This window comes from Microbacterium sp. ZXT2-5 (genome assembly GCF_055329545.1).
This window is the reverse complement of sequence record NZ_JBUZWD010000002.1, coordinates 227186-455233: the sequence shown is the minus strand read 5'-3', so window position 1 is coordinate 455233 and position 228048 is coordinate 227186. Positions and strand designations below refer to the sequence as shown.

The following is a 228048-nucleotide window of genomic DNA, read 5'->3' as shown; positions in this document are numbered from 1 at the left end:
GCTGACGGCGCCCAGGTCGTCGCTTTCGACGTCGTCGGACCGTCCGAGTTCGACGCCGTGGTGGTCACGGTCGCCGGATCGACCACGGCGATCGCCGGCACCGACGCCGGGAGCGCCAAGGTGTCGCTGTTCAGCGAGTTCCCCGCGAAGGGACGTGCGACCGGCGGAGTGCGGGCTCAGCGGTTCCTCAGGGGCGAAGACGCGATCACGATCGCCTGGGTCGGCACCGATCCGCGCGCGATCGGGCCGGACGGCGCCGTTCGCGCGCTCCCGGCATCGGGGGCCAAGCGCGATGCCTCGGGCACGACGCTGGACGGTGTCATCGGGGCGATCGGCACCGGCGTCCGCTGACCGGGGCGGGTCGGCGGTGGGAGGTCTCGATACGCGTGCTCGTTCCTCGCGCGCTACCCGACCTTGATCCGACTCGCGTCACGCATCGATGCGCTCGCGCGCGAGCCGGTCGCTCGAGTCGATGATGAACTCCTTGCGGGGAGCGACGTCGTTGCCCATCAGCAGCTCGAAGACGGATGCCGCGGACTCGGCGTCCTCCATCCGCACCCGACGCAGCGTGCGGCCGGCGCGATCCATCGTCGTGGTCGCGAGCTGATCCGCGTCCATCTCGCCGAGCCCCTTGTAGCGCTGCACCGGCTCCTGCCAGCGCTTGCCCGCCTTCGTGAGCTTGGTGAGCAGCCCGTGCAGCTCCGCCTCGGAGTAGGTGTAGATGGTGTCGTTGGGCTTGGAGCCCGGGTTCATGACCACCACGCGGTGAAGCGGCGGCACGGCGGCGAACACGCGGCCCTCTTCGATGAGGGGGCGCATGTATCGGAAGAACAGCGTGAGCAGCAGCGTGCGGATATGCGCGCCGTCGACGTCGGCGTCGCTCATCAGGATGATCTTGCCGTAGCGTGCGGCGTCCAGTTCGAACGAGCGGCCCGACCCGGCGCCGATCACCTGGATGATCGCGGCGCACTCGGCGTTGGACAGCATGTCGCTGACCGACGCCTTCTGCACGTTGAGGATCTTGCCTCGGATCGGCAGCAGCGCCTGGTACTCGCTGTTGCGGGCGAGCTTGGCGGTGCCCAGCGCAGAGTCGCCCTCGACGATGAACAGCTCGGACTCGCCCACGTCGTTCGAACGGCAGTCGGCGAGCTTCGCAGGGAGGGAGGACGACTCGAGGGCGTTCTTGCGGCGCTGGGTCTCTTTGTGCGTGCGCGCGGAGATGCGGGCTTTCATCTCGGAGACGACCTTGTCCAGCAGCAGCGAGGTCTGGGCCTTGTCATCGCGCTTGGACGAGGAGAATCGGGCCGTGAGCTCCCGCGTGACGACGTTGGCGACGATCTGGCGGGCGGCCGGGGTGCCCAGGACCTCCTTGGTCTGTCCCTCGAACTGAGGCTCGGGGAGGCGGACGGTGAGGACGGCGGTGAGACCGGCGAGGATGTCGTCCTTCTCGAGCTTGTCGTTCCCGACCTTCAGCCGTCGCGCGTTCTGCGTGACCTGATCGCGCAGCACCTTCATCAGACCCTGCTCGAATCCCTGCTGGTGCGTGCCGCCCTTCGGGGTGGCGATGATGTTGACGAACGACCGGGACACCGTCTCGTAGCCGGTCCCCCAGCGCACGGCGATGTCGACCTGGCACTCCCGCTCGACCTCGGTGGGGACCATGGCGCCGGATGCCTGCAGCACCGGCACGGTCTCGGTGAAGGTGCCGGAGCCGGTGAGGCGCCACGTGTCGGTCACGCCGGCGTCGGGTGCAAGGAAGTCGGCGAACTCGGAGATGCCGCCGTCGAAGCGGTAGCTCGTCTCGACAGGCTCGCCGGTCTCGGTGCCGGGACGCTCGTCGCGGATGACGATCTCGAGACCGGGGACGAGGAACGCCGTCTGCCGGGCGCGCTGCTCGAGCTCCTGCAGGTTGAACGCCGCGTCCTTCGTGAAGATCTGGCGGTCGGCCCAGTACCGGATGCGCGTGCCCGTGACGCCCTTGGCCGCGCGGCCCACGACGCGCAGCTCGCTGCGCTCCTCAAACGGCGTGAAGGCGGAGTCCGGACTGCCGTTGGAGAAGATCCCGGGCTCGCCGCGGTGGAACGACATCGCCCACGTCTTGCCGCCGCGATCGACCTCGACGTCGAGCCGCTCCGAGAGCGCGTTGACGACGGATGCCCCGACGCCGTGGAGGCCGCCGGACGCGGCGTACGACCCTCCGCCGAACTTGCCGCCGGCGTGGAGCTTGGTGAAGACGACCTCGACGCCGGAGAGGCCCGTGCGGGGCTCGATGTCGACCGGGATGCCGCGCGCGCGGTCGCGCACCTCCACGCTGCCGTCGGCGTGGAGCACGATGTCGATGCGGGAGCCGTGCCCCGCGAGCGCCTCGTCGACGGAGTTGTCGATGATCTCCCAGAGGCAGTGCATGAGGCCGCGGGCGTCGGTCGAGCCGATGTACATGCCGGGGCGCTTCCGGACCGCCTCCAGCCCCTCGAGCACCTGCAGATGATGGGCGGAGTACTCGGAGGTCACAATCTCCCATGGTAATCGGGGCTCCCGACACGTCCGCGTAGACACGCACCATGGGGTCGGACGCGTACGCGCTCAGCGAAATGTGGTCGGTTCCGGGCATTCTCAGACGTGCGCGTGGTTGTATTTCATGACCGCTACGGAGTTCTACGCATACGAGGAGGCACCGAGATGACCACGCTTTCGACACCCACCGAGAATGGCGCCGTCCTCGAGCACCGCCTCACGGCGGTGGACCGCTGCGACTCCTGCGGCGCCCAGGCGTACATCGCCGCCGAGGTCAACGGCAGCGAGCTGCTGTTCTGCGCGCACCACGGCCGCAAGTACGAAGAGAAGCTTCGCGCGATCGCCACGGCTTGGCACGACGAGACCGCGCGGCTGTCCGACGCCGACTGACGGCGACGGGCTTCACTCCACCGCGTACGAACGCGGGACCAGCGGTGAGACGCGCACGGCGATCTCCTCGCCGATCGTGCCGATGAGCTCGGCGAGGTCGGTCGCGCTCGCCTCGCCGTCCGCGCCGGCCCCGTACACGATCACGCGGTCTCCGGCGGCCGCTCCGGGCCACGCAGCGATCAGCGAGTCCATCTCCCCCACGGACAGGAGCAGCCGGGTCCCCGCCGGTGTGGCCACGCTCGCCCGCCCTTCCAGGCGCGACGGGAGCCCGTGCAGCGCGCCCACGTCGACGCGTACCCCGTCCGCTCCGACGCCGAGCACCTCAGCCTCCAGCCGGGCGATGGGCACGAGTCCGAGCTGGCCCGCGGACGGACCTCCGGCCGAGCGGATGCCGTAGCAGAAGGCGCCCACGCGAACCATGTCGTACCGGAACTCCGGGCGCGCGAACGAGGCCGCACTGGCGGCGAGATGCCTGACGACGGGGCGGAGCCCCGCGTCGTGCGCCTGTTGCAGCCCGCGCTCGAACAGGGCGCGCGCGTCGTCGTCCTCGTCGTCCGACGCCTCGGCGATGTGGCTCCAGATGCCCACGACGTCCAGCGCGCCTTCCGCCTCCAGCGCGGCCGCCCGGGAGACGAAGCGGGGCCACGCCTCGGGGCGCACGCCGTTGCGGTGCAGACCCGTGTCGAGCTTCAGGTGCACGCGCAGCGGCCGCCCGACACGCCAGGCCGCGGCCGCCGCGTCCTCGAGCAGGTCGGCGTCTCCCACCCCGAGGTCGATGCCCGCCTCGGCGGCGGCGCGGAGATCCGCGTGCGCGGCCGCGATCCAGGCGAAGATGCGGACGTCGTGGCCGAGCTCCCCGCGCACCGCCCGGGCCGTGCCGATGTCGAACGCGCCGAACCAGCGGACGCCGGCGCCCGCCGCGGCCCGCACGACGGGACCCAGACCGTGTCCGTACGCGTCGTCCTTGACGACGAGGATCAGCTCGGCCGGAGCGACGGTCTCGCGCACCCTCGTGATGTTGGCGACGAGGGCGGTCAGGTCCACGTGCAGCGTCGCGGTCACGGAAGCTCCTCGCGGAGTGCGCGGAGCCCGACCGTCGTGATCAGCTCCGAGGAGCGCAGCCCGGTCGCGCGCACCCAGTCGGCAAGCGACGGCTCTCCTGCGCCGGGGTCGCCGAGGAAGAGCGCTTCGTCGCCGCGTCGGACCGCGGCATCCGCGACGTCCACGACGCAGACGTCCATCGCGACGCGTCCGACGATCGGATGCCGCTCCCCCGCGATGCTCACGTCCACGGCCCCGCCGAGCCCGCGGACGACGCCCTGCGCGTACCCGCCCGTGACGAGCGCGATCCGCGTGTCGGCGGGTGCGCGGAAGGCGTACCCGTACGAGACCCCCTCGCCGGCGCGGAGGTCCTTGACCGACAGCACCGTGCCCGACAGGCGCAGGGCCGGTGTCGTGCCGGCATCGCCGCCGGGGAGGCCGAACAGGGTCTCGGGAGCGAGCACGTCGTCGGCGTCGGCGGGCGTGCCGTCGGCGGCGGAAGCGAACTGCGCGGCGTCGAGGACCTGCTGCACGAGCACGGCGCCGTGCCCCCAGGCGTCCGCCTGCAGCACAGCGGTTCCGTAGCGACGGATGCCGCGCTCCCGCGCGGTGCGCGCGTTGGCCGCCAGCGCCGCGCGCGAGACGCGGGCGACCGGAGCGCTGCGTGGATCGGATCCCGTCGCGGCATGCCCAGGGATCGACGAACTCACGCCTCTAGACTAACGGGGTCCCCCGAACCCGACCCCGGAGCACGCATGCCTTCTCAGGGCCTCGGCCTCGCGCCCCGCCTTCGCTATCTCGCCGCCCGCGCCCGCCGCATCGATGTGGGCTCGGTGCTCGAACGCGCGAAGGAGACCTCGCACGCACACGGCAAGTGGACCCCCGCGGTGCTCGCCGACATGCTGTGGTCCGCCGGCTTCCGGCAGGTGGGCTTCCAGGACTACGTCGACTACGACTTCGCGATCCTCAGCCGCGCCGAGCGCGCCACCTACATGACCCATCCGGTGTCGAACGAGCTGTCGCAGAAGTACGACCACCCCGACTACCGCCACCTCTTCCACGACAAGGTGGCCTTCGACCGCACGTTCAGCGAGTTCCTGCGGCGCGACTGGATGATCGTCGAGGAGCGCAACGCCGACGCCGTGCGCGCCTTCGCGGAGAAGCACGGGACGATCGTCACGAAGGAGCCCGTGGGCCAGGCCGGGACGGGCGTGCACCGCTACCACGCGAGCGAGGTGTCGGATTGGGACGAGTTCCACCGCGGTCTCCTCGCGCGCGGCGAGCTCCTCATCGAGGAGGTCATCCGCCAGCACGCCGACCTCGCGGCCGTCTGCCCGGGGACGGTGAACACGACCAGGGTGACCGCCTTCTTCGACGGCGAGGAGACGCACATCCTGGCGATGGCCCAGAAGTTCGGGCGCGGCGAGGTGAGCGACCAGATGACCTTCGGCGGCTTCTACACGATGCTCGACGACGACGGCCGCGCCGTCGGCCCCGGCTACGACTCGCACGGGCACGTGCACGTCGCGCACCCCGACAGCGGTTTCGTGATCGCCGACTTCCAGCTGCCCATGGTCGACGAGGTCAAGGCGTTCGTCGACCAGGTGGCGCGCGTGGTGCCGCAGATCCAGTACGTGGGCTGGGACATCGTCGTCACGCCCGACGGGCCCGTGCTCGTCGAGGGCAACTGGGGTGCCGGCGTGTACGAGAACAAGCCGAGCGTCACCGGCATCCGCACCGGCCACAAGCCGCGCTATCGGAAGGCCATCGGGTTCTGAGGAGGACCTGAAGACGTCGAAGGCGCGGCATCCGAGCGGATGCCGCGCCTTTCGCGTGACGGCGGTCAGACCGCCCGGACGATGCCGAGCGGCGTGGACTGGTGCCCCTGCCCGAGCGGGTTGTCCTTGAGGATCGCGACCAGTCGCCGCTCCTGCGCCTTGTCGAGCGTGGAGCCGAGGACGTTGCCGCCGAGATCGTTGATGTCGACGACGGCGACCTCGGACACGCCGCCGAGGAGCGCCTTCAGGTGCTGTGCGACCTCGCGGGGGCGCTCGGGTCCGAGCACGACAGCCTTGTTGTACGGCGGGATCGTGCCCGACGTCGGCCCGTCGATGGCGCGGGCCTTGTCGCCGGCGATGCGGTAGAAGTCGCCCTTGCGGCCGAAGAGCTTCGTCACGGCCGAAACCGCCGCGGCGAACAGGATCCGCATCGTCCCGCACTCGCGCAGCGCCATCTCCATCGTCTCGGGCATGCCGAGGCCGATGCCGTAGGGCGTGCGCGTGACGTACCGCGAGAGGAAGAAGGCCAGCTTGCGCGGCTGGATGTCCTCCACGAGGTACGAACGGCCCTGCGTGATCGCGACGATCTTCTCGGTCACGAAGAGCAGGTCGCCCTCGCGCACCACGTCCGCCGCGTACTCGCGCACGAAGGCGTCGAGATCGTCGCCGGGCATCACGACCCGCGTGCGGATCGGGATGCGCGCGAACGACGAACCCTCGACCTGGACGGTGAGTGCCTTGCCGGCGTTCGCCTCACTCACTCGAGGTAGTCCCGGAGGGACTGCGAGCGCGACGGATGCCGCAGCTTCGCCATCGTCTTCGACTCGATCTGGCGGATGCGCTCGCGGGTGACCCCGAACGTGTCGCCGATCTGGTCGAGCGTCTTGGGCTGGCCGTCGCCGAGTCCGAAGCGCATGCGGATCACGCCGGCCTCGCGCTCGGAGAGCGAGTCGAGGAGCGACTCGAGCTGGCGCTGCAGCATCGTGAAGCCCACCGCATCCGCCGGCACGACCGCCTCGGTGTCCTCGATGAGGTCGCCGAACTCGCTGTCGCCGTCCTCACCCAGGGGCGTGTGCAGCGAGATCGGCTCGCGGCCGTACTTCTGCACCTCGATGACCTTCTCGGGGGTCATGTCGAGCTCGCGGCTGAGCTCTTCGGGCGTGGGCTCGCGACCGAGGTCCTGCAGCATCTGCCGCTGCACGCGCGCGAGCTTGTTGATGACCTCGACCATGTGCACCGGGATGCGGATGGTGCGCGCCTGGTCGGCCATGGCGCGCGTGATGGCCTGACGGATCCACCATGTCGCGTAGGTCGAGAACTTGAAGCCCTTGGTGTAGTCGAACTTCTCCACCGCGCGGATGAGACCGAGGTTGCCCTCCTGGATGAGGTCCAGGAACTGCATGCCGCGGCCGGTGTAGCGCTTGGCGAGCGACACGACGAGGCGCAGGTTGGCGCCCAGCAGGTGGCTCTTCGCGCGCTGACCGTCCCGGGCGACCCACTGCAGGTCGAGACCGAGCTGCGACGTCTTCTCGGCGGCCGACATGTGCGACAGCTTCTCTTCGGCGAACAGGCCCGCCTCGATGCGCATCGCGAGCTCGACCTCTTCGGCCGCGTTCAGCAGCGGCACCTTGCCGATCTGCTTGAGGTAGTCCTTGACCGGATCGGCGGTCGCGCCGGTGATCTGCGTCGAGTAGACGGGGACGTCGTCCTCGTCGCTCGACGAGATGACGATGGCGCCGGTCGGGAGGGGCTCGGTGAACACCGGCTTGGTGCTCTCCTCCTCGTCCTCCTCCTCGGCGGGGTTCGCGTCGTCGGCGGCAGCGGGCTTGCCCTCGGTCTTGGCGGCGGCGGTGTCGCCCGACTCCTCGTCGGCGTCGACGTCGTCGCCCTCGAGCTCGACGTCGTCGTCGAGCTCCTCGACGTCGTCCTCGAACTCGTCGTCCGACTTCTTCGCGCGCTTGGACGCCGTCTTCGGCGCGGCCTTCGCCTTCGCGCCGCCCTTCGGCGCCGCGGCCTTCGTCGCAGCCGGAGCCTTCTTCTCGTCCGACTCGGTGTCCTTCGCGGCCGAGCGAGCCTTGGTGTTCGTGCCTGGAGTCACGTTTCGCCTTTCACCGGTCGACGCGCGCCGCGCGCCTCCGGTCGGTTTCGGACACTAGTAAGACCCTTGTCAAGTCCACATCTTCGGCAGGAAGCCTGACGAAGACGGTTGACAACGGGTCAGAGCGTCTAGTATCTCATACTTGCCGTGCGCCGCCAGCATCGCCCCGCGGAGTGCGGCGCACCTCCATCGAAGGCTTCAACGCCGCGGCGCACGCGGACATTCCGCCGGGGCGGCGGTCGCGTCAGGAACCGCGCTTGTCGTCCTCGCCCGGTCGCGACGCGAGGAAGCGCTCGAGCTCCGCCGCCAGTTCGTCGGCGCTGGGCAGATCCCCCGTGTGGATCATCGGCGTGGCGAGCGTCGATCCCGCCATGTAGGCGTCGTAGCGCTCCTCGAGCCCCTGCACCATGCGGGCGAGCTCGTCGCTGCCCTCGATCTGCTCGGTCACTTTCTCGAGGTACTCGCGGTTCTCGTCGCGCAGGTCGTCCCCCGCGAAGACCAGCCCGGTCGCGACCGTGAGGCTGTCCAGCGCCGCGAGCGCCGCCGCCGGGTACTCGGTGTCGCCCAGGTAGTGAGGGATGAGCAGGACGAAGCCCGCGATGCGCACACCGGCCGCCGCGAGGCGGTACTCCAGAAGGTGGCCCGCGGTGGCGGGCACCTGCGTGTGCGGCTGCCACACCGAGTGCGCCTCCGTGAGCTCCGACCGGGTGCCGCTGACGGTCGTGCCGATCGGCCGGGTGTGCGGCACCGGCATCGGGATCGCGTGCACCCAGGTCACCGTCGACACGCCGTAGGCCTCGGTGAAGTCGAGCACCGCCGCGGCGAAGGCATCCCACGCGAAATCGGGCTCGTACCCGGCCAGCAGCAGGAAGGGCTGGCCCAGGGCGTCGTGCGCGAACGACAGCTCCAGGCGCTGCGGGCGGTAGTCGGTGAGGTGGTCCTTCTCGAAGGCGACGATCGGCCGTCGAGCACGGTAGTCGAGGAGGACGTCGTTGGAGAACACGGCCAGCGGAGACGGCGACAGCTCATCGCGGAAGTAGTCGATGACCTGGCTCACGGCGCTGCCCGCGTCCGTGAACCCGGTGAGGGCGATCACCAGCGGGAGTCCGCGCGGGACGGGCGGCGCGGAGGCCGCACGCTCGAACAGCGGGCCGGTAAGGGGCATGGTCCCATGCTACGAGCCGACCGCCGACGCCGGGTCGCTGCCATCGCGCTCAGAGCGAACACCCGTCGTCCCCGCCGGGTTGAGTCGTGCGACGGAGGAGGACCTATCGAAACCTAGGATGGACAGCATGTCGTTCCCCGACCTCGAGTACCGCACGTCACCCGTCCGAGAGTCCGAAGCCGACGCTCTTCTCCTCGCACTCCCCCCGCTCGAGGCCGACGCCCCGAACGACCTCGCGGACTGGCCGGGTCTGCGAGAGTCGCTGTCCGCGGTGGGTTTCACGGGGTCGTGCGGCGCGCTCGTCCGGGTGTACGCACCCGACAGCACGTCGATGCCGCTGGCCGTCGTGGGCACCGGCGCGAACCCGGATGCCGCGGCGCTGCGCGACGCGGTCGGCGCGGCGATCCGCTCGCTGACCGGCTTCGCCACGGTCGCCGTCGCCGCGCCGCTGGCGGATCCCGCGCTGTGGACCGCGGCGGCCGAAGGCGCCGCGCTGGGCGGCTACCGGTTCGACGGCTACAAGTCGGAGGCGCCGAAGGCCCGGGCGTCCAAGGTCATCGTGCACGGCACCGCGGATGCCGACGACGACGCGCTGCGGCTCGTGGTCGAGACCGCGACCTCGGTGGCGCTGGTGAAGGACCTCGTGAACATGCCCGCGGAGTGGCTGGGGCCCGCCGACGTCGCGGAGCGTGCGGCCCAGGCGGTGGCGGAGCTTCCCGTCACGGTCGACGTCCTCGACGAGCAGGCGCTTCGCGATCAGGGCTTCGGCGGCATCCTGGGCGTGGGGCAGGGGTCGGACCGCCCGCCGCGCCTCGTCCGCCTGCAGTACTCCCCCGACGGGGCGCGACGCCACATCGCGCTCGTGGGCAAGGGCATCACGTTCGACACCGGCGGCCTGTCGCTGAAGCCCGCCGCCTCGATGGTGGGCATGAAGTACGACATGGCGGGCGCCGCGACGGTGCTCGGCGTGCTGCGGGCCGTGGCATCCGTCTCCGCCCCCGTCAAGGTGACCGCCTGGCTGTGCCTGGCCGACAACATGCCCTCGGGTCGCGCCACCCGCCCCGGCGACGTGCTGCGGATGCTCGACGGCACGACCGTCGAGGTGCTCAACACCGACGCCGAGGGGCGCCTCGTGCTCGCCGACGGGCTCGCGGCCGCCAGCCGCGAGCGCCCCGACGTGATCGTCGACGTCGCCACGCTCACCGGCGCGATCCTGATCGCCCTCGGCACCCGGCACACCGGCGTCATGGGCGATGACGACGCCGTCGCGGCGTACCTCGCCGCCGCGGCGGAGACGGGCGAGCCGGCGTGGCAGCTGCCGCTCCCCGCCCGCATGGTCGAGGAGCTCGACTCGCCCATCGCCGACCTGCAGAACGCCAAGATCGGCGACCCTGCGGGCGGATCGCTGTTCGCAGGGCTGTTCCTGCGTCACTTCGTCGGCCGCACGGGCGACGACGCCGATGCTCCCCGGATCCCCTGGGTGCATCTGGACATCGCCGGCAGCGGGACCCACAAGGGCGCGCCGTACGGCTACACCGACAAGGGGCCGACGGCCGCCACCGTGCGCAGTCTGGTCCGCTTCGTCCTGGCAGACCTCGATGAGGAGGCACGATGACCGACCACACCTTCGATCTCGTCGTACTGGGGGGTGGCAGCGGAGGCTATGCGGCCGCGCTGCGCGCCGCCGAGCTCGGCAGGAGCGTCGCCCTCGTCGAGAAGGACAAGGTCGGCGGCACCTGCCTGCACCGCGGCTGCATCCCCACCAAGGCGCTGCTGCACGCCGCCGAGGTGGCGGACCTGACGCGGGATGCCGCGTCGGTGGGCGTGCGCGCGTCGCTCGAGGGCATCGACCCGGCGGGCGTGCGCGCGTACCGCGAAGGCATCGTGGCCAAGAAGTACAAGGGGCTCGAGGGCCTGGTGAAGGCGCGCGGCATCACCGTCGTGAACGGCGAGGGCCGGCTGGAGGCGGGGCCGGCGGTGCGCGTCGGCGACGACCTCTACCGCGGCACGGACGTCGTGCTCGCGACGGGCTCCTACAGCCGGACCCTGCCCGGACTCGAGATCGCCGGTCGGATCCTCACCAGCGAGCAGGCGCTGGAGCTCGAGGAGATCCCCCGCAGCGTCGTCATCCTCGGCGGCGGTGTCATCGGCGTGGAGTTCGCGAGCGTGTGGCGCTCCTTCGGCGCGGAGGTGACGATCGTGGAGGCGCTCGACCACCTCGTCCCCAACGAGGACGTCGCGCTGAGCAAGGGCCTCGAGCGCGCCTTCCGCCGGCGCGGCATCCAGTACTCCCTCGGAGTGCGGTTCCAGAGCGCGTCGCAGACGCCGGATGCCGTGACCGTGACGCTCGAGGACGGCAAGAGCCTCACCGCCGACCACCTGCTGGTCGCCGTCGGCCGCGGGCCGGCGACCGCGGGCCTCGGCTACGAGGAGGCGGGCGTATCCATCGAGCGGGGCTTCGTCACGGTCGACGAGCGCCTCCGCACCGGCGTGCCGCACGTGTGGGCCGTCGGCGACATCACCCCTGGCCTCCAGCTCGCGCACCGCGGGTTCCAGCAGGGCATCTTCGTCGCGGAGGAGATCGCCGGACTGTCCCCGGTCGCCATCCCGGACTCCCAGATCCCCCGCGTCACCTACAGCCACCCGGAGGTCGCCTCCGTCGGACTGACCGAGGCGCAGGCCATCGAAGCGCATGGCGCGGACGCCGTGGTGACGCACGAGTACAACCTCGCCGGGAACGGCAAGAGCGAGATCCTCGGCACCGGGGGCGTCGTCAAGGTGGTGCGATCGAAGGATGGGCCGGTCATCGGCGTCCACCTCATCGGCGACCGCGTCGGCGAGCTGATCACCGAAGGCCAGCTCGTCGTCGGGTGGGAAGCGCACCCCGAGGACATCGCCCCGTTCGTCCACGCGCACCCGACGCAGTCGGAGGCGCTCGGCGAGGCGTTCCTCGCTCTGGCGGGCAAGCCGCTGCACGCGCTGTGACCCTCCGCGCCGCCGCCCATCACTAAGCTAGATCCGATATATCTTCAGAAGGAGACTTCCTCATGAGCACATCCGTGGTCCTCCCCGCTCTCGGCGAGAGCGTGACCGAGGGAACGGTCACCCGCTGGCTCAAGAACGTCGGCGACACCGTTCAGGCCGATGAGGGCCTGCTCGAGATCTCCACGGACAAGGTGGACACCGAGATCCCCTCACCGGTCAGCGGCGTCATCGAGGAGATCCTCGTTCAGGAAGACGAGACCGTCGAGGTCGGCGCGGTGCTGGCGAAGATCGGCGACGGCTCCGGCAGCGCAGAGGCGGCACCCGCTCCCGAGGCTGCTGCCGCAGACGCCGCTCCGGCTCAGGCTTCCGCCCCCGCCCCGGCGGAGGCCCCCGCACCCGCTCCGGCGCCCGCGGCTGAGGCTCCCGCACCTGCCGCTGAGGCGCCCGCACCTGCGGCCGAGGCTGCCCCGGCGCCCGCGGGCGGCGGCAAGGACGTCGTCCTCCCCGAGCTCGGCGAGAGCGTCACCGAAGGGACCGTCACGCGCTGGCTCAAGCAGGTCGGCGACGAGGTCGCGGTCGACGAGCCGCTCCTCGAGATCTCGACCGACAAGGTCGACACCGAGATCCCTTCGCCGTTCGCCGGCACGCTGCAGGAGATCCTCGTGCAGGAGGACGAGACGGTCGCCGTCGGATCGCCGCTGGCGCGCATCGGCGAGGCGGGTGCCGCGCCGGCTCCGGCCGCCGAGGCTCCCGCGCCCGCACAGGCCGAGGCTCCCGCCGCGCCGGCACAGGCCGAGGCTCCCGCCGCGCCGGCACAGGCCGAGGCTCCCGCCGCACCGGCACAGGCCGAGGCTCCCGCACCGGCACAAGCCGAGGCGCCCGCCGCTCCGGCTCCCGCGCCGGCACAGGCCGCCCCGGCCGAGGCGCCTGCCCCGGCTCCGGCCGCTGCGCCGGCTCCCGCTGCCGCGCCGGCTCCGGCTGCGGCGCCCGCGGCATCGGCTCCGTCTCTCTCGACCGGCGAGGACAGCATCACCTACGTCACGCCGTTGGTGCGCCGCCTCGCACAGCAGCAGGGCGTCGACCTGGCGTCCGTCAAGGGCACGGGCGTCGGCGGCCGCATCCGCAAGGAGGACGTCCTGAAGGCCGCGGAGGCCGCGTCGGCTCCGGCTGCCGCGGCGCCCGCCGCGCCGGCTGCCCCCGCGCCGCTGGAGGTGTCGCCGCTGCGGGGCACCACGCAGCCCATGTCGCGTCTGCGCAAGGTTCTCGCGCAGCGCGCCGTCGAGTCGATGCAGTCGACCGCTCAGCTCACGTCCGTCGTGGAGGTCGACGTCACCAAGCTCGCGACGTTCCGCGACAAGGTGAAGGGCGACTTCCAGGCCAAGACCGGCGACAAGCTGTCGTTCCTGCCGTTCTTCGCGCTGGCCGCCGCGGAGGCCCTCCAGGCCTACCCGGTCGTCAACTCGACCGTGGACGGCGACCAGATCGTCTACCCCGCGACCGAGAACCTCTCGATCGCCGTCGACACCGAGCGGGGCCTGCTCACGCCGGTTCTGCGCGACGCGGCGACCAAGAACCTCGCCCAGATCGCTCGCGAGATCGCCGACCTCGCGGCTCGCACGCGTGAGAACAAGCTCAAGCCCGACGAGCTCGCCGGCGGCACGTTCACGCTGACGAACACCGGTTCGCGCGGCGCGCTCTTCGACACGCCGGTCGTGTTCCTTCCGCAGACGGCCATCCTCGGCACCGGTGTCGTCGTCAAGCGGCCCGGCGTGGTGACGGTCGACGGCAAGGACGCCATCTCGGTGCGCTCCTACGTGTACCTGGCGCTCTCGTACGACCACCGCGTGATCGACGGCGCCGACGCGGCGCGCTTCCTCGGCGCCGTGAAGTCTCGCCTGGAGGCCGCGCAGTTCGAGGGCCAGCTCGGCATCTGATCCCGCGCCCCCAGGGTCTACGGCTGCTGCGCGACGTCACGGACGTCGCGCAGCAGCCATTTCTCCTCGTGGCGCAGGATCACCACGAGCTGCGACGGGATGCCGCCCTCGTCCGGGTGCACTCGCACGACCGCGAGGTCTCCGAAGTCGTCGAGCATCGTGACCGTGCGCTCGTCCGCCGGCAGGTCGATGGCGCCGTCGGCGATCGCAGCGCCATCGACGACGACCCTGCGCAGGCACTCCGCATCGGCTCCGCAGGCCAGCCTGGCGTCGAGCAGTCCACCCGCGATCGCGGCGAGGTCGGCCGGCGCCGCGGCCGGCGCGGCCGGCGCCTCCGCGTCGGTGCCCGGCGAGGCGCCGACGTCCTCGACCGAGTCCGCATCCGGCCCGGCGGCGGGGGCGGCGACCTGCGTCCCGGCGCCCGCCGTCGCAGCCGGCGTCGACGCGGCCGGTCCGCCGGTGGCCACGACGTCGGCGGATGGCCACAGGGCACCACCCGCCAGCACGGCGGCCGCGACGGCACCGGCCACCAGCCACGGCGCCCGGCGGGAGGTGGCCCGAGCCGGCCGATCCCCCGGCCTCACCCGCCGCCATACGGCCGTGGTCGCGCGCGAGACGGTGTCGGCGAGCTCCTCGTCGACGCCGCGGAGCAGCGATTGCCACATCGAGCGCGGCGGCGGCTCATGCACGACGCGTGGGCGCTCACCCGCGGCGCTGCTGCGCGCCATGCCCTCCGACGCTCTGCGCGGGCTCAGGCTCACCGTGACGAGGGACTCCGCTGGTGAGAGCGCGAACAGGGCGTCCTCGGCCGCGGCGAGCTCGGCGACCGATACCCGGTCCGCCCCGAGGGTGCGCACCGCGGTGTCCCACGTCCGCTGCATGACGGGGGGTGGGGTGACCCGTTCGAGGACCGCCACCGATGCGTCGAGCGCACGGGGGTCGGAGGCATCCGTGGCCAGCACCGGGCGACCGGCGTCGTCGAGCCACCACTGGCCGCCCGTCTCGGCCACGCCCGCCAGCTGAGCGCAGCCGCGCAGCACGCTGACACCGAGCGTCACCGCCTCGCCGGGGCTGAGCGGCATCCGCTCCTGACGGCGGCGGACGAAGTCGTCCAGTCGCTCGAGGCACACCGGGAGGACCGCATCGTGCCCGCCCGCGCGCCGGGTGACGTCGAGCGCGGCGAGCACGTGACCTTCCGGATCCGCCTCCCATCCGGCCCAGTCGGTTCCGAGGACCGCGGCATCGACCAGGATGCGGGAGGCGCCGTCGTCTGTGCGGACCAGGGTTCCGGGCCATGGGCCGTCCTCGTGCGCGCGCACGGCGCGTACGGCGCGGTAGGCCCGGCCCAGCGGCGCGTCATCGGTGTCCACCATCCCAGCGTGGTCGTGCGCGCGGAGTGACGCGCTGCGAGCGGACGCCTCTGTGGACGAACGCCTTCAGCGCGGGTGTGGGGAGGAGCCGAGAAGGCACGCGCGAAAAGGTAGGCTGGAGGGCATGGCCGCGCGCAGTTCCGCCCCCGAGAAACGCCCTGGATTCTTCTCCCAGGTCCGCACCCTGTACACCTTCACGCAGAAGGAGTTCCGCTGGCTGCCGTTCCTGCTGATCGGCATCCTGCTCCTCGGCATCGCGGTGGGTGTGGCGATCGGGTTCCTCATCCCGCCGGTCGCGATCTGGAGCGTGATCCTCTGGGGTCTCACCGGCCTGATGCTCGGCGTGCTGGCGTCCATGATGACGATGACGCGCCTGTCGACCCAGGCGATGTACAAGAAGATCGACGGGATGCCGGGCGCCACCGGCCACGTCCTGTCCAGCTCGCTCGGCCGCAAGTGGTCGGCGAGCGAGATGCCGGTGGGCATCAACCCCAAGACGCAGGAGGCCGTGTACCGCGCGGTCGGACGCGGTGGCGTGGTCATCGTCGGCGAGGGGGCCCGCGGCCGGCTGACCCGCCTCGTCAACGACGAGCGCTCGAAGGTCCAGCGCGTGGCCGCCGGAGTGCCGGTGACCGTCTTCTACGTCGGCCACGGTGACGGCGAGGTCCCCATCGCGAAGCTCGCCCCCGCCATCAAGGCGCTGCCGAAGAAGATCGACCGCGCCACCATGGCCGCCGTCATCAAGCGCATCGACTCGGTCTCGCAGTCGCTGTCGTCGCTGCCCATCCCGAAGGGGATCGATCCGACGAAGGTGCGCGCGCCGCGCCCGCGCTGACCGCGCGGGGCCGCGGTCAGGCGCGGACGAGGACCGTCCCGGCGGCCTTGTCGTGGAGTCCTCGCTGGTCGGCGTCCCAGATGACGGCCGGGATGACGACGATCAGCAGCGCCGTGCGCACGACGGGCCGCCACAGGCCCACCCACGCGCCGTCCAGCCGCACCAGTCGCAGGCCGAAGAGCCGGTGACCCGGGCTCCCCTGCAGGGTCGGCAGGAAGACGAGCTGGATCGCGGCGAACAGCGCCAAGATCGCCAGCGGATCCCAGCCGAAGAAGCCCGAGATCAGGTACGCGGCGCCGTAGTCGATGAACAGCGCACCCACCCGTCGGCCGAGCCGGCCGATGGATCCCGTGCCCTCGCGGGGCAGTCCGAGCCGTTCTCCGGGGTAATCCTGCGTGCTCTGCGTCACGGGACAAGCGTATCCAGGTCCCCGTAACATGCCGGAAACACGAGTGATACTGCCGGGCAATCCCCTTTGGGTAGCTTGCCTGCAAGCCCGACCCGCACGGGCGGTTCCGAATGCCCTACCTCTGGAGTCTTCATGTTCAAAGATTCATCCGAGGTGCTGAAGTACATCAAGGATGAGGACGTCAAGTTCCTCGACATCCGTTTCACGGACCTTCCTGGCGTGCAGCAGCACTTCAACATCCCGGCCTCCACCGTCGACGAAGAGTTCTTCACGGTCGGCCAGCTGTTCGACGGCTCCTCCATCCGGGGATTCGCGAACATCCACGAATCTGACATGCAGCTCATCCCCGACGTGTCGACGGCGTACCTCGACCCGTTCCGCGAGGCGAAGACGCTCGTCATGGTCTTCGACATCTACAACCCGCGCAACGGCGAGATCTACGCCAAGGACCCGCGCCAGGTCGCCAAGAAGGCCGAGAAGTACCTCGCGTCGACCGGGATCGCCGACACCGCGTTCTTCGCCCCCGAGGCCGAGTTCTACATCTTCGACGACGTCCGCTACGAGGTGAAGCAGAACTCCAGCTTCTACTCGGTGGACTCCGAGGAGGGCGCCTGGAACACCGGCCGCGTCGAGGACGGCGGCAACCTCGCGAACAAGACCCCGTACAAGGGAGGCTACTTCCCCGTCTCGCCGGTCGACAAGACCGCCGACCTGCGCGACGACATCAGCCTCCGCCTCATCGAGTCGGGCCTGCACCTCGAGCGTGCCCACCACGAGGTCGGCACCGGTGGCCAGCAGGAGATCAACTACCGCTTCGACACCATGGTGCACGCGGCCGACGACATCCTGAAGTTCAAGTACATCGTCAAGAACGTGGCCAACGAGTGGGGCAAGGTCGCGACCTTCATGCCCAAGCCGCTCTTCGGCGACAACGGCTCGGGCATGCACACCCACCAGTCGCTGTGGCTCGAGGGCAAGCCTCTCTTCTACGACGAGAAGGGCTACGCACAGCTCTCCGACACCGCCCGCTGGTACATCGGCGGCATCCTGGCCCACGCGCCGGCGCTGCTGGCGTTCACCAACCCGACGCTGAACTCCTACAAGCGTCTGGTGAAGGGCTACGAGGCACCGGTCAACCTGGTGTACTCGGCCGGAAACCGCTCGGCGGCCATCCGCATCCCGATCACCGGCTCGAACCCGAAGGCCAAGCGCATCGAGTTCCGCGCGCCGGACGCGTCGGGCAACCCCTACCTCGCCTTCGCGGCGCAGCTCATGGCGGGCCTGGACGGCATCCAGAACCGCATCGAGCCGCACGAGCCCGTCGACAAGGACCTGTACGAGCTTCCCCCCGAGGAGGCCAAGAACATCCCGCAGGTCCCGAACTCGCTGCTCGACTCGCTCGAGGCGCTGCGCGCCGACCACGAGTTCCTGCTGAAGGGCGGCGTGTTCACGCCCGAGCTCATCGAGACGTGGATCGAGTACAAGATCGAGAACGAGATCCAGCCGCTCAACGCGCGTCCGCACCCGTTCGAGTACGAGCTGTACTTCGGCGTCTGACGTTCCAGCACGCGAGAGAGCCCTGGGAGACCGGGGCTCTTTCGCGTGGCTGACGGATGCCGTGACCCGGCGCGCGTGCTTATGCTGAACGGGCGCACCCGCGCCTCGTGACGAAAGCGAATCTCCGATGCCGACCGGCCGCTCCACACCGACGCGACGACGTCGCGCGCGCCGGCCGAAGGCGAAGACCTCGAAGGCGTCGGCGCGGCGGCGCATGGCGCGTGCCCGCCGCCGAGGCCGGTCCGTGCGGCGAGCCGGTGCCGCGGTCGCGATCGCGGTGACGGTCGCGGTGGTGCTCGCGGCAGCCGTGCTGCTCGGCGGCGGCGTGCTGGCCGGGGCGTTCGGCAGGGCCTTCGCCGCCGACGGTCGCGCACCGGCCCTCCCCGTGCCGCCGGCCGCGATCGCCGAACCCGCTGTCGCCGGCTACGGGCTCGAGCAGCTGGCCAACGCGTGCACCATCCTCGCCGCCGGCCGGGACCTCGGGTTCGACGAACGAGACCAGACCATCGCCGTGATGACCGCGATGGGCGAATCGTCGCTGCGCAACATCGACTACGGCGACTGGGAGACCAGCGGGGTGACCAACCCCGACGGCTCGCGCACCACGTCCATCGGCCTGTTCCAGCAGCAGGACTCCTGGGGGACCCGCGAGGCCCGACTCGACCCGTACACCGCAGCAGGCGTCTTCTATCGGGCGATGGCCGCGCGCGTTCCCGACAGGGCAGCGCTGGAGCCGACGCTCGTCGCCCACCGCACCCAGGTCAACAAGGACCCGTACCACTATGCGCGGTACTGGGACCGCGCCGTCCGCGTGGTGGCGGCCCTAGAGGGCGCTCGGCTGGACGGCGACCGCATCGACGGCATCCCGCTCTGTCCTGGCTCCTGAAGCTCGCGGCCGGCGCAGACTGCGGCCCGGCCCCTATCCGTAGAAGAGCTTCTCGAAGACGCGGCGTGCGCGACGAGTGGTGCCGAGATAGTCCTCTTCGACCCGCGTGGCCGACCGCGGCGGGTACTCGAGGAGGCGGCCGATCCCGTCGAGCTTCTTCCGGTCGACCGGCAGGACGTCGCTGGTCTGCCCGGACAGCAGGGTGTTCGCCGAGCGGAGCCGGCTGGACAGGCGCCAGGCGTCGGTGAGCCGGTCGGCCGCGCTCGTCGGGATGAGACCCGCCGTCTCGGCCGCACGGAGCGCGCGCAGCGTGGACGTCGTGCGCATCTCGGGGACGGCGTGCGCGTGCTGCAGCTGGAGCAGCTGCACCAGCCACTCGACATCGCTGAGCGAACCGCGGCCCAGCTTCAGATGCCGCGACGGATCGACGCCCTGCGGGAGGCGCTCGCTCTCGACCCGCGCCTTGATCCGCTTGATCTCGCGGACCGCGGCCGCGTCGATGCGCTCGGGGTAGCGCACCTGGTCGATGAGACTCGTGAAGTCGGCGATCAGCTTGACGCTCCCCGCGACGCCGCGCGCCCGCAACAGCGCCTGCGCCTCCCACGGCAGCGCCCAGCGCCGGTAGTACTCGGCGTACGCCTCGAGCGAGCGCGCGAGCGGTCCGTTGCGTCCCTCCGGACGCAGGTCGGCGTCCAGCTCGAGCGGAACACGGTGGTCCTCCGAGTGCGTCCGCAGCGCCGCGACGAGCTTCAGCGCGAGCTCGTGCGCCCGCTGGGGGTCGACGCCGTTCGCCCGGTAGACGTACATGACGTCCGCGTCCGAGCCGAAGCCGAGTTCGGCTCCGCCGAAGCGGCCCATGGCGATCACGGAGAAGTCGAGCGCCTCGTCCTCCGGCGGCACCACCTCGCGGCGCACCGCGCGCAGGGTCGCCTGGATCGTCACCTCGGTGATCGTGGTGAGCGCCTCGGCCAGCTCCTCGATCGTCATCGTTCCGAGAATGGCGCCCATCGCCACGCGCAGCTGCTCCCGCCGCCGCAGCGCGCGCACCGCGCGCATGGCGTCGAGCGTGGTGGCGTGGCGCGTCTGGATCGCGCGCGCCTCCTGCTGCAGCACCGCGCCCGACCGAGGGCGCAGCAGCTCGGGATCGTCGAGCCAGGCTGCGGATTCCGGGATCCACTCGATCAGCTCGCCCACGTAACGGGACCCCGAGAGGACGCGCGAGAGGCTCTCGGCGGCCCCCGACGAGTCCCGCAGCATCCGCAGGAACCAGTGGGTGTCGCCGAGCCGCTCACTCAGTCGGCGGAATGCGAGCAGTCCGTAGTCCGGATCCGCGCCGTCGGCGAACCATCGGATCATGACGGGCATGAGGTGTCGCTGGATCGTCGCCTTGCGGCTGAGGCCGCTGGTCAGGGCGGCGATGTGGCGCAGCGCGCCGGCGGGATCGGTGAAGCCGATCGCCGCGAGCCGGTCGTGCGCCTGCTCCGTGGAGAGCGCGCGCTCGTCGGCGGGCAGCGCGGCCACCGCGGACAGCAGCGGACGGTAGAACAGCCGGACGTGGATGTCGCGCACCTCGCGCTTGACGGACTCCCACAGCGACCAGACGCCGTTGCCGCTGTCGGCGAGCCCGCTGGCCCGCGCGAGGACGCGAAGGTCCTCCGGGCGCTGCGGCATGAGGTGCGTGCGGCGCAGCTGGCGCAGCTGCACACGGTGCTCGAGGAGTCGCAGCACACGATAGTCCCGGGAGAACGCGGATGCCTCGGCCCGGCCGATGTAGCCCTCGGTCACCAGTGCGGCGAGGGCGTCGAGGGTGCCGCGCTGGCGGATGCGGTCGTCCGTCAGCCCGTGGACGAGCTGCAGGAGCTGCACGGTGAACTCGATGTCGCGGATGCCGCCGGGACCGAGCTTGAGCTGGTACGGCACATCCGCGGCGGGGATGTGCTCGGTGACGCGTTCCCGCATCCGCTGCACGCTGTCGACGAAGTTCTCGCGCGCCGCGCTGGTCCACACCTTGGGCTGGACGGCCTCGGTGTACGCGCGCCCGAGCGCCTCGTCGCCGGCGATGGGTCGCGCCTTGAGCAGCGCCTGGAACTCCCAGCTCTTGGCCCAGCGGTCGTAGTACGCCAGATGCGAGTCCAGCGTCCGCACCAGCGCTCCCTGCTTGCCCTCCGGGCGCAGGTTGGCGTCGACCTCCCACAGCGGCGGCTCGATCTCGACCCCGCTGATGCCGCGCATCGTCTGCACGGCCAGTCGCGTGGCGATGTCGACGATCCTGCTCTCCCCCAGTTCCTGGACGGCCTCGTCATCACCGCCGGCGACGAAGATCACGTCGACGTCGCTGACATAGTTCAGCTCGCGGGCACCGGTCTTGCCCATGCCGATGATCGCGAGCTCGGTGCGCGCCACCTGGTCGCGCGGAAAGAGCCCCGCCCCCACCGCGCCGCCGGACACCCGCGTGCGGGCGACGGCGAGGGATGCCTCCAGCGCGGCGCCCGCGGCATCCGCCAGCCGCGCCGACACGCTGGCGATCTCGTCGACGGGTGCAGGACTGAGCAGGTCGTATGCCGCGATGCGTGCCAGCATCCGCCGATAGCGCACGCGCAGCGCCACCCAGGCGCTCTCGCCGCCCTCTGCGGCGAAGCCGTCCACCGCTCCCACCGACTCCAGCAGCGTCTCGCGCAGCTCTGCGCCGGTGGGAAGGCGTTCGCCCGCGGCGGCGAGCTCGTCGACCTCCGCGGGATGACGCAGGAAGAACTCGCCGAAGCCCGTCGATGCGCCCAGGAGCGCCCACAGGGCGCGCCAGGCGGCCGGATGCTCGCGGGCGCGCCGGACGGGGTCGGAGTCGCGGCGTGCCAGGCGGGTCACCCCGAACAGCGCCTCATCGGGGTCGGCTGCGTGCGAAGCGGCGTCGAGGACGTCGCTGCGCGGCGCGCCGATGAGCTCGGACAGCTCCTCGAGCAGCGCCTCGGCCTCGGTGAGCCGGCTGAAACCCAATCGCGCGAGAGGGGTGAGGGATGCCGGACGTTCGCTCGCGGACATGCCTCGACCGGCCTCAGAGCATCTCGAGGTTGCTCTTGAGCTCGAAGGGGGTCACCTGGGAGCGGTACTCCTGCCACTCGCGCCGCTTGTTCAGCAGCACGTAGTTGAAGACCTGCTCGCCCAGCGTCTCGGCGACGAGCTCCGACTCCTCCATGTACTCCAGCGCGTGGTCCAGGCTCGCCGGCAGCGGCGCATAGCCCAGCGCCCGTCGCTCGGCATCCGTCAGCGACCAGACGTTGTCCTCCGCCTCGGCGGGAAGCTCGTACTCGCCCTCGATGCCCTTGAGGCCCGCGGCGAGCATGAGCGCGAAGGACAGGTACGGATTCGCGGCCGAGTCGAGGGCGCGGTACTCCACGCGCGACGACTGCCCCTTGTTGGGCTTGTACAGCGGCACGCGCACCAGCGCCGAGCGGTTGTTGTGGCCCCAGCAGATGAAGCTCGGGGCCTCGTCGCCGCCCCACAGCCTCTTGTAGGAGTTCACGAACTGGTTGGTGACCGCCGAGATCTCGTTCGCATGGCGCAGCAGCCCGGCGATGAACTGGCGGCCGACCTTCGACAGCTGGTACTGCGCGCCCTCTTCGTAGAACGCGTTGACGTCGCCCTCGAAGAGCGACATGTGCGTGTGCATGCCGCTGCCGGGCTTGCCGGTCATCGGCTTGGGCATGAACGTCGCGTAGACGCCCTGCTCGATCGCGACCTCCTTGATGACCGTGCGGAAGGTCATGATGTTGTCGGCGGTCGTGAGAGCGTCGGCGTAGCGCAGGTCGATCTCGTTCTGTCCCGGGCCGCCCTCGTGGTGGCTGAACTCGACCGAGATGCCGAGGTCCTCGAGCATCCGCACCGAGCGACGCCGGAAGTCGTGGGCGGTCCCGCCCGGCACGTTGTCGAAGTAGCCGGCGGAGTCCACCGGCTCGGGCCCCTCGGCGCCGAACGCCGACGACTTCAGGAGGTAGAACTCGATCTCGGGGTGTGTGTAGAAGGTGAATCCGGCATCGGCCGCCTTCGCGAGCGTGCGCTTGAGCACGTGGCGCGGGTCGGCCACGGCCGGCTGCCCGTCGGGGGTGGTGATGTCGCAGAACATGCGCGCAGTGGGGTCGATCTCGCCGCGCCACGGCAGGGTCTGGAACGTGGTCGGGTCGGGATGCGCGAGCAGGTCGGACTCGTAGGAGCGCGTCAGGCCCTCGATGGCGGAGCCGTCGAAGCCGAGCCCCTCGCTGAAGGCGCCCTCCACCTCGGCGGGGGCGATCGCGACGGACTTCAGTGTGCCGATCACGTCGGTGAACCAGAGCCGGACGAACTTGACGCCCCGCTCCTCGATGGTCCTCAGAACGAAGTCACGCTGCTTGTCCATCGCGTCCTCTCCGGTGCCCGAACCGTCGGCAAGACCGCGGTCGAAGCCAGACTACTGGTCGTCGGCGGGCTCTCCTGACACGCCCGTGCCACCCCAGGAATCCTCGCGGGCCTCCTCCTCCGCCCACGCACGCGAGCGCCGGCGCATGACCTCGGGAGCCTCGGCGGCCTCCTCCGGAGTGTCGAAGGGACCGGCCCGGTCCACCGAGGGTGACTCGAAGCCCTTCTCGACCTCGCCGGTGCGGAGGTTGTACCAGTACTTCTCGCTGCCGTTCGTCATCGTGCGCTCCTCTGGATCGCGGGCAGTTCGCCGTCAGGTCGATCCTACTGACGGGGCGCGTCATCGTCCGGGATCACGATCGGTAGGCTGACGGCATGGCATCTGACGCGGCACGCGCCGTCGGCGTGGACATCGGCGGCACCGGCATCAAGGCGGGAATCGTCGACCTCGAGCGTGGCGAACTGATCAGCGACCGCGTGAAGGTCGCGACCCCGGAGGGAGCGCATCCGCCGGATGTCCTGGCCGCGGTGACCGAGGTGCTCTCCACGCTCGGCGTCGCCGACGACCCCTCGGTCGCACTCGGCGTGGCATTCCCCGCCATCGTCAAGCACGGGCGCACCCTGTCGGCGGCCAACGTCTCCGAGCGGTGGATCGACTTCGAGGCCGAGAAGTTCTTCGAGGACGGACTCGGTCGCGACATCCACTTCGCCAACGACGCGGATGTCGCCGGGATCGCCGAGGTGCGCTACGGTGCGGCCAAGGATCAGCCGGGTCTGACGATCCTCACCACGCTCGGCACGGGGATCGGCTCGGCACTGCTGTACGACGGCGTGCTCATCCCGAACTCCGAGCTCGGCCACGTCCAGCGGGCGGAGCACGGCAAGGACGCCGAGGCGTACGCCGCGTACTCCGCGATGGAGCGCGACGAGCTGTCGTGGGAGCAGTGGGCCGAGCGGCTGCAGTGGTACTACAGCTACATCGAGTTCCTCTTCAGCCCCGACCTGTTCGTCGTGGGCGGCGGCGTGAGCAAGCACGCCGCCAAGTTCCTGCACCTCCTGCAGCTGAAGACCCCGATCGTGCCCGCCGTGCACCGCAACAACGCCGGGATCATCGGAGCGGCCGCGCTCGCGCGCGGCTGACCCGATTCGCCGCACCCGCGCCCGGTGCGGTCGGGTCGTCCGGTCGAGCGGATCCCACGGACGAGCTCTTCGGAGGCGAATGGGCCGGCCTGTACGCCGGGTTCTGTCCGGGGGCCGAAGCCCCGTGGACGGTCATCTCTCTCGGCGACACGTTGCCGTGCCGCTCCAGCGGCCTACCCGGGGACTCGGCGGGCCGCGTCGTCATCCCCTGTCTGGCCTTGCTCCGGGCGAGGTTTGCCGTGCGGGCCGTGTCACCACGACCCCGGTGGTCTCTTACACCGCCCTTTCACCCTTACCCGGCCGTAGCCGGGCGGTCTGCTCTCTGTGGCACTGTCTCGCGGATCGCTCCGGGTGGGTGTTACCCACCGCCCTGCCCTGTGGAGCCCGGACGTTCCTCGGCGCGGAACGGAGATCCGCCCGCGACGCGACCGTCCAGCCGACCCATTCGCGTCTGGCAGTCTACCGCCGCGGTCCGTGGCCCGCCTCGGCCTCAGTCCTTCAGCGCGGTGTCGCCCACGCGCACATCGAGCGGGAAGTCGAGCGGGAAGTCTCCGAACAGCAGGCGGCCGGCGGCGGCCGCGGCATCCGTCACCGCCTGAGCGACCTCCTCGGCGTGCTCGTCGGGCGTGTGGACGATCACCTCGTCGTGGAGGAAGAGAGCCAGGTGCGGCTGTCTCGCGAACGCCGGACCCGAGCGCGGCGCCGCGTCGGCGACCGCCACCGGCGCGATCGCGGCCAGACGCGTGCGGAGGTCGGCCAGCCACGCCAGCGCCCACTCGGCGGCGGTGCCCTGGACGACGAAGTTGCGGGTGAACCGGCCGCGATCGCGCGCCCATCGCCGCGCCCGCGTCTCGTCGATACCGGATGCCTCGGCCTCGGTCGCCCGCGACTGCGCGGCCGCCCACGACGGCGACGGCGGCGGGGACGTGCGGCCCAGCCACGTCGAGACGACCCCGCCGTCCTCGCCGGTGCGCGCCGCGTCGTCGACCAGTCCCATCGCGCGGGGGTAGGCCCGCCGCAGCCGTGGGACGAGGCGCCCCGACTCGCCGGTCGTGGCGCCGTACATCGCGCCCAGCAGCGCGATCTTCGCCTCCTGCCGCGTCGCCACCGCCCCGCTGTCGACGATGCCGGCATAGAGGTCGCGCCCCCGCGCCGCCGCGGCCAGCGCCGTGTCGCGTGACATCGCGGCGAGGACCCGCGGCTCGAGCTGCGCCACATCGGCGACGACGAGGCGCCAGCCGGGATCGGCCCGCACCGCCTCTCGCAGCTGCCGCGGAAGCTGGAGCGCGCCGCCGCCCGACGACGCCCAGCGACCGGTCACCACGCCGCCGGGGACGTACACCGGCCGGAAACGTCCGTCCTCGACCCAGTCCGCCAGCCATGTCCACCCATTCGCCGAGAGCAGGCGCGAGAGCTTCTTGTACTCCAGCAGCGGCTCGATCGCGGGATGCCGCTGCTCGGCGAGCTCCCACCGGCTCGTGGACTGGACGAGCACTCCGGCGCGGTGCAGCGACCGCAGCAGCTTCGGCTGCGAGTCGAGACTCGCGGTCGGATCGCCGAGGGCTGCGCGGACGCGGGCGGCCGCTTCCGCGAGCTTCGCGGGCGGGCCTCCGCCCGCGGGCCGCTCCCCCAGCATCCTCACCAGGATCCGGTCGTGCGCCGCGGCGTCCCACGGCAGTCCGGCGGCCCGCAGCTCGCAGGCGATGAGCGCGCCCGCGGATTCCGCCGCCGTGAGCAGGCGCAGGCGGCCCGGCTCGCGGCCGCCGGCCATCGCGTCGCGCTGTCGCGCGAACTCCGACAGCGCGCTGTCCACGTCGGACGGCGGTCCGGAGGGGCGCGCGGTGCCGTCGAGCTCGAACAGCGCCGGCGGCGCGGCGTCGTCGTCGTATGGGGCCGCATCCCACTCGTGAGCACCCCGGACGGCGGCGGAGCCGTCCACCAGCACCGAGTCGCGCAGGATGGCGTGGCACAGTCGCAGGTCGTGACACCGCGCGACGCGCACGCCGTCGGAGAGCAGTCGCGGGTACCACTGGGGCGCGTCGTTCCAGACCCAGCGCGGCGCGAGGGAGGACTCCTGCGCCGCGACCCACGAGCTCAGATCGGCGTCGGGGATCCGGTGACGGCCGAGCTCCTCACCCGTCGAGCCGAGCGGGACGCCGATCGCGCCGCCGTCGGTGCGTCCGAGGACGATCCACGCGGCCGCTTCAACGCCGGCCATCGCGGCACAGCGGGCGTCGGGTCACAGACCGGACTCGTCGTCGCGCACCAGGATGCAGCCGCATTCCGGGCACGTCACCACCTCGTCCTCGGGCGCCTGGCGCAGCACCTGCAGGTCGGTGCCGGCGAGCACCATGCGGCACCCCTCGCACGTGCGGCGCCGGAGCAGGGCCGCGCCGGCGCTGCGGGCGGCCACGCGCTCGTACAGCGCCATCAGCTCGCCGGGGAGCCCGCCCGCGATCGCCGCACGGTCGCGGGTGGCGGCATCGAAGGCGGCTCCGGCCTCGGCCACGGCACGCTTGCCTTCGGCGCTGAGCTCGGCGCCCTCGGCGTTCGTCGCCGCGATGAGGCCCTCCTGCTCGGCGACGGCCGCATCGGCGAGCTCCAGCCGCTCCATGACGGACAGCTCGGCGTCCTCGAGGTCGCTCTTGCGACGCGCCAGCGCGGCCAGCTCGCTCTCGAGCCCCTGGGCCTCCTTGGCGTTGCTCGAGGAGGCGAGCCGCTGCGCGTCGCGCGCCGCCCGGGCGTCCACGACCGCGACGTCGGACTCGATGCGCGACAGCTCGGTGCGCAGATCGTCGCGCGCGCCCAGGCGGTTCGACAGCTCCGCCGAGAGCTCCTGCCGGCGGCCGAGGAGCTCCTGCACCCTCGCGGCCTGCGGCGGGTTCCGGCGGGCGTGGTCCGCCTGGCGGATGCGGGCGTCGAGCTGGGCCACCTCGACGAGGCGGCGCTGGTCTGCGGCGGTGGCTTTCACGTCACCAACCTACCCCGCGAGCCGTCGACGCCAGGAGCGGCGGGGACTAGCATTCGACGATCGGCTCCCGATGACGAAAGGCGCGAACAATGGGCGTTCTCCGCACCAAGTCCGTCGAGCGATCCATCGCCGACACCGACGAACCGGAGTACCGGCTCAAGAAGTCGCTGTCGGCGCTGGACCTCACCGTCTTCGGCATCGGCGTCGTCATCGGCGCCGGCATCTTCACCCTCACCGGCCGGGCGGCGCACGAGGTCGCCGGCCCCGCGATCGTGATCAGCTTCGTCGTCGCGGCGATCGCCTGCGCGCTCGCGGCGCTGTGCTACGCCGAGTTCGCCTCCACCGTGCCGGTGTCCGGATCGGCCTACACCTTCTCGTACTCGTCGCTGGGCGAGCTCTTCGCGTGGATCATCGGGTGGGATCTCATCCTCGAGATGTTCCTCGGCGCCAGCGTGGTCGCACAGGGCTGGAGCGCGTACCTCGGAACCCTCATGGAGCAGCTCGGTGCGCCGATCCCCGCGGAGATCGGCTACGGCGGCACGGTCGACCTCATGGCGATCCTGCTGGTGCTGGTGCTGGGCGGGCTGATGACCTTCGGCATCAAGGAGTCCCTCCGGGTCAACCTCGTCCTGGTGGCGGTGAAGATCTTCATCGTGCTGTTCGTCATCATCGCCGGCATCCTGTTCGTGAACCCCGCCAACTGGTCGCCCTTCGTGCCGGAGGCCGCGCCCCGCGAGACCGCGACCGGCCTCGGCCAGCCGCTGCTGCAGTTCCTGTCGGGCATCGAGCCGATGGCATTCGGCGTCGGCGGCATCTTCGCCGGTGCGGCGCTGGTGTTCTTCGCATACATCGGGTTCGACGTCGTGGCCACCACGGCCGAGGAGACCAGGAATCCGCAGCGGGACATGCCGATCGGCATCATCGCCTCGCTGGCGATCTGCACGGTCCTCTACTGCGCGGTCGCCCTGGTGGTCACGGGAATGGTCTCGTACGAGGAGCTCGACCCCGCCGCGGCGCTGGCGAACGCCTTCGCCTACCACGGGCAGGCGTGGATGGCGACGCTGATCTCCGCCGGCGCGGTCGCCGGCCTCACGACGGTGGTGCTGACGCTGCTGATCGGCGCGACCCGCATCATCTTCGCGATGTCGCGCGACGCGCTGCTTCCCGCGGGCCTGGCCAAGGTGCACCCGAGGTACCGCACGCCGTGGCTCATCTCGATCATCGTGACCGTCATCGTCGCGGTCGTGGCGGGTCTCACGCCGATCGGCCTCCTCGAGGAGATGGTCAACATCGGTACGCTGTCGGCCTTCGTGCTCGTGTCGGTCGGGGTCATCGTGCTGCGCCGCAAGCGGCCCGATCTCACGCGCACCTTCCGCGTGCCCTTCAGCCCCTGGCTGCCAGGACTGTCGGCGGCGGTCTGCGTCTACCTGATGCTCAACCTCACCGTCGAGACGTGGCTGCGATTCCTGGTGTGGCTCGCGATCGGCTTCGTCATCTACTTCGCCTACTCGCACCGGCACTCGAAGGTCGGTCAGCCGGGCTACGAGGAGTTCGCCCTGCCGCATGTGGTCTCGCACACGCGCGACGACAGCGACGGCGATCCGCGCCGCTGAACGTGACGGCGAAGTGGGCCCTGCCGGGGTCGAACCGACGACATCCACGGTGTAAACGTGGCGCTCTACCAGCTGAGCTAAAGGCCCGCGCGGTCAGTCTACGAGGTGCGTCCGGATCGTCGTGAACTCGCTAGGCTGGCAGCTGGTGCGTTGTGCACGGCAGACAAAGCCTGCGCCGCTCCGGTAGAGATTCCCTGGCACGATCTGCCAGACGACGAAAGGTCTTCTGTGACTGTCAACGATCAGGATCCGTACTCGCAGGAACCCCTCGACAGCGATCCCGATGAGACCTCCGAGTGGCAGGAGTCCCTCCAGCAGCTCGTGCAGGCGAAGGGCCACGGCCGTGGCCGCGAGATCATGCTGAGCCTGCTGCAGACCTCCCACGAGCTGCAGCTGAACGTGCCGCAGGTTCCCACGACGGACTACATCAACACGATCGCCCCCGACAACGAGCCCGAGTTCCCCGGTGACGAGGAGCTCGAGCGCCGCTACCGCCGGTGGATCCGCTGGAACGCCGCGATCACGGTGCACCGCGCGCAGCGCCCCGGCATCGGCGTGGGCGGTCACATCTCGACCTATGCCTCCTCCGCGTCCCTCTACGAGGTCGGCTTCAACCACTTCTTCCGCGGCCTCGACGACCCCTCCGGCGGCGACCAGGTCTTCATCCAGGGTCACGCCTCCCCCGGCATCTATGCGCGGTCGTTCCTCGAGGGGCGCCTCGACGAAGCGCAGCTCGACGGCTTCCGCCAGGAGAAGTCGAAGTTCCCCGACGGCATCCCGTCCTATCCGCACCCGCGCCTCATGCCGGAGTACTGGCAGTTCCCGACCGTCTCGATGGGTCTCGGCCCGATCAACGCCATCTACCAGGCGATGACGAACAAGTACCTGACGAACCGGGGCATCAAGGACCTCTCGAACTCACGCGTATGGGCCTTCCTCGGCGACGGCGAGATGGACGAGGTCGAGAGCCGCGGCCAGCTCCAGGTCGCCGCGAACGAGGGCCTGGACAACCTGACGTTCGTCGTCAACTGCAACCTGCAGCGCCTGGACGGCCCGGTCCGCGGAAACGGCAAGATCATCCAGGAGCTGGAGAGCTTCTTCCGCGGCGCCGGCTGGAACGTCATCAAGGTCGTGTGGGGGTCGGGCTGGGACGAGCTGCTCTCGAAGGACGTCGACGGCGCGCTGGTGCACCTCATGAACACCACGCCCGACGGCGACTTCCAGACGTACCGCGCCGAGGACGGCGCCTTCATCCGCGAGCACTTCTTCGGGCGCGACGAGCGCACCGCCGCTCTGGTGAAGGACTGGTCGGACGACGACATCTGGGGCAAGCTGCGTCGCGGCGGCCTGGACTACCGCAAGGTCTACGCCGCCTACAAGGCCGCGACCGAGCACAAGGGCCAGCCCACCGTGATCCTGGCCAAGACCATCAAGGGCTACGGCCTGGGTCACCACTTCGAGGGCCGCAACGCGACCCACCAGATGAAGAAGATGACCCTTCAGGACCTCAAGTACTTCCGCGACTCGATGCGCATCCCGATCTCGGACGCGCAGCTGGACGAGAACCCCTACCTGCCGCCGTACTTCAACCCCGGCGCACAGGACGAGACCATCCAGTACATGCTGGAGCGCCGCAAGGCCCTGGGCGGGTTCCTCCCCGAGCGCCGCTCGCACCACGTCGGCCTCCAGCTTCCGGGCGACGAGGCCTACGCGCTGCCCAAGAAGGGCTCCGGCACGCAGGAGATCGCCACGACCATGGCGTTCGTCCGCCTGCTGAAGGATCTGCTGCGCGCGAAGGACTTCGGCCACCGGATCGTGCCGATCATCCCGGACGAGGCCCGCACGTTCGGCATGGACGCGTACTTCCCGACCGCGAAGATCTACAACCCGCACGGTCAGAACTACACGTCGGTCGACCGCGAGCTGCTCCTGGCGTACAAAGAGAGCCCGCAGGGCCAGATCATGCACGTCGGGATCAACGAGGCCGGTGCCGTCGCGGCCTTCACCGCGACCGGCACGTCGTACTCGACGCACGGCGAGCCGCTGATCCCGGTGTACGTCTTCTACTCGATGTTCGGCTTCCAGCGCACCGGCGACGCCCAGTGGGCGGCGGGCGACCAGATGGCGCGCGGCTTCATCATCGGCGCCACCGCCGGCCGCACCACGCTCACCGGCGAAGGCCTGCAGCACGCCGACGGCCACTCGCCGCTGCTGGCATCGACGAACCCGGCGACCGTCTCGTACGACCCGGCCTACGGCTACGAGATCGCGCACATCGTCCGCTCGGGGCTCGAGCGGATGTACGGCGGCAACCACCCCGACCCGAACGTCATGTACTACCTCACGGTGTACAACGAGCCGCTCGTGCAGCCGGCCGAGCCCGAGGGCGTGGACGTCGACGGCATCGTGCGCGGCATCCACCGCATCTCGTCGCTCGAGGGCGAAGGGCCCCGCGCGCAGATCCTCGCCTCGGGCGTGGGCGTGCCGTGGGCGCTCGAGGCGCAGCAGCTGCTGCGCGACGACTGGGGCGTGCAGGCCGACGTGTGGTCGGTGACGTCGTGGAGCGAGCTGCGCCGCGACGGTCTCGCGGCGGACGAGCACAACTTCCTGCACCCGGACGAGGAGCCCCGTACGGCGTACATCACCGAGAAGCTCGCGGGAGCGCCCGGGCCGGTCGTCGCGGTCAGCGACTTCATGCACGCGGTGCAGGACCAGATCCGCCCCTGGGTGCAGCACAACTTCGCCACGCTGGGTGCCGACGGATTCGGCTTCTCCGACACCCGCGCAGCGGCTCGCCGGTTCTTCAAGATCGACGGCCCCTCGGTCGCGGTCCGCACGCTCCAGGCCCTCGCCGCCGAAGGCGCCGTGGACCGCAGCCTCGCCGCGCAGGCCATCCAGAAGTACCGCCTGCACGACGTCACGGCCGGAACGAGCGGAAACGCGGGCGGCGAGAGCTGATCCGCGAATGGGCAAGTCCGCCGAGGTGATGGACAAGCCCGAGACGCTCGCCTGGCTGCGACGCATCTCGGGCGATCTCGCCACCGTCACGATCAAGCGCCTCGAAGAGACGCTGCCCTGGTATGCCGAGATGCCGCCGGCCCGACGCTCCGCCGTCGGGCTGGTGGCACAGGCGGGCATCACCTCGTTCATCTCCTGGTACGAGGATCCCGCCTCCACCCCGTGGATCGCGGCGGACATCTTCGCCGTCGCCCCCCGCGAGCTGCTGCGCAGCGTCAGCCTGCAGCAGACCCTCCAGCTCATCCGGGTCACCGTGGAGGTGACCGAGGAGCGCGTCGCGGGCAAGGGCGAGCACCTTCGCGAGGCGATCCTGCTGTACTCGCGTGAGGTCGCGTTCGCGGCGGCGGACGTCTACGCGCGGGCAGCCGAGGCCCGCGGACTGTGGGACGCCCGCCTCGAGGCCCTCGTCGTGGACTCGATCCTCACGGGCGAGGCCGACGAGGAGCTGCCCAGCCGCATCGCCGCCCTCGGGTGGCACGGCCACGGCGAGGTCGCGGTGCTCGTAGGCACGACTCCGCCGCAGTTCGACGTCGACCAGCTGCGCCGGACCGCCCGCAAGCTGGGCGTCGACGTGCTGATCGGCGTGCAGGGCTCCCGCCTCGTGCTCGTGGTCGGCCGCGCGGACCCCGGCTCGCGCGCGGACGACGCCGCGACCGATCTCCCCTTCGCGGAGATCGCGCGCCGGCTGGAGCCGGGCTTCGGCACCGGGTATCTCGTGCTCGGTCCCACCGTCCCGGCGCTCGTGGACGCGAGTCAGAGCGCCCGCGCGGCGCTGGCGGGCTTCGCCGTCGCACGGGCGTGGCGCCACGCGCCGCGTCCGGTGGAGGCCGACGACCTGCTTCCCGAGCGCGCCCTCGCCGGAGACCCGCTGGCCAAGGTCACGCTGGTGGAGCGCATCTACCGACCACTGCAGGCACACAGCGCCGACCTGGTGTCGACGCTGTGGGCGTACCTCGACAACGGCCGGTCGCTCGAGGCGACCGCGCGCGAGCTCTTCGTGCATCCGAACACCGTCCGCTACCGCCTCAAGCGCGTATCGGAGGTCATCGGCTGGGATGCGACGGGCCCGCGGGAGGCGCTCATCCTCCAGACGGCGCTGATCCTGGGCTCCATCGGGACGGATGCCGCGCGCCGGCGTGCGCCCTCCCAGCGACGGGCACCAGCCTGATCGCGACGGCGCCCGGTGTGCACCACGCACAAAGCATGCCGGCATTCTTTGACCGTATCGCCAGAACCCGCCGGATGATCCTTGACAGGATGGAACGGTGATAATCGCCGTCTTCCCCGGGCAGGGCTCCCAGACCCCCGGCTTCCTGGCTCCGTGGCTCGACGAGGACGGCGCCGCGGAGCGGCTCGCCCGCTACTCGGAGTGGTCGGGGGTCGACCTCGTCGCCGCCGGGACCCAGTGGGATGCCGACCGCATCCGCGACACCCAGGTCGCCCAGCCGCTCATCGTGGCGGCGAGCCTGCTGTCGTGGAACGCCCTCCCCGACCGAGCCGCCATCGGGGGCGTCGCCGGTCACTCCGTCGGCGAGTTCGCCGCCGCGGCGGCCGCAGGCGTCCTGAGCGAAGAGGCGGCGCTGACGCTCGTCGGCATCCGCGGCAGAGCCATGGCGGAGGCGGCAGCGGCGGCCGAGACCGGGATGAGCGCCGTGATCGGCGGAGACGAGGCATCCGTCCTCGCCCGCCTGGACGAGCTGGGGCTCGCCCCCGCGAACTACAACGGCGGCGGCCAGCTCGTCGTGGCAGGCGCGCTTCCCGCCCTCCAGGCCCTCGCCGCCGAGCCCGTCGCGGGCACGCGCGTGATCCCGCTGCAGGTCGCCGGCGCGTTCCACACGCAGTACATGTCCCCGGCGGTCGAGACGCTGCGGGCAGCGGCGGCCGACCATGAGGTGTCGGACCCGGGCGTGACGCTGTGGACCAACCGCGATGGTTCCGCTGTCGCCTCCGGACGCGCCTTCGTCGACCTTCTGGTCGAGCAGGTCGCCTCGCCGGTGCGCTGGGACCTGTGCATGGCCTCTTTCGCCGACAGCGGCGTGTCGGGCATCGTCGAACTGTCGCCGGCGGGCACGCTCGTCGGGCTCGCCAAGCGCGCGCTGCGCGGGGTCCCGGCCGTCGCCGTCAAGACACCCGCCGACCTGGAGGCCGCCGGCGCACTGCCGGCCGCCGATGCCTGACCGGAGTACCCGAATGACCGCCAGCCTCATCCAGCCCACCGGCGCCGCGCACACGCGCATCTACGCGTACGGCGCCGCACGCGGCGAGAACGCCGTGCCGAACGACGACCTCGTCGGCCCCATCGACTCCAGCGACGAGTGGATCCGTAAGCGCACCGGGATCGTGACCCGCATGCGCGCGTCGGCCGGCACCGATGCGATCGATCTGGCGACGGATGCCGCGCGCGAGGCGATCGAGCGCTCGGGCGTCGAGGCGTCGCAGATCGACGCCGTCATCGTCGCGACGATCTCGAACCCCAAGCAGACGCCGTCGGTGTCGGCCATCGTCGCCGACCGCGTCGGTGCGAACCCCGCCGCCGCGTACGACCTCAACGCCGCGTGCGCGGGCTTCGCGTACGGCGTCGCGCAGGCGGACGCCCTCATCCGCGCCGGCGCCGCGCACTACGCGCTCGTCATCGGCACCGAGAAGCTCAGCGACATCGTCGACCCGACCGACCGCAGCATCTCGTTCCTGCTCGGCGACGGAGCGGGCGCGGCCGTCATCGGCCCCAGCGACAGCGCCGGCATCGGACCCACGGTGTGGGGCTCTGACGGCTCGAAGGCCGACGCGGTCGGGATGAACCACACCCTCATCGAGTTCCGCGAGGGCGCGGCGCCCTGGCCCACGCTGCGCCAGGAAGGGCCGACCGTCTTCCGCTGGGCCGTGTGGGAGATGGTCAAGGTCGCCCGCCAGGCCCTGGAGGCCGCCGGTGTGGAGGCAGCGGATCTCGCCGCCTTCGTCCCCCACCAGGCGAACATGCGCATCATCGACGAGTTCGCCAAGCAGCTCGGCCTCCCCGACACGGTGCTGATCGGCCGCGACATCGAGACGACCGGCAACACCTCGGCGGCCTCGATCCCGCTCGCGACGCACCGGCTGCTCGAGGAGCACCCCGAGCTCTCCGGCGGCCTGGCGCTGCAGATCGGCTTCGGCGCCGGGCTGGTCTTCGGCGCACAGGTGGTCGTGCTTCCCTGAGGCCGCGAGCCCCGACCATAGACTGAGACCCGGCCCGCCCCCGGGTCCGCGTACCCCCAAGAAACAGGAGAATCCCATGGCATTCACCAGCGACGAGGTCCTCGCCGGACTCGCCGAGCTCATCACCGACGAGACGGGCATCTCGTCCGACGAGGTCGCTCTCGAGAAGTCGTTCACCGACGACCTCGACATCGACTCGATCTCGATGATGACGATCGTCGTCAACGCCGAGGAGAAGTTCGGCGTCACCATCCCCGACGACGAGGTCAAGAACCTGAAGACCGTCGGCGACGCCGTCAGCTACATCACGTCCAACCAGGCGTAACCCCTTCCGGTGGGGGCTGCGGCCCCCACCGGCACACCCACGAGGACTTTCACCGTCATGAGCAACTCCCGCATCGTCGTCACCGGCATCGGCGCGTCATCGCCCCTGGGCGGCACGGCACCCGAGAGCTGGTCGGCCCTTCTGGACGGCGTGTCCGGCACGCGGTCCCTCGAGCACGAGTGGGTCGAGCAGTACCAGCTGCCGGTGACCTTCGCCGCGGAGGCGAAGGTGCGTCCCGACACCGTGCTCGAGCGCCCCGTCGCCAAGCGTCTCGACCCGTCGTCTCAGTTCGCGCTCGTCGCGGCCATGGAGGCCTGGGCGGACGCCGGAACCCCCGAGGTGGAGCCGGAGCGCCTGGGCGTGGACTTCGCGACCGGTATCGGCGGTCTGCACACCCTCCTCGACGGCTGGGACACGCTGCGCGAGAAGGGCCCGCGTCGGGTCCTGCCGATGACGGTGCCCATGCTCATGCCCAACGCCGCGGCGGGCAACCTGTCGCTGCACTTCAACGCCCGGGCCTACGCGCGCACCGTCGCGAGCGCCTGCGCGTCGAGCACCGAGTCGATCGTCAACGCCATCGAGCACATCCGCTCGGGGCTCGCCGACGTCGTGATCGCGGGAGGCACCGAGTCGGTCATCCACCCCGTCACGATCGCCGCGTTCTCGTCGATGCAGGCGCTGTCCCGGCGCAACGACGACCCGGCGACCGCCTCGCGGCCGTGCAGCATCGACCGCGACGGCTTCGTCATGGGCGAGGGCGCCGGAGCTCTCATCCTCGAGACGGAGGAGCACGCCCGCGCGCGCGGCGCCAAGATCTACGCCGTCGTCGCCGGCGGCGGCGTGACGGCGGACTCGTACCACATCACGGCGAACGACCCCGAGGGACTCGGAGCGGCCCGGGCGGTGAACCTCGCGCTGGAGATGGCGGATGCCTCGGCCGACGACGTCACGCACATCAACGCGCACGCCACCTCGACCCCGGTCGGCGACCCGAACGAGTACCAGGCGCTCCGGGCCGTCTTCGGCCCGCGCATCGACGAGATCCCGGTGTCGGCGACGAAGGCCTCGACCGGTCACCTGCTCGGCGGCACCGGAGCGCTCGAGGCGATCTTCACTGTGCTGGCGCTGCGCGACCGCGTGGCGCCCCCGACCATCAACCTGACGACGCAGGATCCGGCGGTGCCCTTCCGCATCTCCGGGTCGCCGACCCCGCTCGGCGACGGGCCGCAGTTCGCGATCAGCAACTCCTTCGGCTTCGGCGGGCACAACGCGGTAGCGGCCTTCGCATCGGTCTGAGTCGCACGCACGTCCAAGACGCCCCGATCCCCTCGGCGAGAGGGAGATCGGGGCGTCTGTGGTGACAGGCGGTGGTTCGCGGTCCCGCTGCCCGGGATCATCGGCCTCCGAGCCTCGGTAGTGGCGCCTCGCACCGCCCGGGTCTGTGAAGTTGTGTCACGCCGACGTGGCGGCGGCCGGGCCGCGCCCGGCCGGAGATCAGCCGACCTTGTGGAGCCAGACGACCGGCGCCTCGTCGCTCGCGTGCCGGAACGGCTCGAGCTCTTCGTCCCACGCCGCACCCAGGGCGACCTGCAGCTCCCGGTGCAGCTCCGAGGCGTCGCCGCCGGCGATCTCCATCGCATACCGGATGCGGTCCTCGCCGATCACGACGTTGCCCGCGGAATCGGTCTGGGCGTAGTGGATGCCGAGTCCCGGGGTGTGCAGCCAGCGGCCGCCGTCGCTGCGCGGGGTCGGGTCCTCGGTCACCTCGAACCTCAGGTGCTCCCAGCCGCGGATCGCCGTCGCGAGGGCCGAGCCGGTGCCTGCCGCGCCCTCCCAGTAGAACTCGGCGCGGCGGCTTCCTGCCAGCACCGGCTGTTCCGCCCAGTCGAAGCTGACGGCGCGGCCGAGGGCCCGACCGACCGCCCACTCGAGGTGCGGGCACAACGCTCGTGGCGCGGAGTGGATGAAGATCACCCCACGCGCCTTGTGTGTCGCCATGATCTCTCCGTTCGTCAGGTGCGTCTTCCCCTACGACCTGAGACGGTGTCACAGCGTGCTGTTCGGTTGTGCTGTCGCCATTATCGCCGAGGGGGCGGTGGAATCACAAGTGTGTGATTCCACCGCCCCCTGATGAGATGCGGGTCAGGCCTCGCTCATGGCCTGGACCGCGGCCTTGCCCTTGGCCGCGTAGTAGGCCGCGCGGGCGGCGTCGCGGCGCGCCTGCTCTGCCTGCCCGGCGTCCAGGACGTCCTGGGGGACCTCGAACTGGTCCGTCGTGGGCTTGCCGTGGTACTTCTCGATGTAGGCGTCGAGCTCGGGGCCGGACTCCCACGACGTGATGAGGCAGTAGCGCGGCGCGTCGCCGTCGTGGTGCACCGCGTGCCACAGTCGCTGCGTGTCGACGATGAGCTGCGCGCCGGCAGGGAGCGCCACGCGGTACTCGATGCTCGGGTCGGTGCGGTTCTCGCGCAGGACGAAGTAGCTGTTCTTGTCGTCCGTCAGGTTGAAGAAGCCGCGGACCACCCAGCCGGTGCCGTCGGGGTTGAGGCGGTTGTTGTCGTCCTGGTGCAGGTTGTACAGCGCGTCGGCGTACGTGTTCGGCTGCAGTTCGATGATGCGGCAGCGCCCCACGTTGGAGCCCGGCTCCTGCGCGCGACGCGTCAGGGTCGGCGCCTTCTCGGTCTGCTCGGGGATCCAGACGCCGTCCTTGTCGGTGCGCGGCGGCGTGTGGTTCCAGAACCCGTTGCACTCGATCTCGCCCTTGGCGGAGGCGAGCGGTGCGAACCGGGTGTCGCCGGAAGACTTCCAGTCGACGTACTCGATCGAGAGCCACTCCTGGGGATCGATCTCCTCCCCGTAGGAGTCGAGCACCACGAAGCCGGTCTCATCGAGAGCGGCGGACTTGATGTAACCCATGACGAATCATGCCTTTCGGTCAGTGAGCCAGCACGTTTTAACAGGCTCAACTTAGGCAAGCCTACCTCGCACCCCTCGGGCGCCCCCGTGACCGAGCCGTGAATAACCGGCGCCCCGGCGGCCCGCCGATTCCGCGCCGGGGGCCCCGAATAGACTGAAGGAGCCATGGTCACTGCCACGAACGTCGATGCGACTGCTGTCAACACGATCGGGTGGCTCTCCGCCGCGGACTGGACCATCGTCGTCCCCGTCTACCAGCGGCAGTACCGGTGGGACATCGGCGGATGCGAGCAGCTGCTGGCCGACATCCGCGCCGTCGCGGACCTCGACGACCGGCACATGCACTTCATCGGCTCGATCCTGTCCTCCGCGAGCGGCGAGGGCGAGGGCGCGGAGCTCGTGCTCATCGACGGGCAGCAGCGCACCACCACACTGATGCTCCTCGTCGCGGCCCTGCACCACACGGTGCGGGAGGCCCGGCCCGACCTCGCCGACGAGCTGCAGCGCGTCCTGGTCCACTCCCACGACGTCACCCGCACGAAGCTGCGACCGCACCGCGCGTGGGCCGGCGTGTTCGAGCGCGTCGTGCTCGACCTCCCGCTGCCGCCTGGTGAGCACCGCGACTCCCGCTTCGACGACAACTACGCGTTCTTCCGCAGCCAGATCAGCGTGGAGGAGGCGCCGCACATCTGGCGGGGGCTGCAGAAGCTCGAGCACGTCGCGATCACGCTGGGTGCGGGCGCGAACGCCCAGCAGATCTTCGAGAGCCTCAACTCGACGGGCGAGCCGCTGCGCGACCACGAGCTGATCCACAACTACGTCCTGATGGGGCTCACGCACGCCGAGCAGCGCGAGGTCGAGGCGGACTTCTGGCGGCCGATCGAGGCGAACACGGGCGACGCGATCGCCGACTTCTGGCGGCAGTACCTCGTGATGCGGACCGGCCGCGAGGTCACCGTGGTCGGCGGACGCGGTGTCTACGACGCCTTCCGTCACGAGTTCCCCCGCCTCCCGTTCCCCGAGCTCGTCGCGCGGGCAGAGGAGTGGCGCGCGCTGTCACGCGTGTACCGGGTGCTGCTGCGGCCGGACGAGGCGCCGGATGCCGAGATCGCACAGCAGCTCCGTCACCTCAACACCTTCGGCACCGCGATGTACCCGCTCGTCATGCGCGCATACCGGGACGTCGAGACCGGTGCGCTCGCCCGCGAGGCGTTCATCGAGACCCTGGAGATGATCCAGGCGCTGTTGATGCGCCGGTCGGTCGTCGGGACGGGCACGCAGCGCCTCGTCGCGCGCCTGTGCCGCGCCCGAGAAGCGGGATGGGAGGCCCTCGTCGCGGCGATCTCACGCATCACGCCGTCCGACGAGCGCATCGCCGTGGCGCTCAAGTACTCCGAGCTGCCGCACGCGCGATATGCGCTCGGGCGCATCGCCGGACTCGACCCCGCCGCCGAGGTCGACATCGAGCACATCTTCCCCCTGGCCCCCGGCGATGCCTGGTCGGGCGACGGCGTGCGGGAGTGGGCCGCGTACAGCGAGGACGAGCAGAACAGTCATCGCGCGCTCGCCCAGACCATCGGCAACCTGGCCGTGCTCGAGGAGGACCTCGCGTTCCGAGCCTTCGACCGCTCGTTCCCCGAGAAGAAGGCCCTCTACGCCCGGAGCGCGATCGTGACGACCGCCGAGCTCGCCGAGGTGCCGGCGTGGGGCACCGCCGCCATCGCCGAGCGCTCCCGGCACCTGACCGAGCGCTTCGTGCAGGTGTGGAAGCGCCCCGGTGGGCCCGCCATCGACGACGACGGCCTCACCCCGATCCTCGACGCGGTCCGCCGGCGGGGATGGCCCCCCGGCTGGCACCGCGAGTGGTCGTACGTCGAGTACTGCGGCGAGCACTGGGAGGTCTACGACGTCAAGCACCTCTTCAACCGCGTCTTCAAGCGGCTGTGGGCTGATGCGCGTGCGGCGGTCGTGTCGTACAGCGCCCGCCGCGGCGGCCCGGTCTACACCGCGCAGTCCTGGAACGGTCAGTGGGATCGACTCGACGACCATCACTCGCTCTACATGGGGTGGGACTCCAGCTACATGCTGAGCGCCGTGCAGGGCGTCCTCGAGGAGGCGGGCATGGCCCCCGAGGTCTTCGTCAAGTACTCCTACATCGGCGAGGCGATGTGACGGGCGGGACGGATGCCTCGCGCCGAGGCATCCGTCCCACCCGTCATCGGGGTCCTGCCGGCGTCACTCGAACGAGACGGCCGCGTTCTCGTTGTTGAGGACGATGACCGGGGTCACCGCGGGGTGGCCGGCGGCGCGGATCCTCGCCAGGTCGAAGCGCAGCAGCGGAGTGCCTGCCGTCACCTTCTGCCCCTTCTGGACGAGGGTCTCGAATCCGTCGCCCTTCATGCCGACCGTGTCGATGCCGACGTGGATGAGCAGCTCGGTGCCGTCCTCCAGCACGAGGGCCACGGCGTGGCTGCTGTCGAACGTGGCGCCGATGGTGCCGTCAGCGGGAGCGACCACCGTGTCGCCGGTCGGCTCGATCGCGACGCCCGGGCCCATGACGCCCTCGGCGAAGGTCGGATCGGGCACCTCCGAGAGCGGCACGACGCGGCCCGCCAGCGGCTGGCGCAGCCGGATCGTGGTCGTCGCGGGAGCATCGGTCAGCACGGCGGTCCCACCCGCGGCCGGCGCGGGTGCCGGCTCGGCCGTCGCGCCGGCGGGAGCCGATGCGCGGCCCGCGAGGATCGCCTCCATGGCGTCCTTCACGAACTGCACGTTCGTTCCGTAGACCACCTGCACGGACTTGCCGCCGGGCTTCATGGTTCCCGCCGCACCGGCGCGCTTGAGCGCGGCGTCGTCGACCTTGCTCACGTCGTCGATCTCCATGCGCAGGCGGGTGGCGCAGTTCTCCAGCTCGAGGATGTTGTCCTTGCCGCCGAGGGCGTCGATGAACCGTCCTCCCGTGACGAGGTACTTGTCGTCGGCCGTGTGGGTGTCGTACTCGGTGCCCTCGCCGAGGATGTCGTCGTCCTCGCGTCCCGGCGTCTTGAGGTTGAACCGCTTGATGAAGAAGTAGAACACCACGAAGTAGATGAAGAACCAGAAGACGCCCATCACGGGGATGAGCCACGGGTTCTGCGCCATCGGGTTCATCCAGTTGAGGACGAGGTCGATGAAGCCGCCGGAGAAGCCGAATCCCATGCGCACCGGAAGGATCTGGCTGATCGCCATCGAGATGCCCGTGAACACGGCATGCGTGAGGTAGAGCACCGGCGCGAGGAACATGAAGGCGAACTCGAGGGGCTCGGTCACACCCACGAAGAAGGAGGCGATGGCGCCAGAGAACAGGATGCCGTAGGCGAGCTTCTTCCTGGTGGTCCTCGCCGTGAGGTACATCGCGAGGGCGGCGCCGGGGAGGCCGAACATCATGATCGGGAAGAAGCCCGTCATGTACTGCCCGGTCACGCCGTACGTGCCCTCGCCGGCGAGGAAGTTGTTGAGGTCGTTGATGCCCGCGACATCGAACCAGAACACCGAGTTCAGGGCGTGGTGGAGCCCCACCGGGATGAGCAGGCGGTTGAGGAACCCGTAGATGCCCGTGCCGAACGCGCCGAGCGTCACGATCCACTCGCCGAATCCGACCAGGCCGCCGTACACGAACGGCCAGACGAAGAACAGGACGACGGCGACGACCAGCGAGAAGCCGGCCGTGACGATCGCCACCGAGCGCTTGCCCGAGAAGAACGACAGCGCGTCGGGCAGGCGCGTGTCCTTGAACTTGTTGTAGCAGTAGGCGCCGATGAGGCCGCAGATGATGCCGACGAAGACGTTCTGCACACGCAGGAACGCCGGGTCGACCTCATTGACGTTGTCGACGCCGGTGAAGAGGAGGACGGTCTCGGGCTTGAGCAGCGTCGTGACCACGAGCCACGACACCAGGCCCGCCAGCGCCGAGGTGCCGTCCGACTTCTCCGCCATGCCCAGCGCGATGCCGACGGCGAACAGCAGCGCCATGTTGTCCAGCAGCGAGCCGCCGGCGGCGCCGAGGAATGTCGAGACGACGTTGGGACCGGCTGCCGAGCTGATCCAGTACGAGATGCCGGACAGGATCGCAGCGACCGGCAGCACTGCCACCGGAAGCATGATCGATCTGCCGAGCCTCTGCAGGAACTTCATTGTTCTCCTCCAGGGGGGGCCAGGAATGGGTTGTGACGATGACGCTACCGTCAATCGGCGATCGCCGTCAGTGCCACTCCCTCCGAAAGTAAGGATGGTGAACGAATCCGGCTCGATCGGGCGCGGCGGCGGCGCGCACGCAGACCGGGAGCGCAGAGGACCGCCGCGGACAGGATGCCGCGGCGGTCCTTATCGGTAGGGCGGGTGGGACTTGAACCCACGATCGTCGGGTTATGAGCCCGCTGCCTTGACCAGCTTGGCCACCGCCCCCCGCACATCGGGTGCGCGAAGAAGCCTACCCGCCCGCCGGAGCGATCCGCGGCGTCAGCGGGTGTCGGGCTTGTCGGCCGGGTCCTTCACGGGCGGCTCCGGCCACACCTTCGCCACCGCCTCGGTGACCTTGATCGACGCGGTGGAGGGGTGCGCGTCGTCCGGTGCCGTTCCGGTGCTCCCCCGCTGGATCGGGAGCTCCTGGCTCTCGCTGAGCACCTGCGGGTGATGGCGCGCGAGCTGGAACACGCCCCATACCGCGACCGCGCCCACCACGGCGAAGGCGATGTACACCCACAGCGGCGCCCCCGCGACCTCCTGCAGGACGATCAGGCCGATGAGGATGGCGACGATCGGGTCGATGACGGTGAGGCCGGCGACCACAAGGTCCGGCGGGCCGGAGGCGTAGGCGCTCTGCACGAAGTACGCGCCGACGATCGCCCCGACGATGAGGGCGGCGAGGCACAGGAAGGTGAGCCCGTCGAAGTCGTTGTCCTTGATGCGCTCGATGACGACCTTGGCGAGCGTCGCGACGAAGCCGTAGATGACCCCCGCGGCGGTGATGTAGAAGAGGGCGCCCATCCGCTTGCGCAGCCACACCCACAACCCCGCGAAGACCAGCGTCACCACGGCGAGCAGCACCAGGATCGTGATCAGCTGTCCGCTGGAGACCGGCTTCTCGGTCGCGAAGAGCGCCGCGATGGTCACGAAGACGAAGATGCCCCCCACGCACGCCGCGATCGCGATCAGCGAGCGTCGCGTGGGCTTGTGCCCGCTGATCTGCGCGTTCAGAAGGGTCGTGATGACGAGCGCGATCGCACCCAGCGGCTGCACCACGATGAGCGGCGCCACGGCGAGGGCGGAGAGCTGACACACGATGGCCAGTGCGAGCATGACCGTGCCGATGACCCACGAAGGGCGCGAGAGCAGCTTGAGCAGGTGGCTCGCATCGAGGCCGCCCTGAGTCGGCTGCGAACGGCTCATCCGTTCGACCTTGGTCACCCCGCGGTGCTGATACTGGGCCCCGAACGACATGAAGACCGCGCCCAGCAGGGCGAGCGGGATGCCGTACAGCAGGCCAGGGTTCTGGAACGCGCCGACCAGCTGGTCCCCCACGTCCTCGAGCTCCACCGCGGTCCACAGCACACATCGACATTAGCCGCAGGCGTCGCTCGATAGGCTCAAGGCGTGGCTGTTCTCCCGATTCGCATCATGGGCGATCCCGTCCTGCACTCCCCCGCATCCCGTGTCGAGGCGATCACGGACGAGGTCCGCACGCTCGTCGCCGACATGTTCGAGACGATGGATGCCGCCCCCGGCGTGGGCCTGGCAGCCCCGCAGGTCGGCGTCCCACTGCGGATCTACACCTACTCGTACACCGATGACGAGGGCGCTCCCTGGCGCGGCGTGATCGTCAACCCGGAACTGTGGATGCGGCCGCTCGAGCCCGGCGCGCCCGACCCCGACGAGGAATCCGAGGGGTGCCTGTCGTTCCCGGGCGAGCGGTTCCCGCTGCGGCGCTCCGACGAGGTGCTCGTCACCGGGACCGACCTCGAGGGCGAGCCCGTGCGCATTCAGGTCGACGGCTGGCGCGCCCGCATCATGCAGCACGAGTTCGACCACCTCGACGGCGTGCTGTACGTGGACCGCCTCGACGACGGCGACTGGAAGACCGTGCAGAAGATCGCCCGCAAGCGCGGCTGGGGCCGGCCGGGAAGCTCATGGACCCCCGGCGTCGACGACCTCGACGCGTGACGCGACCTGCCGCGCGGCGTCCTCAGGGCGTCTGAAGACGAAGAAAGGCCCCGAGGTGGAGCTCGGGGCCGATCCGCTCCCCCACTTGGACTCGAACCAAGAACCTATCGGTTAACAGCCGATTGCTCTGCCAATTGAGCTATGGAGGAATGTTCCGCACTCTCGCGCGGGCAACCAGTCCATATTAGCAAAGCTCCACCCATGGTCATGACCACGGGAGACCTCAGGACCCGACGAGTCTCCGATCCGCTTCGCCGCTCGGCGTCCACAGCAGGTCCTGTGTTCCGTGGCCGAATGCGACGGCATGGCCGGCGCGCAGCACCAGCACGTCGGCGTCGAGCTCGTCGACGACGTCGGCCTGATTCGTCACCACCAGCGCGGCCATGCCGAGGTCGCGCTGCCGCCGGAGGATCGCCTCGCGCGCGGCTTTGCGCACCTCGACGTCCATGTTCGCGTAGGGCTCGTCGGCGATGAGGACACGCGGCTGGAGCACGAGCGCGCGCGCCAGCGCGACGCGCTGGCGCATGCCCGCGCTCAGCTCGTAGGGGTACTTGGCCGAGGCGCCCAGCGGAAGCATCATCTCGTCCAGCAGTGACGCGACGCGCACCGCGAGAGCGCGCGAGCTCACCCGCCGGTCGCGGCTGGTGATGGGTGCGCTGATGACCTCGGCGACGGTGAGCCGGGCGGGAAGGCGCGCCCCCGCCGACTGGGGCAGGTATCCGGCGTAGTAGGTGAGGAAGCGATGGTCACGCCCTGGCCGGCGCACGGAGACGCCCTCGACCGTGCCGTCCCCGCCCACGACCGCGAGGCCGGGCTCGTCGGCTCCGGCCAGGACCGCGGCGAGCGAGGACTTGCCGGATCCGGTCGGTCCTATCACGGCGAGGTTGCGTCCATGCGCCAGGCGGAATGTGACGCCGTCGACGACGCGCTGACTCGGGCCGCCACGACCCGCGCGGGCGATCGACAGGTCGGAGCAGTCGATCGCGGCATCCGCGGTTCGTCGTCGAGCCATCTCCTCATCCTGCCCGGCAGCGGACCCTCGCGCCAGTCGGAGCAGTCCGTCAGGAGGACTCGTCGGCGATCGCCTGACGTCGTGCGTCGAGCTCGCGCAGGCGCAGGCGGATGCTGCGACCCTGTTCGGAATCGGCGGGCACCCGCTGGATCGCGCCCAGCAGCTCGGCCTTCTCGCGATCGATGGCGCGCATCACGAGCCGCCGCGCCAGGTCACCGGCCGAGGCGACGGCCGCCTCGTCGTTCAGGGCCGGGAAGTCGCCCGCAAGCAGCTCGGCCGCCAGCGACCGGTAGGGCTCCCGCACGGTGCCGACGACCGCAGCCGACCAGCCGGGCCGCTGCATGTCGGCGGCCGAGACCACCGCGGCGCGGACGGCGTCGAGCGCCGGGTGGCGGAACGGTTGCTCCAGCGCCCGTGCGACGAGGGCGGGCTCCATGCGGTGGCCGAACTGCAGGACGCCCATCAGGGCGTCGCGCTCGAGTCCCACCTCCGGCGTGCGCGGCAGCGTGGCGAGCGTGACATGCAGGGCGCCGTCCTCCGAGGAGGAGGGTGCGGGCGGCTCCGCAGCGGCCGGGGCATCCCGTCTCCCGCCGCGCCCGGCGCGCTCCACCTCCCGCCGGACGTCCTCGGTGTCCATGCCGAGCCGGCGTGCGAGCACCCTCACGTACTCCGGCTGCAGCAGCGGGTCGCGAAGCTCGGCCACCACGGGGGCGGCGGTGCGGAGCGCCCCGACTCGCCCCTCCACGCTCGCGAGGTCGTAGCCCGAGATGCGCTGGTCCAGGACGAACTCCACCATCGGGACCTTCGTCTCCAGAAGCCCGCGGACCGCGCTGTCGCCGCGGGTGAGGCGCAGGTCGCACGGATCCAGCCCCTCGGGCCCGGTCGCGACGTAGGTCTGCGCGTTGAAGCGCTTGGCGTCGGCGAAGGCGCGCAGCGCCGCCTTCTGGCCGGCCGCATCGGGGTCGAAGGTGAAGACCACCTCGCCCGCCGTGGAGTCGTCGCCCATCACGCGTCGCAGCACCGAGATGTGGTCGGAGCCGAAAGCGGTACCGCACGTCGCGATAGCCGTGGTGATGCCGGCGAGGTGACAGGCCATGACGTCGGTGTAGCCCTCGACGACCACGACGCGGTGCTCCCGCGAGATCTCGCGTTTGGCGAGGTCGAGGCCGTAGAGCACCTGGGCCTTCTTGTAGATGGTCGTCTCGGGGGTGTTGAGGTACTTGGGTCCCTGGTCGTCGTCGTAGAGCCTGCGTGCGCCGAAGCCGATGACCTGCCCGGTGACGTCGCGGATCGGCCACACGACGCGGCCGCGGAAGCGGTCGTACACCCCGCGCTGCCCCTGCGACACCAGCCCCGCGGACGACAGCTCCTCGTCGGTGTAGCCCTGCGCGCGCAGGACGGAGTGCATCCCCGACCAGCCCTTCGGGGCGTAGCCCACCCCGAAATGGGCAGCCGCCCCGGCGTCGAAGCCGCGCTGGCCGAGGAACCTCCGCGCCGTGTCGGCCTCGGCGGTCATGAGCTGCGCGCGGAAGAACTCGGCGGCGGCGGCGTTGGCGGCGTACAGCCGCGCGCGCCCGGTGTGCTCGGGGGCTGCGCCGCCGTCCTCGTAGTGCAGGGCGTAGCCGATCCGCCCGGCGAGGCGCTCGACGGCCTCGGTGAACGTCACGTGGTCCATCGCGCGCAGGAACGAGTAGACGTCCCCGGACTCGCCGCAGCCGAAGCAGTGGTAGAACCCGGCCTGCGGGCGCACGTTGAAGCTGGGGCTCCGCTCGTCGTGGAAGGGGCACAGCCCTTTGAGCGAGCCCACGCCGGCGGACTTGAGGGCCACGCGCTCGCCGATGATGTCGGCGATGTTCGTGCGGGCCTTCACCTCGTCGACGTCGGCCTGCCGGATGCGCCCCGCCATCAGCGCACCTCGGATCGCTCGGGCGCGGGGCCCGCCGGTGCGTCCATCGGGCGGGCGCCGGGAGCCCAGACGCCGACGGAGGCCGGATCCAGCTGTCCGACGAGGGACCCGTGCCACGCGATCGCCAGCTGATCGGTGAGGCTCGCGACCTGATCCACGACGACCCGCCGGCGCGCGGCATCCGTCCGCGCCGACGCGAAGTCCTGCGCGTGCAGGCGGTCCAGCGCCTCCGGCCGTTCCCACAGCGCGCTCGCCAGGCGCTTGAGGACCCGCCGCTGCTCCTTGTAGAGATCCTTGCGTCCCTCGATCGAGACGACGGCCGCCCCGATGATGCCCTTGAGGACCGCCATCTCGGCCTCGACGACGCGCGGCACCACGAGGTGACCGCGGTAGCGCGTGAGGACGGAGGTCGCGTACGACTCGCGGGTGGCCGTCGTGGCGGCGCGGGCGAAGCGGCCGATCAGATCGGAGGTCAGGTTCTTCAAGCGCGCGAGCGCGGCGCGGGATCCGTCGAACGCGTCGATCCACTCGGGCATGCGCGTGAGCCGGAACAGGGCGTCCTCGAGCTCGTCGCGGGCGAAGTCGAAGCCGACCCACGACTGGATCGCGGTCAGCAGCCACTCGTGCTCGCGGGGATCGGCCAGGCGCGCGGGATCCAGGTAGCCGTTGACGATCGCGTCCTCGAAGTCGTGCACCGAGTAGGCGATGTCGTCGGACAGGTCCATGACCTCGGCCTCGATGCACCGCACACGTCCGGGCGCGTCCGCACGCAGCCAGCGGAAGACGTCCTCGTCCTCGGGGTAGACGCCGAACTTCAGCCGTCCGCCGGGATCGGGAAGCGGGTGGTCGGCGGTCCAGGGATACTTGCACGATGCGTCCAGGCTCGCGCGCGTGAGGTTGAGGCCGAAGCTGCGCCCGTCGGCGTCGATGACCTTCGGCTCGAGCCGGGTGAGGATGCGCAGCGTCTGCGCGTTGCCCTCGAAGCCGCCGAAGTCCTCGGCCCACTCGTTGAGCGCGCGCTCCCCGTTGTGGCCGAACGGCGGATGCCCCAGGTCGTGACTGAGACAGGCGGTGTCGACCACGTCCGCGGCGAGGTCGAGCGCGGTGGCGAGCTCGCGACCGACCTGGGCGACCTCGAGCGAGTGCGTCAGACGGTTGCGTGCGAAGTCGGCGGGGCTCGCGGGACTGAGCACCTGGGTCTTGGCCGCGAGGCGCCGCAGCGCGGCGGAGTGGAGCACGCGCGCGCGGTCGCGGGCGAAGTCGTCGCGCTGGGAGCGGTGCTGCTCGGCGTGGAAGCGGGCGGCGTCGGCGTCGTCGTAGCCGGCGGGCCGGTCGGCGGCGCCCGCGGAGTCGTCAGCCGCCACTGTGGTCGAGTTCCGCGTCGGCGATGGCGGTGGATGCCTCGGCGCTCAGCTCGCGCGAGTTCAGCCAGCCGTCGGGCAGCGCCGGACGCTTGGGGGTCCCCGCGCGGCCCCGCTGCCCCTCGGCGGCGGCGCCGGGGTACGGCGCGTCGGCGTCGAGGGTCGCCAGCAGATCGTCGATCTCGGTGAGGCTGGACGCCGTCGCCAGGCTCGCGCGCAGTTCGCCGCCGACGGGGTAGCCCTTGAAGTACCAGGCGACGTGCTTGCGGATGTCTCGGCAGCCGCGGCCCTCGTCCTCGAAGAACTCGACCAGGAGCTCGGCGTGCCGCCGGAACGCGCGGGCGACGAACCCGAGGGTCGCGTCGACCGGCTGCGCGGGCGCCGCCCCCGGGCCGCCGAGGGCGCGCGCCAGGTCTCCGAACAGCCACGGCCGGCCGAGGCATCCGCGTCCGACGACGACGCCGTCGCAACCGGTCTCAGCCATCATCCGCGCCGCGTCGTCGGCCGACCAGATGTCGCCGTTGCCGAGCACCGGGACGCTGGTCACGGCCTCCTTGAGTCGGGCGATCGCCGACCAGTCGGCCTGGCCGGAGTAGAACTCCGACGCCGTGCGCGCGTGGAGCGCGACCGCGGCCACGCCCGCGTCCTCCGCGATCCGCCCGGCGTCGAGGTACGTCAGGTGGTCGGCATCGATGCCCTTGCGCATCTTCACCGTGAGGGGGATGTCGCCGGCGGCACGCGCCGCGCGCGTCACGATCTCACGGAACAGGCCGAGCTTCCACGGCAGCGCCGCTCCGCCGCCCTTGCGCGTGACCTTGGGGACGGGGCATCCGAAGTTCAGGTCGATGTGATCGGCCCGGTCCTCCTCTACGAGGAGCCGCACCGCCGCCTCCGTCGTCGCGGGATCGACGCCGTAGAGCTGGATGGAGCGCGGGGTCTCGGACTCGTGGTGGGTGATGAGCCGCATCGTCGTCGCGTTGCGCTCGACGAGTGCGCGCGTCGTGATCATCTCGCTGACGTACAGCCCCGCGCCGTACTCGCGGCAGAGCCGGCGGAACGCGGTGTTGGTGATGCCCGCCATCGGCGCGAGCACCACGGGCGCGTCGAGTTCGATGGGCCCGAGGCGCAGCGCGCGGGTCGGGGCGAGGGCGGTGGTCACGCGTTCCATTCTCGTACAGGAATCCGTTCCTTGGCTGAACGCCCGTCTCGGCTGTGGATCCGCGTGGCGCGGCGCGGCCACGGGACGGGCCCGCCGCGGATCGCGACGGGCCCTGGGCGGGTGCGGGTCAGGCGTCGACGTCGGCGGGCTCGTGGTGCTCCGCCCACACCTGGCGCACGATCTGCGCGAACGCCTCGGCCGGCTGCGCGCCCGAGACGCCGTACTTGCCGTCGATCACGAAGAACGGCACTCCGTTGATGCCGTATGCGGCGGCCTGCGCCTGGTCGGCGCGCACCGCGCTGAGGTACCGGCCGCTGACGAGCGCCTCACGGGCCGCCTCGGCGTCGAGTCCGGCATCTGCCGCCAGCGAGACCAGCTCGTCCTCGCGGCCCAGGTGCCGTCCCTCGGTGAAGTAGGCCGACATGAGGCGTTCGGCGAGCTCGGGCTGACGACCGTGCTCCTTCGCGAAGTGCAGCAGCTCGTGCGCCTTGACGGTGTTGGTGTGCTTGAGCAGATCGAACCGGTACGCCAGACCCGCCTCGGCGGCGACGCCGGTGACGCGCTCGAGCATCTGCTGCGCCTGCGCCGACGAGATGCCCTTGTGGGTGGCGAGGTAGTCCGCCTCTCCGCCCTCGAAGTCGACGGGGGTGTCCGGCGACAGCTCGAACGAGTGGAACGTGACCTCCACAGCGGGCGCGTCCTCGTCGGCGGATGCCGCGGCCAGCCCGTTCTCCAGGTTGCGCTTGCCGATGTAGCACCAGGGGCAGGCGATGTCACTCCACACGTCGATCTTGATCGCTTCCGTCATGCTGAGGGACAACCGCGCGCGGATGCTCATCTATTCCGTCGCATGGGTCTGCGCGACGCGTCCGTCAGGAGGTCGGCGGATCGGCGTCGGGCACGAACCGGAATCTCACGCGGACGTCGTCGTACGGCACCACGATCGTGGACGCGTCCGGCGACCAGGCATCAGGGACGAGGTAGAGCCTGCCACCGCCCTGGGCGAGCAGCCGGAGCCCGAAGTAGCGATAGGCGAAGGCCGGCGGCGTGAGCCCCTCACCGTCGGCCGGCGCCTGCGCACCGAGCTGCTGGAACGCGATGTCGTCGTTGCCCGGGTACAGTCGCTCGGTCGTGTCGAGCACCACGGCGGGAAGGGTCGTGAGGTCGGCGGCGAGCGAGCGCGCCTGCCCGCGTCCCCACCACTGGGCGATGGTGGCGGTCGACCAGAACGTGCCCGCGACCATGACGAGGACGAGGAGGACCACCACCGCGCGGCTCACGGTCGCGCCTCCGAAGGCGCGTGCGGTGGAGGCGGCATAGGCGGCCAGTCCTGCGCCGATCGCCAGCGACAGCGGCGTGAGCAGCTGCCCCCACGCCCAGGCGGGGAAGAACGGCACGAGGAACGCGCACGCCAGGCCGGCCAGGAGGAACGCGATCCCCGTCCAGGCGATCACGCGCACCACGCGGCGGCGCACCGCATCGGGCCGGTCGCCGAGCCGGCGTCGCAGCGCGCGGTGCCCCACGATCCCCGCGGCCGCCAGGAGCAGGAGCACCATGACCGGGATGAACAGGGCCCCCGGGCTGCGCATGACGAACTCCTGGGTGCTGAGTCCGATGATGTCGACGTCGACGCCGAAGTAGCGGAAGAACTCCCGCGTCGAGACGTATCCGAAGTAGAACAGCAGCGCCGTGACCAGGGTGAGGGGCGCGACGAAGGACGAGAGGAACCCCATCCACTTCTCGAAGCCGAGGCCTGGTTCCACCTGAACGGCGCCCTTCGGGACGGGCTCGGCGTCGACCGCGGCCTGCTCGGCCGGTGCTGCCCCGGGCGTGGGCGCCGCCGGGCGTACCCGCCACGCGCTCAAGGCTCCTCCCCGGGCTGCTCGTCGGCCGGTGGCTGGTCGGGGTCTTCGGACGGCTGCTGTTCGCCCGGCGCCTGCTCGTCGGATTCCTCCTCGCCGTCGATCGGCGCGTCGCCGCCGTCCGCCTCGGGGTCGGTGACGACGATCGGCGGGCCGGGGTCGACCGCGCGGGCCGCGACCGCGTCGCAGATCTCCGCGCTCGGGCATTCGAGCGTGCCGACGAACGAGATCAGCGTGCCGTCCTGGAAGTCGGCGGACGGGCGCAGGAGGAGACCGCAGAAGATCCCCGACTCGTTGGCGGCGACAGTCAGTCCGAGGCAGGAGCGGTCGGCGCCGCGGGAGCCGCAGGCCTCGCCCTCCACCTGCAGTCCCGGCCGATCGGTCACCGCGCCGTCGAACGTGAAGCGCACTCCTTCGGGGATCGGCTCGCCGCCGCCCCAGAAGACGGCGATGGTCTTGCACCAGACACCGGCCGCGATGACCTCGGCGACGCCCTGGTCGCCGTACGCCGGTCCCCCGTACTGCGCGACGGGTCCGGTCCGGACGCGGTCCTGTGCGGGATCCTCGCTCCCGTCGGAGTCGGTCCCGCCATCGTCCTCACCGTCGGCGTCGGTCCCGTCGTCCGAGCGGTCGGGCGACGGCGACGGGCTCGCGCTCGTCGTCGCCCCGGCGTCGTCGGGGCTCACGGGCGTTCCGCACCCGGCGAGGCCGAGCAGCAGGACGACGCACAGGGCGGTGGCACCCGCCCTCGGTCTCGACAGCGCCACGATGCACCTCCGACCGGCCGCGCATGCGGCTCACGTCAATGATGAGCGCGCGCGGGCGCCGTGGATACCCCGGCCGAGGCGCGGCCGGTCAGCCGGTCGACGCGTCCGGCGCGTCCACCGCGCCGCCGAAGCGGCGATCGCGCCCGAGGTAGACGTCGATGCCGTGCCACAGGTCCGTGCGACTGAAGTCCGGCCACAGCGTGTCGAGGAAGACGAACTCGGCGTATGCGGACTCCCAGAGCAGGAAGTTCGACGTGCGCTGCTCGCCGCTGGAGCGGAGGAAGAGGTCGACGTCGGGCATGTCCGGGCGGTAGAGCCGCCGCTGGATCAGCTTCTCCGACACGGCCGAGGGCCGGAGGCGTCCCGCGGCCACGTCGTCGGCGATCGAGCGCATCGCGTCGACGAGCTCGATGCGGCCGCCGTAGTTGACGCACATCGTGAGGGTCAGCACGTCGTTGCCCGCCGTCAGCCGCTCGGCGAACTGCAGCTCCTTGATGACGCTCGACCACAGTCGCGGCTTGCGTCCCGCCCACTGGATGCGCACGCCCCACTCGTTCAGCTGGTCGCGCCGGCGGTGCAGCACGTCGCGGTTGTAGCCCATGAGGAACCGCACCTCCTCGGGCGAGCGCGACCAGTTCTCCGTCGAGAACGCGTACACCGACAGGTGCTTGACGCCTGCCTGGATCGCGCCCGCGACGACGTCGAGCAGCGCCGCCTCCCCCGCTTTGTGTCCCTCGATCCGAGTGAGCCCGCGACGATTCGCCCAGCGCCCGTTTCCGTCCATGACGATGGCGATGTGGTTCGGCACTGCTCCCTTCGGGTACTCCGGCGGGTGCACTCCGGTCCAGTCGAGCGGCCGGTACGGAACCGCGTCGCGGTGGGTGTAGGGCTTGGGGGTCACCGGCGGCCTTCCTGCGAGGGTGACGAGACGTGGGAGAGCGAGCGGATGCCGCGCTCGAGGTGCCACTGCGCATAGGCCGCGATGAGGCCCGAGGCGGCCGCGGTCGCGCCAGGGGACGCGGCATCCACCACGTCCCACTCGCCGGCCATGAGCGACTGCAGCAGCGAGACGGTGGCGGGGTCGACGCGCGCCGCGCCCGTGGGCGCGCAGTCGCGGCACACGATCCCGCCCTGCTGGGCGACGAAGGTGTCGTGGGGCCCGATGCGTCCGCAGCGGGCGCACTCCCCGAGCCCGGGCGCCCAGCCCGACAGCGCCATGGCCCGCAGCAGGTAGGAGTCCAGCACGCTGCGCGAGGCGTGCTCCCCGCGCGACAGCGCGCGCAGCCCGCCCACCAGGAGCAGGTACTGCTGGGGCGTGGCCTCGGCCTCGTTCAGGCGATCGGCCGCCTCCACCATCGCGTGCGCGGAGGTGTAGCGGTCGTAGTGCGCGGCGATGTCGGCGCCGTAGGAGCCGAGCGACTCGGCCTGCTGCACGATGTCGAGCGAGCGGCCCTGGTAGAGCTGCACGTCGGCGACCATGAACGGCTCGAGCCGCGCGCCGAAGCGCGACGACGTGCGCCGCACGCCTTTCGCGACCGCGCGCAGCTTGCCGTGACGGCGGCTGAGCATCGTCAGGATCCTGTCGGCCTCACCCAGCTTGTGGGTGCGCAGGACCACGACTTCGTCGCGGTAGGTGGGCACCCCTCGATTATCCCCGCGCGCGTGCGGGATCGGGCGGCGGCGCGGCGGGCGGGCGGCCAGCGCATCGGAATAACCGTGTACATTGTTCACTATGTCGGGGACTCACATATTGGACACCCTCCTTGCGATCTCCGTCGTGCTGGAGGACGACCAGCGCCGCGAACTCGAGCGACGTGGTCTCACCCAGCCCCGCACCCATCTGCTGTGGCTGCTGCACCACCGAGGTCCGGCGACGCAGGCCCAGCTCGCGGAAGCGCTCGGTGTGACGCCGCGTCATGTCACGACGCTCGTCGACGCGCTCGAAGCGACCGGGTTCGCGCACCGGCAGCCGCATCCCGCCGATCGCCGCGCCGTGCTCGTGACGCTGACCGACCGCGGACGGTCCGCCATGCGGCGGATGGATGCCGAGCACGAGGTGCTCGGCGCCGACCTCGTCGAGGGCCTCGACGAGGAGTCCGTGACGGCGGCGGGCCGGGTGCTGGAGCACGTCCTCGCCAGGCTGCAGTCACTCGTCGCCGAGCACGAGGCGCGCGAGAAGCGTCGGGCGGACTCGGCATGAATCTCTCCACGGACAGCGGCACCGAGGTCCGTGCGCGCGGCCGCGTGCTGCGGCTCGCACGGCTCGCCTGGCGCGCCGAGATCGGCGTGTGGCAGAGCCTCTACCGCTGGATCTTCCGGCGTCCGCGCGTTCCGGCCGGGGCGACGGCCTTCGCCTACCACGCACCCGTCATGACGATCCTCATGGTGTTCATCGTGCTGTCGGCGGTCGAGATCCCGATCATCGACCTGATCGTGCATCCCTGGCCGTGGGTGCGTATCCCGCTGCTCGTCGCGGGCATCTGGGGCCTGACCTGGATGATCGGTCTCGCGCTCAGCTACCTCACCCATCCGCACGCCGTCGGAGCCGCCGGTATCCGCGCACGTGCCGGCGCGGACGTCGACATCGACCTGCCGTGGGAGGTCGTCGCATCGGTCGAGAGATCGCACGACGTCGTCGAGAAGGCGCCGAAGCTGCGCGACGAGCAGCACGGCCGCACGCTGTCCCTGCGCATGGCCAACGAGACCAACATCCTGGTCGTGCTCGAGCGACCGGTCCTCGCACGCGTGTCGGATCGAGACGTCGAGATCGACGCCGTGCGGCTCTGGGCCGACGACGTCGACGGCTTCCTGCAGGCGGTGCGCACCCACATCCCGTGAGTCCTCCTGCGGGCGCGCTGCGCAGCCCGGGCCGCGCGGACGCGACAATGGTCCTGTGAACGAGCCGGTCTTCATCATCCCGCTGTGGGCGGATCTCACCGCCGTGGCCCTCGGAGGGGTGCAGGGCGCCCTGTTCGCCTCCGGCTTCCGGGGCCAGCGCCGACTCGATCTGCTCGGCGTCGCCATCATCGGCGTCGTGGTGGGCATGGGCGGCGGCCTCATCCGCGACCTGCTCCTGAACGTCGCGCCGACCACGCTGCAGAGCAACTGGTACCTGCTGACCGCGACCGGCGCGGCGCTGTTCGGGATGCTCCTCGCCGGCGTCTTCCAGCGCCTCAACGCCCTCATCGTCGGCCTCGACGCCGTGGTCATCGGCATGTTCGGCGCTTTCGGCACCAGCAAGGCGCTGGCCCTCGGTCTCCCCGTGGTGCCCGCCGTGTTCGTCGGCGTCTGCGCCGCCGTGGGGGGCGGCATCCTGCGCGACATGATCATGGGGCTTCCGGTCGCCATCATGCACGTCGGCTCGCTCTACGCGGTCGCCGCCGGTGCCGGATGCCTCGTGCTGGCGGTCTCGCAGCAGCTCGGGCTGAACGTCGTCGCGGCGTCGGCGATCGGCATCCTCGTCACGGCGGTGATCCGCCTTCTCGCGGTGATCTTCGACATCTCGCTGCCCGAGCAGCGAGCCCTCTACCGCCGCAAGGTGGCCGTGGAGACGTCGACGATCCCCATCGTCAAGCCCTGACGACGCCCACCACACACCGACGGGCGCGCGCGGGGATCACCCGCGCACGCCCGTCGACGGTTCGCGCTCAGACGCCCGCGAGGGCCCCGGAGCGCTGCCGCGTGCGGATGGCGCGGTTCACGCCCGACACGATCGCCTTCAGCGACGCGGTCGAGATATCGGAGTCGATGCCGACGCCCCACAGGCGCTCGCCATCGACCTGCAGTTCGATGTACGCGGCGGCCTGCGCGTCGCCGCCTGCGCTCAGGGCGTGCTCGACGTAGTCGTAGAGCGTCACGTCGAATCCCTGCGCGCGGATGATCTCGAGGAACGCCGCGACGGGACCGTTGCCGCGCCCGGATGCCTCGAACCGCTCGTCGCCGTCGCGCAGCGTGATGTCGAGCGAGACATCGCCCGACAGGTCGCTGCGCGTGCTCGTCGCCAGCAGCTCGAACCGGCCCCAGCGCTCGTCGGCGTTGTCGGAAGGCAGGTACTCGTCGGTGAAGATCTTCCAGATCTGCTCGCTCGTGACCTCGCCGCCCTCGGCGTCGGTCTTGGCCTGCACGACGCCCGAGAAGTCGATCTGCAGCCGGCGGGGCAGATCGAGCGAGTGGTCGGTCTTCAGCAGGTAGGCCACGCCGCCCTTGCCCGACTGCGAGTTGACCCGGATGACCGCCTCGTACGAGCGTCCCAGGTCCTTGGGGTCGATCGGCAGGTACGGAACTGCCCAGTCGATGTCGTCGACAGTCACCCCGGCCGCCGCGGCGCGGGCCTCCATCGCCTCGAAGCCCTTCTTGATGGCGTCCTGGTGCGAACCGCTGAACGCGGTGAACACGAGGTCGCCGGCCCACGGGCTGCGCTCGTGGACGGGCAGCTGGTTGCAGTACTCGACGGTCCGCTTGACCTGGTCGACGTCGCTGAAGTCGATCTGCGGGTCGATGCCCTGCGTGAGCAGGTTGATGCCGAGCGCCACCAGGTCGACGTTCCCCGTGCGCTCCCCGTTGCCGAACAGGCATCCCTCGATGCGATCCGCGCCGGCCATATAGCCGAGCTCGGCGGCGGCGATCGCGGTGCCGCGGTCGTTGTGCGGGTGCAGCGACAGGATCACGTTCTCGCGATGCGCCAGGCGCCGGCTCATCCACTCGATCGAGTCGGCGTAGACGTTCGGCGTGGCCATCTCGACCGTGGCGGGGAGGTTGATGATGACCTTGCGCTCCGGGGTCGGCTCGAAGATCTCGATCACCCGGTTGCAGACGTCGAGTGCGAACTCGAGCTCGGTGCCGGTGTAGCTCTCGGGCGAGTACTCGTAGAACACCTGGGTCTCGGGGATGCGCTTCTCGAACTCGCGGCACAGCCGTGCGCCTTCGAGGGCGATGTCGACGATGCCCTGGCGGTCGGTGCGGAACACGACCTCGCGCTGCAGCACACTCGTGGAGTTGTACAGGTGCACGATGGCCTGCTTGGCGCCGGCGATCGACTCGTAGGTGCGCTCGATCAGATGCTCGCGGGCCTGCGTCAGGACCTGGATCGTCACGTCGTCGGGGATGAGGTCCTCTTCGATGAGCTGGCGCACGAAGTCGAAGTCGGTCTGGCTCGCCGACGGGAAGCCGACCTCGATCTCCTTGTACCCCATCCGCACCAGGAGCTCGAACATGATGCGCTTGCGCTCGGGGCTCATCGGGTCGATGAGCGCCTGGTTGCCGTCGCGCAGGTCCACGGCGCACCACCGCGGCGCGGCGGTGATCCGCTGGTCGGGCCAGGTGCGGTCGGGCAGATCCACCCGGATCTGCTCGTGGAAGGGCCGATACTTGTGGATCGGCATGCCCGAGGGCTTCTGGGTGTTCTCCATGATTCGTCGCTTCCGTCTGTTCTCGAGCGGTCACCGGATCGGCCCGGCTCGATGCCTGATGATGCGGGCCAACGAAAGCTCCGCGACGAGGAAGGCCCTAGATCGAGGTCTCGTCGCGGCGGCTAAGAAGGAGAAGCCCGCGGAAGCGCATGGCACCAGGCTACACCCCGTCGCGAGACAGGGCGAACGCGTGACGACCGCCGGATGCCGCGGCATCCGCTTCTGAGACGATCGGCGCGCGGGCGACACCAAGAGGACATGACAGGTCTTCGTCGTCCGCTGCGCCTCGCCATCGTCGCCGTCACCGCGCTCGCCCTCGCCGGCTGCGCGGGTGCGGCGCCATCAGGAACGCCCTCTCCCCCGTCGCTCGGCGCCGTCACCCCCGTGCCGCCCGAGGGCGAGGTGACGGCGGTGGGGACGGTGCTGGACACCGGCAGCGTCCCGGAGCTCTGCCTCGGGCCGGTGGCCGAGTCGTACCCCCCGCAGTGCTCCGGCATCCCGCTCGAGGACTGGACGTGGGAGGGCGTCGAGGGTGCCGAGTCGTCGGGTGACGTGACGTGGGGCGCGTACGCGCTGCAGGGCACCTTCGACGGCGAGTCGTTCACCGTCACGCAGCCGCCCGTCATGCTGGCCCTCTACGACCCGATGGCCCCCGAGGACCCCACCGGCGGTGAGCCCGGTGCGGGCGACGAGCAGACGCTCGCGCGCATCCAGGAGGAGCTGCCCGATCGCCTCGGCTCGTCGTATCTGAGCTCATACCCGCAGGACGGGCGGCTCTGGGTCGACGTCGTCTGGGACGACGGCACCTGGCAGGACGCCGCCGACCGCGAGTTCGGCGAGGACGTCGTGCTCATCCGTTCCGCGCTGCGCGAGAGCGGCGGCTGACCCGGCGCCGAGTGCACGACCGGGGCGCGGCATCCTTCCGGAGTCAGGGGCGGCTCAGAAGCCGAGACGGCCGAGCTGCTTGGGGTCGCGCTGCCACTCCTTCGCGATGCGCACGTGCAGCTTGAGGAACACCTTGGTGCCCAGCAGCGGCTCGATCTGCGCGCGTGCGCGGGCGCCGACGTCGCGCAGCCGGGAGCCCTTGTGCCCGATGATGATGCCCTTCTGGCTGTCGCGTTCGACGACGATGTCGGCGAAGACGTCGGTGATGTCGGAGTCCTCGCGGGCCGCGATCTCCTGCACGACGACGGCGATCGAGTGCGGCAGCTCGTCGCGCACGCCGTCCAGCGCAGCCTCGCGGATGATCTCGGCGACCCGGTCCTCGGTGGACTCGTCGGTCACGACGTCGTCGGCGTACAGCGCCGGCCCCTCGGGCATCAGCGAGAGGAGCTCGTCGCTCAGCACGTCCAGCTGGTCGCGGGTGAGCGCCGAGAGCGGGATGACAGCGGCCCAGTCCTCGCGCAGCTGGTCGACCTCGATCAGACGCTCGGTGATCTGGTCCCGAGTCGCCGCGTCGGTCTTCGTGACGATCGCGACCTTCTTCGCCCTGCCGTAGCCGCCCAGCGACTCCGCGATGCGGCGGTCGCCGGGGCCGACCTTCTCGGTGGCCGGGACGCAGAACCCGATGACGTCGACATCGCCGAGCACCTGCTCGACGAGGTCGTTGAGCCGCTGGCCCAGCAGCGTGCGCGGCTTGTGGAGCCCGGGGGTGTCCACGATGACCAGCTGGCCGCCGGGCCGGTTGAGGATGCCGCGGATCGCGCGCCGCGTCGTCTGCGGCTTGTCGCTCGTGATGGCGACCTTCTCGCCCACGAGGGCGTTGGTGAGCGTGGACTTGCCGACGTTCGGGCGGCCGACGAAGGTCACGAAGCCCGAGCGCCCGTCGACGGGCGCGGGAGAAGCCGTCGGTTCGGTGGCCGGAGCGGCCTCGGGGTCCCGGCCGGTGTCGGAATCGGTCATGGCGTGTCTTCCTTCCTCGGCAGGCGGACCTCTCCGCTGCGGGGGCTCACGGTGCGGATCTCGCCGGTGCGCGTGCCGACCGTGCGGTTCTCGCCGGTCCGCGGCTGACGCGAGGAGTCGGGTGGCGTCTCGCCGCGCTCGACGAAGACCGTCGAGATGCCGCGGCCGCGGCCGCGCGAGGCGCCGCCGGTGAGCACGAGGCCGGCGTACTCCGCCGTCGCGCCCGGCTGGGGGACGCGGCCGAGCGCCTTCCCGAGAAGTCCGCCGATGGAGTCGACGTCCTCGTCCTCGAGCTCCATGCCGAACAGGTCGCCGACCTCGTCGAGCCCGAGCCGTGCGCTGACGCGGTAGTGACCGGGCTCGAGCTCGGTGACCTCCGTGGCGCGCGGGTCGTACTCATCGGCTATGTCGCCGACGAGCTCCTCGATGAGGTCCTCGAGCGTCACGAGTCCCGAGACGCCGCCGTACTCGTCGACGACGAGGCACACGTGCACGGCGTCGCGCTTCATCTGCTGCAGCAGCGTCTCGGCCTTCATCGACTCCGGCACGAACACGGCGGGGCGGGCGATGCGGCTGATGGGGGCGTCGCGCCAGCCCACCTCGTCACGGAAGGCGAACTGCACCAGGTCCTTGAGGTACAGCACTCCGACCACGTCGTCGGCCTCGTCGTCCACGATCGGCACACGCGAGACGCCCTTCTCGAGGAAGACCGTCATGGCCTCGCGGGTCGAGGTCGAGGCATCCACCGTGACCATGTCGGTCCGTGGCACCATCACCGCGCGCACGAACGTGTCGGTGAAGTCGAACACCGAGTGGATCAGCTCGCGGTCGTCCTGCTCGATGAGCTCGTTCTCGGCCGCCTCGTCGATGATGCTGAGCAGCTGCTCCTCCGACGCGAACGACGAGCCGCGCGAGGCGCCCGGGGTGATGCGCGTGCCGAGGGCGACCAGCCCATGGGCGAGGGGGCCGAGGATGACGCGGACGCCGCGGATGATCGGCGCCGCACCGCGCAGCAGGCCCTTCGCGTGAAGGCGGCCCACGGTGCGGGGGCTGGCCCCGACCACGACGTAGGACACGCCCGTCATCAGCAGCGCCGCGGCGAGCATCGCCCACCAGGTGTCGTCGAACAGCAGGATGAAGGCGACCGTGACGAGGACTGCGGCCGTGGTCTCGGCGAGGACGCGGATGAACACGACGGCGTTCGCGTGCGCGTCCGGATCGGCGGCGATGCGCCGCAGGGCGTCCGCGTTGCGACCCTCGGCGCCCAGCTCGGCGAGGTCGGCGCGCGAGGTCACGCCGAGCGCAGCGTCGATCGCGACCATCAGCGCGCCGAACCCGAGGAGCAGGACCGCGGCGGCGAGGAGGAGAGCGGCGGTCATGTGCGCGGTCGTCGACGCTCGGACGCCTGGAACGCCGCGATCAGCTCGCGCTGCAGTCCGAACATCTCGCGCTCCTCCTCCGGCTCGGCGTGGTCGAAGCCGAGGAGGTGGAGCAGGCCGTGCGTGGTGAGGAGGATGAGCTCGTCGAGGGTCGAGTGCTTCGCCGCGACGGCCTGCGTCTCGGCGACCTGCGGGCAGAGCACGATGTCGCCGAGGAGCCCCGGCGGCGTGGGCGCGTCCTCGGTGCCGGGGCGCAGCTCGTCCATCGGGAAGCTCAGCACGTCGGTCGGGCCGGGCTCGTCCATCCACTGCACGTGCAGGGCCTCCATCGCACCCTCGTCCACGAGGAGGATCGCGATGTCGGCGTCGGGGCTGACGTGCAGCTCCGCGAGGTGGTGCTCCATGAGCCGCAGCAGCACGGTCTCGTCGACGGCGATGCCGGACTCGTTGCCGATCTCGATGGTCATGCGCGTCCTCGCTTCGGAAGGTGGTCGCGCGGTCCGCCGTGGCGGACCGTCGCGGCCCGGCGCTCCGCGCGATTGGCGAACTCGGATGCTTCGTCGCGCTCCCTCCGCGCGGCGAGCCGGCGCTCGTCGTACTCGCTGTAGGCGTCGACGATGCGGCCGACGAGCGTGTGACGCACCACGTCCTGGCTGGTGAGGTACGAGAAGTGGATGTCGTCCACCTCGTTCAGCACCCGCGTCACCAGCCGCAGGCCGGAGGCGCCCTGCGGCAGGTCGATCTGCGTGATGTCGCCGGTGACGACCATGCGCGTTCCGAACCCGAGGCGGGTCAGGAACATCTTCATCTGCTCGGGCGTGGTGTTCTGCGCCTCGTCGAGCACGACGAAGGAGTCGTTCAGCGTGCGGCCGCGCATGTACGCCAGCGGCGCGACCTCGATCGTGCCCGTCGCCATGAGCTTGGGCACCAGCTCGGGGTCCATCATCTCGTTGAGCGCGTCGTACAGCGGGCGCAGGTAGGGGTCGATCTTGTCGGTCAGCGTTCCCGGGAGGAATCCCAGGCGCTCCCCCGCCTCGACGGCCGGGCGCGTGAGGATGATGCGGCTCACCTCTTTGCGCTGCAGAGCCTGGACGGCCTTCGCCATGGCGAGATACGTCTTGCCGGTGCCGGCGGGGCCGATGCCGAACACGATCGTGTGCTCGTCGATCGCGTCGACGTAGGCCTTCTGGCCGAGCGTCTTGGGCCGGATGATCTTGCCGCGCGACGACAGGATCGCCTCTCCGAGCACCTCCGACGGACGCGGCCCGCCCTCGGTGCGCAGGATGCGGTTCGACGAAGCGACGTCCTCCTCGCCCAGCGCGTGGCCGGCCTTGGTCATCGTGAGCAGCTCGTCGACGAGGGAGCGCGCCGCGGCGACCGCTCCGGCCTCGCCGGTCAGGGTGATCTCGTTGCCGCGCACGTGCACGTCGACATCGGGGTGCTCCCGCTCGACCACGCGGAGCAGGCGGTCCTGCGGGCCGAGCAGCTGGACCATGGCCACGCCATCGGCCCAGACGCGTTCGACGGTGGTGGCGCGCTCGCGCGCGTCGTGATCAGCAGGTTGGTCAGGCACCTACGCTCTTCTCTTCGAGGCCTCCCGCGAGCACGTGGGCGTGCACGTGGAAGACGGTCTGGCCCGCGTTGGGGCCGGTGTTGAAGACCAGCCGGAAGTCGCCGTCCGCGTGTTCGGCGGCGAGCTTGTTGGCCAGGCCCACGAGTTCCGCCATCAGGTCGGGGTCGCCGGCGGCGAGCTCGACGACGTTCCGGTAGTCCTCGCTCTTGGGGATCACCAGCAGGTGCACGGGCGCCTGCGGGTGGATGTCGCGGATCGCGAACGCGTTCTCGGTCTCTGCGATGATCTCGGACGGGATCTCCCCGTTGTGGATGCGCGTGAAGATCGAGGGTTCGCTCATGCGGCAAGTCTAGCGACGGGGCCCTGCCACCGGCTCGGGCGCCGATCGACCGGTGCGCCATGCCGGCCCGGCGCACGGCCCACCCTTCACCACCGTCCCAGCGCCGCGCTGACGACGGCCAGGGCGGCCGGGCCCGCGGTGGAGGTGCGCAGGACGGTGTCGCCCAGGCGCACGGCCCGGGCGCCCGCGGCGGTGAGGACGTCCAGCTCCTCGGGGGCGATGCCGCCCTCGGGGCCGACGACGAGGACGATGTCGCGCTCCTCCCCCTCGCCCACCCGCAGGGCGCTCAGGGGCTCCGTCGCCGTCGGCTCCAGGATCAGGACGACGGATGCCTCCGCCCGGCGTGCCAGCTGAGCGGTGGTCGTCAGCTCCGCGACGTCCGGGAGCCACGCGCGGTGAGCCTGCTTCGCGGCCTCGCGGACGATCGTGGCCCATCGCGCCCGCCCCTTCGACGCCTTCGCCGCGTCCCAGCGCGACACACTCCGGGCGGCCTGCCACGGCACGATCTCGTCCACGCCCAGCTCGGTCGCCGCCTGCACGGCGAGCTCGTCGCGGTCTCCCTTGGCCAGCGCCTGCACGAGCACGACCCGTGGTCGCGGTGCGGGGGCATCCGTCCGCTCGCGGACCCGGACGACGACCTCGCGCGGCGCGACGGCCTCGACCTCGCCGGTCAGCCACGCACCCCTCCCGTCGCCGACGGTGACGCCCTCGCCGACGCGGACACGGCGCACGGTGGCGGCGTGATGCGCCTCGGGGCCGGTCAAGGTCACGGTCCTCCCGGGCGAGAGCCCAGCGGCGTCGTCGACGAGGAAGTGCAGCGGCATGGCTCAGCCGTTCCGGAAGCGGTCGCGCAACTTGGCGAACAGTCCCTGGTGGAACTCCGCGAGCCGGGGACCGGGGGCCTTCGTGCGCTTGGCGAACTCCTCGATCAGGGCGCGCTCCTTGTGGTCCAGCCGCGTCGGGGTCACCACGTGCACGCCGACCTTGAGATCGCCGCGCTGCGAGCCGCGCAGCGGGGTGATGCCGCGCCCCTTGATCGTCAGGATGTCGCCGGCCTGCACGCCGGGGCGCACCTCGAGCTCGACCGGGCCGTCCAGCGACTGGATCGTCGTGGTCGTGCCGAGGATCGCGTCGGGCATCGACACCTCGAGGGTCGCCAGCAGGTCGTCGCCGTCACGGCTGAACACCTCGTGGGGCGACACCGTCACCTCGATGTACAGGTCGCCGTTCGGGCCGCCGGCGGGGCCGACCTCGCCCGAGCCCGGCAGCTGCAGGCGCAGGCCGGTCTCCACGCCGGCGGGGATGTCGAGGGACACGGTGCGGCGCGCGCGCACACGCCCCTGCCCCTGGCACGTCGCGCAGGGGTACGGGATCGTAGTGCCGTAGCCCTGGCACACGTTGCACGGCTGCGACGTCACGACGTTGCCCAGCAGGCTCCGCACCTGACGCTGGACGTTGCCCGTGCCGTGGCAGATGTCGCACGTCACGGGGCTGGTGCCGGGCTGGCAGCACGACCCCTGGCAGGTCTCGCACAGCACGGCGGTGTCGACGTCGATGTCGCGGTGGGCGCCGAACACCACGTCCCCGAGCTCCAGGGTGACGCGCACGAGGGCGTCCTGCCCGCGCTCGCGCCGCGACCGCGGCCGGCCGCCGCGCGTGCCCCCGGCCGCGCCGAAGAAGGTCTCGAAGATGTCGTTGAACCCGCCGAACCCGCCGGCGCCGCCGAACGGAGAATCGGCGCCGCCCACGTCGTAGCGGGCGCGCTGCTCGGGGTCGCTGAGCACGTCGTAGGCGTGCGTGACGAGCTTGAACCTCTCGGCCGCGTCCTCGCCGGGGTTCACGTCCGGGTGGAGCTGGCGCGCGAGCTTGCGGTAGGCCTTCTTGATCTCGTCGGGGGTGGCCTCGCGCGAAACGCCGAGGACCTCGTAGTGGTCAGCCACTTTCGCCTTCCTGCCGCGGCGGCGCCGCGGGATCGTGGGTACGCGTCCGCGTCAGCGGGAGCTGTCGTCCTGCTCGAGCATGCGCGTGAGGTAGCGCGCGACGGCACGGACCGCCGCGAGGTTCGAGGGGTAGTCCATGCGGGTGGGGCCGAGCACGCCGACACGCGCGAGCGAGCCGGTGGCATCGTAATCGCTGGCGACGACGGATGCCTCGGCCAGGCCGAACGGCTCGTTCTCGCGTCCGATGCTGGCGGCGAGCCCCTGCTCGTCGGCCACCATCTCGCCCATGAGCCGCAGCAGCGTCACCTGCTCCTCGATCGCCTCGAGGAGCGGATAGATGCTGCCGCGGAAGTCCGACTCGCTGCGCGCGAGATTGGCGCTGCCGGCCATCACGAGCCTGTCCTGGCGGAACTCCTCGAGCTCCTCGGCGACCGCACGCACGATCTCGTCGGTGGCGCGCTCGTGGGCGGGGGCTTGCGGGGCCTGCGCCTCCAGGCGGTCGGCGATGCGCTGCAGCCCCTCCCGGACGGGCCGGCCCACCAGCAGCGTGCCGAGCTCGGCACGGATGCGCGCGAGATCGGCCTCGTCGAACTCGTCGCCCACGAAGGCGAGCCGCTGCGAGACCCGGCCGGTGTCGGTGACGACGATGACGAGCATGCGCCCGGCGCCGAGCTGCACGAGCTCGACGTGCGTGACGGTGGCGCGGGCGAACGACGGGTACTGCACGATCGCGACCTGGCCCGTGAGCTGCGTGAGTGCGCGCACCGTGCGCACGAGCACATCGTCGAGGTCTCCGGGGCCGTCGAGGAACGAGGCGATCGCGGACCGCTGCGCCGGCGAGAGCGGCCGCAGCTCCGCCAGATGGTCGACGAACACCCGATACCCCTTGTCGGTCGGCACGCGGCCGGACGACGTGTGCGGGGCGGCGATGAGCTCCTCGTCTTCGAGCAGGGCCATGTCGTTGCGGATGGTCGCCGCAGAGACGCCGAAGGCGTGCCGCTCGACGATCGCCTTGCTGCCGACCGGCTCGCGCGTGTCGACGTAGTCCTGGACGATCGCCCGCAGCACCTGGAGTCCGCGCTCGCTGACCATCACGCCTCCTCACGCCCGATCTGGCACTCGCATGACTGGAGTGCCAATTCTATCCGATGAGCCCGTCACGATCGCTGAGCGACGCCGCGTCCGCAGATCTCCGCGCGGCTCCGCCCCGGCACGCCCCGGCGCGGGCGCCTCACGGCGTCAGCGCCCGGACGACGGCGTCGGCCAGGAGCCGCCCGCGTCGGGTGAGCACGACACGGCCCCGGAGCGCGTCCCGCCCCTCGATCAGGCCGTCGGCGATCAGCGCGGCCACCGCGTGCCGACCCTCGCCCAGCAGCTCGTCGACGGGCATCCCCTCGCGGATGCGGGTGCGCAGCAGTACGCTCTCCAGACCGCGGGCGGCGGCATCCGGGATCTCCCGCCCCGCCGCGGGCGACTCGCCGGCCGCGAGGCGCTGGGCGTAGGCCGCCGGGTGCTTGACGTTCCAGAAGCGCACGCCGTTGACGTGGCTGTGGGCGCCGGGGCCGAAGCCCCACCAGTCGGTCCCCGTCCAGTACGCCAGGTTGTGCCGGGAGCGGTGCTCGGGGCCGCGGGACCAGTTCGACACCTCGTACCAGTCGAAGCCGGCGACGGACAGCAGGTCGTCGGCGAGCTCGTACATGTCGGCCTGCAGGTCGTCGTCGGGCGCGGCGACCTCGCCGCGGCGGATCTGACGGGCGAGCTTGGTGCCATCCTCGATGATCAGCGCGTAGGCCGAGATGTGGTCGGGCTCCAGCGCGACGGCCGTCGCGAGGGAGCTGCGCCAGTCGTCGAGCGTCTCGCCCGGTGCGCCGTAGATGAGGTCGACGCTGACGTCGAGTCCCGCCTCGCGTGCGGCCGACACGGCGGTGCGCACGTTGTCGGGGTCGTGGGTGCGGTCGAGCGCTGCCAGGACGCGGGGGACGGCGGACTGCATGCCGATCGACATCCGGGTGACCCTCGCTGCCGCCAGCTCGGCCGCCACCGCCGGCGACACCGTGTCGGGATTGGCCTCGACGGTGATCTCCGCGTCGTCCCGGAGCCCGAACGCCTCGCGCACCCCGTCGAGCATGCGCGCGAGATCCCCCGGCGGCAGCAGCGTGGGCGTGCCTCCGCCGAAGAAGACCGTCGATGCAGGCCGGGTGCCGCCGGCGCGCTCGAGGACGCTCCGGGCGAGGCCGATCTCGCGCAGGAGCGTGTCGGCGTACTGGTCCTGGCGTGCCCCGCGCAGCTCGGACGCCGTGTAGGTGTTGAAGTCGCAGTACCCGCACCGCACGCGGCAGAAGGGCACGTGCAGGTACACGCCGAAGTCGGTGGCCTGATCGATGCGGATGCCGGCCGGCAGCGAGCCGTCCGCCGGAACGGGCTCGCCGAGAGGAAGAGCGGAGCCCATCAGCGCCTCACGCGGGGGTGGTGTACAGCGGCGAGATCGCGCGCAGATAGCGCGTGAACAGCTCACGCCGGCGGCGCCTGGTCAGCGCGGGCAGCATCCGGTACAGCAGCGCGTGCGGGGCGTCGAACGCGCGAACGGTGAACCACACCTCGTCCTTGTCGTTCCAGTCCAGCATGAACGACTCCTCGCCGCTGACCACCGAGTCGCCGACCGTGCCCAGGGCGAAGCCGACGCGCCGGGGCTCCTCGATGGCGAAGATCACCCGGAGCTCGGCATCCGCCCGAAGCCCCTTGACGCGGCCCGCGACGCGGATCGTCGTGCCGGGCCCCACGTACGGGGTGCCGTCGGCGTCGAAGCGCTGCTCCGACTCGGTGCGGCTCGGCGCGACCGGGTTGCCCTCGGCGTCGAAGCTCACGCCCGAGTACATCGGCCCGGAAGCCGGGCGGACGTCGGTCACCTCGAGTCCGGCGCCGCGCTGGGCGGTCCACGACAGCAGCGCATCGCTCGCGGCGTGGAAGCGGGCCTCGCCGCTGCCGATGCGCCACGACTGCTCCGCGGGGATGCTGCGCTCCGGCGGGAAGTGCATCAGATCGGCCGCCTGCGTCGCCCCGACGGCGGCGTAGTCGACGGTGTCGTCACGGAAGGTCCCTCGACGCATGAGGACCAGCCTACTTGGCGCCCTTGGTCTCGACGTCACCCGAGAGCGCGGCGATGAACGCCTCCTGGGGGACCTCCACGCGCCCGACCATCTTCATGCGCTTCTTGCCCTCCTTCTGCTTCTCGAGGAGCTTGCGCTTGCGCGAGATGTCACCGCCGTAGCACTTCGCCAGGACGTCCTTGCGCATGGCGCGGATGTTCTCGCGCGCGATGATGCGGGCGCCGATGGCGGCCTGGATCGGCACCTCGAACTGCTGCCGCGGGATGAGCTTGCGCAGGCGCTCGGTCATCATGGTGCCGTACGCGTACGCCTTCTCGCGGTGCACGATCGAGCTGAAGGCGTCGACCTTGTCGCCCTGCAGCAGGATGTCGACCTTGACCAGGTCGGCCGTCTGCGAGCCGGCGGGCTCGTAGTCGAGGCTCGCGTAGCCCTGGGTCTTGGACTTCAGCTGATCGAAGAAATCGAACACGATCTCGCCGAGCGGCATGTTGTAGCGCAGCTCGACGCGGTCCTCGCTGAGGTAGTCCATGCCCAGCAGCGACCCGCGGCGCGACTGGCACAGCTCCATGACCGTGCCGACGTAGTCCTTGGGCAGCAGGATCCCCACCTTCACCACGGGCTCCGAGACCTCGGCGACGCGGCCGTCGGGGTACTCGCTGGGGTTGGTGACCACGACCGTCTCCCCCGTGTCGGTGGTGACCTCGTAGGTCACCGACGGCGCGGTCGTGATGAGGTCGAGGTCGAACTCGCGCGACAGGCGCTCGGTGATGATCTCGAGGTGCAGCAGCCCGAGGAAGCCGCAGCGGAAGCCGAAGCCCAGCGCGACCGACGTCTCGGGCTCGTACTGGAGGGAGGCATCCGACAGCTTGAGCTTGTCCAGCGCCTCGCGCAGATCGCCGTAGTCGCTGCCGTCGATCGGGTAGATGCCGGAGAACACCATCGGCTTCGGGTCGGTGTACCCCGGCAGGGCTTCGGCGGCGGGCTTGCGCTGATTGGTGATCGTGTCGCCGACCTTCGACTGGCGCACGTCCTTCACGCCGGTGATCAGGTAGCCGACCTCGCCGACGCCGAGACCCCGGGTGGGCACCGGCTCGGGGCTGGACACGCCGATCTCGAGGAGGTCGTGGGTGGCTCGCGTCGACATCATCTGGATCCGCTCGCGCGGCTCGAGCTTGCCGTCGACCATGCGGACGTACGTCACGACGCCGCGGTACGAGTCGTACACCGAGTCGAAGATCATCGCGCGGGCCGGGGCGTCGGCGTCGCCCGTGGGCGCGGGGATCTGCTCGACGATGCGGTCCAGCAGGTCCTCGACGCCCATCCCCGTCTTGCCGGACACCCGCAGCACGTCGTCGGGCGAGCCGCCGATCAGGTTGGCCAGTTCGGCGGCGAACTTCTCGGGGTCGGCTGCCGGGAGGTCGATCTTGTTGAGCACCGGGATGATGTGCAGGTCGTTCTCGAGCGCGAGGTAGAGGTTGGCGAGGGTCTGGGCCTCGATCCCCTGCGCGGCGTCGACGAGCAGGATCGCGCCCTCGCAGGCGGCGAGCGAGCGCGACACCTCGTAGGTGAAGTCCACGTGCCCGGGCGTGTCGATCATGTTCAGCGCGAACGTCCCGTCCGCGGTGGACCACGGCATGCGGACGGCCTGCGACTTGATCGTGATTCCCCGCTCGCGCTCGATGTCCATGCGGTCGAGATACTGCGCGCGCATGTCGCGGTCGGATACGACGCCGGTGATCTGCAGCATCCTGTCCGCCAGCGTCGACTTTCCGTGGTCGATGTGGGCGATGATGCAGAAGTTGCGGATCAGCTCAGGAGGGGTCGCAGACGGCTCGAGAGGCTTCAGGGCACGGGGTGACATGTCCAGACGATTGTACGGGTGACGGATGCCGCGACCCTGCGCGTCACCGGATCCCGCCGTGCGCAGGCCGCGCCGGGGCCGGCAGGCGGCTGAGGCCCTCCAGCAGCTCCGCCTTGTCGCTCGCGACGCAGACGCGCACCCATCCCTCGCCGGAGGCCCCGAACGCGCTGCCCGGTGCGACGGCCACCCCGTGCTCGTCGAGGAACCGCTCGCACCACGCGACCACGTCGCCGCCCGAGGCGTGCGAGACGTCGATCCAGAGGTAGAACGCGCCGGTGGGTGCGAGATAGCGCAGGCCGCGGGCATCCAGCAGCGCCGTCGCGGCGGCCAGGTTGTCGCGGTAGTGCGCCGCACTCGCCGCGACGGCGGTCTGCTCCCCCGTCAGCGCCGCGACAGCCGCCCGCTGCGCGGGCTCGTCGACGCAGCTGACCACCGACTCCTGCACCCGCAGCATGGTCTGGCGCCATCCGGGAGGCGTCACGAGCCAGCCCACCCGCGCACCGGTCATCACGTACGTCTTCGACATCGAGAACACCGAGAGCACCCGTCCGTCGTCGTCCAGGGTCGCCGGGCTCACGTGCGGATGCCCCCACGTGAAGCGCTCGTACACCTCGTCGCTGATCACCCACAGGTCGTGCCGTCGAGCCAGCGCCATCAGCGCCTCGAGTGTCGCTCGATCGAAGGTGGACCCCAGCGGATTGGACGGCGTGTTCACGATCAGGACGCGCGTCCGCGGGGTGACGAGGGCGTCCAGCTCGTCCAGGTCGGGCTGGAAGCCGCGGTCCGGACGCAGGGGGTAGGGCACCGGCGTCGCCTGCAGCAGGTGCGCGTTCATGGTGAAGGTCGTGTACCCGGGGTCGGGCACGAGCACCTCGTCGCCGCGCGACAGGGTCAGGGCCATCGCGAGGTGCAGCGCCTGCGTCGCGCCGACCGTCACCCAGATCTGCTCGACGTCGGCCTCGAGCCCGTTCTCGCGCGCGAGCTTCGCGCGGATGGCTTCGCGCAGGGCCGGGATGCCGCCGTTCGGCGTGTAGCGGATGGCCCCGGCCGTCCACGCCGCCGCCGCCGCGTCTCTGATCGCCGCGCCCGCCACCTCTCCGGGCTCGCCGACGGCCAGGACGATGGTGCCCGGCCGGCGCAGCGCGCGCTCGAGGATGTGTCGCACGCCCGAGCCGGGCATGCGCGCGATGTGCGGGGCGATCTCGGGCATGCCGCCATGCTAGGGCGGGCGCTGTGGCTAGCCTGTCGTCATGGCGGTCCACGTCGTCCTCGTCCACGGCATCCGCACATCCGCGACGATGTGGCGGTCGCAGGTCGCGTATCTCCAGGCGCGCGGGACCCCGGTCACGGCGGTCGATCTGCCCGGGCACGGATCCCGCATGCGCGAGGAGTTCACGATCGAGTCCGCCTTCGCCACGATCGACGACGCCGTGCAGGCCGCGGCGGAGCGCGGCCCGGTGCTGCTGGTGGGGCACTCCATGGGCGGGCTGCTGTGCATCGAGTACGCGGGGGCCGAGGAGCGGCCGCCGGTCTCGGGATTCATCGCGGCGTCGTGCACCGCGATCCCGCGGGGCATCGGCCTGCGGGCCTACCGCCTGCTGGCGCGGGGCTTCGACTCGCTCCCCGACCGGGGCATGTGGCTGACGGACCGGATGCTCGATCGCATCCTCCCCGAGGAGACCCGCGCGGACTTCGGGGCAGGCGGCTACGCGCTGGACGCGCAGGACGTCGCCCTGCGGAGTCTGTCGGTGCTGGACCTGCTGTCGGCGCTCAGGCGCATCGAGGTGCCGCTGTGGATCGTCAACGGGCAGTACGACCAGCTGCGGGTGAATGAGCGGCTCTTCACCCGCGTGGCGCAGCACGCCGAGCTCATCGTCGTCCCCCGCACGACCCATCACGTCACCGTGATGCGCCCGCGGGTGTTCAATGCGGTGCTGGAGGTCGCCCTCGCTACGCTCGAGGCGGGGCAGCATGAGCACCCGGGCCGCAGCGTCGGCGGACTCCCGTCATCGACCGGGCGACCGACCTGATAGAATCCTTGTTTGGCTTGCGTGTGGGTTCGCCCTCACGACCGCCGAGCAGCGCCCCTCTCCCGCTGACCGGCATCATCAATCCGATTCCCTTCGAACGAAAGAAACGTCGACACGTGGCGAACATCAAGTCGCAGATCAAGCGCAACAAGACCAACGAGAAGGCGCGAGAGCGCAACAAGTCCGTCAAGAGCGAGCTGAAGACGCTCGTGCGCCGCACGCGCGAGGCCGTCGCCGCGGGCGACAAGGCGGCCGCTGAGATGGCGCTCGGCAAGGCCACCAAGAAGCTCGACAAGGCCGTCAGCAAGGGCGTCATCCACAAGAACCAGGCGGCGAACCGCAAGTCGGCGATCTCCAAGCAGGTTGCTGCGCTCTGACGCCGGAACGGCTCGGCAGGTCCGCGTCGCATGAGAAGGCCCGTCCCGCGAGGGGCGGGCCTTTCGCATGTCCACGGCGCCGGCGGTGTCGGCGACGCCCCCCGAGCGGCGAGGACCCGCGGGGTCAGGAGCCGTAGGGAGCGCGCGTGGCGATGACCGTGATCATGCGCTCCAGCGCGAAGATCGGGTCTCGCGAGCCGCCCTTGACCTCGGCGTCCGCGCGCGCCGTCGCCTGGATCGCGCGGCCCAGGCTCTCTTCGTTCCACCCGACCAGGTCGCGGCGCGCGCGGTCGACCTGCCAGTCCTTCATGCCCAGGCGCGCGGCGAGCGCCGCGGCGGGCTCGCGGTTGCCTGCGACCCTGGCCATGGTCCTCAGCTTCATCGCGACCGCGGCGACCAGCGGGACCGGGTCGGCTCCCGAGGCCAGCGCGTGCCGGAGCGCGATCAGCGCCTCGCCGTAGCGCCCGGCGATGGCCGTGTCGGCGACGGTGAAGGCCGAGGTCTCGACCCGACCGCCGTAGTACCGCTCGACGATCTGCTCGGTGATGTCGCCGGGGACGTCGGCGATGAGCTGCTGGCACGCCGCGGCGAGCTCGGTGAGGTCGTCGGCGAACGCGGACACGAGCGCGCGCAGCGCGACCGGGGCGATCCGCTTGCGCGCAGCCTGGAACTCTCCCGCCGCGAAGTCGAACCTGTCGGAGTCCCGCTTGATCGCCGGGCAGGCGATCTCCACCCCCGCGCCCTGGCCTGCCCGGATCGCGTCGAGGAGCTTCTTCCCGCGCACGCTCGCGCCGGTGTGCCGGAGCACGACCGTGGCGCCGTCCTGCGGGGCGGCGAGGTACGCGAGCGCTTCGGAGAGGAAGGTGTCGGAGCACTTCTCGACGCCGCTGACCCGCACCAGGCGCGGCTCGCCGAACAGGGACGGCGAGGTCACACCCAGCAGAGACCCCGCCGGGTAGTCGTCGGCCCGGATGTCGGACACTTCGAGCGTCGGATCCTCTGCGCGCAGATAGTCGCGGACACCGGCGATCGCGCGCTCGGCGCAGACCTCCTCGGGGCCGGACACGAGCACGACGGGAGCCGGCTGCGGGGTGCGCCACGACAGCTGAGGGATGGCGCTGCGCGCCGACTTCGCCGGTGATCGGCGCGCGGGTGATGCCATCCCCTCAGCCTACCGACGACCGCCGACGCGAGCCGCGGCGCCCCCCCATGAGCGATCAGCCGCCCCGGTCGCGCCAGAGTGCCACCGCTCCCCCGGCCGTCGTCCACAGCGCGACGGATCCGTCCTCGTCGGTGCGCACCACGCGTGCGCGGGCGTCCGCGAGGACCGCGAGGAGCTCGGGGCGCGGGTGGTCGTAGTCGTTGTCGAGCCCGACCGTGATCACCGCGACGGCGGGCCGGGCGGCGGCGTAGAGTGCGGCATCCTGATCCGCGCTGCCGTGATGGGCGACCTTGACGATCGCGTACGGCGGGTCCAGCGTCGCGGATGCCACGAGGGCGCGCTGCGGCGACGCGGACAGGTCGCCGAGCAGCAGGGTGGGCGGCACGCCGCCGCCACGCACGTCCAGCACCACGCTCGCGTCGTTGCCGGCCGGGTAGGCGCGGCTGTCGGCGCGCGGCCAGAGCACCCGCCACCGCGCCCCGCCGAGCGACCCCGACATCCCCGCGGACGCCTCGACGGCGCGGGCGCCCGCCGCTTCGAGGGCGGCGATCCCGGCGTGCCCGGCGGCGTCGGTGGGGCCGTGCAGCACCGTGCCCACCCGCCCCTGCACGGCGTCGAGACCGCCCGCGTGGTCGAGGTCGAAGTGCGTCAGCACGAGGAGTTCGATGCGTCCGACTCCGGCGCGCGACAGGCATGCCTCGAGGGCGCCGGGGTCCGGTCCGGTGTCGACGAGCGCCACGGCGTCGCCCGAGCGCAGCAGCACGGCATCGCCCTGGCCGACGTCGCACGCCAGCATCGCCCACCCCGAGGGGAGGGTCAGACGCCCGGCGACCGTCGCCAGCGCGCCCGTGCCGAGTCCGGCCCCCACCACCGTCGCCACGAGGACCGCCGCGCCGGCGCGCGCGGCGCGAAGCGCGGGTGGGCCGGCGCGCGGAAGCGCGATCGCGGCGCCGACCGTGAGACCGACGAGCGCGAGCGCCACGGCGCCGGGCACGCCCTCGGGCCACGGCAGCTGGTCGGCGGGCAGCTCCGACATCGTCACCGCGGTCGCCGCGATCCAGGACGCCGGCACCCATGCCAGCACCGCGAGGCCCGACTGCAGCCACGGCAGCGGCGCGCTGAGGCACGCGGCGAGGCCGAGTACGGTCGCCGCCGGCGCGGCCGGACCTGCCAGCAGGTTGGCCACCACGCCGTAGACCGGCACCGTGGGCTGGATCAGGATCAGCAACGGGCCGCAGGCGAGCTGAGCCGCCAGCGGCACCGCGAGCGCCAGCGCCAGCGGACGGGGTACCCAGCGGGCCAGCCCGGAGGCGAGCGGGCGCGCGAACAGCAGCAACGACCCGGTCGCGGCGACGGAGAGCCCGAATCCGAGGGATGCCGCCAGCCACGGGTCGAAGACGAGGAGCAGCGTCACCGCGAGGCACAGCAGCGCCATTCCGGCGCCGGGACGGCCGAGGAGGACGGTGAGCATCGCGATCGCCGCCATGGTCGCGGCGCGAACGACGCTCGGCTCGGGGGTCACCAGGACGACGAAGCCCAGCAGCACCGCCAGCGCGCAGCCGACCCGCAGCCCGCGGGAGGCGCCGGCCGCCGCCGCGAGGCCGAACGCGATGCCCACGACGAGGGCGCAGTTCGCGCCGGAGACGGCGGTCAGATGCGACAGGGAGGCCTCCTTCATGGCGGCGTCGAGCTCCGGGGAGACGATCGACGTGTCGCCGACGGCCAGCCCCGGCACGAGCCCGGCGCCCGCCCCCGGCAGATCCGCGACGGCGCGGACGAGGCCGCGCCGGAGGTCGCCGGTCAGCGCCGCGGCACCGTTCGCCGCCTGCCGGACCTCCACGCCGCGAGATGCCCACAGCACCAGGACCGCGCGATCCCCCGCCCGGCCAGTGCTCGCGGTGCCGTGGACCTCGACGTCGGCGCCCACATCGAGCAGGTCCGGGCGGTCCACGTCGTCGGGAGCGACGCGTACCGTGACGTCGATCGCCACGCGGTGGGTCTTGCTGCCGGCGTTGACGCTGCGGGCGCGCGCGGCGAACGAGAGCGTGCCGGCGCGCCGCTCGACCTTGCCGACCACGTCGGCCCGCACGTCGACCGCCCGGCCGCCTTGCAGGGCCAGCTCCGTGACGGCCTGGCGCCCAGGCCCGGCCGCCACCACGTGCGCGGCGGTCGTACCCGCCGCCGCGGCGGCGAGCACGATCACCGCCAGGACGACGCGTGCTGTCCGGGGCGGCATCCCGAGCCTCGGTGCGACAGCGGCGGCCGGAATCGGCGCCGCGCCCGGGGAGAGAAGCCCGCTCGAGACGCGGCGACCCGCTCGCGCGACGACGGCGACGGCGACGACGGCGACCGCCCAGGACACCGACGCGATCCAGCCCGCCGCCGCGGGAGCGAGGATCGCCGCCGCGGCGATCACCCACGTCGCGCCGGCGACGGGGACGAGGCGCAGTGCCGGGAGACGCCGTGTCACACCGTCACCAGGTCGCGGAGTGCCTCGAGCATGGTGTCGCCGATCCCCGGGACGGCCAGCAGGTCCTCGACGCTGGTGAACCCGCCGTTGTCATCCCGCCAGGCGATGATCCGCTCCGCCAGGGCCGGTCCGATGCGCGGCAGCGTCTCGAGCAGCGTCGCGTCGGCGGTGTTGATGTCCACACGGCCGTCCGGCGCCTGTCCCGGCGGTGCCGCCGTGGGCGGCGCGGCCTCGCCCTGGCGCGGAACGGGCAGCTGCTCGCCGTCGTCGATCGGCCGCGCGAGGTTCACCGCATCGCGCGCCGCGTCGTCGGCGAATCCGCCCGCGGCCGCGATCGCGTCGACCACCCGGGCGCCGGCGGGGAGGACGTACAGGCCGGGCTCCCGCACGGCGCCCGAGACGTGGACGAACAGCTCTTCGCCCCCGCCGGGGGTCGCGACCGGCGAGGGGTCGACGGCCACCTCGTCGACGGGAGTCGTCGCGCCGCGGACGATGCCGATCGCGATGGTGACGGCGAGGGCCACGAGCACGATGACCACCACGGCACCCGCGCCGAAGCGTCGCCGCGCGCCAGGACCCGGCGCCTGCTCCGGGTCGTCACGGGCACCGACTGTCACGCGCCCACGCTACGAGTGCGCCGCGACCGCCCGGGACGCCCGGGACGCGATTGTGCAGTCCGCGCGCCCGTCCGCTCCTGGGGAGGAGCGTCAGTGCGTGCTGAAGCTCACGACCTTCGGCGGTCGCACGACCGCGCGCGTGATCTCACGACCCGCCAGCGAACGGACGACCTTCTCGTCCGCCCGCGCGAGGCGCTCGAGCTCGGCGGCCTCGATGCGCGCGGGCACCTGCAGGGTTCCGCGCACCTTCCCGTCGATCTGCACGACCGCCGTGACGCTCTCTTCGACCAGCAGCGTCGGGTCGGCCGTGCGCCACGGCACGAGGCCGACGAAGCCCTCGTAGCCCAGGATCTGCCACATCTCCTCGGCGGTGTGCGGGGCGAACAGATCCAAGATCATCGCGGTCGCCTCGGCGGCCTCGCGGACGGCGGGGTCGGCGGGGCCGGCGCCGGTGTCGATCGTCTTGCGGGTGGCGTTGACCAGCTCCATCAGGCGGGCGACGACGACGTTGAACTTCGTCTGCTCGACCAGCCCGGGGGCATCCGCGAGCAGTCGGTGCGTGACGCGGCGGAGCGCGGTGTCGCCCTCGGCCCAGACGACATCGGGGTCGCTCGTGACGTCCTTGGCGACGCGCCAGGCGCGCGCGAGGAACTTCTGGGCGCCCGTCGTGGACACGTCCTCCCAGTTGATGTCGTCCTCGACGGGACCGGCGAACGCGATCGCGATCCGCACCGCGTCGGCGCCGGGGTCGACCATGCTCGAGGCGAACTCGACGAGGTTGCCCTTCGACTTCGACATCTTCGAGCCGTCCAGCAGCACCATGCCCTGGTTGATGAGGCTCGAGAACGGCTCCGTGAACTCGATGAGCCCCATGTCGAAGAGGACCTTCGTGATGAAGCGCGCGTACAGCAGGTGGAGGATGGCGTGCTCGACCCCGCCGATGTACGAGTCGACGGGAGCCCACCGGTCGGCGGCACGCGGCGGGAACGCCTCGGCGTCGTCCGTCGGCGACAGGAACCGCAGGAAGTACCACGAGCTGTCGACGAACGTGTCCATCGTGTCGGGGTCGCGCAGCGCGGGCTCCCCCGTCTCGGGGTCGGTCGTCTGCATCCACTCCGTGGCCCCGCCCAGCGGCGAGGTGCCCTTGGGCGCGAGGTCTAGGCCCTGCGCGTCGGGGAGGCGCAGCGGCAGCTGGTCGTCCGGCACCGGCACGATGCGCCCGTCCTCGGTGTGGATCATCGGGATGGGCGTGCCCCAGAAGCGCTGGCGCGAGATCAGCCAGTCGCGCAGGCGGTATGACTTCGCGGCGCGGCCGGTGCCCGCGGCGTCCAGCTCCTCGATGACCCGCGCGATGGCATTGCGCTTGGACAGGCCGTCGAGCGAGCCGGAGTTGATCATGCGGCCGTCGCCGGTGAGCGCGATGCCGGTGCGCGCGGGGTCGATGTCGTCGAGGGTGTCCACCGGGCCCGGGTCGATCGGGACGCCGTCGTCGTCGAGCTCGATGACGGGGATCGCGCCCGTGATCGGCGCGGTCGTGTCGACGACCACCTTCACGGGCAGGTCGAACGCTCGGGCGAAGTCGAGGTCGCGCTGGTCGTGGGCGGGCACCGCCATGACCGCGCCGTGCCCGTAGTCGGCCAGCACGTAGTCGGCGGCCCAGATGGGCAGGCGGTCGCCGTTGACCGGGTTGATCGCGAAGCGGTCCAGGAAGACGCCGGTCTTCGGCCGGTCGGTGTTCTGCCGTTCGATCTCGGTCTCGCGCTGCACGGTCTCGAGGTAGTCCTGGAAGCGCATGCGCACCTCGGCGGTCGAGCCCGCGGCGAGCTCCGCCGCCAGGTCGCTGTCGGGGGCGACGACCATGAACGTCGCGCCGTGCAGCGTGTCGGGGCGGGTGGAGAAGACCGTGACCTTCTCGGCGCGACCCTCGATCTCGAAGTCGATGTCGGCCCCGACCGATCGGCCGATCCAGTTCCGCTGCATGCGGATGACCTTCTGCGGCCAGAACCCCTCGAGCTGGTTCAGGTCGTCGAGCAGGCGGTCGGCGTACTCGGTGATCTTGAAGTACCACTGCGTGAGCTTCTTCTTGATCACTTCGGCGCCGCACCGCTCGCAGTGCCCGTCGACGACCTGCTCGTTGGCGAGGACCGTCTGGTCGTTGGGGCACCAGTTGACCGGGCTCTCCTTGCGGAAGGCCAGGCCGCGCTCGTACAGGCGCTGGAACAGCCACTGGTTCCACCGGTAGTACTCCGGGTCGCTGGTGTGCAGGATGCGGCTCCAGTCGTACGACGAGCCGTACTCCCGGAAGCTCTTCTTGTGCTGCGCGATGTTCGCGTAGGTCCACTCGCGCGGGTCGGCGCCGCGCTGGATGGCGGCGTTCTCGGCGGGCAGCCCGAACGAGTCCCAGCCGATCGGGTTCAGGACGTTGTAGCCGCGGTGGCGCCAGAAGCGCGCGACGATGTCGACGTACGCGTAGCTCTCGGCGTGGCCCATGTGCAGGTCGCCCGAGGGATACGGGAACATGCCCAGCACGTACTTGCGCGGCCGCGTGTCGTCGTCGCCGCCCGCGCGGAAGGGGTCGGCCTCGGCCCAGCGCGCCTGCCACTTCTGCTGGATGGCGTAGGCGTCGTAGCCCTCTGCGGGCGCACTGGTGTCGGAGGACATGGTCTGACTCACGGGGGAAGAACCAATCATGGGAGGGGCTGAGACGCGCTCAGCGCGCGAAGCGCGTCTTCCAGGTTAGCGGAAGGGCGCCCTCACCAGCCGGGCGGCAGTCCGGCGCCGAGCGCCGCCAGCGGCCCGCGCGCCTTGATGCCCACCTCGGCGACTTCGGCCGCGGCATCCGATCGCCATGTGATCCCCCCGCCCGCGCCGACGTACGCGCCGTCCGGTCGCACCACGATCGATCGGATGACCATCGCGAGATCCAGCGCGCCGTCGTCGCCGACCCACCCGAAGCAGCCCGAGAACACGCCGCGCGGCGCGGCCTCCAGCCGATGCAGGATCGTCATGGCGGAGAGCTTCGGCGCACCGGTCATCGACCCGGCGGGGAACGTCGCGTCGAGCAGGTCCGCGAGCGTCGTGCCGGGGACGAGCGCACCGGACACCGTGCTGACCAGCTGATGCACGGCGGGATACGACTCCACCTCCAGGAGCGCGTCGACGCCGACCGTGCCGGGCGCGCACACGCGCGAGAGGTCGTTACGCATGAGGTCGACGATCATGACGTTCTCGGCGCGCTCCTTCTCGCTCCCGCGCAGCTCCGCCCGAAGCGCCGCGTCCTCGGCGGCGTCGCGGCCGCGCGGGCGGGTGCCCTTGATGGGGCGGGTCCGCACGATCGCCGCGCCCTCGCCGCCGCGCTCCACCTGGAGGAAGCGCTCCGGGCTCGCGCTCAGCAGCGCAGAGTCGCCCGAGCGCACGAACCCGCCGTGGTGGGCGGGGGTCGCAGCGCGCAGCCGCAGGTAGACCTGCACCGGGTCGACGGATGCCTCGACCTCGAAACGCGTCGTCAGGCACAGCTGGTAGGCGTCGCCCTCGCGGATCGCATCGCGGCAGCGCTCGATGAGAGTCGCGTACTCGTCCGGCGTGTGGCGCGAGCGGGCGTGTCCCAGGGGCGCGGGCGGCGCAGGCGCCGGCCCGGTCGTCGCCGCGGCGACGGCCTGGACCAGCCCGGTCAGCGCGCTCGGGGGCGCGAACACGCGGACGCGCCGGCGGGCATGGTCGAAGGCGACGAGCCGCTCGACCCGCAGCCACCGCTCGTGCGGCACGGCGTCGTCGTCGCGGACGGCGGGGGCGCCGGCGCGGGCCGCGGCGTCGTCGTAGCCGATCCAGCCCACCCAGCCGCCGCGGAACGGGCTGTCGCCGTCGTCCTCGCCGCCGCCGCACGCCGTCGCGCGCACGACGGCGGCGTCCTGAGGCGTGCCCGTGCCCATGAAGCTCCAGCCGGCTTCGGCCGCCGGCCCGGCATCCAGCCAGAAGACGTGCTCCGCATCGGCGAGCAGCGCGGAGAAGACGGATGCCGGATCCACCCACTCCGCGAGGTCCGCGGCGGCGAGAGGGTCCGACATGTTCCCAGGTTAGAGGGACGGACGGAGCTCTAGGCTCGTGGCGTGAACGAGTTCCTCACGTGGCTCCTCGACGCCGTCCAGAGCGTCGACCCCCTCGTCAGGACCCTCCTCGCCGGTGTCGCGGTGATGCTCGAGACCAGCGTGCTCGTCGGGCTCGTCGTGCCCGGCGACACCATCGTCATCGTCGCCGGGACCGCCGTGGCGTCGCCCCTGGAGGGCGTGCTGCTCGGGATCGCCGTCGTTCTCGGCGCGCTGGCCGGCGAGAGCATCGGCTTCTGGCTCGGACGATTCCTCGGCCCCAAGATCCGGCACTCCCGGCTCGGGCGCCGCATCGGCGAGGAGAACTGGGCCCGCTCCGAGCGCTATCTGCGGCGTCGCGGCGGCCCCGCCATCTTCATCTCCCGCTTCCTGCCCGTGCTCCACTCGCTGGTCCCGCTCACGGTGGGGATGAGCGGATTCCCCTACCGGCGCTTCCTCGCGTGGACCATCCCCGCGTGCGTCATCTGGTCCACGCTGTACATCTCCGTGGCCGCTCTCGCGGCGGGGACGTACCGGGAGCTGGCCGATCAGCTGCACTACGCCGGCTACATCTTCGTCGGGGTCATCGTGCTGTTCCTGGGCCTGGTCTTCGTCAGCAAGAAGGTGATCGAGCGCGCCGAGCGGAAGCACCTCGATCATGACGGTCCCGACCAGGCCGCCGTGGCGGACATGGAAGACTGAAGGAGTGTCTGCCACCGATACCCGGTCCGAGCCCGCCAACGTGCTGTGGTTCGCTCGCCTGGAGTATCGCTTCCACGCCTGGCGGGAGCGACGCGCCCGGCGACGCGGCCACAGGCCGACGGTGGCCCCCTTCCCGGGGTATGCGGGGCCCGATTGGGTGCGCGTGCTCGGGCGGGTCATGATCGCCCCGCCGGCGAAGACGACCGAGTCCGGCGAGTACGCGGGCGTCCGCGGCTGGCGCAGCTTCGTCGCCGTCCCGATCGGCTACGCGCAGGTGACGGTCTCCATCGGCGGGGTCGACCACGAGGTCGTCGCCGATCGCGGCGGCGTCATCGACACGCGGCTTCCGGCGAAGCTCGAGCCGGGCTGGCAGACCTTCACGATGTCGGTCGAGGGCGGCGAGCCGGTCGAGACGCGCACGTTCGTCGTGGGCTCCGACGTGGAGTTCGGAGTCGTCTCGGACGTCGACGACACCGTCATGGTCACGGCGCTGCCCCGCCCGCTGCTGGCGGCGTGGAACTCGTTCGTGGTCAATGAGCACGCCCGCCAGCCGGTCCCCGGAATGGCGGTGCTGATGGAGCGGGTGGTGCGCGAGAACCCGGGCTCGCCGCTGATCTACCTCTCGACCGGCGCCTGGAACATCGCGCCCACGCTCATCCGCTTCCTGAGCCGTCACGTCTTCCCTCCGGGGTCGCTCCTGCTGACCGACTGGGGTCCCACCCACGATCGGTGGTTCCGTAGCGGGAAGACCCACAAGCTCACGAACCTCCGGCGCCTGGCCGACGAGTTCCCGCACGTGCGGTGGCTGCTGATCGGCGACGACGGCCAGCACGACGACGAGATCTACACCACCTTCACCGACGAGCACCCCTCACAGGTGGTGGCGGTCGCGATCCGGCGCCTCTCCCCCGCCGAGGCCGTGCTCGCCGGTGGCCGCACGGCCGTGAACGACCACGCCGCGGCATCCGTGCCCTGGGTGAGCGACGACGACGGCGCCGGCCTGCTGGAGCGCCTGGAGGGTGTCGGCGTCCTCGGCAGCGGCGGCACGATCGAGGCCTGAGCGGCCGCGCCGACGTCGGCGGCCGCGCGTAGGCTGGCCGCATGTGCGGACGCTTCGTGGTGGCAAGTGCCGGTTCCGACCTCGTCGGGGTGCTGCGCGTCGACGTCGAAGGCGATGACCTCCCTGAGCCGTCGTACAACGTGGCGCCGACCTCCCGCGTGGCGATCGTGCTCGACTCCGCCAAGACCGAACCGCCGACCCGGCGGCTCGAGGCGGCGCGGTGGGGGCTCGTCCCGTCGTGGGCGAAAGACACCAAGATCGGGGCGCGGGCCTTCAACGCGCGCGCCGAAGAGCTCGAAGACAAGCCGATGTTCCGCGGAGCGCTCGAGAAGCGCCGAGCAGTGGTGCCCACCTCCGGCTACTACGAGTGGAAGAACGTCGACGGCGTCAAGATCCCGCACTACATCCACCCGGCCGACGGCGAGCCGCTGTTCCTCGCAGGCCTGTACGAGTGGTGGCGCGACAAGACGAAGGGCGACGACGACCCCGATCGCTGGCTGCTGAGCTTCACGATCCTCACGCGCGACGCCATCGGGCGGCTCGGCTCGATCCACGACCGCATGCCGCTGTTCCTCGACCCGGATCACGCCGACGCGTGGCTCGATCCCACCATCGACAATGTGCGGGACGTGCTCGACGCCGCCATCGACGCCGCCCCCGCCCTCGCCGAGACGCTCGACGACCACGAGGTGTCCACCGCCGTCGGCAACGTCCGCAACGATGCGCCGGAGCTCATCGAGCCGGTGTGACGCTCCGGCTCGGCGGCTGTACGAGCCCGCGTATCCTCGAACGGTGACCATCGCGCCGCCCTCCGCCCCCGTGCTGCCGGCGGCGGTCTGGCGTGAGCGCGAGGCCGCGCACGAGACGCGGGCACGGGCCTCGACGGCCGCCCGGCGGGCGCGCCAGGAGCGCCGCGAGACGCACCCGGTGGAGGACTTCCTCTTCACGTACTACTCGTACAAGCCGGCCGTGCTGCACCGCTGGCATCCGGGTGAGGGCGTGGAGCTCGCGGATGCCGCAGCCGATGCCCGTGCCCGGTGGCGCTGGTACCGCCCCGGCAGCGCGCGGGGGGCGATCGCCGTCGACGGCGCGGGATTCCGCGCGGAGCGCGGGGCCCTCGTGGGCAACATCGCCCGGATCCTCCGTGCCACCGCGGACCGGACACCCGGGTTCGGCTGCTTCGGTCTCCACGAATGGGCGATGGTCTACGGGCAGGCGGAGCACCGGCATCCGGTCCCCTTGCGTCTCGGGCAGGATGCCACCGATGCCGTGGTCGATGCGCACGACCTGCGCTGCACCCACTTCGACGCCTTCCGGTTCTTCACCCCGGCCGCCGTCCCGCGCAATCGCGAGACGCCGACCCGCGAGCGGCAGGCGGACCTCGAGCAGCCCGGATGCCTGCACGCGGGAATGGATCTCTACAAATGGGCCGTCAAGCTGGGGCCGCTGGTGCCCGGCGAGCTTCTGCTCGACGCCTTCGAGCTCGCGCGCGACATCCGGGTGCTCGACATGCGGGCATCCCCGTACGACCTCGCCGACTGGGGGTACGACGCCGTGCCCATCGAGACCGCCGAGGGCAAGGCCGCGTATGTCCGCGAGCAGCGCGGGTTCGCCGAGCGCGGCGCGATCATCCGTGCCGGCCTGCTCGAGATCGCAGCGGGCTGAGTCAGCCCGCCGGCTCGCAGGTCGTGCACGGCAGCTCGCCGCCGTCAGCCTCCGCGATGGCCAGGCGCAGCTCGGTCACGCGCTCCGCCGCCTCCTGGAGCCGCTCGGCCGGGAGCGCCCCCGACTCCACGGCTGCGACGATGCCGTCGACCGTCTGCGGCGCGGTGTCGGCCGTCGAGTACACGACGGTCAGCACCATGTCGTTGCCCGCCGCCAGGGCGGCGACGGCGTTGGCGACCGGGTCTGCGTACGCGTCGATGCCGGAGGCCTGCAGCATGCCGAGATCGTCGGTGATCGCGACGCCGTCGAAGCCGAGCTCCTCGCGCGCGATCCGGTGCCACTCGGTGGAGAGGCTGGCCGGCGCCGCGTCGACCGCGGTGTAGGCGAGGTGCCCGTACATGAGGAGCTCCGCCCCCGCGTCTATACCGGCGCCGAACGGCAGCGCATCGGCGGCCCGCCACTGATCGAGCGTCATCCCCGTCGACGGGATCGATGCGTGGGAGTCGCCGGGAGCTGCGCCGTGACCCGGGAAGTGCTTGAGTGTGGAGAGCACGACGCCCTGCTCGCCCTTCACCGCGGCGGCCACCCTCGCGGCTCCCGAGTCCGGCGTCGTGCCGAGCACGCGCCGGTGGATGAACGAGGCAGGGTCGGCCGACACATCGGCGACGATGCCGAAGTTCACGGTGATGCCGCTCTGGGCGAGAAGCGCCGCGCGGCCTGAATAGGCGGCCTCGGACGCGGACGGGTCGGCCTGCTGCAGCTCGTACGGCGCGGGGAGGTCGTCCCACGGAAGACGCGAGACGTCCCCGCCCTCCTGGTCGATCGCGATCAGCGGAGGGCTCCCGGGATCGACGGTGAGGGCGGCGGTGATCTCCTGCAGAGCGGCCTCGTCGGCGGGCATGTTGGCCCCCATGAGGAGGAAGCCGCCGATGCCGGTCTCCGACATGTACGAGTGCAGCGCCGCGGCGTCTGTCGTGGGGATGTGCCCCATCACGACGCTGGCAGCCCGCTCCCGCAGGGTCATCGCCGCCACCGCGTTCTCAGCGGGCGTCGCCGCCTCGTCGGGCGACGGCGACGGCGTGGGCGTCGAGGCCGCGGACGGTGAGCGCGTGGGCGAGGCGGTGGGCGTGGGCGCCGGAGCGCAGGACGCGCACGCGATCACCGCGGCGGCGACGACCGCGGCGAAGCATCCCACCCGCGCCGCTGCCGTCATCCATCAAGCCTAAGCGGCGTCGAGGTGTCAGTGGCGCGCGACGACGGCAGCGGCATCCGTCCCGACCGGCAGCACGCCGTACTGCGCGCGGCGCTCGTCGCCCAGCCGCGCGGCGATGAACGCCTCGGCATCGCGCGAAGGAGCATGGCGGAGCATGAGCGAGGCCTGGAAGGCCAGCGCGAGGTCCTCGCTGATCCGCCGCGCCTGCGGCGCCGCGTCGCCGGATGCGGCACCCGACAGCCGGCTCAGCAGCGAGAGCGTGCGGTCGACGTGCCGATCGAGGACGGCCGAAGCCCCCGCCGTGCCGGCGAGCTCGTCGGCGAACGCCTCGCCCGAGTCGCGGTCGCGTGTCAGCGCTCGGAGGACGTCCAGAGCGATCACATTGCCGGAGCCCTCCCAGATCGCCATCACCGGCTGCTCGCGGTATCGGCGGGCCAGCGGGAAGGACTCGGTGTAGCCGTTGCCGCCGAGGCACTCCAGTGCCTCGTAGGCGTGCTGCGGACCGCGCTTGCACACCCAGTACTTCGACACCGGGGTCGCCAGCCGCCGCAGCGCGACGTCCCGGTCGGACGCCCCGGACTCGAACAGCTGCGCCAGACGCAGGCCGGAGAGCATCGCCGCCTCGTACTCGAGCGCGAGGTCGGCGAGCACCGCCGTCATCGCCGGCTGGTCCACCAGCAGCGCGCCGAACGCGCGGCGGCCACGCGTGTGCCACACCGCTTCGGCCAGCGACTGCCGCATCCCGGCGGCCGTGCCCAGCACGCAGTCCAGCCGGGTGCGCTGCACCATCTCGATGATCGCACGGACGCCCCTGCCGGCTTCGCCGACCAGGAATCCGACGGTCCCGTCGAGCTCGATCTCGGCGGACGCGTTCGAGCGGTTCCCGAGCTTGTCCTTCAGCCGCTGGATGCGCAAGACGTTGCGCATGCCGTGGGGAAGGATCCGCGGGACGAAGAGGCACGACAGTCCCTCGTCGGTGCCGCCGTTCCGCGTGTGAGCCAGGACGAGGAAGGCATCCGACATCGGCGCCGAGCAGAACCACTTGTGCCCGGTCAGCTGGTACGCCCGGCCGCCCATCGATTCGCCGACCGTGGTGCCGGCGCGCACGTCCGAGCCGCCCTGCTTCTCGGTCATGGCCATGCCCATCAGCGCGCTGCGCTTCCCGCCCTCGACGACGAGGCGCGGCTCGTACTCGCGTGAGAGGAGCCTGGGCAGCCATTCGTCCGAGATCCACCCCGCGTCCTGCAGCGACGCCGCGGCGGCGTGGGTCATCGACACCGGGCAGGCGTGGCCCGGCTCCACCTGCGCGAACAGCATGAACATCGCCGCCCGTGCGACGTGCGCGCCCTGCCGCGGATCCGCCCACGCCGAGGTGTGCGCGCCGCGCGCGATCGCCTCGCCGATCACCCGGTGGTAGGACGGGTCGTACTCGACCTCGTCCAGCCGGAAGCCCCAGCGATCGTGCGCGTGCGAGGCGGGCGGATGCACCTCGGCCAGCTGCGCATCGCGCTGGAACGACGCCGATCCGACGAGCCGTCCGGCCTCGAGGAGGTCGTCCTCGGCCCAGCCCGCCCCGAAGGTCCGCACCGCCTCGCCGAGCGGGACGTTCAGGTCGTACTCGTTCACGTCGACGCGCCACGGCGGCTGATTCTCGACGTGGTGCGTCGCCTGCCCGATCACCCGATCACCGCGCCCGAGCGAGGTCATGCCCGTTCGCTCTCCACCGGCAGGGCCAGCGCATACTGCTGCTCCGGCGTCAGCGGTGCCCGCGTGACGATGTCGTGCACGAACGCCAGCTTGTGCCGCACGGGCGTGACGATCGTGAACGGGTACAGGTCGCCGAAGCCCATCGACCGGTTGATGCGGTTGAAGCTCTGCGAGAGCCATTCCCAGTCCGTCAGCAGGCGCTGGATCGGCTCGCGCTCGTAGGAGACGAGCGGAACGACGTCGGTGTCGCGCAGATTGGTCACCGCCGCGTCCAGGCGGATGCCGATGATCGCAGCCGTCTGCAGGGTGCCGGTGATGTGCAGATAGTGGGCGAAGGTCTCGGCGAAGTCCTCCCAGGGGTGCATCGTCGCGTACTCCGAGATGAAGGACTCCTGCCAGCCGGCCGGCGCGCCCACCTGGTAGTAGCGGGTGAGCGCTTCGCGGTAGCTCGTGCGCTCGTCGCCGAACAGCTCGCGAGAGCGCGCCCACAGGTCGTCGTCGGTCAAGAGGACGTTCTGGAAGTAGTGGCCCACCTCGTGGCGGAGGTGGCCGAGGATCGTGCGGTACGGCTCGCCGAGCCGTACCCGCAGGGCCTCGCGCCGGTCGTCCAGACTCTCCGCCAGGTCGATCGTGATGATGCCGTTCGCGTGTCCGATCGTCACCGGCTTGCCGTCGGAGAGACTGGAGATGAGGTCGAAGCCGAGGCCGCCCTCACGCACGTCCCACCCCACGATGGGCAGGCCGAGGTCGGCCAGCTGCAGAAGCAGCCGGCGCTTGGCCTCTTCCGTCTTGGCCAGCTTGTCCAGGGCGACGGTGTCGTCCGCCGCGGGCCGGCGGCGCGTCAGGCGGCACGAGAAGCAGCGCCCGGCGGGTGCGTTCTCCCACACCAGCCAGTTGCACGCCCAGTCGCGATTGGAGCACGTGTACCAGGTGGCGCCGTCGATGACGACCTGACCGTGACGGATGCCGTAGAACTCGCGCGTCAGCAGGTGGTACGCGATCTCCCCTTCGCAGTTGGGGCACTGCAGCGTGTCGAGGTAGACGAAATGGCGGCAATGCGGACAGCGGGGCTGCGAGCTCACGCTCTCACCGTAGCGCGCCGCGTCAGCAGACGTCCCGCGTCAGGTCGCCGGTGTCAGCGGGACGCGGAGCAGGAGGTCGTCGCCCTCTCGCGGCGTTCCGCGGCCGTCGGTGTTGCCCGTGAGCACCCAGAGCGAGGCATCCGGCAGCGCGATGACGTCGCGGAGCCGGCCGTGCGCGCGGTCGAGAGCGGCGACCGGGCTCCGCACGGCCTCGCCGTCCCGCGTGTCGATCTGCCACAGCCGCTCGCCGCGCAGGCCCGCGACGAAGACGGTGTCGCCATACGCGGCGATTCCGCTGGGGCTCGCCTCGCTCGTCGCCCATGTGACGACCGGATCCACGAACTCCGCCCGCCCGCCCACGCCTTCGACGACCGGCCATCCGTAGTTCGCCCCGGCGTCGATGCGGTTCAGCTCGTCCCAGGTGTTCTGGCCGAACTCGCTCGCCCACAGTGTGCCGTCGGAGGTCCAGGCGATGCCCTGCACGTTGCGGTGTCCCATCGAGTAGACCGCGTTGCCCCAGGGGTTGCCGGGCGCGGGGTCGCCGTCCGGAGTGACGCGCAGGATCTTCCCGCCGAGGGCGTCCGGATCCTGCGCGGCATCGGACCGCTGCGCGTCGCCCGTCGTGACGTACAGGTAACCGTCCGGGCCGAACGCGAGGCGACCGCCGTCGTGCGTGCTCGCGCGCGGTATGCCCTCGACGACGACCTCCGCCGGACCGAGGGCGTATGCCCCGGCCTCCCCCTGCAACGGCATCCGGACCACCCGGTTGTCCTCCGCCGCGCCGAAGTACGCGTACAGCAGCGTGGTCTCGCCCGCCTCCCGCAGAGCCAGGCCGTGCAGGCCCGACTCGCCTCCGGACACCACGCCCGGGATCGTCCCCGCGAGACGCAGACCGCCGTATGCCGTGAGCTCGAGCACGGTCCCGTCCCCGCGCTGGGAGATGAGGGCTCCACCGTTCGGGAGCGGGACCACCGACCAGGGCGCGTCGAGGCCGGATGCCAGCGTGCCGGTCGCCGAGCCGGCGCGCCACCGTGTGCCGGCTTCGGGGGCAGGGCTCGGCCCGAGCGTGGGGGCCTGCGACGTCGGCGCCCCGCCCTGCGGGCGGGAGGTGCAGCCGGATGCCGCGAGGAGTGCGAGCACGAGGAACGCGGCCGCCGCCACGCGGGCGGGTGACGTCATCCGTCGCCCACGGCGGTGTCCGCCACGGCGGCCTCGAGAGCCGCGAGGTCGATGCGCCGCATCCGGAGCATCGCCTGAACGGCACGGTGTGCGACGTCGGCGTCGGGATGGCGGATGAGCTCGACGAGGCGATCCGGGATGATCTGCCACGACAGCCCCCAGCGGTCCTTCAGCCACCCGCAGGGCTGCTCCTGGCCGCCGTCGGCGGTCAGCGCGTCCCAGTACCGGTCGACCTCGGCCTGGTCGGCGCACGAGACATACAGCGAGACGGCCTCGGTGAAGGGGAACTGCGGACCCGCATCCATGCCGTAGTAGTCCCGGCCCGCCAGTCGGAAGTGGACGTGCATCACCTTGCCGCCCATGCCGGGCACCTCGTCGGGATACCGGCCCAGCGAGACGATCTCGGAGTCCGGGATGAGCGCGGTGTAGAAGCTGACCGCCTCCTCCGCCGAGTCGTCGAACCAGAGGAAGGGAGTCACGCCGCTCATGCGTCCCACCCTCGCCGACGCGGCCCCCTCGCGCAATGGCCGGCGCATCCCGGGAAGGGGAAGGGCCGGCCGGTCGGGCGGCCTGCTCCTGGTCCTACGAGAGGACGTCCTTCGTGGTGAACCTGGTGATCGCGGCGAACCCGAACACGAGGATGTAGCCGCCCTGCAGCAGCGCGTTGCCTGCGAACGAGTCCCAGGCGATCGGCGAGCGCAGCAGGTCGCCGAAGTCCAGCCACCGGTCGGTGAAGAGCCACGGGTGCACGGCGTCGAGCTGCGGGATCGCACCGACGATCTGGGCGGCGACCGCGAGGATCGCCGTCGCCGCCATCGCTCCGATGGGCACGGTGGTGAGCGTCGAGAGGAACAGTCCGATCGCCGCCAGTCCGCACAGCGACACCGACACGTAGGCGCCCACGGCGAGAAGACGCAGCAGGCCCTCACCGACCGACACCTGAGTCCCGGTGATCAGCGTGACCGGCCCGACGGGGAAGAGGATCCACCCCACCAGCACTCCGATCGCGATCACCGTGAGCGTCGCCGAGAGGCAGAACGCCACCGCAGCGAGGTACTTCACGAGGAGGAGGCGCACGCGTCCGGCCGGGGCGATGAGCAGATAGCGAAGCGTGCCGTGGCTCGCTTCGCCGGCGATCGCATCGCCCGACGCGACGCTCACGGTGAGGGGGAGGAAGAGCGGGATCGCGACCGTCAGCGCCGCCAGCGAGACGAAGAGCCCGTTGCCGGTGATCTGATCGAGGAACGCCGGTCCGCGACCAGGGCTCGATCCGCCCACGAGCCGGATCGCGACCCCCAGCAGGATCGGGATGAGCGCGAGAGCGGCCAGCATCGCCCACGTACGCCAGCGCCGGAACTGGGTGGACAGCTCGTTGCCGAACAGCTGCAACGTCCCCGATCCGGCGCGGGGTGTGGCCGTCGCGACGTCACGCGACGACATCGAAGCCCTCGCCGGTCAGCTCGACGAACCGCTGCTCGAGAGTCTCGCCCACCACGTCGAACCCTCGCACGCGCACGTCTGCCGCGACGAGCGCGGCCACCAGCGCCTCCGGGGGGACGCCGTCGTGCAGCATCCCGGTCACCAGATCATGATCGGATGCCCCATCCTGCGCGTCGGGGCGGATCTTCATCGATGCGAGCACCGCCCGGGCTGCGTCGACGTCGGGGGTGCGGACGCGGACGCGGGTGGGTCCGCCGCGGCGGCGGAAGTCGTCGAGGGTGCCCTGGGCCACGAGCCGTCCGCCGCTCATCACTCCGACGTGGGTGCACAGCTGCTCGACCTCGGCGAGCAGGTGGCTCGACACGAACACCGTCGTGCCGTCGGCGGCGAAGGAGCGGATGAGGGACCGGACCTCGCGGGTGCCCTGCGGATCGAGCCCGTTGGTGGGTTCGTCGAGCACGAGCAGCTCTCGCGGCATCAGCAGTGCGTTGGCGAGCCCGAGGCGCTGCTTCATGCCGAGCGAGTAGGCGTGCGCCTTCTTCCTCGCGGCGTGCGCGAGGCCGACGCGCTCGAGCGCCGCCGCCACCCGCGCCGTGCGCGTGCGGCTCGGCGAATGACGGTCCGCGGCATCGAAGCGGGTCAGGTTCTGCTCCCCGGTGAGGAAGGACGAGAACGCGGGGCCCTCGACGAGCGCTCCCACGCGGGGAAGGACGGTGTCCAGTGACCGGGGCATCGGGGCGCCCAGGACGCGCGCCGCACCGCCCGTCGGCCTCAGCAGTCCCAGCAGCATCCGGATCGTCGTGGTCTTGCCCGACCCGTTCGGCCCGAGGAACCCGTAGACCGACCCGCGGGGCACCGCGAGGTCGATGGCGTCGACGGCGGTCTGCGCACCGAATCGCTTCGTGAGGCCGGTGGTCACGATGGCCGGCTCGGCCCCCTCGGTCGGGCGCACCGGGGTCGGGATCGTCACCGGCGGTCCGTCAGCGGCCGGTCCGGGCGGCTTCGACGAGACGCGCAGCGGGCACGGCGCCCGCCAGCACGCGACCGTCGTCCGTGAACAGGACGCTGACCAGCGAGGTCTGCAGGGCGCGGCCGCCCTCGACGGCGGTGGTGACGCTCTCCAGCATCGCGAGCTGAGCAGGCTCGAGTGCCTGCGGCACGCCCGAGCCATCGGCCGCGGTCAGCGCGACCACTGTCGCCCAGCCCTCTCCGATGACCGCGGGGGCGTCATCCCCCTTCTCTGCGTCCCCCTCGTGCTCGGCGTCATCCGGCCGGGTGAGGTCCTTCTCCACCACGACCATGTCGGCGCCGGGCTCGAAGGCGAAGGTGTCGGGGGCCGGAGCCGAGAAGTCGATGCGCGTGAACTCGATCTCGAAGGCGGGCGCACTCGCGCCCCGCGCGGTGACGGATGCCGCGAGCGCAGCGCCGTTCTGGCCGTCGATGGCGAAGCGCACCTCGCCGACGAGGGTGTCCTCCGTGCGCGGCACGATGAGGAGCTCGTACACCTCGCGCCCGGCCACACGCGCGTCGGTTCCCACCGTCACCTCGGTGGTGGCGTCGAGCCGGGCCAGCGCCTCGTCGAGCATCCGGTCGGGAGTCGGCAGGGCGCGGCCGGCATCGCCCGCACCGGGTGACGCGCCCGCCGGAAGGGCGAGCCTCGTGGCGGTCTGCGACTCGCTGTCGACGAACCAGGCCTCCCCCGCGTCGTGGTCGACGTAGACGTTGCGCTCGCCGAGCTGGTCGAGCACCTGCAGGCGCGCCTGATCGCCGTCGAGGTAGACGTTCGCCGTGTGCGAGCCGGTGACCAGGGCGATCAGGTCGTCGACCTCTGCCGCGCGCGGCCCGTCGTCGCGCTCCCGTGGTCCGCCGGTCAACCCGGCCAGGTCCGGCAGTCCGAGCTCGGACGACTGCTCGATCGTCCCGCTGAGCGCATCGACCTCACTGGCGCTCGCGAACGCGATCAGTTCCTCGACGGACTTGTCGGGCAGATCGACCGCTCCGCTGGCCGCCATCGGCACGAGCACCGCGGCGCCCACCGCGATCGGTGCGGCGATCGCCGCTACCCACGCGAGGGGACGACCGGCGAGCACACGGCTCCTGCTGCTCATGCGGCAAGGCTACGCCGGTGCCGGCATCCCGTCCCGGATCACGGTGAACACTCAGGGTCCAGAAGACGACTGCGAACCAGTGACAATCCCTGATGAGGGAAGGAAGATTCGGTGCTTTACCGGAAGTTTTGGTGGACCTGAGGGGACTCGAACCCCTGACCCCCTGCATGCCATGCAGGTGCGCTACCAGCTGCGCCACAGGCCCTGACGTTCCCCGCTCTCGCGGGGCAACTCGTCTAGCTTACAACACTGCTCGGGGTGCTCCGAACCACCGTCACTCCTCCGCGGCCGCACGAGCGGGAAGGGTCACCGGCACCACCGGGCAGTCCTTCCACAGCCGCTCCAGGCCGTAGTAGACGCGCTCCTGCTCGTGGAAGACGTGCACGACGAGGTCGCCGAAGTCGATGAGCACCCAGCGCGACTCCTGGCGTCCCTCGCGGCGCAGTCGCTTGTAGCCGGCCTCGAGCAGCTTGTCCTCGATCTCGTCGGCGATGGCCGCGACGTTGCGCTCGCTGCGACCGGTGACGAGGAGGAAGATGTCGACGAGCGGAAGCGGCTCGGACACGTCGAGGGCGATGAGATCCTCGCCGCCCTTCGCGTCCGCCGCGGCCGCGGCGATCCGGAGCATGTCGTGCGACTGCGCACTCGCGACCATCAGAAGACTCCCGTCACGAACGCGAGGATGAGGACGCCCACCAGCGCGAGGGCGAGGACGCCCGCCGTGATCGCCAGCGACATCATGAGCTTGCCGCCCTTCTCCGGTGCCGGCGGCTTGATGACCTCACCCGGCATCTTGGAGGTGCTGACCGCGGCGCTGGCGGCGATGGGCGTCGGCGAGGAGTGGCGCGGCAGCTCGCCGTCAATGAGGGTCGCGTCGATCTCCTTGCCGTCCGCGGTCCCCTTCGCGTGCCCGGTCGAGCCCAGTCCCTCGGGCAGGTTGAAGGTTCCGGTCACGATGACCTCGCCGGTCGCGGTGACGGGCGCCACCAGCGGCGACACCTCCGGCGCCTGCGAGACGATGAGGGTGTTCGGGATGACCGTCGCCCCCGTGGTCCGCGACAGCAGCTGATCGAACGACGGCGGGAACTCCACGGCCTGTGGCGTGCCGGCGACGGGGTCGGCGTCGAGGAGGCTCGCACCGAGGTGAGGGCTGACGACCGACTTCGGCTGCTCCTCCTCGCGCGACTCATCCTCGTCCGGGTCGGAGGACGCGTCGGCGGAGGCCTCGTCCTCGTCCGTCCGGGCGGTGCGCTCGGGAGCGAGTACCGGCGCCACGCTGGCCGACGCCGAAGCGCCCTGATCGCGGCCGGCTGCGGGAGCCGCCGGCTCGCTCTCGCGCGAGAGGCCGAACAGCGAATGCACGCCGCTGTCGGTGGATACCTGCGACGCGTCGTCCGGGGCGGTGAAGAGCGGACGCCCGGACTCCTGCGTCGCGGCGTCCGGCGCGGCGGCCACGGGCGCTGCAGGCAGGCTGGGGGCGGGTGCGGGGACGCCTGCGGCGTGCGCCGCGACGATCTCCGGCGTGATGACGGGGACGGATGCGGTGCGGATGCGCTCCTGCTGACGGGCCTGCCGTCGGGTCAACGGCGAGACGCCGAGATCCACCGCGGAGTCCGCGACCGGGGGCGGGGGCACGTCGACCGGCTCGGCAGGACGCGGGAACGGCGCAGCGGCCGGCGGCGCGACGGGCGCGGCGTCGGCAGGCGCCTCGGTCTCGGAGGTCTCGGTGACGTCGTCGGCCGACGCCGGGGTTCCGCTGATCACGGGGGTGGATCCCGTGTTGCGCAGCTCGCGGATCTGCTTGCGCGTGAGGGCTGGTGTCGCCGGGTGCTCGGGTGTGCTCATTCCTTGCTCCGGTAGAGGTGGTGCTTCGCAATGTATTGGACGACCCCGTCGGGAACGAGGTACCACACGGGGTGTCCCCGCTGAACCCGATCGCGGCAGTCCGTCGATGAGATGGCGAGGGCGGGGATCTCGAGCTGGCTGACGTCGTCGCTGGGCAGACCGTCCGTGTTCAGAACGTGTCCGGGCCTGGACACCGCGACGAAGTGGGCGAGGTCCCACAGTTCATCATGGTCTCTCCAACTGAGAATTTGCGCTATGGCGTCGGCACCGGTGATGAAGAACAGCTCCGCGTCGGGGCGCTGGGCCTTCAGATCGCGGAGCGTGTCGATGGTGTACGTGGTTCCTTCGCGGTCGATGTCGACGCGACTGACCGTGAAGCGGGGATTGGATGCCGTCGCGATGACGGTCATCAGATAGCGATGCTCGGACGGCGAGACGTCGGCCTTGTGCCATGGCTCGCCCGTGGGGACGAAGACGACCTCATCGAGATCGAACCACTGCGCCACCTCGCTGGCGGCGACGAGGTGACCGTGATGGATCGGGTCGAACGTCCCGCCCATGACCCCGATCCGCGGGGCCGCCGTCGCCGTCATGGGGCAGCCTCAGTGGCCGTGCCCCGCTCGCTGGAGGTCGTCGGCGTGGGCCCGGGCGTACGCCTCGGCCTTGTGGGAGTGACGGTTGGCCACGTTGCGGTACGACAGCGTCACGAGTGCCAGCGCGGCGAAGACGATGACCGCGACGATGCCGTACCACACCGTCTCGAGAGCGACGTTTCCGTGGTGCTCGGCCTCTTCGGCGGCGAGGGCGATGATCGTGGCGAGTGTCATTCGGGCTCCGTTCGGGTTCGCCTCTGGGGCGCAGGACTGGACCAGTCTATTCCGTTACGCGCGGACCTGCCCTGCGCCGCGCGCTAGCCACTTGGAGCTGGTGAGCTCGGCCAGGCCCATGGGCCCGCGGGCGTGCAGCTTCTGCGTCGAGATGCCGACCTCGGCGCCGAACCCGAACTCGCCGCCGTCGGTGAACCGGGTGGAGGTGTTCGCCATCACCACGGCAGAGTCCACCTCGGCGAGGAACCGGGCCTCGTTCGCGGCATCCCGCGTCACGATCGACTCCGTGTGATGGGTGGAGTAGCGCCGGATGTGGTCGAGCGCATCGTCGAGATCATCCACGACGCGCATCGCCAGGTCGAGGCTCAGGTACTCCGTCGCCCAGTCGTCGTCGGTGGCCGGTGTCACCCCTGGCGCGAGCCGCACGACGGACTCGTCGCCGTGCACGGTGACGCCGCCCTGCTGCAGCGCCTCGACGACGGGGCCCACGAGTCGCTCGGCGGCCGCCCGGTGGACGAGCACGGTCTCGACCGCGTTGCAGACGCTGGGACGCTGCGTCTTGGCGTTGACCACGATGTCGCGGGCCCACTCCAGCGGCGCGGTCTCGTCGAGCACGATGTGCACGACGCCGGCGCCCGTCTCGATCACCGGGACCGACGATTCGGTCACGACCGTCTCGATGAGCTGCGCACTCCCCCGCGGCACCAGCACGTCCACGATCCCCCGGGCATGCATGAGCTCCCGCGCGCCATCGCGCCCGAACTCGTCGACCGTCTGGATCGCCTCCGGGTCGAGGCCGCGATCGGCCAGGGCTCCGCGCATGGCGCTCACGAGAGCGGCATTGGTGCTCTCGGCAGCGGTGCCGCCGCGGAGCACCACGGCGTTGCCCGACCGCAGGGCGAGAGCGGCGATGTCGACGGTCACGTTCGGACGTGCCTCGTAGATCGACCCGACGACGCCGAACGGCACCGCGACCTTCGTCAGCGAGACGCCGTTGGCGAGGGTGCGCTCGTCGAGGACCCGCCCCACCGGATCGGGCAGTGCCGCGATCTCGCGCACCGCTGCCGCCAGCGCGGCGACCCGCGGCTCATCCAGCCGCAGCCGGTCCTGCAGTGCCGTGGAGAGTCCCGTCTCGGCGCCGCGCTGCAGATCCTCCGCGTTTGCGGCCACGATGCGGGGCGCCGCGGCCTCGATCGCATCGGCGATGGCCAGCAGCGCGTCGCGCTTGGCCTCGTCGCCGAGAATGCCCACGGTGCGGGCGGCGTCCTTCGCCAGAAGCATCCGTTCGCGTGCCGTCGTGGCGGTGGTGGTCATCGGACCAGTCTATCGGCGGCGGTGCGCACGGGTCCGGTCGCGGCGGGCGCAGCGGGCTCGGGATTCGGCTGGAACCACGTGCCGATCTCGGCGCCCGCGAGCGCCTCGGCGACGAGGTCGGCGCTCGTGACGAGCACTCCGATCCCGGATGCCGCCGCCAGACGTGCAGCGGACACCTTGGTCGCCGCGCCGCCGGTGCCGACGCTGTTGACCACGACCGACCCGAACTGGAAGCCGTGCAGGTCGTCGCCGTATGCCACGCGCGGGATGGGCGCTGCGCCCGGCTCGTCCGGCGGGCGCGTGTAGAGGCACTCGATGTCGCTCAGCAGCACCAGTGCGTCGGCACCGATCAGCTGTGCGACGAGCGCGGCGAGGCGGTCGTTGTCGCCGAAGCGGATCTCGTGGGTCGCGACGGTGTCGTTCTCGTTGACGATCGGGAGGATGCGGAGGCCGAGCAGGCGCTCCATCGCGCGGCGGGCGTTGGAGCGGTGCGTCGGGTTCTCGAGATCACCCGCGGTCAGCAGCACCTGACCCGCGACGATGCGGAACGGTCGCAGCGCCTCCTGGTAGCGGTAGATCAGCACGTTCTGGCCGACGGCCGCCGCCGCCTGCTGCGTGGCGAGGTCGCTGGGCCGCTCGTCGAGCAGCAGGTAGGGCATGCCCGTCGCGATCGCGCCGGACGACACGAGCACGACCTCGGTCCCGCGCCCGTGCGCCGCGGCGAGGGCGTCGACGAGCGGCGCGATCTTGTGGGCGTTGTCACCGCTGATCGAGCTCGATCCGACCTTCACCACGACGCGGCGCGCGGCCGGGAGGTCGCGGCGCTCGGGGGTGCTCACTCGGCGTCCTCCTCGGCCCACCCGCGCTCGGCGAGGCGCTCGGCCTCGAGGTCGGCGCGGGCCTGAGCCTTCGCGTCCATGAGCTCGTGGTACTGCTCACGGCGCTCGGAGCTGGTGCGACGGCCGCCCTGGTACAGACGAGGGTCGGTGCCGCGCGGGGCCGTCATGACCTCGGCGGCCGACGTCAGCGCCGGCTGCCAGTCGAAGACGATGCCGTCGCCCTCGCCGATGACGACGGTGGCCCCCGGCGTGGCTCCCGCGCGGTACAGCGCGTCGTCGACGCCGAGCTTGTCGAGACGGTCGGCCAGGAAGCCGACGGCCTCGTCGTTCTGGAAGTCGGTCTGCTGCACCCAGCGCACCGGCTTGTCGCCCAGGATGCGGTAGATGTTGCCGTAGGTGCCGCCCTCCACCCGCACGGTGAAGTCCCGGTCCGCGCCCTTCGGCCGGATCACGATGCGCTCGGGGGCGGGTGTATTCGCCTGCTCGAGACGATGCGCCGCGACGATGTCGCCGAGGGCGAAGGTGAGCTGGCGCAGGCCTGCGTGACTGACGGTGGAGATCTCGAACACGCGGTAGCCGCGTGCCTCGAGGTCGGGTCGCACGAGGTCGGCCAGATCCTTCGCCTCCGGGACGTCGACCTTGTTCAGTGCGATGAGCTGAGGTCGCTCCAGAAGCGGGACCTGACCCTCCGGGACCGGGTAGGCGCCGAGCTCGGCGAGGATGACGTCGAGGTCGGTGATGGGGTCGCGGCCGGGCTCGAGCGTCGCGCAGTCGAGGACGTGCACGAGCGCCGTGCAGCGTTCGACGTGGCGGAGGAACTCCAGTCCGAGCCCCTTGCCCTCGCTCGCACCCTCGATGAGACCCGGCACGTCGGCCACGGTGAAGCGCACGTCGCCGGCCTGCACGACACCGAGGTTGGGATGGAGGGTGGTGAACGGGTAGTCCGCGATCTTCGGCCGTGCCGCCGACACCGCGGCGATGAGGCTCGACTTGCCGGCGGACGGGAAGCCGACCAGCGCCACGTCGGCGACGGTCTTCAGCTCGAGGAGGACATCGCCCTCCCAGCCGGGCACGCCCAGCAGCGCGAACCCGGGCGCCTTGCGCTTGGGGTTGGCCAGCGCCGCGTTCCCGAGACCGCCCTGACCGCCCGGAGCCACGATGAAGCGCATGCCGGGCTCGATCATGTCGACCAGGACCTCGCCGTCGGGGTCGCGCACGACCGTCCCGACGGGCACGGGGAGCTCGAGGCCCTCTCCGGCGGCACCGGAGCGGTTGTCGCCCATGCCGAACCCGCCGTTGCCGGCGTTGCGGTGCGGAGAGTGGTGGTACGACAGCAGCGTCGTCACCTGCGGGTCGGCGACGAGCACGATGTCGCCGCCGTGCCCGCCGTTCCCGCCGTCGGGGCCGGCGAGCGGCTTGAACTTCTCGCGGCGCACCGAGACGCAGCCGTTGCCGCCCTTGCCTGCGCGCAGGTGAAGCGTCACCCGATCGACGAACGTGACCATCCGGTCCCCCTCAGGGATAAAGGGAAGGGGCGAGCCGAAGCCCGCCCCTTCTCGAAGTCTGCGCCACTTTCGCGGTGCGTGAGCCTGTCGAGGATTACTCCGCGACCGCCACGACGTTGACGACCTTGCGGCCGCCCTTGTGGCCGAACTCGACCGCGCCCGCGGCGAGCGCGAACAGGGTGTCGTCGCCACCGCGGCCGACGTTGGCGCCGGGGTGGAAGTGGGTGCCGCGCTGGCGGACGAGGATCTCGCCGGCGTTGACGGCCTGGCCGCCGAAGCGCTTCACGCCGAGGCGCTGCGCGTTGGAGTCACGACCGTTGCGGGTGGAGCTTGCGCCCTTTTTGTGTGCCATCTCTGCGTCTCCTGTGGCTTACTTGATGCCGGTGACCTTGACGCGCGTGAGGTCCTGACGGTGGCCCTGGCGCTTCTTGTAGCCGGTCTTGTTCTTGAACTTCTGGATCACGATCTTGGGGCCGCGCTCCTCGCCGAGCACCTCGGCGGTCACGGTGACCTTCGCGAGCTTGTCGGCGTCGGTCGTCACGGTGTCACCGTCGACGAAGAGCACCGCGGGGAGCTCGATCTTGTCGCCGACCTTCGCGGCCTGGCGGTCGAGAACGACGATCGTGCCGACCTCGACCTTCTCCTGCCGGCCACCGGCGCGCACAACTGCGTAAACCACTTCACACCTGTTTCTTCTGGGAGCACGCGCACGCGCTCAGGACGTCATGAAAGACTCGGTGCGGATATCTCGACGCACCAAGGGTCCACTTTATCAGATGCCGGATGCGGTCGCGAAAGCGGGCGCGCGCGGCATCCGTGCGTAGGATTCGGACGTGGCGATCCTCATCGACGATCCGCGCTGGCCGGCGCACGGGCGACTGTGGGCGCACCTGGTGACGGACTCCGACCTCGGCGAGCTGCACGCGTTCGCCGCGGCCAACGGCATCCCGCGACGAGGCTTCGATCTCGACCACTACGACGTCCCGGAAGAGGCGCATGCGAGGCTCGTGGCGGCCGGAGCGCAGCACGTGAGCGGACACGAGCTGGTGCGCCGTCTCATCGCATCCGGGCTCCGGGTGAAGGCCCGCGACCGACGCTGAGCCTCACCGGCCGCCGGAAACCGCCAGCTCCAGGACCTCTGCCGCCCGCCGGGGTCCGTCGAGCTGTCTGATCGCCGCCCCGAGCTCCTGCGCACGGCGGTGCAGCGCCGCATCGCGCCGCATCCGCTCGATCGTCGCGCGGATGGCCGCCGGGCCGGCCCGCCGCGGAAGGGTCTCCCCGACTCCGGCCAGAGTCACTGCGCGAGCCATGCGGGGCTGATCCGACGTGGTGTCCAGCGGGAGCACGAGCACCGGCACGCCGTGGGCGAGCGCCGCGAGGGTCGTCCCGTGCCCGCCGTGCCCCACGATCAGCGAAGCGTCCGGGAACAGCTCGTCATGGGGCATCCACTCGTGAACCCGCACACCCGGCGGCGCAGTCACCTCGCCCGGCGCGACCGCGCGGCCGAGCGTCGCGACCACCGGCGCCTCGATCCCGTCCGCGGCATCGAGGATCCGCTGCCACATCGCGACCAGATCGGGGAACCGGAAGGTGCTGAGGGTGAGGACGACGGTCGAGGCGTCGGGGCGCGCCGCCACCGCCGGCGTCATGACTCCGGCGTACACGACCTCCCCCGGCCCCGCCGACAGCGGCCGCTGAGGCGGGAAGGGCGCACGCAGGCGGGGGACGGATGCCACCAGGATCGGCGTCGCATGCGAGCGCGGCCGCGCGACGCGGATCCCTCGCGTCCAGGCGATCGCCTCGAGGGCGCGGAACCCGGGGACGAGGAAGTCGTGCATGGTGTGCTCGAGCACGGCGAAGCGCTGATCCATGCGGTCGAGTACGTCCAGCACGGCGACGAGGGTGCAGTCCACGACCACGATGTCGACCGGAGCCGCGGTCAGCTGGGCCACGGCGTCGTCGGCCAGTCCCCTGTCCGTGAACAGCCGCAGCAGGCCGCCCGGACGGGGATCGAGCACGAATCCGGGCGCGCTGGGGTACGCCGTGAAGCGCAGGTGCGCGGCGCGATAGGCCTCGGCCTGCGAGTCGTGCCCCAGCACCCGCACATCGTGCCCGCGATCGACGAGAGCCCGCGCGACGGCGATCGACGGCACGCGGTTCCCACCGCCGTCCCACGTGACGAACATGTAGCGCGCCATGGCGCCCCCGCTCCCCCGGCCCCTCGGCGCTCACACTAGCGATGGCGGGGAAGCGCCGACAGGGGGTGGCCGCCCGAGGCCCGGCGTGCGCCGGGCCCCGGGCGACCTCAGTCCTCGGCGGGCGTGTGCGGAACCGGCGTGCCGGTGAGGGCCGCCGTGGTCACGCGCCGACGCGAGCGCCCCTGACCAGGAGCCTTGGGCTCGGGGAGGGCGTTGAGCACCGAATCGAGGAGCATGTCCTTCTCGGTCTTCGTCTCGCGCTTCTGGCCGGCATCCTGACGCTTCTTGCGCTTCTTGGGACGCTCGGCCTGCGGCTGCTCCACGACCGGGGCGGCCTCGGCCACCGGTGCCTCGTCATGGTGGTGGATGGTCGAGGCGGCGATCTGGGCCAGGGCCGACTTCACGCCCTCGGTGATGACATGGGTGCCGTTCGAGCCGCCGTTCGTCGGCGCGGGCGACGCGCCGCGGCCCCGGCGACCGGACGAGGACGCACCCGTGGCCGGCGCGCGGTGCTTGACCACGGGGTCGTGGTGCACGATCAGGCCACGGCCCGCGCACACCTCGCACGCCTCGCTGAAGGTCTCGAGCAGACCGAGGCCGAGCTTCTTGCGGGTCATCTGCACGAGTCCGAGCGAGGTCACCTCGGCGACCTGGTGCTTGGTGCGGTCGCGGCTCAGGCACTCGACGAGCCGCCGCAGCACGAGGTCGCGGTTGGACTCGAGCACCATGTCGATGAAGTCGACGACGATGATGCCGCCGATATCGCGCAGGCGCAGCTGGCGGACGATCTCCTCGGCGGCCTCGAGGTTGTTCTTGGTGACGGTCTCTTCGAGGTTGCCGCCCGAGCCGACGAACTTGCCGGTGTTGACGTCGACGACGGTCATGGCCTCGGTGCGGTCGATGACCAGCGAGCCGCCCGAGGGCAGCCACACCTTGCGGTCGAGTGCCTTCTCGATCTGCTCGGTGACGCGGAACTCGTCGAACGGGTCGTGCTCGCCCTCGAAGCGCTCGACGCGCTCGAGGAGGTCGGGTGCGACAGACTCGAGGTACTTCGAGATCGTGTGGTGGGCGTCGTCGCCCTGGATGAGCATCTTCGAGAAGTCCTCGTTGAAGACGTCCCGCACGATCTTGACCAGCAGGTCGGGCTCCGAGTGCAGCAGCGCCGGCGCCTGGATGGACTCGATCTGCCTGGAGATGTGCTCCCACTGGTTGGTGAGACGCTGCACGTCGCGGGTGAGCTGCTCTTCGGTCGCCCCCTCCGCCGCGGTGCGGACGATGACGCCAGACGACTCGGGCAGCACCTCCTTGAGGATCTTCTTCAGGCGCGCACGCTCGGTGTCGGGCAGCTTGCGGGAGATGCCGTTCATGGCGCCGCCCGGCACGTACACGAGGTAGCGGCCCGGCAGGGAGATCTGGCTGGTGAGGCGGGCGCCCTTGTGCCCGACCGGGTCCTTGGTCACCTGCACGAGCACGCGGTCGCCGCTCTTGAGGGCGAGCTCGATGCGACGCGGCTGGTTGCCCGTCTCGACGGCATCCCAGTCCACCTCGCCCGAGTACAGCACGGCGTTGCGGCCACGGCCGATGTCGACGAACGCCGCCTCCATGCTCGGCAGCACGTTCTGCACACGGCCGAGGTAGACGTTTCCGATCAGCGAGGCGTCCTGACTGCGGGCGACGTAGTGCTCGACGAGCACGTTGTCTTCGAGCACCGCGATCTGGATGCGGCCGTTGCGTGAACGGACGATCATGACGCGGTCGACGGACTCGCGCCGGGCGAGGAACTCGGCCTCCGTGACGACCGCACGGCGGCGACCGGCCTCCCGGCCGTCGCGGCGCCGCTGCTTCTTGGCCTCCAGCCGCGTCGATCCCTTGATGCGCTGCGGCTCGGTGATGAGCTCGACCGCGCGCTGCCGCGGCTGCTGCGGCTGATCGGAGGACGCGGATGCCTCGTCCCTGCCCTCGCCGCCGCGACGACGGCTGCGGCGGCGCGACGACCCCGAACCGGAGGCGTCGGCCTCGGGCTCCCGCTCCCGTTCCCGCTCGCGTCCGGGACGGGCGGGGAGGACGGCGATCTCGGGCGCGTAGAAGTGCAGCTGCGTCGAGACCGCCGAGACGAACTCCTGCGGCAGCAGGCCGAGGCTCACCGCCGTGACCGGCTCCGTGGGCGACGGCCCACCGGCGTCCGCGGGCTGCGCACCACCGGGGCTGTCCGCATCGGCGCTCGCGCCGTCCGCCGCCTCCTGCGCCGGGACGGCGGCGGCCCCGGGGGCCGTCTCACCCTCGGCTGCGGCTGCCTCAGCCGCCTCACCCGCGGGGGTGTCGGCGGTCGCCGCAGGCTCTCCGTCGGCTCCGTCGCCGTCGGTCGCGACGCCGGCATCCGCCGTCGCGCCGTCCGTGTCGGCCACCCCGTGGTCCTCGACCTGTGCGCCCGCCGCTGCGGACGTCGCGTCGTCGACCGGCGCCGCTGTCAGCGGAGCGTCCGGATCGGTCCCAGGGATGAATTCTGCATCGGTTCCATCAGCCATCACTGGCGTACTCCTAGCGGGGCGGCACCGCGCGTCGCCCGGCGAAATCTCGTGCGGCGCCGCCCATGCCCCTCCGGACGGGGCGGTGCCGCGAACTCACTCGGTCTGCAGCGGATCTCGGCGCTCTGGCGGAGGTTCGCGCTGCCAAGGGCATTCGTCGCCCTGAAGTCTTCTGTATGCGACCGGCACGGCGCGGCCGTGATCGATCGACCCCCATTATCGCACTTCCCCCGCCATATTGCCCATTCGCGGCGCGCCGATGGGCTGGAGCGCCGTCTCGGGCATTTGGCACGGCGCCGGGTGCGGCAACCGATCAGAGCCGGATGCCATAATCCGAGGCATGCCCGAGCAGCACAGCCACGCCCGTCCGACCGGTCTCGCCGTCTGGCTCGTGGTCGCCGGTGTGATCGGCTGGTGGGCGGCGTTCTCGCTCACCCTAGAGAAGCTCCACGCGCTCGCGAATCCCGACGCCATCGCGTCGTGCGACTTCTCCGTGCTGGTCCAGTGCAGCGCCAACCTCGACTCGTGGCAGGGCAGCGTGTTCGGCTTCCCCAACCCGATCCTCGGACTCACCGGCTGGATGGCGCCGATCGTCGTGGGAATGGCGATCCTCGCGCGGGCCCGGTTCGCGCGCTGGTTCTGGTGGTGCTTCTGGGCGGGGATCGCCTTCGCGTTCGGCTTCGTCATCTGGCTGATCGGCCAGAGCATCTATGACCTGCATACGCTGTGCCCGTGGTGCATGGTGACGTGGTCGGTGACGATCCCGACGTTCTACGCCGTCACCCTCCACCTGCTGCGGGCGGGACTCTTCCCGGCGTCGGCAGGCGTGCGGCGCGTCGCCGACCGGCTGATGGCGTGGGTGCCGCTGGCCGCGATCCTCAGCTACGCGATCATCCTGCTGCTGGCGCAGCTTGAGATGAACGCGATCGTCAACGTCTGGCAGACGCTCTTCGGCTGATGCGACGGACGGCCGCGCCGTCGACCGGCGCGACCGCGCGTGCGCACGATGGCCCCCGCGCCGGTCGGCTCAGGCGAACCAGATGTCCAGCTCGCGGGCGGCCGACTCCGGGCTGTCGGAGCCGTGCACGAGGTTCTGCTGCACCTTCAGGCCCCAGTCGCGGCCCAGGTCGCCGCGGATCGTTCCGGGCGCCGCGGTGGTGGGATCCGTCGTCCCGGCCAGCGAGCGGAACCCCTCGATGACCCGGTTGCCGGCCAGGCGGATGGCGACGGACGGGCCGGACATCATGAACTCCAGCAGCGGCTCGTAGAACGGCTTGCCCTCGTGCTCGGCGTAGTGGCGCTCGAGCCGCTCGCGGTCGGGCTCGACCAGGCGGATGTCGACGAGGGCGTACCCCTTCGCCTCGATGCGGGCGAGGATCGCGCCGGTGAGGCCGCGGGCGACGCCGTCGGGCTTGACGAGGACGAGGGTCTCTTCGGTGGGCATGCGGGCCTTTCGTTTCGGATCAGGCTTCTTCGGGGGGATTCGCCGCGAGCTGCGCGTTGCGCCGGTCCAGAGCGGCCCCCTTGATCGTCGCATACCCGTACATGCCGCCGAAAATGACGGCGACGAGCGCCAGCGCGGGGACGAAGAGGGCGCCGAGCGCCACGATCACCTGCAGGGCCCAGCCGAGCGCGATGCCCCACCGGTGGCGCAGCACGCGCGTGGTGGCGATCATGAGCGCCGCCACCACGGTGCCCGCGACGATCCCCCACCACGGCTCGATCGGCGCGGGCAGCGCCTTCAGACCGTAGATCACCAGTCCTGCCAGGAACGCGATGAGCGACTCGAATCCGAGCACGATGGCGCCCAGCGATTCCGCCGCCCCTCGGGCGCGGCGGGGCCGTGCGGGCCGTTCAGCGCTCATCGCTCGACCCGCTCTTCCAGTCCTCGGAGGCGGACAGCGCCAGCGCCTCGCCGGCGAGGACGACCGAGCCCGCGATGACGACGGCACGGCGATCGGATGCCGCCGCCCACGTGCGCGCCGCCTCGGCGGCATCCGCGAGGTCGCGGTGCACCGACACCCGCAGGTCGTGGGCCTCGGCGAGGTCGGCGATGGCGTCGGCGTCCTCGGCCCGCTCGGAGTCCGGCGCCGTGGCGAAGACGTGGGCGGCGACCGGTGCGAACTCGGCCACGATTCCGGCGGCGTCCTTGTCGGAGAGCACGCCCAGCACCACGCCCCATTCGTCGAAGTCGAAGCTCTCGCGCAGGGCGCCGACGAGTGCGCGGACGCCGTGCGGGTTGTGCGCCGCGTCGACGAGCACCGTGGGTGCTGCGCCGACCAGCTGGAGACGCCCCGGCGAGGTGACGGCGCCGAGACCCTCGGCCAGGACGTCGCCGGCGATGCGCTGGGCTCCTCCCCCGACGAGGGACTCCACCGCGGCGATCGCGAGGGCGGCGTTGAAGCCCTGGTGGGCGCCGTACAGCGGCAGGTACTCGTCCTCGTATGTGCCCGCGAGCCCGCGCACCGTGATCTGCTGCCCGCCCACGGCCAGACGCTGCTCGGCGAGGGCGAACTCCGCACCCTCGAAGGCGATCGAGGCGCCGTGGCGGGTCGCTGCCTCGCGCAGCGCCGCCTCGGCGGCGGCATCCTGCCGCGCCGAGACGACTGCAGCGCCGTCCTTGATGATGCCCGCCTTGACCGCGGCGATCTCGGCGATCGTGTCGCCGAGCCGGTCGGCGTGGTCCACGTCGATCGGCGCGAACACGGCGACGTCCCCGTCCGCGGTGTTGGTCGAGTCCCAGGACCCGCCCATTCCCACCTCGAGCACCAGCACGTCGATCGGCGCGTCCGCGAACGCCACGAACGCCAGCACCGTGAGCAGTTCGAAGAAGGTCAGCGGCGCATCGTCCTTCGACTCCAGCTCGGCATCGACGATGTCGACGAACGGCGAGATCTCGTCCCACGCGTCGGCGACGGCGGCGTCGTCGATCGGCTCTCCGTCGATCATGATGCGCTCGGTGAACCGCTCGAGATGCGGGCTGGTGAACAGGCCCGTGCGCAGGCCGTGGGCACGCACGAGGCTCTCGATCATGCGACTGGTGGAGGTCTTGCCGTTCGTGCCGGTCACGTGCACGACGCGATACGTCTTCTGGGGGTCGTCGAGCAGCTCGAGCACGCGGCGGGTGCGCTCGACGCGCGGCTGCACCCACCGCTCCCCCTGGCGCTGGAGCAGCGCCTCGTAGACGGCGTCGGCCCTGCGGCGGTCGCGGTCGCTCATGCGGAGACCCCCACCCTGCCGACCGAGACGGTGAACGCGCCGCGATTGGCGTACGTGCCCGCGTCGACGACGGCCTCGTACTCGACGGGCGTGTCGCCGTCGCCCGAGACGACGAGCCGGCTGCCGCGGGTGCTCACCGAGTGCGCGACCGCGAGGGTCTCACCCGCGACGTCGGCGACGTCGAACGCGGACGCGACGGCCTCGCCGTCGGCGGCCTCGTCGAAGAGCAGCGCCAGGCGGATGCGGTCGCTGACGTCGAATCCGGCGGCCTTGCGCGTGTCCTGCACGGCTCGGATGACGTCCCTCGCGAGCCCCTCGGCCTCGAGCTCCGGCGTGGTGGTCGTGTCGAGCAGCACGAAGCCCTCGCCCGCGAGGAGGGCGATCGCCGTCCCCTCCGCCACGCCCCCGGCTTCGAGCGTCAGGTCGTACTCGCCGGGCTGGAGGGCGATGCCGTCGACGATCACGGCGCCGTCGCGCTCCTCCCACACACCCGCCTTCGCCCCGGCGATCACGTGCTGCACCTGCTTGCCCAGGCGCGGGCCGGCGGCGCGGGCGTTGACGGAGAGGCGCTTGCTGATGCCGTAGCGCTCCGACACGTCGTCGCCCAGCTCCATGAGCTGAACCGTCTTGACGTTGAGCTCGTCGCGCAAGATGCCCTCGAACTGCGCGAGGGCTGCGGCATCCGGAACCGCCACCGTGAGCGTGGGAAGCGGCAGGCGCACGCGGCGGCCCTCCTTCTTGCGCAGGGCGTTGGCGACGCTCGATGCCTCGCGCACGGCGTCCATGGCGGCGCGGATGTCGTCCGCCGCGGGGAACGCCTCGGCGTCGGGCCAGTCCTGCAGGTGAACGCTGCGGCCGCCGGTGAGTCCCTGCCACACCTTCTCGGCCACCAGCGGGATGAGCGGGGCGGCCACGCGGGTGAGCGTCTCGAGCACCGTGTACAGCGTGTCGAACGCCTGGCGGCTCTCCGGGTCGTCCGACACGCCCGTCCAGAAGCGGTCGCGCGAGCGGCGGATGTACCAGTTCGTCAGCGCCTCGCCGAAGTCGCGGAGCTTGGCCGCGGCCAGCGTCGAGTCGAGCGCCTCCAGGTCGGCGGCGACGTCGCGCACGAGGTCGCCGGTGAGCGCCAGGATGTAGCGGTCCAGCACGTCGGTCGAATCGGTGCGCCACGACGCCTCGTAGCCCGCTCCGCCGGCGCCGCGCGCCGCGTTGGCGTACGTGGCGAAGAAGTACCACGCGTTCCACAGCGGGAGCAGGAACTCCCGGACGCCCGCGCGGATGCCCTCCTCGGTGACGACGAGGTTGCCGCCGCGCAGCACCGAGCTCGACATCAGGAACCAGCGCATCGCGTCGGAGCCGTCGCGGTCGAACACCTCGCTGACGTCGGGGTAGTTCTGCAGCGACTTCGACATCTTCAGGCCGTCGCTGCCCAGCACGATGCCGTGGCACGAGACGCCCGTGAAGGCCGGCCGGTCGAACAGCGCGGTCGACAGCACGTGCATCACGTAGAACCAGCCGCGCGTCTGCCCGATGTACTCGACGATGAAGTCGGCCGGCGAGTGCTCGTCGAACCACTGCTGGTTCTCGAACGGATAGTGCACCTGCGCGTAGGGCATCGACCCCGAGTCGAACCACACGTCGAAGACGTCCTCGATGCGCCGCATCGTCGAGCGGCCGGTCGGGTCGTCGGGGTTCGGGCGGGTGAGCTCGTCGATGTAGGGGCGGTGCAGGTCCACCTCGCCCTCCGCGTTGCGCGGCAGACGGTCGAAGTCGCGCTCGAGCTCCTCGAGCGAGCCGTAGACGTCCACCCGCGGGTGCGACGGGTCATCGCTCTTCCACACCGGGATCGGAGAGCCCCAGTAGCGATTGCGGCTGATCGACCAGTCGCGCGCGCCCTCGAGCCACTTGCCGAACTGGCCGTGCTTGACGTTCTCGGGCACCCAGGTGATCTGCTCGTTGCCGGCGATCATCCGGTCCTTGATGTCGGTCACGCGCACGAACCAGCTCGAGACGGCGCGGTAGATGAGGGGATTGCGGCATCGCCAGCAGTGCGGGTACGAGTGCTCGTAGCTCGCCTCGCGCAGGAGACGGCCCTCCTGGCGCAGCAGACGGATGAGCGGCCGGTTGGCGTCCATCCACAGCTCGCCGGCCACGTCGGTCACCTGCGGCAGGAAGCGCCCGCCGTCGTCCAGGCTCATGATGAGCGGGATGCCGGCGGCCTCGGTGATCCGCTGGTCGTCCTCACCGAACGCCGGAGCCTGATGGACGATGCCCGTGCCGTCGCCCGTCGTGACGTAGTCGTCGACGAGGATGCGCCAGGCGTTCTCGGTGCCCCAGGTCGCGGCATCCGCGTAGTAGTCGAACAGACGGTCGTACGCGACGTTCTCGAGCTCGGATCCGAGGACCGTCTGGACGACGGCGGCGCGGGCGGCCTCGGCGGACGCGTAGCCGAGGTCCTTCGCGTACCCACCGAGCAGCTCCTCGGCGAGGAGGTAGCGGTGGGCGTACGCCTCCTCCGCCTCGTCGGCCCGGCCGTCGGGTCCGCGGTGGACGTCGGCGGCGCCGTCGGGCCCGCCGGGCACCACGACGTACCGGATGCCGGGGCCGACCGCCAGGGCGAGGTTGGTCGGCAGCGTCCAGGGGGTGGTCGTCCACGCCAGCGCGCGCACCCCGGTGAGGCCGAGGGACTCGGCCTTGGCGCCCACCAGCGGGAACGCGACGGTCACCGACGGGTCCTGGCGCATCTTGTACACGTCGTCGTCCATGCGCAGCTCGTGCGCCGACAGCGGTGTCTCGTCGCGCCAGCAGTATGGCAGGACGCGGTACCCCTCGTACGCGAGGCCCTTGTCGTGAAGCGTCTTGAACGCCCACAGCACGGACTCCATGTACGACGGGTTCAACGTCTTGTAGCCGCGCTCGAAGTCCACCCATCGCGCCTGGCGCGTGACGTAGTCCTCCCACTCCCGCGTGTAGGCGAGGACGGACTCGCGGGCCTTCGCGTTGAAGGCGGCGATGCCCATGGCCTCGATCTCGCTCTTCTCGGTGATCCCGAGCTGCTTCATGGCCTCGAGCTCGGCGGGGAGACCGTGCGTGTCCCAGCCGAAGACGCGGTCGACCCTCTTGCCGCGCATGGTCTGGAAGCGCGGGAAGAGATCCTTCGCGTAGCCGGTGAGCAGGTGGCCGTAGTGCGGCAGGCCGTTGGCGAACGGCGGACCGTCGTAGAAGACCCACTCGTCGGCGCCTTCGCGCTGGTCGATCGACGCGCGGAAGGTCTGGTCGGCCTCCCAGAAGGCGAGCGTCTCCCGCTCGATGTCGGGGAAGCGGGGGCTCGGGACGACGGCGGCTTCGCCGGTGCTCGGGGACCGTGACTCAGATCGTGGGTAGGTCATCATCTCTCGCAGGTGCTCGCTCGTGTGCTTCCTGCGGGGACGACCGAACCGGAGACTCTCCGGCCGACCGCGGTACCACCCTGCATTGACGGATGCCTCGGCGGAGGCATCCGTCCTCTCTCACTGCGGCTGTGACGGGCCTGACCCGCTCGGTTCTAATGGGGACGCCACGCGGTGGCGTCCTGTTCTTCCGAGAGCTCCCCGGTGATGGCCGGATCGGTGCTGATCGCACGAGTCTACCGGGCGTGCGCAAGGCGGGAATGCGAACGGCCGCGTCCTGGTTTCTGGACTCGTGCCAAGATTGACGTCCGTGACCGCCGCAGCACCCGCATCCACCCTCCCCCTCGACAACGCCCCGACGCGCCGCGTCGCATGGGCATCGATGGTGGGGACCTCCCTGGAGTCGTTCGACTTCTACCTCTTCGCGTACTTCTCGGCGTTCTTCGTCGGGCCGCTGTTCTTCGACCCGCTGGGGCAGTTCGGCGCCACCAGCGCGGCGTTCCTCACGATCGCGCTGGCCTTCGTCGTCCGCCCGATCGGCGCCGTGATCTTCGGGTACATGGGAGATCGCGTCGGGCGCCGCGCGACCCTCCTGTGGACCGTCGCCATCATGGGTGTCGCGACGGGCCTCATCGGCCTGCTGCCCACCTACGCCCAGGCCGGATGGCTCGGCGCGGTGCTGCTGATCGTCCTGCGTATCGTCCAGGGGCTGTCGCTGGGTGGCGAGTGGGGCGGCTCGATCCTCATCGCCACCGAGAACTCCGGACCGGTCAAGCGCGCGTTCTACGCCGCGATCCCGCAGCTCGGCTCGCCCGTCGGCTCGATCCTCTCCGCCACGGTCTTCATCGTGCTCACCGCCGTGCTCCCGCCCGAGCAGATCGCCGAATGGGGCTGGCGCATCCCGTTCCTCCTCGCGCTCCCCCTCCTGCTCGTCTCGCTGTACCTGCGCTGGTCCATCTCCGAGACCCCGGTGTTCGAGGGGATCGTCGCCGAGGGGCGCCGCGACCGCGTGCCGTTCGTGACGATGTTCGCGAAGCGTCCCGGTGCGATGGCGATCGCCGTCGGCGCCGCGCTCCTGGGCATCGGGTCGTACTCGCTCATGAACACCTACACCGTCAACTACGGCGTCGAGCAGCTCGGCTTCAGCTTCCAGGACCTTCTGGTCGCGACGACCATCGGCGGTCTCCTGCAGCTCGTGACGATCCCGCTGTTCGGCGCGTGGGCGAGCCGCGTCGGCTCGGCGAACGTGGTGGTGTGGGGTGCGCTGGGAACGCTCCTCATCACCTTCCCGATGTACTTCCTGCTGCAGTTCGCGACGTTCCCGATCCTCGTCGGGACCATGATCGTCGGCGGCATCCTGCCGACGATGGCGTGGGCGGCGCTGGGCGGGCTCATGAACGACCTCTTCCCCGACCACTTCCGGTACTCGGCGCTGTCGTTCGCGTACGCCCTGGCTGCGACGCTGAGCGGCTTCGTGCCGTACCTGACGCTCAGTCTCGGCGAGGCGACCGGCTATGCCTGGTGGCACCCGGGCGTCATCCTCGCGATCATGTCGGCGGTGACGCTGGTGGCGGCCTTCCTCGCGTCCCGCCGCCGCGTGGAGCCGGAGCTGGCGACACGACCCGAGACGGCGACGGCGAACGCCTGACGAGACATCGAGGGAGCGGATGCCGCAGCGCGCGGCATCCGCTCGCTTTTCCGCCTTCACGCGGCCCGGGCTAGAATCGAGCGGCATCCCACACTCAGGCACGCTCACACAGTGCCGCACATATCGCTCGAGGAGTTCGCATGACCGACGCCCGCCCCGCACAGGGACAGATCCCCGACAAGCCCGCGCTGGAGGGCCTCGAGCAGAAGTGGGACGCCGCGTGGTCCGCGCAGGGCACGTACCTCTTCGACCGTGATCGCGCCGTCGAGGTCGGGCGCGGAGGCATCTACTCGGTCGACACTCCCCCGCCGACCGCCTCGGGATCGCTCCACATCGGCCACGTCTTCAGCTACACCCACACCGACGTCAAGGTGCGCTACGAGCGCATGCGCGGCAAGACGGTGTTCTATCCGATGGGCTGGGACGACAACGGCCTGCCGACCGAGCGCCGGGTGCAGAACTACTACGGCGTCCGCTGCGACCCGTCGCTGCCGTACGAGCCGGGCTTCACGCCGCCCTACGAGGGCGGCGACAACAAGTCCAGCCGCGCCGCCGATCAGATCCCCATCAGCCGCCGCAACTTCATCGAGCTCTGCGAGAGGCTGACCGTCGAGGACGAGAAGCACTTCGAGGCGCTCTGGCGCTCGCTCGGCCTGAGCGTCGACTGGACCCAGACCTACCGCACCATCTCCGACGACACGATGCGCACCAGCCAGCTGGCGTTCCTGCGCAATGTCGAGCGCGGCGAGGCGTTCCAGGACCTGGCGCCGACGCTCTGGGACATCGACTTCCGCACCGCTGTCGCGCAGGCCGAGCTCGAAGACCGCGACCAGCCGGCCGCGTACCACCGCGTCGCCTTCCACAGGACCGACGGGTCGGGCGACGTCTTCATCGAGACCACGCGGCCCGAGCTGCTCGCCGCTTGCGTGGCGCTCGTCGCCCACCCGGACGACGAGCGGTATCAGCCGCTCTTCGGCACCACCGTGCGCACTCCGCTGTTCGACGTCGAGGTGCCCGTTCTCGCCCACCCGCTGGCCCAGCAGGACAAGGGCTCGGGCATCGCGATGATCTGCACCTTCGGCGACGTCACCGACATCGTCTGGTGGCGCGAGCTCCAGCTTCCGAACCGCACCATCCTCGGACAGGACGGCCGGGTGATGGCCGAGGCGCCCGACGTCATCGCCACGGATGCCGCCAAGGCGGCGTACGCCGAGATCGCCGGCAAGACGGTCTTCAGCGCGAAGAAGCGCATCGTCGAGCTCCTCCAGGAGTCCGGCGAGATGGAAGGCGACCCGAAGCCGTTCACTCACGCCGTGAAGTTCTACGAGAAGGGCGACCGCCCGCTGGAGATCGTCTCGACGCGCCAGTGGTACATCCGCAACGGCGCACGGGACGAGGCGCTGCGCGACAAGCTCATCGCCCTGGGCAAGAGCATGTCGTGGCATCCGGACTTCATGCGCGTCCGCTTCGAGAACTGGACGAACGGTCTCACCGGTGACTGGCTGGTCTCCCGTCAGCGCTTCTTCGGCGTTCCGATCCCGGTCTGGTACGCCCTCGACGAGAACGGCGACCGCGACTACGGCCGCGTTCTCACGCCCGACCTCGCCGCGCTCCCGATCGACCCTTCCACCGACGTGCCCCCCGGCTACACCGAGGACCAGCGCGGCGTCCCTGGCGGGTTCGACGGCGAGAACGACATCTTCGACACGTGGGCGACGTCATCCCTCACGCCGCAGCTGGCCGGAGGCTGGGAGCGCGACCCCGAGCTGTGGAACCTCGTCACGCCGTTCGACGTCCGTCCGCAGGGACAGGACATCATCCGCACCTGGCTCTTCTCGACGCTGCTGCGCAGCGCCCTCGAAGACGACCGCGCGCCGTGGACGGATGCGGCGATCTCCGGCTTCATCGTCGACCCCGACCGCAAGAAGATGTCGAAGTCCAAGGGCAACGTGGTCACGCCCGCCGACATCCTCGCCCAGCACGGGTCGGACGCGGTGCGGTACTGGGCGGCCTCGAGCCGTCTCGGCACCGACGCGGCCTTCGACCCGCAGAACCCGACGCAGATCAAGATCGGCCGCCGCCTCGCGATCAAGGTGCTCAACGCCGCCAAGTTCGTCCTGTCGTTCCCGGTCCCCGAGGGCGCCGAGGTCACCCACGCGCTGGACGCATCGATGCTCGCCACGCTCCACGGCGTGGTGCGCGAGGCGACCAAGGCGCTCGAGGACTACGACCACGCCCGTGCTCTCGAGGTGACCGAATCGTTCTTCTGGACGTTCTGCGACGACTATCTCGAGCTGGTCAAGGAGCGCGCCTACAACCAGACCGATGTCGGCCAGGCCTCCGCCGCACTCGCGCTGCGCCTGGCGATGTCGGCGCTCCTCCGGCTGCTCGCGCCGGTGCTCGCCTTCGCCGCCGAGGAGGCCTGGTCCTGGTTCAACGAGGGCTCCGTGCACACGGCCGCGTGGCCCGTGGCGCCGGACGAGGAGTGGGGCGACCCGGCCGTGCTCACCGCGGTGAGCGCGGCGCTCGTCGGCGTGCGTCGCGCCAAGACGGAGGCCAAGGCGTCGCAGAAGGCCCCGGTGGCGCGGGCGGTCATCGCCGCCCCGGCCGCGACCCTCGAGGCGCTCAAGCTCGCCGAGGGTGACCTCAAGGCGGTCGGCCGCATCGAGCGGATCGAGTACGCCGACGCCGACGCCGTGTCGGTGACCGACATCCAGCTCGCCACTCAGGAGGCCTGACATGCAGCTCGGAACACGCTGGACTTCGGGCGACGAGCCCCCCGCCGCCGTGCCGGACGCGCTGCGCCGCGGCGTCAAGTCCGTCGACGCGACGATCCCGGCCGACCAGTTCGGACAGCCTCGGCCGCGCTGGACGCTCACGTGGCTCGAAGGCAAGCCGATCGCCGAGCTCGACACCGGGATCATCGTGTCGCTCGACGCCGACGGCGAACCCGTCGCCCGGAACGATCCGGAAGACGGCTTCGGGTAGCATCCGCCGTCAGTCCTCCGGGGCGTCGTGCCGCGACGCCTCGAGCAGGAGCCTCACGGCGACCGCCGTCGCCACGAGGGTGACGCCGGCCGCGATGAGGAGCGGCAGCCGGAGGTCGAAGCGCGCCACCCAGCCGCCCAGCAGCGTCGCGAAGGGGAAGATGCCCCACGTCAGACTGCGGATGATGCCGAGCACGCGGCCGAACAGGTGGCCGGGGATGATCGACTGACGCAGAGCGCCCCACGGCACGTTCCAGATCGACACGGCGCACGCCATCACCGCGTAGGCCACGGTACCGGTGATCGCCTCCGGCGCCAGCCACACCCCGAACAGCCCGGCCGCGGCGACGACGTTCGCCGCGAGCATCACGCGGCCCCGTCCGAACCGCTGCACGAGACCGGGGGCGATGAGCGAGCCCACGAGGGCGCCCAGTCCGATGCCCGCCGTGACGAAGCCGATGGCGGCGGGGTCGACCGCGAGCTCGTCGAGGAAGTAGAGGAAGATCGGGGCCTGGGCGAAGGCGAATGCCGAGCCGACGACGCAGGTGAAGAGCACCATCGCCCGCAGGAAGCGGTGGTTCCAGAGGTACCCCAGCGCCTCCCGTGCCGAGACCGCCTCCGCCGGACGGGGCTGTGCGGCGGCAGGCAGCTCGGCGGCGGCCAACGGCTCCGCGCATGCGATCTCGCCCTGCGCGGCGATGGTCGCCGCGCGGTCGAGATCCCGCGGCTCGCGGAGGGGTCGCGCTGCGGAGAGCGGAAGGAGCAGTGCGAGGGCGATCGGGATGACGTAGCCGGTGGCGCCCACCCAGAGCGGCAGGGCGAGCGAGAAGGCGAACAGGACGCCTCCGATCGGCGCCGAGATGAAGTTGTCGATCGTGATCTGCGCCGCCTGGAGGAACCCGTTTGCGCGGTCGAGCCCTCGCCGGGGCACCAGGGTCGGGACGATCGAGTTCGTCGCGTTGTCGAAGAGCGTCTCACCCAGGCCGAAGACCAGCACGCCGGCCAGCAGCCACCACACCGTGATCGCTCCGGACACCGTCAGCGTCGCGAGCCCCACCGCGGCGAGGCCGCGGATCGTGTTCGCGATGGCCATGATCCAGCGCCGGTCGAAGCGGTCGACGATCATCCCGGCCGGCAGCCCGAACACGAGCCATGGCAGGAACGCGAGCGCGCTGATCGCCGCGATGGCGAGGGGATCCCGCGTGAGCGTCGTCGCGATCAGCGGCACCGCGACGCGTCCGACACCGTCGGCGAGATTGCTGAAGGCTGCCGCGGTCCACAGCTTGCCGAAGTCGCGGCCGAGCGGCACCCTGGCCGGACGCTCGCTGCGCGACCCCTTCCGCGGCTGCGTGTCGGTGGCGGCGCTCATCGCGGGAGGATCCCGATCGCCGCGCGAGCTGTCGCTTCACGGCGGATGCCGTCGGCGGCCGCCTGAGCCGACACTGCGCGTCGGAAGGCGACGCCCGCGCGCCGTTCGACGCGTCCGAGGACGTGGGCGTCGAGGGCGGATGCCGCACGCAGCAGGGCTCTGTCGAGCCCCGTGGCGGCGGCGGAGAGGGTTCCCGTCGTCACATCCGGGAGGGTGATGGTGGTCATGACTGCGCTCCTATCCTTCGAGTCCGGGGAGCGGGAACAGGTCGGCCCGGATGGTCACCGGGCGGACGTCCTCGCCGTTCTGTTCGCGGTACGTGTCGACTGCTTCGTCGATGAGGGCCATGATCGCCGTGGCGAGCTCCTTGCTCTGCTCGGGCGTGAGGCGCACGGTGGCCGTGGAGATCAAGCTCGCGTCCTGCCACGCGTTCTCTTCCGCGTTCAGGCCCCGGTCGATGAACCGCATGAGCTGCTCCTGGCGAAGCCGGAAGAACTCGCTCATCACGATCTGGGTCGCCGCACGGCCGGAGGGCGTCTTGAGCGCCTCCTCGTTCGCGAACGACACGCCGCCGACCGGACGCTCCCACCAGCGTTCCCGGCCTGATCCGCGGTCGGCCACCTCGTGGATGAGGTCGTGCTTGGCCAGCGCGCGGAGGTGGTAGCTGGTGGCGCCCGAGGACTCCCCCAGCCGCTCGGCGAGCGAGCTCGCCGTCTGGGGGCCGTACTGGCTGAGGATGTCGTAGATCTTCACGCGGAGCGGATGCGCCAGGGCCCGCAGCGCGCCGGCGTCGAGGACCCGGTCCTGCCGCCCGCTCGGGGCCGGCGAACGGTCGTCGGTGCTCGGGGCCGTGATCTCCTCGTCCATGGCTTCAGCGTACGACCGCAAAAGATTCTTTGCAAGTATTTCTTTGCATAAATTGGTTTGCAAAGTCTCGGCGGCAACGGTCGACCCCGCGGCTAGGCTTGCGGGATGCCGACCAGCAATCCCCTCCTCTCCCCCAGCGCGCTGCCCTACGGACTGCCCGACTACGCCGCGATCCGGCCCGAGCACTACCTCCCCGCATTCGAGGAGGCGTTCGCCCGGCATTCGGCCGAGGTGTCGGCGATCACGAGGGCCCGGTCCATGCCGACCTTCGAGAACACGCTCGTCCCGCTCGAGGAGAGCGGCCGCCTGCTGGGCGACATCGCGCGCACCTTCTACACGGTCTCGTCCGCGGATGCGACGCCGGAGATCCAGGCGATCGAGGAGGAGCTCGCGCCGCTCATGTCGGCGCACCACGACTCCATCCAGCTCGACTCGGCCCTGTACTGGCGCATCAAGACGATCCACGACCAGCTGGACGAGCTCGACCTCACGCCGGAGCAGCGCTACCTCGTCGAGCGGCACCACACCGAGATGTCCCACGCCGGCGCCGGCCTCGGAGAGGAGGCGAAGAAGCGACTCACGGAGCTGAACCAGCGGCTCTCCACCCTCACCACCCAGTTCGAGAAGAACCTCCTCGCCGACACGAACGACCTGGCGGTCGTCTTCGATGACGCGCACGAGCTCGACGGGCTCTCGGAGGGTGAGCTGTCCGCTGCGGCCCAGGCCGCCGCCGACCGCGGCCTGGACGGCAAGTGGGTCGTGACGCTCACGCTCTTCACCGGCCACCCGTACCTCGCCGCCTTGACCGATCGTGCGTCGCGGGCGCGCCTCTTGGAGGCGTCGCGCTCGCGCGGCTCGCGGGGCAACGACAACGACAATCGCCAGACGCTCCTCGAGATCGCGCGGCTGCGCGCGGAGCGCGCAGCACTGCTCGGCTACGACTCGCACGCGGCCTACATCACGTCCGACCAGACCGCGGGCTCCCCCGCCGCCGTCCACGACCTGCTCCGCCGGCTGGCGGTGCCCGCCGCCCGCAACGCCCGCCGCGAGCAGGAGAAGCTGCAGGCCATCGTCGACGCCGAACCGGCACCGTTCGCCCTCGAGGCGCACGACTGGGCGTTCTACACCGAGAAGGTGCGCGCCGCCGAGTACGACCTCGACCGTGCCGCGCTGCGCCCGTGGTTCGAGGCCGAGAGGGTGCTGCAGGACGGCGTCTTCCGCGCGGCCACCGAGCTGTACGGCATCACCTTCACCGAACGCGACGACCTCGCCGGCTACCACCCCGATACGCGGGTGTTCGAGGTGCACAACGCGGACGGCTCGGCGCTCGGGCTGTTCATCCTCGACCTCTACACGCGCGACACCAAGCGCGGGGGCGCGTGGATGAACTCGATCGTGCTGCAGTCGCGCCTGCGCGGCACCGCTCCGATCGTGGTGAACAACCTCAACGTGTCCAAGCCCGCCGCAGGGCGCCCGACGCTCCTCAGCCTCGACGAGGTCACCACGCTCTTCCACGAGTTCGGGCATGCCCTCCACGGGCTCTTCGCAACCGTGACGTATCCGCACTTCGCGGGGACGAACGTGTTCCGCGACTTCGTCGAGTTCCCCAGCCAGGTCAACGAGATGTGGATCTACTGGCCCGAGATCCTCGCCTCGTACGCCCGGCACATCGAGACCGACGAGCCGCTGTCCGCCAGCATCGTCGAGAGGCTTCACGCCTCCGAGGCCTTCAACCAGGGCTTCGCGACGAGCGAATACCTGGCCGCGGCGTGGCTCGACCAGGCGTGGCACTCGCTCTCGGTCCAGGACGCCGCGGCGGACCTGGACGTCGCCGCGTTCGAGGCATCCGCCCTCGCCGACATCGGGCTGGACAACCCGGCGGTGCCGACACGCTACTCGTCCACCTACTTCGCCCACGTGTTCTCGGGCGGGTACAGCGCGGGGTACTACTCCTACATCTGGAGCGAGGTGCTCGACGCCGACACGGTCGAATGGTTCCGCGAGAACGGCGGCCTGCGCCGTGAGAACGGCGATCGCTTCCGTGATCGCCTGCTCGGCGTCGGCGGTTCCAAGGACCCGCTGGAGGCGTACCGCGACTTCCGGGGCCGGGATGCCGACACCCAGCCGCTCCTCGAGCGCCGGGGTCTCGCAGGCTAGACGCCGTCCCGGTGCGAGACCGCCCACGCCGCGGCGGCCGCCCGCGAGGGCACGCCGAGCTTGGTGCGCGCATTCGCCACGTGCCGGTGCACCGTGTGCACACTCAGGAACAGCTCCGCGGCGATCTGGGCGTCGGTGAGGCCCTGTGACACGAGCAGCAGGACCTCGAGTTCGCGGCCAGAGATGGGCGAATCGGCCTCGCGAGCGCCAGGCTCGGCAGGGGGAGCTTTCACAAGGTCGCCCGCCAGCGCGGCCTCCGGGACGCCGTCGAACGCGAGGGCGCGCCTCAGGAAGGCAGATGAGTCGCCGTGCCACGGATGGTGGTCGGAGCCGTCGAGCACCTCCAGATGCGCGCCGGGGATGGCGGACGCCGTGGCCGTGCCGAGCGCGAGGCGGATGGCCCGGTCGCCGCGGCGGTGCAGCACGAGAGTGGGCGCCGTCACGGCGGCTGCGTCGGCGCGCGCGTCGAACGAGTACACCGCCTCGAGGCCGGCGGCGGCCGACTCCGCCGTCGCGGTGGAGCGCTGATGGCGCGCATACGCGCGGCGCTGCTCCGCCGTCGCGTCCGGGTAGAAGATGTCGGACATCACTCGCGAGCTCACCCCCCAGCTGCTGCGGACGAGGTCGACCAGCGCCGCCCGATCCCCCGCCGACGCGATCGAGGCCCCGTCGAGGTAAGCGCCGGCCAGGATGAGCCGGCGCACGCGCTCGGGGTGGCGTGCGGCGAACGCGACCGCGACGGCGCACCCCGACGAGCCGGCGAAGAGCGTCGCCTGCTCGGCGTCGGCAGCGTCGAGGACCGCCTTCATCGCGTCGACGTGCGGCTCCAGCGTGTCAGGGGTGCCGGTGCGGGAACGCGAGAGTCCGCTGCCCGGAGGGTCCATCCGGATGACACGACGGTGGCGGGCCATCGCCTGGACGAACCGGCGGAAAGGCTCATACTCCCAGTCGCGCTCGAGGTGGCTCATCCACCAGCCGCCGACCAGCACCGGTGCGCCGTCGCCGAGCTGCGACCAGGCGACATCGTCGGAGCCCGACCAGGCATACCGGACGTCGATGGGGGTGGACACGACATCAGTATGGGCCACGGTCCGGCCCGCCGGGAGCGGGCCGGACCGCGGTACACGGAGCGTCGGTGCGGGCAGCGTGGTCACGCGTCCAGCCGGTAGAACGACCAGGCCGGGTGCTCGATCGGCAGGCGTTCGGCGCGTCGCAGCCCCGCCGCAGCACTCCACGCCATGACGGTCGGCGCGCGCAGCACGGTGCCGTGGGCGTGGCCGCTGCCCTCGGCGAGGGTGGCGGGCAGGCAGTGGAGCACGCTGAACGCCGAGAACATCCGGTCGAGCGGCCCGGCAGGCGCGAGGAACTCGTCCTCGACCTTGGCGTCCCCGATGAGGACCGCGCCGCCGGGGGCGAGCAGTCCGGCGAGCGACGACAGGGCCCGCTGCGGATCGTTCATGTCGTGGAGTGCGAGGAAGACCGTGACCAGCGTCGCCGGCCCGCCCACCAGCGCCCGGAGCGCGGCGTCGTCGCCGACGTCGGCGCACTCGAAGCGCACGCGGTCCGCGACCCCCGCCGTCTCGGCGTTGCGTCGCGCCTCCTCGATCGACGCGGCATCGAGGTCGACGCCGAGGACGACAGCCCGCGGGAAACGCCGGGCGAGGGCGATGGTGGACCAGCCGGTGCCGCAACCGGCGTCGACGATCGTCCCGCCCGCCTCGAGTTGAGACTCGATGTCGGGCAGCTGCTCGAGCCACGACGGCAGCGCGTGCGTGTAGCCCGGTCGGTAGATGACCTCCAGGCCGTTGCGCACGGGGGCGCCGAAGCGGGCGAAGCTCACGGCGCCGTCGGCGGTGAACGACTCTGCGACCGCATCGAACGCCGAGGCGATGCCGGCGAACATCGAGGCGAGCCCCGCACCGTGCACGGGTGACGTCGGATCGAGCAGGACCGCTCGATGCGCGGCGGGAAGCCGGTAGCGTCGCCGTGTCCCCGCCTCGCTCTCGAGGATCCCGGCGATCGCCTGCTGGTCGAGCCACTCGCGCAGCTGACGCTCACCGTATCCGGTGAGGCCCGCCAGGTCGTGCGCCGTGACCCCGCCGGCGGCGTCGATGGCGGCGTACAGGCCCAGCCGGTGTCCGAGCTCGATGGTGAGCAGCTCGAGGGCGGGGCCGACGGATTCCAGCAGGCGCTGCGTGAGTGCCGCCGCCTGCTCGTCGGGGCCGATGATGACCGGCTCTGACAGCGCGTCCGCGCGGTCGAGGATCGTGGTGGTGGACATTCGGATTCCTTTCTGGTGCGACGCCGGGCGCATGCCCGCGTCTGGTGGACAGTCCACCCGGCAGAGCCGGTGGACGGCATCGGCAGGATCTGCCATTGCGGATCGGGCGGGATGGCCGGAACCGGCCATCCCGGTGGTGGTTCAGCGCAGCCGGCTCGCCACGGCCGCAGCCTTCTGATGCCTGAGGGCGATCCAGGTCGCGTCGGCGCGGGCGATCTCGTCGCCACGCGCGTCTACCATCGCGACGGACGTCTCGTAGCGACGACCGCGGGCTTCGCGCGTCCAGCTGTGCACGACGAGGTGCTCGCCGACGCGCGGTCGGCGGTCGACACGAGCGGTCATCGTGCCGAGGAGACAGAGGATGCCCTGCTCGAGCGCCGCGGCCGGATAGCTGGTGCAGTCGAGCGCCGCCCAGACCGCCGGATACCAGGCGAGCCCCGCGTGGGCGAACGCGCCCGACACGGTCCACGGCGCCGCCAGCCGGTCGTCGTGGCCGACGACGGGGCCGGGGGTCACGTGCATGCCGTCGGCCCGGCGCGGCCCGCAGACGACGCAGTCCGAGAGCGCGTGACGCACGCCGACGAGCGGATGCCGCTCCCGCGCGTGCACGGCGTCGGCGAACGAGGGTGCGAGCGGAGCGGCGGCGGCGACCAGGGCGCCGGGATGCGCCCTTGCGACGTCCTTGCGCCGGTCGCGGACGACTACGCCGCCCGCGCCTTCGTCGAAGACGCCGAGCGACCGACCGAGCGGGACGGGGCTCTGCAGGACGACGGACACGGTGTCGCCGTCGACGTGCTGCGCGATGGAGCCGGCCGCGAACCCGCCGTTGGCGGAGCCGCGGGGGCCGTTGAGGTGGCGCTCGATGAGGACGGTCCCGACCGGACGCGCGCCATGCCCGTCATCCGAGCCGAGTGCGTGCGTCTCGACGGATGTCGACGGAGAGTGAAGCGAGATGATGAGAGCTGACATGCTCACAAGTGAACGTGCGAGGGCGGCCCGCCCGCGTCGCACGGTCGGGCCATTCGCCGGTGGCCCGAACCGGCCAGTCCCGGGTTGTGCCGGCGAGTCGAGCCCGTCACCGCGCCGCGCAGCTGTGCCTCAGAGCATGCCCAAGCTCCGGGCGAAAGCTCGCACCCGTGCGGCCATCACGGCGGGCACCTCCCCCACCGCGAAGTGCCCGCCCTCTTCGAGACGCTCGAAGACCCGCAGATCGCGGTAGAAGCGGCGCGCCAGTGATTCGGGGTAGTCGCCCTCGTGGCGCTGGATGTGGACGGATGCCGGAACCACGACCGGTGGCATCTCTTCGGGCTGGTCGGCCCCCTCGTAGTAAGGGCGGAACGAAGAGCCGATGGTCTGCGTGGTCCAGTAGACCATCGCCTCGGTGAGGATGCGGTCGCGCGAGATCCGGCGTTCGACTGCCCGTGGATCGCCTGCGGGCGTGTCGCTCCACTCGACGAGCTTCTCCGCCAGCCACGCGACCAGCCCCGTCGGAGAGTCGTTCAGTGCGGCCGCCAGCGTGTCGGGTCGCGTCGCCTGCACGTGGCCGTACGCGCCGTTGGCGCCGCCCCACTGCTCGAGGCGTGAGAAGAACGCTAGTCGGCGCTCATGCCGGCCTCCGGCCGACGCGGCGAATCCGGCAACGGCCGGAACCGATCGAGACGCTCGCGCAGATCGGCCAGCTCAACGTCGGGGATGTGGATCGAGAAGGGGCGCGCGGTCACACGCCGACGCTATCGGCCACCCCCGACAGCCACGCGTACGGCGTCCCTGTCAGCCCGCAGTCCCGCAGACCGGTCGCGATCAGGCGCTCTTGCGCTTCTCCCGCAGCACCAGCGTGGGGGCAGCGCCCTCGTCGACCGCGGCGCGGGTCACGACCACCTTGTCGACGTCGTCGGTGGACGGGATCTCGAACATGATCGGCCCGAGCACGTCCTCGAGGATCGCGCGGAGTCCCCGGGCACCGGTCTTGCGCGCCACGGCGAGATCTGCGATCGCCTCGAGCGCCTCGCGCTCGAACTCGAGCGAGACGCCGTCGAGCTCGAACATGCGCTGGTACTGCTTGACCAGGGCGTTCTTCGGCTCGACGAGGATCTCCATGAGGGCCTCCTGGTCGAGCGGCGAGACCGATGCGACCACAGGCAGACGCCCGATGAACTCGGGGATGAGGCCGAACTTGTGCAGGTCCTCGGGCCGCACCTCGCTGAACAGGCTGAGATCGTCGCCCTTGTCGTGGAGCGGGGCGCCGAAGCCGACGCCGTGCTTGCCCACGCGCGACGAGATGATGTCTTCCAGTCCCGCGAACGCGCCGGCCACGATGAACAGCACGTTCGTGGTGTCGATCTGGATGAACTCCTGGTGCGGGTGCTTGCGGCCGCCCTGCGGCGGAACGGACGCGACCGTGCCCTCGAGGATCTTCAGCAGCGCCTGCTGAACGCCCTCCCCCGACACGTCGCGCGTGATGGAGGGGTTCTCGGCCTTGCGGGCGATCTTGTCGACCTCGTCGATGTAGATGATGCCGGTCTCGGCGCGCTTCGTGTCGAAGTCCGCGGCCTGCAGGAGCTTGAGGAGGATGTTCTCGACGTCTTCGCCGACGTAGCCCGCCTCGGTCAGCGCGGTGGCGTCGGCGACCGCGAAGGGCACGTTCAGGCGCTTGGCGAGGGTCTGGGCGAGGTAGGTCTTGCCGCAGCCGGTGGGCCCGAGCAGCAGGATGTTGCTCTTGGCGATCTCGATCTCGTCGGCGCGCTGCTCGGCCGACTGGATGGTGCCATGCGCGCGCACGCGCTTGTAGTGGTTGTACACCGCGACCGACAGCGCCCGCTTGGCGTCGTGCTGGCCGACGACGTACTCCTCGAGGAACGCGAAGATCTCACGCGGCTTCGGCAGATCGAAGTCGGCGACCACGCCCGACGAGGACTCGGCCATGCGCTCTTCGATGATCTCGTTGCACAGTTCGACGCATTCGTCGCAGATGTAGACGCCGGGACCCGCGATCAGCTGCTGGACCTGCTTCTGGCTCTTGCCGCAGAAGGAGCACTTGAACAGGTCGGCGCTCTCACCGATGCGTGCCATGCGGCTCCTCCTCGTCACCGCCGGGGAAGCCCCCAGCTGTCTCCGAGCCTAATAGGTGGGGCCGACAAGCGGCGGCATTGCGACGCACGTTGTGGACGGCCGCGGTTCGCGCTCAGCGGACACCGGACGACGAAGCGCCCCGCCACCCGACGTGCGAATGGCGGGGCGCCCGGCGCGGAACGCAGCCCTACTTCGTGAGCGCGGCCTGCTGACCCCGCTTGCGCGTGGTGAGCACCTGGTCGACGAGGCCGTACGCGACCGACTCCTCGGCGGAGAGGATCTTGTCGCGGTCGATGTCCTTGTTGACCTCCTGGACCGACTTGTTCGAGTGCTTCGCGAGCGTCTGCTCGAGCCAGGTGCGCATGCGCATGATCTCCTGCGCCTGGATCTCGATGTCCGACGCCTGGCCGTGGCCGGCCTCGCCCATCGCGGGCTGGTGGATGAGGATGCGCGCGTTCGGCAGCGCCAGGCGCTTGCCCGGCGCGCCGGCCGCGAGCAGCACGGCCGCAGCGGACGCGGCCTGGCCGAGCACCACGGTCTGGATCTGCGGCGACACGTACTGCATGGTGTCGTAGATCGCGGTCATCGCCGTGAACGAGCCGCCGGGCGAGTTGATGTACATGATGATGTCGCGATCGGGGTCCTGGCTCTCGAGCACGAGGAGCTGGGCCATCACGTCATCGGCTGACGCGTCGTCGACCTGGACACCCAGGAAGATGACGCGGTCCTCGAAGAGCTTGTTGTACGGGTCCTGGCGCTTGTAGCCGTAGGCCGTGCGCTCCTCGAACTGCGGCAGGATGTAGCGGCTGCCGGGCATCTGGAGCCCCTGCGGGGCGCTGGGTCCGAAGGTGGGGGTCTGCATTCGGGTTCTCTCTCTTTCGCCTTCGAAGCCGTCAGTTCGCCGTGCCGCCGCCGCCGATGACATCGGTGGCGGACTCGCGGATGTGGTCGACGAAGCCGTACTCGAGCGCCTCCTCGGCCGAGAACCAGCGGTCGCGGTCGCCGTCGGCGTTGATCTGCTCGACCGACTTCCCGGTCTGCGCGGCGGTGATCTCGGCGAGGCGCTTCTTCATGTCGAGGATCAGCTGCGCCTGCGTCTGGATATCGCTGGCGGTGCCGCCGAAGCCGCCGTGCGGCTGGTGGAGCAGCACGCGGGCATTGGGGGTGATGTAGCGCTTGCCCTTGGTGCCTGCGGTGAGCAGCAGCTGGCCCATCGAGGCCGCCATGCCGATGCCGACGGTGACGATGTCGTTCGGCACGAACTGCATCGTGTCGTAGATCGCCATGCCGGCGGTGATCGAGCCACCCGGCGAGTTGATGTAGAGGTAGATGTCCTTCTCGGAGTCCTCCGCGGCGAGAAGCAGGATCTTGGCGCAGATCTCGTTGGCGTTGTCGTCACGCACCTCCGACCCCAGCCAGATGATGCGGTCCTTCAGCAGCCGGTCGAAGACGCTGGTCGCGACAAGTGGTTCGGCCATGTGTACTCCTGTTTCCTTGGGTCGCCATCGAATCTACCGGGGCGCCGCGAGCGACCCGCGCGTGTTCGCCCTGGGCAGATCGGGCGGAACGAGAAGAGGACGGATGCCGCGGCATCCGTCCTCCTCGTCACCCGGTCTCGGTGCGAGCACCGAGAGGAGCGGGCGTCACTCCTTCTCTGCGGCAGCCTTCTTGGCCGGTGCCTTCTTTGCCGGTGCCTTCTTGGCCGGTGCCTTCTTCGCGGGAGCCTTCTCGGCGTCGGCGTCGGCCTTCTTGGCGGCGGTCTTGCGCGCGGGGGCCTTCTTGGCCGGCTTCTCGGCGGCCTCGGCGTCGGCATCCGTCGTCGCCTGCTCCTCGGCGACCTCGTCCTCGCCTTCCGCCTCGTCCTCGACGGCCACGAAGCCCGTGAGGTCCACCGGCTCGCCGTTCGTGTCGACGACCTTCACCTTGCCGAGGGCGACGGCCAGCGCCTTGTTGCGGGCGACCTCGCCGACGATGGCGGGAAGCTGGTTGCCCTCCTGCAGCGCGTTGACGAACTCCTGCGGAGCCATGCCGTACTGCGCTGCCGACTGCACGAGGTACTGCGTGAGCTCGTCCTGGGAGACCTGCACGTTGACCGTCTCGGCGATCTTGTCGAGCAGCATCTGCGTCTTGAACTGCTTCTCGCTCGCCTCGGCGACCTCGGCGCGGTGCACATCGTCCTCGAGGCGGCCCTCGCCCTCGAGGTGGTTGTGCACCTCGTCCTCGATGAGCTGCGGCGGCACGGGGATCTCGACCTGCTCCAGCAGCGTCTCGATCAGCTTGTCGCGCGCGGCGGAGCCCTGCGTGAAGGCGCCCTGCTGGCCGACGCGCTCCTTGAGGCTGTCGCGCAGCTCGCCGATGGTGTCGAACTCGCTCGCGATCTGGGCGAAGTCGTCGTCCGCCTCGGGAAGCTCGCGCTCCTTGACGGCCTTGACCGTCACAGACACCTCGGCCTCCTCGCCGGCGTGGTCGCCGCCGACGAGCTTGGAGCGGAACGTGGTGTCCTCGCCCGCGGTGAGCGAGTCGATGGCCTCGTCGATGCCCTCGAGGAGCTCACCCGAGCCGACCTCGTACGACACGCCCTCGGCGCGGTCGATCTCGGCGCCGTCGATGGTCGCGACGAGGTCGAGCTCCACGAAGTCGCCGGTCGCGGCGGGGCGGTCGACGGTGACGAGCGTGCCGAAGCGGGCGCGCAGGCGGTCCAGCTCCTCGTCGACGGCGGCCTCGTCGACCTCGACCGCGTCGACCTCGACCGTCGTGCCCTCGAAGGACGGCAGCTCGAACTCGGGACGGACGTCGACCTCGACCTCGACCTCGAGGTCGCCCGAGAAGTCCTTCTCGTTCGGCCACTCGGTGACCTCGGCCGACGGCCGGCCGAGGACGCGCAGCTCGTTGGCGGCGACGGCCTCGCGGTAGAAGGTGTCCAGCCCTTCGCTGACGGCGTGCTCGAGCACGGCCACGCGGCCGATGCGCTGGTCGATGATGGGCGCCGGGACCTTGCCCTTGCGGAAGCCGGGGATCTGCACGTCCTGCGCGATGTGCTCGTACGCGTGCTTGATCGAGGGCCCCAGCTCGTCGGGGCTGACCGTGATGTGCAGCTTGACCCTGGTCGGGCTGAGCTTCTCGACGGTGCTGTTCACCATGCCTGTTACTTCTCCTCTATCGGACCGCGCGAGGACGCGGCGGGCTGAAGGTCTGGGTTCGGAAATTCCGTGGCCGTGATGTCGGGGCGACAGGATTTGAACCTGCGGCCTCCCGCTCCCAAAGCGGGCGCTCTACCAAGCTGAGCTACGCCCCGGGCGGGTTCGCACGCGTGCGCGCGCCGTTCGGCCCCGAGAAGTCTAGCCGACCGAGCCGGTCGGTTCCTGCGCAGCCCTCACATCCGCTCGACCCACTGCGCCCGCCAGTCGGGGGCAGGGAAGGGCTTCGTCCAGTACGCGGTCTCCTTCGCGATGCGGCCGTCGCGCATCTCGAACACGAACACCGTCTGGTACGGATCGCCGTCGCCGTAGTCCAGGTCGGCCTGCAGCACCCACAGGTCGCCGTCGCCCACCAGCCGGCGCGGCGAGATCGCCGGAAGCCGCGGGAACGACCCGTAGACCGCACGCCGGTTGTCCGCCCCGACGATCCGCTCCCCCGACTGCGGCCACTCCATGACGGCATCGTCGTGGAACAGATCGTCCATGCCGGCGACCACGCCCGCGTTCAACGTCGCGACGAGATCCTCGACCACCTGCCTGCCCGTGCGCTCCATCGCGGCGTCCTCTCTCGGCCGCGCGTCTGGATCGACTCGGAACGGGATGGCCGTCGCGATGTACTACGATTGGTCGGTGCCCGTCAGCGGGCGCACGGGGATGTAGCTCAATGGTAGAGCCTCAGTCTTCCAAACTGATGGTGCGGGTTCGATTCCCGTCATCCCCTCCGATGCCCCGAGCGGTCGGCCGACAGCCTGCCGTGCTCGGGGCTTCTGCATTCACGCGATCTGCGCTATCGCGGGCGTCCCGCCCAAGGGCAGACTGGCATGAGCACCGTTCCCCGCTCAGGAGGCGCGATGGGCAACCGCAGGCCGACGCCACAGTCGCCGCAGGCGCGCAAGCTCCCCCGCCGGCCCGCGTCGACGCTCGCCGAGCGGTGGACGCGGATCGACGACGTCGACGTGTTCTACCGCGAGTCGCCGCATGCACCGCCGGATGCCCGGGTGATGGCGCACATCCACGGCTTCGGTCTCTCGGGGCGCTACCTCCTCCCGACGGCGGAGCGGCTCGCGGACGAGTTCCACACGTACGTCCCCGACCTGCCGGGGTTCGGGCGCAGCGGCAAGCGGCGGGACATGCTCGACATCCCCGATCTCGCGCGCGCCGCCGTCGACTTCCTCGATGATCGCGGCGTCCGGAAGGCCACGCTGGTCGGCAACTCGATGGGCTGCCCCGTGATCATCGAGTGTGCGCACCGCTACCCCGAGCGTGTCGACCGCGCGGTGCTGGTGTCCCCCGCCGGCGGACTGTTCAATCAGCCGCTGCGCCGTGCCATCCGGCAGCTGTCGGCCGACGCGCCGCGCGAGCCGACCCGCATGGCGCGGGTCGCCGTGCCGGACTACGTGCGCTTCGGCGTGCCCAGCACGATGCGCATGTTCCGCGCGCTCACGCAGTACCCGTCGCTCGAGCGCCTGCTCGAGCTCCGCATCCCGACGCTGGTCGTGCTCGGTCAGCGCGACCCGCTGCTGCCCCACGCGCATCGCATCGACGAGATCGCGAGCCAGACCGACAGTCACGTCCTCATCGTGCTGCTGGAGGGGGCGGCGCACGCGATCAACTTCAGCCACCCCGGCCAGCTCGCCCACGTGATCCGCCTCTTCATGGACGACCTCCCGATCGAGAACGACCCGGAATGGCCGGGACACGTGCGGCTGTACGAGGTGCACCGCGGCACGCACCACCCGCCGGCGAAGAGCTGAGCCGTCGCCTCGACCCGTCAGCCGACGGGGGTCGCGTCGCGATGCTCCTCCACGTGGGCGAGATAGTGCTCGGCGTTGCGCAGCAGTCCGGCGCGCTCCTCGGCGGTGAGCGCGCGGCGCACCTTCGCCGGCACGCCGGCCACGAGCGAGCCGTCGGGGATCTCGGAGCCCTCCAGCACGACGGCGCCGCCGGCGACGAGGCATCCGTCGCCGATCCTCGCGCCGTTGAGGACGACGGTGCCCATGCCGATCAGCGAGCCGTCGCCGATCGTGCAGCCGTGGACGACGGCGTTGTGGCCGACCGAGACGCTCTCGCCGATCACGACGGGCCTGCCGGCGTCGACGTGGACCGACACGTTGTCCTGCAGGTTGCTGTTGCGCCCGACCGTGATGGTGTCGCCGTCGGCGCGGAGGACCGCGTTGTACCAGACGCTCGCGCCCTCGGCGAGGGTGACTCCCCCGACGACGCGTGCACCGGCGGCGACGAAGGCGGTGGGGTGCAGGTCGGGCGTCCTGCCCGCGGCAGAGAGGACTGATGCTCCGGGTGCGACCGTCATGATCCGACCCTATTGGCCAGTGCCGTCTGGATGGCCTCGGTGTACCAGGGCGCGAGGGTGTCGGCGAAGGTCACCGTGAGGTGATCCTGGTCCCGGTAGACGTTCGCACCGCCGACGACCGGTGCACAGGTTTCCGACGCGCAGAAGACGTCGGTGAAGTCGAGCAGCGTGACCGCGTCGAGGCCGGATGCCGCGTCGCGGAGCGGATCGTCGGCCACCAGCACGTCCGATCGGGCGGCGTCGCACTCGGACGTGTCGCGGGTGCGCAGGCACTTGTTCGGATCCGTCTCCCACACCGGGTTGTCGACGACGGTGATGACGGGGATGCCGCGCTCCGTCACGGTGCTCCACGCGTCGCGGTAGCCCGCGACGGCCGCGTCGTGAGCCGAGTCGAAGCCGGCCGGCGAATACGGGGTCGTCGCGATGGCCGCGGTGAAGACGGCGTCGAGGTCTGCGTCGTCGATCGCCCGCTGGACGCGCTCCCGCCATTCGGTGCACGCGGCGCCGAAGGCGCCGGGGGTTGAAAGCGGGGTCGCATTCCACGGGCACGCGCCCTTGAACCACGTCACGAGCTGCCAGCCGTTGTCCTGCGCCATGCGCTGGAAGGTCGAGAGCAGCTGGTAGGCGTGGCTGTCGCCGATGAGGGCGACGCGCGGCGCGTCCGGATCGTCGGAGCCGAACGTGCACGACACCGGGCGCGAGTCGGTGAGCTGCACGAAGCACTGCTCGTCGGCCGGCCGGTCGATGCCCGCGAAGCCGGGTGCCGGCAGGATCGTGTCGCCGAACGCGGCGTCCGCGCACGAGGGATCGAGGACGGATGCCGCTCCGAAGCACTCCGGCGGATTCTGCTGCAGCTCGGCGATGTCGCGCGTGCCCCGTTCGTACAGCGGTGCGTTCGCGAACCACGCGGTGCCCGCGACCAGGGCGACGACGACCATGCCGGCCAGCGACGACCACAGCGTCACCCGCGCCGGACGCCGCGTGAGCACCTTCCAGCCGCGGACCGGATCCTCGACGAACCGCTTCGTGAGCCACGCGAGCACGAAGCACAGCACCAGCAGCGACACGCGGTGGTAGATCGTCAGTCCCCAGAACGGCACCGACGGCGCGATGACGATGAGCGGCCAGTGCCACAGGTACAGCGAGTACGAGATGTCGCCGACGAACTGAGCGGGACGGATCGAGAGGATCCTCGTCGGATACCACCAGCGGTCGGTGTTGGACGCGGCGATGACGGCCGCAGCGCCGAGCGTGGGAACAGCGGCCATATAGCCGGGGAAGGGCGTCTGCCCGTCGAATGCGAAGGTCGCGTAGAGGAGCGCGGCGATGCCCGCCCAGCCCAGCAGGAAGCTCCCGACGGCGTGGCGCACGCGCAGCAGCGGGACGAGGGCGATGAGCGCGCCGACGCCGAACTGCCACATGCGGCCGAACGTCACGAAATAGGCAGGTGCGGGGTCGGTGATCGTGAAGACGACGCAGAACACGAACGAGACGGCCGTCACGAGCCCGAGCGCCACGATGATCGCCCGCCGCCGCGCGCCGCGGAACCACTTCACCGCGACCCAGGCGGCCAGCAGCATGATGAGCGGCCACATCACGTAGAACTGCTCTTCCAGCGACAGCGACCAGTAGTGCTGGACCGTCGTCGGCTCGCCGCCGTGGTTGAGATAGTCGGCGGAGTTGAGCGCCAGGTACCAGTTCTCGACGTAGAACGTCGACGCCAGGATCTCTCGCACCTCGTTCGGCAGCGCCGACGTGGGCATGAGGTACGGCGACATCACCACGACGGCGCAGAACAGCAGCACCAGGAGCGATGCGGGGAGCAGGCGTCTTGCGCGGCGGCCCCAGAACTGGCCGAGACGGACGGTGCCGGTCGCCGTGAGCTCCCGCATCAAGTGGGACGTGATGAGGAAGCCCGAGATGACGAAGAAGATGTCGACGCCGATGTAGCCGCCGGTGACACGGCCGGGCCAGAAGTGGTAGAGCACGACGCAGAGCACGGCGATCGCGCGAAGACCCTGCACGTGCGGCAGGAAGCGCGACGGCTCCGCGTGCTCCGGGGAGCGGTCGCGCGGCTCGCGCGTCACGGTCTTGGCGGGATCGCCCAGATGCTGCGGTCCGAGGTCGTGATCGGCGGAAGGCACGAATCGACGTTAGCCGCTGTGGTCGCCGCACCCGAACCGACGGGCCCGGAGGCAGCTGTTTAGCCCAGCCTTCACTTGCTTGCGGAATGACTCCCGCTGAGTACCGTTGCAGTCATTGGAGGCCGATCGCCCAGCTGAGCGACCCTCCGAACGATGGAGGCCAGACATGTCGAACACCCAGACCACCCCCGCCACCGCTGCAAACCCCGACGTCGCCGCCGCGACCGCGCAGTTCCTCGCTCCCGTCGTACTGGGGCTGCAGGCGCTCGCCGTCAACGGCAAGCAGGCGCACTGGAATGTGCGCGGCGCGAACTTCATCGCGATCCACGAGCTGCTCGACTCCGTGGTCGCCCACGCGCAGGACGGCGCCGACCAGGCCGCCGAGCGGATCGTCGCCCTGGGGCTGCCGATCGACGCGCGGGTCGCCACGGTGGCGCAGAAGACCGCCAGCGCGGTGCCGGCGGGCTTCACGCAGTGGGAGGCGCTCATCCGCAACGTCATCACCGACATGGATGCCGTCATCGCCGACGTCCAGGCGGCGATCGACGGCCTGGACGAGTTCGACCTCACGAGCCAGGACATCGCGATCGGCATCAAGGAGTCGCTCGAGAAGGACCGCTGGTTCCTCTTCGCGCACCTCGCCGAGTGACGCCGGACCTGTGACGAGAGCCCTCGGGGATTCCCGGGGGCTCTCGTCGTCAGGGGCTCTGCAGGAACGCGAGGACGGCGAGCACCCGCCGGTGCTCGGTGCCCGATTCCTCCAGGCCGAGCTTGGCGAAGATCGCGCTGATGTTCTTCTCGACAGCGCCCACCCCGATGAACAGACGCTCGGCGATGCTCCCGTTGCTGCGTCCCTCGGCCATCAGCGTCAGCACGTCCCGCTCCCGCGGCGTGAGGCTCGAGAGCGGGTCGGGACGCGCGGACAGCAGAGCCTGTACGACGACCGGATCCAGCACGGTGCCCCGCTCCCGCACGCGCCGCACGGCGTCGGTGAACTCCTCGAGCGAGGTCACCCGGTCTTTGAGCAGGTAGCCGACGCCCCCTTCGCCGCCGGCCAGCAGCTCGCGGGCATACACCGCCTCGACGTATTGACTGAGCACCAGGATGCCGACTCCGGGAAGCGCCGCCCGCACGTCGAGCGCAGCCCGGATGCCCTCGTCGCGGAACCCCGGCGGCAGGCGCACGTCGAGGATCGCGACATCCGCCTGCGCGTCGCGCACACGCGCCACCACATCCTGCGCGTCGCCCCATGCCCCGGCGGTGAGGTAGCCGGCCTCGTCGAAGAGTCTCACCAGGCCCTCGCGCAGGAGGAGCGAATCCTCGAACAGCACGACGCGGAGCGGGCCGGAGGCGCCCGTCGCCTCAGAGGCCGAAGCGGTCACGGCGTGCCCGCCAGGGGGACGTGGGCGCCGACCGATGTCGGCCCGCCGATAGGGCTCCGAACGTCCAGCACGCCCCGCAGGCCCGCGACGCGCTCACGAAGACCTTCCAGGCCGTGGCCCGGCGTGACCACTGCGCCCCCGCGCCCGTTGTCGACCACCCAGACGTCCAGGTGCGTCGCAGCACCGCCCGCCGCGCGCCGCAGCGACGCCTGCAGGGTCGCGGCGGTGGCGCCGGAGTGCTTGACGGCGTTCGTCATCAGCTCGGCCACCACGAAGTAGACGCCTCGTGCCGTCTCCTGGCTCACCGCCCGGTCGATGGCGGGGTCGACGTCGACCTGGACGGCCAGCGGCGAACCCGCGGCGAGGGCGTCGAGCGCCGCGGCGAGTCCGCGATCCTGCAGCAGCGGCGGGGCGACGCCGCTGGACAGGGCGCGCAGTTCGTCCAGTGCCGCCTGCGCGTGCCCCCGTGCCTCGCGCGCGAGGTCGGCCGCGGCATCCGCGTCTCCCGCCTCGGCGCGGCGCTCGAGGGCCGCGAGATCCATCTGCAGTCGGACGAGGCGCTGTTGCGGCCCGTCGTGGATGTCGCGCTCGAGGCGGCGCAGCCCGAGATCCTCGGCGTGCACCGCGGCGCCTCGCGCAGCCGCTTCGGCGCGCACCTCCGCGGCGAGATCGTCGGAGTCCCAGCGGCCGAGCATGCCCGCGGCCACGGCGTGGTGCCCGCGGGCCAGGCCTCCCAGCACCCACGGCATCGTGGCCGTGAACACGATGCCGGCGATGAGATACAGCGTCACCTCCAGGACCCAGCTCGACCAGCCGCCGAACAGCCCCGGCAGGTAGTCGGCGACGTACTGCCCCCACTGGCCCGACCTGTCGTCGCGCGGCAGGAACAGCCCCCAGAACCAGTACGTGAGGCCGCCGAGCCCCACGCTGAGCCACACGGTGGTCAGCGCGAACGACACGATGCTGATGATCGGGCTGACGACCATGCCGTGCACGAGGTACACCCAGCAGTGCGCGTTGCGGAGCGGACGTGTGAGCGTCATCCAGAAACCGGTCGCATCGGTCCTGTCGCGGTTCCATTCGGGCTCTGCGATCGCGGGCAGACCCGTGAGGCGGAGCAGGAAGCGGTCGGCGACGCCGAAGCCGCGCGCGATGAGAAGGGTGAGCACGGCGAGCGGCAGTCCGACGACGAGGATCAGGAGGCCGACGCTCGTTGAGAAGAGCACCGCGAGGATGCTGAGCGAGAGCATGGCGAGGACGAAGACCACGAGCAGGTACAGCGCGCTGCCCGGCGTCCGCGCCCACGCGCGGCCGTAGGACGCCCAGAAGCCGCTGCCGACCGCCGTCGCGGCCGGCGGCTGCAACGGCGCGGATTCAATGATCGTGGTGCTCATGGGAGTCTCCCTCGGAAGTCATGATCCCAGCCTCCCGGCGCGGCCGGCGCTGCGGCATCCGACATCCACCCGAAGACGTACGGGGGAAGACCCCCGATGAGTGCCCGCGTCACGCGATGTGCGTGAGGCGCCCGCCGACCGCCGTCGCGGCGACCCGCATGCCGCGCAGCTGCGCCTCGTCGGCCGTCAGAGGGTCGCGCTCGCAGATCGCGAGGTCCGCGACGTCGCCCGGGGCGATGCGGGCGGGTTCGGCGGATCCGCCGCGGGTCGAGGCACCGAGCGCCGTCGCGGCGTCGATCCGCTGCTGCGGCTGCCACGGGTCCCGACCGTCGCGCGTCCGGAAGACCGCCGCCGCCATCGCCGCCCAGGGGTCGAGCGGCGACACCGGGGCATCCGATCCGAACAGCAGGTTCGCTCCCGATTCGTGCAGCGCCCGCAGCGGATAGGGCTGCGCGGTCTGGCCGGCCCACAGGGTGTCGGTGAGATCGCGGTCGTCGAGGGCGTGAACGGGCTGGACGCTGGCGCCGACGCCCAGGCGGGCGAAGCGCGGGAGGTCGGCGTGCGCGACCAGCTGCGCGTGCTCGACCGTGCCCCAGGCGCCGGTCGCCGCGAATGCGTCCAGGGCGCGCGCGTTCGCGACGTCGCCGATCGCGTGGATGGCGGAGGCGATGCCGGCGGCGGTGGCGCGGCTCATCAGATCGACCAGCGTCGCGAGATCGACGGTGAGGAGACCGTGATCGTGCGGATCGCCCGGATAGGCGTGGGAGCACGCGGCCGTCCGGGTGCCGAGGGATCCGTCGGTGATCACCTTGAGAGGACCCACGCGGACCAGATCGGATGCCGCGCCCCGCGCGGCATCGCCGGTCCGCAGCCCCTCGGCGACGGCCCGGTCGAGGAACTCCGGGTAGATGCCGAACGCGACGCGCAGCGCGTCGAACCCACCGGCCAGGCGACGCACCCACGCGTCCTCGTTCCACGCCATGTCGAGGTCGACGAGCCCGACGACGCCGCGCGCGGCGGCATCCTGCGCCATCCGCGCGACGAGAGGATCGGACACCGACGCGTCGACGGCGTTGAGGCGCCGCGAGATCTCGAATGCGGGCTCCTCGCGCAGGATGCCGACGCCGTCCGGCTCGAAGCCCTCACGGCGCAGCGCGGCGGAGTTGAGCCACACGCTGTGCACGTCGGCGTTGACGAGGTAGGTCGGCACGTCGCCGGTCGCGGCGTCGAGCACGGCCAGATCCGGGGCGTCCGGCCAGAACGCGTCGCGGAAGCCGCCGCCCACCCGGCGTCCGTCCGGGAGGACGTCTGCGGCGCTCATGAGCGAGGCAGCCTCGGCGGCGGATGCCGCGTCGCCGAGAGCAGCGCGCTGCGCCGACAGCGCCCACTGCACCGTGTGGACGTGGTGGTCCCACAGCCCCGGGACGACGAACCCACCGTCGGCGTCGAGCACCGGGCCGCGGCGGGGCAGGGCGCCGGCGGGGGCGATGTCGGCCACCACGCCGTCGGCGAGGTGGACGTCGACGGGCTCGTCGCCGAACGGATCGGTGCGGTCGGCGCCGGTGAGCCGGGCATTCGCGATGACATGGGGAACGTCGCCGCGGCCCGCCGTCACCGGGCGGCCTTACGGGTCTCGAGGTCGCGGCGCATCTCGCCCGGCAGCCGCGGGTCGGCGTAGGGGCCGCCACCGGCTTCGAGCTGCGTGATGATGTTCTCGACGGTCTCGTCGGGGCGGTTCTGGCTCAGCTTGCGCTTGCCGACGACCCGCGTGGGCGTGAGCCGGAATCCGACGGTGCCCCGCTCGAGACGGCGCACGTAGTCGGGGTCGTTCGGCGGCGCCCACATCATCCGAGGCTGCGGCATCCCGCTCTCGAATCGCGCGACGAGCCGCTCGAGCACCTGGAGGTTCTCCTCCGCGGTGAGCAGCTCCGGGATGCCGCTCAGATGCGCCGAGACGAAGTTCCAGGTCGGGACGCTCGGAGTGTCGCCGTACCACCCGGGCGAGACGTAGCCGTGAGGCCCCTGGACCACCACGAGCAGCTCACGGTCCCCGAGACCGTGGACGAGATCGTCCGGCTTGCCCACGTGACCGACGATCGTGAGGTCGTCCCGCCCGGCATCGAGCAGGACCGCGTAGTGGGAGGCGACGAGCCCCCCGTCGGCGGCGCTCACGATCGTGACCCACGGGTTGTGCTCGATGAGCCGGCGGATCTCGCCCACATCCGTCATCGCGAAGCTCGGGTTCTGACGCATGGCTCCAGCCTATGGGCGCGCTCGCGGCGCGACGCCCGACGCCGTGGCGGTCAGCGCTGGCAGGACGGGCACCAGTAGAGCTTGCGGCCGGCGGCCTCCTCGACCACGATCGCCGTGCCGCAGACGCGGCACGGCAGACCCGCGCGGTGGTACACCCAGTGGCGGTCGTCGCGGCTGGCCATCGCCCTGCGATAGGCGTGCTCGTCGAGGTCGTCCATCGTCATCATCTGACCGGTCTCCACGCCGATCGCGAGCAGCCGCACCCAGTCCTGCCAGATGGCGCGCACGATCTCCTCCGGCACGTCGCGGCCCGGTGTGTGCGGGTTCTGACGCGCACGGAAGAGCAGCTCGGCGCGATAGACGTTGCCGATCCCGCTCACGACGCCCTGATCCATCAGGAGCAGCCCGATCGCGGTCGGCTTGCGACGCACGACCGAGGTGAACCGCTCCTCCCCCTCGGCGACGTCGTCCACCAGCGGGTCGGGTCCGAGCTTGGCGATCGTGGCGGCGACCTCGTCGGGTGTCTGCAACTCGCAGGCGGTGGGGCCGCGAAGGTCGGCGCAGGTGACGTCGGTCAGCAGGCGGAGCCGCACCTGCCCCACGACGGGCGGCGGCCAGCTGTCGCCCTCGTCGGCCAGCCCGGTGGTCTGCTCCGACATGCGCACGTGCACGCGCGTGCGGCGGGGCGCTCCGATCGACGTCAGCGAGTTCTCGCCCGCGGCGTCGAGGATCGGCTCGCCGACGTCGGTGCCGCGCTGGTTGGTCTGCCCCATGCGGCCGTTCGCGGAGGCGATGGTCGGGTCGACGAGGATCTCGCCCGCGAAGTCCCACGCGCCGTACATGCCCAGATGCACGCGAAGCCACAGGTCGTCGTCGAACTCGAGGAACATCTGCTTGCCGACGGCCCGCACCGAGGTCGCCGTGCGGCCGTCGAGGACTGCGGCCCCCTCGACGAAGCGACCCTGCGGGCTGGAGGCCTGCACGGGCCGGCCGACGACGTTGCGATCGAACTGACGAGCGATGCGGTGGACGGAATGGCCCTCGGGCATCGGGTCAGCCGGCTTCGGGGTCGAACGAGCTGTCGTCGGCGGCCAGGACGTCGGGCTGTCCGGCTGCGGTGGCGCGCGGGTCCGGCTCGAGCGCGCCGTCCTGCTCGTAGGCCGCGAGCTGGGCGATCCGCCGCGCGTGGCGCTCCTCGCCCGAGAACGGGGTCGCGATGAATCGGTCGATGAACGACGCCGCCTCGGCGAAGGTGTGCTGGCGGGCGCCGATCGCGATGACATTGGCGTCGTTGTGCTCACGAGCGAGTTCGGCCGTCGCGACGCTCCACACGAGGGCGGCGCGCACCCCCACGACCTTGTTGGCGGCGATCTGCTCGCCGTTGCCGGACCCGCCGAACACGACGCCGAGGGACTCGATGCCGTCTGCCTGGTCGCGCACGACCGCCTGGGCGGCGCGGATGCAGAACGCGGGGTAGTCGTCGAGCGGGTCGTACTCGATGGGGCCGTGGTCGACGACCTCGTGACCGGCGGCGGCGAGGTGGTGCTGGAGCTGCGTCGAGAACTCGAGGCCGGCGTGGTCGGTCGCGATGTGGATGCGCATGGGCTCCATCCTAGAGAGCCACGCGCGGCGGGAAGACGCGCCTCAGGGGGCGATGCCCGCCGCGGCGGGCTTGAAGCCGGCCCGGACGTTCTCGCAGCACGCGGGCCGGCACACGTCGAACCACGGGCCGAGGTCGGTGCGGTGCGCGCGGGCGGCCGCGGGGGTCCCCTGGAGCCGCTCCTCCACGAGGTCGATCAGCCCCGACACGAAGACGGGGTCCACTCCCGGAGTCGGCGTGCGCACGGCGCGGATGCCCGCCTCGGCGGCGGCCTCCATCGCCTCGGTGTCGAGGTCCCAGAGCACCTCCATGTGGTCGCTCATGAAGCCCAGCGGCACGATCGCCACGGCCTCGATGCCCGCCGGGGGCAGACCGGAGATCACGTCGTTGACGTCGGGCTCGAGCCACGGCTGCGTGGGCGGGCCGGAGCGCGACTGGTACACCAGCTCCCACCCGATGCGCTCGGCGCCCGGCACTTCGGCGGCGACCGCCGCCATGACGACCTCGGCCACCGCCAGGTGCTGGGCGGCGTACGCGCCGCCCTCCCCCAGGTCGCGGTGCCGCTCGTCTCCCGCGCGGGGGCCGGAGCGCTCGGCATCCGCCGTCGGGATGCTGTGGGTCGAGAACAGCACGCGGACCGTCTCCGGCGCGTGGCCGTCGGAGAGGAAGGCGGCGACCGCGTCGCGCACGCCGTCGATGAACGGCTGCACGAAGCCGGGGTGGTCGAAGAACTGACGCACCTTGTCGATCGTGACCGTGTCCGCCAGCTGGGTCTCGGTCAGCACGCGCGCGAAGTCCTCGCGGTACTGCCGGCAGCTCGAGAACGAGGAATAGGCGCTGGTGGCGAGCCCGAGGAGGCGCGTGTGACCCGCGGCCGCGGCATCCGTCACCGCCTCGGCCAGATAGGGCGACCAGTTGCGATTGCCCCAGTACACCGGAAGGTCGATGCCGCGGCGGGCGAGCTCCGCCTCGAGCGCCGCCTTGAGCGCGCGGTTCTGCGCGTTGATCGGACTCACCCCGCCGAAATGGCGGTAGTGGTGCGCGACCTCCTCGAGGCGCTCGTCGGGGATGCCGCGCCCCCGGGTGACATTGCGCAGGAACGGGATGACGTCGTCCTGGCCCTCGGGGCCGCCGAACCCCGCAAGGAGCAGGGCGTCGTACGCGACCGGCTGCTCCACCCACGGGGCGCCCGGCGCAGCGGCGGGAGAGGCGAACGGGACCACGTGCTGCTCGGAGGACGTCACCCCCCCATCCTGACACCGCGGACGCGGCCCCCAGCGCGATATGATGAATTCATCATGCCGCTAACACGTCAGCAGCGTCCGCTCTACGAGGTCAAGGCGGGCCTGTTCAAAGGCCTGTCCCATCCGCTGCGCATCCGCATCCTCGAGATCCTGTCCGCCGCCGACGAGGTGGGGGTCGCCGAGCTCCAGACCGAGACCGGGCTGGAGCCGTCGCACCTCTCGCAGCACCTCGCCGTGCTGCGACGCCACCGTCTGGTGGATTCCGAGCGCCGCGCGAGCCGCGTGTACTACCGGCTCGCCGACGACAAAGTGGCCGAGCTGCTCGCGGTCGCCCGTGCGCTCCTCCTGGACGTGCTGGCATCCGAGCGCGACCTCCTCGCCGACGCCGGCTCGCTTCCGACCCTCCCCGCCCGATGAGCGGGGCGGATGCCGCGACGCCGGCGCGGCCACGCCGGCGGGCGGGTGCCGTCCTCCGGGCGCTCCTCCCGTCCGCCGCAGACTACCGCGGGCTGAGGCGGAGCTGGCGCGCGGACCTCGTCGCGGGGGTCACCGTCGGCATCGTGGCGCTGCCGCTGGCACTCGGGTTCGGGGTGAGCGCGGGCCTGACGGCGGAGGCCGGCCTCGTGACGGCCATCGTGGCGGGCGTCCTGGCCGCGGTGTTCGGCGGCTCGAACGTGCAGGTCTCGGGGCCGACCGGAGCCATGGTGGTCGTGCTCGTGCCGATCGTGGCCGCACACGGACCGGCGGCCGTGGCCGCCGTCAGCGTGATGGCGGGCGTCCTGGTCCTCCTCGCCGGCGTGCTGCGGCTCGGGCGCGCGGTGTCGTTCATCCCGTGGCCGGTCATCGAGGGGTTCACCCTGGGCATCGCGGTGATCATCTTCCTGCAGCAGGTGCCGCTCCTCGTCTCGGCCGCGCCGGCAGGGGCGGGCGAGCACAGTGCCAACGCGGTCGCCGCCGCCGTCGAGGCGGTCGCCGCGGCGGACTGGGCGTACGTCCCGTGGGCGCTCGGCGCGGCCGGCCTGGTGATCACGTGCATGATCGCCGCTCCCCGCCTGCACCCCGCCATCCCCGGCTCGCTCGTCGGCATCGTGATCGTCACGGTCCTCACCGTGCTGCTGCCGACACCGCTCGCCGCCATCGGCGCGCTCCCCGCATCGCTCCCCGCCCCGGCGCTCCCCACCCTCGACCCCGCGGTGCTCGGCGACCTCATCATCCCCGCCGTCACCGTGGCCGCCCTCGCGGCGATCGAATCCCTGCTCTCGGCCCGCGTGGCCGCCTCCCTCGCCGACACCGGCGCCTACGACCCGGACCGGGAGCTCGTGGGCCAGGGCATCGCCTCGGTGGGGTCGGGCCTGTTCGGCGGCATGCCCGCCACCGGTGCGATCGCCCGCACGGCCGTCAACGTGCGCTCGGGCGGCCGGACACGGCTGGCCTCGCTCGTGCACGCCGTCGTGCTTCTGGGCGTGGTCCTCGTCGCGTCAGGACCGGTCGGCGCGATCCCGCTCGCCGCCCTCGCGGGCGTGCTCATGCTGACGGCGGTGCGCATGGTGCACGCGGCGACGGTGCGTGCGATCCTGCGCTCGACGCGCTCCGACGCGCTCGCCTTCGGGATCACCGCGCTCGTGACGGTGTCGTTCGACCTCATCGTCGCCGTCGCCATCGGCGTGGTGTGCGCGGGCGTCTTCGCGCTGCGCACGCTGTCCCGGTCGGCGTCGGCGCACCGGGAGCCGCCGCCGGGCGAGCCGATGCCGGAGGACGAGCACATCGCCGTGGTGCGGCTGGACGGACCGCTCTTCTTCGCCACGGCGGACCGCGTCTCCGCGGCGATCACCGGTCTCAGCGGGATCTCCGTCGTGATCCTGCGGATGTCCAGACTCGAGCTGGTCGACGCGACGGGCGCGCGCGTGCTGACCGATATCGTGCAGACGCTCGAGCGCCGCGGCGTCACCGTGCTGATCAAGGGCGTGCAGCCCGGCCACGAGGAGCTGTTCCGCACCGTGGGCGTGCTGGCCTCGCTCCGCCACCAGAACCACCTGTTCACGCAGCTCGAACCCGCGCTGGAGCACGCCCGCAGCCACGTGCGACGGCGATCGGGGGCGCACACCGCGTAAGCTGGACCGGTTGTCGCCGGCGCCAGCAGCGCTGGCGGCGTCCGCCGGACCGTGTGTCCGCACAACGGGCCCAAGACATCATCCGTCATCCTCACCCACGGGAGCCGAAGCAGTGCCTGGAGAGAACCTCACCCGCATCGAGGCGCAGGAGCGCCGCGCGATCGTCGACACGCAGTCGTACGAGGTCGTGCTGGACCTCACGAAGGGCGCGGAGGTCTTCGGATCGCGCACCGTCGTGCGCTTCACCGCGACGCCCGGCGCCTCGACGTTCATCGACCTGATCGCCCGCGAGGTGCGCGAGATCACCCTCAACGGCCGCGCGCTCGATCCGGCGACGGCCTTCGCCGACTCGCGCATCGCGCTGGGCGACCTGGCCGCCGACAACGAGCTCGTCATCGACGCCGACTGCCTCTACACCAACACCGGCGAGGGCCTGCACCGCTTCGTCGACCCCGTGGACGGCGAGGTGTACCTGTACTCGCAGTTCGAGGTGCCGGACTCGCGCCGCGTGTTCGCGGTGTTCGAGCAGCCGGACCTCAAGGCGACGTTCCAGTTCACGGTCACCGCGCCGGAGCCGTGGAAGGTCGTGTCGAACTCCCCCACCCCCGAGCCCAAGAGGCACGGCGACGGCAGCGCGACCTGGCGCTTCGAGCCCACACCGCGCATCTCCTCGTACATCACCGCCCTCATCGCCGGTCCGTACGAGGCCACGTTCTCGGAGCTGACGAGCGCCTCCGGCCGCGTCATCCCGCTCGGCGTCTACGGGCGCAAGAGCCTGTGGCAGCACCTCGACGCGGACTACATCTTCGAAAAGACGCGCCAGGGCTTCGTTTACTTCGAGGCGAAGTTCGACTACGCGTACCCGTTCGCGAAGTACGACCAGCTCTTCGTGCCGGAGTTCAACGCGGGCGCGATGGAGAACGCCGGTGCGGTCACGTTCACCGAGACGTACGTCTTCCGCTCGAAGGTGACGGATGCCGTCAAGGAGCGTCGCGTCGTCACGATCCTGCACGAGCTCGCGCACATGTGGTTCGGCGACCTGGTCACGATGAAGTGGTGGAACGACCTCTGGCTCAACGAGTCGTTCGCCGAGTGGGCCTCGACCATCGCCACCGCAGAGGCCACCGAGTGGACCGAGGCGTGGACCACCTTCAACGCGATGGAGAAGACCTGGGCGTACCGCCAGGACCAGCTCCCCTCCACGCACCCCGTCGTCGCGCAGATCAACGACCTCGAGGACGTGCAGGTCAACTTCGACGGCATCACCTACGCCAAGGGCGGCTCCGTGCTCAAGCAGCTGGCCGCCTGGGTGGGCATCGAGGCGTTCTTCGCCGGCGTGGCCGCCTACTTCAAGAAGCACGAGTGGTCGAACACCGAGCTGTCGGACCTCCTCGCCGAGCTGGAGGTCACCAGCGGACGCGAGCTGTCGACGTGGTCGAAGAAGTGGCTCGAGACCGCGGGCGTCAACACGCTCGCACCCGAGATCGTGACGGATGCCGACGGCACGATCACCCGTTTCGCCATCGTGCAGACCGCCCCGGCCGACTACCCCACCATCCGCCCCCACCGCCTCGGCGTCGGCTTCTACGACCTCCAGGGCGACGCGCTGGTGCGCGTGCACCACGTCGAGCTGGACGTCGACGGCGACCTCACCGAGGTGCCGGAGCTCAAGGGCACCAAGCGTCCCGCGCTCGTGCTGCTCAACGACGAGGACCTCGCCTACGCGAAGATCCGCCTCGACGCCCAATCGCTGCAGACCGCGATCGACCACCTCGGCAAGATCAGCGACCCGCTCGCCCGCTCGCTGGTGTGGGGTGCCGCGTGGGACCAGACCCGCGACGCCGAGGCATCCGCCTCCGACTACGTCGACCTGGTGCTGCGCAACATCGGCGCCGAGACGGAGTCGACCACCGTGCGCACGACGCTCGCGCAGCTGCTGCTCGCGGCCAACGCGTACGTCGCGCCCGAGAAGCGCGAGGCGACGCGCGCCAAGGTGGCCGATGCGCTGTGGGATCTCGCACAGCGCGCCGAGGCGGGCGGCGACAGCCAGCTGCAGTTCGTCACCGCCTTCGCGTCCGCGGCGGCCACGCCGAGCCAGTGGGACACGGTGCGCCGGCTGCGTGACGGTGAGGCGGCCCTCGACGGCCTCGAGATCGACACCGACCTGTCGTGGCAGCTGCTCGTGGCTCTCGCGGCCGGAGGCATCGTGACCGACGCCGACATCGAGGCGGCCCTCGCCGCCGACAACACCGCCAAGGGCGGCGAGTTCGCCGCGCAGGCCAAGGCGGCGCTGCCGACCGCAGCGGCCAAGGCCGCGGCGTGGACGTCGCTGGTGGAGAGCGACGACCTCCCCAACACCATCGTCCGCTCCGCGGCGCTCGGCTTCGTGCACCCGGCGGGCCGTGACCTGCTCGGCGAGTTCGTGCCGCAGTACTTCGACGCGCTGCTGCCGATCTGGGACTCGCGCACGTACCAGATCGCGCAGTACCTCATCGTGGGGCTGTACCCGGCGCCCCTCGCGGACGTGGCTCTGCGCGACGCGACGCGCGCATGGCTCGAAGCGAACGCCGACGCCGCGCCGGCGCTGCGTCGCCTCGTCGCCGAGAACCTCGCCGGCGTCGAGCGCGCACTGTCGGTGCAGGACCGCGACGCCCAGTAATCCCTGATCGGATGCCTCGGGCCCGCTCTCAGGCGGGGCCGAGGCATGGAGCACCGCGACCAGAGGCTCCGCGCTCAGCTCCGGCGGCGCGGAGCATCTGGCCGTGGGGACCGTCGTCTTCGGCACCGTGGTACCACGGGGCGCCGGGGGGTTCATCCCCTGGGCGGACGCGCCGTCCCACGTCCGTTCGTAGCGTGGTGGGCATGATCGTTGCAGAACAGCTCACGAAGCGCTTCGGGGACAAGACCGCGGTCTCGCAGGTGTCCTTCGCGGTTCAGCCGGGGAAGGTCACCGGCTTCCTCGGACCGAATGGCGCAGGCAAGTCGACCACGATGCGCATGATCGTCGGCCTCGACCGGCCGTCGGCCGGCGCCGTCACCGTCAACGGCGTGCCGTACGCCCGCATGCGCGCGCCACTGACGGAGGTCGGCGTCCTCCTCGACGCCAAGGCCGTGCACACCGGGCGTTCCGCCCGCAATCACCTGCGCGCCATGGCCGCGACCCACGGCATCGGCCGCGGACGCGTGGACGAGGTCATCGAGCTCACCGGCATCACCCCCGTCGCAGGCAAGCGGGCCGGCAAGTTCTCGCTGGGCATGGGTCAGCGGCTCGGCATCGCTGCGGCACTGCTCGGCGACCCGCACACGCTCATCCTCGATGAGCCGGTCAACGGCCTCGACCCCGAGGGCGTGCGGTGGGTGCGCCAGTTCGTGCGGCATCTCGCCGCCGAAGGCCGGACGGTGCTGCTGTCCAGCCACCTCATGAGCGAGATGGCTCAGACCGCGGATCACGTGATCGTCCTCGGCCGCGGGCGGGTGCTCGCCGACGCTGAGCTGTCGGAGCTCGTGCGGGCCTGGACGAGCAACACCGTCCTGGTGCGATCGCCGCGCCTGGGCGAGCTCGTCGCAGCCGTCGAAGGGCCTGACATCACCGTCACCGCCGCCGAGCCGGGCGTCGCCGAGATCACCGGCGTCACCGCCGCCTCCCTCGGCGACCTCGCCGCGTCTCTCGGCATCCCGGTGCACGAGCTCACCTCCCGCACCGGCTCGCTCGAGGACGCATACCTCGCGCTGACGGGTGAAGCCGTCGAGTACAAGTCCAAGGAGATCGCATGACCGCCCTCGCCACCGAAGCGACGACGCGCACGCGCGTCACGTCGCCCTACCGCCTGAGCTTCGGGCGTCTCCTGCGCAGCGAGGCGATCAAGCTCCTCACCCTCCGCTCGACCTGGTGGTCGCTCGCGGTGGCCGCGGTGCTCTCCATCGGGATCTCGATGATGATCGCGAGCGCGTCCGCGAGCTTCGGTCCTGGTTATCCGGCGATCAGCGCCATCCTGTCTCCCACGCAGTTCACGATGCTGGTCGCCGGCATCCTGGGCGCCATCGCGATCACCGGCGAGTACTCGACCGGGATGATCCGTTCGACCCTCACGGCCGAGCCGCGCCGCGGTGCCGTCGTACTCGCCAAGGCGGCCGTCGTCTCGGTGCTGATGGCGCTCGTCGCCGCGCTGATCTTCGCGATCGCGATCGTCGCGACCGCCCCTTTCCTCACCGAAAGGATCGACTGGTCCGAGCCGTCGCAGTCCGCGGTGCCGCTGGGATTCGGCATCCTGTCGATGGTGGCATTCACCCTCATCGGCCTCGGGTTCGGCTTCATCATCCGCAACGGCGCCGGCGCGATCGCGACCACGGTGGGCGTGCTGTTCGTGCTGCCCATCGTCTCCAGCCTGTTCTCGATGGCCGGGGAGGGGTGGCGCTGGATCGTCGACCTCGCCGAGTACCTGCCGATGAATGCGGCGGCGGCGCTGACCACCCCCGGCGCGGAAGACGTGCTGCCGTCGCTCCTGGCCCTCGCCGGCTGGGCGCTGGTTCCGCTCCTGATCGGGTGGGGCGTGCTGCGCACGCGTGACGCGTAGAGTCGACCGGATGTCCGATCGTCACGGCGACGCCGTCGTCGGTGCCCCCGCCAGCACCGACGACGGCCTTCTGCTGCCGCGGCCGCCGGGGGTCCTGCGCCGCTTCTGGGCGCGGCATCCGCGAATCACGGACGCGCTGGTCGCCGCGGTCGCGCTTCTGCTCTCACTCCCGGCGGCGACCTTCCGCTCGGAGTTCCCGACGCCGCCCACCGGGGCGCAGACGTGGTCGGCGATCGCGCTCGTCGTCCTCGCGTGCGGATCGCTCATGTTCCGTCGCACCCGGCCGCTCCTCGTCTTCGCGGTGTGCGTCCTCCCGGCTGTCGTGCTGCCGCCGAGTCTCGTTCCCGCGACGCACCTGCTTCCCGCCTTCTCGCTCTACGCCGTCGCGGTGTACCGTTCGGCGCGCACCGCCTGGATCGCGTTCGGGGTCGCCGGCGCCGCACTCGCACTCGCCACGGCGGCGGCGGCGATCGGTGCGCCGTCGGAGCTCGGCCTGCTGGTGACCTCCCTCGTGTCGGGCCTCGTCGCGATGGTCGTGGGCGGACTGCTCGGGACCAACGTCGGAAACCGGCGCCGCTACCTCGAGGCCCTCATCGACCGATCGCGGCAGCTGCTGGTGGAGCGGGACCAGCAGGCGAAGCTCGCCGCCGCCGCCGAGCGGACCCGCATCGCGCGCGAGATGCACGACATCGTGTCGCACAACCTCACGGTCGTCGTGGCTCTCGCCGAAGGCGCCGCCGCGACGCCCGACGCCGAGCGTGCCCGCGCCGCGACGCTCCGGATCGCCGACACCGCCCGCAGTGCGCTGACCGAGATGCGCGCGATGCTGGGGGTTCTCAGGGCGCCGGGGTCCGGGCAGGAGGCGCCGCTGACGCCTGTCGACACGACGAGCGTGGCGGACACCGTCGAGGCCGCGCAGCGTGCCGGCTTCCCCGTCGTCCTCCACGCCGAAGGGCGGTGGGACGACCTCTCAGCCGAAGCCCGCTTCGCCGCGATCCGGATCGTGCAGGAATCCGTGACGAACGCGATCCGCCATGCCCCGCTCACCACCGCCATAGAGGTGCGACTCACGATGCGGGACGACCTGATCGACATCGAGGTCGTGAACGACGGCGTCCACGCGGCGCCCTCAGAGGCGGATCCCGCGCCGCCCGCCGGGTTCGGTCTGCTCGGCCTGCGCGAGCGCATCGCCCACGCGGGCGGGACACTCGAGACCGGGCCCGTGGAGGGCGGTCGCTGGGCGGTGCACGCGACGCTGCCCCGGGAGCGCAGAGAAGCAGCGACGTCGAAGGAGACCGCACCGTGAGCGACGGCATCCGCGTCGTCCTCGTCGACGACCAGGAGCTCATCCGCGTGGGTTTCCGGCTCGTCCTGGAGGCGGAGCCCGACATCGTGGTGGTCGGCGAGGCATCGGACGGCGACCAGGCCGTGCGTGCGGTCGCCGCGCACGCACCGGATGTGGTGCTCATGGACATCCGGATGCCGCGCACCGACGGCATCACGTCGACCCGCGAGATCGTCAGCGCCCACCCCGAGACGCGTGTGCTGGTCCTCACGACGTTCGATCTCGACGAGTACGCGTTCGGGGCACTCGACGCGGGTGCGAGCGGATTCCTGCTGAAAGACGCGCAGCGGGTCGAGCTGACGTCGGCGATCCGCGCCGTGCACCGTGGCGACGCCGTGCTGGCGCCCTCGGTGACCCGCCGCCTCATCGAGCGGCTGCACGCCGCCCCCGCGCCCCAGCCGATCGACGCAGGGCAGGATCCGACCGCGGGGCTCACCGACCGGGAGCGCGGTGTCTTCCTCGCGATCGCGCACGGGATGACGAACGCCGAGATCGCGCGTCAACTCTTCCTCAGCGAATCGACGGTGAAGACGCACGTCGGCCGAGTCCTCACGAAGATCGGAGCGCGCGACCGCGTGCACGCAGTGATCCTCGCGCACCGGCACCGGCTCGTCGACGCGTCGACGCCTCCGCCCCGGGACAGCAGCCCGGCGCCGTCAGCCTGAGTACGGACGCAGGTCGGCGCGCCGCCACCTCGTTAGGATCGTCACGATGATCAGCGCCCCCCACGCCGACACCGGCGAGACCTCCGACCCCGAAAGCCCCGGCATCACCGACGCCGCATTCTGGACGGGCATCGGTGACTTCTTCGTGGCCGCCGGATGGAACGTGCTGTCGATCGCGCTCATCATCCTCGGCGCCTTCATCCTCGGCTGGATCCTCAAGTTCGTGATCCGCCGCGTCGTGAACCGGATCGTGAACGGGGCGAAGTCCAAGGCGAACGTCGACGACACGCAGGCGCTCGAACGCTCCCCGCTCGCCTCGGTGCGGCTGGTGCAGCGCACCCGCACGCTGGGCTCGATCCTGCAGAACGTGGTCAACGTCACCATCGTCGTGATCGCGATCCTGCTGGTCATCAACGTCGTCGCGCCGACGGCCCTCGGGTCGCTGACGCTGCTGACGGCCGCCGTGGGCGCAGGCCTCGGGTTCGGTGCGCAGAACATCGTCAAGGACGTGCTCAACGGCATCTTCATCGTCGCCGAGGATCAGGTGGGCATCGGCGACGTCGTCGACCTGGGCCTGGCCACCGGGATCGTGGAGTACGTGAGCGTCCGGGTGACGCACGTCCGGGACGTCAACGGCACGCTCTGGTACGTGCGCAACGGCGAGATCACCCGCATCGGCAACCTGTCCCAGGGGTGGTCGCGGGTCATCATCGACCTCTCGGTCGCCGTCGACTCCGACATCGCCGAGGTCGAGCAGGCGCTGCTCGACACGGCTAAGGGGCTGGCGAAGGACCCGAAGTGGCGCACGCGCATCCTCGAGCAGCCCGAGGTGTGGGGGCTGGAGTCGATCTCGGGCGACGCACTGGTGATCCGGCTCGTGATGAAGACGCGGGCAAACGCGAAGGACGACGTCGCGCGTGAGCTGCGCATGCGACTGAAGCACACCATCGACGAGATGGGCATCAGTCTCCCCGCGCTGACCGCCGTCATGCCCACGGGCATCGAGGGCGCGCAGCGGGTGCGCGGCGCCAACCCGCCGAAGACCAAGCCGACCCCGGTCCCCCCTGCGGTCGAGAGACCGGTGTGGAAGCCCAAGCGCACCCCGAAGAAGAACCCGCAGCCCGGCGACGCCGAAGACGGCAGCACCCCCGGAGGCACGTCATGACCGACGAACACGTCAGCCCCGCTCCCGCCGAGCCCTCGGCCGTCCCGCTGAGCTTCTACGAGGAGATCGGTGGGCACGAGGCGTTCGTCCGCCTGGTGGACGCCTTCTACCGAGGCGTCGCCGACGACGAGGTGCTGCGCCCGATGTACCCCGAGGAGGACCTCGGGCCCGCCAAGGAGCGGCTCACGCTCTTCCTCGAGCAGTACTGGGGCGGACCCACGACGTACAGCGCCCAGCGCGGGCATCCGCGGCTGCGGATGCGGCATGCCGCGTTCCACGTCGACCCCGATGCGCGCGACCGCTGGCTCGCCCACATGCGGGTGGCCGTCGACGAGCTCGACCTGCCGCCGCTGCACGAGGCGACGCTGTGGGACTACCTGCAGCGGGCGGCGCACGCGATGGTGAACACCTTCCAGCCATCGGGCATCGGACCGGCCGCAGGTGCGCGGGCGGCGACCTCGCTTCCCGTCACGGCCGCTCCCCCGGCGGACCCCGACCCGTCCCGCTGACCCAGGCCACCGCCGACGAAGGAGTCGACATGCCCACTGCCAGCCACCGCACCGACGTCCTCGTGATCGGGTGGGGCCTCGCCGGCCTCGTGGCCGCGGCGGAGGCCGCGTCCGCGGGCAAGCGCGTGACGATCGTCGATCAGGAGCCGCGGTCGAACCTCGGCGGGCAGGCCTGGTGGTCGTTCGGAGGGCTGTTCTTCATCGACTCGCCGGAGCAGCGCCGGCTCGGCATCCGCGACTCGATCGAGCTGGCCCGCCAGGACTGGCTCGGCACCGCCGGCTTCGACCGCGACGAGGACCTGTGGCCGCGCCGCTGGGCCGATGCGTACCTCGACTTCGCCCACGGCGAGAAGCGCGCCTGGCTGCGCGAGAAGGGCGTGGGGTTCTTCCCCATCGTCGGATGGGCCGAGCGCGGCGGCTACACCGCGATGGGCCCCGGCAACTCGGTGCCCCGCTTCCACGTCACGTGGGGAACCGGCCCGGGGCTCGTCGCCCCGTTCCAGACGGAGGTGGAGGCCGCAGAGACGGACGGCCGGATCACGATCCTCCCCCGTCACCGCGTCGTCTCGCTCACCGTCGAGGACGGCGTCGTCACGGGTGCGACGGGCGACGTCCTGGCGCCCTCCGGCGCCGCCCGCGGGGTCGCGAGCTCCCGCGACGTGGTGGACTCCTTCGCCGTCACGGCGGGCGCGACGATCGTCGCTTCGGGCGGCATCGGCGGCAACCACGACCTCGTGCGCCGGTGGTGGCCCGCGCGCCTCGGGGCCGCACCGCAGACGATGGTGACCGGCGTCCCGGCGTACGTCGACGGCTCGATGCAGCCCATCGCGTCAGCCGCCGGCGCCCGGCTCATCAACGGCGACCGCATGTGGCACTACGTGGAGGGCATCCAGAACTGGGACCCGGTGTGGCCGGGTCACGGCATCCGGATCCTCCCCGGCCCATCGTCGCTGTGGCTGGATGCGACCGGCTCGCGTCTGCCCGTGCCCCTGTTCCCCGGCTTCGACACGCTCGGCACCCTCTCGCACCTGCGCGCGACGGGGTACGACCATTCGTGGTTCGTGCTGTCCCAGCGGATCATCGAGAAGGAGTTCACCCTCTCGGGCAGCGAGCAGAACCCCGACCTCACCGGCAAAGACCTCCGGCTGCTGGCCTCGTCGCGACTGGGCAAGGGGGCGTCCGGACCCGTGCAGGCCTTCATGGACCGGGGCGCGGACTTCGTGGTCCGCGACGACCTGGACGACCTCATCGCCGGCATGCGCGCCCTCCCCGGCGGCGAGGTGCTCGACGGCGATCGCGTGCGGCTCGAGGTCGACGCGCGCGACCGCGAGGTCGAGAACGACTTCACCAAGGATGCGCAGATCGCCATGCTGCGGTCAGCGCGCGCCTTCCGCGGCGACCGGCTCATCCGCACCGCGGCTCCGCACCGCATCCTGGATCCGAAGTCCGGTCCGCTCATCGCGGTGAAGCTGCACGTGCTGACGCGCAAATCGCTCGGCGGCATCGAGACCGATCTGTCGTCGCGGGCCCTCGGAGCCGGCGGCGAGCCGGTGCCCGGACTGTTCGCCGCGGGCGAGGCCAGCGGCTTCGGCGGCGGCGGCGTCCACGGCTATCGCGCGCTGGAGGGCACTTTCGTCGGCGGATGCCTCTTCTCCGGGCGCATCGCAGGGCGTGCGGCAGCGGCGGCGCTCTGAACGGCTTCCCGGCGCCGGTGATCGGCCGCTTCCGGTCAGCTCGACGCCGAGCCGGTTCTGCGCACGGCCGTGAGGCCGGTGGCCACCGGGCCGCGAACCAGCACGTGACCCCGGGTGAGGCTCACCCGCGTCCAGGGACCGCTGGCGAACACGCGCGCCGTCTCGGCGCCGCTGATGAAGCCGAGGCTGAGGGCCGCGAAGGCCACGCCGGCGGGCAGGCCCCCGAGCTCCTCGTCGGGGGCACCCCACACCGCGGCGCGCACCGCGCGCACGACGTCCTCGCCGGAGTCCGTGGGAACCGCATCCGAGACGCGGGCGATGCCGCCCTGGGCCGTGGCGGCGAGGGTCGACGCCTCGATCCCCGGCCGGGCGTCCCAGCCGGTCCGCGGCGGGGTGATGCCCGCCCAGGCGGGCGACAGGGCGGTCTCGGGGAGGTTCAGCGCGCGCGGGTCGTCGTCCGCCGCGGACAGAGCGGATGCCTCCACCACCAGGTCGCACACGAGCTCGGGGTCGGCGGCGAGCGTGCGCAGAGCGAGCACCGTGGGCGTCGGATCGCCGAAGCCGCGCGGAGCGAGCGCCGCCGCCGTCATGGCGAGCACGCCGCCGGATGCGGCCAGCCTCACCCCTTCGACCGTGAACCGGGCGGCGCGTCCGGCGAACGTGAGGGCGTCGGCGGCGGAGTCGGGATCGGCGAGCAGGAGGCGCGGAGACATCGCCCCTAAGCTACCAAGCGGACCTGCGGGCGGCGGACGCCCCGGGAGGGAGCAGCGTGGACCAGGACCGGAACGCCGAGGCCATGCCGGAGGCGGATCCCGTCGCCTCGATGCTGTCGGTGATCGACCTGAGCGCATCGGACGCCCGCACCACGGAGGACATCTTCACGGGCACCTCGCAGCACATGCCGCTGGGCCGGGTCTACGGCGGCCAGGTGCTGGCGCAGTCGATCGTCGCCGCGTCGAGGACGATCCCGGAGGAACGCGTCGTGCACTCCATGCACGGGTACTTCCTCAGGCCGGGCGACTCCACCGAAGGCATCACGTTCTCCGTCGATCGCATACACGACGGCCGCTCGTTCTCGACGCGCCGCACTCAGGCGTTCCAGGAGGGCGTGCCGATCTTCTCCATGATCGCCTCGTTCCAGGACGACGACCCCGGCCTGGATCACCAGGCGCCGATGCCGGACGGCGTCCCCGCGCCGGACGATCTGCCCGACGTCGAGTCGCACCTGAAGGGGCTGCATCCGATGTCCAAGCGGCTCTTCACCGATCGGCCCGTCGACCTGCGGCACATCCCCTCGCCGATCTACGCGACGGTCTCGGGTGAACGGGTGCCCCGACAGGCGGTGTGGATGCGCGTGCGACGGCCGATCCCCGACACGCCGTCGGTCCACCGTGCGGCCCTGGCCTACCTGAGCGACCTGACCATCCAGGAATCGATCCTGCGCGCCCACGGGGTGGCCTGGTCCACGCGTGGGCTCAAGGTCGCCAGCCTCGACCACGCGATGTGGTGGCACCGCTTCGGGAGGGTGGACGAGTGGATGCTGTATGTGCAGGAGTCCCCGAGCGCGCGGGGCGGGCGGGGTCTGGCCACCGGGCGCATCTACTCCGCCGACGGCACGCTGATGGCCAGCGTCGCGCAGGAGATCATGGTCCGGGTGCCGGACGAGGACTCTCCGGAGGGCTGAGTCAGCGCCGGTGGGCGTAGAGGATCGGCTCGCCGAGGTACGGCTCCCAGGCTTCCCGCTCCTGCGTCGTCAGCCGCATCGGCCGTCCGCTCTCGGCATCCACCTTGACGATGACCGTCGTGGCCCGCGCGTACACGGTCTGACTCGCTTCCGCGGTCGCGAGCGGGCTGCACACCTCGTAGCACACCTCGATGCTCGAGCCGCCGAGCTTGCCGAACCACATCTGCACGTCGAGCGGATGCCGCTGATACGGCACCGGGGCGAGGTACTCGATCTCCTGCCGGGCGATGAGCGTCAGCATCCCGCTGAAGATGCTGGAATCGAGCACGGCCGTGGACGGGGCGTCCTCTCCAGGCTCGGGCACCCAGAACGCCCGCACGCGGGCCTCTTCGAGCAGTTTCAGCATCGACGTGTTGTTGACGTGGTTGAACGCGTCGAGGTCACCCCATCTCAGGTGGATGGGGATGTGCAGGCGACGGTCGCGAGCCGCGGCCGCGACCGTCGCGTCGCCGCCGTCAGTCACGGGTGAGCTTGCGGTACGCCGTGCGGTGCGGACGCGCCGCATCGGGTCCGAGCCGCTCGACCTTGTTCGCCTCGTAGGCCTCGAAGTTGCCCTCGAACCAGTACCACCGGTCGGGGTCCTCGTCGGTCCCCTCGTACGCGAGGATGTGCGTCGCGATGCGGTCGAGGAACCACCGGTCGTGCGTGATGACCACCGCGCAGCCGGGGAACTCCAGGAGCGCGTTCTCGAGCGACTGCAGAGTCTCGACGTCGAGGTCGTTCGTGGGCTCGTCGAGGAGCAGCAGGTTGCCGCCCTCCTTGAGGGTCAGCGCGAGGTTGAGGCGATTGCGCTCGCCGCCCGAGAGCACGCCGGCCTTCTTCTGCTGATCGGGACCCTTGAAGCCGAACTTCGACACGTAGGCGCGTGAGGGGATCTCGGTCTTGCCGACCGTGATGATGTCGAGCCCGTCCGACACGACCTCCCACAGCGTCTTGTTCGGATCGATGTTCGAGCGCGACTGGTCGACGTAGCTGATCTTGACGGTCTCGCCGATCTTGAGATCTCCGCCATCGAGCGGTTCGAGGCCGACGATCGTCTTGAAGAGGGTCGTCTTGCCGACGCCGTTCGGGCCGATGACGCCGACGATGCCGTTCGGCGGCAGGCTGAACGTCAGCCCGTCGATGAGCGAGCGGCCGTCGAAGCCCTTCTGGAGCTTCTTCGCCTCGAGGACGATGCTTCCCAGGCGCGGGCCCGGGGGGATCGTGATCTCCTCGAAGTCGAGCTTGCGCGTGCGGTCGGCCTCTGCCGCCATCTCCTCATAGCGGGCCAGGCGCGCCTTGGACTTGGCCTGACGACCCTTCTGGTTGGACCGCACCCAGTCGAGCTCCTCGGCGAGTCGCTTGGCGAGCTTCGCGTCCTTCTTGCCCTGGATCGCGAGACGCTCGCCCTTCTTCTCGAGGTAGGTCGAGTAGTTGCCCTCGTAGCCGATCAGGCGGCCACGGTCGACTTCGGCGATCCACTCGGCGACGTTGTCGAGGAAGTACCGGTCGTGGGTGATCGCGATCACGGCGCCGGGGTACTTCTGCAGGTGCTGCTCGAGCCACAGCACGCTCTCGGCGTCGAGGTGGTTCGTGGGCTCGTCGAGAAGGAGCAGATCGGGCTTCTGCAGCAGGAGCTTCGTGAGCGCGACGCGGCGCTTCTCACCGCCCGACAGTGGCCCGATCTCGGCGTCGCCCGGCGGGGTCCGCAGCGCGTCCATCGCCTGCTCGAGCTGGGAGTCGAGGTCCCACGCGTCCGCTGCGTCGATCTCCTCCTGCAGGGTGCCCATCTCGGCCAGCAGTGCGTCGAAGTCGGCGTCGGGGTCGGCCATCAGACCCGAGATCTCATTGAAGCGGTCGAGCTTGGGCTTGATCGCGATGCCGTCCTGGATGTTCTCCAGCACCGTCTTCGTCTCGTCGAGCTCCGGCTCCTGCATGAGGATGCCGACCGAGTAGCCCGGAGTCAGCTTCGCCTCGCCGTTCGAGGGCTGATCCAGGCCCGCCATGATCTTGAGGATCGTCGACTTTCCGGCGCCGTTCGGGCCCACCATGCCGATCTTCGCCCCGGGCAGGAACGCCATGGTGACGTCGTCGAGGATCAGCTTGTCTCCAACGGCCTTGCGGGCGCGGACCATCGAGTAGATGTACTCAGCCATGCGGGATTCAGTTCTCCTTGGAGTCGGACGTCAGCGTCCCAGCCTACCGGCCGCCGGTGCGGCGGGCGTGTGGGCCCGCGCCGTCGCGTCCGCTCGCGGCAGGACCGCGGGACTGCCGCCGCCGTCCGCGGTCCCGGTCACCAGTCGATGGGGCGCGTGTTGCCGACGAGGCAGGTGCCCTCCGCGAGGACGGGCACGACCGTGGTCACCGGCTCGCCGGTCGCCGGGCCGACCTGCCCGATGAGGCACTCCTGATCCCATCGGACGGAGAACTGGATGCTCTCGGCCGGGTCGCCCACGGTGGAGCGGTCGTGCGTCACCTGCATCGCGGACCTGTCGAAGCCCGCCTGCACCAGCGCGTCGACGTAGGCGCGCCCCGCGACGCGGTCATCGGTGGCCCAGACGGCCGCCGTCACCGCGGCGAAGGCCGGCAGGTTGTCTGCGGCCGTGCCGTCCGGGACCAGCGGCGGCGCGCTCGGATCCGAGTCCTCCGGCGCGCTCGACGCGCTGGGTGCGGCGGCCGGCGAGCTCGCCGCCGGCGGCGGGGCCGTCGCGGGGCCACCCGGGGTGCAGGCGGCGAGGGAGACGGTCAGGACGGCGGCGACGGCCACCATCCCGGTCGTGCGGCGGGACGACCCCCGCAACGACGAGCGGGAGGCGAGGTGACGGCGCACGGAGAGAGTCTAAACGGCCACCGGTGGAGCCTCGGAACGGCTCAGAACGGCGTCTCCGGCTCCGGCTCCGCCCCGCCCTCACCGGTGTGCTCCTCGAGGAGTGCCGGCGGCTGCGGCGCTTCGGCGGAGTGCGGCGCGCCGAGTTCGTGCTCGCCCGCGTCCAGGCCGGGCGCCGCCCACGCGTCCTCGGGCCCGGCGGAGGTGCGGCTGCCGACGTGAGCCGTCGGCCGCGCGGCTTTGACGAACGTCGTGGTGCCCCAGCGCAGATCGTGCCCGATCGCCTCCGCATCGATCTCGACCGCGGTGCCCTTCGCCGACGAGGTCTCCCAGTCACGCACACGCAGCCGACCGGTGACGATCACCCTGTCGCCCTTGTGCAGTGACGTGAAGGCGTGATCGGCGAGGTCCCGGAAGACCGACACGGTGTACCAGCTCGTCCCCGCATCCGACCACGCCGCGGCGTCGCGGTCGAATCGGCGCAGCCCTCTGGCGAGGCGGAACGTGGTGACGGCCACGCCCGCGTTCGTGCGCTTCAGCTCCGGGGTGGTGCCCACGTTGCCCGTGACGGTGATCATGTCGCCCATATCGCTCATGTCGCATCCCTTCTCTGCGTGCGAGGACTCTCCTCGGCACCGCCGGCGCCCGTGCCCGAAAGCGCCGGCGGTGGGTTCAGCATGGCTGCCGGCATCGCTCGCCTGGACGGGGGTCGGCCCTTCTGGGGACGAGCGGCCCCGCACGCCGGCTGGGGAGGAGCCGCCGTGGGGAGCCGCCGTGGGGTGAGGGCCGCTGCGATGTCGGGACCCGTACGTATGTTCGAATGGAGAGGAGAGTCGATGAGCCGGCAGACCATGTCCGAAGCCCTCGTCACACCCGAGCCCGCCGTACGGCGGGACGCGCTTCCGGGCCCGGAGGTATCACCCGGCGTCGCGCGCATTCCGCGATGTGGGCGACTTCTGGAGCGCCGAGGATGCGATCGATTGCCTCCGCCTCGGACGGTGAGGGCATCGCGCCCGCGACTCAGACGACGGCGCCCGCCGCCTCGACGGCCGATGACGGCGCGCCCGCCCGCACGGCCGCCCAGGCATCCGCCAAGAGGCCGGCGGCACGCGTCATCTCGTCCGGCGGCGAGGTGAACGGCACCCGCAGATGCCGGTCATGGCCGCCGTCCACCGAGAACCGCGGCCCTGCGCTCAGCAGCACGCCGCGCGAGCGCGACTCCATCACCAGGGCGGAGCTCAGCGGTGCGCCCAGCTCGATCCACAGTGAGACTCCCCCGTGTGCGACGGGGATGTCCCATGACGGCAGCTGTGCGCCGAGCGCCTGCACGACCGCGTCGCGGCCGGCCTTCAGCAGCTCCGACCGCTGGGCGACCACGTCGTCGAAGCGTGCGAGCAGGTTCGTGGCGAGCGCCTGCTCGAATTCGGGGGTGCCGAGATCGTGTGCGGGTCGCGCCGCGACGAGGCGCCGGATCAGGTCGCCGTCGGCTCGCACCCAGCCCAGCCGCAGCCCGCCCCAGACGGTCTTGCCCAGCGACCCGATCCGCACGACGGTGCCGGGCTCGGACGCCTCGAATCCCGGCGCCACGGCGCCGCGGTCGATGTCCAGATCGGCGGTCGTCTCGTCGAGGACGAGGACGGAGCCCGCGCGCTCGCCCGCGGCAAGGACGGCTGCGCGCTCGAGAGCGGTCATGCTCCGTCCCGTCGGGTTCTGGAAGTCGGGCATGAGGTACGCCATCACGGGCAGAGTCCGGGCGAAAGCCTGCTCGGCCCGGTCCACGTCCCACCCGGCCTCCGTCGTCACGGGGACGCCCACGAGGCGGGCTCCGGCGCGCCTGAGTGCGTCGACCGCGTGGGGATACGTCGGGGTCTCCATGAGGACGCGGTCTCCGCGCCCGACGAGCACAGACGAGACCAGGTGGATCGCGCTCTGCGCGCCCGTGGTGACCAGCACCTCCTGCGGCTGCGTGGGGATCCCCCGCTCGGTGTACCGCCGGGCGATCGCCTCGCGCAGCTCGATGCGTCCGAGCACGTCGTATCCGGCGCGCGAGAGCAGCGCCGACGCGTTCGCGGCGGCCTCGGCCATGATGCCCGCTAGGCCGGGCCAGGCGGGAGGACTGGCCTGCTGCAGGTCGATCATGCCGTCCGCCGCCGCCACCCGCCCGGGGTCGCGGCGCGCGAGCGGGAGCGTCACGCTCCCCGAACCCCGAAGGCTCGAGATGTGTCCGGTGTCACGCAGGCTGCGATACGCCGCCGCCACGGTGCTGCGACTGAGGTGGAGGGCGGCGGCGAGCTCACGCTCGGCCGGAAGCGTCGTTCGAGGGGCCAGGCGGTTGTCGAGGCAGAGGAGACGGATGCCGTCGGCGAGAGCCTCGTAGGCCGGTTCTCGCGAGCGCCACCCGCCGAGCGCCGATGCGAGAGCGCGGGCAGACACGCGGGAGTCCATGGGGCCAGAGTAGCCGCATTGGACTGCATCCGGCATGCCAATCATGCGATTGGATGGCTGTATGCCACGCCGCATCGCCCAGCTCCTCGTCGGCCTGTTCCTCTACGGCGCAGGGTGCGCGCTGACCGTGGAAGCCGGACTCGGGGTGGACCCGTGGACCGTGTTCGCGGAGGGCCTCTCCCTGCGCACCGGCATCGGCATCGGCTGGATCACCAACATCGTCGGGTTCTTCGTGCTCCTGCTGTGGATCCCGCTGCGCCAGCGCCCCGGCGTGGGGACGGTCGCGAACATCCTCCTCGTCGGGACGAGCATGCAGATCGTGCTGGGGGTCGTGCCCCCGATCTCCGGCCTGGCGGCCCAGGTCGCCATGCTCCTCGGCGGCATCCTCGTCGTCGCGCTGGCCTCCGGCCTCTACATCGGGGCGCGCTTCGGCCCCGGCCCGCGGGACGGGCTCATGACGGGCCTGAACGCCCGCCTCGGATGGCCGATCTGGATGTGCCGCGCGCTGGTGGAGCTGTCGGTGCTGGCCGTCGGCTGGCTCCTCGGCGGCACAGTCGGCGTCGGCACGGTGCTGTTCGCGTTCCTGATCGGTCCGCTGGTCCATGTCGCGCTGCCGCTCCTGGACACGAGGAAGCAGCCGACGCCGACCGCCGGGCGATCGGTCTGACGCCCGGCGGTACGACGACCCGGTGCGTGGGCGCCTGCCTCAGTGCTCCCGGAACATCGGCCATTCGCTGCCCGGCGCCATCCTCGCGTGGAGAGCGCTCTTGGCGATCTCCATCGACGGATAGGTGCCCGCGGGGGCGTCTGCGCCGGCCATCGTGACGGTGTAGCCGTCGTCGTCCTTCCGGATGCTTCCGGCGACGCCGGACGCGCCGTAGGCGACCCAGAGGGGGTGGCGCGTCTCCGTGGTGCTCATCGGTGAACTCCTTTCGATGCCTCCGCCCCTGACGCTACGCCGGGCGGCGTCCCAGCGCCAGCGTCGGCGAGGGCGTGGCGCCACCTAGTAGTCTGGGCAGGACCTTTCCCTCCGTAGCTCAGGGGACAGAGCGAGCGGCTTCTACCCGCAAGGTCGGGGGTTCGAATCCTCCCGGAGGGGCACGGGGTCTCGGCGTGGGAGCCGGGACTCGCGTCCAGGCCCGTGGGATGTCTGGACCTTGCACAAGGATGGAGCACATGGTGGGGGCATCCGAGAACGACCGTCTGGTGTGGATCGACTGCGAAATGACGGGGCTCGATCTCGGTGTCGATGAGCTCGTCGAGATCGCCGTCGTCGTGACGGACTTCGAGCTGCGACCACTCGACCCGGGCTTCGCCGTCGTGATCAAGCCCGACGACTCCGCGATGGCGAACATGAACGAGTTCGTCACGAACATGCACCGTACCTCCGGCCTGCTCGATGAGATCCCGCACGGGGTGAGCCTCGCGGACGCCGAGTTCCAGGTCCTCGAGTACATCCAGCGCTTCGTGCCGCTCGAGGGCAAGGCGCCCCTCGCAGGCAACACCATCGGCACCGACCGCATGTTCCTGGCGAAGTACATGCCGCGCGTCGACCGGTGGCTGCACTACCGCAACGTCGACGTGTCCAGCATCAAGGAGCTCGCCCGCCGGTGGTACCCCCGCGCGTACATCCATGCGCCGGCGAAAGAGGGCGGCCACCGGGCGCTCGCCGACATCCTCGAGTCCGTCCGCGAGCTCGCGTACTACCGCCAGGCGGTGTTCGTTCCCGAGCCCGGCCCGACCAGCGACGGAGCCCGCGCGGCGGCCGCCGCCGCCGTGTCGTCGTTTGCCCCAGAGGTGTGAGAGAATCTTCTGGTTGCCCGCGCAGGCGGGAGACATGGTGGGTATAGCTCAGTTGGTAGAGCGCTGGCTTGTGGTGCCGGATGTCGCGGGTTCGAGTCCCGTTACTCACCCCAATTCCTTCGAATGGGGCGCGCGAATCGCGCCCCATTCGCGTCGGAGCGGGGCATCATGATGGAGATGGATGCGGCGACCTTCGAGCAGCTCGTGATCGACGAATTGGACCTCCTCCCCGACGACATGGTGGAGGGGCTCGACAACGTCGTGTTCGTGGTCGAGGACCGCCCCGAGGACGGCAGCCTCGACCTGCTCGGGCTGTACGACGGGTGGGCGCTCACCGAGCGCGAGCGCTACGGCGTCGGAGAGCTGCCCGACCGCATCATCGTGTACCGCGAACCTCATCTGGCGGCGTGCGAGAGCGACGAGGAGCTGCGCAGCGAGGTCCACACCACGCTGGTCCACGAGATCGCGCACTTCTACGGCATCGACGACGACCGCCTCCACGAACTCGGGTGGGCATGATGACGGCGCTGACGACGCCCGGCACCTGGGAGGACACCGACCAGGCCACACGCGTCGATCCCGATGCGCCGTGGCAGACGGTGGTGTGGGATGACCCGGTGAATCTGATGAGCTACGTCACCCACGTGTTCCGCGAGTACTTCGGCCTCGCCCGCGCCGAGGCGGAGCGCCTCATGCTCGCCGTCCACCACGAGGGTCATGCCGTCGTCTCGCAGGGCGCCCGCGAGCAGATGGAGCTGCACGCACAGGCGATGCACGACTACGGGCTGTGGGCCACCGTTCGACGGGCTCCGCTGTGAGCGCGCGGACGGTCGTGATGCAGATCACCCGCCTGGAGGCGGCGCACCTCTCGGGCCTGGTCGGCCAGTTCGCGGACCTGCTCCGCGAGTCGGGACCCGACGACGGCGATCCGGCGATCGCGCGACTGGTGCCGTCCGCGTACTCGGACGACGAGGAGGCCGCACGGGAGTTCCGCGCGCTCACGCAGTCCGATCTGCTGGACCGCCGCAGTGCCGATGCCGCCGTCGTGCTGGCCTCGCTCGGCGAGGCCTCGCAGATCCCCGACGACCCCGAGGACCCGGCGCTCCTGGAAGAGACGGAGATCCGGCTCGATCCGGCCGCCGCCCAAGCCTGGCTGCGCACGCTGGCTGCGGTGAGGCTTGTGCTCGCCACCCGGCTGGGCGTCGCCGAGGCCGATGACCATGATTCCGCCGATCCGCGCTTCGGCATCTACGACTGGCTGGGCTACCGGCTGGACGGACTGGTCGGCGCGCTCGACCCGCACGACTGACCGTTTGCGTCACGGCACGTCGAAGACGTGCGTCGCGAGCCGCATCGGTTCGTTCCGCGTGATGTGCCGCTGCTCCTGGCGGGCCCACCCTTCCCAGTGCGGGCGGAAGGTCTCGCCGTCGCGATCCAGCGCCCGCTGCCGCCGCGATGGCGCGGGCGACTCGAGCCAGACGCGCACGTCACCGAGCTTCGCGCTGGCCGGGGTCAGCAGTCCCGCTCCTTCGACGATCAGCGGCAGCGAGGGGTCCACGGCGTGCGCTTCAGCCGGCTCGCCCGCGGTCCAGTCCCACCGCTGCCACACGCCGATGACGCCGCGCGCATGCGGCGTGAGGATCAGCTGACGGGCGAGTTCCGCGCCCTCCTCCAGCCCGTTCCATCCTGGGTAGATCGAGTCGAGCGCGACGAGCTGCACGCGTCCGCGGAGCGGCCACCGTGCGACGAGGGCGCGAGCCAGCGAGGACTTCCCCGCACCGCTGCGGCCGTCGATGAGCACGACCGGCTTGGATGCCGCCACGTCGGCGACCGCCGCCGTGATGCGCGCGACAGCGAGAGCCAGGGAGGAGCCGACCGCGTCCGAGCTACTTCTTGAGGGCGCGGATGACACGGCTGAGCGCGCGACCGGCGAAGAACACGAACGGGACCGCGACGGCCACCAGCGCGACGAGGTTCGGCTCGAACCGCACGTCGTCGCCTCGACGGATGTATGCGCCGACCGGGATGGCCCACCCGCCACCGCCGCCGCCGCCGTTGCCCGCCTCGTCGGATCCGCCGCCGAAGCCGGACCACGTCAGTGCCACCGGGATCAGGCGGACGCCGTCGACGTCCTGCTGCTCGCCGTAGGCGCTCTTCACGCCGAAGGACGCGGACTGCCTGCCGAGTTCGAGTGCGATGTTGGGCATGGCTCCACGCTAGCGGGCGCGGGCCCGCAGGCACAGTCATCACCGCAAGGCCGGTGCGTCACGCTGCCGAGTCGGCCTCGTGTCAGCCGTGGTCGAAACGCGGCGCCGGAGGGCTCGTCGGCACGGATCCGCCGCCCCGCGAGCCCAGCAGCGTCGCGCGCGTGACGGCTCCGCGGCCGAACTTCGCCGTCGCCCCGTCCAGGGCGTCCTCGATGCGCCGCCAGCCCGCGTCGTCGTCCCACAGCGTGGGCGCCGCCACCCCGGCGGGACGGAGCCTCTCGGCGCGCACGCCGATGAGCCGCACCGGAAGCGCGCGTTCCACCGACCCGAACAGCTCGTGCGCGGCATCCCCGATCCGCTGACCGACGGCCGTGGGCTCCGCGAGGGTCTGCGACCGCGAGATCGTCGTGAAGTCCGAGAACCGGACCTTGATCGCCACGGTCGACGCCTCCCACCCGTTCGCCCGCAGGCGCGCGCCCACACGATCCGCGAGCCGCCGCAGCTCCGACCGCAGCACGACGGCGTCGCCGATGTCCTGGTCGAAGGTCTCTTCGTGGCCGACGCTCTTCTCCACCCGCTCGGTGTCGACCTCCCGGGCATCGATCCCGCGGGCGAGATGCCAGACGCGGTCGCCCATCGCGGGCCCGAGCGCGCGGTCGAGGACCTCGCGAGGCGCATCGAGCACGTCCGCGATGGTGCGGATGCCGCGGCCTTCGAGCGCTTCCGAGGCCTTGGGGCCCACGCCCCACAGCGCCCGCACCGACCGCGGGGCGAGGAACGCCTCGGTGTCCGCCGCCGCGACGATCAGCATCCCGTCGGGCTTGCTCAGCGTCGAGGCCATCTTCGCGACGTGCTTGGTCGCGGCGACGCCGACGCTGCACGTGAGCCCCGTCTCGTCCCGCACGCGCTGCCGCAGCATGAGGGCGATGTGCCCCGGACTCCCCCACAGCCGACGCGCCCCGCGCACGTCCAGGAAGGCCTCGTCGATCGACAGCGGCTCGACGAGCGGCGTGATGTCGCGGAAGATCCGCATGACCTGAGACGACACCGCGAGGTACCGCTCGAAGTGAGGCCGCACCACGACGGCGGTCGGGCACAGCCGGAGCGCCTGGCCGACCGGCATGGCCGAGCGCACACCGAAGCGTCGCGCCTCGTACGATGCGCTCGAGACGACGGATCTGCCGTCGGGCGCCCCGACGATGATCGCCTTGCCGATCAGCGACGGGTCGTCGAGCTGCTCGACGGAGGCGTAGAACGCGTCCATGTCGACGTGCAGGATGCCGGTGCCGGAGTCGTCGGCACCATCCGCCGAGACGACTCTGCCGCTCCCGTCGCCACGACCCATGCGTCGATTCTTCCAGCAATCGCGGCACCGCACGCCGGAGCGTGGGTGCGCCGCAGACACCGGCCGCGGGCGCAGCCGGCGTGCTGCGGCGCGGCGCTCAGGCGCCGGTGGCGGCCGCGCGTTCCAGGATCAGCTCACGCACGCGCGCGGCATCCGCCTGCCCCTTCATGGCCTTCATCACGGCGCCGATCACGGCGCCGGCGGCCTGCACCTTGCCGTCGCGGATCTTCTCCAGCACGTCGGGCTGTGCGGCCAGTGCGTCGTCGATGGCGGCGATGAGCGCGCCGTCGTCCGAGACGACCGCGAGTCCGCGCTTGTCGACGACCTCCTGCGGCGAGCCCTCACCGGCGATGACGCCCTCGAGCACCTGGCGGGCGAGCTTGTCGGTGAGTGTGCCCGCGTCCACCAGCGCCTGCAGGGCGGCGACCTGGGCGGGGGTGACGAGCTCGGCGGGCTCGCGGTTCTCCGCGTTCGCGATACGGCTGATCTCGCTCATCCACCATTTGCGGGCGGCAGCAGGCGACGCACCGGCCGCCACGGTCGCCTCGACCTCGGCCAGGAGCCCGGCGTTCACGACACCCTGGAAGTCGATGTCGTTGAAGCCCCACTCCCCCTTCAGACGCCGGCGACGGGCGGCGGGCGGTTCGGGCAGCGCCGCGCGGAGCTGCTCGATGAGCTCGGGTGCCGGGGCGACCGGGAGCAGGTCCGGCTCCGGGAAGTACCGGTAGTCGTCGGCATCCGACTTGGGCCGACCAGGCGAGGTCGTGCCGGTGTCCTCGTGCCAGTGGCGGGTCTCCTGCGTGATCGTTCCGCCGGCCGCGAGGATCGCCGCCTGCCGCTGGATCTCGTAGCGCACCGCGCGCTCGACCGAGCGCATGGAGTTGACGTTCTTCGTCTCGGTGCGGGTGCCGAGCTTCTCCTGGCCACGGGGCCGCAGCGACACGTTCGCGTCGCACCGCAGGTTGCCGCGCTCCATCCGCGCCTCCGAGATGCCCAGGCCGATCACGATGTCGCGGATCGTCTGCACGTACGCCTTCGCCACCTCCGGCGCGCGGTGCTCGGCGCCGAAGATCGGCTTGGTGACGATCTCGACGAGCGGGACGCCGGCGCGGTTGTAGTCCACGAGCGAGTACTCCGCGCCCTGAATGCGACCGGTGGCGCCGCCGACGTGCGTCAGCTTGCCGGCATCCTCCTCCATGTGCGCCCGTTCGATGGGCACCTCGACGACCGTGCCGTCGGCCAGCTCGATCTCGACCTGCCCCTCGAACGCGATCGGCTCGTCGTACTGGGAGATCTGGTAGTTCTTGCCGAGGTCGGGGTAGAAGTAGTTCTTCCGCGCGAACCGGCTGGAGGGTGCGATCGAGCAGCCGAGCGCGAGACCCAGGCTGATCGAGTACCGCACCGCAGTCTCGTTCACGACAGGGAGCGAGCCGGGCAGGCCCATGTCCACCGGCGCCACGAGCGTGTTCGGCTCGGCGCCGTGGTTGGCGGAGTTCGCCGGGTTCGCCGCGCCGGAGAACATCTTGGTCTCGGTGTTGAGCTCGACGTGCACCTCGAATCCGAGCACCGGCTCGAAGAGTTCGAGCGCCCTGTCGAAGTCCATCAGCTTGTCCTTCGCCATCAGCGGGCTCCTCCGTTCACACCGAGCGCGGGCGCCCTGTCGAGGAGCTGACCGCCCCATGAGTCGACGAGCAGGGCCTCCAGCGCCGCGCCGACGCGGTACAGGCGCGCATCCTCGTAGGCGGGGGCCAGGAACTGGATGCCGACCGGCAGGCCGTCCTCGGGGGCCAGGCCGGACGGGATCGAGATGCCCGGGACACCGGCGAGGTTGGCGGGGATGGTGGTGACGTCGTTGAGGTACATCTGCAGCGGGTCGTCGATCTTCTCGCCGAGCTTGAAGGCGGTGGTCGGAGCGGACGGCGTGGCGATGACGTCGACCTGCGAGAACGCCTCGGCGAAGTCGCCCTGGATGAGGGTCCGCACCTTCTGCGCCGATCCGTAGTACGCGTCGTAGTACCCCGCGGAGAGGGCGTAGGTGCCGAGGATGACGCGACGCTTCACCTCGTCGCCGAAGCCGGCGTCGCGGGTTGCGGCCATGACATCCTCGACCGTGCCGCCCGGCACGTCGACGCGGAGCCCGAAGCGCACCGAGTCGAACTTGGCGAGGTTGCTGGACGCCTCGGCCGGGAGGATCAGGTAGTACGCGGCGACCCCGTACTCGAAGTGCGGTGCGCTGATGTCGACGATCTCGGCGCCCTGCGCCTCCATCGCCGCCAGCGCGGACCGGAAGGACTCCGAGACGCCGGCCTGGAAGCCGCTGTCGGGCAACTCCCGGATGACGCCGACCTTGAGTCCCTTGAGGACGTCGCCGCTCGCGCCTTCCCGCGCGGCCGCGGCGAACGACGGCCACTCGTGCGCGAGCGAGGTGGAGTCGTGCGGGTCGTGGCCGCCGATCACGTCATGAAGGAGCCCGGCGTCGAGCACCGTGCGGGTGACGGGACCGACCTGGTCCAGGCTCGAGGCGAGGGCGATGGCACCGTACCGGCTCACGCCCCCGTAGGTGGGCTTGATCCCCACCGTCCCCGTGACGTGCGCCGGCTGACGGATCGATCCGCCCGTGTCGGAGCCGAGCGCGAGCGGCGCCTCGAAGGCGGCGACAGCCGCGGCCGAGCCACCGCCGGAGCCGCCGGGGATGCGGTCGAGGTCCCACGGATTGCGGGTCGGTCCATACGCCGAGTGCTCGGTCGAGGACCCCATGGCGAACTCGTCCATGTTCGTCTTGCCGAGCGGGACGAGTCCGGCGGCGCGGGACCGTGCGACGACGGTGGCGTCGTACGGCGACATGTACCCCTCGAGGATCTTCGATCCGCTGGTGGAGGGCATGTCGGTCGTGACCAGCACGTCCTTGATCGCGAGCGGCACGCCCGCGAGCGGGCCGAGCTCCTCGCCGGAGGCGCGACGGCGGTCGACGTCGGCGGCGACGCCGAGCGCGCGCGCGTTGACGTGCAGGAAGGCGTGGATGTCGGCATCCACCGCGGCGATGCGGTCGAGGTGGGCCTGCGTCGCCTCGACGCTGGAGACCTCGCCGGCGGTGAGCTTGTCTGCGAGCGCGGCGGCGCTCAGCTTCGTGAGATCGGTCACGGGGGCCCCTTACTGCTCTTCGCCGAGGATCGCGGTGACGCGGAAGCGGCCGTCGGCGGCATCCGGTGCGTTCTGGAGCACCTGCGCGCGGGTCAGCTGCTCACCGGCAACGTCCGAGCGGAACACGTTCTGCAGCGCGATCGGGTGGCTGGTGGCGGGGACGTCGGGGGTGGCGACCTCGGAGACCTTGGCGATGTTGTCGACGATCGCGTCGAGCTGCCCTGTCAGGCGCCCGACCTCCTCGTCGCTGAGCTGGATCCGGGCGAGCACACCGAGATGGCGCACGAGATCGGGGGTGATTTCAGACACCCCCACAGCCTACCGGGGCCGCACCCCCGGCCCGTGGCGCGTGCGGCGTAGGCTGAGCGCGTGACGACGTACGACCCGCCTCGCCCCTGGATCGCCAGCTATGCGGAGGGGGTTCCGGAAGACCTCGCCCCCGTGACCGGATCGCTCGTGGACATCGTCGACGCGTCGGCGCGGGACTATCCGGATGCCGCGGCCCTGCAGTTCTTCGGTCGCGAGACGTCGTACCGCTCCCTCCACGAGCAGATCGAGCGCGCGGCCGCGGGGCTGCGCGACCTCGGCGTGAAGGCCGGAGACCCGGTCGCGATCGTGCTGCCCAACTGCCCCCAGCACATCGTCGCCTTCTATGCGATCCTGCGACTCGGGGCCGTCGTCGTCGAGCACAATCCGCTCTACACGCCGCGCGAGCTGCGCAAGCAGTTCGAGGACCACGGCGCCAAGCACGCCATCGTGTGGACCAAGGTCGTCAAGACCGTGCAGGAGTTCCCGGCCGACGTCGCCGTGTCGAGCCTGATCTCGGTGGACGTCGTCAAGGCGATGCCGCTGCGCATGCGCGTGGCCCTGACGCTTCCCATCGCCGAGGCCCGCGAGGCGCGGGGGGCGCTCGCCGAGCGCGTCTCGGGCACCGTGCCGTGGGCGCAGGTCGTGGGCGCGTCGCCGCTGCCCGCATCGCACCCGCGCCCGGGCACCGACGACCTCGCCCTGATCCAGTACACCAGCGGCACGACGGGCGCACCCAAGGGCGCGGCGCTGACCCATCGGAACCTCCTGTCCAACGCGGCGCAGGCGCAGGCGTGGGTGCCGTCGATCGTGCGGGGCGACGGATGCGTCGTCTACGCGGTCCTGCCGATGTTCCACGCGTACGGGCTCACGCTGTGCCTGACCTTCGCGATGTCCATGGGCGCGCGTCTCGTGCTGTTCCCGCGCTTCGACCCCGACATGGTGCTCGAGGTCACGAAGAAGCATCCCGCGACGTTCCTCCCGCTGGTGCCGCCCATCGCGGACCGCCTGCTCGCGGCGGCGCGCGAGAAGGGCGTCTCGCTCGCGGGCACGCAGGTCGCGATCTCGGGGGCGATGGCGCTGCCGCATGAGCTCGTGGTCCCGTTCGAGGAGGCATCCGGCGGCTATCTCGTCGAAGGCTACGGCCTCAGCGAGTGCTCGCCCGTGCTCATGGCGAATCCCGTCGCCGAGAACCGCGTGCCGGGGACCGTCGGCCTTCCGCTGCCGGGCACCGAGTGCCGGGTCGTGGACCCGGATGACCCGACGGCCGACGTCCCCGCAGGCGAGCGGGGCGAGCTCGTCGTCCGCGGCCCGCAGGTCTTCAGCGGCTACTACGGCAAGCCGGAGGAGACCGAGGCCGTCTTCGCCGACGGCTGGTTCCGCACCGGCGACATCGTCACCATCGACGACGCCGGCTTCGTGCGCATCGTGGACCGCATCAAGGAGCTCATCATCACCGGCGGTTTCAACGTCGCCCCGACCGAGGTGGAGAACGCGCTGCGGCAGCACCCGCAGATCGAGGATGCCGCCGTCGTGGGCCTTCCCAGCGACCACTCCGGCGAGGAGGTGGTCGCGGCGGTGGTGGCCGCGCCCGGTCAGGAGGTCGACGTGGACGCCGTGCGCGAGTTCGCCCGTGGCATCCTCACGCCCTACAAGGTGCCGCGCCGCGTCTTCGTGGTCGATGAGCTGCAGAAGTCGCTGATCGGCAAGGTCCTCCGCCGTCAGGTGCGCGAACGCCTGCTGGCACTCAACAGCGGCTCCTGATCAGCAGGGGTCGGTCTCCGTCGCCCCCAGATCCGCCGTCAGCCGGCGAGGCCGTCCCGCGCCACTGCGACGCGATAGGGGTGGAGCGTCGCACGGAACACTCCCCCCGAGATCCCTGGGTCGGCCGCCATGACAGCCCGGGCGGCCTGCTCGTCGTCGGCCTCGAAGATCGTGACGCCGAACGTCCCCTCGCCCTCCTGCGTGCGCCCGGCGAGGATCAGGATGCCGCGGTCGCGCAGGTCGACCAGATACGCGAAGTGGTCCGCGACGATGCGCTGCTCGTCGTCGGTCGCGTCGGCGACCATCTCCGGTCGGGAGGGCACGATGCGGTAGAGCCACTGGGCCATGGCGCCATCATGCCCTCATCCGGCATCCGGGGCGAGCGGCTCCAGCGCCTCGGGCCCCTGGGTGACGAGCACGTGGAACTGCGCGGCGTCGAGGATCCGGATGCCGAGCTCCTCGGCCTTGGCCAGCTTGGAGCCTGCGCCGGGACCCGCCGCGACGAAGTCGGTCTTCTTCGACACGCTGGAGGCGGCCTTCCCGCCGGCCTGGATGATGGCCTCCTGCGCTCCCTCACGCGTGTACCCCTCCAGTGAGCCGGTGGCGACCACGGTGAGACCGTCGAGCACCCCGCCGCCGGCCACCGCGCCGCCGGGCCCGGGGTGACCGGGCGTGGCCAGCCGCGCGCCCGCTGCTTCCCAGCGCTCCACGATCTCGCGATGCCAATCCACGGCGAACCAGTCGCTCAGCGAGTCCGCGATGATGCCGCCGACGCCCTCGACCCCCGCCAGCTCGTCGCGCGACGCCGCGCGGATGGCCGCCACCGAGCCGAACCACTGGGCGAGCGCGCGCGCGGCGACGGGACCGACATGCCGGATGTTCAGTGCCACGAGGAATCGCCAGAGCTCCTTGGTCTTCGCCCGCTCGAGCTGATCGAGCAGGGTCAGGGCCTGCGACGAGGGCTGCGGGCCGGTCAGGCCCGCCTTCTTCTCGGCCGCCGAGGGGTTGCGGCGGAACGGCGCCCGCCGCACGAGCTCGCCGGTCTTCTCGTCGACGCGGGGCTCGCCCGTCTCGGCGTCGCGCACCACGACTTCGATCGGCACGAGCTGATCGAGGGTGAGGTCGAACAGGCTCGCCTCGGTGTCGAGCGGGGGCTCCTCGGGCACCGAGGGCTGCGTGAGGGCCGCCGCGGTCACCTCGCCCAGCGCCTCGATGTCGAGGGCGCCGCGCGAGCCGATGTGCTCGACCCGGCCCCGCACCTGCGCCGGGCAGGCGCGGGTGTTGGGGCACCGCAGATCGATGTCGCCCTCCTTGGCCGGCGCGAGCGGCGATCCGCACTCCGGGCAGTGGGCGGGCATCACGAACTCGCGCTCGGACCCGTCGCGCAGCTCGACGACGGGGCCGAGGACCTCGGGGATGACGTCGCCGGCCTTGCGCAGCACGACGGTGTCGCCGATGAGCACGCCCTTGGCGCGCACCACGTCCTGATTGTGCAGCGTCGCCTGTCGCACCACGGAGCCGGCGACGCGTGCGGGCGACATGACCGCGAACGGGGTGGCGCGCCCGGTGCGCCCCACCGACACGACGATGTCGAGCAGCTTCGTGTTCACCTGCTCGGGCGGGTACTTGTACGCGATCGCCCAGCGCGGCGCACGGCTCGTCGCGCCCAGCTCGTCATGCAGCGCGAGCTCGTCGACCTTGACCACGACGCCGTCGATCTCGTGCTCCACGTCGTGGCGGTGCTCACCGTAGTGGGCGACGAAGTCGAGCACCCCGTCGACGTCGTCGGCGGTGCGGAAGTACGGGCTCGCGGGCAGGCCCCACTCGGCCAGGAGGGCGTACGTCTCGCTCTGCGAGCCGACCGGCGGGTCGCTCCACGCGCCGATGCCGTGGACGAAGAGGCGCAGGGAGTCCAGCCTCGCCTGACCGGCCTCGCGCTCGAGGCCGTCCTTCTTGTCGAGCTGCTGGCGAAGGCCACCGGAGGCGGCGTTGCGGGGATTGGCGAACGAGGGGAAGCGACGCTCCGCGCTGATGCGGGCCTTGGCCTCGTCGAAAGCCCGGCTCCGGGCGCGCGTCTCGCCGACGGCGCGATCGCGCATCTCGGCCTGCAGCGCGTTGAGCCGCTCGAAGGCGGCCACGGGGATGAACACCTCGCCGCGGACCTCCACGAGGTCGGGGTGCCCGGTGCCGGCAAGGCGGTGCGGGATGCCGGCGACACGCGCCGCGTTCATCGTGACGTCCTCGCCGATCCGGCCGTCGCCGCGGGTGGCGGCGGAGGTGAGCACTCCGCGCTCGTATCGGAGGCTGATGGCGAGCCCGTCGATCTTGAGCTCGGTGAGCCACCGCACCCTGCGCCCGGCGGCCGCTTCGGTCTTGACGCACCAGTCGTGCAGCTCGTCGGGACTGAAGACGTTGTCGAGGCTCAGCATGCGCTCCGCGTGCTCGACCGGGGCGAACATCGAGCTCTCGGCCGCGCCCACCGTCTGCGTGGGCGAGTCCTGCCCCTGCAGCTCGGGGTGCATGTGCTCGATCTCTTCGAGGCGCCGCATCCAGGCGTCGTACGTCGCGTCGTCGACGATCTCGGCGTTGCGGCCGTAGTACGCGTCCCGCGCGTCGAGGATGCGATCCGTCAGTTCCTGGGCTTCGGCTCGCGCGGCCTCGAGACCGGCGTCTGCGGGAAGTACGGCATCCGTCACCCCGTCAGTCTAGGAGTGGGGTCCGACAGCACGAGGTGCTTGCGGATCTTCCGCCGCTCAGGCGTCCACGGGGACGGCCGACACGGTGCGGTCGATCGTGAACTGCCCGATGACGCGGGTTCCGTCGTAGAGCACGGCCGTCTGGCCGGGCGCGACGCCGTCGAACGGGGTCGTCGGCACGACGGTCAGCACGCCCTCGCGGAGAACGGCGGCGGCCGGCACGGGGTCGGCGTGCGCACGGATCTGCACATCGCACGCGAACGCGCCGGTCTCGGGCGCGCGCCCTGCCCAGGTGTAGCGCTCTCCGGCGATCTCGGCAGTCGCCAGGGCCTCCTTCGGACCGACCACGACCGTGTTGGTGACGGGTCGGACCTCCAGCACGAAGCGGGGCTTGCCGTCAGGCGCGGGCATGCCGAGCTGAAGGCCGCGGCGCTGGCCCACCGTGAAGGCGTGCGCACCGTCGTGCGCGCCGACCACGGTGCCTGTCCGGTCGACGATGTCGCCGCGCTCGGCGCCCACCTTCTCCGCCAGCCAGCCGCGCGTGTCGCCGTCGGGAATGAAGCAGATGTCGTGGCTGTCGGGCTTGTGCGCGACCGTGAGCCCCCTGGACTCCGCCTCGGCGCGTACGACCGCCTTGGAGGGCGTCGCGCCGAGGGGGAAGTACGTGTGTGCGAGCTGCTCGGCAGTGAGCACGCCGAGCACGTACGACTGGTCCTTCGCGGCATCCGACGCGCGGTGCAGCTCCCGTCCGCCCGGTCCCTCGACGAGCGTGGCGTAGTGGCCCGTGCAGACGGCGTCGAAGCCCAGCTCGAGCGCACGCTCGAGCAGCGCGGCGAACTTGATCTTCTCGTTGCAGCGCATGCACGGATTGGGGGTGCGCCCGGCGCGGTACTCGGCGACGAAGTCGTCGATGACGTCGTCGCGGAAGCGCTCCGAGAAGTCCCAGACGTAGAAGGGGATCCCGAGCCGGTCGGCCGCGCGTCGCGCGTCCATCGCGTCCTCGATCGTGCAGCACCCGCGGCTGCCGGTGCGCAGCGTGCCGCCGGCGCGGGACAGCGCGAGGTGCACGCCGACGACGTCGTGACCCGCGTCCACGGCGCGCGCGGCCGCGACGGCGGAATCGACGCCACCGCTCATGGCCGCAAGGATTCGCATGCGTCCAGTCTACGAACGCGAGCCTGACCGGGACCCGGACGCGGCCCGGGCGCGCTCGACCGCGTCCGGCAGTGCGGCCAGCACCGCATCGATGTCCTCGTCGGCCGTGGTGCGACCCATCGTGAAGCGGAGCACCTGCCGGGCCTCGGCATCCGTCCGCCCCATCGCCCGCACGACGTGCGACGGCTCCGGTACGCCGGCCTGGCACGCCGACCCCGTCGAGACCGCGATGCCGGCGACGTCCAGCAGGAAGAGCAGCGTCTCGCCCGATGCTCCGGGGAACAGGACATGCGCGTTCCCGGGGATGCGGTCGACGGGGTCGCCCAGCAGCACCGCGTCCGGGATCGAGTGACGGATGCCGCCCACCAGCCGTCCGCGCAGAGCGGCCAGCCGCCCCGCCTCGGCCTCGCGCTCGGCCTCGGCCAGCTCGGCCGCCACCGCGAAGCCGACGGCCCCCGGCACGTCCTGCGTGCCGGGGCGGAGGCTCCGCTGCTGGCCTCCCCCGTGAATGAGGGGGGTGAGCTCGGCGCCGCGGGCGACCAGGAGCGCGCCGACGCCGGCGGGCCCGCCGATCTTGTGCGCCGAGACGCTCAGGGCTGCCAGGCCCGCCCTTCCCCGGGCATCCGCTCGCCACGCACGGAACGACACCGGCACGTGACCGAAGGCCGCGACGGCGTCCAGGTGCAGGGGAACCCCGGCGTCGAGCGCCGCTCGCGACATCGAGGCGGCGGCGTTGACGGTGCCGCACTCGTTGTTCGCGACCAGGCCGGTCGCCAGCGCCGCCCCCGGCATGCGCGCGGCGAGCTCGTCGAGGCGGATGCGCGCCTCGGCGTCGACGCCCACGTGGCGCACGTGCGCACCCTGCGACTGCAGCCACGCCACGGCATCGAGCGTGGCGTGGTGCTCGGCGTCGGGCATCACCACGGAGTCCTCCTCCGGGCCGCGAGCCCACCACAGGCCTTTGACGGCGAGGTTGACGGCCTCGGTGCCCCCCGAGGTGAACACCACCTCGATCGGGTCGGCGTCGAGGACCGCCGCCAGTCGCTCTCGCGACTCCTCCAGCAGGCGCCGGGCGTGCTGGCCGGCACCGTGGATCGACGAGGCGTTCCCGACGCTCGAGGCGGCGTCGATCCAGGCCTCGCGCACCTCCGGTCGCAGCGGAGCGGTCGCGGCGTGGTCGAGGTAGATCTGCACGCGGACCTCCTTCGCGATCGATCTGCGGTCGTCGTGCGCCCGAGTGCCGGAGGACATGGGACCGAGTCCCGTAACATCCCCGACTCCGACCATGGTTATCGTAGTCCGCATGGTCAGCCCGGAGTCCGTCATCTCGCCTCCCCTCCCGGGACTGCTCAGCCCGGAGCTCGACGGGCTGGGCGTGGTGCTCGTGCCCGGGGGCGGCCGGCTGCGCGTGTGGTCCGGAGCGGCGGACGCAGTGGACCTCGTCATCTTCGACGACACCGACCTCGACTGGATCATCGCGACCGAGCCCCTCGCTCACGTCGGAGGGGGCGTCTGGGAGGTCACCTCTCCCCTGCTCCGCCCCGGCGTGCGCTACGCGATCCGCGTCGACGGCCCCCAGGGGCCGGGCAACATGTTCAATCACGGCGCGCTCCTGCTCGACCCGTACACGCGGGGCCTCGTGCGCACGGGCTACGACGGCTGGCGATCGGCGGTGGTCGACGGATCGTTCGATTGGGCGGGCGCAAGCAAGCCGCGGGTGCCCATGGACCGCACGGTGATCTACGAAGGACACCTCAAGGGCCTGTCCAAGCGGCATCCGGATGTCCCGGGCGCGCTGCGCGGCACGTACGCGGGACTTGCGCACCCGGCGATGGTGCACCACTTCCTCGACCTCGGGGTCACGAGCATCCAGCTGCTTCCGGTGCACGCCTTCACGACGGAGCCCCGCCTCCTCCAGCACGGTCTCACCAACTACTGGGGCTACAACTCCCTGAACTTCTTCACGCCGCACGCGGCGTACGCCACCGAGGACGCCCGCCGCCAGGGACCCGACGCGGTGCTGCGCGAGTTCAAGGGCATGGTGAAGCTGCTCCACGAGGCGGGCCTGGAGGTCATCCTCGATGTCGTGTACAACCACACCGCCGAAGAGGGCATCGGCGGTCCGCGGTCCAGCCTCCGGGGCATCGACAACCGCGCCTACTACCGGCAGCAGGCGGACGGCGCCTACATCGACGTGACCGGCTGCGGCAACTCGCTGGACACGTCGACGGATGCCGCGGCCCGGCTCGTGCTGGATTCGCTGCGGTACTGGGCAGACGACGTCCAGGTCGACGGCTTCCGCTTCGATCTCGCCGCGACGCTGGGGCGCGACGCGGCGCATACGTTCACCCCCGATCACCCGCTCCTGCGCGCGATCCTCGACGACCCCGCCCTCGAAGGCGTGAAGAAGATCGCCGAGCCGTGGGACGTCGGCCTGGGCGGCTGGCAGACCGGCGGCTTCGGCGAAGGCTGGAGCGAGTGGAACGACCGCTACCGCGACCGCGTCCGCAACTTCTGGCTCAGCGACGTCGACTACGCCCGTCGCGCATCGACCTCGCCGGTCGGCGTCGGTGGATTCGCCACCCGCCTCGCCGGATCCGCGAACACCTTCGTCGAGGAGCGCGGCCCCCTCGCCGGCGTCAACTTCATCACCGCGCACGACGGCTTCACCCTGCGCGATCTGGTGTCGTACGACGTCAAGCACAACCACGGTAACGGCGAGCAGAACCGCGACGGCGCCGACACCAACCGGTCGTTCAACCACGGCGCGGAAGGACCCACCGACGACGAGGCCATCCTGGCCACGCGACGCAAGGCGATGCGCAACCTGCTGGGGACCCTGCTGCTGTCCGCCGGCGTCCCGATGCTGACCGCCGGCGACGAGTTCGCGCGCACTCAGCGCGGGAACAACAACGCCTACTGCCACGACTCGATGCTCACGTGGCTGTCCTGGGAGCACGCGCCGTGGCAGCGCGACCTCTACGCGCACGTGCGTCACCTGCTGCGACTGCGGCGGGACAATCCGGCCCTTCGCCCGAGCCGCTTCGCCCGTCTCGGCGAGCACACGCCGTCGGCGTCCGTCATGGAGTGGTACGACGAGCACGGCCGGACGATGTCGGGCGAGCGCTGGACCGACCCCGCGCACCGGACGCTCCAGTACGTCGCGGCCTCGACGCCGGAGTTCGAGGGCTTCAACCGCGTGCTGCTCATGGTGCACGGGACCGAGCGGCCGATCGATGTGACGCTGCCCGACATCGACGGTGTGACGAGGTTCACGTCGCTGTGGTCCAGCGCTGACGAGGTCCCCTCCGCGGCCACGGAGACCGCGTACGCGCCGGGCGAGATCGTCCGGCTCCCCGGGACGTCCATGCGCCTCTTCCGCGCCGAGTAGACGAGCTCCCGCCCGCGGCGGGGACGCACGCTACCGCATCCGGCGCCGGTCGTCACCTCGCTGTGCTGTTCGACGGGCGCGCGATAGGTTCGACTCGTGGTCACGTCGACGCGCTCAGAGCGCCCCCGCCCGTGGCGGAGCGCCGCAGCCCTTCCCGTCCGCCCTGTCCCCGCCCGGCAGCCGGAGTCCGACACGGCGTCGCGCCGGGTCCCGCTCGCCAAGCCGTCCCCGGCGGTGCCGTGGGGCGATTACCGGCCGAAGGCGTTCGTAGGCGAGGTCGTCCCGTTCGTCGTGACGTCGTTCCGCGAGGGGCATGACCGCATCGGTGTGCAGCTGCGCCTGTTCTCGCCCTCCGGCGACGAGTCGCTGCACCGCCTGGACCCCCTCGAAGACGGATTCGACCGGTGGCGGACGGAGGTCGCGCTGCTGGAGCAGGGCGTCTGGCGCTTCCGGTTCGAGTCGTTCGGCGACGAGTTCGCCACGTGGGAGCACGCCGCCGCCCTCAAGATCGCCGCCGGGGTGGATGCGGCGCTCATGCGCGAGATCGGGGCGCTCCTGTTCGACCGTGCGCGCGCCGAGAAGGACCGCCCGGCGGCGGAGCGGAAGGCGCTGGCGACTGCTGCCGCGTCGCTCCGTGACGCCGGCGTCGACGACGCCGGCGCGCTGGAGATCGTGACCGACGCCACCATCGCCGGCTTCTTCCGTCAACGCCCCGTCATGTCGCTCGTCACGCTCGGGGACGACTTGGAACTCCTCGTGGAGCGCGAGCGTGCCGGAGTGGGCGCGTGGTACGAGTTCTTCCCGCGCTCGGAGGGCGCGCGCCGGCTCAAGGACGGCACCGTCAAGAGCGGCACGTTCCGCACTGCCGCCAAGCGGCTCCCGGGCGTCGCGGCCATGGGGTTCGAGGTGCTCTACCTGCCGCCCATCCACCCCATCGGCACGCTCAACCGCAAGGGACCGAACAACACCCTCGACGCCGGACCCGGCGACCCGGGGTCCCCCTGGGCGATCGGCTCGGCGGCGGGGGGCCACGACGCGGTGCATCCCGACCTCGGCGGGCTCGCGGACTTCCGGGCGTTCGTCCGGGCTGCCAGGGCCGAGGGCCTCGAGGTCGCACTGGATCTCGCACTGCAGGCCGCACCCGACCACCCGTGGGTCGCCGAGCACCCCGAGTGGTTCACGACCCTTCCGGACGGCTCGATCGCGTACGCCGAGAATCCCCCCAAGAAGTACCAGGACATCTATCCGGTCAACTTCGACAACGACCCCGCCGGCATCCGCGCCGAAGTGCTGCGCATCGTGCGGCACTGGGCGGCCCAGGGCGTGCGCATCTTCCGGGTGGACAATCCGCACACGAAGCCCCTGCAGTTCTGGGAGTGGCTCATCCGGACGGTCAACGCAGAGAACCCCGACGTCGTGTTCCTGGCGGAGGCCTTCACCAGGCCCGCTCCGCTGCAGAGCCTCGCATCGGCCGGCTTCCAGCAGAGCTACACATACTTCACGTGGCGCAACACCAAGGCCGAGCTCGAGGAGTTCCTCTCGCAGCTGGCCCACGAGACCGCCGACTTCCTCCGCCCGAACCTCTTCGTCAACACGCCCGACATCCTGACGGAGTACCTCCAGTACGGCGGCCGTCCGGCGTACCGGATCCGCGCCGCCATCGCGGCGACGGCCGCCCCGACGTACGGCGTGTACGCGGGCTACGAGCTCTACGAGAACGTCGCCAGGCCGGGGTCGGAAGAGAACATCGACAACGAGAAGTACGAGTACAAGTTCCGCGACTGGGCGGGTGCCGTCGAGCGGGGCGACTCGCTGGCGCCCTTCCTGACCAGGCTCAACGAGATCCGGCGCGCCCATCCCGCGCTCCGGCAGCTGCGCAACCTCAGCGTCCACTGGAGCGACGACGACGCCATCCTGGTCTACGCGAAGCACCTGGATGCGGCGGTGTCCCCCGACGGACGCAGCGACACCGTCATCGTCGTGGTCAACACCGACCCCCACTCGGTGCGTCAGACGATGGTCCACCTCGACACCCGCGTGTGGGGAGTCGAGCCGGGCACTCCGTACGAGGTCGAGGACCTCGTCACCGGCGCGACGTGGACGTGGTCGGATCACAACTTCGTGATGCTCGACGCGTTCACCGAGCCGGTCCACATCCTCCACGTGAAGGAGTCCCGATGATGCCCTCCGACGAGCTCCTCGACACCGTCGCCACCGGCTCGTACCACGACCCGCACGCCGTGCTCGGCATCCACCCCGACACGGATGCCGAGGGCACGAAAACCTGGATCGTGCGTACGCGGCGACCTCTGGCGCGGAGCGTGACGGCCGTTTTCGCGGACGGCACGCGGGTTCCCCTCGAGCATGTCCGCGCCGGGATCTGGGAGGGGACGCGCACCGGGGCGCCGGGCCGATATCAGCTCGTCGCCGGATACGAGGACGGCCCGGACTACGTCGCCGAGGATCCCTACCGGCACTCCCCCACGATCGGCGCGCTCGATCTCCACCTGATCCGCGAGGGCCGGCATGAGGAGCTCTGGCGCGTCCTGGGCGCGCACGAGCGCGACCACGAGGGCGCATCCGGCACGGCGTTCACCGTGTGGGCCCCCAACGCCCGCGCCGTCCGGGTCGTCGGCGACTTCAACGGCTGGGACGGACAGGGCCACTCGATGCGCTCCATGGGCGACAGCGGCGTCTGGGAGCTCTTCGTCCCCGGCATCGGCCAGGGCACCGCCTACAAGTTCGAGCTGCTCGGCCGCAACGGTCAGTGGGTGCTGAAGGCCGACCCGATGGCGCGGTTCGCCGAGGTGCCGCCGGCGACGGCATCCGTCGTCACTCGCTCCTCGTACACGTGGGGCGACGACGCGTGGCTCGCGCAGCGCGCGAAGACCACCCCGGTGTCGCGGCCGATGTCGGTCTACGAGCTGCACTTCGGCAGCTGGCGGCAGGGCCTGTCGTACCGGGATGCCGCGGACCAGCTGATCGACTACGTCACCGGGCAGGGATTCACCCACGTGGAGTTCCTCCCCCTCGCCGAGCATCCGTTCGGCGGCTCCTGGGGCTACCAGGTCACCGGGTACTACGCGCCGACGAGCCGGTACGGCGACCCCGACGACCTGCGCTACCTGATCGACCGCCTGCACCAGGCGGGCATCGGGGTGATCATGGACTGGGTCCCCGGCCACTTCCCGAAGGATGCCTTCGCGCTCGCCCGCTTCGACGGCGAGGCCCTGTACGAGCACCCGGATCCGCGGCGCGGCGAGCACCGCGACTGGGGCACGTACATCTTCGACTACGGCCGCAACGAGGTCCGCAACTTCCTCGTCGCCAATGCCCTGTACTGGTTCGAGGAGTTCCACGTCGACGGTCTGCGGGTGGATGCCGTCGCCTCGATGCTCTACCTCGACTACTCCCGCAACGAGGGCGAATGGGCGCCCAACGTGCACGGCGGGCGTGAGAACCTCGAGGCCATCCGCTTCCTGCAGGAGGTCAACGCCACCGCCTACAAGCGCTACCCGGGCATCGCGATGATCGCCGAGGAGTCGACCAGCTTCCCCGGCGTCACCGCCCCGACCAGCCAGGCCGGTCTCGGCTTCGGGTTCAAGTGGAACATGGGCTGGATGAACGACTCGCTGCAGTACATCGCGCGCGATCCGCTCTACCGCTCCCACCATGAGGGCGAGATGTCGTTCTCGTTCGTCTACGCCTTCAGCGAGAACTACGTCCTCCCGATCAGCCACGACGAGGTCGTCCACGGCAAGGGCAGCCTCTTCGGCCGGATGCCGGGCGATCACTGGCAGCAGCTGGCGAACATGCGGGCGTTCCTGGCCTACATGTGGGGGCACCCGGGCAAGCAGCTGCTGTTCATGGGACAGGAGTTCGGGCAGCTTTCGGAATGGTCCGAGGGTCGCTCCCTCGACTGGTGGCTGCTGGACCAGCCGGCGCACGCCCAGCTGCAGCACTTCGTGGGCACGCTCAACCGGGTCTACCGCGACCAGTCCGCGCTCTGGGCGCGTGACAGCGACGGCGCCGCCTTCGCGCGGCTCGGCGGCCCGCAGTGGAACCCCAACGTCATCGCGTTCGCACGGCGCGACTGGCACGGGAACACCGTCGTCGTCGTGGCGAACTTCTCGGGCTCGACGATCGGCTCGTACGAGCTCGACCTGCCCGAGAGCGGGGTGTGGCACGAGATCCTCAACACCGACGCCGAGGCATATGGCGGATCCGGGGTCGGCAACCTGGGCGTCGTGCATGCGGGCGCAGGAGGCCGCGCCTCACTGGTGCTGCCGCCCTTGGGCGTGCTCTGGCTGCGTCACGGAACGCAGGCGCACATCCCCTCGCCGACGCAGGGCTGACCTCGCCCTCGGCGCCGGGGCTCCCGGCGCCGGGGCTGCTCAGAAGAGCAGCGACGCCAGGCGACCCCTGGCCGCGATGACGCGGGGATCACCGTCGCCGATGAGGGCGAACAGCTCGAGGAGCCGCTCCCGCACCGGCGTGCGCGCGTCCGACGGAAGCTGGGCGAACAGGTCCAGGAGGCGGCCGAACGCGTCCTCGACGTGCCCGCCGGCGACGTCCAGGTCGGCGACCGCGAGCTGCGCGGCGACGTCCGTCGGTGCAGCGGCCGCCGCGGCGCGGGCCGCCTGCAGATCGAGGCCCTGCACGCGGTCGAGGAGGCGCACCTGCCCCAGTCCCGCGCGCGCCTCCGCGTCGCGCGGATTCTCGGCGAGAGCCTTCTCGTACGCCGCGATGGCGCGGGGGTAGTCGCCCGCCTCGATCGCGTCGAAGGCCTCCGCGTGGAGCGGCGGCAGGGGCGGCTCGGCAGGCGCCTCCTCCGCGCGCTCACCGTCGACGGAGACCGTGCCCGTCACGCCATTCTGCGCGGCGAGCTGGAGCAGCTGTGCGAACACCTCGCGGACCTGCTGCTCGGGCACCGCGCCGGTGAACAGCGGGACCGGCTGGCCGCCGACGAGCGCGACGACCATGGGGATGGACTGCGCCCGGAAGGCCTGCGACAGCTGCGGGTTCGCATCGACGTCAACCTTCGCCAGGACGAGGCGGCCGCCCAGCTCGGTCACGACGCGCTCGAGCACGGGGCTCAGCTGCTTGCACGGTCCGCACCACTCGGCCCACAGGTCGATCACGATGGGAACGGTGCGCGACAGCTCGAGCACCTGCGGGAAGGTCTCGTCGGTGACGTCGAGCACGAGGGACGGCACGACGACTCCACCGGCGCCGTCGGCGGCCTGCTCGCCATCGGGAGCGCCGGTCGTGGGGCGGTTGCGGAGAGCCGAGAGATCGACGGCGCCGCGCACCGCGGCGCCCAGGGTGGGATCGGTCACGAGAGAACCTTCGCATCGAGGATGTCGGACGAGTAGCCCAGCAGGCGGATCTTCTCGCTGGAGCCCGGGCCGGGCACGTAGAAGAAGACCTGATCGCTGAACGTCGTGGCGAAGCCGGTCGCGGACTGGTCGACGCCGGCCAGCGACTTGACGGTCAGGTTGCCGTCGACCTTGATCACGGCATCCTCGTTCGTCGGCTTCACGGTGTCGATCTCGTTGACGTTGACCGCCACGATCGCTCCGCTCTCGACCGTCTGCAGCGCGAACGGCGCCTGCGGCCCGGGAGCCGAGCTGAATGTGAGGCTTCCCGTGGAGGACGCGGTCTTGTTGAACTCGTCGAGGCGTCGCTGACGATCGGCGGTGATGCTGGCGCGGAGCTGGTCGCCCTCGACCTCGAAGAGGTCGTAGAACTCGCTGTCCTCACCCTTGTTGATCACGTCGGAGTACGCCGCGGCGACCTGGTCGGGCGCGAGAAGCAGGAACGGCGAATCAGGCTCCACCTGCGGCGCCCCGATGTAGGCGGGTGCGAGGTCGGGAAGCGTCGTCGAGGCTTCGAGGCTGGCGATGTACGACAGCTTGTAGTCGGCCCAGGCGTCCTTCTGGGTCATGACCATGATGCTCGAGGTCTTCGACTCCTCGTCGTCGGCGACGGCGATGACCGAGCGCGGCCAGCCGTCGTACGCCTGGGGAAGAATGATCTCGAGCGGCTTGGCGAGGATCGGTGCGGGAACCGCGTAGTCGGCGATCGCCGAGCGCAGCTTGTAGTTCGTGTCTCGCGCGGCCAGGGCCGCGCCCTCGAGACGGGTCTCGGCGAGATCGCCGTCCATCGCGGCATCCGCGTCCGCGACCGTCGCCGCGATGCGGGTGAGGATGCGCTCCGCCTGCGCCTTGGTCACAGCGGGCGCCTGCTGCCCCTCGGGCGCGATCACCGTCGCGGTCGGGGACGGCGTCGGCGACGCCGCGAACTGCGGCCAGGCGTCGGCGGAGCAGCCGCTGAACAGCAGCGCGGAGACCGCGACGACCGGCACGACGGCGAACGCGCGGCGACCGCTGGAGACGGCCCGGCGCGTCGTGGCCTGGCCGTTGCTGATGACGCCCTTGCCGTCGGGATCGGTGATGGCGATGTTGATCGGCTCGGTCACCGGAAGCGGAAGCCCCTTGCGGCGCGGCCCGCGCTTCCGCCGGGCGTGGCGGATGCCGAGGATGTAGAGGAAGACGCCGACGGCCATGAGGAGGCCGCCGAACACGATGAGCGGGCCCGCCCAGGGGGTGGACGTCTGCAGCGGCCAGGTCACCGTCACCCGGTCGGGTGCCGGTGCCGTGCCGTCCGCCGCGACGAGCACGCTCATGCCCTCCGGGAGCTGCAGCGGGGCGATGAGGAGGTCGGTCTGCTGGTACTCGTCGAGCCAGAGGTCCGAACCGATGGGGCTGCGCCCCGGGGTCGCCGCTTCCTCGGCAGCCGCGTCATCCGCCGCGGCATCGTCCGCCGCGTCCGCGGCGGCCGCCTCGTCGGCGGCGGCCTCGTCGGTGGCCGCGTCTTCGGCGGCGGCCTCGTCGTCGGGGGCGACGGCATCGGGAGCCGGCTCGACCAGCGTCGAGTCGAGCACTCCCTCATCGCCCAGCGTGACGTGCGTGTACTCGGCATCCGAGAGCCAGGCCTGCATGTCGGCGGTGCGGCCGTAGGAGGCGAAGAGCTCGCCCTCCCCCTGCGCGCGCAGCGTCTGGGTGCCGGGCAGCTGATTGAGCACGGCGCCGTCGATGAGGAGGTAGGGAGCCTCGTCCTCGACCGAGATCGCCGCCGTCTCGGTCCGGGGTCCCTGGAAGATCGTCCGCTGGGCGATGCCCGCCCCGATCATCACGGTGGCGAGCACGAAGGCCGCCACGGCCCACACGAAACGCACGAAGAAACACCTTTCCGGGGTGCGCGGACACTCCGCACCCTTCGATTCGACATTTCAGACTAGCGAACACGACCTGTGAGGCGCGTGGGAGGTGCCGTTCCCGGGCCCAGGGCCCGCGAATGCGTATCCTTAGCGGACTGGTGCATCGGCGGTCGTCGATGGGAGGGGATCTCGATGAAGCTGCACAACCCGTTCCGCACCGCGCTGCTCGCCACCCTCGGCGTCGGTCTCGGGCTGCTTCTCATCGGGAGCATCCAGAACCTCCAGACGATCCTGCTGTACGTCGGCACGGCCCTGTTCCTCTCGCTGGGCCTCGACCCGATCGTGGAGTGGCTCGAACGACGCAGGCTGCCGCGGTGGGCGGCGGTGCTCATCACGATCCTCGGGGTCCTCGCCGCCTTCGCCGGCATCGTGCTGATGATCGTGCCGGTCATCGTGCAGCAGATCGGGCAGCTCGTGGTGGCCATCCAAGAGCTCGCCGAGGACGGCATGTTCGACGACCCCGTCGGTGCGATCCAGGACTGGCTGCACACCGTGTTCCCGGCGCTGAACGTCGACGAGGTCTGGACCTACATCGAGGACTGGTACGCCTCGCTGGACGTCGGCGCGATCGGCTCTGAGGTGGGCGGGAGCATCATCGCCATCGTGGGCGCCCTCCTCGCCGGATTCGCGGGCGCGTTCATCGTGCTCATCCTCACCATCTACTTCACCGCCTCCACGCCGAACCTGAAGCGTGCGGTCTACCAGCTGGTCCCGGCATCCAAGCGCGCGCGCTTCATGGACCTCGGCGAGCAGATCACCGACTCGGTCGGGTACTTCGTCATCGGCCAGGCGGCGCTCGGCGTCATCAACGGCGTCCTGAGCGCGATCTTCCTGTCGATCATCGACGCGCCCTTCCCTGCGGTGCTCGCCGTGATCGCCTTCTTCTTCTCGCTCATCCCTCTCGTCGGCACGCTCACCGGTTCGACGATCATCGTGCTGACATGCCTCGTCGTCGGCTCCCCCACGACAGCGCTCATCGCGGCGATCTACTACCTGATCTACATGCAGATCGAGGCCTACGTCATTGCGCCGCGCATCATGGGCCGTGCGGTGTCGGTGCCGGGCGCCGTCGTGGTGATCGCGGCACTCGCCGGCGGCTCCCTGCTGGGCCTGCTGGGCGCGCTCGTGGCGATCCCGGTCGCGGCGAGCATCCTCATCATCTACCGCCAGGTCGTGATCCCGCGTCAGAACGAGAGATGACGCCGCGCGCGACCCGATCGGGTCAGCCGTCGGCGACGATCGCGCCGTTCCACTCACCAGGCAGCGGAAGCGCGTCGGGGTTGATCGCCGCGACGATCTCGGTGAGCACGCGCCGCGTCTGGTTCTCCCCCACCCACAGGTGCTTTCCGCCCTCGACCGGAATGAGGACTGCGTCGGGCACGCTGGAGAAGCGCTGGGCCGCGGCATCCGGTCGCAGGTAGTCGTCGAACTCCGGCACCAGCACGATCAGCCGCCGCTCGTCACCCGACCACGCCGCGACCTCGGCGTCGGTAGCCCGATGCAGCGGCGGCGAGAGCAGCACCGCACCCTCGACCGCATGGTCACGGCCGTACTTGAGGGCGAGCTCGGTACCGAACGACCAGCCGACGAGCCAGGGCCGCGGCAGCCCCCGGGCGTGGACGAAGTCCATGGCCGCCGCGACGTCGAAGGCCTCTGCGCGGCCGCCGTCGAAGGCTCCCTCGCTCGTGCCCCGCGGCGAGGTCGTGCCGCGCGTGTTGAACCGCAGCACCGCGAGGTCGGCGAGGGCGGGAAGGCGCCCCGCGGCCTTGCGCAGGATGTGCGAGTCCATGAAGCCACCGGCGGTGGGAAGCGGATGCAACGTCACCAGCGTCGCCACCGGATCGCGCGTCTCGGGCAGTGCGAGTTCGCCCACCAGCGTCAGGCCGTCGAGCGTCTCGAGTTCGATGTCCTCGCGCCGGGCGGGCAGCAGCATCGGTCCGCGGATCTCCACTCAAGCCACCTTCCAGCAGTGCTGATGCCAGTGCCGCCGGGCCGCCAGGTCGGCCGCGTCGCCGAGCACCCCGTCCGCGCGCCAGGTCACGAGGTGCGCCACCCCGATGTCGATCTGTCCGCCGCAGCCCGGGCAGGTGTACGGCTTCTGCGCCTGTGCTGCCGACACCGGCTGCACCGTCCACTCGACCCCGCGACGCACCTCGGTGCGCTTCCAGCCCGCGAGCAGGCGCTCGAAGGAGGCGTCGCCGCTCGCAGGGTGCCGACGGCGATGGGACCGCGGCACGGCTCAGTACCAGCCTGTGCGCTGCGAGTGGTCCCACGCGCCGCACGGCGTGCCGTAGCGGCCGCCGATGTAGCCCAGGCCCCAGGTGATCTGCGTGGCGGGGTTGGTCTCCCAATCCGCGCCCGCCGTGGCCATCTTGGTCCCGGGCAGCGCCTGCGGGATGCCGTACGCGCCGCTGCTGGCGTTGTAGGCGTTGACCCGCCACCCGGATTCCTTGTTCCACAGCGCCACGAGGCACGCGAACTGGTCGTCGCCCCAGCCTCGCGCCAGGACCATGTCGTACGCGATCGCCTGGGCGGTGCCGGGATCGGGGGTCGCGAACGGAGGCCGCCACCCCGTGCCTGCGTTCGACGAGGCCGCCCGGACCGTCGGCGTGGGTGTCGGCTTCGGTTTCACATAGACGGTGTAGTTGCCGCGATCGAGGACCGCCGGCTCGACAGGCGCCGCCTCGTCGTCGCCTTCGATGCGCTGCACGTCTCCCAGGCCGCTCGCGTACAGCGACACCGTGGTGTCGTCATCGACGCTCGCCTGTGCGAGGGCTAGTCCGGTGGGCCCGATGTACGCCACCACGAACCCGAGGACCGCGAAAGCCGCGAACGCGCCGAGGACCCCGCGTCGTCGCGACCAGCGGGGGTCGGGCGTCGGGGCCCTGCGCGTCGGCGCGGCAGGCGTCCTGGTCCGGGGCGACACCTCCTGACGACGGGCGCGCCGGGTCGGGTGCAGCTCGTTTCCAGAAGTCACAGTGCCCCGATTCTCGCACACGCCCGCCGTGCCGTGCCATCAGCCCGGCCGCCGTCCGTCATTTGACGGCGAGCATCACCTCGACGACCGCGTCGAGGACGGCATCCACCTGGGTCTCGCGGTAGCCGCCGCGCTGCATGCGGAAGGCGACCGAGCGCACCTGTTCGACGGTGACGGACTCACCCGTCTCGAGGTAGCGGGCGAGCTTGTCGGTCACGAGGTCCACCTCGGAGACGCGGTAGCCGTATCGCAGCGCCGACACGCGGTCGAAACGCTGCTGGGGCGGGCGCGACAGCCGGTCCAGCACCTCCTGCGCGAGTTCGCGCGTGTGACCCACCCACGCCTGCACACCCGCTTCGGCCACCGCCGTCGAACGCTCGCGAGCCGCGAAGGCGTCCTCGATGCGGCCGAGCGCGGCATCCACCGACGCGATCGCGTAGCCGTGCCGCACGAGCGGGAAGGCGGCCTGGCGGATGTCGGCCGAGCTCAGGTCGTCCGTGCCCTGCTCGAAGGAGGTGCGGGCGCGGGCGAGGAACTCGTCGACCGGCTGCTTGTCGTAGCCCTTCTCGCGTCCGTGCGCCTCGGGGAAGGCGGTGCGGGCACTCGTGTCGGACGTCGTCATGAAGCCACCAGCGGGGTGAAGAGGTAGTACAGGCCCAGAGCCGCGACGACCGACAGGAGGATCGAGTCGAGCCGGTCCAGGACGCCGCCGTGGCCGGGAAGCCACGAGCTCATGTCCTTGATGCCGAGGTCGCGCTTGATCATCGATTCCCCGAGATCGCCGATGGTCGCGGTGACGAGGATCAGGATGCCGAACACGACGCCCATCCACCAGGTGATCCCGAGGAGGAAGATGCCGGCGATGACGCCCGCGAGGATCGCCGCGGCTGCCGCGCCGGCGAAGCCCTCCCAGGTCTTCTTCGGGCTGATGCGCGGCGCCATGGGGTGCTTGCCCATCGTGATGCCCGCCACGTACGCCCCGGTGTCGGCGGCGACGGCGACGATGATGAACGACAGCACCCAGTACTCGCCGCGGTCCTGGCTCAGCAGCACGACGCACAGGCTGCCGAGGAACGCGACGTACAGCTGCAGGAGCGACGCGATCAGGACGTCGCCGAGGACGGCGTCGTAGGCGCGGCCGTCGTGCGCGGCCATCTGCGCCACGAGACGCCACACGACGACGAAGGCCAGTGCCACGAAGAGCAGCAACCACAGCGACCACGGATCCACGAAGTACGCCGAGACGACCACGACCGTCGTCGCGATCAGCTGCGGGACGACGTCGACGCGGCGGCCGCTGACGATGAGCGCGCGCGAGAACTCGAACACCGCCAGCAGCGCCGCGCCGAGCGCGAAGCCGATGAAGGCCCACTTGACGAACAGGAGCGATGCGATCAGCACGGCGCCGATCGCCAGGCCGATCAGGGTCGCCACGATGAGGTCACGGCCCGTGCGCTCCTTGATGCGCTCGTTCGCCACCTCGAAGTCCGCTCTCGCCCGCTCGACCTGGCTCTCCAGCTCGCTTCGCGCGGCGCGCAGGTGCGCCTGGAGGGCGGGCTCGTGCGGGTCGTGCGCGCGTTGCGCGTCGTGCGCCGGCTGCGCGTCGTGCGCACGCTGCGCGTCGTGCGCACGCTGCGCGTCGTGCGCACGCTGCGCGTCGGCGGCGCGCCGGAGCTCCTCGGCCTCGCGCCGGGTCAGCGGCGCGGCCGGCTCACCGGCGAGCGGATCGGAGGGGTCGGTCATGCGCGGGGCTCAGACCTCGAGCAGCTCTGCCTCTTTGCGCTTGAGCGCCTCGTCGATCTCATCGACGTGCGAGCGCGTGAGTGCGTCGAGCTCCTTCTCGCCCCGGGCGAGCTCGTCGTCGCCGACCTCGCCCTTGAGCGAGTCGATGTCGTCCTTCGTCTTGCGGCGGATGCCGCGCACGTGCACCCGCGCGTCCTCGCCCTTGCTGCGCACGAGCTTGACGTACTCCTTGCGGCGCTCCTCGGTGAGCTCCGGCATCGTGACCCGCACGAGGTTGCCGTCGTTCGTCGGGTTCACGCCGAGGTTCGGGATATCGCGGATGGCCTGCTCGATGGCCTTCAGCGCCGACTTGTCGTACGGGGTGACGATGAGCGTGCGCGCCTCGGGGTTGTTGATCGAGGCGAGCTGCGCGAGGGGCGTGGGGGTGCCGTAGTAGTCCACGAGCACCTTCTGGAACAGCTGCGGGTTCGCGCGGCCGGTGCGCACCGTCGCGAAGTCCTCCTTCGCAGCCTCGACGGCGCGGTCCATGCGCGCTCGGGCATCGGCCAAGACGTCCGCGATCACAGTGTCTCCTTCGCGTTGATGGGGCTCGTCAAGTGTATCGGCGGGCCGTCACGCCGTGACGAGCGTGCCGATGGACTCGCCGAGCAGCGCCCGCGTGACGTTGCCGGCCGGCTCCATCCCGAACACCCGCATATCCATCCGGTTGTCCATGCACAGACTGAACGCCGTCGAGTCCACGACCTTCAGACCCCGCTGCAGCGCGTCGAGGTAGGTGATGCGGTCGATGCGCGTCGCCGTGGCATCCTTCTTCGGATCAGCCGTGTACACCCCGTCGACGCCGTTCTTGGCGACGAGGACCTCCTGCGCGTCGATCTCGAGCGCACGCTGCGCGGCGACGGTGTCGGTGGAGAAGTACGGCAGGCCGGCGCCGGCGCCGAAGATCACGACGCGGCCCTTCTCCATGTGGCGCTCGGCCCGCCGCGGGATGTACGGCTCGGCGACCTGCGTCATGGAGATCGCCGACTGAACCCGTGTCGCGGCCCCCGCCTGCTCGAGGAAGTCCTGCAGCGCCAGCGCGTTCATGACCGTGCCGAGCATCCCCATGTAGTCCGCGCGGCCCCGGTCCATCCCGCGCTGGCTGAGCTCGGCCCCGCGGAAGAAGTTGCCGCCGCCGACGACGACCGCGATCTCGACGCGGTCGACCGCGGCGGCGATCTCCCGCGCCATCTGGCTGACCACATCGGGGTTGACTCCGAGCTGCCCCCCGCCGAACGCCTCACCGGACAGTTTCAGAAGGACGCGCCGGCGCCCGGTGTTCTCGTTGATCACTGTGGTCCTCTCGTCTACGACAAACTACCGAAGGGCATGAGAAAAGGCCCGCATCGGATTGCCGATGCGGGCCTTCTCAGATGATCAGGCGCCGACCTTGTAGCGGGCGAAGCCCGTCAGGGTGAGCCCTGCGTCCTTGGCGACCTGCGCGACAGACAGCTTGTTGTCCTTCGCGTAGTCCTGGTCCAGCAGCGAGACCTGCTTGAAGAACGCGTTGACGCGTCCCTCGACGATCTTCGGGAGGGCGGCCTCGGGCTTGCCCTCGTTGCGCGAGATCTCGGTGACGATCTCGCGCTCCTTCTCGACCTCGGCCTCGGGCACCTCGTCGCGCGACAGGTACGTCGGGTTCGCGAACGAGATGTGCTGCGCGAGGCTGCGCGCCGTCTCGGCGTCGTCGCCCGAGTAGGCGAGGACGACGCCGACCTGCGGCGGCAGGTCCTTGCTGGTGCGGTGGAGGTAGATCTCGAACTTGTCGCCGGACAGCGTGTCCACGCGACGCAGCTCGACCTTTTCGCCGATGATGGCGGCCTCGTCCGAGATGAGCTCGGCGACCGTCTGGCTGCCCGCGGACGCGGCGAGGGCGGCCTCGGCCGAGTCGGCGTGCGCGGCGGCGGCGGCGTCGAGGACCTTCTCGGCCAGCGCGATGAAGCGGTCGTTCTTCGCGACGAAGTCGGTCTCGGTGTTGAGCTCGATGATCGTGACCTGACCGTCGACCTCCTTCGCGGCGACGAGGCCCTCGCTGGTGGAGCGGTCGGCGCGCTTGGCGTTGCCCTTCGCGCCCTTGAGGCGGAGGATCTCGACGGCCTTCTCGAGGTCGCCGTCGGCCTCCTCGAGCGCCTTCTTGGTGTCGACCATGCCCGTGCCGAGCTGCTCGCGCAGCGCCTTGATGTCGGCGATCGTGAAGTTTGCCATGGGTGGCGGCTCCTTGATGTGTGTGACTTCTCGTGGATGCCTCGGCGGGACCGTCCGGCCGTGCGGCCAGGGCGATCCCGCCGAGGCGGAGTGCGTGTGCGAGCCTTACTCGGCGGCGGTCGCCTCGGCGGTCTCGGGGGCCTCAGCGGCCTCGGGAGCCTCAGCGGCCTCGGGAGCCTCAGCGGCCTCGGCTGCCTCCGCACCGGCCTCGTCCGAGGCCGACTCGGTCGCGGCGGTCTCGACGGCGGCGGCCTCGGTCTCGACCGGAGCGCCCTGCTCGAGCAGTTCGCGCTCCCAGTCGGCCAGCGGCTCGGCGTCGGCGGCCTCGTCGCTGGGCTGGTGGCGCTGGATGAGGCCCTCCGCGGCGGCGTCGGCGATGATGCGGGTGAGCAGGCCCACCGAGCGGATCGCGTCGTCGTTGCCGGGGATCGGGTACTGGAACTCGTCGGGGTCGGCGTTGGTGTCGAGGATGCCGATCACCGGGATGCCGAGCTTGGACGCCTCGTCGATCGCGAGGTGCTCGCGCTTGGCGTCCACGACCCAGATGGCCGAGGGGGTCTTCTGCAGGTTGCGGATGCCGCCGAGCGACTTGTGGAGCTTGTCGAGCTCGCGCTTCTTGAGGAGGAGCTCCTTCTTGGTGAAGCCGCTCGCCGCCGGGTCCTCGAAGTCGAGCTCCTCGAGCTCCTTCATGCGCGCGAGGCGCTTGGACACGGTCGAGAAGTTCGTGAGCAGACCGCCCAGCCAGCGCTGGTTGACGTAGGGCTGGCCGACGCGGGTCGCCTGCTCGGCGATGACCTCCTGCGCCTGCTTCTTGGTGCCGACGAAGAGGATGGTGCCGCCGTGCGCGACCGTCTCCTTGACGAATTCGTACGCCTTGTCGATGTACGTCAGCGACTGCTGGAGGTCGATGATGTGGATGCCGCTGCGCTCCGTGAGGATGAAGCGCTTGACCTTCGGGTTCCACCGGCGGGTCTGGTGTCCGAAGTGGACGCCGCTGTCGAGCAGCTGGCGAATGGTGACGACGGCCATGGCCGTTCTCCTGTTCCGGCGCTGTCGCGCCTGCTTGCGGTTGTTCTCTCGCCGGTGTGGTGCCGGCGGGCCTGGCGCCCGGCTCTCTCCCGCCCCGCGCTCGCACTCAGGCGTTCACGGGGACCGATGGGATGGGATGCCGCGCTGCTGCCCCTCGGAGACCTCGGGGACCGGAGACCGGATCGCAGCGCTCTGGGCACGCGGAGTCACTCCGACAGGCGGAGTGCGGCCTCCAGTGTATCAGCAGGCGACCCCACCGCCCCTCCTCCCCCATGTCGCCCTCACCGCGGTTCTCCACGTCTCTCGTCCCTCCCGCGTGATCGGCTCCCGGAGCAGCGCAGAGTCGAGGCCATGAGAGCAGCCGGCACCCGCGCGGTCGGCGTCGCCACGGCCCTCCTCCTCGTCGCGGGCGGGCCGACGCCCGCCGCAGGCGCCCGCCGCGCCGACCCGCTCCCCGCCGGGGACGGCGGTTCGGTGGCGGTGTCACGGGGATGGCAATGGCCGGTCGAGCCGTTCCGGCTGGAGAGGCCGTTCGTCGCCCCGCCCCACCGGTACGGGCCTGGCCATCGCGGGGTCGATCTGCGTCCGCTCGACGACGACCCCGTCATCGCTCCCGCCCCGGGGGTCGTCGCGTTCTCGGGTCAGGTGGCGGGGCGACCGGTGGTGACGATCGACCACGGCGACGGCCTCGTCACCACGCTCGAGCCCGTCGCCTCCGAGCTCGTCGCGGGGACGCCCGTGGCGGCATCCGCTCCTGTCGGCGTGCTGGCCACCGGCGGACACGTCGAGCCGGGCGTCCTGCACTTCGGCGTGCGACTGGGCGGCGAGTACGTCAACCCGCTCGTGCTGCTCGGCGGTGTGCCGCGCGCCGTGCTGCTCCCGTGCTGCTGAGCTGCGGCGCTCAGCCGGCCGGGTGGCCGCCGCTCATGCGCGGGGGTGCGCGAGGCGGTACGAGGCCGTGAGTCGCTCGCTCGACACGTGGGTGTAGATCTGGGTCGTGCCGAGGCTCGCGTGGCCCAGCATCTCCTGCACCGCGCGGAGGTCGGCGCCCCCGTCGAGCAGATGCGTGGCCGCCGAGTGCCGCAGTGCGTGCGGACCTGCACCGGCTCCGATCTCGGGGCCCAACTCGCGCGACACGAGGTCGTAGACCGCGCGTGATCCGAGGCGCGCACCCCGCACACCGAGGAAGAGGGCGGATGCCGCCGCGTCCGTCGCGCCGCGGGCGAGGAGCGCCGGCCGACCGCGCACCAGGTACGCCTCTACCGCCCGCAGCGCCGGCAGGCCGAACGGCACGACCCGCTCCTTCGACCCCTTGCCCAGGACGCGCAGCGTCCGGCGCTCCCGATCGAGGTCGTCGACATCGAGCCCGCACAGCTCCGACACCCGCACCGCCGCCCCGTACAGCAGTTCCAGGACGGCGTGGTCGCGCAGGGCGACCGGGTCGCCGTCCGCGGCGGCCGTCTGCAGGCGCAGCAGCACGCCGTTCAGCGCGTCGACGGTCGCAACCTTCGGCAGGGTGCGCCCCCGCTTCGGGGCGACCAGCCGCAGGCTCGGGTCCGCGGCGATCGCGCCCTCCTCCGCCGCCCACGCGAAGAAGCCGCGCACGGCGGCCGTGCGCCGCGCGATGGTCGCGCGGCTGTCGCCGCGCTGGACGGCCCGCCACAGCCACTCCCGGAGCTGCTCGAGGTCGACCGTGGCGAGTTCCGCGTCGCCGCAGGCCTCGGCGAGTCCCGCAAGGTCGGATCGGTAGGCCCGCACGGTGGCCGGTGCGAGGCGGCGCACGGCGGCCAGGTGGTGCAGGTACGCGTCGGCCGCCTCCGAGATCTCCACTCCCCCAGCTTGCGCCCGGAACGCCTCGGCGTCGCAGTGCGACGCACCTCTCGCGGCGTGCGGCGGCCCGGATCGCTGGACGGCGGCGGGTCTGGTGCCCTCGCGCGCACCCCGTCGTCATCGGCCGCCGGGCGGACGCCGCCATCCGCTCGCGCCCGCTTCGGCCTCCCCGGCCAGCGCCAGCATGCCCAGGCACGGCTCGACGGCGTCGGGCGCCATCCCTGCGCGCCGCGCGATCTCATCGACGCCGCGCCACACCCGGCTGCTCAGGGCGTCCTGCACGCGCGTGGTGTCGTCGGTGTAGCCGTCCGCGGATGCCGCGCCGTTCGCGTGCGCGCTGAGCCCCAGCATCTCGCAGACGTCGTCGGCACCGGTGATGCACTCGGCTCCGTACTCGCGGATGAGGCGCAGCGCGCCGGCCGACGCCGCCGAGGTGATCGGGCCGGGGACGGCGCCGAGCGGCCGTGACAGCGCGGCGGCGTGGCCCGCCGTGTTCAGGGATCCGCTGCGCCACCCGGCCTCGACGACGACGGTCGCCCCCGCGAGAGCGGCGATCAGGCGATTGCGCTGCAGGAATCGCCACTTCGTCGGCGCCGAGCCGCACGGCACCTCGCTCATCACGACGCCCCCGCGTCGGGCGATGTCGTCGATCAGCTGCGTGTGCCCGGCGGGGTACGCACGATCGGCGCCACCGGCGAGGAGGGCCACGGTCAGTCCGCCGGCCGTGAGAGCGGCGCGATGGGCCGCGCCGTCGATGCCGTAGGCGCCCCCGGAGACCACCGCGACACCGCGCGCTGCGAGCTCGGAGGCCAGCTCCATCGCGACATGGTCGCCGTACCCCGTGGCCGCCCGGGCCCCGACGATCGCCACCGAGGGGGTGAGCCGGCGCAGCGCCGTGGCGTCGCCGCGGACCCACAGGCACAGCGGAGCGTGGTCGCCGAGGTCGTCGATCGGATCGGGCCAGTCGGGATCGCCTCTCGTGACGAGCTGGACGCCGCGTGCCGCCGCGGTGCGCACCGCGTCACCGACCGCCTCGGACGAGAGACGGGGAAGCCAGCGTCTGCGGCCGTCGGCCAGCTCCCGCGGCGTGAGGGCCGGGACGGGGTCGCCGGCGAGGACCGCCTCGAGGCCGTCCGCGGCGCCGCACGCCGCGATGACCCTGCGCGCCACGGAGTCACCCGGCTCGGTGAGCAGGCACCAGACGACGGTGGCGTGGCGTTCGCGGGCGTCCTCGTCGTCGAATGTCTCGCGTCCCAGCGGCGCGAGTGCCCGGCGGGAGGCACGCAGGCTGAGGTCGATTCCGTTCACGGGGCCAATCCCTTCTTCAGATAGAGGGCGCGACCGACGTGCTCGCCGCCCAGCTGGGGGCGTCCGTCGATGTCGGCGAGCGACCATGCCACGCGGAGCACCCGGTCGTACCCCCGGAGGGTGAGTGCGCCGCGGTGCAGCGCCGCGTCCAGCGGTCGACGCACGGCCGGCGGCGGCGCCGAGGGTCCTTCGCGGAGCCAGGTTCCCGGAACGTCGGCGTTGACACGCCATGGCGTGCCCTCCAGCCGTCGTCGCGCCCGGGCCCGGGCGTCCTTCACGCGTTCCCGGGCCGCCGCGCTGGACATCGCCGGGCCGAGGTCACGCTGCGCGACGGACACACGGGTGAGGGTCAGCTCGATGTCCATGCGATCGCGCAGCGGACCGGACAGCTTGCCGAGGTACCGGCGGATGGCCGCCGGCGGGCACGTGCAGGTCCCGCCGCGGATGCCGTAGTCGCCGCACGGGCACGGGTTGGTCGCCAGCACGAGCTGGAAGCGCGCCGGGTAGCTCGCGGAGGCCCCCGCGCGGTGGATGGTGATCGCGCCCGACTCCAGCGGCTGACGCAGCGCGTCCAGTGCACTGGCGGCGAACTCGCCCGCCTCGTCGAGGAAGAGCACGCCCTCGCTCGCGCGGGCGATCGCACCGGGCCGGATCAACCGGGTGCCGCCGCCGACCAGCGCCGCGATGCTCGCGCTGTGGTGGGGCGCCTCGAACGGCGGCGTGCGCGACAACTCGACCACCCGGGCTCCGGCGAGACTGCGGATCGACGCGCTGGCGAGGGCAGCCTCGTCGTCGAGCTCGGGGAGGATCCCCGGCAGCCGCCGCGCGAGCATGGTCTTGCCGGCGCCGGGCGGGCCGCACATCAGCAGGTGGTGACCCCCGGCGGCGGCGACGATCAGGGCCTCGACCGCGTCGCGCTGGCCGATGACCTCCGCGAGCTCGGGAGCGGGTTCGGCGGGCGGGTCGTCGTCGGTGACGGCGACCGGCTCGTCGTCGGGGACCTCGACGTCGCCGCCGTGCCACGCCACGACCTGAGCCAGATTCACCGCGGCGAGCACCTCCATGCCGTCGACGAGGGCCGCCTCGGCACCGTTCGCGTGAGGCACCACGACGCGGCGATGCCCGGCGCGGCGTGCCGCGACGCCGGCGGGCAGCACGCCCACGACGGGACGCAGCCGACCGTCCAGCCCGAGCTCACCGATGTGCACCGTGCCGGCGACCGACGCGGCGTCCATCGACGATTCGGTCGCCAGGCACGCGATGGCGATGGCCACGTCGAATCCGGATCCCTGCTTGGGAAGGCTGGCCGGTGAGAGGTTCACCGTGAGCCGGCGTCGCGGCAGCGGCGTGCGGCTGTTCGCGCAGGCGTTGTGCACGCGCTGCACCGCCTCGCCCAGCGCCTTGTCGGGAAGGCCGATGATGCGGAACTCCGGCGTCTGCTTCGACAGGTCGGCCTCCACCTCGACGCACTCGCCCTCAGCGCCCACGAGGGCGACCGCCCAGGTGCGCGCGACGCTCACGGCACCTCCACGTCGACGAGATGCTCGAGCCGGGCGTGCTCGGGGACGGCGCCGGTCAGTCCGATCGCATCGATGCGGAGACGGCGCCCCTGGACGGCATCCCGATTCGCCGCCACGAAGGCGACGGCGAGCCGCCACAGCCGCGCCCGCTTGCGCGCGTCGATCGCCTCGAAGGGGTGCCCGAAGTCCTCCCCGCGCCTCGTCTTGACCTCGACGGCGACCACGGCGCGCGCGTCCGCGACGACGAGGTCGAGCTCACCCTCTCGCGAACGCCAGTTGCGGGCGAGGACCGTATAGCCCAGCTCCTCGAAGTAGCGGGCTGCGCGATCCTCGCCGGCGCGCCCGAGCACGTCCTTGTCTGCCATGACGGCATGCTCGCGCACGGTCCCGCGTGCGCGGGCGGCGGAGGGAGGCATCCGTTCAGAACGCCGGCTGTCGGCGGGAATCGCCGGGCTGGGGAGGAGCCGCCGCGGGGCTCAGCTGTCGAGCGAGAGCTCTTCCGGAAGGTGGAAGTCGCGGCGCGAGAGCTCTTCGACGTTGACGTCCTTGAAGGTGAGCACCCGCACGGCCTTGACGAACCGGTCTGCGCGGTAGATGTCCCACACCCAGACGTCGGACATCGAGATCTCGAAGTAGAAGTCGTGCTCGGTGTCTCGCCGGACGACGTTGACCTCGTTCGCGAGGTAGAAGCGCCGTTCCGTCTCGATCACATACTGGAACTGCGAGACCACGTCGCGATACTCGCGGTAGAGCGCCAGTTCGAGCTCGCGGTCATAGTCTTCGAAGACCTCGTCATCCATGGTGCCTCCATCCTATGGGCGCCGGGGCGGGCTCGATGTCCGGTCCGCGCGAGGCGAACACCCTCAGAAGAGGGTCGGCGCGTCCGCGATCGACCACGAGGCGCGATGATGCCTGCTGATGCCGTGCAGACGGATCGCCTCGCGGTGATCCGGACTGGCATAGCCTTTGTTGCGCGCCCAGTTGTACGCGGGCAGCTCGTCGTGGAGATCGGTCATCAGCCGGTCGCGTGCCACCTTGGCGATGACGGATGCCGCAGCCGCCGAGGCGCAGTCGCGGTCGGCCTTGACGACGGGCCGGACGGTCAGACCCCACGCGCCGGCGGGGGTGATGTAGTCGTAGTTCCCGTCGAGGATCACGATGCTCTCCTCCGGCACCACGCCGTGCGCCCGGAGATCGGCCAGAGCACGGACGGAAGCGAGTCCGAGCGCCCGGATGATGCCGATCTCGTCGACCTCCTCGGAGCTCGCCCAGCCCACCGCGCTGCAGGCGACCCACGCCGCCGCGCGGGCCGCGACGTCGGCGCGCTTGGGCTCCGGGACGAGCTTGGAATCCCGCAGGCCCTGCGGGATCCGCTTGCGGGAGCGCGCGGGGTCGATCACGGCGGCGCCGACGGCCACCGGTCCGGCCAGCGCGCCCCGCCCGACCTCGTCGAACGCGATGACGAGTGCGTGCTCCCGCAGGAGGCGGCGCTCGAGCGTGAGCCGAGGCTCCGCGACGGTCACCGCCCGCTGCCCTCCGCGGCCGGGCTCGGCACGCTCGCGAAGACCTCGTGGTGGAAGTCCAGCGGGCCGAACCGGTCGAACGGCCACGTCACGAGGAACGCGCGGCCGACGAGGTTGTCGATCGGCACGAATCCCTTGCCCGGCTGCTCGGTGTTGTACCGCGAGTCCTTCGAGCGATAGCGGTTGTCGCCCAGCACCCAGAGGCTCCCCTCGGGGACGACGACATCGAAGGCGTCGCCGGACGCCGCGGCCTCCCCCGTCGGCAGCTTCAGATAGTCGGTCTCGTCGATCGCGACGTCGTTGATCGTGATCTGACCGGCGGCGTTGCAGCAGACCACGTGGTCGCCGGGGACGCCGATGATCCGCTTCACCAGGTGGTCGTCGCTGTCGGGCGCTGCGAGCCCCACCAGCGACAGCACCCACTCGAGCCCCTCGACCACGGGCGGGCGCGCGGGCTCGGTGCTCGGCGGCAGCCAGCCGCCCGGGTCGCGGAAGACGACGATGTCGCCGCGCTCGTACTCGCCGAATCGCGGGGTGATCTCGTCGACGAGGATGCGGTCCTTGACGTGGAGGGTGTCCTCCATCGATCCGGAGGGGATGTAGAACGACCGCACCAGGAAGGTCTTCACGACGAGCGAGACGAGCACAGCGATCAGGACGATCACGATCACGTCGCGCAGGAAGGTCAGCCAGCCGCGACGCCGCGGCTGCAGGGCTGCCGCGTTCTCGGGCCCGGGCGCCGGTTCGGCAGGAGCCGACTTCTCGGTCGTCATGGAGTTCCTTCGCAGGCGCCGTCGGTCGCGGCGGCCCGTGTTCAAGGGTCGCACATTCCGCGCCGCCGCGGAGAACGACGAAGCCCCGGACGCGTGGCGTCCGGGGCTTCGTGACCGCGATGCGAGAGCGGGTGTCAGTTCTCGCGCTTCTCCTTGATCTTGGCCTTCTTGCCACGGAGGTTGCGGAGGTAGTAGAGCTTGGCGCGGCGGACGTCACCGCGGGTCACGACCTCGATGTGGTCGATGACCGGGGAGTGCACCGGGAAGGTGCGCTCGACGCCGACCTGGAAGCTGATCTTGCGGACCGTGAAGGTCTCGCGAACGCCGTCGCCCGAGCGGCCGATGACGACCCCCTGGAAGACCTGGATGCGCGAGCGGTTGCCCTCGGTGATGTTGACGTGCACCTTCACGGTGTCGCCGGCGTTGAAGGCGGGGATGTCGGAGCGGAGCGAAGCCGCATCGACGGCGTCGAGGATCTGCATGATCGTCTCTCTCTGCGGCCGCCACAGGTCGACCGCGGGAAGGATAGTAAGGACTGGGTGTGCCGCAGGCCTCCGGCGTGACGCCGTACAGCTGGTTCCCCTGAGGCAGAACCGGTCAGGGCACAAACATCCATTCTGCCACGGATGCCGCGACCGGCCAAAACGCGTCAGCCGGCGGGCGGCGCCTGCTTCTCGGTGATCACGAAGACCTCCCGGTCCTGCTGCTCCGGAGCCGCGCCCTCGGCGGGGAGGTAGGCCATCCCCTCCGACGTGCGCAGCACGAAGCGGGTGGGTCGGGCCTCGCTCCACAGCTGCCACAGCTCCAGCCAGAACAGGCCGACGCCGGCGAGGATCGCCACGACCATGATCGGCGCCCACCAGTCCTCGGCGAAGAACCCCAGCGAGATCACCAGAGCGTGCCACACCGTGAACCCGAGGACGTCCCACCACGACACCGCGCGGTGCGCACGGACGGTTCCTCGGGCACGCACCAGAAGGGTGAGCAGCAGCTGCCACAGGAAGACGCCGGGGATCGCCAGGAACAGAACCCAGAGGAACGCCCAGCCGCCGGCGTTGAACACGGCCCAGCCGACGAGCAGCCACAGCGGCAGGAGGAAGGCGGCGGGAAGGAGCCAGCCGAAGAACGCACGACGCAGCCACATGCCCCCGATGGTACGCCCGCCCCACCGCGCCGTGGTGCCCTTCCGCGCGCCGCGCGGCATCCTCACAGCCTCGGGGTCACCGGTCGGCCAGAATGGATCCGGACGAGAGGAACCTCCACATGATCGAGCTGCGCACGCCTGCCGAGATCGAGGCGATGAAGCCCGCAGGGCGATTCGTCGCCGAGACCCTGGCGACCCTGCGCGACGAGACGAAGGTGGGGACGAACCTCCTCGCGATCGACCGGCGCGCCCACGATCTGATCCGTCGCGCCGGAGCGGAGTCCTGCTACATCGACTACCACCCCTCGTTCGGCGCCCGGCCGTTCGGCAAGGTCATCTGCACGTCCGTGAACGACGCCGTGCTGCACGGGCTCCCCTTCGACTACGCCCTGCGCGACGGGGACCTGGTGTCGCTGGACTTCGCGGTGTCGGTCGACGGCTGGGTGGCCGACTCGGCCGTCTCGTTCGTCGTCGGAACGCCGCGCGACGAGGACCTCGTGCTCATCGACACGACCGAGCGCGCGCTGGACGCGGCGATCGCCTCGGCGACGGTCGGCAACCGCATCGGCGACATCTCCGCGGCGATCGCCGAGGTCGCCCACGGCCGGGGCTACTCGATCAACACCGACTTCGGCGGCCACGGCGTCGGCCGCGTCATGCACGGCGACCCGCACGTCGCCAACGACGGCAAGGCCGGCCGCGGCTACCCGCTGCGCCCTGGTCTCGTCGTCGCGCTCGAGCCGTGGTTCCTGCAGACGACCGACGAGCTCGTGACCGACCCCGACGGATGGACGCTGCGCTCGGTCGACGGTTCGCGCGGCGCGCACTCCGAGCACACGGTGGCGATCACCGAGGACGGGCCGATCGTCCTCACCGACCGCTCCTGGCTCGGCGTCGCCTGAGTCAGGACGTCGCGCGAGCCGTCACGACGGCCGAGCGCGGTGGCAGGGTGAGACGAGACCGCTCCAGACGCGCACGTTCGTCCGTCGCCAGCAGGAGGTCGGCGGCCTCCGTCGCGGCGAGCTCCACCTCGGTCGGCGAGAAGTTCACGATGATCTCCACCGCGCCCCGGGAGAGGCGGTACCACCGCTGATCCTCGTCGGCCGACGCCTCGAGGTGACGGAAGTCCGGATCCGTGAGCTCGGGCCGCTCCCGGCGCAGTGCCAGCAGCGCGCGGTACAGCGCGAGGATCCTGCCGTGCGCTCCGGCATCCTTCTCGTCCCAGCGCAGCTTCGATCGCGAGAACGTCTCGGGATCCTGCGGGTCGGGCACCACGGATTCGTCCCACCCCATCCGCGCGAACTCCGCCTTGCGCCCGCGCGCGGTCGCCTCCCCCAGCTCGGGCTCGGGGTGCGAGGTGAAGAACTGCCACGGCGTGGAGGCCGCCCACTCCTCCCCCATGAACAGCATGGGGGTGAACGGGGCGAGCACGGTGAGGACGGCCGCGATCGCGAGTCCCCCCTCGTCGAGCGACTGCGACAGTCGGTCACCGGCCGCGCGATTGCCGATCTGGTCGTGATCCTGCGAGAAGGCGACCAGGCGCCAGGTCGGAATGCGCGGATCGATGGGGTGTCCGTGGGCACGTCCGCGGAACGACGACCACGTCCCGTCGTGGAAGAACCCGCGAGTGGACGCCTTGACCAGCGCGCTGAGCGGAGCGAAGTCGGCGTAGTAGCCCGCCGTCTCGCCCGTCAGGGCGACATGCACCGCGTGGTGGTAGTCGTCGCTCCACTGCGCGGTGAGCCCGTAGCCGCCCGCCTCCCTCGCGGCGATCAGACGGGCGTCGTTCATGTCCGACTCGGCGATGAGGGTCAGCGGCCTGCCGAGGTGCGCGCTGAGCGCGTCGACGGCCTCGGCGAGCTCCTGCAGGATGTGGACCTCGCGGCGGTCCTTCAGCGCGTGGACCGCGTCCAGGCGGAGGCCGTCGACGTGGTGGTCGCGCAGCCACATCAGGGCGTTCTCGACGATGTAGCGGCGGACCTCGTCCTCATCGAGGTCCACCGACGATCCCCACGTGTTCGACTCCGCGTCGCGCAGGTACGGCCCGAACTCCGGCAGGTAGTTGCCGCTCGGCCCGAGATGGTTGTGCACGACGTCCTGGATCACGCCGAGGCCCGCGGCATGACAGGCGTCGACGAAGCGCTGGTACGCGGCCGGACCGCCGTAGGCCTCGTGGACCGCGTACCAGAGGACGCCGTCGTAGCCCCAGTTGTGCACGCCGTTGAAGGCGTTGACCGGCAGCAGCTCGACGAAGTCGACCCCGAGCTCCACGAGGTGATCGAGGCGCTCGGCCGCGGCATCCAGGGTCCCCTCCGGGGTGAACGTGCCGATGTGCATCTCGTAGACGACGCCCCCGGCGAGCTGGCGCCCCGTCCACGTGCTGTCGCCCCAGAGGTGCGCTGCGGGATCGAACACGGCGCTGAGGTCGTGGACGCCGCGCGGCTGCCGGCGCGACCGGGGATCGGGTCGGGCATGGTCCGCGCCGTCGAGCACGAAACCGTACTCCTCGCCGTCCCGGAGCGCCACCTGAGCCCGCCACCAGCCCCCGCCGCGCGCCGTCATCGGAGAGTCCGCGCCGCGTGCGGGAGCGCGCAGCGACACGGCAGCTGCCCGGGGAGCCCACACTTCGGGGATCACGCCGGCTCCTCCGGGACGAGGAGGGCGACCGGGTACAGCTCGAGGAGCTCGGCGAGCGCGACGTGGCCGCGGTAGACCCGCCCGGTGAACACGTCGGTCGTGGTGCCGGCGTGTCTCAGCAGCATCGTGTCCTCCCAGGGCGAGCCCGATCGCGTGCCGCGTGCCGCCAGGGCCACCGGAAGGCGGGTCGCGACGGCCAGCGCGCCGCCGCGGTCGACGGCGATCGCGTGATGCGCGGCGGCGCCGACGACCGCCGCCGGCGTGTAGCGCGTGAACAGCTCGGGACGGTCCCGCCGCAGGCGGAGGGTGCGCGCCGTGACGAGGAGCTTCGCCGCGCCCGTGCGGTCGATCAGCGGCTGCTCGCCCCGATCGATCGCCGCGAGGAGTCCGCGGCGGACGTCGAAGTCGACGGCACGGCGGTTGTCGGGGTCGACGAGACTGTGCTCCCACAGCTCGCTGCCCTGGTAAACATCCGGCACGCCCGGTCCTGCCAGCTGCAGGAGCTTGGCCGACAGCGCGTTCGACCACCCCGCGCCTTCGATCTCGGACACGAACGACTCGACGCGGGCGGCCACCGCGGGGTCGTCGAAGGCCGCGTCGACCATCGCGTGCATGCGGCGCTCGAACGCGGCATCCGGATCCAGCCAGTTCGTCGCCTCACCGGCCTCCCGCGCCGCCTTCTCGGCGTACGCGTGGAGACGGTCGCGTGACGCCGGCCATGCGCCGATGACGGCCTGCCACAGCAGCGCGTCGAAGGGGCCGTGACCGCTGGATGCGGCATCCGTCAGCTCTTCGAGCACCTCCGCCCACCGCTCGGGGATCTCCGCCAGCACCGACAGGCGTGCGCGGACGTCCTCGCCGCGCTTCGTGTCGTGCGTCGACAGCGTCGTCATGGCGTGCGGCCACGCCGCGAGCCGGGCCGCCTGCGCCGCATGGAACCTGTCGACCGGCAGCGCGAACTGCGAGGGGTCGGCGCCCACCTCGGTGAGGGTGCCGAGGCGGGTCGCACGGTAGAACGCGGTGTCCTCCACGCCCTTGGCCATCACCATCCCGCTCGTCTGCTGGAAGCGCAGGGCGGCGGGATGCCGGGGGTCGCGGAGCGCCGCGACGACGGCGTCGATCGCCGCGGCAAGGTCCGGGCGGTGCGCGCGCGCGTCGTCCGCGGCGGCGTCGAGATGCTCCCGCCCCGCAGGCAGATAGGAGCGGTACACCGGGAACCGGGCGAGAAGCTCGACCACGGCGTCCTCCACCGCTGCGTCGTCGGGCGCGCCGAGCTCACGCGCGAGACGGCGCACCTCCGATCGCAGGATCCCCTCGCCGATGGCGCGCTTGGTCCCCGCGATCACGTCGGCCCACGGCTGAGGAGCGGGAAGCCCGGAGCGCTCGCGGAGGCGGGCGTCGAGGGCGTCGAGGGCGTCCTCGCCCCGGGGGTCGACCAGCACGCGGTCGATCTCGGCCAGCGCGTCGTATCCGGTCGTGCCCTCTGCGGCGAAGAACGGGGGCAGCGCCTCGCCGTGCTCCAGGATCTTCTCCACGAGGACGTACGCCCCGCCGGTGAGCTCTGCGAGCCGTTCGAGATACTCCACCGGGGCGCGCAGCCCGTCCGGGTGGTCGACGCGCAGACCGTCGACGAGGCCGTCGTCGAACCAGCTGCGGACCTGGGCGTGCGTTTCGTCGAAGACGTCCTGGTCCTCCACCCGCACCGCGGCGAGACTGGAGACCCCGAAGAACCGGCGGTAGTTGAGGTCGGACGCCTCGCGCCGCCAGTGCATCAGCTCGTAGTGCTGCCGGGCGTGCACGGCGAGGACGTCCCCATCGCCGGGTGCAGACCCTCCAGCCAGGGGGAAGCGGTGGTCGTGGTAGCGGAGCTCGCCGTCCTCGACGCGCAGAGCGCCCGACGCTGCGGCCTCCTCGACCGTCTCGCCCAGCACCGGCAGGTGCACCTTGCCGCCGCCGAACTCCCAGTCGATGTCGAACGCGCGCGCGTACCGCGACCCGCGCCCCTTCGCCAGCACGTCCCACCACCACGGGTTCTCGGCGGGGCGCGCGACGCCCACATGATTGGGCACGATGTCGACCAGGACGCCGTGACCCGCCTCGTGGAAGGCGCGGGCGGCGCGCTCCAGCGCATCGCGGCCGCCGCGCGCGGGGTCGACGGTGCTCGGATCGACGACGTCGTACCCGTGATCGGATCCCTCGGACGCCGCGAGGATCGGCGAGAAGTACACCCAGTCGGCACCGAGCGCGCCGAGGTAGTCGCGCAACCGGGCGGCGTCGTCCAGCGTGAACGACGGCCGGATCTGCAGCCGGTACGTCGAGCGCGGCCGCGCACCCCGCGCTGGCGTTCGGGTCACCGGGACAGCTCCGCCCGCGGCGCCGCACCGGGCACCTCGTCCGGTCCGGCCACACCCGTGACCGCGAGGGACGCGGCGACGGAGTGGTCCACCTCCGGCTCCTCCATCTGGTGCTCGCGCAGCACCATGAGCGAGCGACCGCGCACCGTCAGCGTGGTGCCGGGTTCGACGGGGTCGGTGTCGGCGTGCTGACCTGCGGTGTCGACGATGACGTCCCACTCGGGACTGAACTCCACCGCGGGGATGAGGAAGTCCACGTCGTCGTCTCCGGCGTTGAACAGGATGATGAAGTGCCGGTCGGTGATCGGCTCGCCACGGCGGTCGCGCTCGCGGATGCCGCCGCCGTTGAGGAAGACCGCGACGGCGCGGCCGAAGCCCGAGTCCCAGTCCTCCGGCTGCATCTGCGAGCCGTCCGGACGCGCCCACACGATGTCGGGAACGGGGGCGCCCTCCTCCCGCCGCACCGGCCGGCCGTCGAAGAAACGGCGACGGCGGAAGGTCGGGTGCTCACGGCGCAACCGCGCCAGCGCCGCGGTGAACTCCAGCAGCGGCTGGTCCACGGCCGACCAGTCCACCCACGTGATCTCGTTGTCCTGCGCGTAGCCGTTGTTGTTGCCGCGCTGCGTGCGCCCCAGCTCGTCGCCGTGCAGCAGCATGGGCACGCCCTGCGACAGCAGCAGTGTCGCGATGAAGTTGCGCTGCTGACGTGCCCGCAGCGACAGCACCTCGACGTCCTCGGTCGGGCCCTCCGCGCCGCAGTTCCACGAGCGGTTGTCGTCCGCCCCGTCTCGGTTGTCCTCGCCGTTGGCTTCGTTGTGCTTGTCGTTGTACGAGACGAGATCGCGCATGGTGAAGCCGTCGTGCGCGGTGACGAAGTTGATGGATGCCACGGGCCGGCGCCCGGAGTGCTCGTAGAGGTCGGCCGACCCGGTGAGCCGGGAGGCGAACTCGCCGAGGGTCGCGGGCTCGCCGCGCCAGAAGTCGCGGACGGTGTCGCGGTACTGGCCGTTCCACTCCGTCCACTGGGGCGGGAAGTTGCCGACCTGGTAGCCGCCGGGACCGACGTCCCACGGCTCGGCGATGAGCTTCACCTGCGAGACCACGGGATCCTGCTGGACCAGCTCGAAGAACGTCGCGAGCCGATCGACCTCGTAGAACTCGCGCGCGAGGGTCGACGCCAGGTCGAAGCGGAACCCGTCGACGTGCATCTCCAGCACCCAGTACCGCAGCGAGTCCATGATCAGCTGCAGCGTGTGCGGATTGCCGACGTTGAGGCTGTTGCCCGTGCCGGTGTAATCGGTGTAGTAGCGCTTGTCGTCCGCTTCGAGTCGGTAGTAGGCCTCGTTGTCGATCCCCCGCATCGACAGGGTGGGGCCAAGGTGGTTGCCCTCGGCCGTGTGGTTGTAGACCACGTCGAGGATGACCTCGATCCCCGCCGCGTGCAGCGACTTCACCATCGCCTTGAACTCCTGCACCTGCTGCCCGCGCTGGCCGTTCGAGGCGTAGGTGTTCTGCGGGGCGAGGAACGCGATGGTGTTGTAGCCCCAGTAGTTCGACAGGCCCTTCTCCTCGAGCACCGAGTCGTTGACGAACTGGTGGACGGGCATCAGCTCGATCGCGGTGACTCCGAGCTTCTGCAGGTGCTCGATGATCGCAGGGTGGGCGATCGCGCTGTACGTCCCGCGGATCTCCTCCGGGATCGCGGGGTGCAGCTGCGTCAGGCCGCGCACGTGGGCCTCGTAGATGAACGTCTCCGAGTAGGGGGTCTTGGGAAGGCGATCGCCGGCCCAGTCGAAGTACGGGTTCACGACGACGCCCATCATCTGGTGCGCGGCGGAGTCCTCGTCGTTGCGGGAGTCCGGCTCGCCGAAGTCGTAGCCGAAGACCTGCTGGCCCCAGTCGACCTGCCCCTCGACGGCCTTGGCGTACGGATCGAGCACGAGCTTGTGGGCGTTGAACCGCTTGCCCGACTTGGGATCGAACTCCCCGTGCACACGGTAGCCGTAGCGCTGGCCCGGCTGCACGGAGGGCAGATAGCCGTGATGCACGTACGCGTCCACGTCCACGAGGTCGACCCGTGTCTCGTTGCCGTCGTCGTCGAACAGGCACAGCTCGACGCGTTCGGCACCTTCGCTGTAGAGCGCGAAGTTCGTCCCGCTCCCATCGAAGGTCGCACCGAGCGGGTACGGGGAACCTGGCCAGATCTGCATACGACCTCCATCTTGCGGGGCCTTCACGATATCGGTCGGCGATGACCGGGCGCCGGGACTGGCGCACCGTGCGCGAACAGGGTAGGCCCCCCCGCCACGACCGCGACCTCACAAGGGCGTCGCATGCCGTGTGAGAGAAACGTTCGCTCGAGGTAACCCCCGCCCGCAGGGCGGTGAAACACCGCGCTCGTAGCTTCGTGTTCACCGAACATCCGGCCGACGAGGAGGAGCCATGGCCCACCGCGACCGTGTCAACAACCGGAAACATGACGCTGACGCCGCTGCAACATCACCCGCGTACGGTGACCTCATGATGCACAGCCCCGCGCTCGGCACCCACGTGGTGGTCGTCGGCGCGGGCATGGTCGCCCACCGCTTCGTCGAGAGCCTGCTCACCCGAGCCGGCGACGAGTGGCGGGTGACGCTCATCGGCGAGGAGGACCGCCCGCCGTACGACCGCGTGGGGCTGACCGGCTTCTTCAGCGGCGCCTCGGCGGCCGACCTCGAACTCGAGCGCACCGTGCTCGAGGACCCGCGCGTCCGCTTCCTGCGCGGCGACGCGGTCACCCGCATCGACCGCCAGGCCCGGCGCGTGACCACCCGCAGCGGCACCAGCGTCGCGTACGACCGGCTCGTGCTCGCGACGGGATCGTACGCCGCCCGCCTGGCCGTGGACGGCTTCGGGCTCGAGGGCTGCTTCGTGTACCGCACCCTCGACGACGTCGAGAAGCTCGAGGCGTTCGTCCAGCGCCGCTCCGCGGAGCTCGGCCGCCCGCTCGTCGGCACCGTCATCGGCGGAGGACTGCTGGGCCTCGAGGCGGCCGGGGCGCTGCAGGGGCTGGACGTGGACTGCACGGTCGTCCAGTCCTCCGATCGGCTGATGTCGGCGCAGCTCGACCTCCCCGCGGGCGACGCCCTCCGGCGACTCATCGAGTCCCGGGGCATCGCGGTGAAGACCCGGACGGTCACCACACGGCTCGATCCCGACCGCACCGGCCAGGTCGCGGGACTGGAGTTCCAGGACGGCTCGTACGACCGGACGGACGTGGTCGTCTTCACGGTGGGGGTCCGCCCGCGCGACGAGCTCGCGCGGACCGCAGGCCTGGACGTGCACCAGCGCGGCGGCATCCTCATCGACGCCGGCTGCCAGACGTCGGATCCCCGCGTCCTCGCGATCGGCGAGGTCGCCAACTACGACGGCCTGTGCGTCGGCCTGGTCGCCCCGGGCTACGCGATGGCCGAGGTCGCGGCTACGCGGCTGCTCGGCGGCGAGGCATCCTTCCCCGGCTACGATCTGTCGACCAAGCTCAAGCTCTCCGGCGTGGATGTGGCGAGCTTCGGCGACGCCTTCGCCGAGACGCCCGGTGCACTGGACGTCACCTACGCCGATCCCGTGGCCGGGGTCTACAAGAAGCTCGTCCTGTCCGACGACGCGAAGACGCTGCTCGGGGGGATCCTCGTCGGCGACGCCTCCGCGTACGGATCGCTGCGGCCGCTCGTGGGCGGCGCGCTCGGCGGCGATCCCGCCGCCTATCTCATGCCCGAAGGCGGTGTGGCCGCGCCCACCGGGGACCTCCCCGACGAGGCGCTGGTCTGCTCCTGCAACAGCGTGACCGCCGGCGCCATCCGTCACGCGGTCCACGAGGAGGGCTGCACCGACGTCGCAGGTATCAAGGCGTGCACGAAGGCGGGAGCCGCCTGCGGCTCGTGCGTGATGATGGTCAAGAAGATCGTCGGCACCGAGCTCGCGAAGACCGGTGCGGCACTGAGCAACGCGCTGTGCGAGCACTTCGACATGTCGCGCCGCCAGCTGTTCGACGCGGTGCGCGTCTCCGGTCTCACCACGTTCAGCGCCGTCATCGAGCGCTTCGGCACCGGTCGCGGCTGCGACATCTGCAAGCCGGCGCTCGCCAGCATCCTGTCCACGCTCGTGCGCGGCCACGTGCTCGACGGCGAGAACGCGACGCTGCAGGACACCAACGACCACGTGATGGCGAACCTGCAGAAGGACGGCAGCTATTCGGTGGTGCCGCGCATCCCGGGCGGCGAGATCACGCCGGAGGGGCTCCTGGTCATCGGCCAGGTCGCGAAGGACTTCGGCCTGTACACCAAGATCACCGGCGGACAGCGCATCGACATGTTCGGCGCCCGCCTGGAGCAGCTGCCCGACATCTGGCAGCGCCTCGTCGAGGCGGGGTTCGAGTCCGGGCACGCCTACGGCAAGTCGCTGCGCACGGTGAAGTCGTGCGTCGGATCCACGTGGTGCCGCTACGGCGTGCAGGACTCCGTGGGCATGGCGGTCCAGCTGGAGCTGCGCTATCGCGGCCTCCGCTCGCCCCACAAGATCAAGCTGGGCGTCTCGGGCTGCGCCCGGGAGTGCGCCGAGGCGCGAGGCAAGGATGTCGGCGTTATCGCGACCGAGGCCGGCTGGAACATGTACGTCGGCGGCAACGGCGGCTTCACGCCGCGCCACGCGGTGCTGCTGGCCGAGGGGCTCAGCGACGAGGAACTGCTCACCGCGATCGACCGGTTCCTGATGTACTACATCTTCACCGCGGACCGCCTCCAGCGCACGGCGCCGTGGTTCGAGGATCTGGACGGGGGCATCGACGGCCTTCGCGCCGTGATCTTCGACGACAGCCTCGGCATCTGCGCGGATCTGGATGCCGCGATGGCCGCGCACCTGGAATCGTACGAGGACGAGTGGAAGGCGACGCTCGAGGACCCCGAGAAGCTGCGCCGCTTCGCCTCGTTCGTGAACGCCCCGAAGACCCCCGACCCGTCACTGGCCTACACCGCCGAGCGCGGACAGCCCCGACCTGCCACCGAGGACGAGCGGGCCGACTCGCGCGTGCTCATCGCCGGCACGACACTGGAGGTGCGCCGATGACCCTCGTCGACCCGCAGACGACCGAGTACACCGCACCTCCCGGATGGGTGCGCGTGTGCGAACTGGCCGACCTCGAGATCGAGCGCGGGCGCGCCGCGCTCCTGGGCGGGACCCAGATCGCCCTCTTCCTGCTCCGCGGCCCGGACGGCACGGGCGGCCGCGTCCACGCGGTGTCGAACCTCGACCCGTACAGTCGCGCGCACGTCATCTCGCGCGGGATCGTCGGAACGCGCCAGGACATCCCGACGGTCGCGTCGCCGATGTACAAGCAGGTGTTCGACCTTCGCACCGGCGCCTGCCTCGACACGCAGGGCAAGGAGCCGATGAGCCTGCACGTGTGGCCGGTGTCCGTCGACGGCGGGCACGTGCACGTGCGCTGGGAGGACGAGGTATGAGCGTCGGCCGCGTCGACCTGATCGGCGGCGGACCGGGGCCCCTGGACCTGCTCACCGTGCGCGCCTGGCGGCTGCTCACGCGTGCGGACGTCATCGTCATGGACCGGCTGGGGCCCACCGACATCCGCGAGCATGTCGGGCCGGAGGTCGAGATCATCGACGTCGGCAAGCATCCCGGCCACCACCCGGTGCCGCAGGAGGAGATCAACGAGCTGCTGGTCGCCCGGGCGAAGACGGGCAAGCACGTCGTCCGCCTGAAGGGCGGCGACCCCTTCGTGTACGGGCGGGGCGGCGAGGAGGTCGCCGCGTGCCTGGCCGCCGGCATCCCGGTCGACGTCGTGCCGGGCATCTCGAGCGCCATCGCCGTGCCCCAGGCCGCCGGCATCCCCGTCACCCATCGCGGCGTGGCGGGCGCGGTGCACATCGTCAACGGCCCCGCCGAGGTCACCGCGGCCACTCTCGCGGCGATGCGCGACGACGCCGTGACGACCGTGATCCTCATGGGCGTCGGAGCCCTCCCCCGCATCGTCTCGGACGCGCTGCACGCGGGCGTCCCGGCGGACCGGCCCGTGGCCATCGTCGAACGCGGCCACCACCGCGATCAGCGGACGACACGCAGCACGCTGGGCGCGGTCGTGCTCGACGCGGGCGTCGCCGGCGTCCGCAACCCCGCCGTCATCGTCGTGGGCGAGGTCGCCCGCGCCGGGCTGCTGCTTCCCGACCGCCAGCTGGCAGGTGACACCGTCCGTTGAGCTCCACCACCCGCCCCACCCTCTCGGCCGCGCTCGACGGCTGCACGATCGTCATCGCCGTCGACCGTCGCTCGCTCGAGCTGGCAGCCGCACTCGAGCGACACGGCGCGCAGGTGCGCCACGCGCCCGCGCTGACGATCGTCCCCCACATCGACGACGACGCGCTCATCGCCGCCACGCAGGAGCTCATCGCGCGTCCCCCCGACATCGTCGTCGCCACTACCGGCGTGGGCTTCCGCGGCTGGATGGAGGCGGCCGACGAGGCCGGGCTCCTCGACGAGCTGCACGACGCGCTCGCCGGGGCGCAGATCGTCGCCCGCGGCCCCAAGGCCCGGGGTGCGATCCAGCAGGCCGGGCTCACGGCGGACTGGGTGGCCGAGTCCGAGACGTCCGCCGAGCTCGGCGAGTACCTCCTGGCCGAGGGCATCGCGGGCCGCCGCGTCGCGGTGCAGCATCACGGCTCGGGTGCCGACGGGCTGGATGAGCTGTTCCAGCGCGCCGGCGCCGACGTGGTGAGCCTCACCGTCTACCGCTGGGGGCCACCGCCGGACCCGGCGGCGGTGTCGCGGTCCGTCGTCGCGGCGGCGCACGGCGAGGTCGACGCCGTCCTGTTCACCTCGGCACCGGGCGCCGCCGAGTGGCTCGCGGCGGCACGGCAGGAGGGGATGCTCGAGGCGATCCTCGAGCGCGACGCCGAGGGCCGCCTGCTGATGGCAGCGGTCGGGCCGATCACGGCCGGCCCGCTGCTCGACGCCGGCCTCGAGCCCCTCATCGCCGAGCGCGGCCGGCTCGGCTCGCTGGTGCGGGCGGTCGTCACGCACTTCGGCGGCGGCGGCGCGGCATCGCTCCCCACCTCCGCCGGCCGCCTCGAGCTCCGCAGCACGGGCATCGTGCTCGACGGCCGCCACATCGCGCTGTCGCGCAGCGCGACCGACATCGTCGGCGTGCTCTTCGACGCGCACGGCGGCGTCGTGTCGCGCCATCGCCTGCAGACGGCGCTGCCGCGCTCGGGGGAGAACACCCACGCGGTCGAGATGGCCGTCGCACGCCTCCGCGAGTCGCTGGGCGTGCCGGACCTCGTCAAGACGGTCGTCAAGCGCGGCTACCGGCTCAACGTCATCGATCCGGCGTGAGCGGACCGGTCGCCGGGACGCGCCGCCGCTACGACGCGGCGTCGGGCTCCGGCAGCAGGTCGGGCCGGTGCGCACGCGTGCGCGCGAGGCTCTGCTCGCGCCGCCAGGCCGCGATGGCCCCGTGATTCCCGCTGAGCAGCACGGGCGGCACCTCCAGCCCGCGCCACTGCGCGGGCTTGGTGTAGCTGGGGTACTCCAGCAGTCCCAGCTCGTGCGACTCCTCGACGAGGCTCTCGGGATTGCCCACGACGCCGGGGATCAGCCGCGAGACCGCCTCGATCACGGCCATGGCGGCGACCTCCCCGCCGTTGAGGACGTAGTCGCCGAGACTCACCAGCCGCACGCGTCCGCGCTCGGCGTAGTGGTCCACGACGCGCTGGTCGATGCCCTCGTACCTCCCGCAGGCGAACACGAGGTGCTCCTCCTGGGCGAGCTCGCGCGCCATCGGCTGCGAGAACAGCTCCCCCGCCGGGGACGGCACCAGCAGCACGGCGTCGTCGGTGAGCACCGCGTCCAGCGCCTCGCCCCACGGCTCCGGCTTCATCACCATGCCGGCCCCGCCGCCGTACGGCGTGTCGTCGACCGTGCGATGACGGTCGTGCGTCCAGTCCCGCAGGTCGTGGACGTGCATCTCCAGGATGCCGCGGTCACGGGCCTTGCCGATCAGCGAGACGCCCAGCACGTCGAAGAACGTCGGGAAGATCGTGACGATGTCGACGCGCATGCCTCCGAGTCTAGGAGGCGCGCGTGTTTCGGACGTGTGTCGCGGCACCCACCGCGGGAGGCGCCGGACGGTGATCGAGAAGTGACCGGGAAGTAACCGCGCGGGCAGACGGGCCGAAACACCCCGTTCCTAGCGTGGAAGCACACTCACCCCCAGTGTCAGCTCACCTCAGGGAGGCGCCATGACAACCACCGTGACCCCGTCCACGACCCATACCGACGCACCGCCCCGGTCCATCGCCCCGGCCGACGCGCCGGTCGCCCTCACTCATCGACCCGGACGCTGGATCGACGGCTGGAACGCCGAGAACCCGGCGTTCTGGAAGGCCGAGGGGCGTGCGATCGCACGCCGCAACCTCGGCTGGTCGATCTTCGCCGAGTTCCTGGGCTTCATCATCTGGCAGCTGTGGAGCATCGTCGTCGTGATGCTCCCGGCCGCGGGCTTCCAGCTGACCAGCTCGGAGTCGTTCTGGCTCATCTCCCTCCCGAGTCTCGTGGGCGCCACGCTCCGCTTCCCGTACACGTTCATGGTCGCGATCTTCGGCGGCCGCAACTGGACGATCGTCTCGGCCGCGCTCCTGCTCATCCCGGCCGTGCTCCTGGGCATCGTCGTGTCCAACCCCGAGACGCCGTTCGGCGTCCTCCTGCTCGTCGCCGCCCTCGGCGGCGTCGGCGGCGGCAACTTCGCCAGCTCGATGGCCAACATCACGTACTTCTTCCCGCAGAAGGAGAAGGGCTGGGCCCTCGGCCTGAACGCCGCCGGCGGCAACCTCGGCACGTCGGTCGCCCAGTTCGCCGTGCCGATCGCTGTGACCATCGGCGCCGGGGCGACGCTGAACATCTCGCTCGCCGGCTGGATGTGGATCCCGCTGATCCTGCTGGCGATGTTCGGCGCGTGGCGCTACATGGACAACCTCTCGTCCGCGAAGGCCGACTTCGCGGGGTCCGCGGCGGCCCTCCGCGAGCCGCACCTGTGGGTCATGGCGGTCCTGTACATCGGGACGTTCGGATCGTTCATCGGTTTCGCGAGCGTCTTCCCGAAGCTCATCGCCGACCAGTTCCCGGCGCTGTCGACCATCCAGGTCGGCCAGGCGGCGATCTCGCTGGCCTTCCTCGGCGCCCTCGTCGGCTCGCTGGCCCGTCCGTACGGGGGCAGGCTCGCCGACCGTTTCGGCGGCGCGCGTGTGACCGTCGGCGCCTTCGCGGTGATGGCTCTGGGCGCGCTGGCGCTCATCCTGACGATGCCGCTGCGCAACTTCGCCGTGTTCCTGGCGTGCTTCCTCGTGCTGTTCGCCGCGACCGGAATGGGCAACGGCTCGACCTACCGCATGATCCCGAGCATCTTCGCGGCCCGCTCCCTCGCGCGAGGCGACGAGCCGGGGTCGCCGGAGGCGACCAGGATGATGCGCAAGGCCGCGGCCGCCCTCGGCCTGATCTCCGCGATCGGCGCCTACGGCGGGTTCCTCGTGCCGCAGGTGCTCAACGCCTCGCAGCTGGCGACGGGCGGCTACACCGCGGCGTTCGCCGGGTTCGTCGCCGCGTACGTCGCGCTGCTGCTCGTGACGGTGCTCGTCTACGTCGTCCCCCGGGCCTCGCTGGCGAAGCAGCGCATCTGACGCGACACCACAAGATGAGCGGATGCCTCGGCCGAGGCATCCGCTCATCTTCGTGCTGCCCCCGCGCCCGTGGGGACGAGGCGGTCCTCAGTACACGTCGCGGGCGTAGCGGCCGTCGGCCGCCAGGGCGCGGACGTACTCCGTCGCCGCGTCCTCGGACAGCTTGCCGTGCTGCTGGGCGATGCCGAGGAGCGTCGCCTCGACGTCCTTGGCCATGCGCGTCGCATCGCCGCACACGTAGACGTGGGCTCCGTCCTCGAGCCAGCGCCAGAGACGCGCACCGTGCTCGACCATGCGGTCCTGGACGTAGATCTTCTGCCGCTGGTCGCGCGAGAAGGCCAGGTCCAGGCGCGTGAGGAAGCCGTCCGCGTGCATCTGCTGCAGCTCCTCGCGGTAGTAGAAGTCCGTCTGGGCGTGCTGCTCCCCGAAGAACAGCCAGTTGCGGCCGGTGTGCCCGTCGGCGCGACGGTCGTGGAGGAATCCGCGGAACGGGGCGATGCCCGTGCCCGGCCCGATCATGATCATGGGCGCATCGGATGCGGCCGGCGGACGGAAGGCGGGCGAGCGCTGCAGGTACACGGGCGCCGCCGTCGCCTCGCCGTCCGCGAGGAACGTCGAGCAGACGCCGCCCCGCGCACGACCCGACTCGGTCTGGAACCGCACCACCGACACGGTGAGCTCGACGGTGCCCGGATCGGTCTTCGGGCTCGACGAGATCGAGTACTGGCGCGGCTGGAGCCGCTTGAGCACGCCGACCCACTCGTCGGCCGACGCGGCGACGCGGAAGTCGCGGACGAGGTCCACGGCCTGCTGGCTCCACAGGAACTGTTCGAGCCGGCCCTTGTTCTCGCGCCGGAGCAGGGCGTTCAGCCCGCTGTCGCCGCTGCGCTCGGCGATGAAGCGGACGAGGTCCAGCGGCGTCCTGGTGATGTCCAGCCGCGTCCGCAGCGCGTCGGCGAACGTGCGCTCCTCGCCGTCGAGCTCGACGATCGTGTTCGGGGCGATCCCGGTGGCCTGGAGCCACTCCGTCACCACACCCGGCGCGTTGGCGCACACGACGCCGAGCGAGTCGCCCGCCTCGTACGTCGCGCCGGACTCCGACAGGTCGAAGCCGATCCGCCGCACCTCCTTCTGCGACCCGGGCCGGCTGAGGAGCTCATTGCGCACCAGGGGCGCGTGCACCGGGTTGGCGCGGGTGAACAGGCGCTTCATGGGGGCCGGAGGTGCGACGACGGATGCCGCAGCCCCCGTCCCCTCCCCCGCCAGCGTCTCGAGGATCTGCGCCAGCCACGCCTCGCGCGGCTCGTCGGCATCGGGCTCGACGTCGACGCGCTCGAGCAGGGCCGTCGCCCCCAGCTCGCCGAGCCGCGCGTCCAGACGCCGGCCGTGACCGCAGAAGTCGTCGTAGCTGGAGTCGCCGAGCGCCAGCACGGCGTAGCGGAGGTCCGAGAGCTCCGGCGCGCCGTCGGCGTTCAGGTCGTGCCACAGTGCCGCGCCGTTGTCGGGCGGGCCGCCGTCGCCGAACGTGGACGTGACGACGAGCAGTCGGCGCACGGCGGTGAGATCGGTCGCGCGCAGCTCCGCCATGCTCCGCGACCGCGCCGGGATGCCGCGCGCCCCGAGGGCGGCGGTCGCGGCCGTGGCGAACTCCTCGGCGTTCCCGGTCTGCGAGCCCCACAGCACGACGACCTCATCGGCATCGCCGGACTGCGGCGTCGCGCCGCCGACGGAGGCGCGCGAGAACGCGCCGGCGAGCACGCCGTCGAACCAGGCGCGCGCGAGCGCCCCCAGCGGCGCCTCGGCCGGCAGCACCGGCACCTCACCGGGCGCGAGCGCCACCGACCGCACCGTCGACAGGAAGCCCGCCAGATAGGCGCCCTCGGTGTCGCTCAGCGGGGGTGGCGCGAGGGGCACGCCCGCCTGGGCCAGCGCCTCGTCGGCGGAGGCCGTCGACGGCTCGGCGGCGCCGGCACCGGGCCCGACGCGGCGCAGCGACACAGCGGCGACCTTGAGCTCCGGCTGCGCCGACATCGGGTCCACCGCGTCGTTGGTCACGGCGTTCACGGTGACGTACTCGCCGTGCTCGTCGTTCCAGTGGAACGGGGCGAACAGACTGCCGGGCTGGACGCGATCGGTGAGCACCGCCGGCACGACGAACCGGCCGCGGCGCGATGCGACCTCGACCTGGTCGCCGTCCGAGATGCCGTGACGCTCGGCGTCGAACGGGTGCACCTCGACGAACGGTCCAGGGTGCAGCTTGGCGAGCTTGGCCACCCGGCCCGTCTTGGTCAGGGTGTGCCAGTGATGCGGCAGGCGTCCGGTGTTGAGCACCCACGGGTAGTCGTCGTCGGGCAGCTCCGCCGGATCGAGGTGCGGACGGGCGAGGAACTGCGCGCGCCGCGACGGCGTCGCGAAGGCCAGCCGCGGCACCGTGCCGTCGTCCTCGACGTGGAGGGACTGGCTGACGCCGTCGTTCACATACCGGATCGGATGACGCGTCGCGGGGTCGCCGGGCGGGGCGGGCCACTGCACCGGCGTCTCGCGGAGGCGCTCGTAGGTGACCCCGCGCAGGTCCCAGCCGGTCTGCGGGTTCCAGAACCGGCGGATCTCGTCGAAGACCTCGGCGCTGGAGGCGAAGTCGAAGCCGTCGAATCCCATCGCCTGCGCGATGCGGCAGATCAGCAGCCAGTCCGGCTGCGCGTCGCCCGGAGCGGGCACGACGTCCCGCACCAGGGTGAGGGTGCGGTCGCTGTTGACCGTGACGCCGTCCGCCTCCACCCAGAGGGTCGCGGGGAGGAGGATGTCGGCGTATGCCGTGGTGGCCGTCTCGGTGTAGACGTCCTGCGCGATGACGAGCTCCGCGCTCTCGAGCGCCTCGATCACGGTCCTGCGGTTGGCGACGGAAGCGACCGGGTTGCTGCAGACGATCCACAGCGCCTTGATCTCGCCCTCGGCGGCGCGACGGAACATGTCGATGGTCCCGGAGCCCGACTCCGCGCGGATCGTCCCCGGCTCCAGGCCCCACACATCCTCGACGAAGGCGCGGTCCGTCGCGCTGAACACCGCGCGCTGGCCGGGCAGGCCGGGCCCCATGTACCCCATCTCCCTGCCGCCCATCGCGTTGGGCTGACCGGTGAGCGAGAACGGGCCGCTGCCCGGGCGGCAGATCGCCCCGGTCGCCAGGTGCAGGTTGCAGATGGCGTTGGTCGACCAGGTGCCGTGCGTGGACTGGTTGAGTCCCATGGTCCACAGGGTCATCCACTCGCCGGCCTCGCCGATCCAGCGCGCGGCGGTGCGGATGTCCTCCTCGGCGAGGCCGGTGATGTCGGCGACGCGATCGGGCGGGTAGTCGGCCAGGAGCGCGGGCATGTGCTCCCAGCCCTCGGTGTGCGCCTCGATGAACTCCTCGTCGATGTCGCCGGCGGCCACGAGCAGATGCAGCAGCCCGTTCAGGAGCGCGAGATCCGTCCCCGAGCGGATCTGCAGGAAGAGGTCGGCCCGGTCCGCCGTCGCCGTCCGGCGCGGGTCGACCACGATGAGCCGCGCGCCCTGTTTCAGCCGATCCGCCATACGCAGGAAGAGGATCGGATGGCAGTCCGCGGTGTTGGACCCGATGACGAAGAAGAGGTCCGCCCTGTCGAAGTCCTCGTACGACCCGGGCGGGCCGTCGGCGCCGAGCGACTGCTTGTAGCCGGTGCCGGCCGATGCCATGCACAGTCGTGAGTTCGACTCGATGTGGATGCCGCGCAGGTACCCCTTCACGAGCTTGTTGGAGAGGTACTGCGCCTCCATGCTCATCTGGCCCGATACGTACAGCCCGATAGCGTCGGGGCCGTGCTCGTCGAGGATGGCCCGCAGGCGGGCGGCGGCATCCGTGACCGCATCGGTCAGCAGGACGGGCTCGGCGGGCTCGCCCCGGGCCGGTCGGATATGCGCCGACGTCATGCGGCCGGGGGCCTGCATGAGCTCGGCGTGCGTGGCTCCCTTGGTGCAGAGGCGTCCGGCGTTCGTCGGATGCTCGCGGTCGCCCACGACTTTCGCGATGGTGAGCGGATGCCCCGCTCCGCCGTCCGCGGTGGTCACCGAGATGCCGCAGCCGACGCCGCAGTAGGAGCACACGGTGCGCACCGGGGAGCGGACTTCGGCCATGTGACCATGGTCGGGCAGAGAGGTTCCGGGACCTTTCCCGCCGTGTTTCCCGCAGATCACATCTGCCGCACGCCCGCCGGGAGAGCGGCGTGAGGGCGGCGTCAGCCGGCGGCGTCGTCGTCCGACCGCGACGGCGTCTCATCGCCCTCGTCGTCGGGGAGCTCCTCGAAGAGGCCGTCCGGCGGCGTGACGATCACGCGGCCGCCGGCGACATCGACCTCGGGGACGATCGCCTTGACAAACGGCACGAGCACCTCGTCCTCGCGGACCTTCACGATGAGGAGGTCCTGCGCCGGGAGGTGGTCCACACGCACGACACGGCCGACGGTCTCGCCGTCGCGCACCACGTCGAGGCCGACGAGCTGGTGGTCGAACCACGCGTCGTCCTCGGCGGGCGAGGACTGGGAGTCCTCGTCGACCCACAAGATCGCGCGGATGAGCTCCTCTGCGGCGGACCGGTCGTCGACGCCCTCGAAGAACGCGACGGGGTGGCTGTTCATCCACCGGAACTCGCGCACCGTCAGCGGCTTGCCGTGCCACGGCGACGACTCCGGCACCTGGAGCGTGAACGTCGCGCCCGGGACGAAGCGTCCGTCGGGATCGTCGGTGTACAGCTCGATCTTGATGGCGCCCTTGAGGCCGTGGGCCTTCACCAGGCGTCCGACGCGTAGCTGCGTCCTGCCGGCGGGGGGAACCGCGTTCACGGGGCGGCGGGCCTCAGGACCCGCTCCCGTGGTGTCTTCGCCTGCCACCTCAGTCGTCCGCCACGTCGACGCGCACGCGGCGTCCGTCGGCGAGGGCGGTGATGAGGGTGCGCAGGGCTTTGGCCGTGCGGCCGCCGCGCCCGATCACGCGACCCCGGTCATCGGGGTGGACGTGCACCTCGAGCACGTCGCCGCGAGGCGACGTGGACGAGTCGATGCGGACGTCGTCCGGGTGATCGACGATCCCCTTGACGACGTGTTCGAGCGCGGCGGCGAGCAACGGATTACTCGGCGGAGTCGGCGGCCTCGTCGGCCGCGTCGGTCGCCTCGGCGGCGGGAGCCTCGGCGGGCTCCTCGGCCTTCTTCTCGGCCTTGGGCTTGACGACCGACTTCTTGGAGGAGTCGACCTCGAACGCGGCCTTCTCGTCGCGCGTCTTCACGGTCGAGACGGCGTCCTTGTCGCCCTTGAAACGACCCCAGTCGCCGGTCAGCTTGAGGATGGCGAGCACCTGCTCGGTCGGCTGCGCGCCGACCGACAGCCAGTACTGCGCGCGGTCGGAGTCGACCTCGATGAACGAGGGCTCCTCGGTGGGGTGGTACTTGCCGATCTCCTCGATGACACGACCGTCGCGCTTGGTGCGCGAGTCGGCCACGACGATGCGGTAGTACGGCGCACGGATCTTGCCGAGACGCTTGAGACGGATCTTGACAGCCACGATTCTCCTGAATGTGTGGAAAGTGATCGAACCGATCGCCTGGAGCGTGGGGTGCACACCCGGCGGAAGCTCTGAAGGGAGGATCTCCGCGCTGGATAGAGGGTCGAGCGGGTGATCCAGCCCTCTATTCTGCCAGACCGCAGGAGCCCCCGCGAACACCCCGCCCCCCAGACCGCAGGAGCCCCCGCGAACACCCCGCCCACCACGTGACGCACCGTGCCGTCAAGCGGACGGGACCGGCGGAACACCGTGCCAGACTGTGCGCATGACGGTGCCCTTCGCGACATCAGCCCGTTCCTCGGTGGGCCTCGAATGGGAGCTGATGCTCGCCGACACCGCGACCGGAGACCTCATCCCCCGCGCTCCGGACGTGCTCGACGCGCTCGAAGACGACTCCGCGCTGGAGCGCTACACAGTCACCGGCGAGCTGCTCACGAACACCATCGAGCTCACCAGCGGCATCGGCGACACGGTCGCGGCCGCCGTCGACGACATCGGCGACGCGATCGCGGCGGTGCGCACGTTCACCGATCCGCACGGCATCGACCTGCTGTGCGCCGGCAGTCATCCGTTCGCGCAGTGGTACCACCAGGCGGTCACCGACAAGACGCGGTACCACAAGCTCATCGAGCGCACCCAGTGGTGGGGACGCAACATGATGATCTGGGGCATCCACATCCATGTCGGCGTCGAGGACGTCAACAAGGTGTTCCCCATCATCAACGCCCTGGCCGTGTACCTGCCGCACCTGCAGGCGCTCTCGGCGTCGAGCCCGTACTGGGCGGGCGAGCGCACGGGCTACGCCTCGAACCGGGCTCTGGTCTTCCAGCAGCTGCCGACCGCGGGGCTCCCGTGGCCCCTGCAGGACTGGCGTGAGTTCGAGGGCTACCTCGACGACATGGTGGGCACGGGCGTGATGGAGGACGCCACCGAGGTGCGCTGGGACATCCGCCCGGCACCGCGCTGGGGAACGATCGAGGTGCGCGCGTGCGACGGGATGTCGACGCTGCCCGAGCTCGCGGCGGTCGCCGCCCTCGTGCAGGTGCTCGTCGAGCATCTCTCCCGCCGGCTGGACGAGGGGCTCGAACTCGAGACCATCCAGCCCTGGTTCGTCCGCGAGAACAAGTGGCGCGCCGCCCGCTACGGCCTGGACGCCCGGGTGATCGTCGATCGCGCGGGCACGCAGCGCCCGGTCGTCGACCACCTGCGCGAGACCCTCGAGCAGGTCCGCGACATCGCGGTCGATCTGAAGTGCGCGCGCGAGCTCGCGGGCATCGACACGATCCTCACGCAGGGCGCGAGCTACGCGCGGCAGCTCGCGGTCGCCGATGCCGCGGACGGCGATCTGCGCGAGGTCGTGCGCCACCTCGTCGGCGAGTTCCGCTCCGGCCCGACGCTGCGCGAGCATCTGGCCACGCTCGGCCACTGACACGGCCGATGCGCGCCGACCGCGCCTGATCCCGCTGTCGTCAGCCGCGTCCGAGCATCTTCTGCAGCTCGGCCAGCTCGGCCTCGCTCGGCACGCCCTTGGCGCCCGCGCCCAGGCCGAAGCCCGACCCCGTCGGCGCCTCGGAGGCCTGTGCGGCGATGCCCGCGTTCTCGGCGGCGCGCTTGGCCGGGTTGCCCGACCGCGAGCCCTTCGCCTTCTGCTGCTTGCCGCGCTTGGACGAGGCGCCGGGACGACCCGCCCCCGGAACCGGGCCCATGCCCGGGATGTTGGGCACGCCGCCACGCGCGACCGTCTTCATCATCTTGGCCGCCTGCTCGAAGCGCTGCACGAGCTGATTGACGTCGGTGACCGTCATGCCCGAGCCCCGCGCGATGCGCAGGCGGCGGGAGCCGTTGAGGAGCTTGGTGTTGCGCCGCTCGGCCGGCGTCATCGAGCGGATGATCGCCTCGGTGCGGTCGATCTCGCGCTCGTCGAAGTCCTCGAGCTGCTGCTTCATCGATCCCATGCCCGGGAGCATCCCGAGCATCTTCTTCATCGAGCCCATCTTGCGCATCTGCTGCATCTGCTCGAGGAAGTCCTCGAGCGTGAACTGCTCGGTCGCAAGCTTCTCGGCGACCTTGAGCGCCTCCTCCTCGTCGAAGGCCTGCTGGGCCTGCTCGATGAGGGTGAGGATGTCGCCGAGGTCGAGGATGCGCGACGCCATGCGGTCGGGGTGGAAGGCCTCGAGGTCCTCGAGGCCCTCGCCGGTGGATGCGAAGATGATCGGGCGGCCGGTGACGGAGGCCACTGACAACGCAGCGCCACCGCGCGCGTCGCCGTCGAGCTTGGACAGGACGACGCCGGTGAAGTCGACGCCCTCCTGAAAGGCCTTGGCCGTGTTGACGGCGTCCTGACCGATCATCGCGTCGATGACGAACAGCACCTCGTCGGGATCGGTGGCCTTGCGGATGTCGGCGGCCTGCTTCATGAGCTCGGCGTCGACGCCGAGGCGACCGGCGGTGTCGATGATGACGACGTCGTGCTGCTGACGGCGCGCGACCTCCACGCCGTCGCGCGCGACCTTCACCGGGTCGCCGACGCCGTTGCCGGGCTCCGGTGCGTAGATGGCGGCGCCGGCACGCTCCGCGACGACCTGCAGCTGGTTGACGGCGTTCGGGCGCTGGAGGTCGGCGGCGATGAGGAGCGGGGTGTGCCCGTCCTTCTCGAGCTGACGCGCGAGCTTGCCGGCGAACGTCGTCTTGCCGGAGCCCTGGAGGCCGGCGAGCATGATCACCGTCGGCGGGTTCTTGGCGAACTGCAGCCGCCGCTGCTCACCGCCGAGGATGGCGACGAGCTCCTCGTTGACGATCTGCACGACCTGCTGCGCCGGGTTGAGCGCCCGGTTGACCTCGTCGCCGAGTGCGCGCTCGCGCACCTTGGCGGTGAAGTCCTTGACGACGGGAAGCGCCACGTCGGCGTCGAGGAGCGCGCGACGGATCTCGCGGACCGTGCCGTCGACGTCCGCGGGCGTGAGCTTGCCCTTGGTGCGGAGGTTGCGGAAGGTCTCGGTGAGCCGGTCGGAGAGAGTGCCGAAAGTCGCCATGATCCCCCGATTCTAACGGCGACGGATGCCATCGCCTCGCGCTCGCCCCCTGCCGGGCCCGGGCGGCGACTCAGTTCTCGGGCCCGAGCTCCTGGAAGAGGGTGAGCTGCAGTCCCGCCGGCCCGCGCAGGCGCGCGTTGCGGGATCGCCACGGCGTGACGCGGGCGGATGCCTCGATCACGGCGCCGCCCTCGTCGAGCCGGGCGACGGCGGCGTCGGTGTCGGCGACCTCCAGGGCCAGACGGATGCGGTCGCTCGGGGCGTCGCCGTCGGTCTCGACGCGGTCGATGAACTCGACCTGCGCAGGATTGGCGATCTCGAGAGTGGCGCGCCCCGCCGCGAGGATCGCCACGCGCGCACCTCCGTCGGCCTCGTACGCCTCGGCCTGCGGCATCCCCACGACGTCGCGATAGAACGCGAGGGTCTGCTCGAAGGCGGCGGCCTGCACGACCACCCGCAACTGCGCGACCTCGCCCACCGGATCCGTCGACGAGGTCGACCCTGCCGCGTCGCTCGCCCGGGCGAGGAACCGCGCCAGCGACGTGCGACCGGCGCCGTCGTGCGCCCAGGCCTCGATCGCGGCGATCACCGCGCCGCCCCATGCCGCGCCGGCGACCTCGGCACGCACCCGATCGGCGCCGCTGTGGGCGAGGCGGGCCGACACCGCGCGTGCGACGCGGGCTCGTCGGAGCGCGGCGTCGCGCTCGTACTCGACCTCGAGGCCCATCGCAGCGGCGTTGACGATGCCGAGCGCCAGGCTGTCGGGCGCGAAGCCGTCGGCGATGGCGAGCGTCGCTGCGCGCACGGCGGCCGCGGCATCCGTGCTCCCGTCCGTCGCGATGCGCCGCTCGAACTCCGCGAGCCTCTCGTCCAGGCCTGCCCACAGCACGTCGGACTTCGAGGAGAAGTAGTTGAAGAAGCTGGAGCGGCTGACGCCCGCCCGCCGGGAGATGTCGACGATCGAGGTCTGCTCGTATCCCTGCTCGAGGAACAGTTCGCAGGCCGCCTCGGCGATCGTCTCGCGCGACGACGCCTTCGGCCGGCCCGCCCGGTGCTCGCTGGACATGAAGCCACCCTACGGCGGGCTCCATCCCGCGCGCCGCGATATATTGTTGGACGCGATCCATGAATGACTGCAGACTCAGCGCGAAGGAGCACGATGCTCGACATCAGGACGGTCGGCCTCTCCCCCGACTACGTGCCGTACCTGGAGGGCTGGGCACTGCAGCGCAGCGTCCACGCCGACGTCGTGGCGCAGGTGCGTCCCGACACGCTGCTGCTCCTCGAGCACGAGCCGGTGTACACCGCCGGTGCCCGCACCGCACGCCATGAGCGCCCGGCCGACGGCACGCCGGTCGTCGACGTCGACCGCGGCGGCAAGATCACCTGGCACGGGCCCGGCCAGCTCGTCGGCTACCCGATCGTCCGGCTCGCCGAGCCGGTCGACGTGGTCGCGCATGTGCGGCGCCTCGAGCAGCTGCTGATCGACGTGCTCCGCGAGTTCGACGTCGAGGGCTACCGGGTCGAGGGGCGCAGCGGCGTGTGGGTGCGCCGCCCGCTCGGTGAGGACAAGGTCGCGGCCATCGGCGTCCGCGTGCAGCGCGGCGTGACGATGCACGGCTTCGCGCTCAACTGCGACAACACGCTGGCGGGCTTCCGCGGGATCATCCCGTGCGGGATCACGGATGCCGGGGTCACGACCCTCAGCGAGATCGCCGGCGCCGACATCGGCCCGGCCGACGTCATCGACACGGTGAGCCGCGTGTTCGCCGCGGATTTCGCGGGGGTGCCGGCATGAGCGCGTGCGGCGGCTCCCACGGGGCGACCGCGGCCGTCCCGGGTGCGGCATCCGCGCCGTCCGCCCCCGAGGGGCGCAAGCTGCTGCGCCTCGAGGTCCGCAATGCGCAGACGCCGATCGAGCGCAAGCCGGAGTGGATCAAGACCCGCGCGAAGATGGGCCCCGAGTACCAGGCGCTGCACTCCCTCGTGAAGACCGAGGAGCTGCACACCGTGTGCCAGGAGGCCGGCTGCCCCAACATCTACGAGTGCTGGGAGGACCGCGAGGCGACGTTCCTCATCGGCGGCTCGCAGTGCACGCGCCGGTGCGACTTCTGCCAGATCGACACCGGCAAGCCCGCCGACTACGACACCGACGAGCCGCGCCGCGTCGCCGAGAGCGTCGTGCGCATGAACCTGCGGTACGCCACCGTCACCGGCGTCGCGCGCGACGACCTGCCCGACGGCGGCGCGTGGCTCCACGCCGAGACCGTCCGGCAGATCCACGAGATGAACCCGAACACGGGAGTCGAGATCCTCGCGACGGACTTCAACGGCGATCCCGCGCTGCTCGCCGAGGTGTTCGACAGTCGCCCGGAGGTGTTCGCGCACAACGTCGAGACGGTCCCGCGCATCTTCAAGCGCATCCGCCCTGCGTTCCGGTACGAGCGCTCGCTCGACGTGCTGACGCGGGCCCGGGATGCGGGGCTCATCACCAAGTCCAACCTGATCCTCGGGATGGGCGAGGAGCCCGACGAGGTGGTTCAGGCCCTCGAGGATCTGCACGCCGCGGGCACCGACATCATCACGATCACGCAGTACCTCAGGCCGTCGCCCCGCCACCTGCCGGTCGCCCGATGGGTGAAGCCCCAGGAGTTCGTGGAGTTCAAGGAGCAGGCCGAGCGCATCGGCTTCCTCGGGGTGCTCGCCGGCCCCCTCGTGCGCTCCTCGTACCGGGCGGGGCGGCTGTGGGCGCAGTCGATGCTGTCGAAGGGCCGCCCGATCCCCGCGCACCTCGCGCACATCGCCGAGGACGTCCACGTCGAGCGGGGATTCGCCCAGGCGGTGTGACCCGCCTCTGGGCGGGGTCAGTCGGCGCTCGTCACCGACAGCACCGCGCCGTCGGAGCCGAGGTTGACCAGCAGCACGTCGTCGGTGGCATCCGGGTCCAGCGCGTACTCGAGGACGGCGAACGGGTCGGCTCCGCCGTGCTCGTCCGCGAGGATCGTCATGCTCATCAGCTGCAGCGAGCGGATGACGTCGATGTGGACATCGCCGGAGATGTCGACGAGGGTGTCCTCCAGCGACTCCCCCAGCGTCTCCTGCTGCTGCAGGATGTACTCGGTCACCTCGCTGGTGCGATCGCTGAGCTCGTTGACCATCGCGTTGCGGGCGCTGCGGTCGATGTCCTCGAGCGCGGAGATCAGCGCCGCCGCGACGTCGAGGGCCGCCTCGGAGACGTCGTCCTGATCGGGCGCGGTCAGATCGACGGTCACGGACTGGTCGCCGAGCTCGACGTTCTCGGACCAGAAGATCGATCCGTCCGGCCCGGATTCGAGGAGTCCGAAATAGTCGTGCTCGATCGCCATGTCCCCATGAAACCGCAACCCGCGCCCAGGCGATACCCCGAACCCGGCATGGCGCGGAATCGGCCGCCGCACCCGCGTCGCGCGGCCGGGCTCAGGGCCCCGGATCAGTCCACGAGCGAGGCCGCGAACACGTGCGGCGTGAAGCCGGTGAGGTCGCCGATGCCCTCGCCCTGGCCGAGGAGCTTGACCGGGATCCCGGTGCGCTCCTGGACGGCGAGGACGAATCCGCCCTTCGCGGAGCCGTCGAGCTTCGTGATCACCAGCCCGGTCACGCCGGCGTGCTCGAGGAACGCCTGCGCCTGCATGACGCCGTTCTGGCCGGTGGTCGCATCGAGCACGAGCAGGACCTCGCTGATCGGCGCCTGCTTCTCGACGAC

General features: G+C 71.3%; 207 protein-coding genes, 8 tRNA genes and 1 other RNA gene (2 of these 216 only partly in view). 72 read left to right on the top strand and 144 right to left on the bottom strand.

Going from position 1 to position 228048, the window contains the following annotated elements; genetic code table 11:
- On the top strand, nt 1–351 hold the 3' portion of the coding sequence (locus ACZBH1_RS15620) for a DNA gyrase/topoisomerase IV subunit A (RefSeq protein ID WP_463646900.1). It extends 2109 nt beyond the left edge of the window; the window shows 351 of its 2460 coding nt (coding positions 2110–2460); its start codon lies off the left edge, out of view; the stop codon is at nt 349–351.
- Between the two features lie 78 nt (nt 352–429).
- Here ACZBH1_RS15620 and ACZBH1_RS15615 read toward each other — a convergent pair whose 3' ends face one another.
- Nucleotides 430–2514 (bottom strand): DNA gyrase/topoisomerase IV subunit B, encoded by a 2085-nt coding sequence (locus ACZBH1_RS15615; RefSeq protein WP_336398067.1) that lies wholly within the window; start codon nt 2512–2514, stop codon nt 430–432.
- A 165-nt stretch (nt 2515–2679) separates the two neighbouring features.
- Here ACZBH1_RS15615 and ACZBH1_RS15610 point away from each other — a divergent pair, with 165 nt between their 5' ends.
- Nucleotides 2680–2904: a DUF7455 domain-containing protein gene (locus ACZBH1_RS15610; RefSeq protein WP_463646899.1), complete on the top strand. Its 225-nt coding sequence runs from the start codon at nt 2680–2682 to the stop codon at nt 2902–2904.
- A 12-nt stretch (nt 2905–2916) separates the two neighbouring features.
- Here the strand turns inward: ACZBH1_RS15610 and ACZBH1_RS15605 are convergent, their stop codons facing one another.
- Nucleotides 2917–3966, bottom strand: coding sequence for an alanine racemase (locus ACZBH1_RS15605; RefSeq protein ID WP_463646898.1), 1050 nt, complete (start codon nt 3964–3966; stop codon nt 2917–2919).
- The gene (locus ACZBH1_RS15600) at nt 3963–4655 is read right to left on the bottom strand and encodes an alanine racemase C-terminal domain-containing protein (RefSeq protein ID WP_463646897.1); all 693 of its coding nucleotides are present in this window, start codon (nt 4653–4655) and stop codon (nt 3963–3965) included. Before ACZBH1_RS15600 ends, ACZBH1_RS15605 begins: the two co-directional genes overlap by 4 nt.
- A gap of 45 nt (nt 4656–4700) precedes the next feature.
- Here ACZBH1_RS15600 and ACZBH1_RS15595 point away from each other — a divergent pair, with 45 nt between their 5' ends.
- Complete coding sequence (locus tag ACZBH1_RS15595) at nt 4701–5723, top strand: sugar-transfer associated ATP-grasp domain-containing protein (protein WP_463646896.1); 1023 nt, start codon at nt 4701–4703, stop codon at nt 5721–5723.
- 65 nt (nt 5724–5788) lie between these two features.
- Here ACZBH1_RS15595 and ACZBH1_RS15590 read toward each other — a convergent pair whose 3' ends face one another.
- The 3 genes from ACZBH1_RS15590 to ACZBH1_RS15580 all read right to left on the bottom strand — a co-directional run bounded on the left by ACZBH1_RS15590 (nt 5789) and on the right by ACZBH1_RS15580 (nt 8986).
- Nucleotides 5789–6484 (bottom strand): coenzyme F420-0:L-glutamate ligase, encoded by a 696-nt coding sequence (locus ACZBH1_RS15590; protein WP_336398040.1) that lies wholly within the window; start codon nt 6482–6484, stop codon nt 5789–5791.
- Nucleotides 6481–7821 carry an RNA polymerase sigma factor gene (locus ACZBH1_RS15585; protein WP_378880917.1) on the bottom strand — a complete coding sequence of 447 codons (1341 nt, stop codon included), beginning with the start codon at nt 7819–7821 and terminating at the stop codon, nt 6481–6483. Before ACZBH1_RS15585 ends, ACZBH1_RS15590 begins: the two co-directional genes overlap by 4 nt.
- Nucleotides 7822–8065: 244 nt before the next feature.
- Nucleotides 8066–8986, bottom strand: a complete 921-nt coding sequence (locus ACZBH1_RS15580; protein ID WP_336398041.1) for a PAC2 family protein — start codon at nt 8984–8986, stop codon at nt 8066–8068.
- Nucleotides 8987–9113: 127 nt separating this feature from the next.
- Between ACZBH1_RS15580 and ACZBH1_RS15575 the strand changes: the two genes are divergently transcribed.
- The 3 genes from ACZBH1_RS15575 (at nt 9114) to sucB (ending at nt 13905) form a co-directional block, all read left to right on the top strand.
- A complete protein-coding gene (locus tag ACZBH1_RS15575; RefSeq protein WP_463646895.1) occupies nt 9114–10601 on the top strand; it encodes a leucyl aminopeptidase in 1488 nt (495 codons plus the stop codon).
- Complete coding sequence (gene lpdA / locus ACZBH1_RS15570; RefSeq protein WP_463646894.1) at nt 10598–11971, top strand: dihydrolipoyl dehydrogenase; 1374 nt, start codon at nt 10598–10600, stop codon at nt 11969–11971. The genes ACZBH1_RS15575 and lpdA overlap by 4 nt, the downstream gene beginning before the upstream one ends.
- Before the next feature lie 62 nt (nt 11972–12033).
- On the top strand, nt 12034–13905 hold the full coding sequence (gene sucB, locus ACZBH1_RS15565; protein ID WP_463646893.1) for a 2-oxoglutarate dehydrogenase, E2 component, dihydrolipoamide succinyltransferase: 1872 nt from the start codon (nt 12034–12036) through the stop codon (nt 13903–13905).
- A 17-nt stretch (nt 13906–13922) separates the two neighbouring features.
- Here sucB and ACZBH1_RS15560 read toward each other — a convergent pair whose 3' ends face one another.
- Nucleotides 13923–15278: a hypothetical protein gene (locus tag ACZBH1_RS15560; RefSeq protein WP_463646892.1), complete on the bottom strand. Its 1356-nt coding sequence runs from the start codon at nt 15276–15278 to the stop codon at nt 13923–13925.
- Between the two features lie 121 nt (nt 15279–15399).
- Between ACZBH1_RS15560 and ACZBH1_RS15555 the strand changes: the two genes are divergently transcribed.
- Nucleotides 15400–16110: a DUF4191 family protein gene (locus tag ACZBH1_RS15555; RefSeq protein ID WP_336397119.1), complete on the top strand. Its 711-nt coding sequence runs from the start codon at nt 15400–15402 to the stop codon at nt 16108–16110.
- A gap of 16 nt (nt 16111–16126) precedes the next feature.
- On the opposite strand, the gene ACZBH1_RS15550 is transcribed toward ACZBH1_RS15555, so the two are convergent.
- Entirely contained in the window at nt 16127–16519 is a 393-nt protein-coding gene (locus ACZBH1_RS15550) for an RDD family protein (RefSeq protein ID WP_336397118.1), read from the bottom strand.
- Between the two features lie 132 nt (nt 16520–16651).
- Between ACZBH1_RS15550 and glnA (ACZBH1_RS15545) the strand changes: the two genes are divergently transcribed.
- Nucleotides 16652–18076 carry a type I glutamate--ammonia ligase gene (gene glnA / locus ACZBH1_RS15545; protein WP_336397117.1) on the top strand — a complete coding sequence of 475 codons (1425 nt, stop codon included), beginning with the start codon at nt 16652–16654 and terminating at the stop codon, nt 18074–18076.
- 244 nt (nt 18077–18320) lie between these two features.
- Nucleotides 18321–18962, top strand: a complete 642-nt coding sequence (locus tag ACZBH1_RS15540) for a peptidase M23 (protein ID WP_463646891.1) — start codon at nt 18321–18323, stop codon at nt 18960–18962.
- A 33-nt stretch (nt 18963–18995) separates the two neighbouring features.
- Here ACZBH1_RS15540 and ACZBH1_RS15535 read toward each other — a convergent pair whose 3' ends face one another.
- Genes ACZBH1_RS15535 through ACZBH1_RS15525 form a run of 3 tightly spaced genes read right to left on the bottom strand, consistent with a single transcriptional unit; the run spans nt 18996 to nt 23628 of the window.
- A complete protein-coding gene (locus ACZBH1_RS15535) occupies nt 18996–21998 on the bottom strand; it encodes a bifunctional [glutamine synthetase] adenylyltransferase/[glutamine synthetase]-adenylyl-L-tyrosine phosphorylase (protein WP_463646890.1) in 3003 nt (1000 codons plus the stop codon).
- Nucleotides 21999–22011: 13 nt separating this feature from the next.
- Complete coding sequence (gene glnA / locus ACZBH1_RS15530; RefSeq protein WP_378880943.1) at nt 22012–23349, bottom strand: type I glutamate--ammonia ligase; 1338 nt, start codon at nt 23347–23349, stop codon at nt 22012–22014.
- 51 nt (nt 23350–23400) lie between these two features.
- Entirely contained in the window at nt 23401–23628 is a 228-nt protein-coding gene (locus tag ACZBH1_RS15525) for an SPOR domain-containing protein (protein ID WP_336397113.1), read from the bottom strand.
- A 95-nt stretch (nt 23629–23723) separates the two neighbouring features.
- Here ACZBH1_RS15525 and ppgK point away from each other — a divergent pair, with 95 nt between their 5' ends.
- Nucleotides 23724–24488, top strand: coding sequence for a polyphosphate--glucose phosphotransferase (ppgK, locus tag ACZBH1_RS15520; protein ID WP_336397112.1), 765 nt, complete (start codon nt 23724–23726; stop codon nt 24486–24488).
- 76 nt (nt 24489–24564) lie between these two features.
- Here ppgK and rnpB read toward each other — a convergent pair.
- The 3 genes from rnpB to ACZBH1_RS15505 form a co-directional block, all read right to left on the bottom strand.
- Nucleotides 24565–24932: RNase P RNA component class A (gene rnpB / locus ACZBH1_RS15515), an RNA gene on the bottom strand.
- Nucleotides 24933–24978: 46 nt separating this feature from the next.
- Entirely contained in the window at nt 24979–26706 is a 1728-nt protein-coding gene (locus tag ACZBH1_RS15510) for a bifunctional 3'-5' exonuclease/DNA polymerase (protein ID WP_463646889.1), read from the bottom strand.
- Nucleotides 26707–26727: 21 nt separating this feature from the next.
- Nucleotides 26728–27459, bottom strand: coding sequence for a zinc ribbon domain-containing protein (locus ACZBH1_RS15505; RefSeq protein ID WP_336397110.1), 732 nt, complete (start codon nt 27457–27459; stop codon nt 26728–26730).
- An 89-nt stretch (nt 27460–27548) separates the two neighbouring features.
- Here ACZBH1_RS15505 and ACZBH1_RS15500 point away from each other — a divergent pair, with 89 nt between their 5' ends.
- Nucleotides 27549–29072, top strand: coding sequence for an amino acid permease (locus ACZBH1_RS15500; protein WP_336397109.1), 1524 nt, complete (start codon nt 27549–27551; stop codon nt 29070–29072).
- Nucleotides 29073–29086: 14 nt separating this feature from the next.
- Here the strand turns inward: ACZBH1_RS15500 and ACZBH1_RS15495 are convergent.
- A tRNA-Val gene (locus ACZBH1_RS15495) sits at nt 29087–29159 on the bottom strand.
- A 141-nt stretch (nt 29160–29300) separates the two neighbouring features.
- Here ACZBH1_RS15495 and aceE point away from each other — a divergent pair.
- The 6 genes from aceE to ACZBH1_RS15465 all read left to right on the top strand — a co-directional run bounded on the left by aceE (nt 29301) and on the right by ACZBH1_RS15465 (nt 36903).
- Nucleotides 29301–32030: a pyruvate dehydrogenase (acetyl-transferring), homodimeric type gene (gene aceE / locus ACZBH1_RS15490; RefSeq protein WP_336397108.1), complete on the top strand. Its 2730-nt coding sequence runs from the start codon at nt 29301–29303 to the stop codon at nt 32028–32030.
- A gap of 7 nt (nt 32031–32037) precedes the next feature.
- On the top strand, nt 32038–33258 hold the full coding sequence (locus ACZBH1_RS15485; RefSeq protein WP_378880954.1) for a PucR family transcriptional regulator: 1221 nt from the start codon (nt 32038–32040) through the stop codon (nt 33256–33258).
- 97 nt (nt 33259–33355) lie between these two features.
- Nucleotides 33356–34267 (top strand): ACP S-malonyltransferase, encoded by a 912-nt coding sequence (locus tag ACZBH1_RS15480; RefSeq protein WP_336397107.1) that lies wholly within the window; start codon nt 33356–33358, stop codon nt 34265–34267.
- A gap of 13 nt (nt 34268–34280) precedes the next feature.
- Complete coding sequence (locus ACZBH1_RS15475) at nt 34281–35282, top strand: beta-ketoacyl-ACP synthase III (protein WP_463646888.1); 1002 nt, start codon at nt 34281–34283, stop codon at nt 35280–35282.
- A gap of 76 nt (nt 35283–35358) precedes the next feature.
- The gene (locus ACZBH1_RS15470) at nt 35359–35607 is read left to right on the top strand and encodes an acyl carrier protein (protein ID WP_336397105.1); all 249 of its coding nucleotides are present in this window, start codon (nt 35359–35361) and stop codon (nt 35605–35607) included.
- A gap of 57 nt (nt 35608–35664) precedes the next feature.
- The gene (locus tag ACZBH1_RS15465; RefSeq protein ID WP_463646887.1) at nt 35665–36903 is read left to right on the top strand and encodes a beta-ketoacyl-[acyl-carrier-protein] synthase family protein; all 1239 of its coding nucleotides are present in this window, start codon (nt 35665–35667) and stop codon (nt 36901–36903) included.
- Between the two features lie 198 nt (nt 36904–37101).
- Here ACZBH1_RS15465 and ACZBH1_RS15460 read toward each other — a convergent pair whose 3' ends face one another.
- Both ACZBH1_RS15460 and ACZBH1_RS15455 read right to left on the bottom strand, forming a co-directional pair.
- A complete protein-coding gene (locus ACZBH1_RS15460) occupies nt 37102–37605 on the bottom strand; it encodes a DUF3145 domain-containing protein (RefSeq protein ID WP_336397103.1) in 504 nt (167 codons plus the stop codon).
- 144 nt (nt 37606–37749) lie between these two features.
- Nucleotides 37750–38523 carry a hypothetical protein gene (locus tag ACZBH1_RS15455; protein WP_336397102.1) on the bottom strand — a complete coding sequence of 258 codons (774 nt, stop codon included), beginning with the start codon at nt 38521–38523 and terminating at the stop codon, nt 37750–37752.
- 165 nt (nt 38524–38688) lie between these two features.
- Here ACZBH1_RS15455 and ACZBH1_RS15450 point away from each other — a divergent pair, with 165 nt between their 5' ends.
- The gene (locus ACZBH1_RS15450; protein WP_336397101.1) at nt 38689–40695 is read left to right on the top strand and encodes a DUF262 domain-containing protein; all 2007 of its coding nucleotides are present in this window, start codon (nt 38689–38691) and stop codon (nt 40693–40695) included.
- 63 nt (nt 40696–40758) lie between these two features.
- Here the strand turns inward: ACZBH1_RS15450 and nagE are convergent, their stop codons facing one another.
- The 3 genes from nagE to ACZBH1_RS15435 form a co-directional block, all read right to left on the bottom strand.
- Nucleotides 40759–42696, bottom strand: coding sequence for an N-acetylglucosamine-specific PTS transporter subunit IIBC (gene nagE, locus ACZBH1_RS15445; RefSeq protein WP_336397100.1), 1938 nt, complete (start codon nt 42694–42696; stop codon nt 40759–40761).
- Nucleotides 42697–42892: 196 nt separating this feature from the next.
- A tRNA-Ile gene (locus tag ACZBH1_RS15440) sits at nt 42893–42966 on the bottom strand.
- A 54-nt stretch (nt 42967–43020) separates the two neighbouring features.
- A complete protein-coding gene (locus tag ACZBH1_RS15435) occupies nt 43021–44112 on the bottom strand; it encodes a DMT family transporter (protein WP_336397099.1) in 1092 nt (363 codons plus the stop codon).
- Nucleotides 44113–44154: 42 nt separating this feature from the next.
- On the opposite strand from ACZBH1_RS15435, the gene def reads away from it, so the two are divergent.
- Nucleotides 44155–44721 (top strand): peptide deformylase, encoded by a 567-nt coding sequence (def, locus tag ACZBH1_RS15430; protein ID WP_336397098.1) that lies wholly within the window; start codon nt 44155–44157, stop codon nt 44719–44721.
- Nucleotides 44722–44797: 76 nt separating this feature from the next.
- On the opposite strand, the gene ACZBH1_RS15425 is transcribed toward def, so the two are convergent.
- From ACZBH1_RS15425 to recO, 10 genes are all read right to left on the bottom strand, one after another.
- Nucleotides 44798–44870, bottom strand: a tRNA-Asn gene (locus tag ACZBH1_RS15425).
- A 74-nt stretch (nt 44871–44944) separates the two neighbouring features.
- Nucleotides 44945–45733 carry an ATP-binding cassette domain-containing protein gene (locus ACZBH1_RS15420; RefSeq protein ID WP_463646886.1) on the bottom strand — a complete coding sequence of 263 codons (789 nt, stop codon included), beginning with the start codon at nt 45731–45733 and terminating at the stop codon, nt 44945–44947.
- Between the two features lie 49 nt (nt 45734–45782).
- Nucleotides 45783–47639, bottom strand: coding sequence for a DNA primase (dnaG, locus tag ACZBH1_RS15415; protein ID WP_378880966.1), 1857 nt, complete (start codon nt 47637–47639; stop codon nt 45783–45785).
- Entirely contained in the window at nt 47639–49003 is a 1365-nt protein-coding gene (locus ACZBH1_RS15410) for a deoxyguanosinetriphosphate triphosphohydrolase (protein WP_378880969.1), read from the bottom strand. Before ACZBH1_RS15410 ends, dnaG begins: the two co-directional genes overlap by 1 nt.
- Complete coding sequence (gene dusB, locus ACZBH1_RS15405; RefSeq protein ID WP_336397094.1) at nt 48993–50168, bottom strand: tRNA dihydrouridine synthase DusB; 1176 nt, start codon at nt 50166–50168, stop codon at nt 48993–48995. Before dusB ends, ACZBH1_RS15410 begins: the two co-directional genes overlap by 11 nt.
- Before the next feature lie 118 nt (nt 50169–50286).
- Entirely contained in the window at nt 50287–50967 is a 681-nt protein-coding gene (locus ACZBH1_RS15400) for a DsbA family oxidoreductase (protein WP_463646885.1), read from the bottom strand.
- A 64-nt stretch (nt 50968–51031) separates the two neighbouring features.
- Nucleotides 51032–52024, bottom strand: coding sequence for an LTA synthase family protein (locus ACZBH1_RS15395; RefSeq protein ID WP_463646884.1), 993 nt, complete (start codon nt 52022–52024; stop codon nt 51032–51034).
- Entirely contained in the window at nt 52021–52788 is a 768-nt protein-coding gene (locus ACZBH1_RS15390; protein ID WP_463646883.1) for a hypothetical protein, read from the bottom strand. The genes ACZBH1_RS15395 and ACZBH1_RS15390 overlap by 4 nt, the downstream gene beginning before the upstream one ends.
- 88 nt (nt 52789–52876) lie before the next feature.
- Nucleotides 52877–53689 carry an isoprenyl transferase gene (locus ACZBH1_RS15385; protein WP_336397090.1) on the bottom strand — a complete coding sequence of 271 codons (813 nt, stop codon included), beginning with the start codon at nt 53687–53689 and terminating at the stop codon, nt 52877–52879.
- Nucleotides 53686–54429, bottom strand: a complete 744-nt coding sequence (recO, locus tag ACZBH1_RS15380) for a DNA repair protein RecO (RefSeq protein ID WP_336397089.1) — start codon at nt 54427–54429, stop codon at nt 53686–53688. The genes ACZBH1_RS15385 and recO overlap by 4 nt, the downstream gene beginning before the upstream one ends.
- A gap of 91 nt (nt 54430–54520) precedes the next feature.
- Here recO and ACZBH1_RS15375 point away from each other — a divergent pair, with 91 nt between their 5' ends.
- From ACZBH1_RS15375 to ACZBH1_RS15365, 3 genes are read left to right on the top strand one after another with little or no spacing between them, the layout of a single operon-like run.
- Nucleotides 54521–54988 (top strand): MarR family winged helix-turn-helix transcriptional regulator, encoded by a 468-nt coding sequence (locus tag ACZBH1_RS15375; RefSeq protein WP_463646882.1) that lies wholly within the window; start codon nt 54521–54523, stop codon nt 54986–54988.
- Nucleotides 54985–55626, top strand: a complete 642-nt coding sequence (locus ACZBH1_RS15370) for a hypothetical protein (protein ID WP_463646881.1) — start codon at nt 54985–54987, stop codon at nt 55624–55626. The genes ACZBH1_RS15375 and ACZBH1_RS15370 overlap by 4 nt, the downstream gene beginning before the upstream one ends.
- Before the next feature lie 55 nt (nt 55627–55681).
- Entirely contained in the window at nt 55682–56368 is a 687-nt protein-coding gene (locus ACZBH1_RS15365) for a trimeric intracellular cation channel family protein (protein ID WP_463646880.1), read from the top strand.
- Nucleotides 56369–56435: 67 nt separating this feature from the next.
- Here ACZBH1_RS15365 and leuA read toward each other — a convergent pair whose 3' ends face one another.
- Nucleotides 56436–58196 carry a 2-isopropylmalate synthase gene (gene leuA, locus ACZBH1_RS15360; RefSeq protein WP_336397085.1) on the bottom strand — a complete coding sequence of 587 codons (1761 nt, stop codon included), beginning with the start codon at nt 58194–58196 and terminating at the stop codon, nt 56436–56438.
- 258 nt (nt 58197–58454) lie between these two features.
- Here leuA and ACZBH1_RS15355 point away from each other — a divergent pair, with 258 nt between their 5' ends.
- Nucleotides 58455–59081: a hypothetical protein gene (locus tag ACZBH1_RS15355; RefSeq protein ID WP_463646879.1), complete on the top strand. Its 627-nt coding sequence runs from the start codon at nt 58455–58457 to the stop codon at nt 59079–59081.
- 54 nt (nt 59082–59135) lie between these two features.
- Here the strand turns inward: ACZBH1_RS15355 and era are convergent, their stop codons facing one another.
- The 12 genes from era to ACZBH1_RS15295 all read right to left on the bottom strand — a co-directional run bounded on the left by era (nt 59136) and on the right by ACZBH1_RS15295 (nt 71508).
- The gene (era, locus tag ACZBH1_RS15350) at nt 59136–60098 is read right to left on the bottom strand and encodes a GTPase Era (protein ID WP_463646878.1); all 963 of its coding nucleotides are present in this window, start codon (nt 60096–60098) and stop codon (nt 59136–59138) included.
- Nucleotides 60095–61477 (bottom strand): hemolysin family protein, encoded by a 1383-nt coding sequence (locus tag ACZBH1_RS15345; protein WP_336397082.1) that lies wholly within the window; start codon nt 61475–61477, stop codon nt 60095–60097. Before ACZBH1_RS15345 ends, era begins: the two co-directional genes overlap by 4 nt.
- Entirely contained in the window at nt 61474–61944 is a 471-nt protein-coding gene (gene ybeY / locus ACZBH1_RS15340) for an rRNA maturation RNase YbeY (protein ID WP_336397081.1), read from the bottom strand. Before ybeY ends, ACZBH1_RS15345 begins: the two co-directional genes overlap by 4 nt.
- Nucleotides 61941–62972 (bottom strand): PhoH family protein, encoded by a 1032-nt coding sequence (locus ACZBH1_RS15335; RefSeq protein ID WP_336397138.1) that lies wholly within the window; start codon nt 62970–62972, stop codon nt 61941–61943. Before ACZBH1_RS15335 ends, ybeY begins: the two co-directional genes overlap by 4 nt.
- A 70-nt stretch (nt 62973–63042) precedes the next feature.
- On the bottom strand, nt 63043–63390 hold the full coding sequence (locus ACZBH1_RS15330; RefSeq protein ID WP_336397080.1) for an HIT domain-containing protein: 348 nt from the start codon (nt 63388–63390) through the stop codon (nt 63043–63045).
- Between the two features lie 86 nt (nt 63391–63476).
- Nucleotides 63477–64214, bottom strand: coding sequence for a 16S rRNA (uracil(1498)-N(3))-methyltransferase (locus ACZBH1_RS15325; RefSeq protein WP_378880999.1), 738 nt, complete (start codon nt 64212–64214; stop codon nt 63477–63479).
- Between the two features lie 3 nt (nt 64215–64217).
- Nucleotides 64218–65330 (bottom strand): molecular chaperone DnaJ, encoded by a 1113-nt coding sequence (gene dnaJ / locus ACZBH1_RS15320; protein ID WP_463646877.1) that lies wholly within the window; start codon nt 65328–65330, stop codon nt 64218–64220.
- Between the two features lie 51 nt (nt 65331–65381).
- Entirely contained in the window at nt 65382–66422 is a 1041-nt protein-coding gene (gene hrcA, locus ACZBH1_RS15315) for a heat-inducible transcriptional repressor HrcA (protein ID WP_336397077.1), read from the bottom strand.
- A 139-nt stretch (nt 66423–66561) separates the two neighbouring features.
- A complete protein-coding gene (hemW, locus tag ACZBH1_RS15310) occupies nt 66562–67779 on the bottom strand; it encodes a radical SAM family heme chaperone HemW (RefSeq protein ID WP_463646876.1) in 1218 nt (405 codons plus the stop codon).
- Nucleotides 67780–67786: 7 nt separating this feature from the next.
- Nucleotides 67787–68437: a DUF1990 domain-containing protein gene (locus ACZBH1_RS15305; RefSeq protein ID WP_336397075.1), complete on the bottom strand. Its 651-nt coding sequence runs from the start codon at nt 68435–68437 to the stop codon at nt 67787–67789.
- A 10-nt stretch (nt 68438–68447) separates the two neighbouring features.
- Nucleotides 68448–70298 (bottom strand): translation elongation factor 4, encoded by a 1851-nt coding sequence (gene lepA / locus ACZBH1_RS15300; protein WP_336397074.1) that lies wholly within the window; start codon nt 70296–70298, stop codon nt 68448–68450.
- Between the two features lie 43 nt (nt 70299–70341).
- Nucleotides 70342–71508: a pyridoxal phosphate-dependent aminotransferase gene (locus ACZBH1_RS15295; protein ID WP_463646875.1), complete on the bottom strand. Its 1167-nt coding sequence runs from the start codon at nt 71506–71508 to the stop codon at nt 70342–70344.
- Nucleotides 71509–71548: 40 nt separating this feature from the next.
- On the opposite strand from ACZBH1_RS15295, the gene ACZBH1_RS15290 reads away from it, so the two are divergent.
- Complete coding sequence (locus tag ACZBH1_RS15290) at nt 71549–72328, top strand: alpha/beta fold hydrolase (protein ID WP_336397072.1); 780 nt, start codon at nt 71549–71551, stop codon at nt 72326–72328.
- 116 nt (nt 72329–72444) lie between these two features.
- Complete coding sequence (rpsT, locus tag ACZBH1_RS15285; RefSeq protein ID WP_463646874.1) at nt 72445–72705, top strand: 30S ribosomal protein S20; 261 nt, start codon at nt 72445–72447, stop codon at nt 72703–72705.
- A 124-nt stretch (nt 72706–72829) separates the two neighbouring features.
- On the opposite strand, the gene holA is transcribed toward rpsT, so the two are convergent.
- The 5 genes from holA to pabB form a co-directional block, all read right to left on the bottom strand.
- Nucleotides 72830–73867 carry a DNA polymerase III subunit delta gene (holA, locus tag ACZBH1_RS15280; RefSeq protein WP_336397070.1) on the bottom strand — a complete coding sequence of 346 codons (1038 nt, stop codon included), beginning with the start codon at nt 73865–73867 and terminating at the stop codon, nt 72830–72832.
- Nucleotides 73868–73922: 55 nt separating this feature from the next.
- Nucleotides 73923–76337 carry a ComEC/Rec2 family competence protein gene (locus ACZBH1_RS15275; RefSeq protein WP_463646873.1) on the bottom strand — a complete coding sequence of 805 codons (2415 nt, stop codon included), beginning with the start codon at nt 76335–76337 and terminating at the stop codon, nt 73923–73925.
- Nucleotides 76334–76954 carry a helix-hairpin-helix domain-containing protein gene (locus ACZBH1_RS15270; RefSeq protein ID WP_463646872.1) on the bottom strand — a complete coding sequence of 207 codons (621 nt, stop codon included), beginning with the start codon at nt 76952–76954 and terminating at the stop codon, nt 76334–76336. The genes ACZBH1_RS15275 and ACZBH1_RS15270 overlap by 4 nt, the downstream gene beginning before the upstream one ends.
- Before the next feature lie 90 nt (nt 76955–77044).
- Nucleotides 77045–79615 (bottom strand): leucine--tRNA ligase, encoded by a 2571-nt coding sequence (gene leuS, locus ACZBH1_RS15265; protein WP_463646871.1) that lies wholly within the window; start codon nt 79613–79615, stop codon nt 77045–77047.
- A 92-nt stretch (nt 79616–79707) separates the two neighbouring features.
- Nucleotides 79708–81018 carry an aminodeoxychorismate synthase component I gene (pabB, locus tag ACZBH1_RS15260; RefSeq protein WP_463646870.1) on the bottom strand — a complete coding sequence of 437 codons (1311 nt, stop codon included), beginning with the start codon at nt 81016–81018 and terminating at the stop codon, nt 79708–79710.
- A 42-nt stretch (nt 81019–81060) separates the two neighbouring features.
- On the opposite strand from pabB, the gene ACZBH1_RS15255 reads away from it, so the two are divergent.
- From ACZBH1_RS15255 to ACZBH1_RS15240, 4 genes are read left to right on the top strand one after another with little or no spacing between them, the layout of a single operon-like run.
- The gene (locus tag ACZBH1_RS15255) at nt 81061–81738 is read left to right on the top strand and encodes a DedA family protein (protein ID WP_463646869.1); all 678 of its coding nucleotides are present in this window, start codon (nt 81061–81063) and stop codon (nt 81736–81738) included.
- Nucleotides 81739–81742: 4 nt separating this feature from the next.
- Nucleotides 81743–82798, top strand: a complete 1056-nt coding sequence (locus tag ACZBH1_RS15250) for an App1 family protein phosphatidate phosphatase (protein ID WP_336397064.1) — start codon at nt 81743–81745, stop codon at nt 82796–82798.
- Nucleotides 82799–82839: 41 nt separating this feature from the next.
- The gene (locus ACZBH1_RS15245) at nt 82840–83547 is read left to right on the top strand and encodes an SOS response-associated peptidase (RefSeq protein ID WP_463646868.1); all 708 of its coding nucleotides are present in this window, start codon (nt 82840–82842) and stop codon (nt 83545–83547) included.
- 43 nt (nt 83548–83590) lie between these two features.
- Nucleotides 83591–84463: a 3-methyladenine DNA glycosylase gene (locus ACZBH1_RS15240; RefSeq protein WP_463646867.1), complete on the top strand. Its 873-nt coding sequence runs from the start codon at nt 83591–83593 to the stop codon at nt 84461–84463.
- 1 nt (nt 84464) lies between these two features.
- Here the strand turns inward: ACZBH1_RS15240 and ACZBH1_RS15235 are convergent, their stop codons facing one another.
- The gene (locus ACZBH1_RS15235) at nt 84465–85409 is read right to left on the bottom strand and encodes a glycoside hydrolase family 3 N-terminal domain-containing protein (RefSeq protein WP_463646866.1); all 945 of its coding nucleotides are present in this window, start codon (nt 85407–85409) and stop codon (nt 84465–84467) included.
- Between ACZBH1_RS15235 and ACZBH1_RS15230 the strand changes: the two genes are divergently transcribed.
- Nucleotides 85393–85689 carry a hypothetical protein gene (locus ACZBH1_RS15230; RefSeq protein WP_452324423.1) on the top strand — a complete coding sequence of 99 codons (297 nt, stop codon included), beginning with the start codon at nt 85393–85395 and terminating at the stop codon, nt 85687–85689. The two genes, ACZBH1_RS15235 and ACZBH1_RS15230, sit on opposite strands and share 17 nt — an antisense overlap.
- A 14-nt stretch (nt 85690–85703) precedes the next feature.
- On the opposite strand, the gene ACZBH1_RS15225 is transcribed toward ACZBH1_RS15230, so the two are convergent.
- The 17 genes from ACZBH1_RS15225 to rplU all read right to left on the bottom strand — a co-directional run bounded on the left by ACZBH1_RS15225 (nt 85704) and on the right by rplU (nt 100201).
- Complete coding sequence (locus ACZBH1_RS15225) at nt 85704–87383, bottom strand: acyl-CoA dehydrogenase family protein (RefSeq protein ID WP_463646865.1); 1680 nt, start codon at nt 87381–87383, stop codon at nt 85704–85706.
- Nucleotides 87380–88465, bottom strand: a complete 1086-nt coding sequence (locus ACZBH1_RS15220) for a zinc-binding metallopeptidase family protein (RefSeq protein WP_463646864.1) — start codon at nt 88463–88465, stop codon at nt 87380–87382. Before ACZBH1_RS15220 ends, ACZBH1_RS15225 begins: the two co-directional genes overlap by 4 nt.
- Before the next feature lie 39 nt (nt 88466–88504).
- Nucleotides 88505–89644: a PQQ-dependent sugar dehydrogenase gene (locus ACZBH1_RS15215; RefSeq protein ID WP_463646863.1), complete on the bottom strand. Its 1140-nt coding sequence runs from the start codon at nt 89642–89644 to the stop codon at nt 88505–88507.
- The gene (locus ACZBH1_RS15210; protein ID WP_452324427.1) at nt 89641–90132 is read right to left on the bottom strand and encodes a VOC family protein; all 492 of its coding nucleotides are present in this window, start codon (nt 90130–90132) and stop codon (nt 89641–89643) included. Before ACZBH1_RS15210 ends, ACZBH1_RS15215 begins: the two co-directional genes overlap by 4 nt.
- A 94-nt stretch (nt 90133–90226) precedes the next feature.
- A complete protein-coding gene (locus ACZBH1_RS15205) occupies nt 90227–91084 on the bottom strand; it encodes an ABC transporter permease (RefSeq protein ID WP_463646862.1) in 858 nt (285 codons plus the stop codon).
- Nucleotides 91071–92054 (bottom strand): ABC transporter ATP-binding protein, encoded by a 984-nt coding sequence (locus ACZBH1_RS15200; protein ID WP_463646861.1) that lies wholly within the window; start codon nt 92052–92054, stop codon nt 91071–91073. Before ACZBH1_RS15200 ends, ACZBH1_RS15205 begins: the two co-directional genes overlap by 14 nt.
- 10 nt (nt 92055–92064) lie before the next feature.
- Complete coding sequence (locus ACZBH1_RS15195; protein WP_463646860.1) at nt 92065–93192, bottom strand: LolA family protein; 1128 nt, start codon at nt 93190–93192, stop codon at nt 92065–92067.
- A gap of 129 nt (nt 93193–93321) precedes the next feature.
- Nucleotides 93322–93397, bottom strand: a tRNA-Ala gene (locus ACZBH1_RS15190).
- Nucleotides 93398–93466: 69 nt separating this feature from the next.
- Nucleotides 93467–93847, bottom strand: a complete 381-nt coding sequence (gene rsfS / locus ACZBH1_RS15185; protein ID WP_336397028.1) for a ribosome silencing factor — start codon at nt 93845–93847, stop codon at nt 93467–93469.
- Nucleotides 93847–95037, bottom strand: a complete 1191-nt coding sequence (locus ACZBH1_RS15180; protein WP_463646859.1) for a hypothetical protein — start codon at nt 95035–95037, stop codon at nt 93847–93849. Before ACZBH1_RS15180 ends, rsfS begins: the two co-directional genes overlap by 1 nt.
- Entirely contained in the window at nt 95034–95630 is a 597-nt protein-coding gene (gene nadD / locus ACZBH1_RS15175; RefSeq protein WP_336397026.1) for a nicotinate-nucleotide adenylyltransferase, read from the bottom strand. The genes ACZBH1_RS15180 and nadD overlap by 4 nt, the downstream gene beginning before the upstream one ends.
- Before the next feature lie 9 nt (nt 95631–95639).
- A complete protein-coding gene (locus tag ACZBH1_RS15170) occupies nt 95640–95864 on the bottom strand; it encodes a hypothetical protein (RefSeq protein WP_336397025.1) in 225 nt (74 codons plus the stop codon).
- A 54-nt stretch (nt 95865–95918) separates the two neighbouring features.
- The gene (locus ACZBH1_RS15165; RefSeq protein ID WP_463646858.1) at nt 95919–97178 is read right to left on the bottom strand and encodes a glutamate-5-semialdehyde dehydrogenase; all 1260 of its coding nucleotides are present in this window, start codon (nt 97176–97178) and stop codon (nt 95919–95921) included.
- A complete protein-coding gene (gene proB, locus ACZBH1_RS15160; protein WP_336397023.1) occupies nt 97175–98017 on the bottom strand; it encodes a glutamate 5-kinase in 843 nt (280 codons plus the stop codon). The genes ACZBH1_RS15165 and proB overlap by 4 nt, the downstream gene beginning before the upstream one ends.
- Nucleotides 98014–99522 (bottom strand): GTPase ObgE, encoded by a 1509-nt coding sequence (gene obgE, locus ACZBH1_RS15155; RefSeq protein ID WP_463646857.1) that lies wholly within the window; start codon nt 99520–99522, stop codon nt 98014–98016. The genes proB and obgE overlap by 4 nt, the downstream gene beginning before the upstream one ends.
- A gap of 94 nt (nt 99523–99616) precedes the next feature.
- Nucleotides 99617–99874 carry a 50S ribosomal protein L27 gene (rpmA, locus tag ACZBH1_RS15150; RefSeq protein ID WP_109211194.1) on the bottom strand — a complete coding sequence of 86 codons (258 nt, stop codon included), beginning with the start codon at nt 99872–99874 and terminating at the stop codon, nt 99617–99619.
- Nucleotides 99875–99892: 18 nt separating this feature from the next.
- Nucleotides 99893–100201 carry a 50S ribosomal protein L21 gene (rplU, locus tag ACZBH1_RS15145; RefSeq protein ID WP_109211193.1) on the bottom strand — a complete coding sequence of 103 codons (309 nt, stop codon included), beginning with the start codon at nt 100199–100201 and terminating at the stop codon, nt 99893–99895.
- A 154-nt stretch (nt 100202–100355) separates the two neighbouring features.
- Here rplU and ACZBH1_RS15140 point away from each other — a divergent pair, with 154 nt between their 5' ends.
- Entirely contained in the window at nt 100356–100622 is a 267-nt protein-coding gene (locus ACZBH1_RS15140; protein ID WP_336397021.1) for a DUF4031 domain-containing protein, read from the top strand.
- A 3-nt stretch (nt 100623–100625) separates the two neighbouring features.
- Here the strand turns inward: ACZBH1_RS15140 and ACZBH1_RS15135 are convergent, their stop codons facing one another.
- Entirely contained in the window at nt 100626–101720 is a 1095-nt protein-coding gene (locus ACZBH1_RS15135) for a glycosyltransferase (RefSeq protein WP_463646856.1), read from the bottom strand.
- 107 nt (nt 101721–101827) lie between these two features.
- Nucleotides 101828–104245: an Rne/Rng family ribonuclease gene (locus ACZBH1_RS15130; protein ID WP_463646855.1), complete on the bottom strand. Its 2418-nt coding sequence runs from the start codon at nt 104243–104245 to the stop codon at nt 101828–101830.
- 340 nt (nt 104246–104585) lie between these two features.
- On the opposite strand from ACZBH1_RS15130, the gene ACZBH1_RS15125 reads away from it, so the two are divergent.
- Complete coding sequence (locus ACZBH1_RS15125) at nt 104586–105203, top strand: vitamin K epoxide reductase family protein (protein ID WP_336397018.1); 618 nt, start codon at nt 104586–104588, stop codon at nt 105201–105203.
- 69 nt (nt 105204–105272) lie between these two features.
- Here ACZBH1_RS15125 and ndk read toward each other — a convergent pair whose 3' ends face one another.
- From ndk to ileS, 4 genes are read right to left on the bottom strand one after another with little or no spacing between them, the layout of a single operon-like run.
- Entirely contained in the window at nt 105273–105689 is a 417-nt protein-coding gene (ndk, locus tag ACZBH1_RS15120; RefSeq protein ID WP_336397017.1) for a nucleoside-diphosphate kinase, read from the bottom strand.
- Nucleotides 105690–105708: 19 nt separating this feature from the next.
- Entirely contained in the window at nt 105709–106110 is a 402-nt protein-coding gene (locus tag ACZBH1_RS15115) for a DUF4233 domain-containing protein (RefSeq protein WP_463646854.1), read from the bottom strand.
- Entirely contained in the window at nt 106100–107464 is a 1365-nt protein-coding gene (locus ACZBH1_RS15110; protein ID WP_336397015.1) for a bifunctional folylpolyglutamate synthase/dihydrofolate synthase, read from the bottom strand. The genes ACZBH1_RS15115 and ACZBH1_RS15110 overlap by 11 nt, the downstream gene beginning before the upstream one ends.
- Entirely contained in the window at nt 107461–110853 is a 3393-nt protein-coding gene (ileS, locus tag ACZBH1_RS15105) for an isoleucine--tRNA ligase (RefSeq protein ID WP_463647062.1), read from the bottom strand. The genes ACZBH1_RS15110 and ileS overlap by 4 nt, the downstream gene beginning before the upstream one ends.
- Before the next feature lie 310 nt (nt 110854–111163).
- On the opposite strand from ileS, the gene ACZBH1_RS15100 reads away from it, so the two are divergent.
- The 3 genes from ACZBH1_RS15100 to ACZBH1_RS15090 all read left to right on the top strand — a co-directional run bounded on the left by ACZBH1_RS15100 (nt 111164) and on the right by ACZBH1_RS15090 (nt 115489).
- Nucleotides 111164–112501, top strand: a complete 1338-nt coding sequence (locus tag ACZBH1_RS15100) for an MFS transporter (protein WP_336397014.1) — start codon at nt 111164–111166, stop codon at nt 112499–112501.
- 140 nt (nt 112502–112641) lie between these two features.
- On the top strand, nt 112642–115239 hold the full coding sequence (gene valS / locus ACZBH1_RS15095) for a valine--tRNA ligase (RefSeq protein WP_463646852.1): 2598 nt from the start codon (nt 112642–112644) through the stop codon (nt 115237–115239).
- A 1-nt stretch (nt 115240) separates the two neighbouring features.
- Nucleotides 115241–115489, top strand: a complete 249-nt coding sequence (locus ACZBH1_RS15090) for a hypothetical protein (protein ID WP_336397012.1) — start codon at nt 115241–115243, stop codon at nt 115487–115489.
- A gap of 9 nt (nt 115490–115498) precedes the next feature.
- On the opposite strand, the gene ACZBH1_RS15085 is transcribed toward ACZBH1_RS15090, so the two are convergent.
- Genes ACZBH1_RS15085 through ACZBH1_RS15075 form a run of 3 tightly spaced genes read right to left on the bottom strand, consistent with a single transcriptional unit; the run spans nt 115499 to nt 117724 of the window.
- Nucleotides 115499–116857: an MFS transporter gene (locus ACZBH1_RS15085; RefSeq protein ID WP_463646850.1), complete on the bottom strand. Its 1359-nt coding sequence runs from the start codon at nt 116855–116857 to the stop codon at nt 115499–115501.
- Nucleotides 116854–117084, bottom strand: a complete 231-nt coding sequence (locus ACZBH1_RS15080; RefSeq protein ID WP_463646849.1) for a hypothetical protein — start codon at nt 117082–117084, stop codon at nt 116854–116856. The genes ACZBH1_RS15085 and ACZBH1_RS15080 overlap by 4 nt, the downstream gene beginning before the upstream one ends.
- Nucleotides 117085–117094: 10 nt before the next feature.
- Complete coding sequence (locus ACZBH1_RS15075) at nt 117095–117724, bottom strand: ArsR/SmtB family transcription factor (RefSeq protein ID WP_336397009.1); 630 nt, start codon at nt 117722–117724, stop codon at nt 117095–117097.
- Between the two features lie 105 nt (nt 117725–117829).
- On the opposite strand from ACZBH1_RS15075, the gene ACZBH1_RS15070 reads away from it, so the two are divergent.
- Nucleotides 117830–119881 carry a M3 family metallopeptidase gene (locus tag ACZBH1_RS15070; protein WP_463646848.1) on the top strand — a complete coding sequence of 684 codons (2052 nt, stop codon included), beginning with the start codon at nt 117830–117832 and terminating at the stop codon, nt 119879–119881.
- Here the strand turns inward: ACZBH1_RS15070 and ACZBH1_RS15065 are convergent.
- From ACZBH1_RS15065 to ACZBH1_RS15015, 11 genes are all read right to left on the bottom strand, one after another.
- A complete protein-coding gene (locus tag ACZBH1_RS15065; protein ID WP_336397007.1) occupies nt 119878–120951 on the bottom strand; it encodes an alpha/beta fold hydrolase in 1074 nt (357 codons plus the stop codon). The two genes, ACZBH1_RS15070 and ACZBH1_RS15065, sit on opposite strands and share 4 nt — an antisense overlap.
- Nucleotides 120952–121031: 80 nt before the next feature.
- Nucleotides 121032–122162 carry a class I SAM-dependent methyltransferase gene (locus ACZBH1_RS15060; protein ID WP_336397006.1) on the bottom strand — a complete coding sequence of 377 codons (1131 nt, stop codon included), beginning with the start codon at nt 122160–122162 and terminating at the stop codon, nt 121032–121034.
- A 141-nt stretch (nt 122163–122303) separates the two neighbouring features.
- The gene (locus ACZBH1_RS15055; protein ID WP_463646847.1) at nt 122304–123131 is read right to left on the bottom strand and encodes a hotdog family protein; all 828 of its coding nucleotides are present in this window, start codon (nt 123129–123131) and stop codon (nt 122304–122306) included.
- Nucleotides 123132–123260: 129 nt separating this feature from the next.
- Entirely contained in the window at nt 123261–123701 is a 441-nt protein-coding gene (locus tag ACZBH1_RS15050; RefSeq protein ID WP_463646845.1) for a hypothetical protein, read from the bottom strand.
- Nucleotides 123702–123754: 53 nt separating this feature from the next.
- Nucleotides 123755–123883: a hypothetical protein gene (locus ACZBH1_RS15045; RefSeq protein WP_463646844.1), complete on the bottom strand. Its 129-nt coding sequence runs from the start codon at nt 123881–123883 to the stop codon at nt 123755–123757.
- 79 nt (nt 123884–123962) lie between these two features.
- A complete protein-coding gene (gene clpX, locus ACZBH1_RS15040) occupies nt 123963–125231 on the bottom strand; it encodes an ATP-dependent Clp protease ATP-binding subunit ClpX (protein WP_336397003.1) in 1269 nt (422 codons plus the stop codon).
- Between the two features lie 187 nt (nt 125232–125418).
- A complete protein-coding gene (locus ACZBH1_RS15035; RefSeq protein WP_463646842.1) occupies nt 125419–126093 on the bottom strand; it encodes an ATP-dependent Clp protease proteolytic subunit in 675 nt (224 codons plus the stop codon).
- Nucleotides 126094–126124: 31 nt separating this feature from the next.
- Nucleotides 126125–126709, bottom strand: coding sequence for an ATP-dependent Clp protease proteolytic subunit (locus tag ACZBH1_RS15030; protein ID WP_336397001.1), 585 nt, complete (start codon nt 126707–126709; stop codon nt 126125–126127).
- A 165-nt stretch (nt 126710–126874) separates the two neighbouring features.
- Nucleotides 126875–128368: a trigger factor gene (tig, locus tag ACZBH1_RS15025; protein ID WP_378881307.1), complete on the bottom strand. Its 1494-nt coding sequence runs from the start codon at nt 128366–128368 to the stop codon at nt 126875–126877.
- Between the two features lie 84 nt (nt 128369–128452).
- Nucleotides 128453–128526 (bottom strand) — tRNA-Pro (locus ACZBH1_RS15020).
- A 78-nt stretch (nt 128527–128604) separates the two neighbouring features.
- Nucleotides 128605–128982, bottom strand: a complete 378-nt coding sequence (locus tag ACZBH1_RS15015; protein ID WP_336397000.1) for a nuclear transport factor 2 family protein — start codon at nt 128980–128982, stop codon at nt 128605–128607.
- Between the two features lie 96 nt (nt 128983–129078).
- On the opposite strand from ACZBH1_RS15015, the gene ACZBH1_RS15010 reads away from it, so the two are divergent.
- A tRNA-Gly gene (locus tag ACZBH1_RS15010) sits at nt 129079–129149 on the top strand.
- 130 nt (nt 129150–129279) lie between these two features.
- Nucleotides 129280–130182, top strand: coding sequence for an alpha/beta fold hydrolase (locus tag ACZBH1_RS15005; protein ID WP_463647061.1), 903 nt, complete (start codon nt 129280–129282; stop codon nt 130180–130182).
- Nucleotides 130183–130199: 17 nt separating this feature from the next.
- Here ACZBH1_RS15005 and ACZBH1_RS15000 read toward each other — a convergent pair whose 3' ends face one another.
- Together ACZBH1_RS15000 and ACZBH1_RS14995 are read right to left on the bottom strand one after the other, a co-directional pair.
- Nucleotides 130200–130739: a gamma carbonic anhydrase family protein gene (locus ACZBH1_RS15000; protein ID WP_463646841.1), complete on the bottom strand. Its 540-nt coding sequence runs from the start codon at nt 130737–130739 to the stop codon at nt 130200–130202.
- The gene (locus ACZBH1_RS14995) at nt 130736–132883 is read right to left on the bottom strand and encodes an acyltransferase family protein (protein ID WP_463646839.1); all 2148 of its coding nucleotides are present in this window, start codon (nt 132881–132883) and stop codon (nt 130736–130738) included. The genes ACZBH1_RS15000 and ACZBH1_RS14995 overlap by 4 nt, the downstream gene beginning before the upstream one ends.
- 166 nt (nt 132884–133049) lie before the next feature.
- On the opposite strand from ACZBH1_RS14995, the gene ACZBH1_RS14990 reads away from it, so the two are divergent.
- A complete protein-coding gene (locus ACZBH1_RS14990) occupies nt 133050–133532 on the top strand; it encodes a Dps family protein (protein WP_336396996.1) in 483 nt (160 codons plus the stop codon).
- A 49-nt stretch (nt 133533–133581) separates the two neighbouring features.
- On the opposite strand, the gene ACZBH1_RS14985 is transcribed toward ACZBH1_RS14990, so the two are convergent.
- The 7 genes from ACZBH1_RS14985 to ACZBH1_RS14955 all read right to left on the bottom strand — a co-directional run bounded on the left by ACZBH1_RS14985 (nt 133582) and on the right by ACZBH1_RS14955 (nt 140756).
- Entirely contained in the window at nt 133582–134265 is a 684-nt protein-coding gene (locus ACZBH1_RS14985; RefSeq protein WP_378881113.1) for a response regulator transcription factor, read from the bottom strand.
- A complete protein-coding gene (locus ACZBH1_RS14980; RefSeq protein ID WP_463646838.1) occupies nt 134262–135659 on the bottom strand; it encodes a sensor histidine kinase in 1398 nt (465 codons plus the stop codon). The genes ACZBH1_RS14985 and ACZBH1_RS14980 overlap by 4 nt, the downstream gene beginning before the upstream one ends.
- Before the next feature lie 109 nt (nt 135660–135768).
- Nucleotides 135769–137274, bottom strand: coding sequence for an amidohydrolase (locus ACZBH1_RS14975; protein ID WP_336396993.1), 1506 nt, complete (start codon nt 137272–137274; stop codon nt 135769–135771).
- A complete protein-coding gene (locus ACZBH1_RS14970) occupies nt 137271–137912 on the bottom strand; it encodes an FMN-binding negative transcriptional regulator (RefSeq protein ID WP_336396992.1) in 642 nt (213 codons plus the stop codon). The genes ACZBH1_RS14975 and ACZBH1_RS14970 overlap by 4 nt, the downstream gene beginning before the upstream one ends.
- Before the next feature lie 50 nt (nt 137913–137962).
- Nucleotides 137963–138961, bottom strand: a complete 999-nt coding sequence (locus ACZBH1_RS14965) for an Fpg/Nei family DNA glycosylase (RefSeq protein ID WP_463646836.1) — start codon at nt 138959–138961, stop codon at nt 137963–137965.
- Nucleotides 138962–138965: 4 nt separating this feature from the next.
- Nucleotides 138966–139514, bottom strand: a complete 549-nt coding sequence (locus ACZBH1_RS14960) for a ribose-5-phosphate isomerase (RefSeq protein ID WP_463646835.1) — start codon at nt 139512–139514, stop codon at nt 138966–138968.
- A 42-nt stretch (nt 139515–139556) separates the two neighbouring features.
- Nucleotides 139557–140756 carry a ferrochelatase gene (locus ACZBH1_RS14955; protein ID WP_463646834.1) on the bottom strand — a complete coding sequence of 400 codons (1200 nt, stop codon included), beginning with the start codon at nt 140754–140756 and terminating at the stop codon, nt 139557–139559.
- Nucleotides 140757–140810: 54 nt separating this feature from the next.
- On the opposite strand from ACZBH1_RS14955, the gene ACZBH1_RS14950 reads away from it, so the two are divergent.
- The 10 genes from ACZBH1_RS14950 (at nt 140811) to ACZBH1_RS14905 (ending at nt 152819) form a co-directional block, all read left to right on the top strand.
- Nucleotides 140811–141173 (top strand): ArsR/SmtB family transcription factor, encoded by a 363-nt coding sequence (locus ACZBH1_RS14950; RefSeq protein WP_452324450.1) that lies wholly within the window; start codon nt 140811–140813, stop codon nt 141171–141173.
- The gene (locus ACZBH1_RS14945) at nt 141170–142867 is read left to right on the top strand and encodes a SulP family inorganic anion transporter (protein ID WP_463646833.1); all 1698 of its coding nucleotides are present in this window, start codon (nt 141170–141172) and stop codon (nt 142865–142867) included. The genes ACZBH1_RS14950 and ACZBH1_RS14945 overlap by 4 nt, the downstream gene beginning before the upstream one ends.
- Nucleotides 142868–142979: 112 nt before the next feature.
- The gene (gene pepN, locus ACZBH1_RS14940) at nt 142980–145526 is read left to right on the top strand and encodes an aminopeptidase N (protein ID WP_463646832.1); all 2547 of its coding nucleotides are present in this window, start codon (nt 142980–142982) and stop codon (nt 145524–145526) included.
- 203 nt (nt 145527–145729) lie between these two features.
- Nucleotides 145730–146641 carry an ABC transporter ATP-binding protein gene (locus tag ACZBH1_RS14935; RefSeq protein WP_463646831.1) on the top strand — a complete coding sequence of 304 codons (912 nt, stop codon included), beginning with the start codon at nt 145730–145732 and terminating at the stop codon, nt 146639–146641.
- Nucleotides 146638–147441, top strand: coding sequence for an ABC transporter permease (locus ACZBH1_RS14930; RefSeq protein ID WP_463646830.1), 804 nt, complete (start codon nt 146638–146640; stop codon nt 147439–147441). Before ACZBH1_RS14935 ends, ACZBH1_RS14930 begins: the two co-directional genes overlap by 4 nt.
- 10 nt (nt 147442–147451) lie before the next feature.
- Nucleotides 147452–148747: a sensor histidine kinase gene (locus tag ACZBH1_RS14925; RefSeq protein WP_463646829.1), complete on the top strand. Its 1296-nt coding sequence runs from the start codon at nt 147452–147454 to the stop codon at nt 148745–148747.
- Entirely contained in the window at nt 148744–149451 is a 708-nt protein-coding gene (locus ACZBH1_RS14920; protein WP_463646828.1) for a response regulator, read from the top strand. The genes ACZBH1_RS14925 and ACZBH1_RS14920 overlap by 4 nt, the downstream gene beginning before the upstream one ends.
- A 46-nt stretch (nt 149452–149497) precedes the next feature.
- Nucleotides 149498–150616: a mechanosensitive ion channel family protein gene (locus ACZBH1_RS14915; protein WP_463646826.1), complete on the top strand. Its 1119-nt coding sequence runs from the start codon at nt 149498–149500 to the stop codon at nt 150614–150616.
- The gene (locus ACZBH1_RS14910; RefSeq protein WP_463646825.1) at nt 150613–151125 is read left to right on the top strand and encodes a globin; all 513 of its coding nucleotides are present in this window, start codon (nt 150613–150615) and stop codon (nt 151123–151125) included. The genes ACZBH1_RS14915 and ACZBH1_RS14910 overlap by 4 nt, the downstream gene beginning before the upstream one ends.
- A gap of 29 nt (nt 151126–151154) precedes the next feature.
- The gene (locus tag ACZBH1_RS14905) at nt 151155–152819 is read left to right on the top strand and encodes an FAD-binding dehydrogenase (protein WP_463646824.1); all 1665 of its coding nucleotides are present in this window, start codon (nt 151155–151157) and stop codon (nt 152817–152819) included.
- Between the two features lie 35 nt (nt 152820–152854).
- Here ACZBH1_RS14905 and ACZBH1_RS14900 read toward each other — a convergent pair whose 3' ends face one another.
- Nucleotides 152855–153532 (bottom strand): DUF8185 domain-containing protein, encoded by a 678-nt coding sequence (locus ACZBH1_RS14900; RefSeq protein ID WP_336396982.1) that lies wholly within the window; start codon nt 153530–153532, stop codon nt 152855–152857.
- An 83-nt stretch (nt 153533–153615) separates the two neighbouring features.
- Between ACZBH1_RS14900 and ACZBH1_RS14895 the strand changes: the two genes are divergently transcribed.
- A complete protein-coding gene (locus ACZBH1_RS14895) occupies nt 153616–154503 on the top strand; it encodes an acyl-CoA thioesterase (protein WP_336397135.1) in 888 nt (295 codons plus the stop codon).
- 1 nt (nt 154504) lies between these two features.
- On the opposite strand, the gene ACZBH1_RS14890 is transcribed toward ACZBH1_RS14895, so the two are convergent.
- The 5 genes from ACZBH1_RS14890 to yczR form a co-directional block, all read right to left on the bottom strand.
- Nucleotides 154505–155026 carry an acyl-CoA thioesterase gene (locus ACZBH1_RS14890; protein WP_463646823.1) on the bottom strand — a complete coding sequence of 174 codons (522 nt, stop codon included), beginning with the start codon at nt 155024–155026 and terminating at the stop codon, nt 154505–154507.
- Complete coding sequence (ettA, locus tag ACZBH1_RS14885) at nt 155019–156698, bottom strand: energy-dependent translational throttle protein EttA (protein ID WP_463646822.1); 1680 nt, start codon at nt 156696–156698, stop codon at nt 155019–155021. Before ettA ends, ACZBH1_RS14890 begins: the two co-directional genes overlap by 8 nt.
- Before the next feature lie 137 nt (nt 156699–156835).
- Nucleotides 156836–157372, bottom strand: a complete 537-nt coding sequence (locus ACZBH1_RS14880) for a DUF6993 domain-containing protein (protein ID WP_463646821.1) — start codon at nt 157370–157372, stop codon at nt 156836–156838.
- 41 nt (nt 157373–157413) lie between these two features.
- On the bottom strand, nt 157414–157965 hold the full coding sequence (gene ssb, locus ACZBH1_RS14875) for a single-stranded DNA-binding protein (protein ID WP_336396978.1): 552 nt from the start codon (nt 157963–157965) through the stop codon (nt 157414–157416).
- A 424-nt stretch (nt 157966–158389) separates the two neighbouring features.
- Entirely contained in the window at nt 158390–159814 is a 1425-nt protein-coding gene (gene yczR / locus ACZBH1_RS14870; RefSeq protein ID WP_378881155.1) for a MocR-like transcription factor YczR, read from the bottom strand.
- Between the two features lie 61 nt (nt 159815–159875).
- On the opposite strand from yczR, the gene yczE reads away from it, so the two are divergent.
- Nucleotides 159876–160481, top strand: coding sequence for a membrane protein YczE (gene yczE, locus ACZBH1_RS14865; protein WP_378881156.1), 606 nt, complete (start codon nt 159876–159878; stop codon nt 160479–160481).
- Nucleotides 160482–160520: 39 nt separating this feature from the next.
- Here yczE and ACZBH1_RS14860 read toward each other — a convergent pair whose 3' ends face one another.
- Nucleotides 160521–160733, bottom strand: a complete 213-nt coding sequence (locus ACZBH1_RS14860) for a methyltransferase (RefSeq protein ID WP_463646820.1) — start codon at nt 160731–160733, stop codon at nt 160521–160523.
- A 107-nt stretch (nt 160734–160840) separates the two neighbouring features.
- On the opposite strand from ACZBH1_RS14860, the gene ACZBH1_RS14855 reads away from it, so the two are divergent.
- The 6 genes from ACZBH1_RS14855 (at nt 160841) to ACZBH1_RS14830 (ending at nt 162926) form a co-directional block, all read left to right on the top strand.
- Nucleotides 160841–160913 (top strand) — tRNA-Arg (locus tag ACZBH1_RS14855).
- A 77-nt stretch (nt 160914–160990) separates the two neighbouring features.
- Nucleotides 160991–161617, top strand: a complete 627-nt coding sequence (orn, locus tag ACZBH1_RS14850; protein WP_336396973.1) for an oligoribonuclease — start codon at nt 160991–160993, stop codon at nt 161615–161617.
- A gap of 37 nt (nt 161618–161654) precedes the next feature.
- Nucleotides 161655–161730, top strand: a tRNA-His gene (locus tag ACZBH1_RS14845).
- A 55-nt stretch (nt 161731–161785) separates the two neighbouring features.
- Complete coding sequence (locus ACZBH1_RS14840; protein ID WP_336396972.1) at nt 161786–162136, top strand: metallopeptidase family protein; 351 nt, start codon at nt 161786–161788, stop codon at nt 162134–162136.
- The gene (gene clpS, locus ACZBH1_RS14835; protein ID WP_378881163.1) at nt 162127–162435 is read left to right on the top strand and encodes an ATP-dependent Clp protease adapter ClpS; all 309 of its coding nucleotides are present in this window, start codon (nt 162127–162129) and stop codon (nt 162433–162435) included. The genes ACZBH1_RS14840 and clpS overlap by 10 nt, the downstream gene beginning before the upstream one ends.
- Nucleotides 162432–162926: a DUF2017 family protein gene (locus ACZBH1_RS14830; RefSeq protein ID WP_378881166.1), complete on the top strand. Its 495-nt coding sequence runs from the start codon at nt 162432–162434 to the stop codon at nt 162924–162926. Before clpS ends, ACZBH1_RS14830 begins: the two co-directional genes overlap by 4 nt.
- Before the next feature lie 9 nt (nt 162927–162935).
- Here the strand turns inward: ACZBH1_RS14830 and ACZBH1_RS14825 are convergent, their stop codons facing one another.
- The 6 genes from ACZBH1_RS14825 to gatC all read right to left on the bottom strand — a co-directional run bounded on the left by ACZBH1_RS14825 (nt 162936) and on the right by gatC (nt 168619).
- Entirely contained in the window at nt 162936–163529 is a 594-nt protein-coding gene (locus ACZBH1_RS14825; protein ID WP_463646819.1) for a nucleoside/nucleotide kinase family protein, read from the bottom strand.
- Nucleotides 163504–163824: a hypothetical protein gene (locus tag ACZBH1_RS14820; protein ID WP_336396969.1), complete on the bottom strand. Its 321-nt coding sequence runs from the start codon at nt 163822–163824 to the stop codon at nt 163504–163506. The genes ACZBH1_RS14825 and ACZBH1_RS14820 overlap by 26 nt, the downstream gene beginning before the upstream one ends.
- Before the next feature lie 82 nt (nt 163825–163906).
- Nucleotides 163907–165169 (bottom strand): DNA polymerase IV, encoded by a 1263-nt coding sequence (locus ACZBH1_RS14815; protein WP_452324461.1) that lies wholly within the window; start codon nt 165167–165169, stop codon nt 163907–163909.
- Nucleotides 165170–165266: 97 nt separating this feature from the next.
- Nucleotides 165267–166790: an Asp-tRNA(Asn)/Glu-tRNA(Gln) amidotransferase subunit GatB gene (gene gatB, locus ACZBH1_RS14810; protein ID WP_452324462.1), complete on the bottom strand. Its 1524-nt coding sequence runs from the start codon at nt 166788–166790 to the stop codon at nt 165267–165269.
- Nucleotides 166790–168310: an Asp-tRNA(Asn)/Glu-tRNA(Gln) amidotransferase subunit GatA gene (gene gatA / locus ACZBH1_RS14805; RefSeq protein WP_463646818.1), complete on the bottom strand. Its 1521-nt coding sequence runs from the start codon at nt 168308–168310 to the stop codon at nt 166790–166792. The genes gatB and gatA overlap by 1 nt, the downstream gene beginning before the upstream one ends.
- 9 nt (nt 168311–168319) lie before the next feature.
- Nucleotides 168320–168619: an Asp-tRNA(Asn)/Glu-tRNA(Gln) amidotransferase subunit GatC gene (gene gatC, locus ACZBH1_RS14800; RefSeq protein ID WP_336396965.1), complete on the bottom strand. Its 300-nt coding sequence runs from the start codon at nt 168617–168619 to the stop codon at nt 168320–168322.
- A gap of 60 nt (nt 168620–168679) precedes the next feature.
- Here gatC and ACZBH1_RS14795 point away from each other — a divergent pair, with 60 nt between their 5' ends.
- Entirely contained in the window at nt 168680–170380 is a 1701-nt protein-coding gene (locus tag ACZBH1_RS14795) for a long-chain-fatty-acid--CoA ligase (RefSeq protein WP_463646817.1), read from the top strand.
- A 38-nt stretch (nt 170381–170418) separates the two neighbouring features.
- Here ACZBH1_RS14795 and ACZBH1_RS14790 read toward each other — a convergent pair whose 3' ends face one another.
- Genes ACZBH1_RS14790 through ACZBH1_RS14775 form a run of 4 tightly spaced genes read right to left on the bottom strand, consistent with a single transcriptional unit; the run spans nt 170419 to nt 175425 of the window.
- Entirely contained in the window at nt 170419–170727 is a 309-nt protein-coding gene (locus ACZBH1_RS14790; RefSeq protein ID WP_463646816.1) for a YciI family protein, read from the bottom strand.
- 15 nt (nt 170728–170742) lie between these two features.
- Nucleotides 170743–173076 carry an NAD-dependent DNA ligase LigA gene (gene ligA, locus ACZBH1_RS14785; RefSeq protein WP_463646815.1) on the bottom strand — a complete coding sequence of 778 codons (2334 nt, stop codon included), beginning with the start codon at nt 173074–173076 and terminating at the stop codon, nt 170743–170745.
- Nucleotides 173077–173133: 57 nt separating this feature from the next.
- Nucleotides 173134–174231, bottom strand: a complete 1098-nt coding sequence (gene mnmA / locus ACZBH1_RS14780) for a tRNA 2-thiouridine(34) synthase MnmA (protein WP_463646814.1) — start codon at nt 174229–174231, stop codon at nt 173134–173136.
- 9 nt (nt 174232–174240) lie between these two features.
- Nucleotides 174241–175425: a cysteine desulfurase family protein gene (locus ACZBH1_RS14775; RefSeq protein ID WP_463646812.1), complete on the bottom strand. Its 1185-nt coding sequence runs from the start codon at nt 175423–175425 to the stop codon at nt 174241–174243.
- A gap of 109 nt (nt 175426–175534) precedes the next feature.
- Between ACZBH1_RS14775 and glgX (ACZBH1_RS14770) the strand changes: the two genes are divergently transcribed.
- From glgX (ACZBH1_RS14770) to glgB, 3 genes are all read left to right on the top strand, one after another.
- Nucleotides 175535–177622 carry a glycogen debranching protein GlgX gene (gene glgX / locus ACZBH1_RS14770; protein WP_463647060.1) on the top strand — a complete coding sequence of 696 codons (2088 nt, stop codon included), beginning with the start codon at nt 175535–175537 and terminating at the stop codon, nt 177620–177622.
- A 96-nt stretch (nt 177623–177718) separates the two neighbouring features.
- Nucleotides 177719–179803: a maltotransferase domain-containing protein gene (locus tag ACZBH1_RS14765; RefSeq protein ID WP_463646811.1), complete on the top strand. Its 2085-nt coding sequence runs from the start codon at nt 177719–177721 to the stop codon at nt 179801–179803.
- A complete protein-coding gene (gene glgB / locus ACZBH1_RS14760) occupies nt 179800–181977 on the top strand; it encodes a 1,4-alpha-glucan branching protein GlgB (protein ID WP_336396959.1) in 2178 nt (725 codons plus the stop codon). The genes ACZBH1_RS14765 and glgB overlap by 4 nt, the downstream gene beginning before the upstream one ends.
- Before the next feature lie 39 nt (nt 181978–182016).
- Here the strand turns inward: glgB and ACZBH1_RS14755 are convergent, their stop codons facing one another.
- The gene (locus tag ACZBH1_RS14755; protein ID WP_452324470.1) at nt 182017–182961 is read right to left on the bottom strand and encodes a tetratricopeptide repeat protein; all 945 of its coding nucleotides are present in this window, start codon (nt 182959–182961) and stop codon (nt 182017–182019) included.
- Complete coding sequence (locus ACZBH1_RS14750) at nt 182958–184862, bottom strand: DUF8094 domain-containing protein (RefSeq protein WP_378881199.1); 1905 nt, start codon at nt 184860–184862, stop codon at nt 182958–182960. The genes ACZBH1_RS14755 and ACZBH1_RS14750 overlap by 4 nt, the downstream gene beginning before the upstream one ends.
- Before the next feature lie 174 nt (nt 184863–185036).
- Here ACZBH1_RS14750 and ACZBH1_RS14745 point away from each other — a divergent pair, with 174 nt between their 5' ends.
- Nucleotides 185037–186104, top strand: coding sequence for an AI-2E family transporter (locus ACZBH1_RS14745; RefSeq protein ID WP_336396956.1), 1068 nt, complete (start codon nt 185037–185039; stop codon nt 186102–186104).
- Nucleotides 186105–186126: 22 nt separating this feature from the next.
- Here the strand turns inward: ACZBH1_RS14745 and ACZBH1_RS14740 are convergent, their stop codons facing one another.
- The 9 genes from ACZBH1_RS14740 to rpsB form a co-directional block, all read right to left on the bottom strand.
- Nucleotides 186127–186855, bottom strand: coding sequence for an alpha/beta hydrolase (locus ACZBH1_RS14740; RefSeq protein WP_463646810.1), 729 nt, complete (start codon nt 186853–186855; stop codon nt 186127–186129).
- Nucleotides 186856–187140 (bottom strand): Rv1322 family protein, encoded by a 285-nt coding sequence (locus ACZBH1_RS14735; RefSeq protein WP_336396954.1) that lies wholly within the window; start codon nt 187138–187140, stop codon nt 186856–186858. It lies immediately after the preceding gene.
- 3 nt (nt 187141–187143) lie between these two features.
- Entirely contained in the window at nt 187144–187881 is a 738-nt protein-coding gene (locus tag ACZBH1_RS14730; RefSeq protein WP_336396953.1) for an aggregation-promoting factor C-terminal-like domain-containing protein, read from the bottom strand.
- Nucleotides 187882–187939: 58 nt separating this feature from the next.
- Nucleotides 187940–188503: a DivIVA domain-containing protein gene (locus tag ACZBH1_RS14725; protein WP_336396952.1), complete on the bottom strand. Its 564-nt coding sequence runs from the start codon at nt 188501–188503 to the stop codon at nt 187940–187942.
- On the bottom strand, nt 188500–189624 hold the full coding sequence (locus tag ACZBH1_RS14720; RefSeq protein ID WP_463646809.1) for a phosphatidate cytidylyltransferase: 1125 nt from the start codon (nt 189622–189624) through the stop codon (nt 188500–188502). Before ACZBH1_RS14720 ends, ACZBH1_RS14725 begins: the two co-directional genes overlap by 4 nt.
- 9 nt (nt 189625–189633) lie before the next feature.
- A complete protein-coding gene (gene frr, locus ACZBH1_RS14715) occupies nt 189634–190188 on the bottom strand; it encodes a ribosome recycling factor (RefSeq protein WP_336396950.1) in 555 nt (184 codons plus the stop codon).
- Between the two features lie 48 nt (nt 190189–190236).
- Entirely contained in the window at nt 190237–190956 is a 720-nt protein-coding gene (pyrH, locus tag ACZBH1_RS14710; protein ID WP_336396949.1) for a UMP kinase, read from the bottom strand.
- A gap of 84 nt (nt 190957–191040) precedes the next feature.
- Nucleotides 191041–191868: a translation elongation factor Ts gene (gene tsf / locus ACZBH1_RS14705; RefSeq protein ID WP_336396948.1), complete on the bottom strand. Its 828-nt coding sequence runs from the start codon at nt 191866–191868 to the stop codon at nt 191041–191043.
- A gap of 105 nt (nt 191869–191973) precedes the next feature.
- Nucleotides 191974–192897 carry a 30S ribosomal protein S2 gene (rpsB, locus tag ACZBH1_RS14700; RefSeq protein WP_463646808.1) on the bottom strand — a complete coding sequence of 308 codons (924 nt, stop codon included), beginning with the start codon at nt 192895–192897 and terminating at the stop codon, nt 191974–191976.
- Between the two features lie 351 nt (nt 192898–193248).
- Between rpsB and ACZBH1_RS14695 the strand changes: the two genes are divergently transcribed.
- Nucleotides 193249–193788 (top strand): murein hydrolase activator EnvC family protein, encoded by a 540-nt coding sequence (locus tag ACZBH1_RS14695; protein ID WP_463646807.1) that lies wholly within the window; start codon nt 193249–193251, stop codon nt 193786–193788.
- Between the two features lie 33 nt (nt 193789–193821).
- Here ACZBH1_RS14695 and ACZBH1_RS14690 read toward each other — a convergent pair whose 3' ends face one another.
- The 9 genes from ACZBH1_RS14690 to ACZBH1_RS14650 form a co-directional block, all read right to left on the bottom strand.
- Nucleotides 193822–194727, bottom strand: a complete 906-nt coding sequence (locus ACZBH1_RS14690; protein WP_463646805.1) for a tyrosine recombinase XerC — start codon at nt 194725–194727, stop codon at nt 193822–193824.
- Nucleotides 194728–194844: 117 nt separating this feature from the next.
- Nucleotides 194845–196035 (bottom strand): DNA-processing protein DprA, encoded by a 1191-nt coding sequence (dprA, locus tag ACZBH1_RS14685; protein WP_463646804.1) that lies wholly within the window; start codon nt 196033–196035, stop codon nt 194845–194847.
- Nucleotides 196032–197555, bottom strand: a complete 1524-nt coding sequence (locus ACZBH1_RS14680) for a YifB family Mg chelatase-like AAA ATPase (protein WP_463646803.1) — start codon at nt 197553–197555, stop codon at nt 196032–196034. Before ACZBH1_RS14680 ends, dprA begins: the two co-directional genes overlap by 4 nt.
- Complete coding sequence (locus tag ACZBH1_RS14675) at nt 197552–197920, bottom strand: YraN family protein (protein WP_336396942.1); 369 nt, start codon at nt 197918–197920, stop codon at nt 197552–197554. The genes ACZBH1_RS14680 and ACZBH1_RS14675 overlap by 4 nt, the downstream gene beginning before the upstream one ends.
- A gap of 111 nt (nt 197921–198031) precedes the next feature.
- A complete protein-coding gene (locus ACZBH1_RS14670) occupies nt 198032–198355 on the bottom strand; it encodes a DUF2469 family protein (RefSeq protein ID WP_159843786.1) in 324 nt (107 codons plus the stop codon).
- A gap of 63 nt (nt 198356–198418) precedes the next feature.
- Nucleotides 198419–199078: a ribonuclease HII gene (gene rnhB / locus ACZBH1_RS14665; protein ID WP_336396941.1), complete on the bottom strand. Its 660-nt coding sequence runs from the start codon at nt 199076–199078 to the stop codon at nt 198419–198421.
- Nucleotides 199075–199851: a signal peptidase I gene (lepB, locus tag ACZBH1_RS14660; RefSeq protein WP_378881222.1), complete on the bottom strand. Its 777-nt coding sequence runs from the start codon at nt 199849–199851 to the stop codon at nt 199075–199077. Before lepB ends, rnhB begins: the two co-directional genes overlap by 4 nt.
- A gap of 134 nt (nt 199852–199985) precedes the next feature.
- Entirely contained in the window at nt 199986–200333 is a 348-nt protein-coding gene (gene rplS, locus ACZBH1_RS14655; protein WP_172989725.1) for a 50S ribosomal protein L19, read from the bottom strand.
- A 167-nt stretch (nt 200334–200500) separates the two neighbouring features.
- Nucleotides 200501–200995 carry an MFS transporter permease gene (locus ACZBH1_RS14650; RefSeq protein WP_336396939.1) on the bottom strand — a complete coding sequence of 165 codons (495 nt, stop codon included), beginning with the start codon at nt 200993–200995 and terminating at the stop codon, nt 200501–200503.
- 119 nt (nt 200996–201114) lie between these two features.
- On the opposite strand from ACZBH1_RS14650, the gene map reads away from it, so the two are divergent.
- Nucleotides 201115–201897, top strand: a complete 783-nt coding sequence (gene map, locus ACZBH1_RS14645; protein WP_452324480.1) for a type I methionyl aminopeptidase — start codon at nt 201115–201117, stop codon at nt 201895–201897.
- A 1-nt stretch (nt 201898) separates the two neighbouring features.
- Here the strand turns inward: map and treZ are convergent, their stop codons facing one another.
- The 3 genes from treZ to glgX (ACZBH1_RS14630) are packed head-to-tail and all read right to left on the bottom strand — an operon-like array spanning nt 201899 to nt 208196.
- On the bottom strand, nt 201899–203632 hold the full coding sequence (gene treZ, locus ACZBH1_RS14640; RefSeq protein ID WP_463646802.1) for a malto-oligosyltrehalose trehalohydrolase: 1734 nt from the start codon (nt 203630–203632) through the stop codon (nt 201899–201901).
- The gene (gene treY / locus ACZBH1_RS14635; protein WP_463646801.1) at nt 203629–205986 is read right to left on the bottom strand and encodes a malto-oligosyltrehalose synthase; all 2358 of its coding nucleotides are present in this window, start codon (nt 205984–205986) and stop codon (nt 203629–203631) included. Before treY ends, treZ begins: the two co-directional genes overlap by 4 nt.
- A complete protein-coding gene (glgX, locus tag ACZBH1_RS14630) occupies nt 205983–208196 on the bottom strand; it encodes a glycogen debranching protein GlgX (protein ID WP_452324483.1) in 2214 nt (737 codons plus the stop codon). Before glgX (ACZBH1_RS14630) ends, treY begins: the two co-directional genes overlap by 4 nt.
- Nucleotides 208197–208506: 310 nt before the next feature.
- Here glgX (ACZBH1_RS14630) and nirB point away from each other — a divergent pair, with 310 nt between their 5' ends.
- The 4 genes from nirB to ACZBH1_RS14610 are packed head-to-tail and all read left to right on the top strand — an operon-like array spanning nt 208507 to nt 213366.
- Nucleotides 208507–211086 carry a nitrite reductase large subunit NirB gene (gene nirB, locus ACZBH1_RS14625; protein WP_463646800.1) on the top strand — a complete coding sequence of 860 codons (2580 nt, stop codon included), beginning with the start codon at nt 208507–208509 and terminating at the stop codon, nt 211084–211086.
- The gene (gene nirD / locus ACZBH1_RS14620; protein WP_463646799.1) at nt 211083–211481 is read left to right on the top strand and encodes a nitrite reductase small subunit NirD; all 399 of its coding nucleotides are present in this window, start codon (nt 211083–211085) and stop codon (nt 211479–211481) included. Before nirB ends, nirD begins: the two co-directional genes overlap by 4 nt.
- Nucleotides 211478–212233, top strand: coding sequence for a uroporphyrinogen-III C-methyltransferase (gene cobA / locus ACZBH1_RS14615; protein WP_452324485.1), 756 nt, complete (start codon nt 211478–211480; stop codon nt 212231–212233). Before nirD ends, cobA begins: the two co-directional genes overlap by 4 nt.
- Entirely contained in the window at nt 212230–213366 is a 1137-nt protein-coding gene (locus tag ACZBH1_RS14610; protein WP_463646798.1) for a uroporphyrinogen-III synthase, read from the top strand. Before cobA ends, ACZBH1_RS14610 begins: the two co-directional genes overlap by 4 nt.
- A 28-nt stretch (nt 213367–213394) precedes the next feature.
- Here ACZBH1_RS14610 and trmD read toward each other — a convergent pair whose 3' ends face one another.
- Nucleotides 213395–214090, bottom strand: a complete 696-nt coding sequence (gene trmD, locus ACZBH1_RS14605; protein WP_336396933.1) for a tRNA (guanosine(37)-N1)-methyltransferase TrmD — start codon at nt 214088–214090, stop codon at nt 213395–213397.
- A 181-nt stretch (nt 214091–214271) separates the two neighbouring features.
- On the opposite strand from trmD, the gene ACZBH1_RS14600 reads away from it, so the two are divergent.
- Nucleotides 214272–215705, top strand: a complete 1434-nt coding sequence (locus ACZBH1_RS14600) for an MFS transporter (RefSeq protein ID WP_463646797.1) — start codon at nt 214272–214274, stop codon at nt 215703–215705.
- Between the two features lie 87 nt (nt 215706–215792).
- Here the strand turns inward: ACZBH1_RS14600 and ACZBH1_RS14595 are convergent, their stop codons facing one another.
- From ACZBH1_RS14595 to rpsP, 4 genes are all read right to left on the bottom strand, one after another.
- The gene (locus tag ACZBH1_RS14595; RefSeq protein ID WP_463646796.1) at nt 215793–219854 is read right to left on the bottom strand and encodes a bifunctional nitrate reductase/sulfite reductase flavoprotein subunit alpha; all 4062 of its coding nucleotides are present in this window, start codon (nt 219852–219854) and stop codon (nt 215793–215795) included.
- 101 nt (nt 219855–219955) lie between these two features.
- Nucleotides 219956–220558 carry a ribosome maturation factor RimM gene (rimM, locus tag ACZBH1_RS14590; protein ID WP_463646795.1) on the bottom strand — a complete coding sequence of 201 codons (603 nt, stop codon included), beginning with the start codon at nt 220556–220558 and terminating at the stop codon, nt 219956–219958.
- 49 nt (nt 220559–220607) lie between these two features.
- Entirely contained in the window at nt 220608–220838 is a 231-nt protein-coding gene (locus ACZBH1_RS14585; protein WP_018171095.1) for an RNA-binding protein, read from the bottom strand.
- Between the two features lie 4 nt (nt 220839–220842).
- Nucleotides 220843–221274: a 30S ribosomal protein S16 gene (gene rpsP, locus ACZBH1_RS14580; RefSeq protein WP_336396929.1), complete on the bottom strand. Its 432-nt coding sequence runs from the start codon at nt 221272–221274 to the stop codon at nt 220843–220845.
- Between the two features lie 265 nt (nt 221275–221539).
- Here rpsP and ACZBH1_RS14575 point away from each other — a divergent pair, with 265 nt between their 5' ends.
- Nucleotides 221540–222703, top strand: a complete 1164-nt coding sequence (locus tag ACZBH1_RS14575) for a glutamate--cysteine ligase (RefSeq protein WP_336396928.1) — start codon at nt 221540–221542, stop codon at nt 222701–222703.
- 40 nt (nt 222704–222743) lie between these two features.
- On the opposite strand, the gene ffh is transcribed toward ACZBH1_RS14575, so the two are convergent.
- Both ffh and ACZBH1_RS14565 read right to left on the bottom strand, forming a co-directional pair.
- On the bottom strand, nt 222744–224306 hold the full coding sequence (ffh, locus tag ACZBH1_RS14570; protein ID WP_452324490.1) for a signal recognition particle protein: 1563 nt from the start codon (nt 224304–224306) through the stop codon (nt 222744–222746).
- 70 nt (nt 224307–224376) lie between these two features.
- Nucleotides 224377–225372 (bottom strand): TetR family transcriptional regulator, encoded by a 996-nt coding sequence (locus ACZBH1_RS14565; RefSeq protein WP_463646794.1) that lies wholly within the window; start codon nt 225370–225372, stop codon nt 224377–224379.
- A gap of 93 nt (nt 225373–225465) precedes the next feature.
- On the opposite strand from ACZBH1_RS14565, the gene lipB reads away from it, so the two are divergent.
- Nucleotides 225466–226104, top strand: a complete 639-nt coding sequence (gene lipB, locus ACZBH1_RS14560) for a lipoyl(octanoyl) transferase LipB (RefSeq protein ID WP_378881264.1) — start codon at nt 225466–225468, stop codon at nt 226102–226104.
- Nucleotides 226101–227153, top strand: coding sequence for a lipoyl synthase (gene lipA, locus ACZBH1_RS14555; RefSeq protein WP_452324492.1), 1053 nt, complete (start codon nt 226101–226103; stop codon nt 227151–227153). Before lipB ends, lipA begins: the two co-directional genes overlap by 4 nt.
- Before the next feature lie 17 nt (nt 227154–227170).
- Here the strand turns inward: lipA and ACZBH1_RS14550 are convergent, their stop codons facing one another.
- Nucleotides 227171–227671, bottom strand: coding sequence for a DUF2004 domain-containing protein (locus ACZBH1_RS14550; protein WP_336396924.1), 501 nt, complete (start codon nt 227669–227671; stop codon nt 227171–227173).
- Nucleotides 227672–227775: 104 nt separating this feature from the next.
- Nucleotides 227776–228048: the end of a signal recognition particle-docking protein FtsY gene (gene ftsY / locus ACZBH1_RS14545; RefSeq protein WP_336396923.1), read on the bottom strand. It continues 600 nt past the right edge of the window; the window shows 273 of its 873 coding nt (coding positions 601–873); its start codon lies beyond the right edge, outside the window; its stop codon occupies nt 227776–227778.

Excerpts from the sequence above, each read along its gene's own strand:
- yczR (WP_378881155.1), bottom strand. The coding sequence starts at position 159,814 with ATGGACTCCCGCGTGTCTGCCCGCGCTCTCGCATCGGCGCTCGGCGGG.
- obgE (WP_463646857.1), bottom strand. The coding sequence starts at position 99,522 with ATGGTCACGTTCGTCGATCGGGTGACGCTTCACCTGCGCGCAGGCAAG.
- trmD (WP_336396933.1), bottom strand. The coding sequence starts at position 214,090 with ATGCGCGTCGACATCGTCACGATCTTCCCGACGTTCTTCGACGTGCTG.
- ACZBH1_RS14895 (WP_336397135.1), top strand. The coding sequence starts at position 153,616 with ATGCCGGAGGCGGATCCCGTCGCCTCGATGCTGTCGGTGATCGACCTG.
- glnA (WP_378880943.1), bottom strand. The coding sequence starts at position 23,349 with ATGGACAAGCAGCGTGACTTCGTTCTGAGGACCATCGAGGAGCGGGGC.
- leuS (WP_463646871.1), bottom strand. The coding sequence starts at position 79,615 with ATGTCCTCCGACACCAGTGCGCCCGCAGAGGGCTACGACGCCTACGCC.
- dnaG (WP_378880966.1), bottom strand. The coding sequence starts at position 47,639 with ATGGCGGGGCGCATCCGGCAGGCCGACGTCGACGAGGTGAAGGCCCGC.
- ACZBH1_RS15375 (WP_463646882.1), top strand. The coding sequence starts at position 54,521 with ATGTCGGGGACTCACATATTGGACACCCTCCTTGCGATCTCCGTCGTG.
- ACZBH1_RS15245 (WP_463646868.1), top strand. The coding sequence starts at position 82,840 with ATGTGCGGACGCTTCGTGGTGGCAAGTGCCGGTTCCGACCTCGTCGGG.
- mnmA (WP_463646814.1), bottom strand. The coding sequence starts at position 174,231 with ATGCGAATCCTTGCGGCCATGAGCGGTGGCGTCGATTCCGCCGTCGCG.
- ACZBH1_RS15290 (WP_336397072.1), top strand. The coding sequence starts at position 71,549 with ATGGCGGTCCACGTCGTCCTCGTCCACGGCATCCGCACATCCGCGACG.
- ACZBH1_RS14990 (WP_336396996.1), top strand. The coding sequence starts at position 133,050 with ATGTCGAACACCCAGACCACCCCCGCCACCGCTGCAAACCCCGACGTC.
- cobA (WP_452324485.1), top strand. The coding sequence starts at position 211,478 with ATGAGCGTCGGCCGCGTCGACCTGATCGGCGGCGGACCGGGGCCCCTG.
- lpdA (WP_463646894.1), top strand. The coding sequence starts at position 10,598 with ATGACCGACCACACCTTCGATCTCGTCGTACTGGGGGGTGGCAGCGGA.
- ACZBH1_RS15295 (WP_463646875.1), bottom strand. The coding sequence starts at position 71,508 with ATGCCCGAGATCGCCCCGCACATCGCGCGCATGCCCGGCTCGGGCGTG.
- ACZBH1_RS15005 (WP_463647061.1), top strand. The coding sequence starts at position 129,280 with ATGGGCAACCGCAGGCCGACGCCACAGTCGCCGCAGGCGCGCAAGCTC.
- ACZBH1_RS14925 (WP_463646829.1), top strand. The coding sequence starts at position 147,452 with ATGTCCGATCGTCACGGCGACGCCGTCGTCGGTGCCCCCGCCAGCACC.
- ACZBH1_RS14600 (WP_463646797.1), top strand. The coding sequence starts at position 214,272 with ATGACAACCACCGTGACCCCGTCCACGACCCATACCGACGCACCGCCC.
- ACZBH1_RS14650 (WP_336396939.1), bottom strand. The coding sequence starts at position 200,995 with ATGTGGCTGCGTCGTGCGTTCTTCGGCTGGCTCCTTCCCGCCGCCTTC.
- ACZBH1_RS14575 (WP_336396928.1), top strand. The coding sequence starts at position 221,540 with ATGACGGTGCCCTTCGCGACATCAGCCCGTTCCTCGGTGGGCCTCGAA.
- ACZBH1_RS15015 (WP_336397000.1), bottom strand. The coding sequence starts at position 128,982 with ATGGAGCGCACGGGCAGGCAGGTGGTCGAGGATCTCGTCGCGACGTTG.
- ACZBH1_RS14910 (WP_463646825.1), top strand. The coding sequence starts at position 150,613 with ATGACCGACGAACACGTCAGCCCCGCTCCCGCCGAGCCCTCGGCCGTC.
- gatB (WP_452324462.1), bottom strand. The coding sequence starts at position 166,790 with ATGGCGAAGGACAAGCTGATGGACTTCGACAGGGCGCTCGAACTCTTC.
- ACZBH1_RS15305 (WP_336397075.1), bottom strand. The coding sequence starts at position 68,437 with ATGCGTCGAGGGACCTTCCGTGACGACACCGTCGACTACGCCGCCGTC.
- ACZBH1_RS14670 (WP_159843786.1), bottom strand. The coding sequence starts at position 198,355 with ATGGATGACGAGGTCTTCGAAGACTATGACCGCGAGCTCGAACTGGCG.
- ACZBH1_RS14550 (WP_336396924.1), bottom strand. The coding sequence starts at position 227,671 with ATGGCGATCGAGCACGACTATTTCGGACTCCTCGAATCCGGGCCGGAC.
- ACZBH1_RS15355 (WP_463646879.1), top strand. The coding sequence starts at position 58,455 with ATGACAGGTCTTCGTCGTCCGCTGCGCCTCGCCATCGTCGCCGTCACC.
- map (WP_452324480.1), top strand. The coding sequence starts at position 201,115 with ATGATCGAGCTGCGCACGCCTGCCGAGATCGAGGCGATGAAGCCCGCA.
- hrcA (WP_336397077.1), bottom strand. The coding sequence starts at position 66,422 with ATGGTCAGCGAGCGCGGACTCCAGGTGCTGCGGGCGATCGTCCAGGAC.
- orn (WP_336396973.1), top strand. The coding sequence starts at position 160,991 with ATGGTGGGGGCATCCGAGAACGACCGTCTGGTGTGGATCGACTGCGAA.
- ACZBH1_RS14935 (WP_463646831.1), top strand. The coding sequence starts at position 145,730 with ATGATCGTTGCAGAACAGCTCACGAAGCGCTTCGGGGACAAGACCGCG.
- ACZBH1_RS14860 (WP_463646820.1), bottom strand. The coding sequence starts at position 160,733 with ATGAGCACCACGGAGACGCGCCACCCCCTCTGGGTCGCCTACGGCGCG.
- ACZBH1_RS15400 (WP_463646885.1), bottom strand. The coding sequence starts at position 50,967 with ATGACGGAAGCGATCAAGATCGACGTGTGGAGTGACATCGCCTGCCCC.
- ACZBH1_RS14675 (WP_336396942.1), bottom strand. The coding sequence starts at position 197,920 with ATGGCAGACAAGGACGTGCTCGGGCGCGCCGGCGAGGATCGCGCAGCC.
- ACZBH1_RS15345 (WP_336397082.1), bottom strand. The coding sequence starts at position 61,477 with ATGACCGCCGCTCTCCTCCTCGCCGCCGCGGTCCTGCTCCTCGGGTTC.
- ACZBH1_RS15215 (WP_463646863.1), bottom strand. The coding sequence starts at position 89,644 with ATGACGTCACCCGCCCGCGTGGCGGCGGCCGCGTTCCTCGTGCTCGCA.
- ACZBH1_RS15235 (WP_463646866.1), bottom strand. The coding sequence starts at position 85,409 with ATGTCGGAGACCGGCATCGGCGGCTTCCTCCTCATGGGGGCCAACATG.
- rplS (WP_172989725.1), bottom strand. The coding sequence starts at position 200,333 with ATGCAGATCCTCGACGCCGTCGATGCGGCTTCGCTCCGCTCCGACATC.
- lepB (WP_378881222.1), bottom strand. The coding sequence starts at position 199,851 with ATGACGACCGAGAAGTCGGCTCCTGCCGAACCGGCGCCCGGGCCCGAG.
- ACZBH1_RS15070 (WP_463646848.1), top strand. The coding sequence starts at position 117,830 with ATGCCGACCAGCAATCCCCTCCTCTCCCCCAGCGCGCTGCCCTACGGA.
- ACZBH1_RS14980 (WP_463646838.1), bottom strand. The coding sequence starts at position 135,659 with ATGAGCACCACGATCATTGAATCCGCGCCGTTGCAGCCGCCGGCCGCG.
- nirD (WP_463646799.1), top strand. The coding sequence starts at position 211,083 with ATGACCCTCGTCGACCCGCAGACGACCGAGTACACCGCACCTCCCGGA.
- ACZBH1_RS14820 (WP_336396969.1), bottom strand. The coding sequence starts at position 163,824 with ATGCCCAACATCGCACTCGAACTCGGCAGGCAGTCCGCGTCCTTCGGC.
- ACZBH1_RS15110 (WP_336397015.1), bottom strand. The coding sequence starts at position 107,464 with ATGAGCGACCGCGACCGCCGCAGGGCCGACGCCGTCTACGAGGCGCTG.
- rsfS (WP_336397028.1), bottom strand. The coding sequence starts at position 93,847 with ATGGTCGCGAGTGCGCAGTCGCACGACATGCTCCGGATCGCCGCGGCC.
- ffh (WP_452324490.1), bottom strand. The coding sequence starts at position 224,306 with ATGGCGACTTTCGGCACTCTCTCCGACCGGCTCACCGAGACCTTCCGC.
- nagE (WP_336397100.1), bottom strand. The coding sequence starts at position 42,696 with ATGAAGTTCCTGCAGAGGCTCGGCAGATCGATCATGCTTCCGGTGGCA.
- ACZBH1_RS14595 (WP_463646796.1), bottom strand. The coding sequence starts at position 219,854 with ATGGCCGAAGTCCGCTCCCCGGTGCGCACCGTGTGCTCCTACTGCGGC.
- ACZBH1_RS14790 (WP_463646816.1), bottom strand. The coding sequence starts at position 170,727 with ATGGCCCAGTGGCTCTACCGCATCGTGCCCTCCCGACCGGAGATGGTC.
- ACZBH1_RS15115 (WP_463646854.1), bottom strand. The coding sequence starts at position 106,110 with ATGAGCGCTGAACGGCCCGCACGGCCCCGCCGCGCCCGAGGGGCGGCG.
- rpsB (WP_463646808.1), bottom strand. The coding sequence starts at position 192,897 with ATGGCCGTCGTCACCATTCGCCAGCTGCTCGACAGCGGCGTCCACTTC.
- ACZBH1_RS15035 (WP_463646842.1), bottom strand. The coding sequence starts at position 126,093 with ATGCAGACCCCCACCTTCGGACCCAGCGCCCCGCAGGGGCTCCAGATG.
- ACZBH1_RS15580 (WP_336398041.1), bottom strand. The coding sequence starts at position 8,986 with ATGCCCCTTACCGGCCCGCTGTTCGAGCGTGCGGCCTCCGCGCCGCCC.
- ACZBH1_RS15230 (WP_452324423.1), top strand. The coding sequence starts at position 85,393 with ATGCCGGTCTCCGACATGTACGAGTGCAGCGCCGCGGCGTCTGTCGTG.
- ACZBH1_RS15470 (WP_336397105.1), top strand. The coding sequence starts at position 35,359 with ATGGCATTCACCAGCGACGAGGTCCTCGCCGGACTCGCCGAGCTCATC.
- ACZBH1_RS14815 (WP_452324461.1), bottom strand. The coding sequence starts at position 165,169 with ATGGGTCGTGGCGACGGGAGCGGCAGAGTCGTCTCGGCGGATGGTGCC.
- ACZBH1_RS15060 (WP_336397006.1), bottom strand. The coding sequence starts at position 122,162 with ATGTCCACCACCACGATCCTCGACCGCGCGGACGCGCTGTCAGAGCCG.
- ACZBH1_RS15080 (WP_463646849.1), bottom strand. The coding sequence starts at position 117,084 with ATGACCACCATCACCCTCCCGGATGTGACGACGGGAACCCTCTCCGCC.
- ACZBH1_RS15330 (WP_336397080.1), bottom strand. The coding sequence starts at position 63,390 with ATGAGCGAACCCTCGATCTTCACGCGCATCCACAACGGGGAGATCCCG.
- glnA (WP_336397117.1), top strand. The coding sequence starts at position 16,652 with ATGTTCAAAGATTCATCCGAGGTGCTGAAGTACATCAAGGATGAGGAC.
- ACZBH1_RS15030 (WP_336397001.1), bottom strand. The coding sequence starts at position 126,709 with ATGGCCGAACCACTTGTCGCGACCAGCGTCTTCGACCGGCTGCTGAAG.
- glgX (WP_452324483.1), bottom strand. The coding sequence starts at position 208,196 with ATGCAGATCTGGCCAGGTTCCCCGTACCCGCTCGGTGCGACCTTCGAT.
- ssb (WP_336396978.1), bottom strand. The coding sequence starts at position 157,965 with ATGAGCGATATGGGCGACATGATCACCGTCACGGGCAACGTGGGCACC.
- ACZBH1_RS15575 (WP_463646895.1), top strand. The coding sequence starts at position 9,114 with ATGTCGTTCCCCGACCTCGAGTACCGCACGTCACCCGTCCGAGAGTCC.
- ACZBH1_RS15610 (WP_463646899.1), top strand. The coding sequence starts at position 2,680 with ATGACCACGCTTTCGACACCCACCGAGAATGGCGCCGTCCTCGAGCAC.
- ACZBH1_RS15090 (WP_336397012.1), top strand. The coding sequence starts at position 115,241 with ATGCAGCTCGGAACACGCTGGACTTCGGGCGACGAGCCCCCCGCCGCC.
- ACZBH1_RS15465 (WP_463646887.1), top strand. The coding sequence starts at position 35,665 with ATGAGCAACTCCCGCATCGTCGTCACCGGCATCGGCGCGTCATCGCCC.
- ACZBH1_RS15210 (WP_452324427.1), bottom strand. The coding sequence starts at position 90,132 with ATGAGCGGCGTGACTCCCTTCCTCTGGTTCGACGACTCGGCGGAGGAG.
- ybeY (WP_336397081.1), bottom strand. The coding sequence starts at position 61,944 with ATGACCATCGAGATCGGCAACGAGTCCGGCATCGCCGTCGACGAGACC.
- ACZBH1_RS14930 (WP_463646830.1), top strand. The coding sequence starts at position 146,638 with ATGACCGCCCTCGCCACCGAAGCGACGACGCGCACGCGCGTCACGTCG.
- ACZBH1_RS15555 (WP_336397119.1), top strand. The coding sequence starts at position 15,400 with ATGGCCGCGCGCAGTTCCGCCCCCGAGAAACGCCCTGGATTCTTCTCC.
- lipB (WP_378881264.1), top strand. The coding sequence starts at position 225,466 with ATGCTCGACATCAGGACGGTCGGCCTCTCCCCCGACTACGTGCCGTAC.
- ACZBH1_RS14950 (WP_452324450.1), top strand. The coding sequence starts at position 140,811 with ATGCCGCTAACACGTCAGCAGCGTCCGCTCTACGAGGTCAAGGCGGGC.
- ACZBH1_RS15500 (WP_336397109.1), top strand. The coding sequence starts at position 27,549 with ATGGGCGTTCTCCGCACCAAGTCCGTCGAGCGATCCATCGCCGACACC.
- ndk (WP_336397017.1), bottom strand. The coding sequence starts at position 105,689 with ATGCCCACCGAAGAGACCCTCGTCCTCGTCAAGCCCGACGGCGTCGCC.
- ACZBH1_RS15180 (WP_463646859.1), bottom strand. The coding sequence starts at position 95,037 with ATGAGCACACCCGAGCACCCGGCGACACCAGCCCTCACGCGCAAGCAG.
- nadD (WP_336397026.1), bottom strand. The coding sequence starts at position 95,630 with ATGACGGCGACGGCGGCCCCGCGGATCGGGGTCATGGGCGGGACGTTC.
- sucB (WP_463646893.1), top strand. The coding sequence starts at position 12,034 with ATGAGCACATCCGTGGTCCTCCCCGCTCTCGGCGAGAGCGTGACCGAG.
- ACZBH1_RS14565 (WP_463646794.1), bottom strand. The coding sequence starts at position 225,372 with ATGTCCAGCGAGCACCGGGCGGGCCGGCCGAAGGCGTCGTCGCGCGAG.
- ACZBH1_RS15510 (WP_463646889.1), bottom strand. The coding sequence starts at position 26,706 with ATGGCCGGCGTTGAAGCGGCCGCGTGGATCGTCCTCGGACGCACCGAC.
- ACZBH1_RS14970 (WP_336396992.1), bottom strand. The coding sequence starts at position 137,912 with ATGCGTCAGAACCCGAGCTTCGCGATGACGGATGTGGGCGAGATCCGC.
- ACZBH1_RS14695 (WP_463646807.1), top strand. The coding sequence starts at position 193,249 with ATGAGAGCAGCCGGCACCCGCGCGGTCGGCGTCGCCACGGCCCTCCTC.
- ACZBH1_RS14745 (WP_336396956.1), top strand. The coding sequence starts at position 185,037 with ATGAAGCTGCACAACCCGTTCCGCACCGCGCTGCTCGCCACCCTCGGC.
- ettA (WP_463646822.1), bottom strand. The coding sequence starts at position 156,698 with ATGGCTGAGTACATCTACTCGATGGTCCGCGCCCGCAAGGCCGTTGGA.
- ACZBH1_RS15335 (WP_336397138.1), bottom strand. The coding sequence starts at position 62,972 with ATGGTCCAGCTGCTCGGCCCGCAGGACCGCCTGCTCCGCGTGGTCGAG.
- ppgK (WP_336397112.1), top strand. The coding sequence starts at position 23,724 with ATGGCATCTGACGCGGCACGCGCCGTCGGCGTGGACATCGGCGGCACC.
- valS (WP_463646852.1), top strand. The coding sequence starts at position 112,642 with ATGACCGACGCCCGCCCCGCACAGGGACAGATCCCCGACAAGCCCGCG.
- ACZBH1_RS15455 (WP_336397102.1), bottom strand. The coding sequence starts at position 38,523 with ATGGGTTACATCAAGTCCGCCGCTCTCGATGAGACCGGCTTCGTGGTG.
- ACZBH1_RS15130 (WP_463646855.1), bottom strand. The coding sequence starts at position 104,245 with ATGGCTGATGGAACCGATGCAGAATTCATCCCTGGGACCGATCCGGAC.
- ACZBH1_RS15370 (WP_463646881.1), top strand. The coding sequence starts at position 54,985 with ATGAATCTCTCCACGGACAGCGGCACCGAGGTCCGTGCGCGCGGCCGC.
- ACZBH1_RS14720 (WP_463646809.1), bottom strand. The coding sequence starts at position 189,624 with ATGACCGACCCCTCCGATCCGCTCGCCGGTGAGCCGGCCGCGCCGCTG.
- ACZBH1_RS14915 (WP_463646826.1), top strand. The coding sequence starts at position 149,498 with ATGATCAGCGCCCCCCACGCCGACACCGGCGAGACCTCCGACCCCGAA.
- ACZBH1_RS14960 (WP_463646835.1), bottom strand. The coding sequence starts at position 139,514 with ATGCGCATCCACATCGCGACCGACCACGCCGGCCTCGAGTTCTCGACG.
- era (WP_463646878.1), bottom strand. The coding sequence starts at position 60,098 with ATGACCGATTCCGACACCGGCCGGGACCCCGAGGCCGCTCCGGCCACC.
- ACZBH1_RS15460 (WP_336397103.1), bottom strand. The coding sequence starts at position 37,605 with ATGGCGACACACAAGGCGCGTGGGGTGATCTTCATCCACTCCGCGCCA.
- tsf (WP_336396948.1), bottom strand. The coding sequence starts at position 191,868 with ATGGCAAACTTCACGATCGCCGACATCAAGGCGCTGCGCGAGCAGCTC.
- ACZBH1_RS14725 (WP_336396952.1), bottom strand. The coding sequence starts at position 188,503 with ATGACGACGTCCGACACGAGTGCCCGCACCGCCTTCCCCGAGGCGCAC.
- ACZBH1_RS15055 (WP_463646847.1), bottom strand. The coding sequence starts at position 123,131 with ATGTCAGCTCTCATCATCTCGCTTCACTCTCCGTCGACATCCGTCGAG.
- ACZBH1_RS15595 (WP_463646896.1), top strand. The coding sequence starts at position 4,701 with ATGCCTTCTCAGGGCCTCGGCCTCGCGCCCCGCCTTCGCTATCTCGCC.
- ACZBH1_RS15165 (WP_463646858.1), bottom strand. The coding sequence starts at position 97,178 with ATGACCACCACCGCCACGACGGCACGCGAACGGATGCTTCTGGCGAAG.
- ACZBH1_RS15085 (WP_463646850.1), bottom strand. The coding sequence starts at position 116,857 with ATGAGCGCCGCCACCGACACGCAGCCGCGGAAGGGGTCGCGCAGCGAG.
- ileS (WP_463647062.1), bottom strand. The coding sequence starts at position 110,853 with ATGACCTACCCACGATCTGAGTCACGGTCCCCGAGCACCGGCGAAGCC.
- ACZBH1_RS15135 (WP_463646856.1), bottom strand. The coding sequence starts at position 101,720 with ATGGCGCGCTACATGTTCGTCACGTGGGACGGCGGTGGGAACCGCGTG.
- hemW (WP_463646876.1), bottom strand. The coding sequence starts at position 67,779 with ATGGGCTCCGCTCTTCCTCTCGGCGAGCCCGTTCCGGCGGACGGCTCG.
- ACZBH1_RS15225 (WP_463646865.1), bottom strand. The coding sequence starts at position 87,383 with ATGACCTCGCTCGGGCGCGGTGATCGGGTGATCGGGCAGGCGACGCAC.
- ACZBH1_RS14945 (WP_463646833.1), top strand. The coding sequence starts at position 141,170 with ATGAGCGGGGCGGATGCCGCGACGCCGGCGCGGCCACGCCGGCGGGCG.
- lepA (WP_336397074.1), bottom strand. The coding sequence starts at position 70,298 with ATGTCACCCCGTGCCCTGAAGCCTCTCGAGCCGTCTGCGACCCCTCCT.
- glgB (WP_336396959.1), top strand. The coding sequence starts at position 179,800 with ATGATGCCCTCCGACGAGCTCCTCGACACCGTCGCCACCGGCTCGTAC.
- pabB (WP_463646870.1), bottom strand. The coding sequence starts at position 81,018 with ATGTCGGACCCTCTCGCCGCCGCGGACCTCGCGGAGTGGGTGGATCCG.
- lipA (WP_452324492.1), top strand. The coding sequence starts at position 226,101 with ATGAGCGCGTGCGGCGGCTCCCACGGGGCGACCGCGGCCGTCCCGGGT.
- clpX (WP_336397003.1), bottom strand. The coding sequence starts at position 125,231 with ATGGCACGCATCGGTGAGAGCGCCGACCTGTTCAAGTGCTCCTTCTGC.
- ACZBH1_RS15205 (WP_463646862.1), bottom strand. The coding sequence starts at position 91,084 with ATGTCGTCGCGTGACGTCGCGACGGCCACACCCCGCGCCGGATCGGGG.
- ACZBH1_RS15325 (WP_378880999.1), bottom strand. The coding sequence starts at position 64,214 with ATGCCGCTGCACTTCCTCGTCGACGACGCCGCTGGGCTCTCGCCCGGG.
- ACZBH1_RS15195 (WP_463646860.1), bottom strand. The coding sequence starts at position 93,192 with ATGAGCAGCAGGAGCCGTGTGCTCGCCGGTCGTCCCCTCGCGTGGGTA.
- rpmA (WP_109211194.1), bottom strand. The coding sequence starts at position 99,874 with ATGGCACACAAAAAGGGCGCAAGCTCCACCCGCAACGGTCGTGACTCC.
- ACZBH1_RS15450 (WP_336397101.1), top strand. The coding sequence starts at position 38,689 with ATGGTCACTGCCACGAACGTCGATGCGACTGCTGTCAACACGATCGGG.
- ACZBH1_RS15420 (WP_463646886.1), bottom strand. The coding sequence starts at position 45,733 with ATGGCTCGACGACGAACCGCGGATGCCGCGATCGACTGCTCCGACCTG.
- ACZBH1_RS15485 (WP_378880954.1), top strand. The coding sequence starts at position 32,038 with ATGGGCAAGTCCGCCGAGGTGATGGACAAGCCCGAGACGCTCGCCTGG.
- ACZBH1_RS15560 (WP_463646892.1), bottom strand. The coding sequence starts at position 15,278 with ATGGTGGACACCGATGACGCGCCGCTGGGCCGGGCCTACCGCGCCGTA.
- ACZBH1_RS15475 (WP_463646888.1), top strand. The coding sequence starts at position 34,281 with ATGACCGCCAGCCTCATCCAGCCCACCGGCGCCGCGCACACGCGCATC.
- ACZBH1_RS15525 (WP_336397113.1), bottom strand. The coding sequence starts at position 23,628 with ATGACGAACGGCAGCGAGAAGTACTGGTACAACCTCCGCACCGGCGAG.
- glgX (WP_463647060.1), top strand. The coding sequence starts at position 175,535 with ATGGTCAGCCCGGAGTCCGTCATCTCGCCTCCCCTCCCGGGACTGCTC.
- ACZBH1_RS15125 (WP_336397018.1), top strand. The coding sequence starts at position 104,586 with ATGCCCGAGCAGCACAGCCACGCCCGTCCGACCGGTCTCGCCGTCTGG.
- dusB (WP_336397094.1), bottom strand. The coding sequence starts at position 50,168 with ATGGAACGCGTGACCACCGCCCTCGCCCCGACCCGCGCGCTGCGCCTC.
- ACZBH1_RS14965 (WP_463646836.1), bottom strand. The coding sequence starts at position 138,961 with ATGCCCGAGGGCCATTCCGTCCACCGCATCGCTCGTCAGTTCGATCGC.
- ACZBH1_RS14840 (WP_336396972.1), top strand. The coding sequence starts at position 161,786 with ATGATGGAGATGGATGCGGCGACCTTCGAGCAGCTCGTGATCGACGAA.
- ACZBH1_RS15000 (WP_463646841.1), bottom strand. The coding sequence starts at position 130,739 with ATGACGGTCGCACCCGGAGCATCAGTCCTCTCTGCCGCGGGCAGGACG.
- ACZBH1_RS15170 (WP_336397025.1), bottom strand. The coding sequence starts at position 95,864 with ATGACACTCGCCACGATCATCGCCCTCGCCGCCGAAGAGGCCGAGCAC.
- ACZBH1_RS15535 (WP_463646890.1), bottom strand. The coding sequence starts at position 21,998 with ATGTCCGCGAGCGAACGTCCGGCATCCCTCACCCCTCTCGCGCGATTG.
- ACZBH1_RS14900 (WP_336396982.1), bottom strand. The coding sequence starts at position 153,532 with ATGTCTCCGCGCCTCCTGCTCGCCGATCCCGACTCCGCCGCCGACGCC.
- ACZBH1_RS14905 (WP_463646824.1), top strand. The coding sequence starts at position 151,155 with ATGCCCACTGCCAGCCACCGCACCGACGTCCTCGTGATCGGGTGGGGC.
- holA (WP_336397070.1), bottom strand. The coding sequence starts at position 73,867 with ATGGCATCACCCGCGCGCCGATCACCGGCGAAGTCGGCGCGCAGCGCC.
- nirB (WP_463646800.1), top strand. The coding sequence starts at position 208,507 with ATGATGCACAGCCCCGCGCTCGGCACCCACGTGGTGGTCGTCGGCGCG.
- yczE (WP_378881156.1), top strand. The coding sequence starts at position 159,876 with ATGCCACGCCGCATCGCCCAGCTCCTCGTCGGCCTGTTCCTCTACGGC.
- ACZBH1_RS15075 (WP_336397009.1), bottom strand. The coding sequence starts at position 117,724 with ATGGACGAGGAGATCACGGCCCCGAGCACCGACGACCGTTCGCCGGCC.
- leuA (WP_336397085.1), bottom strand. The coding sequence starts at position 58,196 with ATGGAGAACACCCAGAAGCCCTCGGGCATGCCGATCCACAAGTATCGG.